This window comes from Filimonas zeae (assembly GCF_014641615.1).
GTDB lineage: Bacteria > Bacteroidota > Bacteroidia > Chitinophagales > Chitinophagaceae > Filimonas > Filimonas zeae.
In genome coordinates this window covers 1,268,775-1,431,751 of the sequence record NZ_BMIB01000003.1, presented here as the reverse complement: position 1 = coordinate 1,431,751, position 162,977 = coordinate 1,268,775, and the positions used below count along the sequence as shown (strand labels likewise).

General features: G+C 46.6%; 133 protein-coding genes. 77 read left to right on the top strand and 56 right to left on the bottom strand.

Going from position 1 to position 162,977, the window contains the following annotated elements; translation table 11 throughout:
* A partial coding sequence (locus IEY13_RS18780; RefSeq protein ID WP_188954964.1) for an Ig-like domain-containing protein occupies positions 1-2,754 on the top strand: 2,754 nt, incomplete at its 5' end.
* A gap of 100 nt (positions 2,755-2,854) precedes the next feature.
* On the opposite strand, the gene IEY13_RS18775 is transcribed toward IEY13_RS18780, so the two are convergent.
* Together IEY13_RS18775 and IEY13_RS18770 are read right to left on the bottom strand one after the other, a co-directional pair.
* Positions 2,855-4,441, bottom strand: a complete 1,587-nt coding sequence (locus IEY13_RS18775; protein ID WP_188954962.1) for a family 43 glycosylhydrolase — start codon at positions 4,439-4,441, stop codon at positions 2,855-2,857.
* 43 nt (positions 4,442-4,484) lie between these two features.
* Positions 4,485-5,300 (bottom strand): DUF72 domain-containing protein, encoded by an 816-nt coding sequence (locus IEY13_RS18770; RefSeq protein WP_188954960.1) that lies wholly within the window; start codon positions 5,298-5,300, stop codon positions 4,485-4,487.
* Between IEY13_RS18770 and IEY13_RS18765 the strand changes: the two genes are divergently transcribed.
* The 7 genes from IEY13_RS18765 (at position 5,271) to IEY13_RS18735 (ending at position 15,621) form a co-directional block, all read left to right on the top strand.
* Entirely contained in the window at positions 5,271-6,041 is a 771-nt protein-coding gene (locus IEY13_RS18765) for an RNA polymerase sigma factor (protein WP_188954958.1), read from the top strand. The genes IEY13_RS18770 and IEY13_RS18765 overlap by 30 nt on opposite strands.
* Before the next feature lie 105 nt (positions 6,042-6,146).
* On the top strand, positions 6,147-7,289 hold the full coding sequence (locus tag IEY13_RS18760; protein ID WP_188954956.1) for a FecR family protein: 1,143 nt from the start codon (positions 6,147-6,149) through the stop codon (positions 7,287-7,289).
* 214 nt (positions 7,290-7,503) lie between these two features.
* Positions 7,504-10,875 (top strand): SusC/RagA family TonB-linked outer membrane protein, encoded by a 3,372-nt coding sequence (locus IEY13_RS18755; protein WP_188954954.1) that lies wholly within the window; start codon positions 7,504-7,506, stop codon positions 10,873-10,875.
* A 21-nt stretch (positions 10,876-10,896) separates the two neighbouring features.
* A complete protein-coding gene (locus IEY13_RS18750) occupies positions 10,897-12,288 on the top strand; it encodes a RagB/SusD family nutrient uptake outer membrane protein (protein ID WP_188954952.1) in 1,392 nt (463 codons plus the stop codon).
* A 21-nt stretch (positions 12,289-12,309) separates the two neighbouring features.
* The gene (locus IEY13_RS18745) at positions 12,310-13,005 is read left to right on the top strand and encodes a DUF4843 domain-containing protein (protein WP_188954950.1); all 696 of its coding nucleotides are present in this window, start codon (positions 12,310-12,312) and stop codon (positions 13,003-13,005) included.
* 18 nt (positions 13,006-13,023) lie between these two features.
* Positions 13,024-14,496 (top strand): PKD-like family lipoprotein, encoded by a 1,473-nt coding sequence (locus IEY13_RS18740; RefSeq protein WP_188954948.1) that lies wholly within the window; start codon positions 13,024-13,026, stop codon positions 14,494-14,496.
* 6 nt (positions 14,497-14,502) lie between these two features.
* Entirely contained in the window at positions 14,503-15,621 is a 1,119-nt protein-coding gene (locus IEY13_RS18735; RefSeq protein WP_188954946.1) for a TlpA disulfide reductase family protein, read from the top strand.
* 216 nt (positions 15,622-15,837) lie between these two features.
* Here IEY13_RS18735 and IEY13_RS18730 read toward each other — a convergent pair whose 3' ends face one another.
* Positions 15,838-16,731 (bottom strand): bestrophin family protein, encoded by an 894-nt coding sequence (locus IEY13_RS18730; RefSeq protein ID WP_188954944.1) that lies wholly within the window; start codon positions 16,729-16,731, stop codon positions 15,838-15,840.
* Positions 16,732-16,809: 78 nt separating this feature from the next.
* Complete coding sequence (locus IEY13_RS18725) at positions 16,810-17,370, bottom strand: helix-turn-helix domain-containing protein (protein WP_188954942.1); 561 nt, start codon at positions 17,368-17,370, stop codon at positions 16,810-16,812.
* 152 nt (positions 17,371-17,522) lie between these two features.
* Between IEY13_RS18725 and IEY13_RS18720 the strand changes: the two genes are divergently transcribed.
* Genes IEY13_RS18720 through IEY13_RS18705 form a run of 4 tightly spaced genes read left to right on the top strand, consistent with a single transcriptional unit; the run spans position 17,523 to position 22,513 of the window.
* Positions 17,523-18,095: an RNA polymerase sigma factor gene (locus tag IEY13_RS18720; RefSeq protein ID WP_188954940.1), complete on the top strand. Its 573-nt coding sequence runs from the start codon at positions 17,523-17,525 to the stop codon at positions 18,093-18,095.
* Positions 18,096-18,143: 48 nt separating this feature from the next.
* A complete protein-coding gene (locus tag IEY13_RS18715; protein ID WP_188954938.1) occupies positions 18,144-19,112 on the top strand; it encodes a FecR family protein in 969 nt (322 codons plus the stop codon).
* 53 nt (positions 19,113-19,165) lie between these two features.
* A complete protein-coding gene (locus IEY13_RS18710) occupies positions 19,166-21,892 on the top strand; it encodes a TonB-dependent receptor (protein ID WP_188954936.1) in 2,727 nt (908 codons plus the stop codon).
* A 42-nt stretch (positions 21,893-21,934) separates the two neighbouring features.
* Positions 21,935-22,513 (top strand): hypothetical protein, encoded by a 579-nt coding sequence (locus IEY13_RS18705; protein WP_188954934.1) that lies wholly within the window; start codon positions 21,935-21,937, stop codon positions 22,511-22,513.
* A 236-nt stretch (positions 22,514-22,749) separates the two neighbouring features.
* Here the strand turns inward: IEY13_RS18705 and IEY13_RS18700 are convergent, their stop codons facing one another.
* The 7 genes from IEY13_RS18700 to IEY13_RS18670 all read right to left on the bottom strand — a co-directional run bounded on the left by IEY13_RS18700 (position 22,750) and on the right by IEY13_RS18670 (position 29,100).
* The gene (locus IEY13_RS18700; protein WP_188954932.1) at positions 22,750-23,328 is read right to left on the bottom strand and encodes a YciE/YciF ferroxidase family protein; all 579 of its coding nucleotides are present in this window, start codon (positions 23,326-23,328) and stop codon (positions 22,750-22,752) included.
* Positions 23,329-23,536: 208 nt separating this feature from the next.
* On the bottom strand, positions 23,537-24,430 hold the full coding sequence (locus IEY13_RS18695; protein WP_188954930.1) for a bestrophin family protein: 894 nt from the start codon (positions 24,428-24,430) through the stop codon (positions 23,537-23,539).
* Positions 24,431-24,445: 15 nt separating this feature from the next.
* Positions 24,446-25,675: a BamA/TamA family outer membrane protein gene (locus IEY13_RS18690; RefSeq protein WP_188954928.1), complete on the bottom strand. Its 1,230-nt coding sequence runs from the start codon at positions 25,673-25,675 to the stop codon at positions 24,446-24,448.
* Positions 25,665-26,018 (bottom strand): cupin domain-containing protein, encoded by a 354-nt coding sequence (locus IEY13_RS18685; RefSeq protein WP_188954927.1) that lies wholly within the window; start codon positions 26,016-26,018, stop codon positions 25,665-25,667. Before IEY13_RS18685 ends, IEY13_RS18690 begins: the two co-directional genes overlap by 11 nt.
* 29 nt (positions 26,019-26,047) lie before the next feature.
* The gene (locus tag IEY13_RS18680) at positions 26,048-26,608 is read right to left on the bottom strand and encodes a helix-turn-helix domain-containing protein (RefSeq protein WP_188954925.1); all 561 of its coding nucleotides are present in this window, start codon (positions 26,606-26,608) and stop codon (positions 26,048-26,050) included.
* Positions 26,609-26,840: 232 nt separating this feature from the next.
* Positions 26,841-27,971: an amine oxidase gene (locus tag IEY13_RS18675; RefSeq protein ID WP_188954923.1), complete on the bottom strand. Its 1,131-nt coding sequence runs from the start codon at positions 27,969-27,971 to the stop codon at positions 26,841-26,843.
* Positions 27,964-29,100 (bottom strand): glycosyltransferase family 1 protein, encoded by a 1,137-nt coding sequence (locus IEY13_RS18670; RefSeq protein WP_188954921.1) that lies wholly within the window; start codon positions 29,098-29,100, stop codon positions 27,964-27,966. The genes IEY13_RS18675 and IEY13_RS18670 overlap by 8 nt, the downstream gene beginning before the upstream one ends.
* Before the next feature lie 551 nt (positions 29,101-29,651).
* Here IEY13_RS18670 and IEY13_RS18665 point away from each other — a divergent pair.
* From IEY13_RS18665 to IEY13_RS18635, 7 genes are all read left to right on the top strand, one after another.
* On the top strand, positions 29,652-30,695 hold the full coding sequence (locus tag IEY13_RS18665; RefSeq protein WP_188954919.1) for a hypothetical protein: 1,044 nt from the start codon (positions 29,652-29,654) through the stop codon (positions 30,693-30,695).
* 908 nt (positions 30,696-31,603) lie between these two features.
* Positions 31,604-32,227, top strand: a complete 624-nt coding sequence (locus tag IEY13_RS18660) for a hypothetical protein (RefSeq protein WP_188954917.1) — start codon at positions 31,604-31,606, stop codon at positions 32,225-32,227.
* Between the two features lie 3 nt (positions 32,228-32,230).
* Positions 32,231-32,632 carry a DUF5675 family protein gene (locus IEY13_RS18655; protein WP_188954915.1) on the top strand — a complete coding sequence of 134 codons (402 nt, stop codon included), beginning with the start codon at positions 32,231-32,233 and terminating at the stop codon, positions 32,630-32,632.
* A gap of 6 nt (positions 32,633-32,638) precedes the next feature.
* Positions 32,639-32,884: a hypothetical protein gene (locus IEY13_RS18650; RefSeq protein ID WP_188954914.1), complete on the top strand. Its 246-nt coding sequence runs from the start codon at positions 32,639-32,641 to the stop codon at positions 32,882-32,884.
* Entirely contained in the window at positions 32,871-33,068 is a 198-nt protein-coding gene (locus IEY13_RS18645; protein ID WP_188955061.1) for a hypothetical protein, read from the top strand. Before IEY13_RS18650 ends, IEY13_RS18645 begins: the two co-directional genes overlap by 14 nt.
* 140 nt (positions 33,069-33,208) lie before the next feature.
* On the top strand, positions 33,209-33,667 hold the full coding sequence (locus tag IEY13_RS18640; protein ID WP_188954911.1) for a DUF6934 family protein: 459 nt from the start codon (positions 33,209-33,211) through the stop codon (positions 33,665-33,667).
* A gap of 10 nt (positions 33,668-33,677) precedes the next feature.
* On the top strand, positions 33,678-33,839 hold the full coding sequence (locus IEY13_RS18635; RefSeq protein WP_188955059.1) for a hypothetical protein: 162 nt from the start codon (positions 33,678-33,680) through the stop codon (positions 33,837-33,839).
* Positions 33,840-33,900: 61 nt separating this feature from the next.
* On the opposite strand, the gene IEY13_RS18630 is transcribed toward IEY13_RS18635, so the two are convergent.
* Complete coding sequence (locus IEY13_RS18630; RefSeq protein ID WP_229687913.1) at positions 33,901-34,320, bottom strand: putative quinol monooxygenase; 420 nt, start codon at positions 34,318-34,320, stop codon at positions 33,901-33,903.
* 106 nt (positions 34,321-34,426) lie between these two features.
* Between IEY13_RS18630 and IEY13_RS18625 the strand changes: the two genes are divergently transcribed.
* On the top strand, positions 34,427-35,554 hold the full coding sequence (locus IEY13_RS18625; protein WP_188954909.1) for an aldo/keto reductase: 1,128 nt from the start codon (positions 34,427-34,429) through the stop codon (positions 35,552-35,554).
* A gap of 76 nt (positions 35,555-35,630) precedes the next feature.
* Here IEY13_RS18625 and IEY13_RS18620 read toward each other — a convergent pair whose 3' ends face one another.
* Entirely contained in the window at positions 35,631-36,659 is a 1,029-nt protein-coding gene (locus IEY13_RS18620; protein ID WP_188954907.1) for a tetratricopeptide repeat protein, read from the bottom strand.
* A gap of 222 nt (positions 36,660-36,881) precedes the next feature.
* Here IEY13_RS18620 and IEY13_RS18615 point away from each other — a divergent pair, with 222 nt between their 5' ends.
* The 4 genes from IEY13_RS18615 (at position 36,882) to IEY13_RS18600 (ending at position 43,817) form a co-directional block, all read left to right on the top strand.
* Positions 36,882-37,469 (top strand): RNA polymerase sigma factor, encoded by a 588-nt coding sequence (locus IEY13_RS18615; RefSeq protein ID WP_188954905.1) that lies wholly within the window; start codon positions 36,882-36,884, stop codon positions 37,467-37,469.
* 74 nt (positions 37,470-37,543) lie between these two features.
* A complete protein-coding gene (locus IEY13_RS18610) occupies positions 37,544-38,596 on the top strand; it encodes a FecR family protein (protein ID WP_188954903.1) in 1,053 nt (350 codons plus the stop codon).
* A 56-nt stretch (positions 38,597-38,652) separates the two neighbouring features.
* Entirely contained in the window at positions 38,653-41,808 is a 3,156-nt protein-coding gene (locus IEY13_RS18605; protein WP_188954901.1) for a SusC/RagA family TonB-linked outer membrane protein, read from the top strand.
* Between the two features lie 17 nt (positions 41,809-41,825).
* Positions 41,826-43,817 carry a RagB/SusD family nutrient uptake outer membrane protein gene (locus IEY13_RS18600; RefSeq protein ID WP_229687912.1) on the top strand — a complete coding sequence of 664 codons (1,992 nt, stop codon included), beginning with the start codon at positions 41,826-41,828 and terminating at the stop codon, positions 43,815-43,817.
* A gap of 55 nt (positions 43,818-43,872) precedes the next feature.
* On the opposite strand, the gene IEY13_RS18595 is transcribed toward IEY13_RS18600, so the two are convergent.
* The gene (locus IEY13_RS18595) at positions 43,873-45,126 is read right to left on the bottom strand and encodes a sensor histidine kinase (RefSeq protein WP_188954899.1); all 1,254 of its coding nucleotides are present in this window, start codon (positions 45,124-45,126) and stop codon (positions 43,873-43,875) included.
* 293 nt (positions 45,127-45,419) lie between these two features.
* On the opposite strand from IEY13_RS18595, the gene IEY13_RS18590 reads away from it, so the two are divergent.
* The 7 genes from IEY13_RS18590 to IEY13_RS18560 all read left to right on the top strand — a co-directional run bounded on the left by IEY13_RS18590 (position 45,420) and on the right by IEY13_RS18560 (position 50,714).
* Positions 45,420-47,192: a glycoside hydrolase family 2 protein gene (locus tag IEY13_RS18590; protein WP_188954897.1), complete on the top strand. Its 1,773-nt coding sequence runs from the start codon at positions 45,420-45,422 to the stop codon at positions 47,190-47,192.
* 39 nt (positions 47,193-47,231) lie between these two features.
* The gene (locus IEY13_RS18585) at positions 47,232-47,390 is read left to right on the top strand and encodes a hypothetical protein (RefSeq protein ID WP_188954895.1); all 159 of its coding nucleotides are present in this window, start codon (positions 47,232-47,234) and stop codon (positions 47,388-47,390) included.
* Between the two features lie 232 nt (positions 47,391-47,622).
* Positions 47,623-48,006 (top strand): response regulator, encoded by a 384-nt coding sequence (locus tag IEY13_RS18580; RefSeq protein WP_188954893.1) that lies wholly within the window; start codon positions 47,623-47,625, stop codon positions 48,004-48,006.
* Positions 48,007-48,143: 137 nt separating this feature from the next.
* On the top strand, positions 48,144-48,542 hold the full coding sequence (locus IEY13_RS18575; protein ID WP_188954891.1) for an SPW repeat domain-containing protein: 399 nt from the start codon (positions 48,144-48,146) through the stop codon (positions 48,540-48,542).
* A gap of 71 nt (positions 48,543-48,613) precedes the next feature.
* Positions 48,614-48,847, top strand: coding sequence for a hypothetical protein (locus IEY13_RS18570; protein ID WP_188954889.1), 234 nt, complete (start codon positions 48,614-48,616; stop codon positions 48,845-48,847).
* Positions 48,848-49,051: 204 nt separating this feature from the next.
* A complete protein-coding gene (locus IEY13_RS18565; RefSeq protein WP_188954887.1) occupies positions 49,052-49,996 on the top strand; it encodes a manganese catalase family protein in 945 nt (314 codons plus the stop codon).
* A gap of 16 nt (positions 49,997-50,012) precedes the next feature.
* Positions 50,013-50,714: a DsbA family oxidoreductase gene (locus tag IEY13_RS18560; protein WP_188954885.1), complete on the top strand. Its 702-nt coding sequence runs from the start codon at positions 50,013-50,015 to the stop codon at positions 50,712-50,714.
* Here IEY13_RS18560 and IEY13_RS18555 read toward each other — a convergent pair.
* Positions 50,705-51,472, bottom strand: a complete 768-nt coding sequence (locus tag IEY13_RS18555) for an acyl-CoA desaturase (protein ID WP_188954883.1) — start codon at positions 51,470-51,472, stop codon at positions 50,705-50,707. The two genes, IEY13_RS18560 and IEY13_RS18555, sit on opposite strands and share 10 nt — an antisense overlap.
* Before the next feature lie 299 nt (positions 51,473-51,771).
* Here IEY13_RS18555 and IEY13_RS18550 point away from each other — a divergent pair, with 299 nt between their 5' ends.
* The 3 genes from IEY13_RS18550 to IEY13_RS18540 all read left to right on the top strand — a co-directional run bounded on the left by IEY13_RS18550 (position 51,772) and on the right by IEY13_RS18540 (position 54,887).
* The gene (locus IEY13_RS18550) at positions 51,772-52,092 is read left to right on the top strand and encodes a hypothetical protein (RefSeq protein WP_188954881.1); all 321 of its coding nucleotides are present in this window, start codon (positions 51,772-51,774) and stop codon (positions 52,090-52,092) included.
* Between the two features lie 620 nt (positions 52,093-52,712).
* The gene (locus IEY13_RS18545; RefSeq protein WP_188954879.1) at positions 52,713-53,525 is read left to right on the top strand and encodes a family 16 glycosylhydrolase; all 813 of its coding nucleotides are present in this window, start codon (positions 52,713-52,715) and stop codon (positions 53,523-53,525) included.
* Between the two features lie 624 nt (positions 53,526-54,149).
* Complete coding sequence (locus IEY13_RS18540) at positions 54,150-54,887, top strand: hypothetical protein (RefSeq protein ID WP_188954877.1); 738 nt, start codon at positions 54,150-54,152, stop codon at positions 54,885-54,887.
* 48 nt (positions 54,888-54,935) lie between these two features.
* On the opposite strand, the gene IEY13_RS18535 is transcribed toward IEY13_RS18540, so the two are convergent.
* Positions 54,936-55,985: an alpha/beta hydrolase gene (locus IEY13_RS18535; RefSeq protein ID WP_188954874.1), complete on the bottom strand. Its 1,050-nt coding sequence runs from the start codon at positions 55,983-55,985 to the stop codon at positions 54,936-54,938.
* Between the two features lie 127 nt (positions 55,986-56,112).
* Entirely contained in the window at positions 56,113-56,499 is a 387-nt protein-coding gene (locus tag IEY13_RS18530; protein ID WP_188954872.1) for a DoxX family protein, read from the bottom strand.
* A gap of 134 nt (positions 56,500-56,633) precedes the next feature.
* On the opposite strand from IEY13_RS18530, the gene IEY13_RS18525 reads away from it, so the two are divergent.
* The 3 genes from IEY13_RS18525 to IEY13_RS18515 all read left to right on the top strand — a co-directional run bounded on the left by IEY13_RS18525 (position 56,634) and on the right by IEY13_RS18515 (position 60,934).
* On the top strand, positions 56,634-57,740 hold the full coding sequence (locus IEY13_RS18525; RefSeq protein WP_188954870.1) for a DUF8428 domain-containing protein: 1,107 nt from the start codon (positions 56,634-56,636) through the stop codon (positions 57,738-57,740).
* Between the two features lie 192 nt (positions 57,741-57,932).
* Entirely contained in the window at positions 57,933-59,204 is a 1,272-nt protein-coding gene (locus IEY13_RS18520) for an aspartyl protease family protein (protein ID WP_188954868.1), read from the top strand.
* Between the two features lie 71 nt (positions 59,205-59,275).
* Positions 59,276-60,934 carry a S8 family serine peptidase gene (locus IEY13_RS18515; RefSeq protein WP_188954866.1) on the top strand — a complete coding sequence of 553 codons (1,659 nt, stop codon included), beginning with the start codon at positions 59,276-59,278 and terminating at the stop codon, positions 60,932-60,934.
* 60 nt (positions 60,935-60,994) lie between these two features.
* Here IEY13_RS18515 and IEY13_RS18510 read toward each other — a convergent pair whose 3' ends face one another.
* Both IEY13_RS18510 and IEY13_RS18505 read right to left on the bottom strand, forming a co-directional pair.
* Positions 60,995-63,253 carry a sensor histidine kinase gene (locus tag IEY13_RS18510; RefSeq protein WP_188954864.1) on the bottom strand — a complete coding sequence of 753 codons (2,259 nt, stop codon included), beginning with the start codon at positions 63,251-63,253 and terminating at the stop codon, positions 60,995-60,997.
* A gap of 123 nt (positions 63,254-63,376) precedes the next feature.
* Complete coding sequence (locus IEY13_RS18505; RefSeq protein WP_229687911.1) at positions 63,377-64,075, bottom strand: phosphatase PAP2 family protein; 699 nt, start codon at positions 64,073-64,075, stop codon at positions 63,377-63,379.
* Positions 64,076-64,356: 281 nt separating this feature from the next.
* On the opposite strand from IEY13_RS18505, the gene IEY13_RS18500 reads away from it, so the two are divergent.
* From IEY13_RS18500 to purL, 4 genes are all read left to right on the top strand, one after another.
* On the top strand, positions 64,357-65,763 hold the full coding sequence (locus tag IEY13_RS18500; protein ID WP_188954862.1) for an MBL fold metallo-hydrolase: 1,407 nt from the start codon (positions 64,357-64,359) through the stop codon (positions 65,761-65,763).
* 121 nt (positions 65,764-65,884) lie between these two features.
* Entirely contained in the window at positions 65,885-69,325 is a 3,441-nt protein-coding gene (locus IEY13_RS18495) for an ATP-binding protein (RefSeq protein WP_188954860.1), read from the top strand.
* A gap of 12 nt (positions 69,326-69,337) precedes the next feature.
* On the top strand, positions 69,338-69,754 hold the full coding sequence (locus IEY13_RS18490; protein ID WP_188954858.1) for a response regulator: 417 nt from the start codon (positions 69,338-69,340) through the stop codon (positions 69,752-69,754).
* Between the two features lie 81 nt (positions 69,755-69,835).
* On the top strand, positions 69,836-73,507 hold the full coding sequence (gene purL / locus IEY13_RS18485; protein WP_188954856.1) for a phosphoribosylformylglycinamidine synthase: 3,672 nt from the start codon (positions 69,836-69,838) through the stop codon (positions 73,505-73,507).
* A gap of 179 nt (positions 73,508-73,686) precedes the next feature.
* On the opposite strand, the gene IEY13_RS18480 is transcribed toward purL, so the two are convergent.
* A complete protein-coding gene (locus tag IEY13_RS18480; RefSeq protein WP_188954854.1) occupies positions 73,687-74,238 on the bottom strand; it encodes a hypothetical protein in 552 nt (183 codons plus the stop codon).
* Between the two features lie 272 nt (positions 74,239-74,510).
* Between IEY13_RS18480 and IEY13_RS18475 the strand changes: the two genes are divergently transcribed.
* Positions 74,511-75,731, top strand: coding sequence for an MFS transporter (locus IEY13_RS18475; protein ID WP_188954852.1), 1,221 nt, complete (start codon positions 74,511-74,513; stop codon positions 75,729-75,731).
* Between the two features lie 27 nt (positions 75,732-75,758).
* Here IEY13_RS18475 and IEY13_RS18470 read toward each other — a convergent pair whose 3' ends face one another.
* Complete coding sequence (locus IEY13_RS18470) at positions 75,759-76,226, bottom strand: nuclear transport factor 2 family protein (RefSeq protein WP_188954850.1); 468 nt, start codon at positions 76,224-76,226, stop codon at positions 75,759-75,761.
* A gap of 136 nt (positions 76,227-76,362) precedes the next feature.
* Here IEY13_RS18470 and IEY13_RS18465 point away from each other — a divergent pair, with 136 nt between their 5' ends.
* Both IEY13_RS18465 and IEY13_RS18460 read left to right on the top strand, forming a co-directional pair.
* Positions 76,363-78,102, top strand: coding sequence for a thiamine pyrophosphate-dependent enzyme (locus tag IEY13_RS18465; protein WP_188954848.1), 1,740 nt, complete (start codon positions 76,363-76,365; stop codon positions 78,100-78,102).
* Between the two features lie 45 nt (positions 78,103-78,147).
* Positions 78,148-78,819, top strand: coding sequence for a phosphatase PAP2 family protein (locus IEY13_RS18460; protein WP_188954846.1), 672 nt, complete (start codon positions 78,148-78,150; stop codon positions 78,817-78,819).
* Positions 78,820-78,822: 3 nt separating this feature from the next.
* Here IEY13_RS18460 and IEY13_RS18455 read toward each other — a convergent pair whose 3' ends face one another.
* Positions 78,823-79,143 carry a hypothetical protein gene (locus tag IEY13_RS18455; protein ID WP_188954844.1) on the bottom strand — a complete coding sequence of 107 codons (321 nt, stop codon included), beginning with the start codon at positions 79,141-79,143 and terminating at the stop codon, positions 78,823-78,825.
* Between the two features lie 107 nt (positions 79,144-79,250).
* On the opposite strand from IEY13_RS18455, the gene IEY13_RS18450 reads away from it, so the two are divergent.
* Positions 79,251-79,724 carry a Dps family protein gene (locus IEY13_RS18450; RefSeq protein WP_188954842.1) on the top strand — a complete coding sequence of 158 codons (474 nt, stop codon included), beginning with the start codon at positions 79,251-79,253 and terminating at the stop codon, positions 79,722-79,724.
* 18 nt (positions 79,725-79,742) lie between these two features.
* Here the strand turns inward: IEY13_RS18450 and IEY13_RS18445 are convergent, their stop codons facing one another.
* Positions 79,743-82,016, bottom strand: coding sequence for a GAF domain-containing protein (locus IEY13_RS18445; RefSeq protein ID WP_188954839.1), 2,274 nt, complete (start codon positions 82,014-82,016; stop codon positions 79,743-79,745).
* Between the two features lie 99 nt (positions 82,017-82,115).
* Between IEY13_RS18445 and IEY13_RS18440 the strand changes: the two genes are divergently transcribed.
* Entirely contained in the window at positions 82,116-82,523 is a 408-nt protein-coding gene (locus tag IEY13_RS18440) for a hypothetical protein (protein ID WP_188954837.1), read from the top strand.
* 60 nt (positions 82,524-82,583) lie between these two features.
* Here the strand turns inward: IEY13_RS18440 and IEY13_RS18435 are convergent, their stop codons facing one another.
* Positions 82,584-83,006 carry an OsmC family protein gene (locus IEY13_RS18435; RefSeq protein WP_188954835.1) on the bottom strand — a complete coding sequence of 141 codons (423 nt, stop codon included), beginning with the start codon at positions 83,004-83,006 and terminating at the stop codon, positions 82,584-82,586.
* 117 nt (positions 83,007-83,123) lie between these two features.
* Between IEY13_RS18435 and IEY13_RS18430 the strand changes: the two genes are divergently transcribed.
* Positions 83,124-84,479, top strand: a complete 1,356-nt coding sequence (locus IEY13_RS18430; RefSeq protein ID WP_188954833.1) for a hypothetical protein — start codon at positions 83,124-83,126, stop codon at positions 84,477-84,479.
* Positions 84,480-84,538: 59 nt separating this feature from the next.
* On the opposite strand, the gene IEY13_RS18425 is transcribed toward IEY13_RS18430, so the two are convergent.
* Positions 84,539-85,042 carry a DUF2004 domain-containing protein gene (locus IEY13_RS18425; protein WP_188954831.1) on the bottom strand — a complete coding sequence of 168 codons (504 nt, stop codon included), beginning with the start codon at positions 85,040-85,042 and terminating at the stop codon, positions 84,539-84,541.
* A 50-nt stretch (positions 85,043-85,092) separates the two neighbouring features.
* Positions 85,093-86,727: an NADP-dependent glyceraldehyde-3-phosphate dehydrogenase gene (locus IEY13_RS18420; RefSeq protein ID WP_188954829.1), complete on the bottom strand. Its 1,635-nt coding sequence runs from the start codon at positions 86,725-86,727 to the stop codon at positions 85,093-85,095.
* A gap of 231 nt (positions 86,728-86,958) precedes the next feature.
* On the opposite strand from IEY13_RS18420, the gene IEY13_RS18415 reads away from it, so the two are divergent.
* The gene (locus IEY13_RS18415; protein WP_188954827.1) at positions 86,959-88,389 is read left to right on the top strand and encodes a phytoene desaturase family protein; all 1,431 of its coding nucleotides are present in this window, start codon (positions 86,959-86,961) and stop codon (positions 88,387-88,389) included.
* Positions 88,390-88,419: 30 nt separating this feature from the next.
* On the opposite strand, the gene IEY13_RS18410 is transcribed toward IEY13_RS18415, so the two are convergent.
* The 12 genes from IEY13_RS18410 to IEY13_RS18355 form a co-directional block, all read right to left on the bottom strand.
* Entirely contained in the window at positions 88,420-89,214 is a 795-nt protein-coding gene (locus IEY13_RS18410; RefSeq protein WP_188954825.1) for a sulfite exporter TauE/SafE family protein, read from the bottom strand.
* 66 nt (positions 89,215-89,280) lie between these two features.
* Positions 89,281-89,889 (bottom strand): Crp/Fnr family transcriptional regulator, encoded by a 609-nt coding sequence (locus IEY13_RS18405; RefSeq protein ID WP_146831235.1) that lies wholly within the window; start codon positions 89,887-89,889, stop codon positions 89,281-89,283.
* Positions 89,890-89,914: 25 nt separating this feature from the next.
* Entirely contained in the window at positions 89,915-91,636 is a 1,722-nt protein-coding gene (locus IEY13_RS18400) for a HAMP domain-containing sensor histidine kinase (RefSeq protein WP_188954823.1), read from the bottom strand.
* Positions 91,636-92,757 carry a universal stress protein gene (locus IEY13_RS18395; protein WP_188954821.1) on the bottom strand — a complete coding sequence of 374 codons (1,122 nt, stop codon included), beginning with the start codon at positions 92,755-92,757 and terminating at the stop codon, positions 91,636-91,638. The genes IEY13_RS18400 and IEY13_RS18395 overlap by 1 nt, the downstream gene beginning before the upstream one ends.
* A gap of 45 nt (positions 92,758-92,802) precedes the next feature.
* The gene (locus IEY13_RS18390) at positions 92,803-93,405 is read right to left on the bottom strand and encodes an N-acetyltransferase (RefSeq protein WP_188954819.1); all 603 of its coding nucleotides are present in this window, start codon (positions 93,403-93,405) and stop codon (positions 92,803-92,805) included.
* A gap of 51 nt (positions 93,406-93,456) precedes the next feature.
* On the bottom strand, positions 93,457-94,803 hold the full coding sequence (locus tag IEY13_RS18385; protein ID WP_188954817.1) for an outer membrane beta-barrel protein: 1,347 nt from the start codon (positions 94,801-94,803) through the stop codon (positions 93,457-93,459).
* A gap of 10 nt (positions 94,804-94,813) precedes the next feature.
* Entirely contained in the window at positions 94,814-95,368 is a 555-nt protein-coding gene (locus IEY13_RS18380) for a K(+)-transporting ATPase subunit C (RefSeq protein WP_188954815.1), read from the bottom strand.
* A gap of 19 nt (positions 95,369-95,387) precedes the next feature.
* Positions 95,388-97,445, bottom strand: a complete 2,058-nt coding sequence (gene kdpB / locus IEY13_RS18375; RefSeq protein WP_188954813.1) for a potassium-transporting ATPase subunit KdpB — start codon at positions 97,443-97,445, stop codon at positions 95,388-95,390.
* 26 nt (positions 97,446-97,471) lie between these two features.
* On the bottom strand, positions 97,472-99,184 hold the full coding sequence (gene kdpA, locus IEY13_RS18370) for a potassium-transporting ATPase subunit KdpA (RefSeq protein ID WP_188954811.1): 1,713 nt from the start codon (positions 99,182-99,184) through the stop codon (positions 97,472-97,474).
* A 23-nt stretch (positions 99,185-99,207) separates the two neighbouring features.
* Positions 99,208-99,285, bottom strand: coding sequence for a K(+)-transporting ATPase subunit F (gene kdpF, locus IEY13_RS30460; protein WP_373286960.1), 78 nt, complete (start codon positions 99,283-99,285; stop codon positions 99,208-99,210).
* Between the two features lie 136 nt (positions 99,286-99,421).
* The gene (locus tag IEY13_RS18360; protein WP_188954809.1) at positions 99,422-99,781 is read right to left on the bottom strand and encodes a DUF7674 family protein; all 360 of its coding nucleotides are present in this window, start codon (positions 99,779-99,781) and stop codon (positions 99,422-99,424) included.
* Positions 99,782-99,969: 188 nt separating this feature from the next.
* The gene (locus tag IEY13_RS18355; RefSeq protein WP_188954807.1) at positions 99,970-101,304 is read right to left on the bottom strand and encodes a sigma-54-dependent transcriptional regulator; all 1,335 of its coding nucleotides are present in this window, start codon (positions 101,302-101,304) and stop codon (positions 99,970-99,972) included.
* Positions 101,305-101,416: 112 nt separating this feature from the next.
* On the opposite strand from IEY13_RS18355, the gene IEY13_RS18350 reads away from it, so the two are divergent.
* The 8 genes from IEY13_RS18350 (at position 101,417) to IEY13_RS18315 (ending at position 115,414) form a co-directional block, all read left to right on the top strand.
* Positions 101,417-101,920 carry a DUF4251 domain-containing protein gene (locus IEY13_RS18350; RefSeq protein ID WP_188954805.1) on the top strand — a complete coding sequence of 168 codons (504 nt, stop codon included), beginning with the start codon at positions 101,417-101,419 and terminating at the stop codon, positions 101,918-101,920.
* 200 nt (positions 101,921-102,120) lie between these two features.
* A complete protein-coding gene (locus tag IEY13_RS18345; protein ID WP_188954803.1) occupies positions 102,121-103,443 on the top strand; it encodes a TolC family protein in 1,323 nt (440 codons plus the stop codon).
* 44 nt (positions 103,444-103,487) lie between these two features.
* Positions 103,488-104,639 (top strand): efflux RND transporter periplasmic adaptor subunit, encoded by a 1,152-nt coding sequence (locus tag IEY13_RS18340; protein ID WP_188954801.1) that lies wholly within the window; start codon positions 103,488-103,490, stop codon positions 104,637-104,639.
* Positions 104,640-104,686: 47 nt separating this feature from the next.
* Positions 104,687-107,881 (top strand): efflux RND transporter permease subunit, encoded by a 3,195-nt coding sequence (locus tag IEY13_RS18335; protein WP_188954799.1) that lies wholly within the window; start codon positions 104,687-104,689, stop codon positions 107,879-107,881.
* Positions 107,882-107,983: 102 nt separating this feature from the next.
* Positions 107,984-108,547: a hypothetical protein gene (locus IEY13_RS18330; protein ID WP_188954797.1), complete on the top strand. Its 564-nt coding sequence runs from the start codon at positions 107,984-107,986 to the stop codon at positions 108,545-108,547.
* A 78-nt stretch (positions 108,548-108,625) separates the two neighbouring features.
* A complete protein-coding gene (locus tag IEY13_RS18325) occupies positions 108,626-112,309 on the top strand; it encodes a SusC/RagA family TonB-linked outer membrane protein (protein ID WP_188954795.1) in 3,684 nt (1,227 codons plus the stop codon).
* Positions 112,310-112,327: 18 nt separating this feature from the next.
* Positions 112,328-113,800 (top strand): SusD/RagB family nutrient-binding outer membrane lipoprotein, encoded by a 1,473-nt coding sequence (locus IEY13_RS18320; RefSeq protein ID WP_188954793.1) that lies wholly within the window; start codon positions 112,328-112,330, stop codon positions 113,798-113,800.
* A 24-nt stretch (positions 113,801-113,824) separates the two neighbouring features.
* Positions 113,825-115,414 (top strand): peptide chain release factor 3, encoded by a 1,590-nt coding sequence (locus tag IEY13_RS18315; protein ID WP_188954791.1) that lies wholly within the window; start codon positions 113,825-113,827, stop codon positions 115,412-115,414.
* Between the two features lie 334 nt (positions 115,415-115,748).
* Here the strand turns inward: IEY13_RS18315 and purB are convergent, their stop codons facing one another.
* A complete protein-coding gene (gene purB / locus IEY13_RS18310; protein ID WP_188954789.1) occupies positions 115,749-117,095 on the bottom strand; it encodes an adenylosuccinate lyase in 1,347 nt (448 codons plus the stop codon).
* 56 nt (positions 117,096-117,151) lie between these two features.
* Between purB and IEY13_RS18305 the strand changes: the two genes are divergently transcribed.
* Both IEY13_RS18305 and IEY13_RS18300 read left to right on the top strand, forming a co-directional pair.
* Positions 117,152-117,922, top strand: a complete 771-nt coding sequence (locus IEY13_RS18305) for a menaquinone biosynthetic enzyme MqnA/MqnD family protein (RefSeq protein ID WP_188954787.1) — start codon at positions 117,152-117,154, stop codon at positions 117,920-117,922.
* A gap of 72 nt (positions 117,923-117,994) precedes the next feature.
* Complete coding sequence (locus tag IEY13_RS18300; RefSeq protein WP_188954785.1) at positions 117,995-123,931, top strand: LamG-like jellyroll fold domain-containing protein; 5,937 nt, start codon at positions 117,995-117,997, stop codon at positions 123,929-123,931.
* A 1-nt stretch (position 123,932) separates the two neighbouring features.
* Here IEY13_RS18300 and IEY13_RS18295 read toward each other — a convergent pair whose 3' ends face one another.
* Positions 123,933-125,435, bottom strand: coding sequence for a lipopolysaccharide biosynthesis protein (locus IEY13_RS18295; RefSeq protein WP_188954783.1), 1,503 nt, complete (start codon positions 125,433-125,435; stop codon positions 123,933-123,935).
* 168 nt (positions 125,436-125,603) lie between these two features.
* Here IEY13_RS18295 and IEY13_RS18290 point away from each other — a divergent pair, with 168 nt between their 5' ends.
* Positions 125,604-126,308: a class I SAM-dependent methyltransferase gene (locus tag IEY13_RS18290; protein WP_188954780.1), complete on the top strand. Its 705-nt coding sequence runs from the start codon at positions 125,604-125,606 to the stop codon at positions 126,306-126,308.
* A 41-nt stretch (positions 126,309-126,349) separates the two neighbouring features.
* Complete coding sequence (locus IEY13_RS18285) at positions 126,350-127,204, top strand: FkbM family methyltransferase (protein WP_188954778.1); 855 nt, start codon at positions 126,350-126,352, stop codon at positions 127,202-127,204.
* A gap of 37 nt (positions 127,205-127,241) precedes the next feature.
* Here the strand turns inward: IEY13_RS18285 and IEY13_RS18280 are convergent, their stop codons facing one another.
* The 7 genes from IEY13_RS18280 to IEY13_RS18250 are packed head-to-tail and all read right to left on the bottom strand — an operon-like array spanning position 127,242 to position 135,261.
* Positions 127,242-128,219 (bottom strand): hypothetical protein, encoded by a 978-nt coding sequence (locus IEY13_RS18280; RefSeq protein ID WP_188954776.1) that lies wholly within the window; start codon positions 128,217-128,219, stop codon positions 127,242-127,244.
* Between the two features lie 5 nt (positions 128,220-128,224).
* Positions 128,225-129,187: a glycosyltransferase family 2 protein gene (locus tag IEY13_RS18275; RefSeq protein WP_188954774.1), complete on the bottom strand. Its 963-nt coding sequence runs from the start codon at positions 129,185-129,187 to the stop codon at positions 128,225-128,227.
* 30 nt (positions 129,188-129,217) lie between these two features.
* The gene (locus IEY13_RS18270) at positions 129,218-130,105 is read right to left on the bottom strand and encodes a hypothetical protein (protein WP_188954772.1); all 888 of its coding nucleotides are present in this window, start codon (positions 130,103-130,105) and stop codon (positions 129,218-129,220) included.
* 21 nt (positions 130,106-130,126) lie between these two features.
* Positions 130,127-130,726: a DUF4254 domain-containing protein gene (locus IEY13_RS18265; RefSeq protein WP_188954770.1), complete on the bottom strand. Its 600-nt coding sequence runs from the start codon at positions 130,724-130,726 to the stop codon at positions 130,127-130,129.
* A gap of 16 nt (positions 130,727-130,742) precedes the next feature.
* Positions 130,743-131,603 carry a glycosyltransferase family 2 protein gene (locus IEY13_RS18260; protein ID WP_188954768.1) on the bottom strand — a complete coding sequence of 287 codons (861 nt, stop codon included), beginning with the start codon at positions 131,601-131,603 and terminating at the stop codon, positions 130,743-130,745.
* A gap of 11 nt (positions 131,604-131,614) precedes the next feature.
* On the bottom strand, positions 131,615-132,628 hold the full coding sequence (locus tag IEY13_RS18255) for a glycosyltransferase family 2 protein (protein WP_188954766.1): 1,014 nt from the start codon (positions 132,626-132,628) through the stop codon (positions 131,615-131,617).
* An 8-nt stretch (positions 132,629-132,636) separates the two neighbouring features.
* A complete protein-coding gene (locus IEY13_RS18250) occupies positions 132,637-135,261 on the bottom strand; it encodes a YfhO family protein (RefSeq protein WP_188954764.1) in 2,625 nt (874 codons plus the stop codon).
* Positions 135,262-135,357: 96 nt separating this feature from the next.
* Between IEY13_RS18250 and IEY13_RS18245 the strand changes: the two genes are divergently transcribed.
* Positions 135,358-135,639, top strand: coding sequence for a hypothetical protein (locus IEY13_RS18245; protein WP_188954762.1), 282 nt, complete (start codon positions 135,358-135,360; stop codon positions 135,637-135,639).
* Positions 135,636-136,442: a queuosine precursor transporter gene (locus tag IEY13_RS18240; RefSeq protein ID WP_188954760.1), complete on the top strand. Its 807-nt coding sequence runs from the start codon at positions 135,636-135,638 to the stop codon at positions 136,440-136,442. Before IEY13_RS18245 ends, IEY13_RS18240 begins: the two co-directional genes overlap by 4 nt.
* 5 nt (positions 136,443-136,447) lie before the next feature.
* Here the strand turns inward: IEY13_RS18240 and IEY13_RS18235 are convergent, their stop codons facing one another.
* Genes IEY13_RS18235 through IEY13_RS18220 form a run of 4 tightly spaced genes read right to left on the bottom strand, consistent with a single transcriptional unit; the run spans position 136,448 to position 139,557 of the window.
* Positions 136,448-136,909, bottom strand: coding sequence for an NUDIX domain-containing protein (locus IEY13_RS18235; protein ID WP_188954758.1), 462 nt, complete (start codon positions 136,907-136,909; stop codon positions 136,448-136,450).
* A 3-nt stretch (positions 136,910-136,912) separates the two neighbouring features.
* Complete coding sequence (locus IEY13_RS18230) at positions 136,913-137,851, bottom strand: magnesium transporter CorA family protein (RefSeq protein ID WP_188954757.1); 939 nt, start codon at positions 137,849-137,851, stop codon at positions 136,913-136,915.
* Between the two features lie 29 nt (positions 137,852-137,880).
* Positions 137,881-138,663, bottom strand: a complete 783-nt coding sequence (dapF, locus tag IEY13_RS18225; protein WP_188954754.1) for a diaminopimelate epimerase — start codon at positions 138,661-138,663, stop codon at positions 137,881-137,883.
* A gap of 21 nt (positions 138,664-138,684) precedes the next feature.
* Entirely contained in the window at positions 138,685-139,557 is an 873-nt protein-coding gene (locus tag IEY13_RS18220) for a nucleoside phosphorylase (RefSeq protein ID WP_188954740.1), read from the bottom strand.
* A 98-nt stretch (positions 139,558-139,655) separates the two neighbouring features.
* Between IEY13_RS18220 and IEY13_RS18215 the strand changes: the two genes are divergently transcribed.
* The 4 genes from IEY13_RS18215 to IEY13_RS18200 all read left to right on the top strand — a co-directional run bounded on the left by IEY13_RS18215 (position 139,656) and on the right by IEY13_RS18200 (position 144,624).
* Positions 139,656-140,207 (top strand): hypothetical protein, encoded by a 552-nt coding sequence (locus IEY13_RS18215; RefSeq protein WP_188954738.1) that lies wholly within the window; start codon positions 139,656-139,658, stop codon positions 140,205-140,207.
* A 160-nt stretch (positions 140,208-140,367) separates the two neighbouring features.
* Positions 140,368-141,591, top strand: a complete 1,224-nt coding sequence (locus IEY13_RS18210) for a DUF4934 domain-containing protein (RefSeq protein ID WP_188954736.1) — start codon at positions 140,368-140,370, stop codon at positions 141,589-141,591.
* Between the two features lie 115 nt (positions 141,592-141,706).
* Positions 141,707-144,406, top strand: coding sequence for an outer membrane beta-barrel protein (locus IEY13_RS18205; protein WP_188954734.1), 2,700 nt, complete (start codon positions 141,707-141,709; stop codon positions 144,404-144,406).
* A gap of 41 nt (positions 144,407-144,447) precedes the next feature.
* Positions 144,448-144,624: a hypothetical protein gene (locus tag IEY13_RS18200; protein WP_188954732.1), complete on the top strand. Its 177-nt coding sequence runs from the start codon at positions 144,448-144,450 to the stop codon at positions 144,622-144,624.
* A 70-nt stretch (positions 144,625-144,694) separates the two neighbouring features.
* Here the strand turns inward: IEY13_RS18200 and IEY13_RS18195 are convergent, their stop codons facing one another.
* Together IEY13_RS18195 and IEY13_RS18190 are read right to left on the bottom strand one after the other, a co-directional pair.
* Positions 144,695-145,474 (bottom strand): alpha/beta hydrolase, encoded by a 780-nt coding sequence (locus tag IEY13_RS18195; RefSeq protein WP_229687910.1) that lies wholly within the window; start codon positions 145,472-145,474, stop codon positions 144,695-144,697.
* A 219-nt stretch (positions 145,475-145,693) separates the two neighbouring features.
* Positions 145,694-146,233 carry a prolyl-tRNA synthetase associated domain-containing protein gene (locus tag IEY13_RS18190; protein ID WP_188954731.1) on the bottom strand — a complete coding sequence of 180 codons (540 nt, stop codon included), beginning with the start codon at positions 146,231-146,233 and terminating at the stop codon, positions 145,694-145,696.
* A 135-nt stretch (positions 146,234-146,368) separates the two neighbouring features.
* Here IEY13_RS18190 and IEY13_RS18185 point away from each other — a divergent pair, with 135 nt between their 5' ends.
* The 5 genes from IEY13_RS18185 (at position 146,369) to IEY13_RS18165 (ending at position 152,015) form a co-directional block, all read left to right on the top strand.
* Positions 146,369-146,899: a hypothetical protein gene (locus IEY13_RS18185; protein WP_188954729.1), complete on the top strand. Its 531-nt coding sequence runs from the start codon at positions 146,369-146,371 to the stop codon at positions 146,897-146,899.
* Between the two features lie 263 nt (positions 146,900-147,162).
* Positions 147,163-147,693 (top strand): RNA polymerase sigma-70 factor, encoded by a 531-nt coding sequence (locus tag IEY13_RS18180; RefSeq protein WP_188954727.1) that lies wholly within the window; start codon positions 147,163-147,165, stop codon positions 147,691-147,693.
* Between the two features lie 63 nt (positions 147,694-147,756).
* The gene (locus IEY13_RS18175) at positions 147,757-148,743 is read left to right on the top strand and encodes a FecR family protein (RefSeq protein ID WP_188954725.1); all 987 of its coding nucleotides are present in this window, start codon (positions 147,757-147,759) and stop codon (positions 148,741-148,743) included.
* Between the two features lie 121 nt (positions 148,744-148,864).
* A complete protein-coding gene (locus IEY13_RS18170; protein WP_229687909.1) occupies positions 148,865-151,564 on the top strand; it encodes a TonB-dependent receptor in 2,700 nt (899 codons plus the stop codon).
* 49 nt (positions 151,565-151,613) lie between these two features.
* Positions 151,614-152,015: a DUF4870 domain-containing protein gene (locus IEY13_RS18165; protein WP_188954723.1), complete on the top strand. Its 402-nt coding sequence runs from the start codon at positions 151,614-151,616 to the stop codon at positions 152,013-152,015.
* A 46-nt stretch (positions 152,016-152,061) separates the two neighbouring features.
* Here the strand turns inward: IEY13_RS18165 and IEY13_RS18160 are convergent, their stop codons facing one another.
* Together IEY13_RS18160 and IEY13_RS18155 are read right to left on the bottom strand one after the other, a co-directional pair.
* Positions 152,062-153,423 carry an MFS transporter gene (locus IEY13_RS18160; protein ID WP_188954721.1) on the bottom strand — a complete coding sequence of 454 codons (1,362 nt, stop codon included), beginning with the start codon at positions 153,421-153,423 and terminating at the stop codon, positions 152,062-152,064.
* 5 nt (positions 153,424-153,428) lie between these two features.
* Positions 153,429-153,890, bottom strand: a complete 462-nt coding sequence (locus IEY13_RS18155) for a hypothetical protein (protein WP_188954719.1) — start codon at positions 153,888-153,890, stop codon at positions 153,429-153,431.
* 223 nt (positions 153,891-154,113) lie between these two features.
* Here IEY13_RS18155 and IEY13_RS18150 point away from each other — a divergent pair, with 223 nt between their 5' ends.
* The 4 genes from IEY13_RS18150 (at position 154,114) to IEY13_RS18135 (ending at position 157,827) form a co-directional block, all read left to right on the top strand.
* Complete coding sequence (locus IEY13_RS18150) at positions 154,114-155,010, top strand: AraC family transcriptional regulator (RefSeq protein ID WP_188954718.1); 897 nt, start codon at positions 154,114-154,116, stop codon at positions 155,008-155,010.
* 97 nt (positions 155,011-155,107) lie between these two features.
* Positions 155,108-156,070 (top strand): SDR family oxidoreductase, encoded by a 963-nt coding sequence (locus tag IEY13_RS18145; protein WP_188954715.1) that lies wholly within the window; start codon positions 155,108-155,110, stop codon positions 156,068-156,070.
* A gap of 30 nt (positions 156,071-156,100) precedes the next feature.
* The gene (locus IEY13_RS18140) at positions 156,101-156,910 is read left to right on the top strand and encodes a helix-turn-helix transcriptional regulator (RefSeq protein WP_188954713.1); all 810 of its coding nucleotides are present in this window, start codon (positions 156,101-156,103) and stop codon (positions 156,908-156,910) included.
* A 167-nt stretch (positions 156,911-157,077) separates the two neighbouring features.
* Positions 157,078-157,827: an SDR family oxidoreductase gene (locus IEY13_RS18135; protein WP_188954711.1), complete on the top strand. Its 750-nt coding sequence runs from the start codon at positions 157,078-157,080 to the stop codon at positions 157,825-157,827.
* Positions 157,828-157,878: 51 nt separating this feature from the next.
* Here IEY13_RS18135 and IEY13_RS18130 read toward each other — a convergent pair whose 3' ends face one another.
* Complete coding sequence (locus IEY13_RS18130) at positions 157,879-159,276, bottom strand: sigma-54-dependent transcriptional regulator (protein ID WP_188954709.1); 1,398 nt, start codon at positions 159,274-159,276, stop codon at positions 157,879-157,881.
* Positions 159,277-159,345: 69 nt separating this feature from the next.
* Between IEY13_RS18130 and IEY13_RS18125 the strand changes: the two genes are divergently transcribed.
* Positions 159,346-161,589, top strand: coding sequence for a sensor histidine kinase (locus IEY13_RS18125; RefSeq protein ID WP_188954707.1), 2,244 nt, complete (start codon positions 159,346-159,348; stop codon positions 161,587-161,589).
* A 132-nt stretch (positions 161,590-161,721) separates the two neighbouring features.
* The gene (locus IEY13_RS18120; RefSeq protein WP_188954705.1) at positions 161,722-162,777 is read left to right on the top strand and encodes an alpha/beta hydrolase; all 1,056 of its coding nucleotides are present in this window, start codon (positions 161,722-161,724) and stop codon (positions 162,775-162,777) included.
* Positions 162,778-162,977: the final 200 nt, after the last annotated feature.

Below are 162,977 nucleotides of genomic sequence, written 5' to 3'. Positions count from 1 at the left end.
GTAACTGGTTTTGGTAAATCTGGCCTTGTTGTAGAAAATGGTGCCATATCCAGTTTTACAAGTATTGATGCTACGACATATACCGCAACTATTACACCGGCTGTTGATGGCGAAGTGAAAGTGAGCGTGGCAGAAAATGCAGCATCAGATGCGGCAGGCAATGGAAATATTGCCTCAGATACATTGGTTCGTAAATATGATGCTACTAGGCCAATGGCATCTATTGCTACTACTGCTGCAAATCCGCTGAATAAGGTATTTGATGTTACCGTTACGTTCAGTGAAGCTGTAAATGGTTTTGGTAAATCTGGCCTTGTTGTAAAAAATGGTGCGATATCCAGCTTTACAAGTATTGATGCTACTACATATACCGCAACTATTACACCTGCTTTTGATGGCGAAGTGAAAGTGAGCGTGGCAGAAAATTCTGCATCGGATGCGGCAGGCAATGGTAATGTTGCTTCAGATACGTTGGTACGTAAATATGATGCTACCCGGCCAACGGTTACTATTGCTACTGCTGCTAAAAATCCCCTGAATAAAGCATTTGACATTACTGTTACGTTCAGTGAAGCTGTAACAGGTTTTGGTAAATCTGGCCTTGTTGTAGAAAATGGTGCGATATCCAGTTTCACAAGTATTGATGCTACGACATATACCGCAACTATTACACCGGCAGTTGATGGGGAAGTGAAAGTGAGCGTGGCAGAAAAATCAGCATTGGATGCGGCAGGCAATGGAAATATTGCCTCAGATACGTTGGTGCATAAATATGATGCTGCCAGGCCAACGGTTACTATTACTACTACTGCTGCAAATCCCCTGAACAAATCATTTGATATTGCCGTTACGTTCAGTGAAGCTGTAACTGGTTTTGGTAAATCTGATTTTGCTGTAGAAAACGGTGCAGTATCAGGCTTTACTGTTATTAATGCTACAACATACACTGCCACCATTACACCGGCTGTTGATGGCGAAGTGAAAGTGAGCGTGGCAGAAAATTCAGCATCGGATGCGGCCGGCAATCGAAATATTGCCTCAGATACGTTGGTGCGTAAATATGATGCTGCCCGGCCAAAGGTTACTATTACTACTACTGCTGCAAATCCCCTGAACAAACCATTTGATATTGCCGTTACGTTCAGTGAAGCTATAACTGGTTTTGGTAAATCTGGCCTTACCGTAGAAAATGGTGCGATATCCAGCTTTACAAGTATTGATGCTACGACATACGCCGCAACTATTACACCTGCTATAAACGGGGAAGTAAACATAAGTGTTGCTGAAAACGCAGCACGCGATGCGGCAGGTAACGGAAATATTGCCTCAGATACATTACTGAGGAACTATGATGCAACCCGACCAACGGTAACAGTTACTACTGCTGCTGCAAACCCGCTAAATGGTGTATTTGATGTTGTTGTTAGATTCAGCGAAGCTGTGATAGGTTTTAATAAAGCAGGTCTTGTTGTAGCGAATGGTGCTGTATCTGGCTTTATGCGTGTAGATGCCACAACATATACTGCTACTATAGTGCCGGCCATGGATGGTGAAGTGAAAGTAAGTGTGGCTGGGAATACAGCACAGGATGCTTCTGGAAATGGCAATATTGTATCTGATGCGCTGGTGAGAAATTATGTAGCAGGCAAACCAATAGTTACTCTCAGTAGCGCTTCGCCTGGTTTATTAAATAATGCTTTTGAGGTTACTGTTGTATTCAGCCGGCCGGTGAAAGGATTTGATAAAGCCGGTTTGAATGTGATAAATGCTACCGTTTCGGGCTTTGTAAGCACTAATCCTTCAACCTATACCGCTACAATTGCGCCGGTTGCAGATGGTGAGGTGAAGGTAAGTGTTGCGGAAAGTGTAGCACTGGATACAGCAGGCAACGGGAATCTGGCTTCTGATATATTGGTAAGAACTTATGATGGAACAAGACCGGGTGTTACTATTTCAACTGCTGTGAATAACCCGGTAAATAAGGCACCTTTGCATTTTGAAATCAATTTTACGGAGGAGGTATCCGGGCTTATTGCAAAGAATGTTACAGTAACAAACGGCATTGTTGCTAAACTGGAAGGTGCGGGTAAACATTACACGCTGGAAGTAACCCCAGTAGCAAGTGGCCCTGTAACAATAACTTTGCAGGAGAATGCCGTAACAGATGCGGCAGGCAACGGAAATACGCTAAGCAATATATCTTCTGTGGTGTTTGATAACGTAAATGCAACTGCAACTATTGTTGCTCCGGCTGGCGTAACAGCACCCTATACGGCCACAATCTATTTTAGTAAAAAAGTTTCAGGGTTCTCTGTAAATAAAATCAGCATTAGTAACGCAACACTCTCTTTGTTCACAAAAATAAACGACAGTGTTTATTCCGTACTGGTAACGCCGGTGCATGAGGGGCAAGTGGAAATTTCTGTAGCAGCAGGCGTGGTATTGGATGCTGCTGGTAATATAAACAACCCGTCAGCTATTGTTGCTACCATTGCGCGATTTGATGCGGTTATTGATCAGGTATATCCTGTTCCTGCCAATACAGTATTGAACATACGTTTTAGGGGTATTACCAAAGAAAAAATGCGCGTGCTGTTGATGGATATGAAAGGGAATATAGTACGGGATAAAGAGGTGCCGGTACAAACCAGGCTGCTGAGCTTAGAGGTAGCTGATTTGCCTTCAGGCATATACTATATGATGATACCGTTTATAGGCAATACTTCGAAAACAAAAATAATGATCGCGCGATAGTTGCCCCCTGTTTAATAAAGAAGCCGTCTGCCTGATTGTAACAAACATAGGAGACGGCTTCTTCTTTATTTTCAATTGTATCCGGATGGCCGGGCGCCGATTATTGTTTTACCAGCGACACGTCATCCACATAACAAAAAGCATTTTCGGTACCCGTAGCCAGAAAACCTACCTCTGCTTTTCCGCCTTTTATAGAAACGTTTTTCAGTTGAATGGTTTGCCAGAAAGTATTCTGTTGGGTAATCCGGTGCTGTTGTTTTGTACCATTACTTTCTGCATACATTTCCAGTTGTGTAAACCCTTCGCTGTTTTTAATTCGGGCGGTTAATGTATACAACCCGTCTGGCAGCGGCACATAGGGGGAAGAGCTTACTGTTTGAAACACCTTACGCTGAAAAGGTACATTATCGCTTATGTGCAGGCTTTTTTCTCCAATTACCTGTTTGCGCTCGTCTGCTGTGTTAAAATGGTTTAACCGGGGTGAACTGCTGTCACCCACTTTAACGGCGGTGCCTTTGATTACGATGGTGGCCCAGCCGGTAAGTTGTTCCTGTATGGGTTTAAAATTGCTGGGTATGGCGTTGCGGTCGGCTTCAAAGCTTCCGTTTTTGATATAGTTGTTATCAGCATTTACTGTCCATAATCCGGTGGTGGCATCCAGCTGCCAGGCGCTGAGCGAGTTAAAGTAAGGCGTGGCGCCGTTAAACGAAAGTGGAAACCATTGGTTGTAGCCCAGACCATTACCGGCAAAATTGCTCCACCTGTCGCCGCAGTACAGTACGGTTTCCTGCCGGGTGCCTTTAATGGTGTAAAAGAAACCGGTTTGGGTTACATGGCCAAAGTCGTCCTCGCAGCCTGGCATTACCTGCATGTTGTTGGTGGGGGTATAAGGTCCCTTAATATCATCCGCTACCAGATAATATACGTGTGAGGCATCCCATCCATAAATGTTAGAGGCGCACATGTAGTATTTGCCTTTGTACTTGAACATACAATTGCCTTCGCGGCTGGCGCCCTGAAATACCTGGTTGCAGTTGAGTATATTTACTTTACCCTCTTTTACGCCAATTTCAGAAATATAGATTTTGTTACGGCCTTTGCCATAGGAGTAGATGAGGTACGATTTGCCGTTGTCTTCATCGGTAAACACCGTTTGGTCGCCGGTGTTGCTGGTGCCGATAATGCTTTCCATACTAATTTCCTGGTGCCAGGTAAAGTTGCCGGTGGGGGAGCTGGCAGTAAGTATGCCTACTTTGCCCCCATGCTGCACAAACAAGGCATATTGATTTATAGAGGAGATATAAGCTACCCCCAGGCGGCCTACCCACGTAGGGCGGCTGTTGCGGTTCATTTCTTCTTTGGTTATCACATCTTTTTCAAAAGTCCAGTTAACCAGATCATCTGAGCCGTAGCAGGTAACAGATTCAAATGTATTGCGCGCATAGGTAACCGATGGATCATGACGGTACTGTTCCGCTTCTTTATAATGCACCCCATACCAGTAATACCGGGCCTTGCCGGTAGCCGGATTGGTAAAACGGAATATGCCGCCGCCCTGGCTATAGACGGGCTGCCCATCCTGTGTATTCCGGAAAACATCGTTCTGAATGGTGCCTCGCTGTGCATGGCTGTTATAAGCGGTAATGCATAAGCAAAGAAGTAGTACACCTGTAGTTAAAAAGCGCATATGGCTTGCCTTATTCAACCTTATCATAGATGGTAAAAATGCGCTATTGTTTTAATTGCCCCGTCCTGTGCTGTTCTGATGTTGTGGCAATGTTTTTCAATAGCATCGCATCTTCATAAGCGGTACCCAGGGTGTTGTTAAAGTAGGCGTATACCTGCTTTCCGGCCTGTAACCATTGCTGCATTTGCTGGTGAACAGCCTGCAGGTGGGCGGTGGTATAAGTGCCGCCATAATTATCATCTGTGCCATGAAAGCGTATAAAGGCTACGGAAGCATGCTCATTCAGCTGCATGGTGGCAGAACGGCTTTTATCGTGCAGTACGATAGAGCAATGTTGCTGGTTGAGCATCTGGTATGTCTGCGGGGTATACCAGCCGGTATGCCGGAACTCTACCACGGTATGCCACTCGTTATGTGGATTGTGCCTGCGTACTAACTGCAGCAACTGTTTTACCGGTGCAACATAATCGACTGTAACAGATGCCGGAAACTGTATCAATAAACAGCCCTTTTTATTGCCCAGTTGCCGGGCGGCCTGCATAAACTTTATCACATCCTGTTCCTGCCAGGCCAGTGCTCTGGCATGTGTAATGCCTTTCCACAATTTTACGGTAAATCGAAAATTGTCCGGTACTTCCGCAGCCCAGCGTGCAAAAGTTTCAGGCTGGGGTACCTTATAAAAACTGCTGTTTACCTCCAGGGTATTGAACAGTGAGGCATAGTAGGTTAACCGGCTTGCGGACCGGTATTCTTCCGGAAAGCTTTGTTTGTTACCCGGAAGCACAATATTGCTGGTGCCTATTCGTATGGTGTGCATGGTAATGGTGCTATGGCTGATGATGCTAGCTATAAGAATCATGCCGTAGCAGGCAGCGCTGCCAAACCGGAGCGTATTCCCGTGCATCTGATGAATTATCTGGCACCGGAAAAAAGGGGGGGAAGCTGGTTCTGCCTGATTTCCATTACTTTTACTTCCTTTAAGATTCAGATAAAGCGAGCAGGTAGATTGTCAGATTCTTTGATGCATAATGAGAAAGCATTGTTTCAGCGTATTGCGGAGGGAGATGAAGGGGCATTTGAAACGCTGTTCCGTTGTTATGTGCCGCAGGTGCGTGCAGCGGTAGCAGGAGTGCTTGGAACAGAAATCTATGTAAAAGACATACTACAGGAGGTGTTTCTGAACCTCTGGCTAAACCGTGATAAGCTGCCCGCTGTGGAAAACCCCCGTAACTGGATTTTTAAAATCACTTACAACCGTTGCTATACCTGGCTGCAGAAACTGCAGAAGGAAGAAGCCCGTAACCATACTGCCGCTATACAGCTGGCAGGTGGCGATAACGGGCCGGAACAACTGCTGCATTTCAGAGAAACCCGTTTGCTGGTACAGGAAGCCATTCTGCAGCTGACACCCCGTAGCAGGGAAATTTATGAACTGCACCGCAACCAGGGTTTAAAGGTGCCCGAAATTGCACAACAGCTGGGCGTAGCGCCACAAACTGTAAGCAATTCGCTGCACCAGAGCGTACTCCGTATCCGTCAATATCTGCTGGAAAAAGGGGTGGTAATACCGCTGGCGATACTTTTTTTACTTTTTTTCTAAAACAGACAGTATAAAATGTTTGCTGCTGAGTCGTACTCAGCAGAGCAGGTATTTTATTACGCCAAAACAAAAACTGTGTATACCCACCACCGCCTACAATATTTAATGGAACAGGCGCGCAGCCGGCAGGCTACGCAGGAAGAAATTACCGAAATGCTTACCCTGATTGCGCAGGATGAGGAGGGGAGGGTGATTGCCGCGCTGAACGCTTTTCACCACGTGCCTGATTCTGCAGCGGAAGCAGCGCTTACACCGGAGCTGTACGCGCTGGCAAAGGAAATACTGGCTGCCGATAAGCTGCCCGCCGTTGCTGCCCGCAGGCTGCCCCTGCGCCGCTGGTGGCAGGTAGCCGCTGCTGTGGTACTGCTGGCGGGTGCCAGCTGGTTATGGCTGCAATACCGCCCGCAGGGTAAACCGGGTAGCCCCACTGCGCAGCAGCCTGTGGCAGATACCGCCACGGCGCGGGGTACCGTGCTTACGTTATCTGATGGCCGTAAACTGGCATTAGATAGCCTGGGCAACGGAGAAATTACCGCTGAAAACGGTACCCGGCTGGTATTCCGCAATGGCAGCCTGCAATACAACGCCGCCGCAGCTACAGACAGTACACTCGCCTTACGCTATAATACCATTACCACGCCCAGAGGCAATCCTTTTCAGCTTACGCTGCCCGATGGTACGCGTGTTTGGCTGAATGCGGTATCCTCCCTCACTTACCCGCTGGCTTTTGCACACGGGCAGCGGCAGGTAGCCCTTACCGGTGAAGGTTATTTTGAAGTGGCTGCCAATACCCAGGCACCGTTTATAGTAACAAACAACCGGCTGCAAACCCAGGTACTGGGTACGGCTTTTAATATGAAGTGTTATGACGATGAGCCGCTGGCACAAACTACGCTGGTGAATGGGGCGGTGCGGGTAACAAAGGAAAACAGGAGTACGCTGCTGCAACCCGGCCAGCAGCTGAGTGCAGCGGAAGATACCTGGCGGGTAACACCGGCAGATATGGAGGCAGTACTGGCCTGGAAAAACGGGCAGCTGCAGTTGAACAACGCAGATATAGCCACGGTAATGCGGCAGGTAGCGCGTTGGTACGATGTAACGGTGGTATACCCCAATGGCGTGCCTGATATACCGCTGGATGGGTATGTGCAAAAGGAAGCAGGGCTGGAGCAGGCAGTGGAAATTTTAAAGGCCGGAGGGCTGCATTGTAAACTGGAAAACAAAACGCTTATCATATTCCATCATTAAAAATCCAATGCTTATGAGGTAATGCACACAGGGTAAAAGCATAAAAAACCAGGAGTGTTCCCGCACCCCTGGCTATAAATGGCTTTTACAACAAAAAAGAACTGACGTGTAATTGATCATTGTTTAAAACCAAGACTACAAAAGTATGTATTTAAGCGCACGTAGCAGAGTCTGCACGCTGCAAAGGCGGCTGCTATCCAAAACTGTACTCATTATGAAACTAACAACGGTAGTTGTACTACTGGCAAGCCTGCAGGTTGCGGCCCGTGGCTTTTCCCAGAAGGTAACATTGAACGTGGAAGAGGTACCGTTGCAAAAGGTATTTAATCAGGTAAAAAAGCAAACCGGTTACTTGTTCCTGTGCGATACGCGTTTACTGCAACGCGCGCAACCGGTAAGTATTCATGTATCGCAGGCCTCGTTACAGGAGGTAATGGATGCCTGCCTGCAAAACCAGCAGCTTACCTATAAAATTGTAGGTACCACCATTGTGTTAACGGAAAAAACAGTGGCCCGGGTTACTGCAGAGCAGGCTGCGCCGCCACCCGTACCTGTTAAAACAGAAGGGCTGGTAAAGGATGATAAAACCGGTAACCCGCTGGCCGGTGCCTCTGTAACGCTGAAGGGTACTAAAAAAGCCGTGTTTACCGATGCCAATGGTAAGTTTACCCTGGAAGCAGCTGCCGGTGCTTTACTGGTGGTTACCTATGTGGGGTACGAACCTAAAGAGATAACCGTAGCAGCCAATACCCGTGGTGTGGTGGAAGTAAGGCTGGCTACCACTACGCAATCGTTAAACGACGTGGTGCTGAACGGTATTTATGCCCGCCCGGCGCAGAACTTTACGGGTGCAGCCTCTTCCTTTACCACAGAGCAGATTAACCGCGTATCCAACACCGGGCTTATTGCAGCCATCAGTGTGCTGGACCCTTCTTTTCAGCTGCCGGAGAACATTTCTGTAGGTTCAAACCCCAATGCCCTGCCCGATGTGCAGATACGGGGCGGAAACAGTATAGCCAACCCTGGCCTGGGCACAAGCAGCAATGATGTGTTTGGTTACAGCACCAATAAGGTAAACACGCCTTTGTTTATTCTGGATGGGTTTGAAGTGCCTTTACAGCGCATCAGCGATCTGGATGTAAACCGCGTAGCCAAAGTAAGTATACTGAAAGATGCCAGCGCTACCGCTATTTATGGTTCGCGTGCCGCCAACGGTGTGGTGATTATTGAAACCATTGCCCCCAAAGATGGCCGCCTGCGCATGAGTTATAACGGCGCGGTAAATGTAGAAGCGCCCGACCTGCGCGATTACGATTTGCTGAATGCAGCGGAAAAGCTGGACCTGGAACTGAAGGGCGGCGTGTACAAAAGCAGTATTAACTCCAGCCAGGAAAACCTGAACGTATTATACAACGCCCGGCTGGCACAGGTAAAACGTGGCGTAAATACCTACTGGCTTTCGCAGCCATTGCGTACGGCCTGGGGCAGCAAACACAATATATTGCTGGAAGGGGGCGCGGGTGGTGTGTTATACGGCATAGGACTTACCTACGATAAAAGGGCAGGGGTAATGAAACAATCCGGCCGCGATAACATCATGGCCAACTCGTACCTCAGTTACCGCGTAAACAGGTTGTTGTTTAAGAACGATGTTACCTTAACTTTTAATACTGCCAATAACTCACCCTATGGCAACTTCAGCACCTATGCGGCTATGAACCCTTACTGGTCGCCTTACGATGCCAATGGCAAACTGGTGTATGAAGTAGAAAAGCTGTATCAGGAAAACGGACAGCTGGTATACGGTACCGCCAACAACAGTTACGGTATTTTTATAAACCCGCTGTTTAATGCAACCATTAATGTGGTAGACCGGCAGAAGTACCAGAATATAACCGATAACTTCAGCATACAATACCAGGCTACCAACTGGCTGCGCCTTAACGGCCGCTTTTCAATGCAGCTGCAGAAAAACCAGAGCGATGTTTTTTTGCCCGCTACCCATACATCGTTTGCAGCACTGGCTGCGGCAGATTACGACAGAAAGGGTTCTTATGCAAAAGCAGAAGGCCAGCGTAATTACTACGAAGGATATTTAACCGGCGATGTAAACAAGGTGTTTAATCAGCATCTGATATTTGCCACTGCCGGTTTTAATTTCAGCAATACCAGCGAGAATATCTACGCCATACAGGCCACCGGTTTTCCTAACCAGCGCCTCAGCGAAATCTATAACGCCGTGCGTTATGCGCGGGATAGCAAACCTTCGGGCTACGAATCTAAAAGCAGGCTGGCAGGTTATCTGGCCAACCTCAGCTACTCGTACGATAACCGGTATCTGCTCGATCTCAGTTACCGCCTGGATGGTTCTTCGCTGTTCGGTTCCAATAACCGCTTTGCCAACTTCTGGTCGGCAGGTGCGGGCTGGAACCTGCATAAGGAGCGTTTGCTGGCGCATGTACGCGGACTGGATCGTTTAAAGCTGCGGTATTCCTTCGGCTATACCGGCTCGCAGAATTTTCCTACCTACCTGGGTAATACTACTGCGCAATATTATACCGACAGAACCTATAACAACAGCATAGGCGTGTACCTGCGCGGCTGGGGCAACCCCGATCTGGCCTGGCAGCAAACGCGCAAGCAGAACATTGGTGCAGACGTTACGCTGTTTAACCGCTTAACGGTTACGGCTAACTACTTTGTAGAAAAAACGCAGGGTGCACTGGCTACTATTAATACGGCACCTTCTACCGGTTTCACCAGCTATAACGCCAACCTGGGCGATTTACAGAACAAAGGCTGGGAATTGTATACCAACCTTACGCTGTACGCGAAAAAGCGTGGTATGGTATCGGTATTTGCCAATATTTTTTCTTCCAAAGGAAAATATACCCGCATATCTAACTCGCTGGATGCATTGAACAGAACGGCAGATACCAGCAAAAGCACCAAACCGCTGGTGAGGTATGCGGAAGGGCAATCGCCCACCGCTATCTGGGCCGTACGCTCGCTGGGCATTGACCCTGGTAACGGCCGTGAAATATTCCTGAACCGCGAAGGCAAAACCACCAATGTATACAGCAACCTGGATCAGCAGATTACAGGTGACAGCCGTGCAGATGTGGAAGGCACTTTTGGTGGCAATGCGGAAATAAAGGGCATTGGCATGAACGTGTATTTCCGTTACCGCATAGGCGGGCAGGTGTATAACCAAACCCTGGCAGACCGGGTGGAGAATGCGAACATCTTATACAATGTAGACAGAAGGGTATACACACAACGCTGGCAAAAGCCCGGCGATCATACCTTTTTCAAAGGCATTGTAACGCCCGATGGCTACAGCATCAGCGAAGGGCCAACCTTACCTACCTCGCGGTTTGTGCAGAACTATAACTTTCTTACCTGCGAAAGCTTATCGGTATACTATCGTTTTTCAGATAAGCTGAACAAAAGGCTGCATGTAAGCAACACCCGTATTACGGCATACACCGGGCAACTGTTTCGCTTATCCAGTGTGAAACAGGAGCGGGGGCTGGACTATCCTTTCAGCCAAACGTTTACGCTGCTTTTACAAACCACTTTTTAATGTTTTTGAAATACCCCGATTATGAATTTATTACGCCGATATATATGGACGCCGCTGTGTGTGTTGCTGCTGGGGCTTACAGCCTGTAACAAATGGCTGGATGTAAAACCCCTTTCGCAGGTAGATGAGGCAGAACTGTTTTCGAGTGCGCAGGGTTTTGAAGATGTGATGGTGGGTGCATACACCCAGTGCGCTATGCGCAGCCTGTACGGTGCCACACTTTCCACTACCTTAATAGAAGTGCTGGCGCAGCGCTACACCAATATTAAAACCAATACCTTTCACCAGTATTACGAGGCTGCTTTATACAACTATGCCAATGGCACGGTAAAAGCACTTACCGATAGTTGCTGGTACGGCCTGTATGGTGCCGTGGCGCAATGTAATTTTCTGTTGAAGAATGTAGACGCGGCCAATGGCAAAGGTGTGTTTGCATCTGACCAGCAATACCGCCTGTACAAAGGGCAGGCGCTGGGCACCCGTGCGTTTCTGCATTTTGATCTGCTGCGTTTGTTTGCCCCTTCCTTTGCGGCAGATGCCGGTGCACGATCCATTCCTTACATGGTTAATTTTACCGTAGCGCCGCAGGCCAGCCTTAGCACTACGGCCGTGCTGGACAGCTGCATCAGCGATCTTACCAAAGCCGATACGCTTTTATGGGATGCCGGCAAGGGCAACGGTTTTCGCTTTAGCCGCTGGGCTGCCAAAGCCTTGCTGGCGCGTATATACCTGTACAAGGGCAATAAAGCGCAGGCCCTCAATTATGCCCGTCAGGTAATCAACAGCGGGCAGTACCGCTTTATAACTTCTGCCGAAGCCAGCGCTGCCAAACCGGATCGTGTGTTTACCCCCGAAAGCATTTTTGCACTGAGCGTATTTGGATTGCAAACCCTTTCTGATACCTATTTCAGCGAAAAGGCCAATGGCAGCACACTGCCCGAACGCAGTTATCTGCAGGTGAGCGATGCCACGTTAAAAGCCAATTACGATTACACGGTTTCCGGCTACGGATCTGACCCACGGTACAAGCTATGGTGGCAGCTGCAAACCGGCGCTACCACAGTATTCTTTTCCAAATACTGGACGGCCGATAACGCGCTGAATCGTGTGCCGCTGATAACCTTGCCGGAGTTATATTATATAGCCGCAGAAGCGGAAACGGATGTGGCAGCAGGTAAAGCGTATATAGACTCGGTGCATATTAAAGGCCGTTTTATTCCGGCCATTACGGCTACTACTACCGCAGAGTTGCAGGCACAGATTGCGAAGGAGTATGTGAAGGAGTTTTACGGGGCAGGTCAGTTGTTCTTTTATTACAAAAGAAGAAATGAAGCCGTACCCGGTGCTTCTGCCGCCGGCAACGCCTTGTTTCTGCTGCCGGTGCCTGTGGCTGAGCAGGAGTTCAGATTTTAATTACCCCTGAAATGAATTTACATGAAACCAGTATTCTATGCAATAATAGCAGCCGGCTTAGGTATGTTACTGCCCGGCTGTAAAAAGGATGATTTTTATATGTACAGCAGCCAGCCCGCCATTTACTTTTATTCGGGTGTGGGTGTAAACATGCCGGATTCTGCTGCGTACAATTTTATTCTGCTGCCCGTAACGCAAACTGCTGATACGGTATACCTGCCGGTAAGGGTGCAGGGCTTCAGCAACACAGCAGACCGTACTATTTCGTATACGGTTGCCGATAGTTCCACGGCGGTAGCAGGTACCCATTATACCATAGGTAAGGCTGTGCTGCATGCAGGCAGGTATGTAGATTCTATTCCGGTATACCTGAAGCGTACGGCAGATATGGCTAATAATACCCTGAAACTATATGTGCAGCTGAAACCTTCGGCTGATCTGGAGCAGGGTTATAGCAACCACCTGGTGTATAAGCTTACCGTTACTGACAGGGTGGTGCCACCCAGCTGGACGTATACCTTATCCAGCACCTTTGGTGCATACTCCCATGTTAAGTTCCGTTTTATAGTATCGGTATTGCAGGTAACCAGCTTTACAGGGTTGCTGCCTTCACAGGCAGCGGCTATGGCTACCAAATGCAAACTGGCACTGGTGGAATATGAAGCGGCCAATGGCCCGCTGATAGATGAAAACGGCGCGCGGGTGGTGTTTCCCTAATACTTAAATCTGATTTCCATGAAACCATTACTGATCATAACCACCCTGGCATTACTGATTGTTGCCGGGGGGTGCTATAAAGACAAGGGTAACTATGCTTATGTGGGTATTGATACCGTACGTATTGATTATGATGCAGCCGGAAAAGCCTTTACCGTGCTTCAGTTTGATACGCTGCGTGTAAAACCGGTAATTATACAATCTGCCGGCAGTACCGAAGCTGTGCTGAAATATGAATGGAGTGCCCGTTTAATAGATCCTTCCAGCGCTTCGCAGCAGTTTCCTGTTACCGTACTTTCCTATCGCCGCAACCTGGATACGGCTGTTAATCTGGCTCCGGCCAACTATGCGGTTACTTTTAAAGCTACAGATACTGTAACCGGCATCAGCAGTTATCTGTTTTACACCGTAGCTGTTACCTCCAGCTTTAGCGAGGGCTGGCTGCTGCTGGAGCAAATTGGGGGTGTGGGTGATGTGGCTATTATTACCTCTTCCGGTAAACTGCTGAATAAGGCTTACAGCCAGGTGAATGGTGTATCGCTGCCGGCTGATGTAAAAAAGGTAGATGTATCATCGCTGCTGAGCCCTAAAGAGGTATACCTGTTCAGCGAAAACGAAGGGATAGAAGTAAGCCCGGTGAGTTTTGCGCGCATTAAATCGTTTAACAACTGGTTCTTTTATCCGCCTGCTACACAAAAACCACAGGTAAACACTTACCTGGTGGAAGGTTATGCCAACTGTGGTGTGGCCATTAACAACGGCCTGGTACATATCCGCAGGTTTGGTGGGTTTCCGCCACCGGTGCTGTATGGCGCGGAAATATTGCTGGATGGTAAGTCCGGCTACCGCATGGCACCCGCTGTGCTGAAAGGCAACTTCAACGCCTCCTTATATCTGGCGGCGTTTTATGAAACCACCGGCAAGCGGTTTATAGGCCTGCGTGGTGCTACCTACGGGCTGGATGGTAATCTGGTACACTTTAGCGCGCCGGATGCTGCTGCCGCTTTTGACCCGGATAATGTAGGTATGGATCTGCTGTATATGGGTGCAAGCCGCGAGGCTAATATTTACAATGCGGTAATGAAGCAGGGTAGTGATGCGTATCTGCTGCAGCTGAACCTGAACGTGGCGCAGAGCGCCCGGTTAAAGCAAAAGATGAATGCACCCGGCGCGGCAGACCTTACGGCGGCAGTAAGCTCGTTGCAGCTGGATTATATTTACTATTCCTTTGGTAATAAGCTGTACATGTATGAAATTGGCCCCAATACCGCTTCGCTGATTTATGAGTTTGCGGCGGGTGAAAATGTAACCACCCTCACCATTGATCCGGAACGTTCTGCCACTGAGCTGCTGGCCACTACCTGGAATGGCAGTACCGGCAACGCTTATCAGTTTACGCTGGATATAACCGGTAAGCCGGAAAACAATACCTATATCAGAAAATATGAAGGCCTGGGTAAAGTAGTATCAACCAGGTACAAAGCAAAATAAACAGAAATGAAAAAGAGCGTATTTAAGCAGGGCTGTATGCTGGCGGTGGCACTGATAGGTTATACCGCAGTAACCGCACAACAGAAAAACTTAAAGGTTACGGGCAATATCACCGGCCTTACCGGAAAAGTATATCTGGCTAACTATACCGGCGAAAAACCGGTGCTGGATTCAGTAATAATTAACAACGGCATATTTGCTTTTGAAAAGCCGCTGCAGGATGCAGATTTTTTTGTACTGCAGTTTCCGGGCGATCGTGCCCGCCTGTCGTTATTTACAGAGCCGGGTGTTACCACAGCGGTTACCGGTAGCAGCGATAGCCTTAACCACCTGCGGGTAGCCGGCGGCCCTGCGCAGAAGCAGTATGAACAATGGAAAAACGTATGGGGTACCATTACGGCCACAGCTGGCACGCTGTACCGCAAATCGGATGCTGCGGAAAAAGAAAAAGACACCACCGTTAAAGCACAGATGAAAGCCGAAGTAAAAGAAGGTTTTGCTGCGCTGGACCAGACGCTTTACCTGGCGGTAGATTCCTTTGTAAAAGCGCACCCTGCCTCACCCGTATCGGCCTATATTATCTATGAGCGCTTTGTAGGGTATCCTTACCCGGAAAATGCGGCAAAGCAATATGCGCAACTGTCACCCGCTGCCAAAGCTTCGCTGTACGGAAGAAAAATTGAAGAATCGCGTAAGATTGACGCCAGAACCGCTATTGGAGTAAAGCCGCAGTTTACACAGCCGGATACCCTGGGCAAACTGGTGAAGGTATCTGACTTTAAGGGCAAGTATGTACTGATTGACTTCTGGGCCAGCTGGTGCGGACCCTGCCGCAAAGAAAACCCCAATGTGGTGGCTGCCTACAAAAAGTACCACGACAAAGGATTTGAAATACTGAGCGTATCGCTGGATGATAAAAAAGAAGCCTGGTTAAACGCCGTGCATAAAGATGGCTTAACCTGGACGCATGTATCAGACCTGAAAGGCTGGAAGAATGAAGCTGCCACAGCGTTTGGCGTTAAGTCGGTGCCTACCAGCCTGTTACTGGATAAAAATGGGGTAGTGGTGGCCCGTAACCTGCGTGGGGAAGAATTACATACCACGTTGGAAAAACTGTTGAAATAGACAGTGGTATTCCCCGTTTTTCTGATTTCAGCTCATTTTGGGTACCAAACCCTGTTTTTTTGTGTACGAAATCCGTTGTTGGAACAACTATTTTTTTAAATTTGATTACCAACACTGATATAGGTTTCTATATATATTCGTTTTTTCGGAAACGGGGAAAAATGATCCTGTTCATTCATGAACGGGATTTTTTATGTATAAAGCAGTATGTGCTGCTTACATAATGTAATGATTTTTAGGTGGGCTTACCTCTGGTATTGTGGCTTCACCCAGTAGTTGCCTTATATTCTTTTCTATTTGTTCAGCAATATGTGTAACCGGTACATCGCTTGGCCGGTTCCGGAAGGGGTCCTGCAAATGAAAGGCAATCTTTTCTATAAAAAAAAAGCCTGCGGAAATAAGAAGTAACAGCGGTACTACCAGCAGGTTGCTGATGTCTTTTAAAGAAATAGCCAGGGTGATAATAAAAAGATAAATAATAAAATGAAGCACCAGCCGGTAGGTTGAAGGAAAAATGGTACGGTTAATTCTTTCTACACCGCCCATAGAATCAGTGAGGCGTCCTATGGTTTCCTGTATATGAATATGTGCAAGTACGTCAATTGCATTGTTCCGGCGCAGGCGCTGCAGGTCACGCGCATTTAATTGCATAATAGCCAGTGGGTGATGGGCTTGCAGGATAACCCCTTTTTGTTCGGAGCCGGAAAGCAGATGGTCTGTGTTTTTTAGTGTTTGCAGCCCTCGTAACGATCTGCCCAGTGCATAACACCAGGCAATGTGGCGGTAGGCTATTTTTTTTACAGCAAGCTGTTGGTCAACCGGCATAAAAGACTGTAGCTGAATTATCAATGTTCTGGAGTCGTTTACAATAGAGCCCCATAATTTACGGCCTTCCCACCAACGATCATAACTCTGGTTCATTTTAAAAGAAAGCAATACAGATATAGAGGTGCCAAGGAAGGCAGGTATGCCCAAAGGCATAACAGGTAAATCGTCGGTAAACCAAACAGCCAGAAAGCGGGTGCCCATTCCGGCCAGCAGCGCAATTATCAACTCGTATTTAATAATGTCCAGTAAATATTTAGCAGGTATTCTATGTTCCAGTATCATAACAATATTATATTCATATCCACTTTTAATCTGATGCGCCGGTATAACAATGCCTGTGGTAAAGCGTTTTGATTATTGTTACAGGTGTTCAAGTGCATTCACGTGTTTGTTTTTCATTTGCTTAAAAAAAGAGGGTGTTAGGCCGGTTACTTTTTTAAACTGGTTAGATAACTGCGCAACGCTGCTGTAATGAAGCTTTTCTGCAATCTGTGTAAGATTTAACTCATTGTATACCAATAGTTCTTTTGCGCGTTCAATTTTATGCGCAATAATAAAATTGCCAATGGTTGTCCCCCTTACTTCCGAAAACAGATTAGATAGGTAATTGTAATCGTAATGGAGTTTTTCACTTAAAAAAACAGAGAAATTCTGAACCGGAGGCTCTTCACTGTAGTGGACCATTTCAATAATAATATTCTTTATTTTTTCAATAAGAATGCTTTTACGGTCTTCCAGTAATTCTAAACCTGATCTTAACAGCGTAGCTGCAAGCGTTTTCAGTTGCGGGGCAGATAACTCTTCTTCTATATCCACTTCTCCCAACTCCAGAACAGTAAAGTGTAGTTGCATGTTTTCCAACGCTGATTTTACAATCAGTTTGTACCTGAAACTCACCATGTTTTTAATCACTAATTTCATTTTTCACAGAGGGGAATTTATGTAATGTAACCTATTTCACTCAGTAGTATGTTAAAATAATACCATAAATACATAATCAGTAAAATTTATAACTTATCTGCACGGAGATGAACCATAACCTTCTCTTAACAAACCGGAGCTACCTTTATGCAATGTTGCATACCACTACTATTCCGCAGGAAGCCTTTGAAACGGCTGTAACCACCTGGTGGGATAAACTGCTGGGCATTGCGGTGGCGAAAACCAATAAGCAGGATGGATTTGATCTGGTGCAGGATGTGTTACTGGCTGCCTGGGAAAAATGGGAGGAATTGCCTAAAGATGAAACCCTGGAGTTTTATTTGCTACACGCTTTAAAACTGCGCATATTTAATTATTACCGCAGCACCACCCGCTACCAGCAACGTTTGCTGAAGCTGGAGTTGCTGCTGGATTCTTCTATAGAACAGGAAGATGCCATGGCAGGTGAAAACCTGCATGCCTTTCGCGAAGCACTTTTGCAGGAGGCGTTGGCTACGCTGCCTCCACACCAGCAGCAATTGTTTACCCTTCGCGTACATCATCAGTACTCTTATCAGCAAATTGCTTCCATGCTGAATATTGCCCCAGCCAGCGCACGTGTATTGTATGCCCGCGCACTGGAACAGATTAAAAGGCATATCAGAACTAACCCCGCCGCTTCTGAAAGCATTCTTTCTGCATTGGTGTTGTTTACAATTTGTTAACCTACGCCGTGGTTGACATTTTCAAATGGCCGGTTATTATATGGGTATATGGCACACGACAATCCATCCAGGGCACAGGCCTTATTACAGAAGTTTGAAAGCGGCACCTGCACGCCGGAAGAGCTGGCTATTCTGGAACAATGGTATACTACGCTGGAGGAAGATAACCCGGTGAAGCTGTCTGCACAGCAAACATTGCAATACAGGCAGGCATTTCTGCATATATTCCGTAACAGCCTGCAACAGCAGCAACCTGCACCGCCTCCTGTTATACACAAACGGGTACATATTATTCCATGGCTGGCCGCGGCCTGCCTGCTGTTGCTGGCGGGTATAGGTTATCAATGGCTGCTGCACCCACCGGTAATACCTGTGCCTGCCGGTAAATTGCATACGGTGGCTAATACTACAGCGCATGTTAAAAGAGTGGTACTGGCAGATAGCTCAGTGGTATGGCTAAATGCTCATGCTACTTTAAGCTGGATGGATAATGAAACGAATGCCCGCTGGGTTACCCTGAGCGGAGAAGGCTATTTTGAAGTACGCACCACCGCACAGCAGCCCTTTACAGTAAATACCCGCCATATGCAGATAACGGTGCTGGGTACTGCTTTTAACATAGAAGCTTATGAAGCGGAAAAAATGACCCGCGTAGCACTGCTGAATGGCAGTGTGCGTTTGCATAACCCGGCCGATGACAGCCGCACACTGCTGAAACCCGGACAACTGGCTACATTGGCTGCCGGTAAACCTTTGGCAGTAACGGCTGCGGATACCGATAGAATGGCCAGCTGGACAAACGGTGGTTTTGTGGTAAACAACATACCGGTTAAGGATGCCATTGCCCGCTTGTGCCAACGCAACGGCTGTACACTACAGTGGAAGAATACAAAAGACATTCACAAGATCATCTCCGCGTCTTTTATGCGCGAAAACTTTGAGCAGTCGCTCGCCAATCTCTGTTACCTCAGCCACAAACAATACAAGCGCCAGGGCAACCACGTCACTATCTACTAAACATAAAAAAGGGGTGCTGCAAACACCCCTTCCGGTAAAAACCTTTAAAACAAATGAAGATCAAAATTAGGCTTTTCAGGTCATACCCGTTCCCCTCCGGGTGTGTCCTTTTTCCTGTGCGGCAACTGTTGCTGGCGGGTTGCGTACTGCTTTCTGTAATAACAGGCTTTGGGCAGCAGGCAGGCATGGCCCGTAAAGTGAAGGTGGATGGCACCCCTGCCACACTTTCTAAAGTATTGGATGCATTGGATGAGCAGAGCGATTACTCCTTTAATTACATCCGGGAAGACTTTGACAAAATTGTGGTGAAGGGGGTGAACATTAACAACATTACCCTGCATGATGCTTTGCAACTGCTGAATAAAAAAGCAGGCATTGAATACACTGTAAGCGGCGGTACGGTATTGTTTCGCAAAGCAACACCGGTAATAGCTGCGCCTAAAAAAGACCCCGGTAAAATAACCGGTAAAATACTGGATGAAGAAAACGGCTTACCTGTAGTGGGTGCTACTATTACTATCAACGGCAATATTGTGCTATCAGATACAGAAGGTGAGTTTGTACTGGCTTTAACGCAGGGCAGTTACACTGCTACCGTAAGCTTTGTAGGTTATGGCAGCAAAGAAGTAAGCGGTATACAGGTAAAAGACAATGCCCTTACACCACTGGCCATTACCCTTAAAAGAGAAAAGGGGCAGCTGGCAGGCATTGTGGTAAAATCTTCTGCCCGCAAAGAAAGCATTGCGGCCCTGTTTGTGCGTCAGAAGAATGCCGCCGGTTTGTCTGATGGTATTTCTGCAGAACAGATCAGCGCCACGCCTGACAAACATATAGGAGAAACCTTAAAACGTATTACCGGTTTAAGTACCAACGATAACCGTAAGGTAGTGGTACGTGGTATTGCAGAAAGGTATAACGTGGCTATGCTCAATGGCAGTACGCTACCCAGTACCGATATACAGGAGCGTGATTTTGAATTCAACCTTATACCCTCCAACCTGGTAGAAAGTGTGGTGGTATCCAAGTCCTCCACGCCGGATATGCCGGGCTTTGCGGGCGGTCTGGTACAAATCAATACCAAATCAGTACCCACCACCAATTTCACTACTATCAGTGCGGGTTTGTCTTTTAATACCCGTACGGTTGGCAACGATTTTTTAGGCCAGCAGCGTGGTAAATATGATTACCTGGGCTTTGACGATGGAAAGCGGGATCATTTTCCGGATAACCTGTTGCCACTTACCGGAAACTACGACCCCCGCAGCAATCCCAGCCAGAATCAGTTCACAGCCGCACAGGTAGCAGAACAAAACAAACGTATTGGCGGTACGGAACGCTTAGGTACCCGCGCGTACAAGGCTATGCCTTCACAAAACTACCAGTTTAGCATAGGACGTTATTATTCGCTCAACAAAACGAAAGTGCGTACACTTGGGTTTGTGGGTTCTCTTTCTTACCGTAATACACAGAGCAATGATTATATAGCCAATATGCGCCGTGGCAACTGGAGCCGGCAACCTTCAAAAATAGACGATCCGGAAGATGTAAATACGGGCAATATTTATGGCTTTAATACTACCTGGGGCGTAATGCTGAATGGTGGTTTTAAAACTGCCAAACACCAGATCAGCACGTATAACCTGTATACCCGAATTTTCGACGACCGGTTTAACCGTATTAAGGGTTGGACACATGAAAACCCCAAAGGCCCGGATGTAACACCCATTATGGAAGAAGATGACCGACCTGAGTTCAGCGATCTGGTGCAGAATAAAATTGCCGGCGAACATCAGCTGGGGCGTTTTAAACTGGAATGGGATGCTGCGCGTACACACCTGCACACATTGGAGCAGGATGCTTTTTCTTCCCGTCTGGGCGTTCAGTCATACGCCAATCTGCTGCCCGTATTCCAATACGGTCCGCAACAGGCTTCCGAACCTGGTTTTGGAGATGTGCACAGAGATCAATACAGTTACAAAGAGCGCAACCTGGCTGCTGATATAAGCCTGGCTTACGATCTGAAGCTGGGTAAAACCAGTCATGTTTTTAAAACAGGGTTTAATATAGTATCCAAACATGCCTCGTATGATTGGGTAATTTTACCTATTGTTACTGTAGATGGCTTTAGTAAATTTTATAGTGAAATGCCTATTCAGGAATGGGGCAACCATATGACAATGGAAAATCCCATGAAGGATATTTTCTATAATCCCGGTACGGTTTCCATCAATTATTTTGAAGGAAAAAGCATTAACCGTAGTGCCTTTGTAATGTTCGATAGCAAAGTGTTGCCTAACCTTCGGTTAGTGGGCGGTGTGCGGGCAGAATATTTCAGAAGCGATACGCTGGGAAACAGCGCCAGTCTGCTACAGGACAGGAATTACAAATTATATATGGATGATTCGGTGCGTACCTGGTGGCTACCGTCCTTAAACATTACCTATACTCCTTTGTCTGATTTTAATATCCGCGCTTCTTATTCGGAATCAGTGGTAAGGCCTGGTTTAATGGAGAATGCGCGGTTTGCCCGTTGTAACCCTGGTTTTGGTACTATTTTAAGAAGCCGTGGTGTGGTGAGTACCCATATTAAAAACTACGATGCCAAACTGGAATGGTTTCCCTGCGCCGGTGAAATTATGTCGGTAGCTTATTTTTATAAGTACTTTGATAAGCCTGCTGAGTACTATGCTTATGACCCCGCCAACACAGCAAAGTATGATGTGCTTATTACCAATTCAGACTGGGCTAAAGTACGTGGATGGGAATTTGAGGTACGTTAAAACCTGGAGTTTCTTCATGAAGGCAGCGGCATTTTAAAAGAGATGTACCTGAGTGGTAACCTTACGCTGCAGCAATCTGAAGTACGCGCCCGGCAAAAGTATATCAAAACCTTTCCGGATGGCAGAGATTCGGTATACTTCGCCTATCTTAAGTATCCCCGCGCGCTGTATGGTCAGGTGCCTGTATTATACAACCTGGGTGCCATGTATACCGGCAAACGGTTGGGGGTAAGCATTAATTATAACCATTCGGGTTACAAAACATTTACCACGGGTGATGATCCTAACTTTGTGGAGTACGAACGGCCCCGTTCGCAGCTGGATGCACAGATTACTTACAAATTGCTGAATGGCAAACTGGAAGCGAAACTGAATATGAGTAATCTTACAGATGCACCCTTCCGCTTTTTTATCAACGATCAGTCTACCATGGATCAGAAAGTAATACCTCCTGGTGTGGAAGCGCCTGAGTTTAGCGACAGGTATCAGTATAAAGAAGGCTTCAGCGAAAAGTACGAAGCGGGGTATGCCGGAAAAGATGGTCGCCCGGTTGGAGACAGGAATAGCTTTACCCGCTATGTGGGCCGCACGTTTAGTTTTACGCTTTCTTATCATTTCTAATGTTTAAAACAAATTATTATGCGAATAATAGCAGGTAAGTGGTATGTATTGCCACTGTTAATAGCACTACTGTCATCCTGTACAAAGGGAGGAGATACCTTGTCAAAGCCTATAATGTCCGGAGCCTTTGAATGGCTCCGGACATTATAATTCATCCACGCTAATGGCTGGTTTGAACATCTTGCGGAACATGCCGGGTTTCCCAATAGCAGGAATAGGAATACCGGCTTTATAGGCTATTCTTCTTCATCTTCGTTGGTTTCGGAAGCGGCTTCGTAATTGATAGATTCTGCTATAACGCTCAGGTTTTCGTCTGTTTGTTTTTCCTCGGCCAGTGTTTGTGCCAGAAGGCTGGCTGCTTCACCCAGATTCAATACAGTTGCCAACTGCGCCAGTGCACCGTAAGTAGCTATTTCGTAGTGTTCTATTTTTTGCGAGGCCAGTATAATACCTGCATCGCGGGTAGAGGAACCTTTCTGTGTGTTTTCAATAATAGAGGCGCCTTCCAGTGCCAGGCCTTCCATCGCTTCACATTTCACGGCTCTTGGTTTTTCTTCCAGCAAACCAAATACCTGTTCCAGCCGCGTTACATGCGTTTTGGTTACTTCCAGGTGCTCACCAATGGCGGTAGCCAGTTGCTCGCTGGTAGCGGCTTTCTGCATTTTAGGCAATGTTTTTACCAGGTGTTTTTCGGCCCAGTAAATATCTTTAATCTCATCTTTAAATAGTTCCAGTAAAGCCGGTTCTATTTCTTTTGGCTGTGCCTGGTTATGGGCGGCAATCGGGCGTTTTTGGGTATTGGATGCTTTTGACATATTTTATTATTTAACAGTATGAGCGAATAACCGTGCCAGCAAACAGAATGATAGCCAGGGCAGTAACGTGCTGATTTAGTGGAGGTGTTGGGTGCATACAATATCAGTATGTTTTGCTTTGGGTACCAAAGGGGGCAGCGGCAGGCGGGGTTGTATTGTAATGAGGTAAATAGTGCCCCTTTCCGCTATTCCGTTCTAAGCAGAATGTTTACAATATATAATGACTTTTTTTAACAATCGCTTCCGGCTTTGCTGCTTCGCCCAGCAGTTGCCGTATGTTTTTTTCTATGGTTTCTGCAATATCGGTAACCGGTACATCGCTTGGCCGGTTGCGGAAGGGGGCCTGTAAATGAAACGCAATTTTTTCAATAAAAAAGAAGCCGGCAGAAATAAGGAGCAGCAGTGGTACTACCAATAGATTGCTGACGTTTTTCAGAGAAATAGCCAGTGTGATAATAAACAGGTAAATAATAAAATGCAATACCAGCCGGTAGGTAGAAGGAAAGATAGTACGGTTAATTCTTTCCACACCACCCATAGAATCTGTAAGGCGTGTTAATGTTTCCTGAATATGAATATGCCCGAATGCATCAATAGCTTTATGCGAGCGCAGGCTTTGCAGGGCACGGGCATTCAGCTGCATAATTGCCAGCGGATGATGGGAGTGTTGGGCAATGGCTTTTTGCTCGGTAGGAGTAAGCAGGTGGTTTGTGTTATCCAGTGCAGCCTGCCCGCGTAATGATTTGCCCAGTGCATAACACCAGGCTATCTGGCGGTAAGCCATTTTTTGGATAGCGGGGGCCTGATCGGTACTTACAAACGATTGCAGTTGTAGTATCAGACTTCTGGAGTCGTTTACAATTGCGCCCCATAGTTTCCGGGCTTCCCACCACCGGTCGTAACTCTGGTTCATTTTAAAAGAAAGCAGTACAGAAATGGAGGTGCCCAGAAAGGCAGGTATAGCCAGTGGCATCAGCGGTACGTCATCTGTAAAAATACCCGCCAGTAAACGGGTGCCCATTCCGGCCAGTAATGCTATAATCAACTCGTATTTAATAATATCCAGTAAGTATTTTGCAGGTATTCTGTGTTCCAGTATCATAATGTTGTATGGCAGTTAAAATGCCTCTCCCAGGTTTAGCATAATATTGCTGTACCCTTTACTAAATCCGTAATCAATTCCAATATTGGTATTGGAGCCTTTGTTAAACTTAACCCTAAGGCCTGCACCTGCCGCCGGGTGCCAGGCTGCCCCGAATTTTCCAGCACCGCTAACCGTATTGGCGTTGGCAAACACCACAAAGCCAAACAGGCCGTTGTTTGTAATATCCCGGCGGTATTCACTTTCAAGGTACAGCAACGATTTGCCGCGGTACCGGTTTTGATCTATACCACGGGCAGAGCGGTTATAAGGGTCCCACCCGGTACTGGGCAAATCCAGGTAAGGGGTGTTGCCAAAGGCTGTCCATAGGTAGCTCCAGAAGGCGATCATGTTTTGCTGGCGGGGCCTGGCTTTGTTTAACGATACATATTTTCGCAGATCCAGGTACACCGATTGCCAGTTGTTATTGCTGCCCAGAAAAGTGGGGTTAATGCGGTACACCAGGTTGGCATAAGCGCCGGGTAAGGGGTTAATGGCATTATTACGTGTGTCGTACAGCAGGTTACCGCTTATGCCGGACGAAAATGACCGCCTGTTTAACCCGTAATTATACTTTGTAAACGCTGTTAAGTCTATAACGGGGTTATCGCTTGCGATATTAAACCGGTAGTCCAGATGGTATCCCAAACCCGCAAACAGGTAGGGTTTAATACGCTTAAGTGCACTCTGGTAAAAGCGGATGTATTTATAGTTCACCAATACCCGGTTCTCATAATCCCCTTTTATATTGCCCAGGCCCCAGGTGTATTGCGGGTATACCATAAAACGGGTATCGCCCTGTATAGTCCAGGTATTATCCGGTAGCCATATACTGGTACGTAAGGGCAGGCCAAAACGTCCTTTAAAGTTCCAGTAAGGTGCAAATGAGGCAGTGGATATATAGGTAGTACGGCGGGGCCCCAGGTATATACCTGCCGTGGTGCTGGTAATTAAGGCACGGCCGGTACCACCGGGCAAGGTGCCGCCAAAAGGCAGTATAGAAAAATAAATTCTTTTGCCTTCCTGATTTCTGGGTTTTTGCGGGCTGATATGAAACAGCTTTTTGGCCACATCTATCAGATCGGTTTGCCGGGCGGTGTCTTTATTCTGCTTATTCTGTGGCATCATGTTAGACGTGCTTTGTGCAGCTAACGTGCAGGGGCACAGGCAACATGCCAGCAGCAGGTATTGGTAACTAGTATTCATAACCGCTTTTAATAATGGTAGAAATCATTTTAAACTGCTCTGCGGCATTGAAGCTGTGTGGCTGGTGCGCGGGAATTACAATGCCTTCACCCAGTCTGAGATTGTACCTTTTGTCATTAATTACTATCTGGGCCGTGCCGTCTATAATCTGAATAAAGGTGTCGAAAGGGATGGTTTTTACAGACATTTCCTCGCCCGTATCCACGGAGGTAGCTGTAACGTTACCGGTTGTTTTTTTAATAATGGTTTTTGTTACAACTGAATTGGGCACATATTCAATAATTTCCACAATAATGTGTGGAACCTCTTTTTCCAGTTCCTGATTGTCTGCTTGAGTACTCATAGTATTGGGGTGGTGTTTTATATAGTTAATTACAGGTCTTCCAGCGCAATAAGGCGTTTGTTTTTCATTTGTTTAAAAAAAGACGGTGTTAAGCCGGTTACTTTTTTAAACTGGTTAGACAAATGCGATACACTGCTGTAATGAAGTTTTTCTGCAATTTGTGTAAGGCTCAGTTCATTGTATACCAGCAATTCCTTTGCCCTTTCTATTTTATGGGCAATAATAAAGTTGCCAATGGTGGTGCCTTTTACTTCTGAAAACAGGGTGGAGAGGTAGTTGTAATCGTAGTGGAGTTTTTTACTCAGAAAAACGGAGAAATTTTGTACAGGAGGGTCCTCGCTGTAATGAATCATTTCAATAACAATATTCTTGATTTTTTCAATGAGAATGCTTTTCCGGTCTTCCAGTAGTTCAAGCCCCGATTTTAATAAGCGAGCTGCCAGCGCATCGCGTTGTTGTGCAGATAACTCGTCTTCTACTTCTACCTCTCCCAGTTCCAAAATAGTAAAATGAATGTTGAGATGTTCCAACTCAGATTTCACAATCAGCTTGCATCTGACACTCACCATGTTTTTGATCACTAGTTTCATTTTGCACAGAAGGGCTCTTTGTAAGATAAGTTATTTCATTCAGTATTGAAGTAAAATGGTGCCATAAAGCAGAAACAATGAATGTTACAACTTATTACAGGAAGGATGTAACGCCTGGGCTGTGGTAATGGTTAGTTTTGTATGTGCTCTTTCATAGATAGTACGTTGTTTTCACGCCTGAGGGGGTTTGAAAGCCTGATAAGGTCTTTGCTGGTCAAAGGCCTTATCTTTTTTATAACCAACGCTGTGCATTTGCCAATGCGGTTGCTGAGGGCGTATGCAATACGCGGTTTTGGGTTGCAGGGTCCGGAATATCCCAGAGTCCAGACCGGTGCCAGGGTGTTAAATGATCCCAGTCAGGACGGTCGATGGCAGGGTACCAGCAAATGCCCCAGAGTGGAATTTCATGTTGTAGTATTTTGTTACATTCTGTGGCAATAAAGGTTATCCATTGGGGGCGATCCTCTTCAGGATGACTGGTTTCGCTGAGTACCAAAGGGCGTTGATACCGGGCATAAGCCGCCGTCAGCAGGCTGCTTAGAGGCAACCATCTGTTGTCTGTATCCCGGTTTAACCAGGAGATGGGTTCAAACGAATCGCTGACCCACTGGTTGTTATAATAAAAATTCAATCCCAGCATGTCCAGATAGTCGCTCCGGCCACCCAGTTCCGGGCACATACGGCCGCATAATATATCTGTTACCTGAAACTGTGCTTCATGTTGTAACTGAGCCCTTTGCTGCTGTTCGTCTGTAGCATCGGGCGGCGGAACAATATTGATCAATGGTTCCGTGGTAAGTATACGGATATTGGGATCACATTGCCGGAGTGTTTCCACGCCCTGAATATAAGCCCTCATTAATTCGTATTTTACCTCCCATCCATTGTGCCTGCAATACGGGCTGGTGCCTGCTACGTCACCTCCCAGCCAGGAGATAAAGCCTACTTCATTTATGGGCGTTACAATAAGTGTTCCTGTAGGTTGTATCAATCTGTAAAACGCAACAAAAGCCTGGCAAAGGGCACAGAACCGTGCGGTAAAATGCGGGTGTAAGGGCGTAAGGTCGTCAGGATATCCAAAATGACACAAGTCCCATATCACCTGAATGTTATGGGCTGCGGCAGATTCCACCATATTCCTTACCGATGCAAAGTTATATTGATAGGGGTGTGTTTCTACCTGGCTCCACCGGATGCCCTCTCTTATTGTGCGTATCTCAAACTGCTTCAGGTTCTGATAATCCTCATCCAGTTTTTCCAGATGTCCGGTTATGTGTAAAAAGTCAACCCGGTTGCCAAACGCATTTAACTGATCTGTACATTCAAAGCCGGCCATCCAGAACGATTGAAAGGGATTATGCATATACGTCTTTAACGGGTTGCTGTATAAAAGGAATTTTTTTGTACATCGCTTTTTTAATGTGCAATTGCATGTCGCTTACGGTAATATCCCAGGAAGTATCTGCCAGAAAGGCGTCTGTCTTTAGCAGCCGGCTGTGTTGGTCTTTTGCTGAAAGGCGCGCGGCTGCCAGGATAACAAATTCTTCCGGTGTATGGGCTATGTCTACCAGGCCCAGCTTTTCATAGGGGTTAATTACATCCTGTATAGCGGTTGAAATAACCGGTTTGCCTGCTGCCAGGTACTCCGGCGTTTTGGTAGGGCTTATAAACCGGGTAGATTCGTTTAAGGCAAATACAATCATGGCTACATCCCATCCGCTTAAATAAGCGGGTAATTCACTGTAAGGCTTTGCACCCAGGTAATGTATATTTTTCTGCCTGGGTAAACTATCAGTGTCTATTTTTACTACAGGGCCTATTATCACCAGTTGCCATTCGGGCCTGGCAATTGCAATGGCATTCACCAGTTCTTTATCAAACCGCTCATCCAGTACCCCGTAAAATCCCAGCCGCGGGTGTGGAATGCTTGCCTGGTCTGCAGGCTCTGTGTCAGCGGTACGTGCCTTTTTAAAATGCAGTTTATCAATACTGCTGGGAAAGGGGTGAATGTTCAGGTGCCGGGCTTTTTTAGCTTCATACAAACTGTATCCGCCGGTAAATACAATATCTGCCCTGCGCATCAGCTGTTGTTCCAGTTGTTTCAGTGCGGGCGGGGCAAATTTAAACGCACTTAATTCATCCATACAATCATACACCACCAGAGCGGGCTGTAACAAAGTGGTCAGTGGCAATGCCATAGGTGTATAAAACCAGCACAGATAATCTACCACGGTGTGCTGTAGTAGCAGCTCCTGTAACAATGGTAATTGCCGGGCGTTTATTACGTTTTCCGGGTCGCTGCTATGCAGCAAATGCGGCGTAATTACATATACTTTTTCGCGCATCGTTATCCTGAGTGTATCGGCATATGCGTGATATACCGGTTCTTCGATGTAAAATACCCGCGTAGTATCGGCAAACCGAGACATCAGGTGTTGTGGGCGCTGGTAAACAAAATCCCATCTTAAATGGGAGAAGCAGAGAATGTCCATTGATAAAAAAAATTTGATAGGTGACGTATAATGAAAATGTCCACATTTCTGCGGACATTTTACTGGCAAAAGGTTAAGAGGCAGAGGTGGCGTGTGTAAGGCATAACAATAATTTATTTTTATTGTCAAATAATCATGCCACCATGTTGCAACAGCATTGCTTACGGTAAAACTGGCTTGTGGGTAGTAAATAGGGCAGTAAACGGCCGGGCTGCCTTCCTTTAACGGGTAATGCCCTATTTATTACCGGTTGCCCTATCATGCTTGTTTATGCTTTTTTTAACAAAACAATTTTCACTTCTTTATTCCCGTGTATTATTTTGGCTGTAGTATATCCAATGTCCTGAATTTTATTTCAATCCATTAAACAGGACACCCCTATGCAAAATGATCCTTGCTGCGTATTTATTAGCACAAAATCTGCTATTACGCAGCTGCACAATGTTGTTTTTACTAAGCTAAAACCAGCCTTTATCGGGCCTCATTTATCCTGCTGCCTAACGGGATATTTTCATTCGGCCACTGCCTATTGCTCTACTTTTTTACGGGAAATGGAACAGGAACAAACGGTAGAACGTTTTAAAGACACCGTAAACCAGGCGCGGAATGCGCTTTGTGTTATGTTAAACCAACTGTATGCCTACCGGCAGCAGCCAGATACAGCACAGGATTGTGTAGACTTTTATTGTACCTGTGGCGGGTTGGTACGTGAAGCTATGGATGAGGTAGAACTTTGCTGGACCAACCTTTGCACAGAGGAATGCCGTATTCCGGATGAGTATCTGCATCATGTACGGCCTATGTTAAAAGAGAAACTGAGTACGTTTAAAAGAAATCTGTACAAGTCGGATGTAAGCCAGGCGTTGGCCCTTATAATAGTGGAGCCGGTAAGCCGGTTTGTAGAACTGGCAGATACGCGTAGCATTACTATATATGATATGATTTATATGGAAAAGCTGCTGGCTGCGCTGGAAGAATGGGGTAATAGCGGCCCTTTGTCGGAAGATAGCCTCAATAACCTGATGCTGGAAGTGAATTTTAACGCGGAAGAGTTTATTGAGTATTATTACTCCAGCCAGCAACAGCAGCTAAAAAAGCAGCAAAGTGTTGCAGATAAACTGATGTTTCTGGAGCAATTGGCCGAAAAACTGTTTCGTCATATGTTGGCAGAAAAGCCCCCCAGATGGCGGGGGCGGCCTGCGGTAGCAGAAAGTATGATGAAATGGGTTGCGCCGGAGTGGCGGCGTAGAAATCAGCAGGCTATGTTACCGGAAAACAATGGCAGCCATGCGGCTGCTACAGCATCCAAACGTGCAAAAGCTAATTTCAGGCTGCAGTTTACAGATGAACCTTCGGTTATCAGCGCTGCTATACACATGATACACGATTCTGGTATAGCCAAAGGGCCTTTAAGGGGTTGGTTTGAGCATTTGGCGGAGCATGCTGAATTTCCCAACGGTAGTAATATGAATGCCGAATACCTGATGAAGGCAGGCAGAAAGTATCAGGATAAGGCGCATGAGCGGTTGTTAATGAAGTATCTGCCCAGTTGGTACACCCTTGCGGGAGGAAAACTGCCCGGTAAGCGCAGCTGAAATCCTTTTCCAGTAGGCATTTGCGCGTAAAAAAGGATATGGAAGGATATGAGGGGGCAGAAATAAGAATATATAAGTGTGTTGTAAACCAATGCAATGTGTCTGCTGCGGTTCTTTAGCACAGATAGCGCAAATAAATATGTAAAAAATCTTCCCACGCCCGTGCTGTATTACAGCCGTATCCGGGGCTTATCCACGTTGTTTACGTAATTATTTCTTCGTCATTTTACAGTGCAATCGGGCAACGGTGCAGAACGGCCGTTCGGCCGCGGTTTACTTACTCCTGTTTTACCGGGTACTGCGCAGAAAACGGGAATAGTAAACAACGGCTTGCCACCGCCCAACTGTCAGGCATGTTATCACTTACAAGGCATTTTTACAGCTGTGCATCAGGCGTGCGTGTTGCGTACATGGGGTTGGTATAGTCCACCCGGGCTGCGCGGCACAACAAGCGCAACCCTGTGTGTGTACGCTACAAGGGTTGGTACAGTCCACCCGGGCAGCGCGGCACAACAAGCGCAACCCTGCGTGTGTACGCTACAAGGGTTGGTACAGTCCACCCGGGCAGCGCGGCACAACAAGCGCAACCCTGCGTGTGTACGCTACAGGGGTTGGTATAGTCCACCCGGGCTGCGCGGCACAACAAGCGCAACCCTGCGTGTGTACGCTACAAGGGTTGGTACAGTCCACCCGGGCTGCGCGGCACAACAAGCGCAACCCTGTGTGCGTACGCTACAAGGGTTGGTACAGTCCACCCGGGCTGCGCGGTACAACAAGCGCAACCCATTGTGTGTGCGCTACAAAGGTTGGTTCAGTACACCCGGGCTGCGCGGCACAACTATACAAAGGCCTTGTAAGCAACTGCCGGAACCGGAATTTTTATTACAACACATTCTAAATGAAACAAAATGACCAGAAGATATAATCATTTTATTCCACGTGGCGATGCAGATCGTGGCAGATGGTGCTTTAATTTAAAAGAAAAGGTTGTTACGTATGCCACGGCACTGAGTCTGCCGGCAGAGTTGGTTACTTTGATAGAAACACTGTGCCAGGGTACCATCGACAAAACCAATAAGGTTACCGTAAAACAGCAGGAATACCAGGAGGCCGTTGCCGCCAAAAACATGCTAATAACCAATGAGCTGGCTGAGCTTTCCAAAATAGCCGGTATTATTAAGCGCAATCCCGCCTATACAGAGAGTATAGGAAGAGATCTGAACATTATTGGTTCCAGCAGTAGCATTGATACCAATTATGTTAAACCCACCATGCGTGCAGAAACCTTTCCGGGTTATGTATCCATTACTTTCAGCAAGCAACAGCAGTTGGGTATCTGTTTGTATTCGCGCCTCAAAGGAAGTCTTGGGTGGGAGCTGCTGGGCAGGCCACGCGTATCGCCTTTTAAAGACAGGCGCCCACTGGCAGACAATGCTATTGCTGAAACCCGGGAGTACATGGCGGTTTGTTGGGATGGCGAGGAAGAGTTTGGCCAGCAAAGTGATATAGTGTTCACCTTATTCGGAGGCTAAGCTATGATACTTACACTCACCAGAACCTACTATGCCAAAGGAACCAACGGCGTGTTGGAAGTAAACGGTAAAGTTTTCTGTTATACAATAGAACTGCCGTGGAATAACAATAAGCGCCAGGCTTCCTGTATACCGGAAGAAACCTATTTTCTGGCAAAGCGCTTCAGCGTAGACTTTAAGCACCACTTACTGGTGCAGGGGGTAAAAGATCGTACGTATATCCTTATTCATCCGGCCAATAATGCCCTGCGGGAACTACAGGGGTGCATTGCACCGGTAACCACCCTCACCGGTGAAGGATGTGGCGATGAATCACGGGCAGCGTTTCGCCCGTTGTTGAAGCTGGTTAGCGCGGCTATTGATAAAGGAGAAAAGGTTACACTTATTATTCAATCAAAAAAATGAGCATGTATGTCTCAGTCATTAACCATTAAGCAAAGGCTGGTGTTGCCTACGCCCCCTTTCTTCATAAAACTACAGCTGGCCGGTGCCATGCTGGCAGCAGCAGGCGGCGCGTTGATGGCTGCGCCCGTACCAGCCCTTGTGGCAAAAATTGCAGGTTACCTGGTGGTAGCCGGTGGGGTAGCTACTACTGTTGGCCAGACAGCAGTAAAAGACAACACCCTGCAGCAACTGGTTGCCAATGAACAGCAGTAACTATTGGGATGAACATTCCAAAGCAGGTATGGCAGGCGGTTTATTATGCACGCTTACTGTAACCATACCAGGTGCCGAAATTGTAAAAACCATTGTACTGGCAGCAGTGGGGGCGTTGGTAAGCTTTGGAGTGCCGTTGTTACTGAAAACAATAGTGCTGTACTTTAAAAAAGGAGGGAAGTAGAAGGAGTAAGCCGTCTCAGGAGTGAGGCGGCTTTTTGTTTATTGACTGGCAGTGTAGCTCTGAATAAAATGAACAGAGTATTTATCATGCTGGAAAATATCTTCGCCAGCTTTCCATGAAAAGCACAATCATTTAAACATATGAAATATGAAAAGTATGATGATGTAAAGGTTTCTTCCGATAGGTTGGAGTATGGTTTTATAAGTTATGGCCCCAAAGGGGCTATACAGAAGATTATCCATTTTGATTTTATTGAGGAGGTGGGGGTGTATAACCTGGCATTTGGGAATTTGAAGCCAGATGGTAGTATTGATGATTTATCTGTAAATGACAATCAGGATAGAAATAAAATTCTGGCAACGGTAGTATATTCGGTATCTCTTTTTTGTAAAGAATACCCTCATGCCTGGATTTATTTTTCTGGCAGTACTGCTCATAGAACAAGATTGTACAGGATGGCTATAGCTGTCAATCTGGATGAGTTATCTGCTGATTTCGAGATACTTGGGTTGGTAAAGGATATGGAGGGTTTTGTTCATATTCCTTTCCGGAAAGGGATTGATTATTTTGGTTTTTTAATCCGCAGAAAAAATGTTTAATTTTGTAATTATGAAGGAGAAAGATAAAGAACTGATTGAGTATGCAAAGACGCTGGGCATCAATTTAACCATTGACCCCTCTCTGGATAAGTATTCAGGCAAAACGATATTTCCGGAAAAGCTTGCAGAAGCTAAGAAGGTTTTATTGAACATGAAGCCGCTTCCTAAGTAGACCATTCTAAATAAGGAATATTAAAATCCACCTCAAAAGGGTGGTTTTTTATTAGTGGTACTCACTTCATCTTCCTGAATATCTGCAACATGCTTTGTTTATCCAGCGCCTCCATATCCACCAGCCTCAGTTGCTTCACCATCTTCTGCGTAGAAGTTTTATAAACCAGAAAGTGAGGGGTTTTTAAATGGGCCTGATAAGCCTGCTTACCGGCGTAAATTTCCACTATCCTTATTCTTGCAGAATCCTGCTGCTCAAACATGGGAAAGATAGCAATTACGCCGGGTTCTTTTGCTATAGAAGCGGAAGCTTCTTCTTTCAGAATCTCCTTGTACTGTTTCAGATGTTCCGGATACACTTCAATTTCTGCAATGCTTACCATCATATCTTCCCCGGCCTGCTTTTTCTGCGCGCCGGCGGTTAATACTATAAATGAAAGAAGAAGGGTGGTTACAATTGATATGGATGTATAGCTGGTCATTACAATATTTTAAAGAGGTAGTAAAGAAAGTGGTTTAAAGGTAGCATACATCAGCTTATAATGGTCCGGCATTTGCGGGCATTGAATACTTGTTAACCACAATTCTATGGAAAGAAGAAGATTTTTGGAAAAGGCCGCTATGGCTTCGGCAGGAATAATGTTCAGTTCAGCTATCTCGCCTGCCCTGGGTGCGGGCACAGGCAGGAGTGAAGAGCGGAAGCAGACCGCCCCTGTAGCCTCCGGTAAACGCTACCGCCCCCAAACGCTTTCCGGCTTTGGAGGTGTTGCACTGGGCAATGGTTTTCAGGCCAATCCGGATGTGGAATGCCTACAGGCAGTAGAGGCTGCATGGAATGCTGGTGTGCGGTATTACGATACCTCGCCCTGGTACGGCCTGGGTATTAGTGAGCGCAGGATGGGGCTGTTTTTAAAAGATAAACTGCGGGAAGAATTTACGCTTTCCACCAAAGTAGGGCGTATACTTACCCCACATGAAAACTTTACACTGGAGCGTGGGTTGTGGAAGGGTAAACTGAATTTTGGGTATAAATATGATTATACTGCTGCGGGCGTGCGCCGTAGTGTGGAAGAGAGTCTGCAACGGTTGGGGCTTTCTTCTATTGATATTGTGTTTATTCACGATCTGAGCCCTGACAACCAGGATATGAAGGAGAAGTGGCTGGATTACTTTGCTATAGCAGCAAAAGGTGCAATGCCCGAACTGACAAAGATGCGGGAAGAGGGATTGATTAAAGGCTGGGGCCTGGGGGTGAATACCATTGAGCCTATTTTGAAAACCATAGAAGTAGCTGATCCGGATATTTTTCTTTCTGCCTGCCAGTATTCCCTAACCAAGCATGAAGATGACCTGAATAAAGTATTCCCTAAAGTGGCTGAGCGCAACATAAGCATTGTAGTAGGCTCACCGCTGGATGCAGGCTTTTTATCGGGTAAAGACCGGTACCTCTACAGCGGTAAGTTTCCGCAAGGCGTTAAAGAAAAACTGGCGGCGTTACAGCGTGTTGCGTCTAATCACAATGTTGACCTGAGAACGGCGGCTTTACAGTTTTGTGCGGCACCGGAGGTGGTTTCTGCGGTAATACCCGGTGCGCATACTCCACAGCAGGCAGCTGAAAATGCGGCTTCCTTTACAGCAAAAATACCGGCTGCTTTTTGGGAGGAATTAAAGAAGGAAAAACTGATAGCAGTCAATGCGCCGGTACCCAAAGGTTAACCCGGCTATTGTATAGGTTGATTGGCAAGAGGCAGTAGGAAACCAAATACTGCCTCTTGTTGTATTGCTTAGCTGCTTATTTATTGGCGTCAATAGCCTTTTGAATATACTCAATGGCCAGATCTAAATTTTTAGTAACGCCAATACCTTCCTCGTAGCATTTGGAAACTTTTTGCATACCATAATAATAACCATGGTCGGCAGATTTTTTAAACCAGGCAAATGCTTCTTCATTACTTTTAGCCACGCCCGTACCGCGTTCATATAAAAGGCCGATGTTATACATGGATGCTCCATGGCCTTTGGTGGCGGCTTTAGTATACCACGCCAATGCTTCTGCTGTATTTTTTTCAAGGTTTATACCACCGTAGTTGTATAACCTTCCTATGGCATTTAATGCCTCTGTACTTCCTGCATTCACTGCCTTCGTATACCATTGTATAGCCTGGCCGTAATCTTCCGAAGACCCATAGCCATAACTATACATATTTCCCAGATATTCCAGTGCCGTTGCATTTTCCTTTGCTGCCGCTTTTTTAAACCAGCTCATTGCCTCGGGATAGTTTTTAACACCTTTCATACCAAAATAATTCAGGAATCCTAATCGTACCATGGCCATAGAATTGCCTTTTTCAACTGCTTTTAAATAGGAGGCTATTTTGGTAGTATAGTCGGTGTAGTTAGTATCATTGTACCCTGCCAGGTACTCGGGCATTGTTTTAAATGCTTCTGTTTCCTTTAGCCTGTTTATAATTTTCTGGATATTGTAAACGGTTTTAAACTTGTCTTCCACCACGTTATCCTCATTGGCATTGCTAAACTTCATGTACGCATCTACTTCCTTAGTCAGATGCGGCAGATGTTTATCCTTCGGGTTTTCATAATCACATAGTTTATCCAGCGATGTAATGGTAAGGTAGCTGATATTCGGTGCCCATTTACCCAGCAGTGTTTCAGCGGTAGCCAGTTTTTGAATCGCTTCTTCATAACGCTCCTCACTATAGGCTGCTTCAGCTTCCTGGTATTCTATTTTTGCCTTCAGCTGATCCTGTGAAAAGGTCTGGATACAGAGTATTGTAAAAACGGACAGTAGTACCTGCTTCATAATTCTTATGCTTAAAACTGCCAAATATGAAGCAGGCGCTCCGTTAATTCAATACCTGGTAATGGGTATTTTGCTTTTTTATGCTTTCGGAGATGGGGAAAGTGCTGTGCGCTGGCCGAAAATCCGCAAAAAAGCAGCACTATTCCATTGTATATGAGCAGAAGGGGCTAAATTCGGTGTTGATTATATTATCGCACGATTTAATGCCATGCCGGAACAGAAATGACGCACTATTCTGCTTTGGACGATATTAGGTTACTTCACCTGCTTCAGGAAAATGACGAAGCTGCATTTGCAGAGATGTACAACAGGCACTGGGAAGCGTTATACGCCACTGCTTATAACATTATACGCCAGGAAGCCGTTGCCAAAGATGCGGTGCAGGAGGTATTTATTACGTTATGGCAGCGTAGAAACGAAGCGGATATACAAGCATTACTCCCTTATTTAAAGCAGGCGGTTCGTTTTCAGATTTTAAAAGCCATACGTGCGCAAAAGGCGGATGAGCAGTTTTACACACGGTTAGCTGCTGTAACCGTGGATGTTATGTATAACAATCCCCTGCTTTTTAAAGAAAACGAAGCCCTGTTCAGAAAAATTATCCACTCACTGCCCGATGATTGCAGGCAGGTTTTTCTGTTAAGCCGCGAGCAGCAATTTACCTACAAACAAATAGCCGGCTGGTTAAATATATCGGAGAAAACCGTGGAGAAAAAAATGACTATCTGCTTAAAGCATGTAAAACATATGCTGGCGCAGAGCGATGCCCTTACCGTATCCGTACTCCTCATTGTCTGTTTTTGTGATTAATTTTTCCGGTTCAAAAAAAATATTCCATTTTCCGTAGGGTATACCTTATTGTTTTGGTACCTACATATACAGGCATGATCAAAAAGACCTTCATAACGCTGATAGATAAGTACCTGTCTGGTACCGCCACCACAAGTGAACGGAACCTGATAGAAGTGTGTATGGATAAGCTGGAAACAGATGCAGATAGCAGTGCTGTTACCGGCGGGCCGTTAAAAGAAGCGATGTGGCAGGCCATACTGGCTGGTACGATGCACGAACAGGAACCAGTGCCGGTGCGCAAAATAGCCTGGTATGCTAAAACGGGTGTGTATTGGGCTGCGGCATGTGTGGCCTGTGTGGTAGCAGCAACGGTGGTGTTGGTGAATAACAGGGAGCAGCCTGTACAGGAAGTAGCAAAAGAAACCAGTAAGCCTGGTGTTCCGTATATACGGCATATACAGAATATACATAATAAAGATACTCCTATACTGTTACCGGATGGCTCTGGTGTGGTATTGAGTGCACATAGTGCGCTTAGTTATACCGAACCTTTTACCGGTAAAAGGGCAGTTACATTAACCGGCAAGGCAGAGTTTAGTGTAAAAGCAGACAAAGCGCACCCTTTTAGTGTGTTGAGTAAAGCGGTTAATACCGTGGTATTGGGTACTAAGTTTATGGTTACGGCGTATGAGCAGTCTGCACAGATAAAAGTGCGCTTATTTGAAGGAAAGGTAGTGGTGCAGCCCGTTAGCAGGCATGACAAAAAGATGCCGGACGATTTCAGGTTGGAACCCGGACAGGAGTTTGTGTACAGCAACCGTGCTATGGCTTATGTAAGGCCCTTTGGTAAAAAGGCAGAAGCAGAGCATGATGCCGTGGAGCTGGCAGGGCAGGCCGTTACGCTGCCTGCGGGAACCAGCGGTGCCTGGAACCTGTTTAACAACCAGCCGCTTGGGCTGGTGTTTGATCAGCTGTCTGAATTATATAACGTAAAGATTGTTTATAATAAACAGGATGTAAGACGGAAATATTTTGTGGGCAGGTTTAACAAAGCCGATTCGCTGGATATTATTCTTAAGTACATCACAACTGCCAACAGGTTGACTGTTGTGAAGGAAGAAGAGGTGTATTACATCCGCCGTTAACGAATGCTTCAGACCCTATCCGGAGCTGCTATTATTCACTTTTAATTGTTTGCTTTATGAGAATGCAACGTTCCCGCTGCAGGTGCTTCCTGCTGCTGTTTACTCAACTGTTTTTCTTTGCCGCCGTGGCCCAGGAAAAGGGCAGTGCCGTTACCGGTGTGGTACACACGGCTAAAAACGAACCGGTAGTGGGTGTTACCGTTATAGCACGTAACACAAAAACCAATTACTCGGCAGGCACTTCCACAGACTCATTGGGTGTTTTTTCTTTTTCACGTTTGCCCTCGGGAGGGCCTTACAGCTTTACGTTTTCTGCCATGGGGTACGAGGGGCAAAGCCTGACGGGTTATACCATTAAAGCCGATGCTTCTTTATCGCTGGTGGTAGAAATGAAGGACAGCGTAGCTGCCATGCTGGATCAGGTAGTGGTAGTAGGCTATGGTACCAGAAAAAAGGGTACGGTAACCAGTGCCATTGCCAGCGTAAGCGCGGAAGAAATACGCTCACGCCCGGTAGCCAATGCGTTACAGGCTATACAGGGTAAGGCGGCTGGTGTGGACATTACTTCTAACGAACGGCCTGGTGAATCTGGTGGCATTACCATACGTGGTGTACGCTCCATCAGTGGTGGCAACGGTCCGCTGTTTGTGGTAGATGATGTGCCTTTGAACTTTGGTGGTATCAATGCCATTAACCCCAACGATATTGAAAGTATTGATGTACTGAAAGATGCATCTGCTACGGCTATTTACGGCTCACGTGGTGCCAACGGTGTGGTGCTGATTACTACCAAGCGTGGTAAGAGTGGTACTTTAACCGCCAGTTATGTGGGAACAGTAACGCTGGAAAAGCAGTACGACAGAATGGAAATGATGAATTCGGCTGAGTATATTGAGTTCAGGAGAAATGCTTACCGCAGAATCAGATACCTGAACCCTGCCACTACTGCGCCTAATTACCCGGACCAGCCTACACTGGCAGATGATCAGCGTATTTTTGGCCAGGACCCTATTGCTTTTGCCAATATTCAGAAGGGATGGGTAAACGGCGTATGGAATCCAGGATTGGTGCCTACTACTGACTGGACGGATTATGCTTTACAGGATGCGCTTACGCAGGACCACACCATCAGCCTCAGCGGCGGCTCGCAGAATGTAAGGGCTTATGGTTCATTCGGTTTTCTGAATAACCAGGGTACACAAAGAGGGCAGGATTACAGGCGTTACAGTGCCAAGTTTAGTGTAGACCTTGCTGCCGGCAAATGGTTCAGCATGGGCGGTAGTGTAAACACCTCCTATGGTTTTCAGAACTATGGTTTTGCCACTACCAATGCTACCGGACCGGGTAATTTTTACGCAGCGTTGCAGGGTATGCTGCCCTATGCGGTTCCTTACGACAGTTTAGGTAAGCGTATTTTGTTACCAGGGGGCGATATTAATATTGTAAACCCGGTAGATGAAAACCGGTACAACATTAACCTGCGCAAAACCTTACGGGTGCTGGGTTCTATTTATCTGGAAGCGAAACTGGCCAAAGGCCTGAAGTACCGTGTAAACTTTGGCCCGGATTTTCAGACTTATTACAACGGCCGCTGGATGGATGCGCTTTCTGTTAACCGTGGCGGCGGTAACCCCGGATCAACCAACCAGGCGCAGTTGAACCAGACAAGTAACATTTCCTGGACACTGGATAACCTGCTTTACTACGATAAAAGCTTCCGTGGTAAACATTCACACGATATTAATCTGACTTTGTTGCAGACTGCGTTGTATAACCGCTCAGAGAATTCTGCTATGATGGCAACCAAACTGCCATTGCCCAATCAGAAATGGTATGCGTTAAACACCGTTTCTGCGCTGGATGCGTTCAGCACCGGCCTGTCAGAAAATGCACTTACTTCTTATATGGCCCGGGTTAACTACACCCTGGATCAGAAATATATACTGAATGCCTTTATACGTTGGGATGGCGCCAGTCAGTTGGCAGCCGGTCATAAATGGGATATGTTTCCCTCTATATCGCTGGGCTGGAGATTGGACAGAGAGTCATTTCTGGAAAATGTAAAATGGATAGATCAGCTGAAATTACGCGGCGGCTATGCCACCGTGGGTAATGCTGCAGTGGGGCCTTATACCACACTGGGTGCCTTACAGGGGCTTTATTATACTTATGGCAATGCCGCACAGCTGGGTTATGTGCCTTCAGACCCTACAGCAGCTAACCCGGCTACTTACCCGGATCAGAACCTGGGTTGGGAAAAAACCACACAGATTAACCTGGGCGTAGATTTCAGCTTTTTCGGTGGCAGACTGAATGGTTCACTGGATGTTTACAACACCAAAACCACCGACCTGCTGTTGAACAGGGCATTGAACCCGGCTACAGGGTATTCAGCCATTCTTACCAACATTGGCGCTACCAAAGGCAAAGGGTTTGATCTGAACCTGACCAGCGTTAACCTGCGTAACCGCGACTTTACCTGGAGCAGTACGTTGAATATGTCTGCTTCGAGAGAGAAGATTGATGTGCTGGCGTATGGTAAGCAGGATGATCTTGCCAACTTATGGTTTATAGGCCAGCGCGTTTCTGTGTATTATGATTATGATAAAGCCGGCATCTGGCAAAATACAAAAGAAGACCTGGATGCGATAGCTAAATACAAAGCCAACGGACAAACCTTTAACCCCGGTGATGTTAAGGTAGTAGATCAGAACGGTGATTTTAAAATTGACGCTATTAATGACCGCGTATTACGTGGCCATTCACAGCCCAATCTGGTAACGGGCCTTACCAACGATGTAACCTATAAAAACTGGGGCTTCTCTATTTTCATGTATTCCAGAATGGGCTTTACTATTCCAACAGGTGCGGAAGTGTTACAGGGCCGGTTTTCACAACGCAGAGTAAATTACTGGACGCCCGATAACCCTACCAATGAATACAATGCGCCCAACTACAATAGCGCAGGTGGCGATCCGTACCGCAGTGCTATGAATTATCAGGATGGATCATTTATTAAAATCAGGAATATAACGCTGTCTTACAACCTTACAGCGGCACAAAGCAAGAAGTTGCATATGCAGCATTTGAAAGTATATGTGCAGGCGCTGAACCCCGGACTCATCTATTCTAAAGTAAGCTGGATAGATCCGGACCTGGGTGGTAACACCTTTAACAGAGGCCTGGTGCTGGGCGTAAATGCAAGTTTCTAATTTTAAAACAACTTACTATGCAACTTACCATATTGAAAAAGATAACAGCGGCATTAACGGTTTGTGGTGCTATGATGCTGATGCCCTCCTGTAAAAAAAGTTTTCTGGAAGAAAACCTGATTACTACCAAAAGTTTGCAGGATTATCAAACCCCGCTGGGCCTGGATGATTTGTCTATTGGTATGTATCAGAACCTCAAGTTTCATTTCAACTATGAGTGGGCGTACACTACTACCAACTATGGGGTAGACGAGTTTTGCGTGGGTGGTGACCGTACCATGCAATTCTGGAACTCGTACGATGCAAACCTGAACAGCCTTACCGGCGATGTGGGTACGCTGTTTGCCAGTATGTATGCCAACATTAACTCGGCCAATATTCTGATTGAAAATGTGCCGTTGTATTATGGTGATGGTGCCAACAGGAATACGCGCCTGGGTGAGGGATATTTTATGCGTGCATTTGATTACTTTAAGCTGGTAAAGCAGTTTGGTGGCGTACTGTTGAAATTAACGCAAACCAAAACCCTGGAAACAGAGTTTGGACGTAGCACTGCCAAAGAAACCTACGCACAGGTAATTAAAGATTTTACAGAAGCGTATAACCTGCTGCCACCCACGCCTGCCGAAACCGGTAGAATTACCAAATATGCAGCAGCGCATTTTCTGGCAAAGGCATATTTGTTCCGCGCAAGTGAATTGTATGATGAGTGGAACAGTGATACCAAAACATCTGATCTGGATAGCGCTATTAAATACTCTGAAATTGTAATTACCAGCGGCAAACATTCCCTGGCTTCCAATTTTGCAGAGTTGTGGAATTTTACCACGCCTGATGGCCCTAACGAAAAACTGCCTGAGATAATACTGGCTGCACAGTTTTCTAACAACGTTACCACGCAGGGCCGTTACGGCAATCAGGTACACCTGTATTACCCTTCGGTATATCAGAACCTGGCAGGTATGGTGCGTGATTTGTCTGGTGGCAGGGAGTTTCAGCGCCTGCGTTCTACCGATTATGCGCTGGATGTATTTGACCGTGTAAACGATTCCAGATTCTGGAAAAGTTTTAAAACCCGTTATGTATGTAATAACCCGGGTACCGCTCCCAAATGGGATACCAGCAATGCAGCTACGCCTGCAATGGTTGGGCAGCCGCGTTTTACACTGGGGCAGGAATCTATCCTGTACATTGTTAACAATGCCGGTGATACCCGGTATACAGGCATCAGCCCTAAAATACCTACCAGCATCCGTTTCCGGGCGCCACATATGTTTGTTCGTTATTTTGCCGGACAGGCCGAAAATATGATTGGCTCGCATGGCAACTATGAGGCAAGCCGTTTTGTAGCGCTTTCCAAATTCATGGATGGCTCACGCAACGGAGTACCTTCTCAGTTTGGACAACGGGATGGTATACTGGCCCGCCTGGCAGAAACTTATCTGATAGCAGCGGAAGCCTACGGACGTAAAGGCAACTACGACCAGGCCGTTACTTACATTAACATGGTGCGCGACCGTGCTGCCTACAAAGCAGGGGAGGATCGTGCTGCTTATACAGACGGTGGTGTGGCGTACAAAACCAATCCTGTAACAACCAGTAATGCTTCTTATTCAGACAGAAATACGTATTATGAATCTAATAACAATATGGCGGTAACTACCGCCAGCACCTTATCATCTATGCACCTGAACAGCTCTGCAGATATCTTCAACTCCACCGGTGATTTCTACGACAAGCTGGGCGCGGGTAGCAATGGCGATAAGTTTATAGCCTTTATATTGAACGAGCGTTCCCGCGAGCTGATGGGAGAGCTGATGCGTTGGGAAGACCTGGCAAGAACCAAAACACTGGTAAAACGTTGCAACACGTTTAACGATGAAGCAAGGCCAGTGGCACCCAAACATTATCTGAGACCTATACCACAAAGCTACCTGGATGCCAATAACAAAGACGGTCGCCCGCTTACCGCAGCGGAAAAGACTGCTTTGCAAAATCCGGGCTGGTAAACATTTTCATATAGCACAAAGCACACACGGGGCGGGTATTATTACCTGCCCCTTTTTATTGGGGCAGTGTTTTAGGAAATACCAGGCAAAACCGCGTGCCTTTACCGGTTTCAGAGTCTACTATAATAAAGCCGTTATGATGCTCTATAATTTTTCTGGCCTGCGATAAACCCATGCCTATGCCTGCATATTGTTCTTTGGTGTTGAGCCGTGCAAACAAATCAAAAATCTGGCTGCTATGGCCCCGGTCAAAGCCAATACCATTGTCTTCAATGCATACTTTATAATAGTTGTCTTTATCTGTAAGGTGTGTATAGGCTGCCAGTTCTTCTGCTGTTACATCACAGCCATACACATTAATTTCTACCGGCACCAGCGGGTTGGTAAAGGTTAAGGCATTATCCAGCACATGATAAAAAAGCTGGCTGATCTGCTGGGGAATGGCAGGCAGAATAGTTAGCGTGCTCCGGTGTACAAGGGCCTCTTTGGCCGCTATTTTAAACCGCAGCCGGTTTAAAACTGCTTTTAACACGGTATCCAGATCCACCAGTTGAAACTCGTCTGTTTTTTGTTCAAAATCTGAGAAATCTGTAAGGTCGTTAATCATGGTGCTGAATTCAGCAGCCAGAATATTAATCTTGCCTGCAATGGTAACTGCCTTATGGTTAGGCGGCAAATTCATATCCTGCTCCAGCATACCTGAAAACAACTGTAGTTTACGCAGCGGCTCCTGCAGGGTGTGGCGGCTGATGTGTGAGTACTGGCGTAGATTATTCTGTGATTGCTGGAGCTGAAACCGGGTAGATTCTAACAGTTGGTTTTGCTGTGCCCGTTGCTCCTGCGAATAGAGGTGGAAAGAAATAAGATCGGCATACAGGGCGAACATAGTAGCCGCATTCATGTCCGATAAGGGAATGGGCAGGGGATCAATAGCGCACAGTGTGCCGAAAAAAGTGCCGTCTTTCAAAATAATGGGCATAGATATATAGCTTTGAAAGCCATATATCCGGGGTGTATGGTGATTTTTAAACCGCTCGTCTTCACGCACATGATCAATTACTACCGGTTCGCCGGTAGATCGGATATCGTTACAGATGGTGGTTTCAATCTGTAGTTCTCCACCTGCTTTTAAACCAAACTCAATATCATCTTTTACCACACAGGCAATCCACTGTTTTTCTGTTACCCGTGCCACAGCGGCAAAGCGCATTCCGGTACTGCGGCAAACCAGATCCAGGATAGAGGGAATTATTTCCAGCGACTGAATTTTCTGAATGTCTTCCAGTAGCTTTTTATCAGGCATCTCCATATTCTCAAACATAATTACTGAACAACCATTCCGGCATAAAACCGAGGCTTATTTGCTAAAAATAGCTTTTTCCTGCAAACCTCCCTAATTTACGGGTGTGGATGCACTAATGTAAACCGGACTGTAATCATGCTGATTGGTTATTACCTGCCTGCCAGGCAGCGTGGTGCAAAATAAAAGAGGGTACCGGTTCATTTACACCTATCTTTAGAATACTGATAAAACGGCTGATCGCTTCACATGTCCGCAAAATCTTCACCCCGCGTAATCTTTCTATCAGCAAAAGATAATTTATGAGTACAGATGACAATCCGCTTCCACGATCGGTAATACGTCCTAATTCTTTTGTGTTGCTGAATGGGATATGGAATTTTGAACCGGATGCTGATAATATAGGGTTAACGGAACAATGGCAGCAGGCGCACGCCTATAAGCATATTGCCCACTGGCCGGGCAGTGTGGAAGCGCATATGGCTAAACTGCAGCCCGCACAGGCAAGCTGGAAAGACAGGGTGGTGGTGTGGTATGAACGGCTGTTTACTGTTCCGGAAAGTTTGGGAGCAAGCCTGAACCCCAATTCGCTGTTACAATTAACACTGGGTGCCTGTGGTTATGAAACGCGGGTATGGTTAAATGGCATTTTGCTGCAAACCATAGAGGGAGAGGAGGTACACCGGGGGGAATACACTTCCTTTTCGTATGAGCTGGATGCGGCGCTGCTGCAGCCGGAGAACCGGCTTACCATTCGTATAGAAAGTACAATGGATGCCGATACGCCCAGGGGTAAGCAGGAATCATCGGTATACAAACGCGGAGGTATCTGGTACCAGACCTATACCGGTGGTGTACGCAGCATCTGGCTGGAAACAGTAGAGCGTAACCGCCTGCGCTCGCGCATTGGCGTGGTAAGTGTAATAGAAGACAATCTGGTGCGGCTTAATTTTACCACCCGCATACATGATGCGGGTATGTACACCATAAAACTGCAGGTTTTTAACCGCGCAGAGCCAACGGCCCTGCCGGTTGCCACAGACGAATATGCTCTTTTTATAGAAGCCGGACAGAAAAAGCAGCGCCTGGTAATTGAAATACCGGATGCACAGCTATGGACACCGGAAAACCCGCATTTATACCGGCTGGTGGCGCAGTTACAGGATGCTACAGGGTATAGCGCGCAGATTAAATCGAGCTTTGGATTAAGAAAGATAGAGGCCAGAGGCAGGTATATATACCTGAACAACAAGCCGGTATATCTGGATGGCATTTTATACCAGCCCGGGTTAGCTGATTACGAGCTGATTCAGCTGCACATGCACGCGATGAAGAAGCTGGGTTGTAACCTGGTGCGTATTCATATAGCCGGTGTGGACCCGCGCATATACGACCTGGCGGATAAACTGGGCCTGTTGCTGTGGGTAGAAGTACCCAGCCCGCACCGTTCCTCTCCCAAAAGCCGTGAGAACCACCAGGCAGAGTTGCTGAGGATGCTGGCGTTGATGGGTACGCATCCTTCCATTGTAATATGGAGCCTGTATAATGAAGACTGGGGCGCACAGGATATAGCTACCAACCCGGAAACGAGAAAGTATATTACAGATATGTATCATTATCTGATGATAGCCCATCCGGAGTTTCTGGTGGTGGACAATGATGGCTGGCAGCACATTTCTTATGAAGGGCGTTTGAAGAGCGATTTGCTTACCGCCCATTTGTATACGGCTAACCTGCCCAAATGGAGCGAACTGCTGGATTTGTTTATAACCGGCAGACAGTCTGGCGTAGCTGCTTTTCCGCTGGTAGTAGGCGACCCTTTCTTTTTCAGAAAACAGGTGCCCCTGGTGGTAAGTGAATGGGGCGGCTTTGGTTTTGTGGAGTATGGCGGCCCTAATGATAACCAGGAGCGTAGCCGGCAGATACAACTGTTTAAAGCCGAGTTACGGAAACGGCCCATTGCCGGAGATGTATATACCCAGGCTACAGATATTGAAGAGGAGCGCAATGGATTAATTGATTTTGCCACGGGAGCATTGAAAGTACCTGCGGGCTTACTGGCATCTCCCCTTTAACGTGCAACGGATGTTTCTATTGAATACTGGGTAGATGGCGTGTTGAAAAGTACGCAGACAGGCGCCAACTTTGTAGGCAAGCGCTTCAATATTATTATTGATTATCAAATGGAAGGCTCTTCCGGTTCGCCTGGTCCTTCCAGTACTACCTACATGCGTGCACGCAACGTACTGGTAGAAAAGAGTGCTACTTTATAGCTTTATAACATGATCAACTAACAGATTGCTTTGGCTTCCCTTATTTCCCGTTCTGAATTCCGTACTGCTTCGGGTGATTATAATACTTGTAATTTGAAGTGTATCTTTGAGTAAAGTGGAGACATGATTAGCCTTTGAGGCTGGAAGGGATACAACGTTGCATTGCTTCTGATCTGTTGCCTGCTTTGCTAACAAGCTGTTTTTCAGTAGCGCTTGTATTAAAAAAGCACCTATGATAAATTACAGGCAAATTTTACTGGTAGATGATGATGTGGACGATATTGCCTTTTTAGAGCAGACCATCCGCAGAATTGATCCATCCATAGAATGTAAGCATGCAAAAAACGGGATGGAAGGGCTTCAAAGCCTGGCTATTGAAAAGCCCGACCTCATTATTTCTGATATTAATATGCCCGTAATGGACGGAATATTGTTTTTACAGCAGGTACGGGATGTATTGAAGTTGTCTGTTCCTTTTATTATGACTTCCACCTCTTCGTGGGAACAATATCTGGCGGTATCATTAGGTGCAAATTATTTTCTGCCTAAAAGCACCAGCCTGTCAGAACTGTATACGCAGTTACATAATGTGCTTCTGATGGATTTTTCCGGTTGAACAACGCAATCCATCCCATAAATAACCCATAATCATTTTTATTAAATAAGTGTTGGCCTTATTTGGGCAAAATAAGTGGCGTTACCGGCATAACCGTGCCCATTAATACAGGGTATAGTTTTTATGTTGTTAATGCTATGAACATTATATCAACCAAAGTACACGGATACCTCGATTACATTGTTGGCATTGCACTGATATTACCCTGGGTACTAAGCTATGAAGGAACGCCGGCATTGGTTTCTTCTTTAGTAGGCCTGATAATACTTGTGTATAGCTTTATGACCAATTACGAAGCGGGAGCCATTAAGGCAATATCTATGAATACCCACCTGGTTATGGATTGTATTACCGGGGCTTTGCTGATTGCCTCTCCCTGGCTGTTTAAATTTTCTAACACCATCAGCACTCCATTTGTAATGGTGGGCGTGCTGGAAATACTGGTTGTGCTGTTAACCAGGCCGAAGCCTTCCGGCAGACTGAATGAAGTGGCCGCGCAGAAAGAGCGGGAGCGGAAAGGGGCTGTTACAAGATAGTATTTCAATAATTAACACCCAGGTTTGTGAAAAGAGATGAACGCCAGCCTGGATAAACCAAAGGAGGATATATGTCTGAATTGAATCCGCAGGCGGAAGGTGAAACCACCAAAAAAATTGAGTCGCAAACTGCGAAGCTGCCATCTACTGTTTTTTTAACCGCTTCGCTGGCGGCAATGGCAGTATCGTTAGGGTTAAGATGCGCCGGTAAAAAGCACGCCAGCCTTTTTGTAGGGCAATGGGCTGCCCCCTTTTTACTGCTGGGCATTTACAATAAAATTGTAAAAACAGAAGGGCACGATTAAACTTGTTTGTACGCGTGTTTTAAGGAAGAAGGAGGTCGTGATTATCATCATGGCCTTCTTTGTTTTCAGGATGTTGTAAAACCCTGAATGGGTACTGTACGGGGCTTTTTTTGCAATAGTTGCAAAATTATCATATTACAATAAATACTTTAATTATCAGGGTATAGGGTATGCTTATTGGGGCTATAGGGTAAATTAATTATTATGTTCTATCATGTAAAAGAACTTCAGTTTAATGCCCGGGTATCGCGTCCCGATCCAGGTTTTGCTTCCTTATTGCTGGAGCAGTTTGGCGGCGCCAACGGAGAGCTGGCAGCGGCATTGCGTTATTTTGGACAGGCGTTTGGTGCGCGTACCCCTTTTCCGGATAAGTATGATTTGCTGATGGATATTGCTACAGAAGAGTTTAGCCACCTGGAAATTGTGGGTGCTACTATTCAGATGCTGTTGCAGGGCATAAACGGCGATCTGAAGAACGCCGCCAATGAATCTGAAATTATGCAGATGCTGGATGGTAAACAGCGGAAAGAAGAGTTTATTCATCAGGCTATTGTTGCGCCTCAGTTTCTTACTTCCAGCGGCGGTACACCTGCCTATACCAACAGCCAGGGTGTGCCATGGACGGCAGCCTATATTAATGGCGATTGTAACGGCGATTTATCGGTTGATCTGCGGTCTGATATTGCGGCAGAGTCCAGAGCAAAAGTTACGTACGAGTACCTGTTACAGTTTACCGATGATCCGTATGTAAAAGAAACGCTTCATTTTCTGATGGCCCGTGAAGTAGCCCACTATCAGATGTTTGAAGCTGCTCTGCAAACGATAACACCCGCTTTTCCACCAGCCGTGTTACAAAGCGATCCCCGATATACCAATCTGTACTTTAATATGAGCAACGGCTCTGAAGTGCGTGGCCCGTGGAATGAGGGCGAGAGTACACAGCTGGGAGAGGTATGGCAGTATGTGAATGATCCGGTGCAATATGTGCTGGACACCAATGGTATGCTGAATACAGAGCCGGATGGTACTGAACGCACTAATGACAGTGTGAATGTGTTAGATCAGCAGATGAGTGCAGAAAAGAGTGAGGAAATAAATGCGGCGGTGCCCGTGGGTGAGCAGGCGTGGAGCCAGAGTGCCATAGATTAAACCGTAAAATGACTTTGTGAACATAGAACAAACAGCAAAGGACATAAGCGCAAACAGTGTTTCTGCAGCAGCGGACAGGATAGAGATAGTATACTATACCGATCCGCTTTGCTGTTGGAGCTGGGCTTTTGAAAAGGCCTGGCAACAACTAAAACACAACTATACCATAACTGTACGGTATTGCATGGGAGGCTTACTACCCAACTGGAATAATTACAACGATCAGCTGAACTCTGTAACCAAACCCCTGCAGATAGGCCCGGTATGGATGCTGGCCGGGCAGCTATCCGGCACGCCCATACATCACAGAATCTGGTTTACCGATCCGCCTGCATCTTCTTACCCCGCCTGTGTGGCCGTTAAATGTGCTGCAAGGCAATCTGCGGAAGCAGAAGAACAGTACTTAACTTATTTAAGAAAGGCAGTTATGATAAACGGGCAGAATATTGCCCGTAAAGCGGTGTTACTGGAAACAGCAGCAACGTTAGCGAAGGCATTACCGGGTGTGTTGGATGTGGAAGTATTTACCAAAGATCTTACAAGCCCGGAAGTAATAAACAGTTTCAGGGCAGACCTGCAGGAAACCAGTTACCGGAACATTACCCGTTTTCCTACACTGATGATTCACCAGGCGGGAAAAAAAGGCGTACTGGTAGTAACCGGCAACCGGCCTTATGAAGCAATAGCGGGGTTAATAGACCGGTATATTCATTCGTGAACCCGGGGCATATGCATACGGCTTGCAGGCGCAGTAGCCGGTAACTTTATAATCTTACACCAGCTCAACAACCGGATAACCGGATACACCGGATCAATTTCATGCCAGCGCTTTCCAAAATTAACGGACGAGGGATTTTTGTGATGGTTGTTATGATACGATTCCCCTAACATCAGCATATCAATAGCCAGTAAATTCTGAGAGGTGTTTTTAAGCTTAAAATTCACATACCCGTACTTGTGTGCAAACCAGTTAATAACCGCCCCGTGAAAAGCGCCCATAGCCACCATAACCGGCAGCAATAACAAAAACCACAGGGTAGGCGAGAAAAGCAATACAACTACAGTATACAACGCGGCCCATATAATTCGCGAAAGGGAGGAGCTTGCAAGCTTGTCAAACACAGGCCAGCTGGGCAGGTTTTTGGTAAAGCGTTCTTCCACCTTCATTTTACCTTTGAATATGCTTACATAAAACTGACGTGTACGCCACATCATACCAAATAGGTTTTTGGAAAACTGGGGAGAATGCGGGTCCATATCGGTGTCTGTATAAGCATGGTGCATTCTGTGCATGATAGCATAGGCTGCGGGGCTCATATAGGAAGAGCCTTGTGCTATATAGGTGCAGATGAAAAAAAAACGCTCCCACGGGCGGGTCATTTTAAAGGCCCCGTGCGCGGCATACCGGTGCTGGAAAAAGGTTTGAAAGAACAGGGAGGAATACCACAGGGCAATAAAAAAAAGGATAACGGCCATAAAACAGGTTTTAAAAATAAGGAGAGAGAAAACGCCTGAAAAGATTTAAACCGGCCCGGAATGCGTGAGGTACGTAAGGGGAAAGAAAAGAAATTAAAATGCGGTTTCTGATATATGCAAGGTAGGGAATTACTTGTTAATTGAAAGGTAATACTTGCGGTTTGAAGGTTTTGCCACCTGCTATCTGCCGTGTACGGTTGAAACGGCATTTTTTACATTTCAACAATAAGCCTGGCAAGGTATGATTTCCGGGAACTAATTTTGCTGTAACAGTACCCAATACAAACCGATTGCAAGTTATGCATACTGAAGTGTTTAAGCTGATTCCGGATGTGGCGGAAAACGGAATGATTACCTCTGCATTTTCTTTTGAACCTTTTGTTCGTTACCTGGAAGGGAGGGTGGCAGAAATTCCTGTAATAAACCGTGCAGGAATGGAATCTGCAATAACTTCTTTCAGAAACAGTTATAGCATATGCTGTACCATCTACAAGTACCTGGTAAAAGCCACTGCCGGTTGCTTCATAAGTGGCGCTGGTGGCGCCGGAAATGTCAACCCACGGGCCGCTGGCGCTGGTGCCCTGCTACCATTTGTAGCTACTGCCTGTTGGGGCTGTTAACACGGTACTGCCTCCCTGACAAAAACTGGCATTGCCGGTAATTCCGGATTGGGCAAAAGGGCAGGTTGCAATCAATAGCAGGGTTATCAGGCAAATAAATTTGCTCATGTATTAAAAACGTTGTGATAGATGAACGGATAAATAGGGCAGACTATGCCTGAGTAACGGATAACAAATCTGTTATATGTTTTTCCGGAAAATAAAGTGCAACATGAATGGTTGCTGCATAAATGAATTTATCAGCGTAAAGCAGTTGGGTAAAAGTAGTTTGCATAAACAGCAATGGATATTTAATAACTATAATATTTGTGCTATTATGCTTTAATAAGCATAAACTGAGCGCTTTGTCTGGGGGGACTGCTAACAAACTGTTAGCGAAGTTTGAAATAAATTCCTGTTATAACAACTATTAGGGTTGATTTTTTTATTAAGTAATCCTGCTGTTTTTCGCTGTGTGGCCTTTGATGGTGCGGGGCTCCGGCTTTTCACCCCTCTATTTTCCGGGTTTGCCCCCTGCATGGTTAATTAAAATTTTGTTTCTTGTTAATACCTAAACACCTGAAAAACAAGAGGGAGGCCATTAGTTAACCAAACGAAAAAGTATGAAAAAAATTCATTGTATGATTCTACTCCTTTTGCTGGGGGCAACAGCCTGCAAAAAAGAGAATGCTGCAGAAACGGCAACAGATGAAACCACCACCACTAACAATCACAATTCACCCAATGCCGCGGCTTTGTTATCCTGGGTAAACGTGATTCCCACTTCATCTTTTAGTTCCTTCAGTACGTATTGGAACAACCTATATCCCTGGGGATCAGATCATAACGGATCTGCCAGAATGCGGGCGGCCAATATTTCGGTATCGTCCGGCGTGCTTACGTTTACCAGTACACCCACCAGTGGGGTAGGCAACAGCAACAAAGACCCTTATCTGCCTATCCGTTACTATTCCGGTACTATTTACGCCAAAGCTGTACCGGTAATAGATGATGCCTGGCCCAAATGGCATTTTAAGGGCGAGTTTCAATGCGAATCGCAAAGGGGTACCTGGCCGGCTTTCTGGGCTACGGGTGCCGATTCCTGGCCGCCGGAAAGTGATTTTATGGAGTTTAAAGGCAGTACTACCTGCTGGCTGAACACCTATAAAAACCCGGCTGGCGGCTGGAGTAGTGTGGGGACCGTTGTTTCTAATCCGGGCAACTGGCATACTTACTCCGTCTATTTTACCAAAATAAGCGCTACCGATGTTTCTATTGAGTACTGGGTGGATGGGGTATTGAAATCTACCCAAACAGGCGCCAACTTTGTGGGCAAGCGCTTTAATATTATTCTTGATTATCAGATGGAAGGCTCTTCCGGTTCACCCGGGCCAACCGGTACTACCTATATGCGTGCGCGTAATGTACTGGTAGAGAAGAGTGCTACTTTATAGTATTATAAACATGATCAACTAACAGATTGCTGAAGGCCTCCCTCTTATTCAATAATCTGCTCTCCCTATCACCGCGATATTTCGCGGTACTTTCCGGTAAACCCTCAAATAAATGCTTTGCCGGAAACACTGCGCAACAGTCTTCCCAACAAAGAAATTGCATCAAACCGGCTGGCCTTCATTAACTGATTACTATGCGGATATTGTAAAAAAGCTTCCGGAAAAACCTATACTGATTGGCCAGCTGCCTCTATCAACATTAAGATCAGGAATGATAAAGCTGGGACTGAAAGAAGGGATATAGCGAATAGGGAGAGCCATAAAAAAGAGAAGGGGGGAATAGACATTCCACCCCGTTTTGTTAAATCCAATATCCTATGAAAAACCTGTACGAAGATAATATTTATTGCATTACCTGTACGTTTACACTTCCTGATTAATGATAATTTAAGCCCGTATTTTAACCTTTCCGGCTTAAAATACTCATTTCCAGGTACTGAAATAATACCGGTTGACTTTGCAGGTGCCTGACCATCAGGTTAAAGGTTGCAACAATGACCAGGTGGGGCCTGCTTTGCCATTGCAACTTTTATATATCTTCGTTACTATACCTTAATCAATCATATGAAAGTAGTTGCATTGTTGTTCGCGCTGTCTTTGGCTGTTGCAGCCCACTCTCAGAATACCATTCATAATTACAGGTACGTGCTGGTGCCGGAGCGGTTTGAGTTTTCTAAATCAGACAATCAGTATGGGCTGAATACATTTTCAAAGGCATTGCTGGAAGGAGTGGGGTTTACGGCTTTTATGAGCGATGAAACTTTACCGGCAGAAGTGGCTGCCAATAAATGTGGGGTATTGAAAGCGGAAGTGGTGGAAAAGAAGCGTTTTTTATCAACCGGGTTAACGCTGATACTAAAAGATTGCCTGGGAAACGTTGTTTTTAAAGGAGAAGAAGGGAAAAGCCGGGAAAAAGAATGGGAGCTGGCGTATTCTGAGGCCCTGAGAAATGCTTTTGCCTCACTTACTGCTGCGCAGTATAAATATGACAGCACTACGGCTACACCCGTTGCGGCTGCACCCGTAGTAAGCTCCGTACCTGCTGCTATACCCGCCGCGGTACCCGCTACAGTGGCCGAAAGCGGGAATGTATTGTATGCGCAGGCCAACGCAAATGGCTACCAGCTGATAGATACCACGCCTAAAAAAGTAATGACCCTGCTGAAAACTTCGCAGCCGGATAGCTTTATTGCAGATGACGGCACATCGAAAGGCATTGTGTTCAGAAGAAACGGCGAATGGTTTTTTGAGTATTATAAGGAAGACAAGCTGGTTTCTCAGAAGCTGAGTATTAAGTTCTGATATATACCTGCTGCTTCCGGAACTATTGCCCGGAAGCAGCAGGTTGCCTTACTGGCAATTACTTTTCCGTGGATTATCTGTAGAGCCGCAGGGAAAAAGGTATTTGCTTTGCAGAAACAAAGGGGTTGGGTTATCTGTAACAGTAAGCGGGGTTAACGCCTGTCCGTTGTAGGAAGGTAGTGTAACCTGTGCTGCTGACCCGTTGCCCAGTGCTGTGTTTTTTGCAGCCGCATTGCCGTTAAAGCTGTAGTCTGCCAGGGCGTCCAACAGCCGGTATACCACATAATAATCATAGGCATCATAAGCATTACGCGTGTTAGGTAAATCGTGCCCGGCAGTATACGTGTAGCCAGGCAGTTCTGTCTTTTTTACCAGAATATAATCCTTCTCTGCTGCTGGTATATTAATGTTTTTAAAAATATCTATGGCCAGCCTGTGGTCGTTGGTTACATCATCGTTAAACACTTCCGTAATAAGTCTGGTATTGGCAGGAAAGCTCTGCAGCATGCTATCGGTAAGCTGATGGGCATACCACTGCGCCATTACAAATAAAAACCGGCCATTCGCGCCCCAACCCTCCTGCGTAAAAGCACGGTGGCCCAATGCAAAAGAAGCGCCGCCGCCAAAAGAGTGGCCCATAAAACCCACTTTGCGGGTATCAAGCATGTTGGGATAGTTAGCAACAGCCTTTTTAAAACTTTGCCACAGGGTATTGTACCGGTCATCTATAGAAACGCCTGTAGTAGGGTAGGGCGCAAATACCACTGCATAACCCTTTTTGGCAATAAACCCGTACAGTCCAATGTTGTAAGAGCTTTCTTCACCACCATATGGGTGCGAATAAAATATAACAGGCACAGGGCCGGTAGCTTCTTTGGGGTAAAACACTTCTACCAGCTTGCCGGTGTAAGTGGGGCTGGCAAAACTAACTTTGGCAACGGTGTAGTTGCCATCTTTTCCGTACCCGCCGGAAGGCCGGCTTACCGGCCCGGCCAGATCATCATCTGTAGTTCCGGAACTGTCGTCATTAGCGGTGGAAGATTTGGTGCACGCGCATGCGCACACAAACAAAAGCGAAAGCAGAAATACAGGTTTCATATCTATAGTAATGGGTTCGGGTGTAAAGTAAAGATACAGGAACAACCGGCACAAAGGTAAACCGGGCGAGGCTGGCAAATAGCAGGGTAAACTGTACGCCCCGGCCCGGTGAGTTTAATTGATGTAACTATTTGCGGGTGCTTTTTAAAGCCCATGCTATCAGCAGTGGCTGAAAAAACAACCGGGCAAAACGTTTTCGGTTGGTATTGAGCCCGAATGCATTACGATGGTGCGTGTACTGTGATATATTACCTGGAAAAACTGCGGTAAAAAACGCAGAAGCAATATTGCCGATTGTTTTTTTGTGTTTACCCTGTGCCAGCATTAGCGAGGCACCCAGCGTAATTTCCGCTACGCCAGACCATATTACGGTATCGTCTTTCTTTACCGGTACCCAGTCGGGCACCTGTGCCTGAAACTCTTTCCGCGCAAATGTAAGGTGGCTGATTCCTGCAAAAACCAGACTGGCGCCCAGCACAATCCGGGCGGCGTTACGGATGGTTTCTCTTTCCATAGGACTATTTTTACAGATAAGATGCAAATATTATTCCCGTGCCCCTGTATTTAAGGGGGATAAATAGGGCCGGTACAATAAAGCAGGGCCGTTATCTTTGATGACCACACTTTGTTAAGCTAGCAACAATAACTATGGTCAATCTGGATTTTAACTACGAAGAAGATGAACTGGAGCAACAGGAGCGACAGGAGGAGGAAGAAATTGAGGCGAAAAAGAAGAAAAAGCGCCCTGGAGGATTCTTTTTAATCGCTGCTATTGTGCTGCTGCTGGGCCTGTTAGGGCTGGGCGGTTGGGTTATTTATGATAAATCCAGAAAGCAATCTGAATGGATATCGCTGCAGATGTCGTTCGATTCTTCCCGTGCTTCGGCCAAAGAAGAATACAACACGGTATTGCAGAAAATGGACTCACTGAGTACCACCGGTCTCGATTTACAGAACGAACTGGAAAGCAAGAAGAAAGAAATTGAATCGCTGAACAGCGATATGGAGAAAATAGTGAAGGAAAAAGACCGCGATCTGAATGCTGCCAGACAGAAAATTCAGGAATTGCGTGCAAAAATTCAGGATCTGATGGAAGAAGTGGAATCACTGAAACGCCAGAACGAAGAACTGATTGCCCGCAAACAAGCCGGAGAAACCTTTCAGGTTATTAACGGGGATACTGTGGTGGTAAACACCCGTACGCTGCAATTTGCTGAAATGACTGGTAAGTCTGGTTACCCCACTACCACCAGCGAAGGTGCCCGCCCTTTACGTGTAACGGATATGCAGGTAGTACCGGTATCGCCCGATGGTGCTGAAAAAGCAGGTGGCCTGTCTAAATTTACCGCAGGTATTAAAGTTTCTTTTGTATTGGCGAAGGATGATGCTCAGTCTTCCGGTTCCCGTGAGTTGCAGCTTATTTTATCCGGCCCCAATGCAGGCAGCGCAGAAGCGAAAGCAGTGGCAAGTGCAAAAGAGCAGGGTAAAACTAAAGCGGACCCTAAAGCTACAGCTGCCACCGGAAAAATTGATCCTAACTCGGGGGTTACTGCAGGAAGTGGTATTCAGAAAGTATACACTGCTAAAGTAAATGCCAACTACGATAAGAAAAAAGGCACCAAAGTAGAATATACCTGGACGCCGCCCACCAAATTGAACGCAGGTGATTACAAAGTGGATGTACTGTGCCAGGGTAATAAAATAGGAGAAGGCAGAATGTTCCTGAAAAGAGGTACAAAAGCTTTTCCTTTTTAATGGATAACATGGATTTGTGTTAGTATTTTAAAAGAGAATGCCTGTACATAAGGCTGAAACGAATAAAAAAGGTCCGCAAGCGCGGGCCTTTTGCATTTTCAGTGCTGTTTTCCGGCGGATGAAGAACAAACTTTTCCGCTCCGCATGGGGTAATTTTCTGCGTTTATGTGTTATACAGGGTACAAACTGATTATGAAACTGAACTACACATGGGCCGCTGCACTGGGTATAGTACTATCCGGCACCGGTAAAATACAGGCACAACAGCAACATTTTACTGAAAAAACAGACAGTGTTTACCAGGCACTTGCGCAGCATAATACTGCCCTGATGCTGCCGCTGCTGGATGACAGCTGCCGTATTGGCAATTTGCCCAGAGGCATTAACGCGCGGTTAATACCCGCTATACTGGAAAAATTTCCTGCAGTAACAGGTTACCGTATACTAAAAGCAGAACCGGATAGCACCGGTACGCTGGTTTCGCTGGAATTACAATATCAGACAGGTAAGGCAGGTACCCCCAGCTATCATATTAACCGGCAGGGAAAAATTGACGAACTGAATATTATAAAGAATGCCACCATTGCCGGTGCGGCAAAGCCGGTTGCCTTGCGGCAGCTGGAAGCGCCGGATACGCTGTCGGTACCCTTTGATTTTCGCAACGGGTTAATTTACATAAAAGGTGCGGTGGACGGCCGGGAAGGCTGGTTTTTACTGGATACCGGATCGCCGGAAATGATATTGAACCGCCAGTATTTTACCGATTCGCTGCTGCCCATGCCTGCTGAAATGGGGTATACGGGTATTAATGGCCGCATGGAAGGCGTTAATATACGCCGCATGCGCAATTTACAGGTAGGGGCATTTACCCTGCGCAACTTTGCCGCTATGGTAATGCCAGAGCCGGAAGCAGATTACGAAGATGGGCTGCCTGTGCTGGGTTCTATTGGTTATAACACCATCCGCGATTTTGAAGTATGCTTTCGGATGCAGCAGCGGAACCTGTTGCTGATAAAAACAGATAGCCTGGGTAACTATACCGCTGCCAGCGTGCAGCAGCCACCGGTAAAGTACGCTGCGCCGTTTGAAATGCGCCGCCATATACCGGTAGTTATGATGAACATAGGGGAGCATGTGCTGAGAATGGGTATTGATTGTGGAGCAGCTAACAATGTACTGTTTACCAGTAAAAAAGCTTTGGCAGCACCCTGGATGGATCAGTGGGATGAAGTGAGTATGGTAGGCCAGGAGGGCACAAGCGTATGGGTGGATAGGGCGAACCTGAAACGGGCTGAAATTGGGCCGGTGGAGTTTGCCAATATGTTAACCCTGATAACGGATAACAACATGCAGTACGACGCAGCTACCGATAAAACGGCGCTGGACGGATTGTTGGGCACTGAATTTTTAAAGTGTTATAATACCAGTCTTAACTTTCGTAAAAAGCAGGTGTATTTCAGGTAACCGGTTTACCGGTGGTTTTTATCCCGTACCGTGACAAAAGTTGTACTGAGCCGTCTTAACATAGCTACATAATGTATACTACTATGTTTATACGGTTAAGCGCGGGGCTGATGAGCGGCCTGATAGCGTGTTGGGGTGGTGCGGTTGCTCAGCAAACTACGGTGCCGCAGAACTGGCATTTGCTGGATAAAGTGCATGATGGGGTGTGGGGCATTGGTATTAACAGCGCTTATACAACATTGCTGAAGGGTAAAACACCCCGCACAGTACTGGTAGCGGTAATTGATTCCGGTATAGATACCCTGCATGAAGATCTGCGGCCGGTATTATGGCATAACCCCGGCGAGCAGAATAATGGCCGGGATAATGATGGCAACGGATATAAAGGCGATGTGTTTGGCTGGAACTTTATAGGCGATACTGCTGATGTACACCATAACCTGATTCGTGATTCTGACGAGGGTACACGCTTTTATTATGCACACAAAAGCCGCTTTGCTAAGGTTACAGATGAACGGCAGCTGGCTGCAAAAGATAGAAAGCTGTATAGCGACTGGCTGAGAAGTGCCAGGGCATTGGCGCGGAATACAGAGGCGCAGCGGGCAGTAGATGAATTACAGTCTTACCTGCAAAACAGCTATCCACGTTGGGATACCCTGTTTCAGCACCTGCTGGCAATGGATACCTATACAGGTAAAGAGGTGGAGGCGTTTACAACGGATGACAGGATATTGAAAATGGAGCGTTTTTTCTATGCCCGTTTATTTGCCAAAGTAAAACCGGGCACCACCAATAAAACATTACCCCAGGCGTTGAAGCCGGTAATGGACAGCATGCAGCTGCTGGTAAAAATACCAGACACCCCACCGGCAGATTACCGGGCGGCAGTAGTTAAAGACGACTACTTTAATTTGAAAGACCGCTTTTATGGCAACAGTAATGTAATGGCAGAAAACATGCTGCACGGCACACATGCCTCGGGCATTATTGGCGCGGTGCGTAATAACGGCATAGGGGTAGATGGCATTGCTGATAACGTGCAGCTGATGATGGTGCGGGTTACGCCCGATGGCGATGAGCACGATAAAGATGTGGCGCTGGCCATACGGTATGCAGTAGACAATGGGGCGCAGATTATTAACATGAGTTTTGGCAAAGCCTGGTCTCCACAGCAGCAGTGGGTGGAAGAAGCCATTGAGTATGCCAGGCGTAAAGATGTACTGATAGTTAAGGCGGCAGGTAACAGCGGTATTAACCTGGATAGTTTACCTGATTACCCCACCAATCGTTACCGTAAAAGCCGGCGGTTAATACCCAATATGCTTACTGTAGGTGCCAGCGGCCCGCTGCGGGAAGAACTGGTTTCTCCTTTTTCTAATTACGGCCGCGAAACAGTAGATGTGTTTGCCCCCGGTATGCAGGTGTATTCTACCGTAGGGCTGCTGCGGGCCGGAACAATAGTGCATGAGTACCAGCCACGTAGCGGTACCAGTATGGCCGCACCGGTGGTAACCGGAATTGCGGCGGTACTAAAAGCCTATTACCCCCAATTGTCTGCCGTGCAGATAAAACAGCTGATTGAAGCCTCTGTAACCAAAGTGGAGGGCATGGTATACCAGCCACAAACCAACCGGCAGCTTATAACAATGGCAGCGTTATGCCGCACGGCAGGCATTGTAAACGCATACCGTGCGGTAGAGCTGGCTGAGGCATTTACACGGGGCCGCTAAAACCGTCACGTTTGCAGTGCAGCACGCTATGCCAGAACAGTTGTTGCGCTACTTTCTGTATCAGTTGCTAACCGGAAGTGTATGCGTAGTAGTAAAGCGCAGGCGGATAAACAAACCATTATCATTCAGTAATTCCAGTTCGCCACCCAGCTGGGCGCTCAACCCCTGCATCAGATTCATGCCCAGTGAATCGCTGGCGGCAGGGTCAAACCCTTCGGGTAAGCCAATACCATTATCCGCAATGGAAAGCAGGCAGTGTTCACCCGCTGTTTGCAGAGATATGGAAATGGTGCCGCGGCGGTTGCCGGGGAAGGCGTATTTAATGGCATTGCTTACTGCTTCGTTCAGTATCAGCCCCACGGGTACGGCCTGCACCACATCCAGCTCAACCGGTGCAATGTTCAGGGCAAATTCAATTTTCCGCTCAATGCTAAAGCAATGCTTCATGTAATCGGCCAGCTCGCGGAAATACCAGGGCATATTAATGGTGGTAAGGTTATCGGTCTGATACAGTTTCTGGTGTATCAGCGACATGGCGTGCATGCGGTGCTGACTGTTTTGTATAGCGGCAATGGCGGCTTCGTTATCCAGGTAAGCGCTCTGGCTGTTGAGCAGGCTTATAACAATCTGCAGGTTGTTTTTTACCCGGTGGTGAATCTCTTTCAGCAGCCACTCTTTTTCGCCCAGCAGCTTTTTCAGTTGTTCGTTCTGTTGGTGAATAGCGTGCTGCTGTTGTTTCAACTGGCCGTTTGCTTTTTGTTTAATGCGGTAAGCCTGGTACAAAGTGCCGCAAAACGCCAGCAGCAATATAACAGCGCCTATAATAATATGCCGTATGTTTCTTTCGCGTTGCAGGCTGGTTTGCTGCAGGGTATCCCGGTGTTGCAGCAGGGCTATGTCTTTGTCTTTCTTCTCTGTTTCAAACGCCAGCTGTAATTGCCCCATCTGCCGGGCCTTATCTATAGATAAGGCGGAATCTGATAAGGCTTTGTATTGCTGAAAATGTTCCAGTGCGGCAGCAATGTTACCGGCGGCTGAATCTGCTTTTGCCCACAACCGCTCTGCAATGGCGCTACGCTGTACAGATACCGGATATTCTTTTTTATGCTGGTCGAAGGCGGATAAAAAAGGGGCAGATGCGGCGTACTGTTTATTGGCCTGCAGGTAGGTAGCCAGCTGCAACCGTACAGATTGTTGTACCCTGGGGTGCAGGTTGCCATTATTATACAGGCTGTTGAGCTGTTCAAAATAAGGTTTGGCTTTTACCATGTTTTGCAGCGGTATCAGCGTTTTCAGGTACAGCATGGCAAAATAAGCCCTGTCGTTATCATCCGTAAGCGGCTGTATGCTTTCTGCCAGTTTAAGGGTATCTAATGCCTGCTGGTAGCGTTTGGTTTGTTTATAAATATCCGAAAGGTTAATCAGCAGGTTTTGAATGCCGGAACTGTCTTTCAGCTGACGCGCCAGTTTAAGGCCTTTGGTATAATATACTATGGCCAGGCTGTCAGCATACGTGTCTGCATAAAACACGCCCAGCCGGTTGTAAATGGCAATCATAAGGCTGCTGTTATCGCCCAGCTGTTCTGCTGTTTTAACGGCCATCAGGTTGTATTGCAGTGCTTTTACATACATATCCAGCTCGGAATATACTACGCCCATTAAAGCGTAAATGCCCTGTAACCGGTTGTAGTGCACACGCTGGTACAGCGCCAGCGATTGGGTAAGTACATCTATAGCAGTACTGTAATCTCTTTTTACATGATACAGATCGCCTATAAATTCTTTCAGCTGGGCCTGTTTCAGCGTCCGGTTCAGGCGGCCGTAAAGCGCTGCGCCCTGTTCGTAATACTTTATTTTTTCTGCAATTTCTTTATCGCTGTTGTCGTAAGCGGCCCCGTGCTCCAGAATAGCTTCGGCCTGGTCTTCCAGGGTGCCATACTGGCTCAGGTGCCTGAAAGCCTGTAGTGTGGTGCGCCGGGCTTCCTGCTGCTGCCCGGTTTCCCGCTGTGCCATAGCCTGTAGCAGCTGTGCCAGCCCTATGCCGCGCTGGTAGTTGTTTTTGCGGCTGGCATTGGCCAGATTGCCGGCGGTGCGCAAAGCGCTGTCTATATCAGCCGGTGCGCTGCCGTTTTTATCAATAAAAAAGCGTCCGGTGCGCATGAGATCCGACACCAGGCCGGTATCAAATTCGCCTTTCAGCAGCCGGGCTTCCAGCTGTGCAAGTGTGGCCGGGGTTTGGGCGTGCAGGGGAGTAAAAGCCGGATATAACAGAAGTAACAGAATGCACGGAAGGAAGAGGTAGTAACAGCTTTTTCTCATGAGAATACCGGATAAAAGCCGCAAGGTAACGTAAACAGGGTACAAACAGGCACTGAAAAGCGCTGAAACCGGTTTCGGATACCATAGATTCAGTAGTTATGACAAACGCCGCGCGTGGGTTTACTACAGGCCTGCGTTGCCCGCATAAGGAGATTGGGATGGTTTTTTAACGAGAAGCTTTACTACCCGTGGGTACAGAAAATAAGCTGCCTGGGTAGACAATATGCCCACACCCGCGCCTGCAATTACATCGCTTAACCAATGCCGGTTGTTATACATTCTCAGGTAACCGGTGGTGGCAGCTGCGGCATAACCGGCTATACCATACCAGGGCGATACATCTTTGTATTCCATACGCATAAACTCGGCGTTGGCAAAGGCGGTAGCCGTATGGCCGGAAGGGAAGGAGAGGTTGTTGGATTTATCGGGCCTTGGCTCCTGTACCGCTCTCTTTACCACATGGGTAACACCCCCCTGGATAAGATTGGATAAGCCAAACAGAAAAGTGCGGTCTATAATGCGGTGTTTGCCTTTTATACCCGTAAGGTTTAAGGCGTATACGGCTACGGCTGGTGACCATTGCAGGTAATCATCTATATGTATTTTTTTTTCGGGATGATCTACCGCTACACGTTCATGTACCTCTGTATTCCAGTTTTCCAGTACGGAGGTGTGCAGGGCAGCTACGCCGTAGGCAACCATGGCGGTGGGAATGATGAGGGGGCGCAGCGGCGAAGGAAAGCTGGTATCCTTTTGTTGCTGGGCGCACACAGAAGTACACAGTAGCAGGGATGCTACGATCAGTCGGATGGTTGTATACATATTGTAAACTTACCAATCTATTCTGTAGATAATCTTAATTTCCGATTAAACCATACAGGCAATCGGTTAAAAAAAGCGCGGTAAAATGCGGGTGTGTTTAATGGGTTGTTAATCAGTTTTTTATATGGATTGCTGCCTTTTATGGGCGGGTTTTATCTGTATTTTTCCGCTTGCTGTTACGGCAGCTTTTAAAGAATCTTCTTAAATGTAACAAATGTCACAATCAGGAAATAAATAATATGTCACATTTGCATTGTTAATCACAGTAGAAAAGAACGCTTATGAAAGTTGAACAGATTTATACGGGTTGCCTGGCACAGGGTGCATATTATATTCAGAGTGGCAATGAAGCCGCTATTATTGATCCTTTGCGTGAGACAAAACCTTATGTAGAGAAGGCGAAGGCGAACGGTGCTACTATTAAATATATATTCGAAACCCATTTTCACGCAGATTTCGTTTCTGGTCACGTTGATCTGGCAAAGGCTACCGGTGCATCTATTGTATACGGCCCTTCTGCAAAGCCTTCTTTCGAAGCGCATATTGGTAAAGACAACGAAGTGTTTAAAGTAGGTGATGTAACTATCACGCTTATTCATACACCAGGCCATACCCTGGAATCATCCTGCTATCTGTTATCTGATGCCAGCGGTAAAAACGTAGCGCTGTTTTCGGGCGATACCCTGTTTATAGGCGATGTTGGCCGTCCTGATCTGGCACAGCAGTTTGTAGGCAAGAGCAAAGAGGAACTGGCTGGTATGATGTTCCATTCATTGCGCGACCGTATTATGCACCTGGCTGATGATGTGGTGGTATACCCTGCACATGGCGCCGGTAGTGCCTGCGGTAAAAACATGAGTAAAGAAACTTCCGATACTTTAGGCCATCAGAAGCAAACCAACTACGCGTTGCGTGCTGATATGACAGAAGAGGAATTTGTAAAAGAAGTTACTACCGGTTTACTGCCCCCGCCTGCTTATTTTCCTACCAACGTAATGATGAACCAGCAGGGGTATGATAATATTGAAGAGGTGGTAAAACACGGTACCCGTGCGCTGGATGCAGTTGCATTTGAGGCGGTTGCCAATGAAACCGGTGCTTTACTGCTGGATACCCGCAAACCGCAGGTGTTTGCCAAAGGATTTATACCCAATTCTATTAATATTGGTATTGACGGCAACTTTGCCCCCTGGGTAGGTGCGCTGATTACCGACCACAAACACCCTATTCTGCTGATTACCGATGAAGGCCGTGCAGAAGAAGTGGTAACACGCCTGGCCCGTGTAGGGTACGACAATGCTATTGGCTACCTGGAAGGTGGTGTGGAAGCATGGGCTGCTGCGGGTAAAGAAACAGACAGCATTGTTAGTATCAGCGCAGATGAACTGCATGATGCTTATACTGCTTCGGACATTGATATTCTGGACGTGCGTAAGCCGGGTGAATTTAACTCGGGCCACATTGATACCGCTAAAACATTGCCACTGGATTTTCTGAATGATACCATGGACCAGGTAGATGCTTCTAAAACCTACTACGTGCATTGCGCAGGTGGTTACCGTTCTATGATATTTATTTCTATTCTGAAAGCCAGAGGTTATAATAATCTGATTGATGTAAACGGTGGTATGGGGGCTATTAAAACTACCGGTAAGTTTAACCTTACCGAGCCTGCACCGGTTGCTTAATTTGTTTTTCCCGAGTACAAAGAATACATACCCATGATGAGGGGCCTGGCAACAGGCTCCTCTTTTTTTGCAATAACGGCATGCGTATTGAGTATAAGTGTTTTGGGGTATTTTTAACAACATGTCTGACAAAACGCTTACTGAAACAATGCCGGTACCGGAATTTCTTGCAGGAGGAGGTGAATTAGGACAGAGGATAAGGGAAATTGACTGGTCAGCCACATCACTGGGGCCTGTGCACACCTGGCCACACAGCCTGCGTACCTGTATACGTATTATGCTTACTTCCCGCCAGCCTATCTGGATTGGCTGGGGTAAAGAGTTGATAAAATTCTACAACGATCCTTATAAAGCCATTGTGGGCGGCAAACATCCGCAGGCGCTGGGTAAACCCGCCTCTGTGGTGTGGAAAGATATCTGGAAAGATATTGACCCTATGCTGAAGCAGGTAATGGAGAAGGATGAGGGCATTTATACCGAATCGCAGTTGCTGATTATGGAGCGGAATGGTTATGCCGAAGAAACCTATTACACCTTCTCTTATACACCCATACCGGGCGATAACGGTGGCACGGAAGGTATGATCTGTTATAACACCGATGATACCGACAAGGTAATCAGCGGCAGGCAGCTGCGCACCCTTACCACCCTGGGCAAACGGCTGAACGATTGCCGCAGCAATAGTGATATAGCAGCTAAGACTATTGAAACCCTGGCCGAAAACACGCACGATTTTCCGTTTGCCCTGTTTTACGAGGCGGAAGGGGATGTTTTCCGGCTTTCTCATCATACACAACTGGGTGCAGCGCAACAGCAGGTGCCTGCCATTTTCAACCTGACAGATAAGGGACTTTTTGCTGAAAAGGTAAAAAAAGCGGCAGAAGAAAGGCAATGGCAGGTGCAGGAACAGCTGAAGACAGTTATAGGAGAAATGCCATCGGGCGCATGGGCCGTAGCACCCGACAAAATGATGGTACTGCCCTTGCAACAGGCCACCTCTAAGGGTTTATACGGCGCGCTGGTTATAGGTGTAAACCCGTACCGGCTGCTGGATGAAAAATATGCAGGCTTTTTTTCGCTGCTCAGCGACCAGATAGCTACCAGTTTTGCCAACGTACACTCCCTGGAAGAAGAACGGAAAAGGGCAGAAGCACTGGCGGAGATAGACCGGGCAAAAACCACTTTCTTTTCCAATATCAGCCACGAATTCCGTACCCCGCTTACCTTATTGCTGGGGCCGGTAGAAGAGGCGTTGCAGGATGACAGCCTTTCGGAAGAAAACCGCTTTCGTATGGAAGTGGCTTACCGGAATGCCCTGCGGATGCAGAAGCTGGTAAACACCCTGCTGGATTTTTCGCGTATTGAAGCAGGGCGGCTGGAAGGGCAGTTTGAGCAGGTGAATATTGTTTCGTTTACAGAAGACCTGGTAAGTACTTTCCGTTCTGCCATTGAAAAGGCGGGTATGGAACTGCGGATTACAGCCGGGGAAATTACCGCACCGGTGTATGCTGACAGGGATATGTGGGAGAAGATTATGCTGAACCTGGTATCCAATGCCTTTAAGTATACCCACCAGGGCGTAATAGATATTAGTATAGTACAGCTACATAATGCCGTTACCGTAGCGGTAAGCGATACGGGTATTGGTATTCCGGAAGAGCAGCAGGGCCGCATATTCGACCGCTTTCACCGGGTGGAAAACACAGGGGGCCGCAGCCAGGAAGGCTCTGGCATTGGCCTGGCTATGGTTAAAGAGCTGGTGAAACTGCACCACGGTGTTATTGCAGTAAGCAGTACGCCGGGGCAGGGCAGTACTTTTTCGGTTACCATACCTGTGGGTAGCGCACATTTACCGCAGGACAGAATTGTAACCCCCGAACAGGTAAATACCACACCGGGTGCTGCTGCCTTTGTAGAAGAGGCGCTGAAGTGGCTGCCGCATACGGGCAATGCAGCACCACAGGGAGCACAGGAAACAGCGGACGTACAACCGTTGGTGGTGAATGGCACCAAACCATTGGTGCTGCTGGCAGATGATAATGCCGATATGCGGGATTATGTGTTGCGCTTGTTATCGCCCCAGTTTGGGGTAGTGACGGCGGTAGACGGGCGCGAAGCGTATCGCCTGGCGCTGGCACAAAAGCCGGCACTGGTGCTTACCGATATTATGATGCCGGGGCTGGATGGTTTTGGATTACTGAAAGCTTTGCGGCAACATCCGGATACCAGCCAGATACCGGTAGTGTTTCTGAGCGCACGTGCGGGCGAAGAAGCCAAGGTGGAAGGGCTGGATGCCGGTGCAGATGATTACCTGGTAAAGCCTTTTTCGGCCCGCGAGCTGACAGGCCGCATCAGTAATCTGATACGGGCGCAGCAGGTAAGGCTGGAAACGGAAAAACGCTTCCGCGACCTGGTAATGCAGGCACCGGTAAGTATTACGGTGCTGCGGGGACGGGAATTTATTGTGGAAGTGGCCAACGATAAATATCTGGAACTGGTAGGCAAAAAGCGGGAGCTTTTTGTGGGCAGGCCCCTGTGGGAAGGTTTGCCGGAAGTACGTACGCAGGGTTTTGATGAGCTGATGGCCGGGGTATTGCAAACCGGTGAAGCTTTTGAAGGCAGGGAGTATGAAGTGTACCTGCAGCGCAACGGGCGCAGAGAGCTGGTATATGTAAACTTTATATACTCGCCCCTGAAAGATTTTAACAACCGGGTAACCGGCATTATAGTGGTAGCCACCGATGTAACCTTTCAGGTACTGGCCCGCAAACGCATAGAGGAGCAATCTGTACTGCTGGAGCAGGAGGTAAAGAACCGTACCCGCGAACTGAATCTGCTGAACGGATCGCTACGGCAATCCAACGCCGATCTGCAGCAGTTTGCGCATGTAACCAGCCACGACCTGAAGGAGCCTGTGCGTAAGATTAAAACTTTCAGCGGCCGTTTGCAGGATGAGTATGGTGAGCTGCTGCCACAACGGGCGCATGAGTTTCTGGAAAAAGTAATGAATGCTACCGACCGTATTTATGCCATGATTGAAGGAGTGCTGAAATACAGTACCATGAATGCGGATGCGCAGACAGTTTCGGTAGTAAACCTTACGGAAACCATTGCGCATATAGAGGCTGACCTGGAAGTATACATTCAGCAGAAAAATGCCCGGATACAAAGAATACCCCTGCCGGCACTGGAAGGGGCACCCATTTTAATATACCAGTTGTTTTATAACCTGATTAATAACTCGCTCAAGTTTTCGGCAGAAGGCAGGCAGCCGGTAATAACCATCAGCAGTGAGGTAATGCGGGAAGAGGAGCAGGACTGGGTGCGTATAGAGGTGGCTGATAACGGAATTGGGTTTGACCAGGTGCATGCGGATAAAATATTTAATACTTTTGCAAGGCTTAACGCAAAGGATGAGTATGAGGGAACAGGGCTGGGGCTTGCACTTTGCAAAAAAATAGCAGAGCGGCACCATGGCACGCTTACAGCACATGGTACTAAAGGCGAAGGCGCTACATTTACTGTTCACCTGCCGTTAAGGCAACCCCACTCAAATATCTGATAAAAACGGAATATGGAATTTTTGCTGATTGATGATGATGCAGATGACAGGCAGTTGTTTAAAGAGGCCCTGGAAGCGGCCGACGCCTCTGTTGAATGCCGGGAAGCAGCCGGCGGGGAAGAAGCCTTTCATCAACTGGAGAAAGGGCAGGAACCCGATCTGATATTTCTGGATATTAACCTGCCGGTGATGAACGGCTGGGAGTTTCTGAAAAAGCTGAAGCAGCGCGATCAGTTGCGGGAAATTCCCGTGGTTATTTATTCCACCTCCTCGCACCAGCGCGATAAAGAAATTGCAGACAAACTGGGGGCCACCTGTTTTATTACCAAGCCCGATCAGTACCGGCAGATACGGCAGTTGCTGGCCAATATTGTGCAGCATCTGAAGCACCATACCATTGCCTCTCTGAGCCAGGCAATCGGCTGCTGAGTTCACATTTCCTTAATAATCTTACAAAATACTGGTTTCTAACTTTCTCAAGTGCCGCTTTTTGGTACCTTTGCGGCCAATATGAGCAGGATCTACTTCTTCGAAATCCCGTCCCGGGTTTATGCAGTACAAGTAAACCAGAGTCTTACCCCGTCAGATACCGAAAAATTATGCTGGTTATTCGGGGGCGCACAAGTTAAATCAGAAACCACTTTACCAGGATTTTATGTAGGCCCCAGGGCTGCCATGGTTACTCCGTGGAGTACCAATGCCGTGGAAATTACACAGAACATGGCTATAGAGGGTATTGTGCGTATTGAAGAGTTTGAGCCGGTACAGGCAGATGCCACCGGTTACGACCATATGCTGTTTCAGAAATACGATGCACTGGGGCAGGAACTGTTTACCATTAACATACAGCCTGAGCCGGTACAGGAAATAAGCGATATTGCTGCTTACAACCAGCAGGAAGGTTTATCGCTGAGTGCAGAAGAAGTAGCCTATCTGAACGGTTTAAGTGAAAAGCTGGGCCGCAAACTGAGTGATTCCGAAGTATTCGGTTTTTCGCAGGTAAACTCCGAACACTGCCGCCACAAAATATTCAACGGAACATTTGTAATTGACGGGGAAGCCCAGCCGGCTTCGCTGTTTAAAATGATCCGTAAAACCTCAGAAGAAAATCCAAACAGCATTGTTTCTGCCTATAAAGACAATGTGGCTTTTGTAAAGGGCCCTACCGTGCAGCAGTTTGCACCTAAACGCCCGGATGTGCCTGAGTATTATGAAGTTAAAGAGTTTGATTCTGTAATATCCATCAAAGCAGAAACCCACAACTTTCCTACTACCGTAGAGCCTTTTAACGGCGCAGCCACCGGCTCGGGTGGTGAAATACGCGACAGGCTGGCAGGCGGGCAAGGCTCGTTGCCATTGGCAGGTACGGCGGTGTATATGACCGCTTTATCGCGCCTGGAAGAAAACCGCGACTGGGAAAAAGGCATGGACGAAAGAAAATGGCTGTACCAGACGCCGATGGATATACTGATTAAAGCTTCTAACGGTGCTACGGATTTTGGTAACAAATTCGGACAGCCCCTGATTACCGGTTCTGTACTCACTTTTGAGCATGAAGAAGCAGGCCGCAAACTGGGCTTTGATAAAGTAATTATGCTGGCAGGTGGCGTGGGTTATGGTAAAGCTGACCAGGCTAAAAAACATACTCCGGACACCGGCGACCAGATTGTAATACTGGGGGGCGATAACTATCGTATTGGTATGGGCGGTGCAGCCGTATCCAGCGCTGATACCGGTGCCTTTGGTTCGGGCATTGAGCTGAATGCGATTCAGCGCTCTAACCCCGAAATGCAGAAGAGAGCAGCCAATACCGTAAGAGGTATGGTAGAAAGCGATCATAACACTATTATATCTATACACGACCATGGCGCGGGCGGACACCTGAATTGTTTATCTGAACTGGTAGAAGAGAAGGGCGGCCGTATTGAGCTGGACAAACTGCCGGTAGGCGATCCTACCCTGAGTGCCAAAGAAATCATTGGCAACGAATCGCAGGAGCGTATGGGCCTGGTGATTGGTAAGGAAAATATTGACCTGCTGAAGAAGATTGCTGACCGCGAACGCAGCCCTATGTATACCGTAGGTGAGGTAACCGGCGATCATCATTTTTCTTTTGTAAGCGAAAGCAAAGGCATTAAGCCTATTAACCTGGGCATGGGTGATATGTTTGGCAGCTCGCCCAAACTTACTATTGAAGATAAAACGGTAACCCGCCAGTATGCGCCGGTTACGTATGATACGGCAAAGCTGCAAACCTACCTGGAGCAACTGTTACAGCTGGAAGCGGTGGCCTGTAAAGACTGGCTGACCAACAAGGTGGACCGTTGCGTGGGTGGCCGTGTAGCCAAACAACAATGCGCCGGTCCGTTACAACTGCCTTTAAACAACTGCGGTGTAATGGCGCTGGACTTCCAGGGTAAACATGGTATTGCCACTTCGGTAGGGCATTCGCCTTTAACCGCCTTGATTGATGCAGGTGCCGGCAGCCGCAATGCTATTGCCGAAGCACTTACCAATATTGTATGGGCGCCTTTACAGGATGGTTTGAAAAGCGTATCGCTTTCTGCCAACTGGATGTGGGCCTGTAAAAATGAGGGCGAAGACGCCCGTTTATACCAGGCAGTAAAAGCCTGTTCTGAATTTGCCATTGCACTGGGCATTAACATTCCTACCGGTAAAGACTCGCTGAGCATGAAGCAGAAGTACCCCGGCAGCGAAGTAATTGCACCAGGTACCGTTATTATTTCTGCCGGTGGCCATTGCGATGATATTACAGCGGTGGTAGAACCGATACTGCAAAAGAACGGTGGCAGCATTTACTATATTAACCTGAGCGCAGACGGCTACAAATTAGGTGGCAGTTCCTTTGCACAGATACTGAATAAGATTGGTGATGCCGCACCGGATGCCAGAGATGCCGGTGTGCTGAAAAACGCGTTTAACGCATTACAGCAGCTGATAAAAGCCGGACATATACAGGCCGGACACGATATTGGCAGCGGCGGTTTAATTACCACCCTGTTGGAAATGTGTTTTGCTGACAGAAATCTGGGCGCGAATGTTGACCTGAGCGCACTGGGTAAAGAAGATATTATTGAGGTGCTGTTTGCGGAGAATGCCGGTGTGGTATTTCAGGCAGATGCGGCCGCAGAAGCCGTGTTACAGCAGGCGGGCGTAGCCTTCCATAAAATTGGTACTGTTACCGGTACTGCTACCCTGGCAGTAACCAAAGATGGCGCTACGCATGAATTTGCTATTGACACGCTGCGTGATGTGTGGTTTAAAACCAGCTACCTGCTGGATCAGCAGCAGAGCGGTAAAGTGAAAGCGAAAGAGCGTTTTGACAACTATAAAAACCACGTACTTACCTACCAGTTTCCTGCACAGTTCACGGGTAAAAAGCCGGTAATTGATGCTTCCAAACCACGCCCCAAAGCAGCCGTATTACGCGAGAAGGGCAGTAACTCTGAAAGAGAGCTGGCCAACGCTATGTTCCTGGCAGGTTTTGATGTAAAGGATGTACACATGACTGATCTGATTTCTGGCCGTGAAACGCTGGAAGATATTCAGTTTCTGGGTGCGGTAGGTGGCTTCTCTAACTCAGATGTACTGGGTAGCGCCAAAGGCTGGGCCGGTGCCTTCCTGTACAACGAAAAGGCAAGAGTAGCGCTGGAAAACTTCTTCAAACGTAACGATACGCTTTCTGTTGGTATTTGTAACGGTTGTCAGCTGTTTGTAGAACTGGGGCTGATTAACCCGGAACATACGGAAAAGCCGCGTATGCTGCATAACGACAGCCATAAGCACGAAAGCATTTTTACTTCGCTTACTATACAGGAAAACAACTCTGTAATGCTGAAGTCGCTGGCGGGCAGCACGCTGGGTGTATGGGTATCGCACGGTGAAGGCAAATTCAGCATGCCTTACGAAGAGAGCCAGTATAACATTGTGGCTAAGTATGGTTACGAAACTTACCCTGCCAACCCCAACGGTAGCAGCTTTAACACCGGTATCCTGTGCGATAGCACCGGCCGCCACCTGGTAACCATGCCGCATATTGAGCGTTCTGTTTTCCAATGGCATTGGGCTAATTACCCTGCCGGCCGTAAGGATGAGGTTTCGCCATGGGTAGAAGCGTTTGTGAATGCCAGAGAATGGGTTGAACAAGTAAACGCAGAATAAAGCGTTGTTGAAATAGCATAAGCCGGATGTTGCTAAGCAGCATCCGGCTTTTTAATGTGTTCTAAATAGGTAATAACCTCATCAATATTATTGGCACGCATTCGCTTACGGTAATTTCACTTAAGATAATTACTCATAGGCAAATAGCAAGTGTGCCGTACCGGGCGTTAACTGCTCCTTTAAATAAGGATAGCAGAATCTACCTGAACCAGCACTTTGTAGAAAGAGGTATACAATTGCTGTAACTCTGCCGGATCGGTAATGCCGCGCTGAATAGTAAACTCCAGTATTACCTGATAGTTTTCATTCTCGGTAACGCTGAGCAGATAATCATCCAGATTCTGATACAGTACACGAATGCTTTCGTCTTCAAACAGGCGTTTTACCTCTTCTTCATCATTGGTTTTAACAATCACCTTTTTGTCGAAGTCGGGATAGCCGATGGTAACATCCTGTATGCCAAACAGCTTTCCTATTTCGTACAGGAAATCCTGCGGATGAATAGCAAAACGGAAAGGAGTATCGTGCAGCACGGCGGTAAGCGTGGTAATTTCATAACCACTCTCAAAGCCGCCCCCCAGGTCAATATCCATATCCAGCTGGATACTCTTGTCTTCCTGGTGGATGGTTACATGATAATCAGTCAGTAACTCTTCAGCTGTGAGATCGGCTTTGATTTTTGCACAAACCTCGTCAATGCTCTCTCCTGTAATTAGTTTTTCGGTTTTCATATAATATGATTTAGGCTACTAATAATGACTCAACAAGTAAGCCAGGTACTTGTTGCCGGTAAAAGCATAATTATGAGATAATATTTACCCGCTTTTTTAGAAAAAAAGGTGACCTTTTCAGCATTTCTGACATGTATAGTCTGGCTGCCTCATTACAAACACGTGCCTGTATAAAGAACATCAGATCCAGTGAAACGCTGCTTATACATGTTATGAAATGAAACTGAAGTGGATAGCTGCTGCTGTGGATTGAATCTGTTTACCTTTGCCAGGTGTTTAAACAGATTGCGGATACCTACAAACGTTCTTTTTCCGGCCTGGGCCGTGAAAGCTGGTTATTGAGTGCAGTAATACTGATTAACCGCTGTGGTAACATGGCGGTACCTTTTATGAGCCTGTATGTTACGCAATCGTTAAAGCGCCCCACTGCTGATGCGGGATGGATTATTACTTTGTTTGGAGTGGGTGCGGTAGCGGGTTCGGCCTGTGGCGGGGTGTTTACAGATAAAGCAGGGTTCAGGCGGGTGCAGCTTTTTTCTTTATTGCTCAGCGGCAGTTTTTTTCTGCTCTTTTCTATAGTAAAAGATTTTACGTTACTGTGTGTACTGGCAGTGGTCATCAGCTTTTTTTCAGATGCTTTTCGCCCGGCCAATTTTACGGCGGTAGCGGCGTATGCCCGGCCGGGTACGGAAACACGATCTTATTCTTTAAACAGATTGGCCAGTAATATTGGGTGGGCGTTGGGTGCCAGCCTGGGTGGTATTATATCTTCTTTTAATTACCAGTTACTGTTTGTGGTAGATGGGGCCAGTAGCATTATTGCTGGTGCCTGTATCTGGTGGCTGCTGCCTTCTGTAAAAGCGATGGCTGAAAAAGCGAAAAAAGCAGGGCAGGTTGTGAGCGAAGCAGTACTAAAGCCATGGCAGGATAAAGTGTTTGTGTACTTTTTACTGGTAACGGCTGTGTTTGCTACTACGTTTTCCTTGTTGTTTCGTGTAGGCCCGCTGTACTTTAAAACAGTATGGAACATGAACGAATCTGTTATAGGGGTGCTGATGGGCATGAATGGCGTACTGATAGCCTTATTTGAAATGGTGGTGGTAAGCCACCTGGAAGGGCGCAGGCAGTCGCGCTCTTATATTGTAGCCGGAACCGCCGTTGTGGGAATGGCGTATCTGATGCTGTTATTACCCGCAAGCGTTGCGGTGGTGGCACTGGCTTTATCGGTGCTGTTTTTTACTGCTGGCGAAATGCTGGCGCTACCCTTTATCAACTCATTTGTTATTACCCGCAGCAATGCAGTTAACCGCGGCCAGTATGCGGCAGGCTATACCTTGTGCTGGTCTTTTGCTACGGTTGCTGCACCGGCAGGTGGTTTCTGGCTGGCGCAGCATACCAGCTTTCATACGCTATGGCTTACCTTATGTATACTGCTGCTGTTGTGTGCATTTGTATACAGACAGTTGTTTAATAAGCATCTATCCGGGCAATAACCCTGATAAGAAAGCGCTGACAGCGCGTTAATGCAAACTCACTATCCGGCTCAGCTGCCAGCGTGTGCCGTTTTGTTTCCAGATAACAATAAACTTGCCGGGGTGCGAAGGTGCATCCGGCTCCTGGTTGTTATGAAAACGGTGTGTGGCCATTTCTACAGCACCAAAACCTTTTATGGGGTATACTTCAATACTGCCGGGTTGCAGTTGGCGGGTAACCTTGCCGCAGATGTATTTACGGGTAGACTCCAGTATCTCTTTCTTAGAAGTCATCAACCCGCCTTTATCATGATAAAACTCAATACTATCTGCGTACATGGCTTCCTGCGTGGCCATATCGCAGGTGTTATAGGCATGGAAGAAAATACTGTCCTGCTGTACAATAGTGCGGTATAAAGCCGTATCGTCTGGTATATAAGGCGCAGCAGGTGGTGTTTGTGCTTTGGCAGCACCGGCTGCAAACAGGGTAATGCAAATGGCCAGTAACGGTTTCATATTGCGGTTGGTATTGATTAGTGAAAACAATGTACATACCCAAGATAAGCACTTGCGTATACTTTACCCGCCGAACTTTATGAACGGTGATTTGTAGATAGGAGAGATCTTATGTAAAAACCGTAAATGAGTAACTATGGCAACATCAGTATCGGAACAGCTGGTAAACATGCTGAGCGCTTCCGGAGTAGAAAGGATTTATGCAGTAACGGGCGATAGCCTGAATCATGTAAACGATGCCATACGGCGGGATGGTTCCATACAATGGATTCATGTGCGCCATGAAGAAACGGCGGCGTATGCAGCAGGTGCAGAAGCACAGCTGACCGGTAAGCTGGCCTGTTGCGCAGGCAGCTGCGGGCCGGGCCATGTGCATCTGATAAACGGCTTGTACGATGCGCACCGCTCCGGCGCACCTGTGCTGGCTATTGCCAGTACCATTGCCACGCAGGAGTTTGGATCGGAATACTTTCAGGAAACACAAACAGGAAAATTGTTTGATGATTGCAGCCATTATAACCAGGTGGCCACCACGCCTGGCCAGGTGCCGCGCATGTTACAGATGGCTATGCAGCATGCCGTAAGCCGTAAAGGCGTATCTGTATTGGGCCTGCCGGGCGATGTAACGGAGATGAAAGCGGCAGATAACATTACCACCAACACCGTATTTACTACCCGGGCCGGTATTGTACCGGATGTAAAAGAATTGCAGCAGCTGGCTGCTTTATTAAATGCAGCTTCTAAAATAACCATCTTCTGCGGTATTGGGGTGGAAGATGCGCATGCAGAAGTGGTAGCATTGGCGGAGTTGCTGAAAGCGCCGGTAGGCTATTCGTTCCGGGGTAAAATGGCCATTCAGCATAACAACCCCAACGAAGTGGGTATGACGGGTTTGCTGGGCCTGCCTTCTGCCTACCATGCCATGCACCATGCAGAGCTGATATTGCTGCTGGGTACAGACTTTCCTTACACCCCCTTTATACCGGAAGACCTGAAGATTGTACAGATAGAAGCAAAGGCCGAGCGGCTGGGGCGCAGGGCACAACTGAATCTGGGATTACAGGGTACGGTAAAAGAAACCCTTTTAGCGCTAAAGCCTTATCTGGAAGCGAAAACTGATGACAGCTTTTTACAGCAGGAACTGAAGGTGTATGCAGATGTGAAGCAGAAGTTGCTGACTTATGTAGAAGATTGGGGCAGTGAGCATAAGATACATCCGGAATATGTGGCGCATACCATTGACCGGCTGGCTACCAGCAATGCCATATTTACAGTAGATACCGGTATGACCTGTGTATGGGCTGCCCGTTACCTGCACGCAACGGGTACCCGCCATCTGCTGGGTTCATTTAATCATGGTTCTATGGCCAATGCTTTACCACAGGCCATTGGTGCAGCATTGTGCCAGCCACAACGCCAGGTAATTGCCTTGTGTGGCGATGGGGGTTTAAGTATGAGTACCGGCGACCTGGCTACTATTGTACAATACAAACTGCCGGTGAAAGTGATGGTGTTTAACAACCACTCGCTGGGTATGGTAAAACTGGAAATGCAGGTGGCAGGTTTGCCTGACTGGCAAACAGATATGGTAAACCCTGACTTTGCTATACTGGCCGGTGCCTATGGCATTCCCGCACTTACGGTAAATAAACCGGAGGATGTGGAAGCAGCTATACAGAAGGCTTTGCAAACGGATGGGCCGTTTTTGCTGAATATTATTACCGACCCCGCTGCACTGGCCATGCCGCCTAAAATTGATGCAAAACAGATAAAAGGAATGACCTTATCTATGGCGCGGTTGATGCTGCACGGACAGTTTGATGAGGTATGGGATACCATTACCTCCAACATCAAACATGCAAAAGAGTTATTATAAAACAAAAGCAGGTGGTATATTTATACTGAAGAAAGTACATTGTATATGACGGACACCGGAACAAAACGCGGCTGGCTGAGGCTATTATCGCTGGATATACTGATTGCGATGGTTTTTTGCCTGGCATCGTTGACTGTATTCGTGTTTGTGGCGAATGAAATTGTGCTGGAAAACCGGGATCTGTTTGACTCCCGCGCATTCCGCTTTTTTGAACAGCATACTACAGAAGCCAATACCCGCCTGGCAAGGAACATTACGTTCTTTGGCGGTGGGTATTGGCTTTTTCCTTTTTATCTGGTGATTATTGCGGTGCTATGGCTAAAGAGAAAAAGAAACTATGCCATTATAACCGCCGCCATAGCGTTAGCCAGTTTTCTGTTAACGGCTGTACTGAAAAATGTGTTTCAGCGTGAGCGCCCTTCCTTAGAACATCTGGATGTAGTTGGTGGCTATAGCTTCCCCAGCGGTCACTCTCTGGCCATTTTTACGTTTGCGGGTCTGATGATGTATCTGTTATGGCATACGGCACTGCCTGCTTTTGTGCGCTTATCAGGTTGTATAGTATTGTTTTTGTTTGCCTGCCTGGTAGGTGTTACCCGCATTTACTTACATGTGCATTATGCCAGTGATGTATTGGGCGGCTTTTGTGTTACGGGCATATGGTTGGGGGCCTGTTATATCTATTTCCACTGGGGTAATAAAAAGTGGCTGGTGTAGTAGTTACCATTTTTCATCATCGGGTATGTTGTCCGGGTTTTGCCGGTACTGGCTGCGTAGCTGTATCTTCTGTAGCTGGCGTTCTATAATCATATCAGCAATCAGTAACGCTGCATTTTCCTGTGGGTGTTGTTGCAGCATCAGCTTTATTTTCTTTTCGGGAATATCAATGCGGTACAACAGAAAATACAAACCATGCTGGTCATTTACAATCAGTTCACTAAGCAGGGCCGACAGGCGTTTGCGTACGTTTTCTTCACGGGTAAAGTCTACCCCTGTAAGCCGCGCCAGTTCCTGTTGTAAAAGGTGGTTTGCTGTTTCCATAACCGTTGCTGAAAGATAGATGAAAAGTACAAGAGTTACTATCATTTGTCAATTGCCACGCCAGGCGTAATGCAATAGTTTTGTTGTTATAAGCCTTGATACAGAACATGGAACTCGCAACTAAACCAAAGCAACAAACACTGGATAAAGTAAGCTGCATGCTTACAGCCCTGCTGGCTGAAGAGTTTTCGCTGTATTCCAAAACACGTATTGCACACTGGAATGTGGAGGGGTTTGATTTCTATTATAAACACACTTTTTTTGAAGACCAGTATAAGCAACTGGACGAGCTGGTAGAACGCGTGGCCGAGCGGCTGCGCGCCATAGGTGATTACACGCCTGCTACTGCTATGGAAATACTACAGCAGTCGCAATGCAACCGTGCACAGGGTTGTGGTAACGATGGCAGAAGTCTGGTAAAGGAACTGCTGTACCATCAGGAAGAACTGATTGAGCATTTGAGGTATTACCTGAAAGCACTGGAAGATGAATTGTACCAATTGGGTGGAAGAGATTTTATAGCGGATTTATTAGATGCACATGAGAAAATGGCCTGGATGTTAAGGGCGCATTTAAAATAGGGGTATATACATGACTTTTTACGCCGGAAAATACACCTTAAACACACTTCCTTCCCCTTCGCAACTACTGGCCGTAATAAACCCTTCGTGGTTATCCATAATCTTTTTACAGATAGCCAACCCAATGCCTACGTTGGTATAGTCCTGTGTTCTGTTGAGTATCTGAAAAATGCGGAAGATGGTTTCGGTGAAACGGTTGTCGAAACCGGTGCCGTTGTCTGCAAAGGAGAACGTATGATAGGTAAGCGCGGTACTGCCGTTGGCTTTGTGCGGCGGTGCGGGGTTTTGACGGTAGTCTATTACCAGTTGTGGTGCTACCGCGGGTTTGCGGAATTTAAGTGCGTTGGATATAAGGTGTGTAAAAAGTTGTTCTGCCTGGCGGGGTATTACATACAGGGCTGGCAGGTTTTCCGGTAAAATAATAGTAGCGTTTGTTTCTGCTATCTGCCCGGTAAACTTATCTATGGTTTGCTGTAATAATTGCTGAACAGAAATGGTGTCGCGTACTTCGCCACTGCTGCGCATGTCTGCAAAGGATAACATACTATCCAGCAACAACTGAATGCGGTGGGCAGAGTTTTGAATGCGCAACAGAGAATCTTTATACACTTCCAGTGAGGTTTCTCCATAGAAGGTACGGGAGGCAAATACCTGTATTTTACGCAAAGGCTCTTTTAAGTCGTGCGCGCTTATCCAGTTAAAATTTTCCAGCTCTGCATTGGCGGCCTGTAATTGTATAGTCAACCGGCGGTAGCGTTCTTCTTCCTGCCTTATGCGCAGCAGATATACCTGCTTTTGCAGGTTGTAAGCCAGCTGGGCCGCTGCATCCCGCTCCGGCCTGGTCCATTCCATGCTCTGGTTTTTCACTTCTTCCTTCCACAACTCAAAAGATTTGCGGGGGGAGAGGCGGGCGCCGTTGGAATCCATTACAATGCCTTTGCTGGGGTTGCCTGCCCAGTTGATGGCCTTTACCATTTCGGGCCGGAACCAGATAACGTAACTATCTGCCTGGGCGGATAATTCGTGATAGATAATACCCGCAGCAGCATGACTCAGATGCTGTGCTGCCGGATAGGCTTCAATCAGTCTGTCGGTACTATACCGGCCCTGGGGGGCATGTATTTTTAGCCAGGTGGCCAGTTGTTGAATAGCCGCTTCGTCCGGCACCAGGCCGCCTGTATACAGGTGATTGCCGTGCTGAATAGCAATGCCACCGGCGTTAATGCAGGTGTATAAATCAGGATTGTGATGTTGGTGAAGTATAAAATTCTCATCGGCCGAGAGGGCTTCCAGCAGTTGCTGCATGCAGTCGTTGATTTCCTTAGACTGCTCGTATTGATCTGCCAGTTCGCGCACCTTTATCTGTGAGGTAAAAAAGTACCCCTGCAACAGGGCTGACAGTCGTGTAAAATGCGGAATGTTCAGCGGTGAGTAATGGTGACAGGCTATCATACCCCACAAGCGCCCATCCTGTATCAGCGAAATAGTAAGGGTGGCTTTTACACCCATATTTTTCAGGTACTCAATATGTATAGGCGATACGCTACGCAATACAGAATAACTGAGATCGAGCGAGGCATGTGTGGCGTCTGTGGCACGCGTTAAGATTGGTACGGGTGTATAATCTACATCCGCAATCATCCGTAGCATGTTTTTAAGATATAGTTCTCTGGCCTGCGCCGGAATATCGGTATGCGGATAGTTGTGCCCCAGCAGCGGCAACAGGTCGTCCCGCTTGCTTTCGGCAAATACTTCTCCGTTATAATCTTTATCAAACCGGTAAATCATTACCCGGTCGTACCCGGTAATGGTGCGGGTTTCAGCTGCAATGCTGTGCGATAACTGCCGCAGGTTTTCTGCGTTTTGCAGGTAGGTAACCAGCTTCTGCGTTTGGCGGTACAGATCGGGCAGGGCCAGGCTGCCATCCGGAAACGGCTCAAACTCCAGAACAATAACGTCACCGGATAGATGCGGCTGTGTATTGTATTGAATATGGTTGATGGTAAATACCAGCGGCTGACTTTGATCGTACCGGGGATTGTTTACAAAAGCCTGTAGTTGTGCGGCGGCGGCTGACGAAAAAACTTCCTCAAAACCTTTGCCCAGCATAGCTTCGGGCGTGTGGCCGGTAAAACGTTCAGTATTGGCGCTACAGTAAGTAATTTGAAGAGCGGTGCTATGTACACCTAATAAAAAACCGTGTTCCTGAATACAACCGGGTATGTGTATGGGCTCACTCTCACAATTCTGTAAATTGATATTATCCCGGTTTACAATATCTCTGATATTCATGCCCTCGCGTACCTGTTTTGGGGTGAAAATAGGCAATAATCCTTATATTGCCTGCTTATACATTCCCCGTCTGCAACTATGTACCTAAAAAAACGGCCAGTGAGAAAATTAAGCGCAATTGCCACAGGTATGTGCCTGTTTGCAGCCTGTTCTAAAGAAGAGGAGGGCATATCTGGCATAGACAAGTTTTACGAAACGGTAACCGGCAAATGGCAGGTGGTATATCAGGGGCAGTTTAACAGCACCGACAGCACCCGCGATACCATTGCGGGCACACCGGCAGATTTTATGGAATTCCGCAAAACCGATACGGTATACTCGCAAACTGTATTACCGGTACCTTCCCCTGCACTTTATAGCATACTGAATGTGCGCCGCTTTCTGGTAAATGGCGATACCATATACAACCGTTCTGAAACGGATGGAATATTACAGCTGTATACCCGTGCACCACTTACTGATACCAGTTATACAGAGTGGTGGGTGGAACTGAAAAAAGCGCCATAAACTAAAAAGGCTGCCCCGTAATGGAGGCAGCCTTTTTCCTGCATAGCAGGTACAGTTGAACTATTGGTAAATAACGTTCAGTGAAATGGGAGTTGCGGCCAGTGCTTTGGAAATAGGACAGTTTTCTTTGGCGCCGTTGGCAAATTCCAGAAACTGCTCTTCAGAAACACCGTCAATTTTAGCTGCTTTCAGGTCCAGTACAATGCTGGTGATTTTTAATGTGGCGGGATCCAGCTCAACAGTTGCTTTTGTATCCAGATCGTTAGCGGTAATGCCTTTATCTGACAGGAAAGCGCTTAATGCCATAGTAAAACAACCTGCGTGCGATGCGCCCAGTAATTCTTCGGGGTTAGTGCCTACACCTTCTGCAAAACGGGCGTTGAAAGAATACTGTGTATTGCTTAATACAGTGCTTTGGGTTGAGATTTCGCCTTTACCTTCTTTCAGGTTACCGTTCCAGTGGGCGCTTGCTGTTCTTTTCATAAAGTTTGATTTTTAGATTGGAATGTTTATTTGTGTTTGTTTGATACTGTAAAGTTGGGCCAGAAATTACAGAATAATTTTAACCTGGGTTAATAAATTGTTTTAAAATGTATTTTCATGTTTATGAGATTTATGTTTATACAAAAGTTATTTACCGCTGGTGCAGTTACCATGCTTGCCGCTACGCTACACACCGCTGCACAGGAAACGCCGAAGAAGCCGGAATTGCTAAAGGATGGAAAGATATGGCTGAATGAAGATGGCAGCAACTATTTTAAGTTTACGCTGGTTAGCCAGGTATGGATACGCAATACCGATATGAACCCCGGCAGTACCATTAACGGATATGAGAAAAAGAATTTTACCGATATAGGTATCCGCCGCGCCCGTATGCAGGCGTTTGGGCAGATAGCGGACAGGGTGTTTATTTATACCCAGTTTGGGATGAATAATTTCAATTATAGTTCTGACAGAAAAGCCGGCTTTTTTATTCATGATATTACCGGTGAGTACGAGGTGGCAAAGCAGAAACTATCGCTGGGTACGGGTTTGACGGCATGGAACGGACTGGTACGTTTTGCGGCCCCTTCTGTAGGTAGCATTATGGGGCTGGATGCGCCGTTGTTTGAGCAAACCACCAACGATGTAACAGACCAGTTTTTAAGAAAGCTGAGTGTATACGCCAAAGGTAAGCTGGGCAAACTGGACTACCGCGTGGTATTAAGCAGCCCCATGAACCCGCTTAAAGCCAATGGCTACTCGCCGGCTATCGGCCCTAATTCCAGCTTTTCGCCCATGCCGCCCAAAATGCAGACGCATGGCTACCTGCAATGGCAGTTTCTGGACCAGGAAGCCAATACCACCGCTTATGCCACCGGCACTTACCTGGGCACTAAGCGTGTGTTGAATATAGGGGCCGGGTTTCAGTACCAGCCTGATGCTATGTGGCATAGCCCCGCAGCAGGTGATACCGTAACTACTGCCATGAAACATTTTGCGGCAGATATTTATTATGATGCGCCGCTGAATAAACAAACCGGTACGGCGCTGAACGCTTATGCCGCACTGATTCATTTTAACCATGGCCCCGGTTACTTACGCAACCAGGCTACTATGAACCCGGCAACGGGTACAAATAATACCACGCTTATCAATGGTTCGGGCAATGGGTATCCTTCTTTTGGAACCGGTAATCTGTTGTACCTGCAGGTGGGGTATAAGTTTAAAAATAACCTGATAGGTACCAGCACACTAATGCCTTACGCAAGTTTACAACATGCGGCGTACGAGCGGTTGGATAAGGCTATGAACTACTGGGATGCGGGTGTTAACTGGCTGCTGAAAGGGCATACCTCTAAACTCACATTCAGTTATCAGAACAGACCTGTGTATAACCAGCAAGGGGCGGGAGATGCCACGCTTACCACACATAAAGGAAGTTATGTGTTACAATACCAGGTGTTTTTAAACTAAAAACAAAAAGCGTAAATAAAAAACCGGGCAACCCTGTAAATGATTGCCCGGTTTTATTATTAATAATTCTCTACAGAAACTTCTACTATTGCCTGCTGCGTATTCAGTGTAAAAGCCAGCAGATAATCGGTAAAATCTGTACCAATTGTATAATCAAAAAACGCAAACCTTTCCGCATCTTCCGGAAAAAAGGCTATTCTTTTTAAACGAAGGGCAGCAAGCAGCTGCTGATCGCGCGAGGTGTTTTCGGTGCTGGAAACTGATGCAAGTACTGCATTCAGTTTTTCTTCATTGGCAGAATCCAGTGCTTTAGACAGGAATTCTTTGGTAACCGTTCCACTGGCATAATCAAGCAGTACATGTGCTCTGAGCGATTGCGTTATTTCCGGCAGTTTTTCCAGAAAGTTTTTAACAAAGGTTACTTCCGCCTCACCGATACTGGTTTCGTCAAAGTTCATATCCATACTCACAGTAGCTCCATCCACTTCTACTTGTGCATCGTACCAGTTTTCCAGATCGTCCAGATTAATCTCGTTAAAAATAGGGAGTTTGAATGGTCGCATATCAGAGACTGTTTTTTTACTTTCCAGTAAAAATAATCTCTGAATTGATGTTAAAAAATAAAATCGGTACTCAAAAAGCCGGAATTATGGTTTTTAACAATCTCATTGATCAGTTTTTTATTCGCATCATTCATTTTGGTAGTTACCAGCGACCGTATAGAAAACGCCCGCAGGGCATCTGCAATAGACAGGGTACCCTCGGCACTATCCTTACGGCCGGTAAACGGAAACGCATCGGGGCCACGCTGGCTAAGGCTATTGATGTTTACCCGGCTTACCAGATTTACAAACGGATCTATAAGGGAGGCCACTTCTTCCGCATCATTGCTGAAAATGCTTACCTGCATGCCGTGGGAGGAATTGATCTGATAGTCGATCGGCTCCTGAATAGATTCAAATGGCACCACGGGCAGTACCGGGCCAAACTGCTCTTCGTGGTAAAGTTTCATTTTGGGGTTAACGGGATACACTACTGCCGGAAAAACGAACGATCCGGCGGTAGCGCCACCATTTTCGTTCACCACACGTGCGCCGTTGGCTTCTGCATCCCGTATGCATTCCTGTAAATAAGCAGGTTTATCCGGCTCGGTTACCGGGGTTATCTGCACACCGGCTTCCCAGGGCATACCGTATTTAAGGTTGTTTACGGCCTGGCTAAGCAGTTGTGTAAATGCTTCAGCCACGCTTTTGTGTACAAAAATGATTTTGATAGCGGTGCAACGCTGACCGTTAAAGGATAGAGACCCCAGCACACACTCGCTTACGGCCACCTTCAGGTCGGCATGTTGCGTTACAATAGCCGCGTTTTTGGCATCCAGGCTTAACACGGCACGCAGGCGGTTGATTTTGGGGTGGCGCTTTTTCAAATCATTGGCCACTTTGCTGGAGCCGATAAAAGCCAGCACATCTACCTTACCGCTTTGCATAACGGGTGGGGTAATAACCGCACCACGGCCGTAGATGGTATTTACCACACCTTTGGGGAAAGACTCCTGAAAGGCTTTCAGCAGATAAGAGTGTAGCAGTACGCCATGTTTGGGTGCTTTAAACAGAATGGTGTTGCCCATAATAAGGGCTGGTATAAGGGTGGTGAACGTTTCATTGAGGGGATAGTTAAACGGCCCCATAGAAAGCACCACCCCCAGGGGCGAGCGGCGTATCTGCGCCACCACGCCTTCTTTTATTTCAAAGCGGGAACTCTGGCGGTCGGTTTCCTTTAACGCATCAATAGTGGCGTTGATATATTCCACGGTACGGTCAAACTCTTTGGTAGAGTCTGCGTAAGATTTAGCAATTTCCCACATCAGCAGTTTTACCACCTGTTCGCGCTGCTGCACCATGCGGTACACAAAGTTTTCCATGCAGGCAATACGGTCCTTTACACTCATGGTAGGCCATTCACCCTGGCCGTTGTTATAAGCGGCTACGGCGGCATCCAGCGCTTCCATGGCTTCCTTTTCGGTACCCAGTGGGTAGCTGCCCAGCAGTTTCTTTTTCAGTTGGCCGTTCTGCTTAATATATAAAGGAGAATATACTTCTGTAACGGGGCCATCCCAGGTTTTAATTTCTCCGCCTACCAGGTATTCTCGCTGGTGCAACGGTTGTACCCTGAATTGTTCGGGAATATTGCTTTCTTCCACAAAATGCGATTCCAGCGTGCCGGTAAAATTTGCTGTTGTGCTCATAGTAATGTTTGATTTTGATAAGGTCTGATCCTGGATTTCTGCAACGGGGAATGTTAAGTTACTGCTTTGTTGGATGAAATGAAAGTGCTAAGGTATTGGCAAGGGGGCCGGGCGGCAATGGACAAACAGTTGCAATGATTGTATATTTTATAGAAACCAGCGTGAACCGGCGGTACAGCGTTTTTGTTGAGGAAGCGGCAGCTTGTTATATTTTTATGAACTGTATAGTATATGGAAAAACGCGATTACGATGCGGTGGTAGTAGGGGCGGGGCCAAACGGGCTGTCGGCAGCTATTGCCTTGCAGCAGGCAGGCTTATCGGTATTGTTGCTGGAAGGAAAAGCCACCATAGGCGGTGGTATGCGCTCTGAAGCGCTTACCCTGCCCGGATTTATACACGATGTTTGTTCTGCCGTGCATCCGCTGGCTGCCGTTTCGCCTTTCTTTTCCACGCTGCCGCTACACCAACACGGGCTGGAGTTTATATATCCTGAAGTAGCCGCCGCACATCCTTTTGATAACGGCAGTGCAGCAGCGTTGTACAGTTCTGTGGAAGTTACCGCCGCGCAAAGTACCCGGGATACAGCAGCCTATACAAAACTGATGCAGCCGCTGTTGCAAAACTGGCAGCAGTTGCTGCCGGAAATGCTGGGGCCGCTAAAGCTGCCACCTTCGCCGGCTATGATGCGTTTTGGTTTGAATGCCCTGAAAAACGCAACTTCTGTGGCTGGTAAGCATTTTAAAACACCAGTAATGCGGGGGCTGTTTGCAGGTATGGCGGCGCATAGTATGCAACCGTTATCGCACGCCGGTACGGCAGCTGTGGGGCTGGCGTTGCTACTTTCCGGCCATGCCGCAGGCTGGCCGGTACCCAAGGGCGGCGCGCAGCAGCTGGCCAATGCGCTGGCTACCTGTTTTACGGCCATGGGCGGTACTATTGAAACGGGGGTGATGGTGCAGTCGCTGCAACAGCTACCATCTGCCCACGCTGTATTGCTGGATGTTACCCCGGCGCAGCTGCTGCGTATTGCCGGGCACCAGCTGAGTGCTTTTTACCGCTGGCAGCTGCACCGTTATAAATATGGCATGGGCGTGTTTAAGATAGACTGGGCCATTGAAGGGGAGGTGCCGTTTACCAATGAAATATGCCGGCAGGCAGGAACCGTACACCTGGGTAATACCCTGGAGGAAATTGCCTTGTCGGAACATGCGGTATGGAAGGGGCGTACCAGCCGGGAACCTTTTGTATTGCTTTCGCAGCCCGGTGTTATGGATAGCAGCCGTGCACCCGAAGGCAAACAGGCCATATGGGGCTACTGCCATGTACCGGGCGGCTCCCGGGAAGATATGACTGCCGCCATTGAAGCACAGGTAGAGCGGTTTGCACCCGGCTTTCAGGAGCGTATTCTGCAACGGCATGTAATGGATACAGCGGCTATGGAAGCGTATAATCCTAATTATATAGGTGGGGATATTAATGGCGGGGTACAAAGCCTTGACCAGTTGTTTACCCGCCCGGTCCTGCGGTATTCTCCTTACCGTACTTCAAAAAAAGGGCTGTATCTCTGTTCGTCTTCTACACCGCCCGGTGGGGGCGTACATGGCATGTGCGGCTATTACGCTGCACAAAGGGCGTTAAAAGATCTATTTTCTAAAAGGTAATAAGTGTGCCCTAAGCAGCTTGTGTAATACCTACCAGATAAACCGTATAATAATAAAAAAGCCCATGCACAGCACAAACCAGCCAAAAGTCTGGCGCAGTGCATTGTCTTTAATAAAACGGTTAAAATAGGTGCCTGCCAGAATACCTATGATGGTAAAAGCAGAAAATAAGAACAGAAAACCGGTATTGAGGGGTACGTGCCGGGTAAGATCGCCCATAACACCCAGCAGAGAGCTGAGGGTCATAATCATCAGAGAGGTACCTACTGCTTTTTTTACCGGCAGCCGGGCAAACATTACCAGCGAGGGGATGATTAAAAAGCCACCACCTACACCTACAAACCCGGTAATAGCGCCTACCAGGATGCTCTGGCCAACCAGCAAAGGTTTGTTGGGGGTAAAGTTTTCATTATCGTTTTCATCTGTGTTTTTGCGGCGTATCATGGCTACGGCGGTGCCAATCATCAGCAGGGCAAAAACTACCATCAGCAATTCAGACTTTATCAGATCGTGTTTGCCAATAAAACAAAGATGTTTGGGTATGGAAGGCATTACCCATTTACGCATAATAAAAACGGTAATGAGAGAAGGTATGCCAAATAACAGGGCTATGTTAAATATGATATTGCCGTTACGGTAATAGCGGAAAGCGCCCACGGCGCTGGTAAGGCCTACTATGCAAAGGGAGTAAGTAGTGGCCAGTATAGGGTCTATACCGAAAAAAAATACCAGAATGGGTACTGTTAATATAGAACCGCCGCCTCCGATAAGCCCTAACGATAATCCTACGCCAATAGCCGAAACATATCCTAAAATGGGAAGCATGCTGGTTCTTTTCTTTCTGTTACGGCCAAAAATAGAGAAGCTGCCTCCAAAGAAGTGTGACTTTTGTTACATAGCGGGAGTTAGTATTACCCGGTTACGGCCCAGTAGTATTTTCCCCTTCTTTTCCAGCTGTTTCAGCAGGCGCGAAATTACCTCCCGGGTGGTACCCAGCTCTTCGGCAATCTGCTGGTGGGTAATGTTGAAATCATTACTTTGGTACACTTCCTGCTTTTTCTTCAGCAGGTTCATAATACGGTCGTCCAGCTGCTCAAAAGCAATGGCATTAATTACCGTTAACAGCTCTTCAAAACGGATATGGTATAACCGGAAAATGAAGTTGGCCCATTCCGGATAGGCGGTAATCCACTCCTTTGCTTTGTTAATGGGGATGAACAGAATTTCCGCATCTTCCTCCACCATCGCCCTTACCTTACAGGTATCTTCATGTAAGCCGGATAAAAAGGAGGTAATACAGCTTTGGCCGGGTTTGAGGTAGTACAGCAGAATTTCGCGGCCTTCTTCTTCCGTACGCATAATGCGCACACTGCCGCTTACGAGTATAAAAATTGAATGGATATAACTGTTTTCCCGCAGCACCAACGACCCTGCCGTCATCGTCTTCCTCGTGCCCACCTCTTCCATTTCCTGTAATAGCGCAGGAGAAAAATTGTTCATGGCAACAAATGTAAGGGATTAACCCTTATGCCTTTGACAGCAAAAAGTAAAAGTTACTGCCCGATCCTATTTCCGAATCTACCCCGATACTGCCGCCCTGAGCCTCAATAAATTCCTTGCAAATGGCCAGGCCCAGCCCGGTACCCGCCCGGCTGCTGCCCGGCACCTGAAAATAACGGTCGAATATGCGGTCTTTATAGCGCGCATCAATGCCTTTTCCCTGGTCTTTTACCGAAAAAACTACCTGCTGCCCATCGGGGTTTACCTCAATGGTAATCTGGCTTTTTTCCGGCGAGTAGCGGATGGCGTTGGTTAGAAAGTTGGTAAGCACCCAGGCGGTTTTTTCCTCATCGGCTTTTACAAGGGGTAGCAGTTTATCTTCTTTTACCTCCAGGGCAATCTGCTTCAGATCGGCCTGTACTTTTACGGCGTCTACTGCGTACCTGATAATTTTATGGGGGTTGCTTTGTTGTATAGACAGTTGAATGTTACCGGTTTCTACCTGCGACAGGTTCAGCAATTCGCCGGTAATGGATAGCAGGCGGTTGCTATCGTCCTTAATACCATCCAGCAGTTGCTGTTGCGATTCGTTAATGCCACCTTCTTTTTCTAATAGCTGTACTCCTAACTTAATAGATGAGATAGGCGTTTTCAGCTCGTGCGATACGGTGGCTATGAAATTGGTTTTGGCAAAATCCAGTTCTTTAAACGGCGTAATATTTTTGAGTACAATTACATGGCCCAGGTGTTTTTTACCGGTTTCGCCGGTGGGGGTAATGCTTATGGTAACAATATCCTCTTCAAAATAGCTTTCCTTGCCATCTGCAAAAATCTTAATGGGCCTTGCTTTGGCGGAGTTTTGTTTAGGCTCCATCAGTTCGCGTATCAGGGTGCGGATAAGATCGTTGGTTACGGCAATATCCTGCGCCTGCTGGCCTATCAGTTTTTCCCGCTGCATACCGCTGATGCGTATGGCCTCTTCATTGGCAAACAGTATTTTCTTGTTCTCATCCAGCCCTATTACCGGGTCGTGCATGTTGTTAATAAGGGTTTCAATGCGCTTTTTTTCTACCAGCAGTTCAGACAAATTGCTGTTGTTGTATTCCTGTAGTTTTTCGGCCATGGTGTTAAAGGAGCTGGCCAGTTCGCCAAACTCATCATGCTGCGAAAGATGCACCCGCTGGTTGTAGTTTTTATTGGCAATCTGCTGTATACTGGCGGTTAAGGCTTTTACCGGGTTGGCTATATTACCCGGCAGGTTTACCAGCAGTACAAAAGCAATGATAAAACAGAGTGTACCGGCAGTGGCAATCCACAAATTGCCATTACCCGCCGTTGCCTGTGCTATCTGGGTTTTGCGCTGTATGGCCTGCATGTTCAGCGTCATAATCAGCGAAATATCTCTGCGCATCAGTGCCGGAAGTGTGGCTGAAGCCGTATTGGTACGAAACTGCATATAATGCGCTTCCAGCTTTTGCGTGGCTTCTTTTTCTCCTGTTTCGGTTACATTCACTTTCTGCAGCTGCAGGTTCTGCTCAAACTCGCTCAGTGCCATGGGCGACTGCTGTATCTCATCCAGCGCCAGCATCATTTTACGGGTATACTCCAGTGTATTGTAGTTAGATACCAGAATGTTTTCGGTATCGTTTTTCAGCCGGTTAATATAGGCGCTGCTAACAATAGCCAATACCAGTATCAGCAGAAACAGCAATCCAACCCCCAGGGTTAATTTGGTTTTGATGCGCATCAGGAAAATATTACAAGATCAATATCGTTTGAAGATAGCTTTTTCAGTATTTGGTTGAACACACTGGTGCTAAGTATCACCTGAAACAGGTTCAGGTGAGGCTTGCCAATACAGATAGTAGTTATTTCGCGCTTTTCGGCAATCTCTATAATGCCCTTGCCAATTTTAGCATGTTTAATACGTATCACTTCTGCACCCAGCTCCGTTGCCAGTTTAAAATTATTAATTAAATGCCGTTGTGAGGCCAAACCTATTTTATCCATTTCCTCGCCTGGCGTTTGCACATACAGCAAAAACCATTTGCTGCGGTAGTAGGCGGCCAGCCGCGCGGTTTTGCGTATTACCTTTTTAGCCACCTCGTGGTTACTGCTTATGCAGGCCATAAAACGCTCGTTACGCAGGTGAATGCTGCGGGGCAGTTCGGTTTCAATTTTGCGTTCTACCTGGTTGGCTACTTCTTTCAGCGCCAGCTCGCGCAGCTGTAGTATCTTTTCGGGCTGGAAGAAGTTTTTCAGGGATACGGCTACTTTATCCGGTGTATAAATTTTGCCTTCTTTCAGGCGGGTAACCAGTTCGTCTGCGGTAAGGTCTATGTTTACCACTTCATCGGCCTGTTGTAATACACTATCCGGCACCCGTTCGCTGATGGCTATGCCGGTAATGTTTTTAATTTCTTCCTGCAGGCTTTCCAGGTGTTGTATGTTTACGGCGCTGATAACATTAATGCCTTCATTCAGTATCTGCAACACATCCTGCCATCTTTTTTCGTTGCGGCTGCCTTCTATATTGGTATGGGCCAGTTCATCTATAATCACCACCTCCGGGTGTAAACTAATTACGGCGTTTACATCCAGCTCGTCCAGCTCTTTGCCTTTATAAAACAGCTGGCGGCGGGGTATTACGGGCAGGCCTTCCAGCAGGGCATGGGTTTCGGCCCGGTTATGGGTTTCTATATAGCCAATTTTTACATCCACCCCGTTGCGCAGCAGCGCTCTGGCTTCCTGCAGCATGCGGTAGGTTTTACCTACCCCGGGGCTCATGCCTATGTATATTTTAAACTTACCGCGGCGCGATTGGCGGATGAGCTTTAAAAAGTGTTCGGCATTTTTGTCTTTATCCATATACAAGGTGGTTGGGAAAATGAATGGGTGGAGATAGAGGGCAGGCTACAGCAGCAGTTGCTTTTCGTGAATAGTGAAGTTAGTGCATATTTCAGGCTGCGGGGTAACATTGGCCGGGGTGTACAGCATGGCGGTACACAAACAGTTTTTAAAGCCTTTGCTTACCAGCGTCTGGTAATTGATGCAGCTCTGGCAGCCCTGCCAGAAGGCCGGATCGTGCGAAATTTCGTTAAAAGTAACCGGCTCAAAACCGAAGCGGAGGTTCATTTTCATAATAGGCAGGCCGGTGGTAATGCTGAACAGTTTTGCCTGTGGATACAATTGGCGGGAGAGGCGGAATATTTTGGTTTTAATAGTTCTGGCTACGCCCAGGCCACGGAAAGGAGGAGATACAATAAGGCCGGAGTTGGATACAAATTCGCCGTTTGACCATACTTCTATATAAGAAAAGCCTACCCATATATTATCGCGGGTAAGGGCTATTACTGCTTTCCCTTCCCGCATTTTGCGGATGATAGATTCGGGCGAGCGTTTGGATATACCGGTGCCGCGTGCTTTGGCAGAGCTTTCCATTTCATCAGTAATCTGCAATGCGTATATGGCATCTGCTTCGGTGGCTACGCGGACTATAATCGGGTCAGTTTTCATTTGTGTTGTTTGAAAGAAGGGTGGGGCCGCTGAAAGCCCCACCGGATTGGGTTATAAACGGAAGTTTACTGCCACTATAACTCTGTTTTCAGATTTGCGTAAATCAGCTTTCCACGTAGGATCTATAGGATCTGTGTTAAAACCGGTTTGCGACGTAGTGCCGCCAGGGCCTGCGAAATAAGGAATATTGGCATTCCGGTGCAGGTACTCAAAACGGAAGGTAACGTGGTCGTTAGGCATTACATCAAACGTGGTGCTCAGCTGCATCGCCCTCAGATCTTTACCATCTGCAATAGCGGTTTCGTAATCGTTGGGTATAGCGCCGGATACTGCAGGGCTGAAGGCCAGGTAACCGCCGGGGTTGGTAATAACATCGCCCCGTACTGTCCAGGCCAGTTTATTGTTGTTAAACCATAAACGGTGCGCCAGTGAGGTACCCGCCATATAGTTGTTTTTGGCCTTTACACCTTCGCCGGATTGAAAGCCATAGTGGGTGTTAAGGCTGAAAGCTGCCTGTGAAATGCCTTTGCCGTTTGCCTTGCTTTTATAGTAGCGGGCAACAATGCTGTTGTCGTGGTGAAAGCGGCGTACTTTAGATAATTCCGTGGTGCCGCTTTTGCTGTCGTTACCGTAATAGAAGTTGGCTACCAGTTGCAGGTTTTCGTTGGGGCGCCAGTAGTTGGAGTTACCAATGCCTACGTTCCTGCTCCAGCTGTTATAGCTTTGCCAGCCGTTTAACAGCCATAACTCTGTTTTATAGTTTTTGGTAGGGTACCATTGTGCGCGTGCGCCCTGGAAATAGAAGGGAGTAAAATCACACACCATACTTCTCTGGTAACTCCAGTTTTCCTGCAGTACATAGCTTTCCAGGCCAATGTAACTCATAAAAATGCCCATCTCCACATTCAGGCCGTAGTTCACATTAAAGTGGTAACCGGCTGCTGCCTCACGTATAAATTTCAGGTTGCCCGTGCCGGTGTTGCGGCCGCGTGCTACAGAACCATCCGCTTCCTGCACCACATGCGTCATGCTTCCGGTTTGCAGCCATAAACGGCCGATTACGTTTTTGTAATTGCTTTCAATACCAATGCTGGCCTGGTTAAGGGTAAACTCATTGCTGCGGCCGGTGGCGGCAGAAATGGTTTGTGTGTTGTCTTTAGGGCGGGCAAAGTTGTAGTTAAAATAGCCATCTACCAATGCCACACCGGTAAGAATGGTTTCACCGTTTTTGTCTGTAACAGTCAACGGGAAGTTCTTCTGACGGTTTTGTCCGTTAATCCAGGTAAGATCCATGCCATCAAAAGGAATTTTAGGTTTCACAGCGTCTTGTCCAAAAGTGTAAGTGCTTATGCAAACACTTAGCCCGAGTGCGAATGCACCCGCCATTTTCTTTTTCATTTACGGTTGTTTATTTGATTTGATCCAATGCAATGTTCAGTTTAAGTACGTTTATCTTCTGTGGGCCCAGTAAGGGTTTTTCAGTATGTTCTGTAATCAGCTGTTGCAGTATTTGCGCATCTATCTTACGCAGGTTACTGATGCGTTGTACCTGCACAGCAGCGCTGGCTGGTGAAATATCGGGGTCCAGCCCGCTGCCGGATGCGGTTACCATTTCTGCAGGAATCTGTTCCCGCGTTACGCCGGGGTTATGTACCAGAAACGTATCAATTCTTTCCTGTACGGTTTTCAGGTAATCGGCGTTGGAAGGGCCTTTGTTGCTGCCTGCACTGCCGGCGGCGTTATAACCCACGGCAGAAGGGCGGCCCTGAAAATAATCATCGCGGGTAAAGGATTGCCCCACATTGGCGTAACCCACTACCTTGCCGTTTACAGAAAGGGTTTCGCCTTTGCCCTGGCCCGGTGCAAAGCGGGCAATGCCGGATACTAACAGGGGATAAGCTACCGCACACAACACAATCATTACAAGGGTAAGCTTTACAGAAGGTATGATATATTTAAGCATATAATTATTATTTACAGTATTACATAAAAAAGGCCAGCAGCAGATCAATCAGCTTAATGCCTATAAAAGGCACTACTACACCACCCAGCCCATAGATAAAAAGGTTTCTCCGCAGCAGGGCGCTGGCACCAATGGGCTTGTAGGCTACACCTTTCAATGCCAGTGGAATTAATATGGGTATAATGATGGCGTTGAAAATAACGGCTGAAAGAATGGCGCTTTCCGGGCTTTTCAGGTGCATAATGTTCAGCCCCTGTAAGGCCGGTATAGAAGTGATGAACAGCGCGGGTACAATAGCGAAGTACTTGGCCACATCATTCGCAATGGAAAAGGTGGTAAGTGTACCGCGGGTCATCAGCAGCTGTTTGCCTATCTCTACAATTTCAATCAGCTTGGTAGGGTCGTTGTCCAGGTCTACCATGTTACCGGCTTCTTTGGCTGCCTGGGTACCGCTGTTCATGGCTACACCAACATCGGCCTGTGCCAGTGCGGGTGCATCGTTAGTGCCATCGCCCATCATAGCTACCAGCTTGCCACTTTCCTGCTCCTGTTTAATGTAGCGCATTTTATCCTCGGGTTTGGCTTCGGCAATAAAATCATCCACCCCTGCTTTTTCGGCAATGAATCTGGCGGTAAGCGGGTTATCGCCGGTTACCATTACGGTTTTTACACCCATCCGGCGCAGCCTTTCAAAGCGCTCACGAATGCCGGGTTTAATAATATCCTGCAGCTCTATTACCCCATATACCTGCTCGTTATGGCTTACCACCAGTGGGGTACCGCCATTGGAGGATATGGCTTTAATGCGTTCTTCGGTTTCCGAAGGGAAGAGGTTACCGGCTTTGGTTACCAGGTTTTTAATAGCATCAAAAGCACCTTTGCGTATGCGGTTGCCATCTATATCTATACCACTGCTACGGGTTTCTGCGGTAAAGGCAATAAAGCGGGCATGTTCTTTTTTTACATAGCGGTTGCTTACGCCTTGTGTATGGGCCAGTTCTATAATAGACTTCCCTTCCGGCGTTTCATCGGCCAGGGAGGCCATTACGCAGGAGGTGATAAATGCCTGTTCGTTTACACCGGTGGCTGGCCAGAAATGGGTGGCCTTGCGGTTACCTATGGTAATGGTACCGGTTTTATCCAGCAGCAGTGTATCCAGGTCGCCCGCTGTTTCTACGGCCTTACCACTTTTGGTAATTACGTTGGCGCGCAGGGCACGGTCCATACCGGCAATACCAATGGCGCTTAACAATCCGCCGATGGTGGTGGGTATCAGACATACAAACAAGGATACAAAGGCCGCGATGGTAATAGGGGTGTTAACAAAATCGCCAAAGGGTTTTAAAGTAACGCATACGATAATGAATACCAGGGTAAAGCTGGCCAGCAGAATGGTGAGTGCAATTTCATTGGGCGTTTTCTGGCGGCTGGCACCTTCTACCAGGGCAATCATTTTATCCAGAAAGCTTTCGCCGGGTTCGGTGGTAACGCGTACTTTAATAAAATCGCTCAGTACTTTGGTGCCGCCGGTTACGGATGATTTATCGCCACCTGCCTCCCGTATTACCGGTGCAGATTCGCCGGTAATAGCACTTTCGTCAATAGTAGCCAGCCCTTCTATAATCTCCCCATCCATAGGAATGATGTCACCAGCTTCACATACAAATATGTCGCCTTTGGCCAGTTGAGAGGAGGATACCACTTTAATTTCATCCGTACGTATTTCGCCAACGGCAAATACTTTTTTAGCGGGTGTATCTTCCCGTGTTTTACGCAGGCTTTGTGCCTGTGCCTTGCCTCTGGCTTCTGCAATGGCTTCGGCAAAGTTGGCAAACAGCAGGGTAATAAACAGTACCAGAAACACGGCCAGGTTGTAACCGGCACTGCCCTGTGTTGTATCGCCTGTTGCGTACGTATAAATGGTTACTGCCAGCATAATAGCAGTACCTATTTCTACCGTAAACATAACCGGGTTGCGGAACATGATACGGGGATTGAGTTTTACAAAGCTCTGTTGCAGGGCCTCTTCAACCAGGGCGCCATCAAACAGTTTATTGCGGGATGTATTGTCAGACATATATTTCGTTATATGATGTGGAAGAATTAATACAGGTTAAAAAACTCAGCAATAGGGCCTAGTGTAAGCGCCGGAAAGAAAGCCAGTGCTGCCAGTATCATAATAACGGCATAGGTCATAATGCCAAAGGTGGCGGTATCGGTTTGCAGGGTGCCTGCGCTCTGTGGTATATACTTTTTCTTTGCCAGTAAACCTGCAATGGCAACAGGGCCTATGATAGGGATAAACCTGCCCAGTATCATTACTATACCCGTAGTAATGTTCCAGAATAGGTTGTTATCGCCCAGCCCTTCAAAGCCCGAACCGTTGTTGGCAGAGGAAGAAGTGTATTCGTACAGCATTTCTGAAAAGCCGTGGCTGCCGGGGTTGTTCAACCATGCGCCGGGTTTTACGGCCCAGTTAATATCCGCATGGTGGGCGGCAAAATACGCGGACAGCGCGGTGCCGGCCAGTACCAGAAAGGGATGCAGCAGGGCTATAATAGCGGCTATTTTAATTTCACGCGCCTCTACCTTACGGCCCAGAAACTCCGGTGTACGGCCCACCATTAAACCAGATATGAACACGGCTATAATAAGGAAGATAAAGTAGTTGAGTAAGCCTACGCCTTTACCACCATAGAAACAGTTGGTCATCATACCCAGCATTTGCATAGCGCCGCTCATAGGCATAGAGCTATCGTGCATGGAGTTTACGGAACCGGTAGATATAACCGTGGTCATTACCTGCCAGTAAGCAGAGGCAGGTACCCCCAGCCTTACTTCTTTGCCTTCCATAGCAGTGGCATTGGCCAGGTGCATTTTTGCCAGTGCGGGGCTGCCCCCCATTTCAGAAAAGAAGTTGGGTATCATAAAAGTGAGCATACCCAGCGTCATTACCCCGAAGATGACATAACCCAGTCTGCGGCGCATGATAAAAAAGCCAAAGGCAAATACCAGCGCCATAGGCAGTATTACCTGCGCTACTATTTCTACCATGTTGGTTACATAGTTGGGGTTTTCCAGCGGGTGGGCGCTGTTGGCGCCAAACCAGCCACCACCATTAGTGCCCAGGTGTTTAATGGCTATCATACCGGCTGCGGGGCCGCGGGATACCTGTACACTATCGCCCTGCAGGGTAACAATGCTATCTTTACCATCAAAGCTGGCGGGGGTGCCGTTAAAAGCCAGTATTACGGCCATTATAATACTTAAGGGCAGCAGTATGCGGGTAATGGTTTGGGTAAAGAATACAAAAAAGTTGCCCAGTTTGGTAGTGGTTTTTTCCGCAAAAGCGCGGAACAATACAGCCACGGCTGCTACACCGGTAGCGGCAGATACAAACTGTAAAAACGTAACTACTATTAACTGCGTAAGATAGGTAAGGTCCGATTCGCCGCTGTAGTGCTGCAGGTTACAGTTTACCAGAAAGCTGATGGCGGTGTTGAAGGAAAGATCAGGCGTCATACCGGGGTTACCATCCGGATTCAGGGGTAGCTTGTCCTGAAAAATTAATACAAAAAACGCATACACTACCCATACCAGATTAATAGAAAGCAGGGCAGCCATATGCTGTTTCCAGGTCATTTCTCTGGTAGGGTCAATACCACAGATTTTATAGATGAAGCGCTCGAAGGGCGACATGAAATCGGTGATGGTTTTTTCGCCGCGGAATACGCGGGCTATATATTTTCCTAAAGGAAAGGCGATGAGCAGGGTAATGAAAAAGGTTACCAGCACGCCTGTTATTTCTGTGTTCATTTGCTATTGCGCAGTTTTGAGGGTTAAAACTTTTCCGGTTTCAGCAGTACGTAAATCAGGTAAATAAATACCAGCACCGATACTGCGAAGAGTATATTCATCATGATGGTTTGGTTGTGTTGTGAGGAATTACATGTTTTCAAAAAAGTCGATACACTTGTTGAAGAGGTAGAAACAAACAAGGCAGGTAACAAGGAGAATGCTGATTAACATACTATGGATATTTGAAGTGTTTAATTACATACCTGATTTTAATACCTGCTGCACGTACACAGAATACAGTGTTACCGGAATACGGGGCTGCAGCTGTTTCCATTCCATTTTGTGGCAGGTAATGCGGAATACAGAAAAGGAGTACACAAACACGTTTATTACGGCATTCTGCACGGCGGTGTTGCCTTTGGTGTACAGCTTGTCTGCCAGTTTCATACACTGCTGTATAGCCGGTAAATTGTGGGCGGCGCACATTTTTTGGGTGTAAGCTGCCAGTGTGTGCAGTACGCTGTTGATGTTGAAGGTGGCTGTTTGCTCCTTCATAGCGGTTTCCAGTTCCGGTATACTGTCGGCTATCAGAGCCGGTACTTCATATTGATTCATAACCTTTGCATTATATACCGGTAGAGAGGCCAAAAGCGTACCCCGCCTCAAAAGAGCATGGTGGTAAAACGCTGTAACGCTTTGCAGACAAGGGATAGAGGTAATATGGCTTTGCTGTGCCGGAAAATAAGGGCAATAAAAAACCTTCTCAAAATGAGAAGGTTTTATCAAAAAGAGATAGTGGAGGTTTACAAACCGTACTCGTCAATCTTCCGGTACAGTGTAGCCGTTCCTATGTTCAGCAGGCGGGCGGCCTCTGCTTTATTGTTGCGTGTGTGGTTTAATACCCGCTGTATATGCAGTTTTTCCATGCTGGCCAGGTCAAAGGCCGAAATGGGTTGCTGGCGTACGGGAGGGGCGGTAACATCTGCAGGCAGCTGATCGGTAGTCAGTTCCTGTCCGTTTAATAGTATCACGGCCCTTTCAATAATGTTTTTCAGTTCGCGTATGTTGCCCGGCCAGTGGTAAGCCTGTAACCGTTCCATAAACTCAGCGCTTATCTGCGGCGGCTTTTTATTGGTTTTGGCAGCAAACTGGTGTACAAAAAACTCTGTTAGCAGCGGAATATCTTTTACCCGCTCGCGTAAAGCGGGCAGGTGTACTTCAAATATATTCAGGCGGAAGTAGAGGTCGCTCCGGAAGCGGTGTTCTTCGCTTTCCTTTTTCAGGTCGCGGTTGGTGGCGGCTATGAGGCGGAAATTGCTTTTGGTGGTTTTGGTATCGCCCAGGCGTATAAACTCGCTGGTTTCCAATACCCGCAGCAGTTTGGCTTGTAACTCCAGCGGCATTTCTCCTATTTCATCCAGAAACAGGGTGCCACCGTTGGCTTCTTCAATCAGGCCCTTTTGATCTTTGGTAGCGCCCGTAAAAGCGCCTTGTTTGTGACCAAACAGTTCGCTTTCCAGTATTTCTTTGCTGAAGGTGCTGCAGTTAAGGGCTACAAAGCTTTTTCCTGCACGGGCGCTGGCCTGGTGTATGGCCTGTGCAAATACTTCCTTACCGGTACCGGTTTCACCGGTCAGCAGCACAGAAGTATCTACCGGAGCTACCCGCTCTGCCAGCGAAATGGCTTCCTGAATAGATTTGGATTTGCTGCTGATGGCTTTGAAAGAAAACTTTTCGCCCACCCGCTTTTCCAGTTCCTGCACCCGCTTTTGTAACTGTGCTTTTTCTATAGCCCGGTGCAGCAGGGGAACAATTTTGTCGTTATCATCGCCTTTGGTAATATAGTCAAACGCCCCGTTTTTAATGGCCTGTACGCCATCGGGTATGTTGCCGTAGGCAGTTAATAATATAATCTCTACCAGGGGCCAGCTGCTTTTTATCTGCTGTACCAGCTGCACACCGTTTACATCGGGCAGCTTTACATCGCAGAGCACCGCATCCACGTTTTCGTGCGCTAATTTTTTCAAACCGCTTTTGCCGTCTGCCGCTTCATATACCTCAAAACCTTCTGTGCGTAGTATTCTGGATAACAGTCCCCGGAGCTTTTCTTCGTCGTCAATAACCAATACAGTCTTCAATCTGTATGCTTTTTTAGTGTAAATGTAGTACAAATTACTCCTGGCCAGGCTGCTGCGTGGGTATTGCTATATTTTAAGCGTATATTTATAAAGCTCGTTAAAACTTACTCAAATGAAAACATCTCCGTACACCTGCCTGTTCGCTGTGCTGTTGTTATTAGTATGCCCTGTTGCCCGGGCTCAGGACAGTACTGCTGTAAACAAAAATGGAGAGCGTGGAATAACTGCTGCCATTACTGCCAAACGCTATCTGTTTAACGCCCAAACCGCCACGCCCATGAGCGGCCGGGTAATACAATTAACGTACGGCTACGATGTAAAAGTAAAACAGGACACGCTGAAAGTATACCTGCCGTATTTTGGCCGGGCCTTTGCCGCACCGCTTGATGCTTCCAAAGGGGGCATCAATTTTACCTCTACCCAATTTAAATATGTGGTGAAGGAACGCCGGAAGGGGGGATGGGATATACGGATTGAACCTTCCGATGCCGGAGACGTGCGCACCCTCAATTTTACCATATCGCAGGATGGATATACCACTTTACAGGTTACCAGTAACAACCGCCAACCCATCTCTTTTTACGGCGTTGTATCGGAATCTGGCAGCGGTAAATGATTCATTTGCAGCAGAAATTCGGCGAAATCGGGAAAAAACTAATCAAACGTTTAATTTATTTTGAACAATCCCGTTACCTTCGCATACGAAATTACCATCCTATCCAACTGCAGAGAATAACCCGGCTACCTTGAAAGTGAATGGACTGTGTGCAGGAGCAACGAATTAGTAAACAGGATTTATATTATAGACATAGAAGTATGAAACGACTCATTTTTACATTGAGCTGGTTGATAGCAGGCGGCATTTGCCTGCCTGTATCGGGCCAGCGTACGGCTGACTCTACCCTGCAGGAGGCTACATTGCAAAGCGTGATACAGTACGCTGTAACGCATCAGGCGGCGGTGCAACAGGCATTAATTGACGAGAATATCACCGGTGAAACCATTAAAACCAAACTGGCTGACTGGTATCCGCAGGTGAATTTCAATTACACTTTGCAGCACAATTTTCAGGTTCCGCAAAACTTTGTGAACGGACAGTTGATTCAGTTTGGTGTAAACAATACTTCTAACGGTCAGTTTACACTCAGCCAGGCATTGTTTAACAGAGATGTGTTGCTGGCTGCCAGAACCCGTGGAGATGTGCAGCTTCAGGCAAGGCAAAACACAGTAAATAACAAAATAAACGTTACCGTAAATGTAAGCAAGGCTTTTTACGACGTGTTGGCTACGCTGGAACAGATAAAAGTTACCCAGCAGGATATTGTGCGCCAGGAAAGCAGCCTTAAAAATGCGCAGGCGCAATACGAAGCAGGTACAACCGATAAAACCGATTACAAAAGAGCTACCATTAACCTTAACAATACCAGAGCTACGCTGGTTAGCAACGCAGCTTTGCTGAAGGCCAAGAAGGAGTACCTGAAGTATCTGATGGGCTACCCACCTACAGAAGAGTTGAATATTGTGTATGACAGCATTCGCATGTCATCCGAAGTTGGTATGGATACCTTACAAATGCCCAGCCTTGGCAGCCGTATTGAGTATCAGCAACTGATTACCCAGCGTAAGTTACAGGAAGCCAATGTGAAGTACGAAAGAATGAGCTTTTTGCCTACGGCTACTTTAAACGGCATGTATTCGCTGATTTATCAGAACAACGACTTTAATAAGCTGTACAATAATAACATTCCCAACTCTTATGGTAACGTTACCATTGGTATACCCATTTTTCAGGGAGGTAAACGCACAGCCAAAATCCGTTCCGCTGAGTTGCAGTTGAAAAGAACTGACTGGGATATTCTGAACCTGCAAACCATGGTAAGCAGTGAATATAACCAGGCACTGGCCAACTATAAAAGCAGCTTTGCCAATTTCCAGGCATTGAAAGAAAACCTGCAACTGGCGCAGGAAGTATATGATGTAATTGCGTTGCAATACGAGTCTGGTATAAAAGCTTATATAGAAGTAATTAATGCAGAAAGTGATTTAAGAACTGCACGCATTAACTATTACAATGCGCTTTACCAGGTACTGGCCAGCAAAGTAGATGTACAAAAAGCACTGGGACAAATTACTTATTAAGAGCACACGATTTAACTATACGACTAATGCAAAATCAATATACAATGTTGTTCAGAACGATCAGAAATTATGCAGGTGTGGCTTGTTTTTTAACACTGGCATCCTGCGGTAACAAGCAGCAGCAACAACAACAGCAGGGGCCGCCGCCAGCAGTTCCTGTTACTGTGGAAGAGGCTGCCACTACCAGCGCTGTATACTATGATGAATACCCTGGAACCGTTACCCCGTTAAACCAGACCGAACTGCGTGCGCAGGTTACCGGTTACATCACCGGTATTCATTTTAAAGATGGTGATAAAGTAAGCAAAGGACAGAAATTATATAGCATAGACCAGCAGGTGTACGATGCCAACTACCAGCAATCGCTGGCTAACGTTGCCGTACAGGAAGCCAACCTGGTAAAGGCGCAGAAAGATGCCGACCGTTACCATGAGCTGGATAAAAAAGACGCGATAGCCAAGCAGCAGGTTGATTATGCAGATGCTGCACTGGAAAGCGCCAAAAAACAACTGGCTGCCGCCAAAGCCACTGCCGAAAGCGTACGTGCCAACGTTCGTTTTTCTGGTATAGTAGCGCCTTTCAGTGGTACCATTGGTATTTCACAGGTAAGAATGGGTACTTCTGTAGTAGCCGGACAAACCGTACTGAATACCATTTCTACCGATGATCCGATGGCGGTTGACTTTACCGTAGATCAGAAAGACATTTATCGTTTTTCTCAGTTACAGGGAAAGGGCACCAAAGACTCTACTTTCCTGCTGGCTTTTGGTGATGACGTGTATCCTTACCCTGCATCTGTAAGCACTATTGACCGTGCGGTAGATGCGCAAACCGGTACCATTAAAACCCGTTTGGTGGTGGCTAACCCCAAACATGTATTAAAAGGTGGTATGAATACCATTGTTCGTGTAAAAGCTACTACCGGTGCTTCTTCTGTGGTTATACCTTACAAAGCAGTAACCGAGCAGCTGGGTGAGTTTTTTGTATATGTAGTGGGTGATAGCAGCAAAGTTACCCAGCGTAAAGTAACGTTAGGCAGACAGATAGGAACCAGCGTTGTTATTAAAGACGGTGTGAAAGAAGGGGAGAAAGTGGTTACCCAGGGTTCACAAAACCTGCGTGAAGGTTCAGCAATTACTACTGCGCCGCCACAACAGGCCGGTGCGCCAGGTGCTGCTGCTCCTGCAAAGAAATAACTGAGGGTTGAAGAGATGATTTAGGTTTCACGACAAAGCAAAGAACAATGATAGCAGATACTTTTATAAAACGACCGGTAACGGCTATAGTAATATCCATCGTGATTGTACTGGTGGGTCTGATAGCTATTACCACTTTACCGGTTGCGCAATATCCCGATATTACCCCGCCTACGGTATCTATTTCCGGTAACTATACCGGTGCGGATGCTGAAACGGTGGAACAGACTACTACTACTGCCATTGAAACGCAGGTGAACGGTACGCCGGGCATGACGTACATGAGCAGTAACAGTACCGGTAGCGGCCAGGCCAGCATTACCGTAAACTTTGAAATTGGCACTAACATCGACATTGCTACGCTGGACGTGCAAAACCGGGTGAGTGTGGCCGAGCCTACTTTACCCGATGCGGTAAAACGTTTGGGTTTAACTACCCGTAAGCGTAACCCATCTATTATGATGGCGCTGGCATTTTACTCGCCCAACGGTACGCACGATGCCACCTTTCTGGGTAACTATACCAACATTTACCTGAAGGATGCGTTACTGCGCGTAAAAGGCGTGGGTGATATTTTTACCCGTGCAGATGACTTTAGTATGCGCGTGTGGCTGAACCCGGCTAAACTGGCTGCGTTAAACATGACTGCGGCTGAAATTACCGCAGCGCTGAGCGAGCAGAACCTGCAGATTGCGGCCGGTACCGTAGGTGGTAACCCGCAGCCCACATCGCAGGCTTTTGAATACAACATTCTTACCAACAGCCGTTTAAAAACACAGGAAGACTTTGAAAACATTATTGTGCGTACCCGCCCTGCGGATGCAAGCCTTGTGCGTTTGAAAGATGTGGCCCGTGTTGAGCTGGGTAAGTTTGACTATGGTATCAACGCCTTTGTAAATGGTAAGCCCGCTGCCTTTCTGTTGATTTATCAGGCGCCAGGTGCCAACGCCCTGGATACGTATAAAGGGGTAGTGGCCAAGCTGGAAGAAATGAAAAAGCGTTTCCCTAAGGATATGGATTATGCCGTACCGCTGGAAACTGCTACCGTGGTATCTACTTCTATTGAAGAGGTAATACACACGTTTGTGGAAGCGTTGATTCTGGTAATTATTGTGGTGTTCCTGTTTCTGCAGAGCTGGAGAGCCACGTTGATTCCGGTATTGGCCATTCCTGTATCATTGATTGGTACTTTCATTGTGTTTATACCGTTTGGTTTTACCATTAACACACTTACCCTGTTTGCCTTTGTACTGGCTATTGGTATTGTGGTGGATGACGCCATTGTGGTGGTGGAAGCGGTACAACATTATATAGACCACGAAAAGCTATCGCCCAAAGAGGCTACGGAAAAAGCGATGAAGGACATTTCTGCTCCGGTAATTGCTATTGCGTTAATTCTGGCGGCGGTGTTTGTGCCGGTAAGCTTTGCACCGGGTATAGTAGGGCGGTTGTATCAGCAGTTTGCCATTACCATCGCCATCTCGGTAATCATCTCGGCGTTTGTGGCCCTGTCGCTTACTCCGGCATTGTGTAGCATGATGCTGAAGCCGAGTAAGGGTGAGAATGATAAAAAGAATATACTGGACCGTTTCTTCGCCCGTTTCAACAAATGGTTTGATAAGCTGAGCCACTCTTATACCAGAGGCGTTGCTTCGTGGATTAAAGGTGCTAAGCTGGTAATAGTAATGATGATTGTGCTGTTTGTGGGCCTGGCGTTACTGTTCAAATCCAAACCAACCGGCTTTATTCCTACAGAAGATGAGGGCCGTATGTTTGTTACCTACGAAATGCCGGAAGGTACTTCTACCTCACGCAGTGTGGCTATGCTTACCGATATTATGAACCGCGTAAAAGCGATTCCTGCGGTAAACGTAGTGGGTGGTCTGGCTGGCTTAAACGCCATCAGCTTCTCTAACAAAAGCAACGTGGGTACCATGTTCGTGAACCTGAAACCCTGGGATGAAAGAAAGAGCAAGGAAGAGCAGCTGCAAGGTGTGATAGGGGAGATTATGAAGAGAACCGGCGATATTAAAGAAGCCCGTATTCTTGCCATTGCTCCACCGGCAATTCCAGGTTTGGGGCAAACCTCTGGTTTTACCATTGAATTACAGCAAACCACCAGTACCGATAGTATTCAGGTGTTTGAAAACGTAGCCAAGAAGTTTCTGGGTGCATTGTATGCCCGTCCGGAAATAGGCCTGGCGTATACGTTCTTTACCACCAAAACGCCTACTTACCGTATTGATGTGGACAGAGATAAAGCCAAGCAGTTAGGTATTCAACTGAGCGATGTGTACAGCACTATGAGTACCATGATGGGTAGTAGCTATGTAAACGACTTTAACCTGTACGGACGTAACTTCCGTGTAATGGCTATGGCCGATAGTACTTACCGTTCTTCGCTCAATTCTCTGAATCAGATTTATGTGCGCAACAGCCAGGGCAATATGACGCCGCTGAGTGCACTGGTAAGTATAAAGCTGGCAGAAGCTCCGGCGCTTATTTCGCACTACAACGTTTACCGTGCGGTGGAAATCAACGGTTCGCCTAAACCGGGCTTCAGCTCTGGTCAGGCTATTGAAGCGCTGAAAGAGGTTGCTGCTCAAACATTACCAGCTGGTTACAGCTATGAATTCTCGGGTATGACACGTGAGGAGATTACTGCGGGTAACAGTACACTGATGCTGTTTGCAGTATCTATTGTGTTCGTATTCCTGTTTCTGGCTGCCCTGTACGAAAGCTGGTCGGTACCATTTGCGGTACTGTTTGCGGTGCCGGTGGGCTTGTTTGGTTCTATTCTTACGCTTACGCTTATTCCGCGCCTGAACAACAACATTTATGCGCAGATTGGTATGATTACCCTGATTGGTCTGGCGGCTAAAAACGCCATCCTGATTGTGGAATTTGCCAAAGAGCGTGTGGATAAGGGGGTAGATATTACGCACGCTACCTTACAGGCGGTACAGTTACGTCTTCGTCCGATTATTATGACCTCGCTGGCGTTTATCCTGGGTGTGTTACCGCTGGCGGTAGCTACGGGTGCGGCGTCGCAGGCGCGTAATACCATTGGCTGGACCGTGTTCGGCGGTATGCTTGCGGCCACTACGCTGGCAATATTTGTGGTGCCGGTATTGTTTGTGGTAATCATGAATATATCCTATAAGCGTAAGCTGAAAAAGCTGCAGGCGCAACGTGCCAACGACGAGGAGATTGATAGAAACATATTAGATAGCAGGAGTTAATCATAAGACAGGATCTATTGTCAGCAATGGCCTTAGAAAACAGAGCGGCGCCTTTACGGCGCCGCTTTTTATTTCCCCCATTATCCCCCTAACTTTGCTGCAATGCATGATATAGAACCTTTTTTTAACTGGAGACACCTGTACACCGCAGAAGAAGATCAGCGATCGCCCTTTTTTGGTCGTACCTACAGCGAGTTTGAATTTTCCCAAACCGTTTACAATTACTATATCCATCCGCAATGGGATGAGTTTGGAAGCCGTACCCTGTACCTCAAGATGTTATATGTAGACTATGATCTGCACTTTGCCGTTATTGAACTGATAGGCGAATGGAATGATGCCATAGAGAATGATATTATGACGTTGAAGCGGGATGTGATAGACAAATTGTTTGAACAGGGGATTTATAAGTACATTCTGATAGGGGAGAACGTAATGAACTTTCACAGTGGCGATAAAGATTATTACCAGGAATGGTTTGAAGAAGTTACCGATGAAAACGGCTGGATGGTAATGCTGGGGCTGAGCGAAGCGGCGCAGCACGATTTCCGCAAACGCAAGCTGAACCACTATATAGAGCTGATGGAAATACCCAACTGGCGTACCTATAAACCGGAACATTTGTTCAAACAAATTGATGATGCAATTAGCCGGAGGTTGGACTAGCTGATATGTATTAGTTTTTTTGGCAATGTTTTTGGGAGGGAGGGGCGATATTTTTTTGTTCCTCTTCTAACCTTATTTATGCCTGGAAAAACCTCTTACCTGATGATGGCAGTATTGTGCTGCCTCCTGTGCGCTACGGCTGCTTTGAGTCAATCGGCCTCTAAAAAGATCAATGGCAAATTACTGGGCCTTGATGGTTCTCCGCAAAAAGACTATGTACTGCAATCCAAAGCCTTGCAGGGTAAATCCACTACCGGCGATGATGGCCGGTTTGCACTGGAAGTGAGTAATGAAGATTCGGTGTTGATACTGTTTCAGGGTACCCAGCTGGGCGCCTTTAAAGCACCGGACCTTACCAGCTTTCAGGTGCAGTTTGCGGAAAAAAATACGTTTAAAATTACCCCATGGACGGCTCCGGCTACAGATACCACCGGCGGCGCAAAAGACTCTTCTGCACCGGTGCCTCCCCCGGTAAAGGATACCGCAGCACCTGTGCCTACTACGCCGGATACGGCTAAAAAGGCGGATGTGGTACCACTTTCGGCCAATGCGCAGGATACCGCTTCTAAAGATACGGTGTTTGTTTCCGGCCGTGTTACCGATGCGGCAGGTAAGGGCGTTCCTTTTGTAACCGTTACATATAAAGATGGCCAGGCTTACAGCGGCACCGAGGCCGGTAGCTTCCGTATTCCGTTTAAAACCGGTGCTACCGTAACTTTCTCTGCTGTAGGATATGGTAATAAAGATGTGGTAATGCTTTCGGCAGAGGCACCTATGGCGGTGCAGTTAAGTTCTAAGAGCGGTGCCGGGCAGTTACAGGAAGTACGGGTAACGGCAATGGGTATTTCTAAAAAAGGCAAAGCGGTGGGGTACGCCATTCAGGAAGTGAAAGGGGATGCCGTACAGGTAGCCAAAGAATCCAACTTTGTAAATGCTTTACAGGGCAAGCTGGCTGGTGTGCAGATTAATGGCAACACCGGTTCTATGGGCGGCTCTACCAAAGTAACTATACGCGGTAACAAATCCATTACCGGCGATAACAATGCCCTGTTTGTGGTAGATGGTATTTTTATGGGTAACAATAACCCCGCAGCCAACGTAAGTCAGGCAGGCGGTGGGGGCGGTTACGATTATGGTAGCCCCATACAGGATATTAACCCGGATGATATTGAACAGATTTCTGTGCTGAAAGGCGCAGCGGCCTCTGCCTTGTATGGCAGCCGCGGTGCCAACGGTGTGGTGCTGATTACCACCAAACGCGGTTCGGCCAGTAAAAAGCTGGGTATTACCTACAGCCTGAATGCGCAGATGGATAAAGCGTATATCCGCACCAGATATCAGAACCGTTATGGCGCCGGTGGTGCTTCGGACGCACCAGGCTTTGTAGCGTCGGGTTTTGATACGCTGTGGTACAACCAGCATCCTGAGCAGTTTCTGAGTGCTACGGCACCTACTTATAACGATCCTTCCAGAGGTGGATACGATCTGATGCCGCAGTTTTCGCTGGATGAAAGCTGGGGGCCTGAACTGCTGGGGCAGGTAATACGTCCGTATTATTCCTTCGATCAGAATAAGAACAATCCGTATTTCGGCAGAACCACTACCTGGTCGCCACAGCCGGATAACGTAAAGAACTTCTACCGCACCGGGCATACCATTACCAACAGCATCAGTGTAAGCGGCGGTAGTGATAAGGGTACTTTCCGTTTATCGTACAGCAACCTTACACAAAAATTCATACTGCCTAATTCTGACCTGAAAAGGAATAACATAGGCTTTAACGGTACGTATAAGCTGAATGATATTGTTACGGCAGTGGCCAGCGCCAACTATTCCGATAACCGGGCCATGGGCCGCTCCGGAACCGGTTTTGCGGGTACCAACCCCACACAGCTGTTTACCATGTTTGGCCAGCGCCAGCTGGAAAATGATATGCTGAAGTACTATCAGTTTCCCGATGGCTCGCAGGTGAGCTGGAACCGGAAGTCTTTCTCCGATCCTACACCTACCTCGGCAACCACACCTTACTGGACTTCTTATAAAGGCTATGAGAGCGACAGCAGAACACGCCTGTTTGGTCTGGCCGGTTTTGAAATTAAACCCACCAGCTGGATTAACCTTTCGGCCAAAGTGTTTATGGATGAGTTTAATACTTTAATAGAAGAACGTGTGCCAAAAGATTATCAGGCAGGAGGTTATACACGCACCAACCGCAGCTTCCGCGAAATGAACTATCTGTTTTTGGCCAACGTTAAAAGAGATATTTCTAAAAAGCTGGACATTAATGCTACCGTAGGTGGTAACATTATGACGCGTAAGGATAACATCAACACCGGCGTGGTTACCGGCTTAATTGTTCCCGAACTGTATACGTTTACCAATACCACCAGCCGCGTAGCCTTCTCCGAGTTCCGGTTTAACAAACGCATTAACTCGCTGTTTGGAGATGTTACATTGGGTTATAACAACTCTGTTTTTCTGAACATCACCGGCCGTAATGATTGGTCAAGCGCTTTGGCTAAGGGCAACAACTCTTACTTCTATCCATCGGCCTCATTGGCTGCCGTGTTCTCCGACTGGCTGAAATGGAACTGGCTTTCCTTTGGTAAAGTAAGAACCAGTGTGGCGCAGATAGGTAGCGATACCGATCCTTACCGCACCAACAATGCCTACGCACAACCGGGCCTGTTTGGTACCAACCCCATTATTGGTAAAGACCCCTACCTGGGCAACAGCGAGCTGCGGCCTGAAAAGAGCACAGAACTGGAAGCAGGGCTGGAGTTGAAGTTTCTGAACAACCGTGCGGGAATTGATGCGACAGTGTACACCCGTACTACCAAAGACCTGATTGTGCCTTTACAGGTATCTGCCGCCAGCGGATACAATAACTATTATGCAAACATTGGTAAAAGCAGAACACGCGGTGTGGAAATTGAACTGAATGGCCGCCCGGTAGAACTGAAAAACGGTTTTGCATGGGATATTGCCGTTAACTTCTCCCTCAACCGCAGTAAGCTGATTAAACTGGACGTGCCTAATAACCCGGACTTTACTACCTATAATATAGGTACGGAAAGAAGGCTGGCTTCCGTTTCGGTATCTGCCATAGAAGGTCAGTCGCTGTTTATGCTTACCGGTACCGATTTTACCTACGATGATAAAGGCAATAAAATGGTAGATTCTACCGGCCACTACATTGCTTCCGCACCCGGACAAATCATTGGAACTACTCAACCTGATTTTATAGGTGGCGTTAGCAACACATTCACTTTCAAGAACTTCAGTTTAAGTGCACTGGTTGATTTTCAGAAGGGTGGTAACTTCTTCTCTTACACCAATCTGTATGGTTTGTACTCAGGTGCACTGGCAGAAACCGTGGACAACAATATCCGCCAAACCGGTGTAATAGCGCCAGGTGTAGGCCCGGATGGTAACCCCAACACCGTAAGGATTAACGCTGCCAACCACTTTAAAACCAACTTCGGCCGCTCTATTAACAAAGCCAATATGTACGATGCGGGCTTTATTTACCTGCGCGAAGTAAGGTTGGGTTACAATCTGCCAGAGAAATGGACAAATAAAATAGGTGCAGCTAATGCGCGTATCTCTTTTTATGGCCGTAACCTGTGGCTGATACATGCCAATGCGCCTAACGTAGATCCTTCCAACATCACCAATTCTGATTTGAATATACAGGGGCTGGAAGGCGGTGCTTTACCATCGCTGCGTTCTTACGGTGTAAACCTGAATATTGGATTTTAACCTGAAAAACAATATGTTATGAAACTTACTTCTTTATTTATACATACCGCATTTTCCGCTGCATTGCTTACCGGAGCGGTTGCCTGTAACAAAGGGCTGGATATTAATACCGACCCTACCAAGCCGGGTACGGCTACTCTGGAATCGTTAATTACCGGTGCAGAAAAATCAGCACTGGATATTATGTACGGTGAGGCGGTGAACGGTAGAATAGGGATGCTGTACGCTCAATACTGGGCGCAGGGGCAAAAGGAAACAGATAGCCGTTACCAGCTGGACGAATCCTCTAACAATACCCTTTGGGGTGTTTACCGGAGTGCGCTGGGTAACCTGGCAGAAATAGTACGTATTAACGAAGCTAACCCCGAAGCAGGATCGCCCAACCAGGTGGCCATTGCCAATATATTGAGTGTATGGATATACCAGGTGCTGGCAGATAGTTATGGCAATGTGCCGTACAGCCAGGCATTAAGCGGCCTTGCTGATTTTACGCCGGAATATGATGATGCAGCGGGCATATACGACAGCCTGATACAAAGGCTGGACCGTCAGGTGCAGATACTGGACACCGCCAATGGTGGTTTCCGCAGTGGCGAGCTGATTTATAACAGCGATGTGGCGCAATGGAAAAAGCTGGCCAACTCCCTTAAGCTGCGTATGGGTATGCGTATGCTGGGTGGTACCGGAGCTAACACCGCCAAAGCACAGGGTATTATAGAATCTGCAGTGGCAGCAGGGGTATTAAGCAGCAGTGATGATGATGCCCTGTTTCCTTATCAGGCAGCTATTGGCGATCAGTTTCCGTTTAACGAGCAGGCGGGTGCCGGTATTTCTAACGCCTATGTGGTAAGTGAAACGCTGGTGAAGTATATGAAGAGTTTAGCTGACCCACGTTTACCCATTTATGCCCGCCCTATAGAAAATGGCAGCATAGTAGGTAAACCTTATGGCATCAACGCTTCTTCTAACGAATACAATATTTCTAATTTATCCTATCCGGGCAGGCGTGCTTACGATCCTACTTTTCCGGGTATTATTATGACGTATACCGAGGTGGAGTTTGACCTGGCAGAAGCAGCTGCACGTGGGTTTGCAGTTTCCGGTACCGCAGAGGAGCATTATGCCAACGGGGTGAAAAGCAGCTTTGCTTTCTGGGGCCTTAGTCAGGATAGTGCCAATGCATACCTTTTGCGGGTACCTTATTCCGCTGCAGACTGGCGCAACATCATAGGCAGCCAGAAATGGCTGGGCCTGTATATGCAGGGGCTGCAGGCCTGGTTTGAGCGTAACCGCCTGAATTTTGAACTAACGGGCGATGCCGCTTCGTTTGTAGCACCGGTAGCGGGTAGTCTTGACCCCAACGTATCGTTTTTGCCCACCCGTATTACCTATCCGGTATCGGAAGCCAATATTAACCGGGTAAATTATACCGATGCAGGCATTGATATTGGTGGGGACACCAAGGCAACTAAGTTGTGGTGGATGAAGTAATATTGTAACTTTGCGGCCTCAATTATGAAATACGAAAAGGAAATTAACCGTCGCAAAACGTTCGCTATTATTTCTCACCCGGATGCCGGTAAAACCACACTGACAGAAAAGTTTCTGTTGTTTGGTGGCGCCATTCAAACTGCGGGTGCGGTAAAAAGTAATAAGATTAAGAAGCATGCTACTTCCGATTTCATGGAAATTGAAAGGCAGAGAGGTATTTCGGTAGCAACTTCGGTGATGACCTTTGAATATAAGGATACTTTAATTAACCTGCTGGATACCCCGGGACACAAAGACTTTGCGGAAGATACCTACCGTACGCTTACCGCTGTGGACAGCGTTGTACTGGTGGTGGACAGCGTAAACGGGGTGGAAGACCAGACCCGCCGTTTGATGGAGGTGTGCCGTATGCGGGATACGCCGGTAATTGTGTTTATTAACAAAATGGACCGTGACGGTAAAAACCGCTTTGACCTGCTGGAAGAGATAGAGAATGAGTTGCACATTTCGCTCCACCCCATGACCTGGCCTATCAACAGCGGTAAAGATTTTAAAGGCGTTTATAACTTGTACAATAAAAGTCTGCAACTGTTTACCGCCAATACCAAGGCAGAAGACGATGAGGACAATGTGGTAATTGAAGACCTGAGCAACAGCATTCTGGATGAAAAAGTAGGCGATAAAGATGCTGCCCAATTGCGCGAAGATGTGGAGCTTATTGATGGTGTATACGGTAGCCTGAAGGTAGCCGATTACCTTTCGGGCAAAATTGCCCCGGTATTTTTTGGTAGCGCCATCAACAACTTTGGTGTAAAGGAAATGCTGGATACGTTTATTCAGATTGCTCCGGTACCCCGCAGCCGCGACACCACCAAACGTATGGTGGAAGTGGGCGAAGACAAATTCAGCGGGTTCATTTTTAAAATACACGCCAACTTAGATCCCAAACACCGCGACCGCATTGCGTTTTTACGCGTATGTACCGGCCGTTTTGAGCGTAACAAATATTACCACCACGTAAGGCTGGATAAGGATATGCGTTTTAGCAACCCTTATTCCTTCCTGGCCCGCAGTAAAGATGTTATTGACGACGCTTTTCCGGGAGATGTGATTGGTTTGTTTGACACGGGTAACTTTAAAATTGGTGATACGCTTACCGAAGGGGAAGACTTTTACTTTACCGGTATTCCTTCTTTCTCTCCAGAGATATTTAAGGAGCTGGTGAATAAAGACCCGATGAAAACCAAGCAGCTGGAAAAAGGTATCAGTCAGCTTACGGACGAAGGTGTTGCCCAGCTGTTCACCCAGTTTGGTGGTAATAAAAAGATTATTGGTTGTGTGGGTGAACTGCAGTTTGAAGTTATTCAGTACCGTTTGTTACAGGAATACGGCGCGGCGTGTGAATTCCGCCCCATGCCATTCTACAAAGCCTGCTGGTTAACCAGTACCGACCAGAAAAAGCTGGACGATTTTCTCCGGTTTAAGCAGGTAAACGCCGCAGATGACAAAGACGGCAATCCAGTATACCTGGCACAGAGCGAGTGGTTCCTGAACACAGAAATTCAGAACAACCCGGAGATTACTTTCCACTTTACCAGCGAAATACACAAGTAGCCGGTAACTGGTTCATATAATTGATACATAAAAAAGACTTCCTCCATTTCCGGGGAAGTCTTTTTTATGTCCGGTCAGTCAACCCGGGCATTGATTAGTCTTCCCGGGAAACCGGGGAAGTAATTTCTACGGCTGAGCATTCTTCCTCAATAATCGGGGAAGTGTATTGTGTGGCAGAACAATCTTCCTCCCGGATTGCGGAAGTGTTTTCAGTGAACGGTAAGCCCTGCCCGCAAACGGAACGGGTTGTTATGGGCGGAGAATTGTTAGCAGTGGTGTATAAAAGCAGATGGCTGACCTACCGGCCAGCCATCTTAGTTTCGTAAAAGATATATTAAAACGCTGCGCTTACACCTGTGTAGTTGTGCGGCGTAATAGCTTTCAGTTCTTTCTTCACTTCGGCGCTTACTTTGAGCGTACCGATAAAGGTGTGAATGTCTGCTTTAGTAATAGAAGCCTTACCTCTGGTCAGTTCTTTCAGTGCTTCGTAAGGTTTGGGGTAGTTTTCGCGGCGCAATACGGTTTGTATGGCTTCGGCTACTACTGCCCAGTTATTTTCTAAATCTTCTTTCAGTTTGGCTTCGTTCAGTACCAGTTTGCCTAAACCTTTGGTAATAGAGGTTAATGCAATAATGGTGTGCGCTACCGGCATGCCCAGGTTACGTAACACCGTAGAATCGGTAAGGTCACGCTGCAGGCGGCTGATAGGCAATTTACCGGATAAATGTTCCAGCAGAGAGTTGGCTATGCCCAGGTTACCTTCAGCATTTTCAAAGTCAATGGGGTTTACTTTATGCGGCATGGCTGAAGAACCTACTTCGCCCTTTTTTACCTTTTGCTTAAAGTAATCCATGCTAACATACGTCCAGATATCGCGGCAAAGGTCAATCAGGATGTTGTTGATCCGCTTGATGGCGTCCAGGTGGGCGGCCAGATTATCGTAATGTTCAATCTGGGTGGTAAACTGCATACGTTGCAGGCCCAGTATATTGTCAACAAATTCATTACCCAGGGCTACCCAGTCCTTTTTAGGAAAGGCAATATGGTGGGCGTTAAAGTTACCGGTAGCGCCGCCAAATTTGGCTGCGTAAGGTATGTAAGAGAATAGTTCTACCTGGTTGTTCAGGCGCTCTACAAATACCATCACCTCTTTACCCAGGCGGGTAGGAGAAGCAGGCTGACCGTGCGTGCGCGCCAGCATGGGAACGTTTTTCCATTCCACCGCCAGTTGCTGCAGGCTCTGGCGCAGGTTTACAATGGCAGGCAGGTATTCCTGCTCCATGCAATTTTTCCAGCTGAGGGGTATGGAGGTATTATTAATATCCTGTGAGGTAAGGCCGAAGTGAATCCACTCTGTAGCGTCGTTTACGCCGGCTGTTTCCAGTTGTTCTTTCAGAAAGTATTCCACGGCTTTAACATCGTGGTTGGTAACGGCTTCAATGTCTTTAATCCGTTGCGCGTTTTCCAGGCTGAAGTTGGCCGCCACATCGCGTAACTGCTGTTTTGCTTTGGCGTTCAGTTTAAAAAAGCGCTTATCCGCCAGAAAAAGAAAGTACTCTATTTCAGTAATTACCCGGTATTTGATTAACGCAAATTCAGAAAAATAGGCATCCAGAAAGGCTACCTGTCTGCGATAGCGCCCGTCAACAGGGGAAATGGCTGTAAGATTGTTCAACTCCATGTGATTAATTTGAGTTTTCTTTTCGGTCCGGTTAATTTTGCGCAAAAGTAACAGATTTGGAGAAGATTAAAGTAGGGAGTGTGAGCTATTTGAATGCAAGACCCCTTTTGTACGGATTACAGCGGTCAGAGGAGTTGATGCAGCAAATGGAGCTGATTGAGGAATATCCGGCCAAAATAGGAGGAATGCTGATAGAGGGCAGCATTGATGTGGGGCTGGTACCTGTGGCGGTGATACCCAAAATGAAAGACTGGCATATTATTTCTGATTATTGCATAGGCGCTACCGGCGATGTGGCTTCGGTTTGTTTGTTCAGCGAAGTGCCGGTGGAGCAGATTGAAACCGTATTACTCGATTACCAAAGCCGTACCTCGGTAAACCTGTGTAAGGTGTTACTGAAACACCACTGGAAAATACAGCCCCGCATAGTAGAAACCACCGGCGAAGATTACCGCAGCAAAATAACAGGCACAACTGCCGGCGTGGTAATAGGCGACAGGGCGCTGGAACAAAGACTGGTATCTCCTTATATATATGATCTGGCCACAGAATGGCGCAAAATGACGGGCCTGCCTTTTGTGTTTGCCGCCTGGATAGCCAACAAGCCGCTGCCGGAAAGTTTTGTGGCGCAGTTTAACAAGGCCAACGGTATTGGTTTTGCCCACCTGGAAGAGATTATTGCGGCCAATCCTTTTCCGGTGTATGATCTGCATAAATACTACACAGAAAACATCAGCTACGATTTAACGGAAGAAAAGCGGAAAGGGCTGAAATTGTATATTGAGTATCTGCGGCAGATGGAAGAGAGCAAAAAACTGGCGGTGTAAGCGCGGAATGGATTACAGCATGTTTTCTATTGTTTTTTTCCCTTATTTTGAGGAAAATCCCTGAACCTGTACATGCTGTTATCTTACCTGTGGCACCGTCTGAGGTGCGTTTCATTGCTGGTTTGTCTTTTTATTTTTTCGGCCGCCGCTGTTGCCCAAACTGTAGAACTGCAAAATGGTCTTATAGGATATTATCCGTTTAACGGCAATGCTAACGATGCCAGTGGTAATAATATTCACGGTACCGTAAGCGGGGCGCAATTAACTACCGACCGCTTTGGTAATGCCAATGGTGCCTACCGCTTTAATGGCTCTACCAGTTATATACAACTGCCGTTTTCACAGCTGTACAATTTTAAGCCAACAGATGCCTATTCGTTGTCTGTATGGATACAGCATGAAGCCGGTTCGGGGCCGCGGGCTATGATTGTAAAAAGCCCATACGCCGCTAATTTCCATAACTCACAATGGAATTACGGCATTTACCTGTCCGATTTTGATCAGGTGCATTCCGGATATCATGATAATCTGCCCGTCAAAAGCACTACTTCACTTACTGCAGGCGAAACCTGCTGGTACCTGGTAACCTCTACCTACGATAATGGCAGGTGGAAACTGTATATAAACGGAAAGCAGGAAAGTGAAGATCTGAGCCAGGCCCGCAAAATTCTGCAGGACGGTGTTTCTTCCATCGTTTTTGGCAGAAAGGGGGAAGCTAACGGGGATTATTATAAGGGTAAGCTGGATGAGGTAAGAATTTATAACCGGGCTTTGAATAAGGAAGAAGTGGCCGCCCTCTATACACAAGGTACGCCGTGTGTACAACCGATAGCCTGTAACAGCTGGCTTTATAATCCGGAAGGTTCCTCAGGTGTGCGGGTGGGTGATCTGGATGTAAGCGGAACGCAGCTTACGGTAGAGGCATTGATTAACCGCACAGAGCCTTATACCGGTACCCACCAGTATGCGGGTAATATTGTGGCAAAACATACCGGTGTTACAGATTGTAACTACCTGCTAAGGCCCAATCACGCTGAATTAACTACCAGCAACGGCTTTGTAGCAACACCTCCCGCCTGCGATATTCAACTGAATAAAACCTATCATGTGGCTATGGTGTATGATGGGCAAAAACTGAAGTTTTACCGGAATGGTTTTTTAATGAATGAGGTGCCTTGTACCGGTAATATTGTAACCAATGACTGGATTACTACCATAGGGGAAATACCCGCGTACCCCAAAGTACCACGGGAAGATTTTGTAGGGTATATTAATGAAGTACGTATATGGAATGTGGCCAGAACGCAGGATCAGATTAAGCAATACATGAACACCAGTCTGCCCAATGCTGCAACGCAAACTGGTTTACTGGGCTATTATACCTTTGATAACCTGCTGAACAAGCAGGGTAACACTGCCTGGAACGGAGCGTTGTTTGGAAGGGCATCTATAGCGCAAACAAATACGCGCTGTACCATTTCAAAAGATTCCTGCCCGGTGGCAAATCCGGTGGTAACAGCTGCTTTTACGGCACCGGACACGGTTTGTGTTAATACGCCTGTAGCGGTAAACAACCTGTCTGAAAACGCCAGCCGCTATTACTGGAATTTTAACACCGCCAACGTAAACAGGCAGCCGGAGGCGGTAAACATGGGGAACATAGGGGGAATGCTGAATGTACCGGTGTTTGGAGATATAGTGGAGGCCAATGGCAATTACCATGTATTTGTAGTAAATCATAACAATTTTCAACTGATAAGGCTTGATTTTGGAAACAGCCTTTTAAACACCCCAACGGCTGTACCGGTTAGTGTTCCTTCCAGCTACAAAAATGCGGAAGGTATTCAGGTGGTGTTTAATGAAAACAAATGGTATGCGTTTGTAGTAGGTGGCAACCCGGATATAAGCGGGGAGGCCTATCTGCTTAAAATTGAATTCGGTGCCAGTGTTACCAATACCAACCCAACAGTTACCAACCTGCGTAACGTAGGTGCTATGCTGTTTCCGCACGATTTGTATATGTTTAAAGATGGTGCTGCGTGGTATGGTTTAACGGTGAATAAGGATGGGAACTCTATTACGCGCATCAATTTTACCGAAAGTTTTGATAATACCCCCACTGGTGTAAACCTGGGTTCGGCAAATGGTGTGCTGTCAGACCCTGTGGGTATTTGCTGTATTAAAACCAATGGCAACTGGCACGCATTTGTAACGGAGGATAATAATGATGGCGGGTTAGTACGGCTTGATTTTGGTAACTCATTACTGAACACCCCTACCGGAGTAGAGCTGAAAACCAATATGCCATTAACGCACCTGCGGGATGTACACATTATGCCTTACTGCGATGGTATTACGGGATTTATTATTGATGGTGATAAAAATGCCTTGTACCAGCTGGATTTTGGTAATGATATTACAGGCACTCCGGTGGTTAAATCTTACGGCAATACGGGTAATCTTTCTTTTCCTCATTCGCTTTCCCGGTTTTTCCGGGTAGGAGGCGAGCTGTATTCGTTCATTACCAATGCCCGTAACCATACCATTTCGCGGGTAAGATTCTTCAGTTCCGATGCATTACCATCGCAGGTATCTACTTTGGATACCCCGCCTGCATATACCTATACAACCCCCGGTACTTATAACATTAACCTGGTAGTGGATGAGGGATTGTTTACGCAAACTGCCTTTTGTAAAAGTGTTGTGGTAAAAGATTGTACACCACCTGCAAGTGCTGCGTTTGCTGCGCCCGATACAGTTTGTGTGAATACACCTGTTAATGTAACCGATCTATCTGTAAATGCTACAAAATATTACTGGAATTTTAATTCGGCAGATGTTAACAGCCAGCCTGCTGCTGTTAACCTGGGTAATATAGGAAACCGCCTGGTTCAACCGGTATTTACAGATGTTGTTGAAGCCAATGGTAACTATTACGTTTTTGTGGTAAATCATATACCGGCAGGTATTACCAGACTTGATTTTGGTAACAGCCTTTTAAACACGCCCACTGCAGTTCCGCTGAACCTGAATGGCAATCTGCCAACTTCAGCAGAGGGAATACAGGTGGTGTACAATGAGAATAAATGGTACGCTTTTGTAGTAGGCGGCAACCTGGTGAATGCGCCGTCTTACCTGGTAAAGATGGAGTTTGGGGCTGATGTAACCAATACCGCCCCGGTGGTTACTAACCTGGGTAATGTAGGTGAAATGGGCTTTCCGCTGGACCTATATATGTTTAAGGATGGTGATAACTGGTATGGCCTTACGGTAAATATTACCAATAAAACACTGGTGCGTTTAAACTTCACCAGCAGCTTCAATAATATTCCCACAGGCGTTAACCTGGGAACCATCAGTGGTTTATTATCTGAACCTACCGGTATTTTTCCTATTAAAGTGAAGGATCAGTGGCATGTATTTGCAGCTAATAGTACAACTACGCAAAGTGTTGTAAGACTTGATTTTGGCTCTTCTCTGCTGAATGTACCTACAGGTACAGTGCTTACTTCTGATATTCCGCTCAGCAATATCCGGGATTTATATATTCTGGCCTCCTGCGATGGGTTTACCGGTTTTGCAATTGATGGAACCAGTAATCAGTTGTTGAAACTTGATTTTGGCAGCTCCATTACCAGTATGCCGGCAGTAACTTCCTATGGCAATACCGGAAACCTTAGTTTTCCGCATTCACTGTCGAAAATGTTCCGGGTAGGGGGCGATCTGTATTCGTTTATCCCCAACGTTACTAATAATACGATAACACGTGTACGTTTTTCCAGCTCAACCGTAGTAAGCGGTTCGGTATCTACGCTGGCAGCACCACCTGCAGTTACTTACACTACCCCTGGAAAGTATAATATAAACCTGGTGATTAATGAGGGGCTTTCTAACCAGACTGCGTTTTGTAAAAGTGTGATAGTAATAGGGCGTTATGCCCAGGTGCCTGTGGTTGATACAGTGGTTTGTACAGACAGTGTGGTACTAAAAACACGCTTTACCACCCCGGTTACCTGGAATAACGGTGCTCTGGCAGATAGTATGATTATAAAAGCGGATGGCACTTACTGGGTACATACAGATAATTATGGGTGCATGGCAAGAGATAGCTTTATTTACGCTTTCCGTGGATTGCAGGCTGTTTTGCTGGGTAATGATACCACGCTTTGCGCCGGGCAGCAGCTGCTGAAAAGCTTTACTCTATCAGGTGTTAGTTATGAGTGGCAGGATGGTAGTACCGCTAATACTTATACCATGGAACGGGAGGGCAGGTATAAACTAACGGTAAAAAATACCTGGTGTAGTGTGCAGGATTCTATGCAACTGACGGTAATTCCTGTGCCGGAGGTAAAGCTGATGAATGACACGGCTATTTGTGAAAAAGACGTATTTACCATGATACCCCTGCAACTGGTATATGCAGATAGTATACGCTGGACACCGGAGGAAGGGCTGAGTAACACGGTTACTGCAAACCCGCTTACGCTTCCGTTGGTAACCACTCAATATAAATTAACGGCTTATAACAAACAGTGCTCCTATGCCGATTCGGTGCTGGTTACTGTAAATGCCCTTCCTGCATTGCAGCTGAATAATGATACGGCTGTATGTGCGGGCAGGCCGGTACCACTGCAGGCATCTGGTGCTGATGTGTATGAATGGGAGCCGGCAGAAGGTATTACCAATACCACACTGGCTGGCCAGCAGGTAACCCCTGCGGCCGACGTTCGTTATTATATAAAAGGTACCAATACCCATGGCTGTTTTGTAAAAGATTCTGTGCTGGTGCAGGTAGTGCCAATGCCTCAGGTAAAACTGATGAATGATACTGCTTATTGCCGGAGGAGCAGCCTGATGGTGCGGGCAGAGAATATGCAGTATACCGACAGTGTACGTTGGGTGCCTGCAACAGGTTTGTCTGCCGCCAACGTAGCTACACCTTTTGCATCACCTGATGTTACTACCAGCTATACCGTTAGTGTATACAACCGTTTTTGTAAAGCAGAAGATGCAATAACGCTTACTATAAAAGAGATACCTGAGGTGCTGGTATCGGCTGATACGGCCATATGCCAGGGCGACAGCCTGCGCCTGGCTGTTACCGGCGGAGCTGTTGCTTACCAATGGCGTGGCGGAGCAGATATACGTGAAGCAACCAGCGCTACACCGTTGGTACAGCCGCTGACCGGTACGCGTTATTATGTTACTGCTACGGGAGTCAATGCCTGTACAGCAGATGATTCGGTATGGGTGGAAGTAAACCCGCCGGCTGTGCTGGCGCTTTTTCCGGAAAAAACAGCGGTTTGCAATGGCGATAGTCTTACGCTCCATGTTTCCGGTAATGCTGCCCATCGCTGGCTGGTACCGGGACAGGAGGCTAATACTGCTACTGCAATTACGTTTCTGCCTACACTTCCGGGTGGTTATGCAGTGGAGATGCACGATGCGGGCTGTAACAGAACGGATACCCTGTACAGTCTGGTAACGTTGAATGATAAGCCTTTGCTGGCCGTATCACGCTCTAACGATATTGATTGTATATACGGCGAATCGAAGCTTACGGTAACGGGTGGTTCCACCTATCAATGGTACCCTACGGCAACACTGTCTGCACCGTATAGCTATAATCCCGTGGCCAGAACCGATACCAGTACCTGGTACCATGTGTTTGCTACCGGCTTTAACGGGTGTATTTCGGAGGATAGTGTGCTGGTGCGTGTGCTGAAGAATAACTTCAACGCTTACCCGATAGCCACCGGTTTTACACCCAACGGGGATGGTAAAAACGACTGTTTCCGCATTAACAAATGGGGGTTGATTAAAAGCATGCAGATGGTTATTTACAACCGATGGGGTGAGCGGGTGTTTGTAACATCAAATCCCGACGACTGCTGGGATGGCCGCTATAAGGGAGAGGCGCAGCCACCCGGAACATTTGTATATACCATTAAAGCAACCACACTCTGCGGTACTGTTACGCGCAACGGTACGGTGGTATTGGTACGATAAATTACTTTACAAACAGCTGTTTTACCCGTAACAGCTGTTTGTAGATCATCTTATTCATTTCTTCTGATATATTCAGCGCGTAAGCCAGCGGTATAAAAGCAATACAGAACAGGGTAGTGTTAACGATAGCGTCCACTATCCACGAATTAAACGCAGGAATAAAGGCAAACATAGGAGCTACAATAGCACCCGTAAGCAGTACAATTGTCAGGTGTTTAAAGGTGTAAGGCTGTAAACCGAATTTATACCACAGAAACACATAACGGATAATATTGTATATTACCTGTGAACCCAGGTTGGCGTAAGCAGCGCCTATAAGCCCGAAATAACTAATCAGTATATAGTTTAAAGGCAATGCCAGTACGGTATATATAACATTAGAGGTAAGCTCTACCCGCCAGAAGCTGGACGTGCCTATAATAATGCCGTTGGCACCCGTACCCAGATCAATCAGTTTAGCCAGCCCCATCAGAAAAACCACCTGCTCAATACCATGATAATCTTTACCCAGGTAAGCGGCCATATTGCCTGCATTCAGAAACAGTAGGGCAAACATCAGCAAACCTACCGTAAGCATATTGCTTACACTGCGGTTGTAAATATGCTGAATGTTGTTCATATCCTTCTTCATCCAGCTTTCTGATATAATAGGAACGGAAATGGCATTAATGCTTCGCTGCGGAATTTCCATCAGTGTTACTATATAGGTGGCCAGGGTAAACACAGCCGCATCGGTAAGGCCACGGTCTGCCTTGGCGGAGATAATAAACGTATCGCTGGTTTTAGACAGCAGGTTTAAAAACTGCGCCCCAAACATATAAATGCCAAAGTTGGCCATGCGGAATTTGAGCCTTCTGGTAACAGGTGATATCTGCGGTGTAAGCTGAAAACCATCGTTTTTACGCAGTAGCCAGAACAGAATAACAGAGGGCAGCAGATAGGAGAGGGAAAACACCACCATAAACACAGGCAGGTTAATAAGCCCCATAGCTATCAGTACCAGCAAAAGAGAAAACAACACCCGCGGCAGCACTTCCTTCAGGGTATTAGAGAGTACGGTTTTCTGGTACGACCATGCAAAGCTTTCCAGCCACATATACATCAACAGAAAAAAACAGAACGGATATACCAGATAACTATATTCCACAAACAACGGCGATTTGCCACTGTACTTTTTTATTACCACATTGCGCAGCAGATAACCAATACCAAAACTCAGCAGCAAACCTGCAACACATACCATCAGCGTAATAAAAGGCAGATCATTTTTTTTTGCCGGCAGGTAGTTTTTATAAAAAGGAAAGAACTTGTAAATAATACTTACGCAGCCCAGTGTACAAAAGGTGGCCAGGGTTAAGCCTACATCAGTTACAATACGGGTTAACCCCAGTTCTTCAGCACTCAGAATTTTTGGGGCTATTACCATAATGTTAAAGGCTCCCAGAAAAAATCCTGCAGTAATAATGACACTGGATTTAATACTCTGCTTTTGAATAATGCCCATATTGTGTGGTAGCTGCTTTTTTTGAATTTTTGCAATAATAACATAAAAGCGCAAAACGCGGGGCAGGCACGGGTACGGCCCAAACGGTATATTTTGTTCTTCGTGTAATTTAACTTATCTCTGCATATCGGCGCAGGAAACGGGCGTACGACAATCTGATCTAAAGCTATGAGTACTACAATAAGCAAGGATTTTGCTCCGGGATTGATGCAGCATAACTATTTTACCAGAAAGGGGCTAAAAGAAGGTATTGAGTTTTTTGCAGGGAGGATGAAGGGCCGGATGCTGGACTTTGGATGCGGCGCCAAGCCCTACAGAAGCCTGTTTACGGTAGATGAGTACATTGGCATTGATTACGAAAATGAAGGCCATAGCCATAAAAACGAACAGATTGACGTGTTTTACGACGGAAAACACATTCCTTTTCCGGATGAACATTTTGACGCGGTATTGTGTACCGAGGTTATTGAGCACGTTTTTAACCTGGAAGAGGTGCTGAAGGAACTGAACCGCGTTACCCGTAGAGATGCAAAACTGCTTTTTACCTGTCCTTTTGTATGGAATGAGCATGAAGTGCCCTACGATTTTGCCCGCTATACCCGTTTTGCTATTGAAAGCCTGTTTGAAAGAAACGGTTTTGAAATAGTGGAGTTTAGAAAATCGGGCAATTTTATTACCACCATCGGCCAGATGGTGTGTTTGTATGCACAGGAAAGTATATACCCGGTAATGAAAAAAATAGCGCCGTTGCGTTGGTTATACAAAATACTGTTTATGCTGGGGCCCAATGTTTCTGCACTGGTGCTGAATAAATTGCTGCCTGCTAATCAATCACTTTATCTGAACAATATATTTGTAGCGCGTAAAAAGTAACGCATTAAGCCTTTACAACATTTAGCAAATCAGGATACGGTATGAGTAATAGTCTCTGGAGCAATATATGGCTGGGAGTTAAACATAATGTCAATCACGTTTTTCGTAACCGGAACCCATATAAAGAAGTTGGTTTCAGTGTGCTGCAACTCAAGTATATCAAGCACCTTCCCAAACATAAAGAGGCGCAGGTTTCCTTTTTGGGCAAGCCTTTCTTTGTAAAAAATCCGCGTGAATTTATAGATGTGGTGCGGGAGATATTTATAGATAAACAATACCTGCAACAGTTGCCGGAGAATGCCGTGGTACTGGATTGCGGCGCACATATAGGTTTGAGCGTATTGTACACCAAAACCATTTGTCCCACCGCACGTATTACCGCTTTTGAGCCGGATAAGTATAATTTTCAGCTGCTATCTAAAAACGTGGCGGCTCAGCAGCTGAGCCATGTGGTACTTGAAAACAAAGCTATCTGGAAAGAAGAAACCACGCTTCAGTTTGAAGGCGGGGTAGATATGGGCAGCCATTTAATGGAAGGCGGGGGAGAAGCGCAGTTTGCCAGCAGTGAAGCCTTTACGGTAAAAACAGCACGCCTGCGCGATGTAATGATAAGCCATGCTAAAATTGACTTTCTGAAAGTGGATATAGAGGGCGCTGAGTATGATGTGTTGAAAGACATAGAAGATCAGCTGTACCGGGTAGATAACTTTTTCCTGGAATACCACGGCAATTTTGCCGAAGGGCATAAGCTGAATGAAATGCTGGCCATAGTAACTAAAAACGGCTTTGGTTATTACATACAGGAAGCGGGAAGAGTATATGCCACCCCTTTTTACAGAAAGGGAGCTAAGCCTGTATATGATGTACAACTGAATATTTACTGTTTTCGCCCCTAAACAGGTAGCCGCATTTTAATTAGCCAGGCAACCGGCTTTACAATTTATTCAGCTTAACGCCCACTGGCTTCAGTACCTTGTTAATGGTAGCCATTATGCCGGTAGGCTTCTGTACTTTACGGGCATAATAACAGCTCATGCCTGCAAACCTTTCCGCATCGTTGCGTTTAACAGCATCTGCATATTCCAGAAACAGTGTTTGCAGCACCGGAAAAGCATCCAGCCGGTACCGGTTCTGGTGTTTGCTCATTACCTCTTTACTGTGCAACGGATAACCACTGAAATGGAAAAACAATAAAGGGTCTGTATTATTCACCATGAGTACGTTATTGTTTACCGTCACCTGCCGCTCGTGCAGGTTCCAGTAGGCCACATTGGCTCCTTTATTCCGGTATATACCTGCTGTGGGAAAATACACCGGAACGTAGTTTAACCAGTTCTGATCTGCACCCAGCCCCTGTGGCAGATTAAGATAACATAAATCTTTCAGTCTCGAGCTCCACCAGGCAAGAAAATCATGTGTAGCAGTTTTGTTGCTCATGGCAAAGAAACCGGCGTTGAATAAGCCGGAGCGAAGAAATTCCTTTTCTTCCGGAAAGTGTGTGTTATCCAACGGCGTGTTAAAGTGGGGCGTTACCAGTACATCTTCCTGCTCCAGTGCCTGCTCCAGCACGGTTAATGGGTGATAATATACTATATCTGTATCTGTATAAATAAGTGTTTTTGGCTGGTATTGTTGAAACAGATATTGCGCCATATAAGGTTTAAGCGCGCAGCTCAGCTCCAGTATGGTATACTGGCTGCTCATCTGTGGCAGTGTTTCAATCTGCATCTCTTCTATGGGTAACACAATATGCGGTGCAAAATAGCTGGTATCAAACCGGTTATCTATTTTGTCCACCAGGCCAATAAACACCTGATAATCCGGGTTATGCTTCACCAGAGCGTCGGCCATGGTTTTGGCATAGGCCAGGTGACTGGCAGAACATAAAGTATACGCTATTCTGGAGTTCATATCTGTTACTTTGTCTTCGTTTGTTGAATAATAGCACGCAGCTGTTTCCGTACCTTCCAGGGTATCAGTTCTTCCAGCCGGGTTTTCCAGGTGCTTTGGCCGAATACCTGGGCAAGGTACTGCCTGCAATAGAATAAATCGGCTTCTGTATCCCGTATTACAGTATCAGGATGTTTCAGTGGCAGTATGGGCTGTACCGGCATATTGGCCAGCGGGTTATTGCTGTCTGTTGAAGTGGTTGCCGCTGCATTAAAGCCAATATTGGTTACCAGGTTTACATTGGGTATAATAGTAAGGCCGTTGTGCTGCCAGATGCAATAGGGTAAACGGTAATCCCAGGTAATGGCAGGTCGCTCTTCCCGCAGGTATTGGAGCATTTTTAACCAGAATACCTGAGCCGGTTTTTCCGGAAACAGCTGGCTGATCAGTTGCTGCCCTGCTTTTACAGATAGGGTAGCAGCAATCTGCATGTCATACTCCTGCCAGGCTCTTTTCCAGGTGGCCCAGCCCCATATGTGGGGTATGGCGGAAAAGTAATAGGAGCCCTGGCCTCTTGCTGTTCCCTGCTGAAAGTTGTTGGCACCAATCATTTTAATCACCTTGTTATGGCGGTACTTTTCCAGCAACAGCCGGTTGTATTCCCAGAAATCAGGATGTGGTACGCAATCATCTTCCAGTATAATGCCTTCTTCTACATGCGTAAAAAACCAGTCAATAGCGCCGGTAACGCCTTTATTTACGCCCAGGTTTTGGGGTCTGAATAACGTTTGTACCTCGCAGGGCCAGTCTATCTGCTGTACCACTGCTCTTGTTTGTTTACATACCTCACTTTCGCCTGGTTTGTGGGCGCGGGGGCCATCGGCAGCAATAAACAGCTGCGCTGGTGCTGCCTTTCGGATAGCAGCAAAAACCTGTTGTGTTGTATCAGGCCGGTTGAAAATGATAAACAAAACAGGAGGTACTTGCATATGATAGAAATAATTTACCTGTAAAAGGATTTACTGCATAAGATCGGCCACTATTTTCTCAAACTGTGGCTGGTATAGCGTACCATAGCCGTTTGCGCCGTCGGCGATTACATGCGGACAAACCGGATATATCTCCAACAGTCTTTTTACTTTCAGCGCCTCGGCCAGTGAGTAAGCAAAGCTCTGGTTGCCTATAAACAGGCGGCTACCAGCTATAATACGCGCCATTTCCAGAAAGTTGGCAGATTCGGCACGTTCCAGCTGGGGTACTGCCTGCTTCATATCTTCATACTCCACGGGCAGACCTATAAATACTACACGGGGGTACCGTTTCAAAAAGCTGTAGTCAATACCGGGTGTACGGTAGCGCTGGCTGCGTAACACCACTATTGCGTTGTTGTAATCGTTATTGGGCGTTACCTGCAGCCAGGGGTTCCAGGTATCGCCGGTAATACCAAACGTCCAGAAATACCAGTGGGTAATGCTGCCCATTTTGGTATCCAGCGGGTAGCTGTGTATCAGATCCAGATCGTAATGAATAGTCTGGTTGGTAAACTCCTCTACTTTATTAAACTGTGGCTGGTGCTGTAATAAGGGAGTCATCAGTTGAACACTGCGGGCGGTGAGTTTGGCGGCACCATTCGGGTGCTTCATTTTACTGGAGTAAACGCCCACCTGGTTCAGGTGCATATACAGGTTTATCTTCCTGCCTTTTGCCAGCGCCTTCATGGCGGGTATGGCATAGATAATATCGCCTATGTGGCCACTGTGTTTAAAGTGTACCTCATCGCCTTCAATAACAGGATTGAGCATGCTTTTAGCGTCTATATCAGGCAAACGCTGAGCAAAGAAGTCTTCTCCTTTACTGATAATCCTGTTGCGCATTACGTCTTTAACAAGTGCTTTAAGCTTCTCCATCTGAAGGTGGTATTACGGGCCTTATTGCGAATTCTTTCTGTTATATAATTGCGGATTAAGGGTAGGATCGTTGTACATTTTCAGCTGGCGGTATACTTTAAACCGTAGCTGGCCCTTTTCCAGCTTACCCAGTACCTCTGCCAGGCAGTTGCTTAAATCGGCAATCTGCTCATTCAGTACGGCTACCTTCTGCCGGCATTTGTCTTTATGTTCCTCCGCAGCATCTGTACGTTCAGTTTCTTCTGCCATATGATAGCGCTTTAGCGTCATGATTGACAAACGATCTATCATCATACCGGGCGTTTCTGAATGCAGGGCTGCGCCTGGTGTAATCTGCTGTGCATGCAGCCAGGACAAAATCCATTCATCAATTTTCTCCATAGCATTGTTACGTGCCTGGTTGTACTGATCAATGTTTCTTTTGGCCAGTACAATTCTGTTTGCCTCAATATCTTTAATACGCGCAATATCCTCTTCATGCCACAGCTGAAAGTTCCACTGCGTGTTTTCCTGTATATGAGTAAAAGGGGCTTCGGTTTCGCTGATGGCTACAGGGCTGCTGTGCCATTGTATAACAGCCTGCTCCTGTAAATTCAGTATCCGGGTAATATCCATCATCATGGGTATGCGTTGCTGATTAGCGGTTTCTTAACCTGAACCAGGTAAGTGCGCCGTATTGTTTGGTATAATAAATAGCCGCCCAAAGGTACCATCTGAAATCGGGATAGAACTTTTTCATCAGGGTGGCGTGGTTTTCAATAGAAGTGGTGCGTACTTTAAGTAACTGCTCTTTGGTTTTAACACTGCCCTTGTGTACGTGCATTACTTTGGCTTCAGGCATAAAATGAATTTTATAACCCAGCTGGTGAAACTCCCAGCACCAGAGTGTGTCTTCACAATACATGAAAAAATCGTCGCTTAACTTGCCTTTGGGCAGTTTAGGCAATATACTGCGGTGAAACAGCATGTAAGCGCCCCATACCCAATCCACGTCCAGCGCCCGCTGGTGATCAAAATAGTGGTGCAGCATCAGTGCCTCGCGTTTTTCCTTCGGCAGCAGCTTGTACAGCGGAAACACTTCCAGTAATTCCCAGCCAATGGTTCTGAACCGGCGGCAGTTGTACTGCATCCGCCCATCGGGATACAACAGCTGACTGGTAACCATGCCGGTATCGGGGTGCGCCAGCAGATAGTCGTAGGTTATCTTTGGCGCATTGTTAATCAGTTCCGTATCGCTGTTCAGCAGTAACAGGTATTCGCCGCTGGCATGTTCTATACCCAGGTTATTACCGCCGGTAAAGCCCAGGTTTTGCGCGCTGGCCACCAGTTTAATTTCAGGAAACAGTTTGGTAAACTCAGCCGGGTCGCATTCTTTAGATGCGTTGTCTACCAGAACAATTTCATAGCTCATACCCGTCAGCTTTTCCTGTATGCTGCGCAGGCAGTTGCAGGTGAGCTGAAAAGTATTATAGTTAATAATGATAATAGATAACTGCATGTGCTGTTGAATTAGGAAACCTTGTAGAAATAAGGTTTTTTAGATAGTATTTTAGGGCAGTACCGTAACAGTACGCCAATGTTTTTTGTATATTCCACAAAGTTGCGCCAGCTGTATTTTGCTTTTTTGCCTTTTACCAGCTTTTCTATCAGCAACCCTATCAGAAACACAGGTATGTCAGCCACATAAAACCACGTAAGTATTAAAAACCAGGCAGTGCCAAATTCTTTATAAATACGCAGCTGGTTAGATATGATGATCTGCCTTCCGCGGCGGTTCCAGAGGTTTTTGCCGTTATTCCATTCATCGGCATTGTAAAAGCTGCTGCTGGTTCCACCGCCAATGTGTACTACCTGGGGTGCTTCAAACAAACACAGCCTGCCCTGCTTTTTCAGGCGGGCACACCACTCAATTTCTTCTGCGTACATAAAAAAGTCTTCATCCAGCAGGCCGCTTTTGGCCAGCACTTCTTTACGTACCATTACAAAAGCGCCTACAATCCAGTCCACATCGGTTACTTCGCTCACACTGGTAACGCTGGGCACACGGGCATTGAGTTTATATCCCCAGTAACGTACAAAATTGCCCAGGTAGGGCAGGGGCAGTACGGTATTTAAGCCACCTTTGGTTACATGGGCGCCGGATATCTGGTGGGTGCCGTCTGTATTCAGCAGCTGCACACCGCAGGCTACATATTCCCGGCGGGCCTCAAATAAATCCAGCGTTTTATCCAATGCGCCGTTTTTCACCAGTGTATCGGTATTCAGCAGCAAAATATTGCGGCCCTTACTAACGGTAATGCCTGCGTTGTTGGCGCGGGCAAAACCGGAGTTGTAACTCATGGGTATCCATATTACCTGCGGGTAAGCCGCCAGGGTTAATTCGCGGCTGTTATCCTGCGAATCATTGTCCACCACTATAATCTCAAAGGAGTGCCTGGTGGTTTCGGCATACACCGTTGCCAGGCAATCCAGTAATAATTGGGGCGATTTGTAATTGACCAGTATAATAGATAAATCCACCATTCAAAACCCTACTTTGTTGCTTGCTCAGTTTTGGTAATGGCAATGATTTCTTTACCCAGCCAGCCTAAAAACGCCAGCAGCATTAACCAGCCGGCAATAGTACTCAGCACATAGGTTTGCTTGTATACTTTAGGCTCAAACTTAAACTCAATGGTATGCTTACCGGCTGGCACCACCAGTGCACGCAGCACGTAGTTGGCTTTTAATACATCGGCTTGTTTGCCATCAATATAAGCGTACCAGTCTTTGTAATAAATTTCGCTGAACACCGCCAATTGTGGAGCGGCACTGTTGCATTCGTAACTGACAGCATCGTTGTCAAACTTCGTCTGGCGTATCACCGCAGCAGAATCGGCTGTAAACTTGCCATCTATCAGCGATTTGTATTTGTTGTCCAGTACTGCCGTGTCTTTAGGATCAAAGTTGTCCAGTGCGGTCATTTCCTCAGCGGGACCATTTACCCAATGTACACCTTTTACAAACCAGGCATTGCCCAGTGCGCCGGGGTTTTGGGTAGGTGTTGGGTTGTTATCGGCACCTGGCTGAATAATGTATTTGGTATTGAGCATGTTCAGTACCGGCAGATTCATTTTACCGGATAACTGGTAGGTAATCAGATCGTCATAAATACCCAGCTTGGCAGGGTGGTAACCACCGATTGACTTATGGAAGTAAGAGGTATTGGCATCCTGGAACGGATCACCCTTAACCATATTGTACACGCGGTAGTTGGGATCTTTATCCTGCAGAATAGCTTTATCTGCGGCCGACATCGGGAAGTTTTCTTCCTCATAATGTTCTTTTACGGTATAGCTTTTATCGTTCAGGTACTTGCTATCCATTACCAGCAGATCAATCATCAGCACAATACCTACACCCGCCAGTAATACGGTGGCGTTGATTTTTCTTTCAACAAAACCATAAATAAAGGCAAATGCCAGTAATACATATACCAGTGCTACCAGAATGTCTTTACCCAGCAGGCTGGCTCTGTCCTGACGCAGGGCGTGCAGCACACCTTTGGATATTTCCTGATCGCCTTTGGTATTGAACATAAAGTTTTCGTACAGCTGGTTATCGGTTTCCGGCTTAAACTTAGCGTTCAGATCGCGCATGGCGTTCTGCATATCTGCCGGATTGCCTTTGATGATGTTGTTAAAGGCAGCGGTACGTTGTGTATTTTCTTTGCTGAAATCGGAAGTAACGTAAAAAGCAACCACTACAGCAAACACTGCACCGGTTGCAATCAAACCTTTTTTCAGTTGCTTCCACAAAGCAGCGGTGTTCTGGGTAGTGATAATAGTTTCTAATGCCAGTGCAGCACTCAGCGCAAACAACAGCTGCGGTACTACCAGAATAATAGTAGGTACGCGGAACTTATTGTAAAAAGGCAGGTGTTTGAACAGGAAGTTATTGAAGCCTGCAAAGTTGGCGCCCCAGCTCATTATGATAGTAAGCAGCGAAGCGGCCACAATCCAGTAAGTATATTTTTTATCAACAATAAACAGGCTCAGTATAAATAGAAAACATACCACGGCACCCAGATATACGGGACCGTTGGTAAATGGCTGCGGACCCCAGTACAGACTCTGACTTACCTGAGTGGCAATATTGGCTGCCTGATCTTCTCCCACATTCAGCTTTTCCTGAAAATATCTGGCGGTTTTAGAGTTCTCATCCAGTTTGGGGAACAGGTACTGATCTCCATCACGCTGTGCGTAATGCAGCCCATAGCCCTGTACGCCCGGAAACATCAGACTAAAGGTTTCCATGCGGCCGTAGCTCCACTGAAAAGCATACTCTTCGGTAAGGCCTTCGGTTTTGGCGGCTTTACCGTTTTTAGCTGACATATCCAGTACACCACCGCGTTTGCTTTCTTTGGCAAAATCTGCCACAGTAAACAGGTTGGTGCTGTTGCCCAGTACACCAATAATACCGGCTACCAGCGCCAGTGCTACAGCAATTACCATCGGTTTAAACTCTTTCGCTTTAATCCACTGTACCATATAGCTCACGGTCATAATACCAATCACTATCACTATATAATAACTGATCTGCTGGTGGTTCTGCATCAGTTCCAGGCAGGTGAATACGGCGGTGAGTATAAAGCCGCTGATATATTTTTTATTATAAATCAGTATTACCGAACCCAGTAGGGCAGGCATATAAGCCATAGCCAGCATTTTGGTATCGTGCCCGGCACCTATAATAATAGGATTGTAGGTGCAATAGGCAAATGCAAGCGCGGCAATAATGCCAACAATGGGGCGCAGGCGAATGCACATGCACAGTATATAAAAGCAAATACAAGCCAGGAAAAAGAAGTTAAAAGGCTTGGGTAAGCCCAGCTGTAATACAACACCTATATAAGATACAGGGTTAAAAGGCAGGGGATATACAATCTGGAAAGCAGGCATACCGCTGAACATATTGGTAGCCCACAGCGGACTTTCGCCCGTAGCTTTTTTATGTTCGTTCAGCTGATGAGCCATCCCGTTTACCGAAGTAATATCTGACTGTACCAGTGTTACACCGCTTTCCAGTGCAGGTTTACAATATATAATGGTAATGAGCAGAAATATGCCAATGGCTAACAGGTGAGGGTAAATACTTTTCCAGGAAAAATGCTTCATATTGCTTTTTTATGAGATGGGCAAACCTACAGGAAAATAGTCGATTATCAAAAATGACCGTGTATCGAAATAATTGCTAATTTGGACGCCCTGGCTATGCGTATTTTAACTTTTTTATCCCGGGTAGCGCTGCTTTGCGGCGTATTCTTTCTTATTTGCCTGGTTTTGCGGATATACCCTTTTACTTCCGGTAAAAAAGACCTGGAAGGCTTTCTTATTATTATGGGGTGGATACTGGCGCCACTGGTAAACATGGCGGTGTGCGTATGGCTGTTTGCGCTGGCCCTGCGGAAAAAGCCCCTGCCGGTAACCAAACCGGTGGTGCTGCTGCACATTGTGTTATTTGTATTACAGTCACTATTTATATTCCTGAAATGATTCATCATATATTAAAGGACAAGCCTACCAAACTGTTTCTGGGTTTTACCGCATTTTTTGTGGCCAACGCCCTGATTGCCGAATGTATAGGAGGAAAGCTGTTTTCGCTGGAAAAGGTAATTGGCATTGCACCCGCCAACTTTACGCTGTTTGGGCAGGAGGGCTTATCGTTTACCTTAACCTGTGGCGTACTGTTGTGGCCGCTGGAGTTTATTATGACGGATATTGTAAACGAGTTTTATGGCCCCAAAGCGGTAAAACGCATCAGCTATACGGCCGTGGCGTTGATTGCCTACGCTTTTATTATGTTTTACCTGGCTATATGGATAGCGCCGGACAACTGGTGGCTGGGCTCTGGTGCAGATAAGGGCCTGCCCAACATGCAAACGGCGTTTGATGGCATATTCGGACAAAGCAACTGGATTATCATAGCCAGCCTGGTAGCTTTTCTGGTAAGTCAGATAGTAGATGTACTGGTTTTTCACCGCATTAAGCGCATGACCGGCGAAAAACATATCTGGCTGCGGGCTACCGGTTCCACCCTGGTATCGCAGCTGATAGATAGCTATATTGTATTGATTATTGCCTTTAAAATAGGTAGTAACTGGAGCTGGGGCAGGGTGCTTGCTATTGGTATGATGAACTACACCTATAAGTTTGCGGTAGCTATACTGCTTACACCACTAATATATATAGCAGAGAAGCAGATTGAGAAGTACCTGGGTAAAGACAAGGCAAAACAAATGAAACTTGCTGCCATGGGTAAGGAAGAGGAATTTACCAATATACCCACGGCAGGGTAATGATGTTAACGGGGTGGCAGTTGCCTCAGCATATCTGCCACTATCTTATCTATAGGCAGGGTAACCGTATCGCTGGTAATATCCTGCCAGTTTACCCAGCGGAATATTTCATACGCTTTGGTTTTATCTGCCACCTGCTCCGGTGTAAAGTTAAACGGAGTGGTATGTGTAGTCAGATGAATGGGATCGTTGCTTTTTACAAAGTAGTAAATGCAGATGATCTGGTCGGTATTATTAAACGCCGAAATCTGGTAAAAGTCGGTAGTGTAAATATGATCGCCTACGGTTACATTCAGCCCCGTTTCCTCCATAAACTCCCGCTTCAGGCAATCCCGCGTGCCTTCTCCAAACTCCAGCCCGCCGCCGGGAAACTTGGTAATATATGCGCCTCTGATAAACTCATCGGCCAGCAGAATACGGTGGTTGTCATCTGTAAGTATACCGTATACGCGTATATTAAACTTCATGCGTTAAAACCATTTTTTCTTCAGAAAATACCAGCTGATAACTACCGATAAGGCAATGGAAATAATTACCGGGGTGTAAAAGGCATGGGGTGAGTGCTGGTAGGGGATATCCACGTTCATACCATAAATACTGGTTACCAGTGCAGGTAACGACAATATAATGGTAATGCTGGTTAACCTTTTCATTACATTGTTCAGATTATTACTGATAATGCTTGCAAAGGCATCCAGGGTACTGCTGAGGATGTTGGTGTAGGTATTGGCCATTTCCAATGCCTGACTGGTATCTACAATCAGATCCTGTAAAAACTCCCGCTCTTCCTCGTTCAGGCCCAGAAAATTGGTTCTTTCCATTTTCATCATCAGCAGCTCGTTGCTGCGCAGGGCGGTAACAAAGTATACCAGGCTTTTCTGCACACGCATCAGGTACAGCAGCTCCTCGTTCCGGTTGCTGAGGTACAGCTTCTGCTCGTATTGGTTACGGCGCTGGTTAATCTCCTTCAGGTACTCCATAAAGTTCTGCACCACCTTTTCAAATATTTTCAGCACCATCATATTCCGCTTGTCGGGATGACGTTTCTGAAAAGTGTTCAGGAACTTTTTAATAGCACCGTTATCAAACGAATTAACGGTTACAATATGGTTATGGGTAAGAATAATACAGATGGGGATGGTGATATAGTAGGCATCACTATCGTTAAACGAGTTGTTTTCTGTAGGAGTCTTGATTACAATAAACCTTACATTATCCTCTATTTCATACCTGGCCTTTTCGTCAATATCCAGCGAATCGCGTAAAAACTCAATAGGTATGTTCAGCGAGTTGCCCAGGTTGATAAACTCTTCTTCTCTGAAAGGTGGTACCAGATTGGCCCAGATACCGTCTTCCGGCTTATCAATTTCAACAGTCTGGCTGTTTACGTTTTTAAAGTAATGAATCATGTAAGGTGTAAGGGGATAATGTAACCGGATTAAATATGAATAGTTCCTTTAAAAACAAACTCTGCCGGGCCACACAGCCATATATCTTCAAATTTCTCTTCTCCGGTTTTGGTAAACTCCACCGCCAGGTGGCCACCCAGGGTTTTTACCTCTACACGGTTAAAACCGTTATCGTTATGGGCAAATACCAGTGCAGAAGCCGTAACACCCGTGCCGCAGCTAAGGGTTTCATCTTCCACACCGCGCTCGTAAGTGCGTACAAATATGCCTTTAGGCAGTTCTTCCACAAAGTTTACGTTGATACCCTCTTTGGCAAAACGATCGCTGTAGCGGATGCTTTTACCTTCTTCGCGTACATCCATTTCTTCCAGATCGTTACCGCCAACAGGCTTTACGTAGTGGGGTGAGCCGGTGTTGAGTACATAGCTGGAAAAGCTATGCTGCATGCCGTTTACATCTTTCATTTTCAGATGTACCCACTGGTTATCTTTAATTACCGCATCGTGCGGGCCATCGGTGGCAATAAAATGATACGTGCTTTTGTTAATGCCCATATGGCTGGCAAACTTTACCAGGCAACGGCCACCATTACCGCACATGCTGCTTTCGCGGCCATCGGAGTTATAATACACCATTTCAAAATCGTACCCTTCTTTGGTGCTTAACAGCATCAGCCCGTCTGCACCAATACCAAAACGACGGTCGCACAGTTTGTGCACCTGCTCCGTAGTAAGTGTAATTTCGTTGTTGCGGTTATCTATAATTACAAAGTCGTTGCCCGTACCCTGGTACTTGTAAAATGTCAGTTCCATCCTGTAAAATTTCCTGTTCGGTTATGAATGCGCTATAATACCCAGTGTTTTGGTAATGATGCTTTCCACAGCGGCAGCTCCGTCTTTGGTAAACTGTTTGGTAACGCGGTTGGCTACAATTACGTTTAAGCTAAGGCATTGATGGCCCAGTAATTTACCTAAACCATAAATAGCGCTTGTTTCCATTTCAAAGTTACTGATTCGGTGGTTACCGTATTCAAACTCTGTTAAGCGGTTAATCAGCTCCGGATTGGCCAGCCCCAAACGCAGAATACGCCCCTGCGGACCATAAAACCCTGGGCAGGTAACCGTAATACCATTGTGGTAACCTGTTACAAACTGCTTTAACAGAGAAGTGGCCGCGCTGGCAATATAAGGCGATAAACGGCCTTCCAGCTGTGTATGCGCGTTAAATTCTCTTAATATCAGCTTTTCCTCATCATTGTTCTCGTGGCGGTAGTAATGCAGTAAGTTGTCAATACCTATGCCGTGGGTACCTGCCACAAAGCTGTCAACCGGAATAGACGCCTGCAGCGAACCGCTGGTGCCTATACGGAAAATCTGCAGAGAAGTGAGTTCCGGTTTAATAGTGCGGGTGCTGAAATCAATATTGGCCAGTGCATCCAGTTCGTTTACCACTATATCAATATTATCCGGGCCAATACCGGTAGATACTACTGAAATACGCTTATTACCTACATAGCCCGTATGGGTTATAAACTCGCGGTGCTGGCGTTTTACCTCTACCCGGTCAAAATGTTTACTCACCTGTGCCACCCGGTCAGGGTCGCCTACAGTAATCACTACAGGAGCCAGCTCCTCAGGGGTAACATCCAGATGGTAGATAGCGCCGCGGCTATTGATAATCAGTTCGCTTTCAGCAATAAAACTCATACGAATGGTTTTGAGGTGCAAAGGTAGGTACAAGTTTCGGGAGTTGCCGGGCGAATTCAGAAACCTTACTTTTGCCTGAAAATCAATGTAACCAGATTATGAAGAACCAGAGAATTATCCGTGCAGTAAGTCTTGTATTTGTTTCTTTCCTTTTTTCCTGTCAGTTATTCGGCGATAGTCCCGACAAAGTATTCCAGACCATCGGCCTTAACGCCAACAAAATTAATGGCAGTTTCAGCCGTGATTTTAAAGAATTGCGACAGCACAAAGCCGGCGGTTCCATGCAGGTGCCTGCGGCAGATAATAAAACGCTGCGCCCTGCTACCTGTGTAGAGTATGTAAACTATGTGTACGCGCAAAAGCTGGACCGTGACGTTGAAAGAATAGGGAAGCTTACCGTTACCGATGAAACAAAGCCTATTATTAATGCGGCGCTGGACTTGTTTCGCTATGCAGACGAAGTGTATAAGAACGATTACCCCGCTCTGGCCAGAATGATTGATGAAGGCAAAACAGATGTGGAAATTGATGCAGCCGTGGAAAAACTGGATAGCACCAAAGGGGCAGCATTGGACCAGAAGTACAAAACCACTATGGACTTACTGCTGCCGTATGCAGATAAGCACGGTGTCAAGTACAAAGTAATGTAATGAATAAGAATTTATTCAGGGCCGCGCTAACCGAAGTGCGGCCTTTTTTTGTTCATAGCTGGCGTTAATGTAATTCTGACATTTTATTTCATTGTCTGATATTTTCGTATATATTTGATATGATATATATTGATTGTAAGTCAGAAATGTAAATAGCCATATGAATCTGCGAAACCCCAACCCGTTACGCATTTCACTTCATTTAACCTCCTTCTTTGCTTTTTTATTGTTGCATTTGTATGTGAATACTACCAGAGCGCAGGTGCCTGTTGTTCAGCCACCCTCTGATGTTGCCTCCCCGGCAGAAATCAGAATTATTCCCGATGCCGCTGCTGTGAATACGCCCGCTTCTGAATTCCTGGATTCTGTTAGATATGTTCCGCTGGAAACAACGAAAGAAAGCGAAATAGGTGAGATTTCTCAATTGATTGTTTCTGATGATTTTTTTATCATTATGGACACAAAAGCTACCTTTTCTGTGTTGCTATTTAAAAAAGACGGCCGTTTTTACAAAAGAATTAAAGGCTATAACAATAAGCCTTTTGGTAGTCTTTATGAAATACATTTCAATCCGTTTCTTAAAAGGTTAATGGTAATGGGGCGTGTTGCAGGAGAGAATACGGGTGCTTTTGAATACAGTGATACAGGAGATGAGCTGAGTCATGCGCCCTTGCAGGTATTTGAAAGCATCCATCACTTTCTCAATGGAAACATTGCTTTATCCTATTCCGGTCGTTCCAGTAGCCTGGCCTTGCTTACTGCTAAAGGTAAAGTGATGGGGAACTGGTTGCCCCAAAATAGTACGAACCTGAAAGAGGGGGAGGTTTTATCTAACGCTACTGCGTTTTGTAAGGATAGTGATACTACTGTTTTCTATTCCAGACCCTACGATTATCATGTGTACAGATTTAGCCAGACGGGAAGTTTAACAACACCGTTCCGGTTTGTTTTTCCATTGGGTATCAGCCTGCCTGCTGATTTTCTGGATAACGATGCTTATAATAATAAAAGGAGTGATTTGCTGAACGGAAAAATATTCCAGACTGATTTCTTTTTTCAGAAGAATAATACTTTGGCCTTTAAGCTTGCTTACACCGATTACTCCTTGTTTGCTTATCATACCACTTCAGGAATGTTGTATGCAGTTGAGAAGGCGGAGCCGGATTCGGTGAGCTTTTTTTTGCCTGTAGCATCTCCGTGGGAATGTGCTTCTCATAACAATGCCGTGTATTCTTCCATCTCTTGTCTGGATATGTTTCAGGCAGCAGATAAAATAGCAGATAAAAATACCTGGCTTAAAAGCCTTAGCCCTAACCTGCGCACTTTTTTTGAAAGGGGAGGGAGATACGATAATCCTGTTGTCAGCGTCCTTTATCTTAAATAACATTATTGTAATGGTATGTAAACCAATACTATTACTGCTTTTGTGCTGTCTGCTATCTGCAACCGGGGGTTACACGCAATCTGTTACCGGCCGTAATGGTATCATAACGGGCTGTGTGAAAGATTCGGCCTCAGGAAGGGTACTGCCTATGGCAACTGTTTCCGTTTACAGGAGTGCAGATTCTATGTTTATCGTTGCCTTATTTTCCGGAAACAACGGCTCATTTTCGCTTCGTTCATTGCCGGTAGATAGTGTTATAACCTTATCAGTAAGTTATGTGGGTTACAGACGGTATGTAAAGAAAATAAGACTGCCGGCAGAACAGCCGCAACTAAAGCTGGGGGATGTATTGTTGTCTGATGATTCCCGCTTGCAGGATGTGGTAGTAACGGCAGAGATGCCTCCGTTGCGCATGAAAGGGGATACGCTGGAGATTAACCCGGCTGCATTTAACGCCGGCCCCAACGCGGTAATGGAAGATGTGCTTAAGAAAGTGCCGGGTGTAGTGATTTGGGGAGATAATAAGATAACAGTAAACGGAAAGGTAGTGATAAAACTACTGGTAGATGGTAAACCTTTTTTTGGGGGGAGTTTTACCGTGGCAACGCAAAATTTGCCGCCTGAAGTTGTTAAAAAGGTACAGGTGTACACCACTGACAAAAGGCGCCCGGATGATAAAACCATGAACCTGGTACTACATGATGATCAAAAAAACGGTCGCTTTGGAAATGTATCAGTAGCAGCTGGCTCCGGCCGGCATTATGAAGGGGATGTAACCTGGAATATGTACAAACCCAAAATGCAATTGTCTGCCGGTGCAGTAAGTAATAATACCAACAAGGTAGCGGGGAATTTAAGCAACCTATTGCAATACAACACTTATCGTGGCAATATCACTCATCCTGCTTATCAAAGTGATTTTCTGGTAGATGGTGCTAATAAATACCAGGCGGGGGGGATCTTTTTTAACAAAGAGGTTGCCGATAATCGCAGCCTGCAGATAGAATATTTTGGTAACAGCCATCAGAAGGCTGTAGAACGGAAAAGTACTGAAGTTACGTTCGTTGGTGATAGTTCTCTGTCTGCAAACGAGACTGGTAAATATAAAATGAACAGCTGGCAACACGAGATAAAAGGCGAATACACCTGGATAAGACATAAAGGAACAGATTTGAAATCGGATTTTGCGGTGTTGGTTGCAAGGGAAACATTTGTGGATAGTGTTACCGGGTATATGAGGGGGGCCGGCGGCATGCTGCTGAACAGGAGTAGCAGATATGCGGGCATCACCCGGCACCGCCGTAGTGCTGAGTTGAGAACTGTTTTTTATAACCGGCCGCCTGGGACCCGGAAAGCATCTTTTGAAATAGATCATACGATAAAAGCTGGCAATGGCGACAGGGACAGAACGCTGGTAAACAATTATGAAATATACAATACCGGCAGAGACAGCACCCAGATTCAATACAATCGCCTTTTTGAGGAAGATGACCAGGTGTTGTACAATAAGGCCAATATAGCATACGATATAAATTACCTGTTTAATAAACTACGCGGACGACTGAGTAATAATAAAAGGATCTATACTAATATACGCCTACTGAATGGGATTAGTCATCGTTATAGCACGGTAAGCGCTCAGGTAAATGATTATGATCCAGCCACAGCTTTATATAAAACAACCAATAACTATCTTACCAATACCAACAGGGAATCTTTGTTTGAAGAAAGGCCAGGGCTATCTTTTTCACTCGGTAAGGATGTGGTCTTCTCCGGTCGTTATTCTAAAAAGGCAAACCTTTCCGGCAAGCTTGAGTGGCAGTATCAGTCGCTTTCTAACAAAAGTGACAAAGTGTTCAGGAACCTTCATAACAGATATACTGCAGTTCTGCCTTCTGTGGTTTTTGCCTATGGGTATACGAGGCTTCAGGCATTTTCGAGAGATTGGTCATTCAGGTATACAACACATGCCCGTACTCCGGAGTTAAATGAACTGGCACCACTGACAGATAGTACCAATCTATTATTCCTCACAATAGGTAATCCCGGTTTGAAATTGCAGTATCAGCATCATTTTTCTTTTCACTATCAGTATACCAATTTAAAGAACAACCATATAATAGGGGCGGAGCTGAATAGTGCTGCTTTTACCAACAGGATTATGCAGAATACTTTTTACAATCCGGATGGAAGGCAGGTACTTTCTTTTATAAACACTGATAACTACCGGAATGCATTTGCTGTTATTAATTACAGACTGCCGGTAAAGTTGAACAAAATTGTGTTGAACCTGGAAGCCAGAGGTGAAATGTATATGGAAACAGGTGATCTTTTTGTGAACTATGAAAAGAGTACGTTCCAGAATCGCCGTGCTAATATTCAGGCCATAGCCAAAGTTGTGCTGGGTAATACGGAGTTATCTGTAAACCAGCGTGCATTATGGCTGCACAACAGGCTCCGGTTTTCTGAATTACAAACCAGTTCCGGGTTTAACTACTTTACCAGTGCTATGATACAAAAAAGGATTGACCGGCTTACGTTGGCATCCTATACGCAACTGGACCTGTATCGTGCTACGCAGGTACCTTTTATAAGTCGTTTTATATGGAATGCGGCTATTTCTTACCGTATGCTGAAGAATGAGCAGATAGAGCTGAAAGTATCCTGCAATGATATACTGAAGCAAAACCAGTCTGTAGCAAATACGGCTTACCAGAATAAAGTGAATCAGATAGAAGTAAACCGGTTAACGCGTTTTGTGTTGCTGGGGGTAACCTATTATCCCAGAAAGTTTGGACATATAAAGCAGAAGTAGCACTGCTTACTACTGGCAGCAGGAGTATAAGAGGGCAGACCATGCAAAATCAACTGATACAACATACGCACGATGGAACCAGTCTTAACTATCAGGCATTATTGATGACAGATAAATCCCGCGGACAAACGATTATACTCCTCACCAATAATAAACAAAATAAGCTGTATGATTTAGCTGCTGCCATTAAAGTGATACTGGAAAAAGCACCTGAATAACAGATGTATATTACAAACAAAGCGCCTCTCTGATAGAAGAAGCGCTTTTGTACTGTAGAGAATCAGATCATCAGTTAGCAGCCGCAGCCATAATTACTTTTGCTACTTCATCTGCATGAGAAATGAACACCACATGGCTGCCTTCGAGTTCTGTAATATGTGCGTTGGCACGGGTATACATAGTGCGTTCTGTACCGGGGTTCAGTGCCTTATCGCTTTTGGCTACAATACCATAACTGGGTTTTGTTTTCCAGGCTACGTTCTGTACCGGCTCTTCAAAGCATTTGCCTGCAATAGGTACCTGTGAGGCGCACATAAAATCGCTTTGCGCCTTGCTGAGGTCACCGGCAAAACCACCGTGAAACTTAGCCGGATCAAAGTATACAAATCCAAACTGATCGGGTGCTGTAAAACCTGCTTCCGGAGCGGCAGGGGCTGCACCTACCCATTTACCGGCAGATTCTCCTTTATCTGGCATGAACGCCGCCACATATACCAGCGAAGCCACTTTTCTGTTTACGCCTGCTTCGGTAATAACCGTACCGCCCCAGGAGTGGCCTGCCAGTACTACCGGGCCATCCTGTGCATTAATAACGCTATTGGTGGCGTCTACATCGGCTTTTAACGAGGTGAGCGGGTTTTGTACAATAGTTACATGATACCCCTTTCTGGTAAGAATGTCGTATACCCCTTTCCAGCCTGACCCATCTGCAAATGCGCCGTGTACCAGCACAATATTTTTCACTTTAGGAGTTTCTGCTTTAGCGCTGGCCATTATAAATAAGGTACTCAGCAACAGTAAAGCCATTAGCCAGGTGTTGCGGTTGCGGGTAGTAGTTTGTTGTTTCATTGTGTTGTGTTTTATGGAGTTTTTTAATTTGTTGCCGTTTTTAATGAGTCAAAACTAGCATGGCTGGTGGTGCAGCTAAGCGGCAAATAGGGTCAGGCGGACATATCCGGTTCTTAAACCGGAATTAGCGGGCTTTAGCAAGACATTGTGTGCGGGCAAAGCAGCAGGGAGGGACGCAAAAAGCCGGGGTGTGCCCGGCTGAAACTGCTATAAGCTTTATCAGATTTCTATGATGGTTGGCTTATGCCTGGCATAATTTAATACGTCTTCTATAACGTTTGCGGTTTTCAATTTCATATAACCGGTAGTGGTGCCATCACTGCAACCATACCATTCTTCAGACAACACAGCCTTGTCAAATACCACCCGCACTTCATTTTCAGTATCAGCCAATACGCCAAATACAGTAGCAGCCCCAATTTTTACACCCAGTTTCTGTAGTAATAGTTCTTCGGTGGCAAAAGATACACGTGCAATGCCCAAAGCACTGCTGAAGTCTTTTGTTTTAAACGGTTTATCAGCGATAGTAATAAACAGGTAAAAGTCCGTTTGCTGGCGGTTACACAAGAAAAGCGTTTTCACGGTTTTCATATCCAGCTTTTTATCAATCTGAATACAATCTTCCATGGTAATGGCTTCGCCGGTATCCACCCGCTCAAAGGGTATCTGTAGTGCTGCCAGTACCTCATACACTTTTTGCTGGAGCTGGCTATTATAGGTGATGGGGGCTGTAGTAAATATTTCGCTGACGTGAATCATAATCAGGAGCTTTCGGAGGGCAAATATCTGGATTGGCTGGCACTCAACTGCATAATTTATACATAAAATAGAGGGTTTCCGCCATTGCACACCGCAAAGCAACAGGGTACTTTTACAGCTCTATTACTGTAGATTATGGCTTATGCAAACCCACTCATCGAGCAATTGCTCGACCGGTATTCTGATGTGCTTGGAATTGACGAGTTGAAATACAGAAATCACGTATACCGGGTATTCCTCAACTGCCTGTTGCTGGATTGTGATCCGGAGCATGAAGAGAAATACGCAGTGGCAGCCGTATTTCATGATATTGGTATCTGGACGGATAATACCATTGATTATTTACCACCCTCCATAGATCAGGCGCGTTTATTCCTGCTGGAAAAAGGCATGGAAAGCTGGATAGAAGAAATAACCCTGATGATTGTATGGCACCATAAAGTAACCGCTTACATAGGGCCTTTTCTGGAAACTGTAGATAACTTCCGCAAAGCCGACTGGATAGATGTATCGCTGGGCCTGCTTCGCTTTGGACTGGACCGCGACCATATTGAAGACATTCGTGAAGGATTGCCTAACCGTGGATTTCACTGGTTTCTTACAAAGCGGGTATTGAAGAATTGGGTTCGGCATCCGTTGCGGCCATTACCTATGTTCAGGAGGTAGTTATTGTAAAAGTTGGTATTTTTATTCATCATGACCCAATACCTTTTTGAAACGGATGATTTTGCCTTATCTGAAGAAGGCATTCACTTACTCAGAAATAAATTCAAATTCAAAACAATTACCTACGAAGAAAAAATCCAGTTAGGGAAGCGACTATTTCCTGAATAATCGTATATAGCTAACCAGCCTGATTGTTCTTTTTGCCAAATTCGTAAACCCTTCCTCCGCAGCTCCGCTACTTTTGCCGGCATACAGGCTGCGCAGTGAGTACCAGAGAAAAGTTGACTACCGGCGATATTCGCATTAACGCTGCTTCTTTTGAAACGCTTTACAAACTGTACTGGAAAAAGATGTACATCATCGGTTACCGGTATACACAGGATGCAGAGTTGGCAAAAGAAGTGGTGCAGGACGTATTCAAAAGCCTGTGGGAGCGACGCGATACACTGATTATAGAAGGCGCTGCTGAAAATTACCTTATCCGCGCCACCAAGCTTAAAATACTGGAACGCCTCCGCAGCGAGAGCCGTATTCAGGAGCATCTTTCCGCCGCCGGTTATATGCAACCGCAGCAGGGCAATATTACAGAAGACGAAATACGGTTTAAAGAGCAATACCAGCAGTGGCAGGAAGGGATAGCGGCATTGCCGGAGAAATGCCGCATGGTATATCAGCTGAGTCAGCAGGCTGTATTAACACCCCAACAGATTGCCACCCGCCTCAACATATCCGCTAAAACAGTGGAAAACTATCTCTCCGAAGCCAACAGGTTGCTCCGGAAAAAAATATTCTGAAAATATTCCGCATTTCATCGGGAGAAAGATTGTCCTCAATCAACTAATCAATAAATGTCAGATATGGATATTACGCCCGAATTGCTGAACAGGTACCGCAAGGGCCTTTGCAGCCCCGCCCAAATGCGTGCGGTGGAAGCCTGGGCGGAACGGCATGAAATGGTGGACGATGCCGATTTTCCGCTGCCTGGCCGGGAAGCGGAGCTGGAACAGGAAATATGGACCTCTTTAGATAATTACAGGCAGAAGCCGCCGGTGCGTGCCATGCACAGCCGCCGCTGGTTTACCGGGGGGATAACCGCAGCGGCTACCCTTGTTGTCGCAGCCGGCGTGCTTCTGTTTCTATACCACGGTCGTTCGGGTAAAAACAACGCTTTGCTGGCTGAAAAGAACGCGGTTAAAGCGGTTTGGGATACCATTAAAACCTTAGCGGGAGAACGCCGTACCGTGCAACTGCCGGATGGCTCGCAGGTAATACTGAATAGTGGTTCTGAACTGGCATATTCCAGGCAGTTTTCTACTGCGGCCCGCAATGTTTTTCTTTCCGGAGAAGCCTTTTTTACGGTAGTGGCAGATGCCCGGCGGCCTTTTACTATTCACTCCCCGCTTACACAGGTGCAGGTGCTGGGTACATCTTTTAATATGCAGGCTTATGCAGAAGATACTGCTGCCTGGGTTACGGTGGAAGAAGGGAAAGTTGCGCTCACCAGTCTGCCTTATATGCAGGGTGCGCGCAGTATTACGCTTATCGCAGGTGAGCAGGGCGTAGCTGGCCAAAGCGGCAGCCTGCGTAGCCGTAATGTATATGCAGGCAATTATCATGCATGGACGCGCAATCAGCTACTGATACAGGATAAAACCCTGCCCGAAACTGCATTGCTGTTACAGAGGTGGTTTAATAAAAAAGTAGTGATTGATAGCAACGCATTGCAGCACGAACGGTTTACCGGAAGGTTTAATAATCCGCAACCAGAGCAGGTGTTAAAGGCTATTGCGTTTGTAGTGAAATGCCGCTACAGCATCAACGATCAGGAAATTCATTTATATTAATTCACATAAAAACAGTTACACCCTAAACCGTTATAAAACAAAAACCCGGTGCTACGTCTGGACAACTTACACCGGGATTGTATTTAACCAGGTTTCTGTCAGCTAAATACCCGATAAAAATATGCAAATAAGTGAACAGCTTAAAAACTGTATTAAGTTTCTGTGTGCCTTTTGTATGGCCTTTTTGTTAGTGTTGCCCTTTAAAAGCCTGCATGCGCAGCAGGGTGCGGGCTTGTTGCAAACTAAAATTACCCTTCGTTTAACACAGGTGCCGCTGGCAGATGCACTGGCTGCCATTGGCGATAAGGCGGGCTGCACATTTTCCTACAGTTCTAACCAGCTGGATGCGCAGAAAAAAGTAAACGCCGCCTTTCAGGATACGCCGCTGGAAACAGCGCTGAAGCAACTGCTGGGCAACCGCTTAAAGCGCCTGCGCGTAAGTGGCAGCCAGATATTTATTCAAACTGCCGCAGATAAAGGCAGTGTAAAGGGCAAGGTAGTTACTGCCGATGGGCGCCCTGCGGCTGATGTTATATTACAGCTGCAAAGCACCCATTATACCACTACTACACATGCAGATGGCAGCTTTCAGCTGGAAGCGGAAGAAGGGCCGTATCAGCTGGCTGCTTCTTTTGTAGGGTTGGAAACGCAAACACAGGCGGTGCAGATAACGGCAGGCAATGCTGTTGCAGTAAACTTTACCCTTACGGAAAGTAGTGAGCAGCTGGAAGGTATTATAGTTTCTACCGGTAAGCGTAACAAGTTTGCCAGCCGCAGCAGCGAAACGGCTGGAAAAATGCCTTTGAAGAATATGGAGAATGCGCAGGTGTATACTTCTGTTTCCAAAGAGCTGATTGCCGAGCAGGTGATTACCGATTTTGGCAATGTGCTTAAAAACACCCCCGGTGTTTATAAAATTCAGGGCAACCGCGGCATCAACTCCGATGGCGCATCATTTTATACTATCCGCGGCTTTCGTACCGAAGCTGCGCTTACAGATGGGCTGCCCATGCAAACCAATGGCGAAATAGATCCTGCCTATGTAGAAAGAGCAGAGGTGCTGAAAGGCCCTTCCGGAACCTTGTATGGTGGCGCTATTACCAACCTGGGTGGCTTAATCAATATTATTACCAAAAAACCGGTAGATACACTGGGGGGCGAATTCAGTTATACCACCGGTAGCTTCGATCTTAACCGCATTACCGCAGATGTTTATGGTGCGGTAAACCGCAGCAAAACCCTGCTGGCGCGTGTTAACGCTGCCTACCAGTATCAGGGTAGTTTTCAGGATGCCGGTTTCCGCCGCACTACCTTGCTGGCGCCTGCACTGGAATACCATGCTTCTGATAAACTGTCCATTTCGCTGAATGCTATGTTTTATAATGGCGAAGGCACCAGCCCCGTTTCTATTTTCCTGCACCGTACCCGGCAGTTTATTGCCCGCACACCGGAGGAACTGAATTTTGACTGGAAGCGCAGTTATACCGGTAATGATATTACTATGAAAACGCCTACCACCAACGTATACTCCAAAATTACTTATAAGCTTAGCGAGCAGTGGACTTCGCAAACCAACTTCTCCAGCAACACCCGTAAGTCGGAAGGTATTTATCAGTACGATTTTATCCGGGCCAATACCGATGAAAGAATTGAGCGCAACGTAAGCATGCACAATACCACCAACACCACACTGGATCTGCAACAGAACTTTACCGGCGATTTTCATATTGGCCGCTTCCGCAACCGTTTGCTGGTGGGGTTGGATTATGTGCGTCAGAAAGCCAATAACAATATCTCGGCCTATGTGGCATTTGATACCATCAGTGCGGTAGCGGCCGATCCCCGTTATGGTAATATTTCGCGCGGGGCGGTAGAAGCACGTATTGCAGCAGTTACCAGCGGGTTAACCCGTAACAACAGTGCAGTGAATATTTACAGCGCCTATGTATCGGATGTGTTTAATGTTACCGATCGTTTGAATGCTATGGCCAGTGTGCGGGCAGACCGTTACAACAGCGAAGGAACCTTTGACCGTGTGGCAGGTGCTATGGTGCGCGATTCTAAATTTGATCAGACTTCGGTAAGTACCAGATTGGGTGTAGTATACCAGGTGGTAAAAGATAAGGTGTCTGTATTTGGTAACTATATGAATGGCTTTTTATATCTGGCACCTGTTGTACAGCCACTGCCCGATATTTCCGGGGTGCTGAAACCGCAACAGGCCAACCAGTGGGAAGGTGGTGTTAAGCTGGATGTACTGAAGAACCGCCTGAGTGTAACCGCCAGCTATTATAACATTGAACTGGATAAAGCTACCCGTACAGAAGTGGTGGTGCGCGATAACAAAAACTACAATGTTACCATACAGGATGGTACCCAGAAAAGCCGTGGGTATGAGGTGGAAGTAATTGCCAACCCCGCTAACGGACTTAATATTATTGCCGGTTATGGCCATAACTACAGCAAGCTTACCAAAGCTATTGCAGCGCTGGAAGGCCGCAGGCCGGTATCTGCCGGTCCTGCCGATCTGGTAAATGCCTGGGTAAGCTATAGCCTGCAAAATGGTAAATGCAAAGGTTGGGGTGCTGGTTTGGGTGGTAACTACATCAGCGAACACCTTACCGCCAACAGCGCAGTAACGGGCGTATTTACCCTGCCTGCGTATACACTTATGAACGCTACGGTGTATTACGATGCAAGATGGTATCGCCTGGCGGTAAAGCTGGATAACATTTCCAATCGCCTGTATTTTGCAGGTCAGGGGGTGTTAACAGCGCAGCAGCCACGTAGCTTCTCCGCAAATCTTACAGTGAAGTTTTAGAATTTTCCTTATTTTAAGGTATTCTAAACCTAAAGCTACTGTTTGTATTATGACAACACGCGAACAAGATGTACGTACCTGGTCAATGTTATGCCATATCAGCGCATTGGCCGGGTTACTGTTTTCACTGGGCAGTCTGCTTGGCCCTTTACTGGCCTGGCAACTGAAAAAGAATGAATTGCCCGAGATTGAAGAACATGGCAAAGAATCGCTCAATTTTCAGATAACCGTAATTCTGGTATCGTGGATATTGAAATTCATTTTTGTACCTGTTATAGGTGCAGGCCTTTTATTTGGCGGCCCCTTTTCTGCTATCGGTAATGGTTTGGGCATCGGCTCTGTTTACCTGCTGGTAAACCTGCTGGGCTGGATACTGGCGGTGGTAGCAGGCATACAGGCCAATAACGGTGGCTTTTACAGGTATCCTTTATGTATAAGATTTATTAAATAATCATGCTATGTTAATTATCAGCTTCAGTGCTGGTAATTAACATATTTTACAAGGCGTGCTTCGGGCGGCGGTATAAAGGAATCAGCAGCAGTAATACCAGCACACACGAAAAGAGGGCATACCCCGCCAGATGATGAAACCCCGTATCAGTAGCGCCGCCCTTGTACTGCACTTTCAGCGCCACGCCGGATAAAATGGCACCCAGGTAACCCACCGTACGGTATAATCCAAATGAAATTCCCGTTTTACCCGCCGGTGTTTCCTGGTACAAAGCACCCTGGTTGGCAATAGCCAGCAGCCCCAGTGTTAAACCTGTAATAGTGGAGACCACCACAACAGCGGTAAGCGTACTCTGTGCTTGCAGCAGCAACAAACCGGCCGTACTCAGCGCCAGCATGCCACTGCCAATAGCCAGTAACTTATACACCTTTTTAGAACGGGCAAACAGCAAACTCATGCAAATAGCTGCAGCAGACTGCGGCAGCATCAGTAACCCCAGCCGGGCAGGTGTTATATGCCGCGTTTGTTCTACCCACTGCGGCATGGCATACAGTACAATATACATCACGAACGTAATGCCGGTTTGCCGTATAAAGGTAATGCTCATGGGCAGGTTGCTGCCAAACAGGCGTATATCAATAAAAGGAGTGGGGTGTTGCAATTCCCGCCGTATAAATGCTATACTTAATACCAGCAGAGCTATGCTTTTCAGCCACCAGTAATGGGTGCTCAGCAGTAGCGATAATAGTGCTGCCAGCGCACCGCTAAACAGGGCAATGCCTACAAAATCGGCTGCTGCTATAGAAGTGCTTTGGTGTGTTGACGTAGCGGTTTTGTTTTTGCCCTGCCATGCAGATAGCAGCAAAGCCCCGCCTGCCAGCGGAATGTTTACATAAAATATACCCTGCCAGCTAAAGTACTGGGTAAGCATGCCGCCAATAAACGGGCCCATTACCATAGACACCTGCCCCGCTACGGCTACAATACCCAGCGCTATGCCTGGTGTGTCCTGTTGTTGGGCCTCAAACCGTTCACGTATCAGTTTTAGCGAGGAGGGATAGGCGGCGGAAGTTCCCAACCCCAGCAGAACGCGGGATACAATAAGCCAGTTGAAATGCGTGGCGGTAATGCCAATGCCTGCAGAAATCAATACCAGTGCATAGCCCGCGGAGCTTACCCGCCGGGCACTGTATATATCTGCCAGCCTGCCCATTAATGGCTGCCCGATAGCGGAAGTAAAATACAGGGGAATAATAAGCAGGGCACCGGCAGAGATCTCTTTACCAAAAGCCTGGCAAATAGTAACAAGGGCGGTTGCCAGCATGGTAGAGTTAAGCGGGTTAAGCATATTGCCCAGCACCAGCGGAACCATAAAGCGTATAAACCCTTCCTGTTTGTGTGGCTTCATCCAGGTTAGTAAATGTCTGTTCTTACCACATACACATAGCCAACGCCTTCTGTACCGTCTTCCAGGGTATAGCGTGTAAGCTGTCTTATATAACCTTCTCCTACAAATTCATCCAGCCGCTGCCAGTGGTGACCCATATCTTCTGAAAACAGAATGTGTGCGGTTATGGCCTGTGCTTCTTCTTCACCGGCTGTGCGGTAGCCCGCATAACCCAGGTCGGCACCCCAGCCCTTGTTTTCAAGCCTGCCCTGTATAGTGCATTGTTGCCATTGGCCCCTGATGTTTTTGATAAAGTTGTAATGCATACCGCCAGGCGCTAAGCCGCCGTAAACAATAAACGCATGCCCCGGATGCTGCTTTTGTAATAACGAAGCTTCTGTAGCAGATACATCCGGATAACTCAAATGCCCGAAACGATCTGTAAAAATGTTCTTTTTGTTGTTCAGCGAGTGGATAACCTGTTCCATAATCATTTGCACAAGACCCTTACTGTTCACAATCTCGTGTCCGCCGCAAAATTCCGTAATCTCTGCACATTTACGAAATGAAATTAGGGTAATACGATATTTCGGAGCCGGTTATTGATATTTCGTGGGATACAGGATGTTATAACGGGTAAATGGCTGATACTCATACTGCTTTCAGGCAGGCACGTAATTGGTAAAAACTACTAACCAAATACGTAACGTTATGCAGTCACTAACCAAAACCCGTTTTCATACAGGCGCCTGTTCCGGTCAGCCTGTGTTTGAGTTGAAGTCGTTGAATTGTTTTCATCCGGATACTGTAATGGAAGGGCTTAACAGCGTATCGGATAATTATGAAATTATATGGATTGTTAATGGAAGCGGCACATTTTCTATCAATATCAATAGCTGGCCTATAGCAGATGGGACTGTGTTTTGCATCAGACCAGGTAGTCCGTTTCATTGCCAGGCAACTACCGGCCTGCAGGGGTACTACCTGTCTTTTAACGATGCATTTCTGGGTATTACAGCGCCGGGTAACGAGGCGGAGTTTACCAGCTCGCTTATCAGAATGTTCAGGTATATACGGGGGGCAAACGTGGCTGAGGATCTGGCAGCTGAATTGCAGGTAGTGGCAGATAGAATAGCAGAAGAGTACAGTAATGAATTACCCCTGAAGAATATGATGCTGCGTATGTATCTCAACGCCTTTCTTATTGGGTTATCGCGGCGTTTTGAGGCGGAGTTTGTTTGTACGTATAAGTCGAGGGATATAGCACTGGTAGAACGTTTTTTGGGCCTGCTCAAAAAGGAAGTAAATGTAAAGCTGATGGTGTGTGATTATGCCAGCCAGCTGGCGGTTACTTCCAATTACCTCAATTCCATTGTAAAAAAGCATACTGGTTACAGCTGCGGGTATCATATCAGGCAATGCATTATTCTGGAAGTAAAAAGAATGGTGAAGTACACGGATGTTTGTACAAAAGAAATAGCCTGGTACCTCGGTTTTACCGATATGGCCCATTTCAGCAAATTCTTTAAACAGAATGCCGGACTTAACTTTTCAGTATTCCGCAAACAGACCATGGTGGCGGAGTCGGTAATTACGATGGATTATTAGCGGTGCCTGCTGACGTTTTTGGCAAAGCAAAATTGACTTTTACAGCAAAGTGGCTCCACAGTCAGGCAACTAATTTTGATGCTGTAAATAACAGAATATGAAACAGGAAAAAGTATTGGTTACCGGCGGTACCGGGTTTGTGGCAATACATACCATTCAACAGCTTTTACAGCAGGGGTATACGGTTAACACTACTGTACGCACAATGCAGAAAAAAGACGTCGTGGTAAAAGCATTGCAGGAGGCAGGAATAGCGCATACCGGCAGGATTCATTTTTTTGAAGCAGATTTAAACAGCAACGCAGGCTGGGCAGCAGCGGTGGCTGGCTGCAGGTATGTACTGCATGTGGCATCTCCCTTTCCTGCCGCAGAACCCGAAAATCCGGATGAACTGATTATACCTGCCAGAGATGGCGCCTTGCGGGTGTTAAAAGCAGCTGTTGCGGCAGGCGTACAGCGTACGGTACTTACCTCTTCGTTTGCCGCAGTAGGGTACAGCAATAACACACCGGGATATGTGTTTACAGAGAGCGACTGGACACAGCCGGAAACGCCCAACAGAGCCTATATCCGATCTAAAGCTATTGCGGAGAAAGCGGCCTGGGATTTCATGGAAAAAGAGGGGGGTGATATGGAACTATCCGTAATTAACCCCGTTGGTATTTTCGGGCCGGCACTGGGTGGCATATCTTCCGCTTCATTAGATACGGTAATAACGGGTATAGTGGAAGGGCAGATTACAGAAACGCCTCCGTTTACCATGGGCGTAGTGGATGTAAGAGATGTGGCAGATATTCATATCAAAGCTATGTTGCACCCTGCCGCTGCGGGTGAACGTTTTCTTGCCACCTCAGAAGGTGCTATGAGTTTTGCAGACGTAGCAGCACTTATTAAAAAAGAACGTCCGCAGCTGGCTGGCCGTATGGCCGATCTGCAACCAGTAGATAACAGCCTTTACGTACACATTTCTGCCGCAAAAGCGGCTAAGATGCTGAACTGGCACGCCCGCCCGAAAGAAGAGGCCATTCTGGCGGGTGCAGATAGCTTTTACAAGCCGTAAATTGCATACTCAAACCATTAATCAAATCATTTGGAGTCTGGAAAACTGGGGTCGTGTCATTTAGGCCCGGAGATATCGGCGGAGCATGTGATAAAAGAACACTTCTTCCTGTACATCCATCGCGGTGCTATGGCGGTGTATGATGGGGGAGGAAAGCATACCGTGCAGCCCGGTAACTTTGTAATTGCCCGTAAACACCAGCTGGTAAGGTATATCAAGTACAGAGAAGATGATGCATTTGAAAAAGTGGTAATTGCTTTAGACGAGGCGTTTCTGAAACAATTTCAGAAACGCCACCCTGAATGGAATAAAGAACAAGAGGCTGCTGCCGGTAACGATGCGGCTTTTCTGTTTGTGCAGAAAAACAAATGGCTGGAAAGCTTTATTACTTCACTGGAACCCTACCTGGGTAGCAGTGAGCAGCTGGAGGAAGCTTTTGCGGATGTTAAAAGGGAGGAGTTACTGCTGATACTGTTAAAAACAGATGCATCGCTGGCGCAGGTATTATTCGACTATGGTATTCCCCAGAAAATAGACCTGCGTGAGTTTATGAATAAAAACTTCCGGTTTAATGTAAGTCTGGAGCGCTTTGCATTTCTTACCGGCCGCAGCCTGTCTTCTTTCAGAAGAGATTTTCAGAAAACCTTTGGTGAAAAACCTGCTATATGGCTTAAGCGCAAACGGCTTAACGAGGCTTATTTTTTAATTCACAATAACCATCTGCATGCCAGTGATGTGTATCAGGAGCTGGGGTTTGAAGATCTGTCGCACTTTTCCTATGTATTCAAACAACAGTTTGGCGTTACACCTACACAGGTCTATGCAAAGGCAGTTGGTTAAACCATTGCCTGCGTTTGCCCGGTTTACGTAAACAGTATTGATATATCGTGAGTGCCGCATAGCGGCATCGCCGCGTTGTGCTGAAAACCAGGCAGATAGAGATCGGGCACTCTAATGGCTTACCAGATCTGTTATCAAATCCTTTCAACTTTTGTAAAAAAGAAAACATGAAGTTTTTAATTATCGGTGGAACAGGCCTGATTGGTTCTAATGTAACAAACAAACTAAAGGCGGCAGGTCATGAGGTGGTGGTGGGTGCGCCCGCAACGGGGGTAGATGCGTCAAGCGGGGCAGGAGTGGCGGAAGCTATGAAGGGGGTAGAAGTGGTAATAGACCTTTCTAATTCCAGAGCATTTGACGATGAAACTGCCCTGGGCTTTTTTCGTGCCGCAGGCGGCCATCTGTTGCCTGCGGCTGTGGCTGCCGGGGTAAAGCATTATCTGTGTTTGTCTATTGTAGGGGCAGACAGAATGGGCGCAATGGGATATATGAGGGCCAAGCTTTTACAGGAACAGCTAATTAAAGAATCTGGTTTGCCTTACACCATCATCCGCAGTACACAGTTTCAGGAGTTTGTGCCTTTTATTGTACAGGCAGCAACGGCTGGCAGTGAAGTACATATTTCCACGCTGGATTTTCAGCCGATAGCTACGGAAGAAGTGGCTTCTTTTGTGGCTGCCTTTGCTACTGAAGTACCTGCCAACGGAATTACCGAAATTGCAGGCCCCGAGCGTAAAACCATCGATGCTTTTGTGCAGGAGTATCTTGCTTTAACCGCTTCTGCTGCTAAGGTGGTAACCAATAATCAATCTGCTTATATGGGTACGGTAGTACCGCAATCAGCACTGGTACCATTGGGGCAGGCACATCTGGGTAAAATAGCTTTCCGGCAAACGGCTAAGACGATAGCTGGTTAAGGTTATTCTATCACACTACCGACAGGAAGGCTGGTATAAAGCCTTCCTGTTTTACGTATCTTTTTCAGCAGAGGTTAACAGTCGGTCAATACCCAGTTTTTTCATTCTTGAGTTGAGTGTGTTGGCGTTGATGTTCAGAATATCCGCAGCGCCGTTCTTGCCTGCTATTTTTCCGTTGCAGCTTTGCAGTACTTCTATAATATGGTCGCGCTCGTTTTCTGTTATGGTTTTAAACCTTCCGTTTACGCGGGCGCTGTCTGTAACATGTAGCTTCTTAAATGCGGGCATCTCCAGCGTTTCAATTACCTGCCCCTTTGCCATTACTATGTTCCGCTGTATCGTATTTTCCAACTCCCGTATATTGCCCGGCCACAGATAGCTGGTGAGTTGCGCCATAGCTTTGGCAGATAACTCCAGCGGGGTTGGACTTTTCATGCTGCTGTACTTCTGCAGAAAATAGCTGGCCAGCAGGGGTATATCTTCCTGCCGCTCTCGCAAGGGGGGCATGGTAACAGGAAAAACATGCAGGCGGTAAAACAGGTCAATTCTGAAACGGCCGCTGGCTACTTCTTCTTCCAGGTCTTTATTGGTGGCTGCAATAATACGTATGTCAACCTTTCGTGTATGGCCGCCAATCGGCTCTACCTCTCTGTCCTGTAACACCCGTAAAAACTTTACCTGCAGCTCTGGCGGCAGTTCGCCTATTTCATCCAGAAACAGCGTACCTCCGTTGGCCTGTTCAAATTTGCCGCATTTGCTGGCGATAGCACTGGTAAACGCACCTTTTTCATGACCAAACAGCTCCGATTCAATCAGGTTGGCGGGTATGGCTCCGCAGTTTACGGCTATAAAAGGTTTGTGTTTGCGTGCAGACAGCTGGTGTATGGCTTCGGCCATTACGCCTTTGCCCGTGCCGCTTTCGCCCAGTATCAGTACAGAAGTGTCGCAACTGCTCACATTCATGGCTCTTTCCATAGCAGTAACAAAGGCATTGCTTTTACTGGTAAGGTGGGTAAGCTCTGGTGGCAGGTTATTCATTACTGCTTTTCTGCCGCGGCTTTCCTGCTTTTCCTCAGGCCTGTTCCGGTGCAGATATAATGCTACATCCAGCATATTCAATACATCTCTGGCCCTGAAGGGCTTGGCCATGAAGCCATAGGGCTTTGTAACCTTTGCCTGTTCAAGGCTTTTACGGCCGGAATTGGCTGAGAGGTAAATGAAAGGAATATCGCGCTCATGCAGTATATGGCCCAGATCTATGCCGGTTTCGGCACCGTGAAGGCAGATATCCAATAGTACTATATCTGGTTTTTCTTTTTCCAGAATAGTCAGTGCCTGAGGTACCGAACGGGCTATAGTGCAGGTAATATAGTCCGCTGCGGTTAGAATTACATTCAGGCTTTGTGCCTCAATAAAAATATCTTCGACAATGAGAATTTTTGCTTTCAAGATAAAGGATTTTACTGCCCGCAGACAGGCTGTATAAAAATACAATAACTGACCCATAAATCATATGCTATGAAGACCATAACTGTACTGGCAGCTATGTTGTACTGTTGTTTACTACCTGTGAAGGCAACAGCACAAGCTACACGCGATACAAAAGCAGACTCGCTCTTAAAGGTGCTTGCTGCAAGCAGAACAGATGCGGATCGCATACGCTTATACGGTGAGCTGGCGGAACATCATATTTTAAAGCCGGATGAAAACAAGGCAGATATAGATAAAGCAGAAGCTTATTTATATAAAGCCGATCGACTGCTTGCAGAAAGGCCGGTTCAGGAAGCTGGAGCTTATTTGTTACTGGTGAAAAGTTATCTGGCAAAAGAAAAACACCAGTTGGCTAATGGCAAGGCGCTGGTACTGAAAGCGCTGGAAATGCTGAAAGCGGGTTCGGATCAGTTGCTGCTGGGTAGAGCCTATCTGGGCGTAGCAGATTATTATGGTTTCAGTGAGGCGGAAGAAGCTAAGGAAAAGATACGCTGGACAGAGTTGGCCTGTCAGGCGCTTGCCAGGTGTGCCGATTCTATCCGATATGCAGGTGTGGTAGTGAATCTGGCAGAGCTTTACAACGTGGTGGGTAATAATAAACAGGCTTTGACACTGCTGGATCAGGTAATACCCCTTTATCACAGGCATCAATATAAACGCCTGTCAGGTGTTTATATGGTATATGGCAGTGTGTATGAAGAATTGAACGATGATAAGAAGGCGTTATCTTATTTTCTTTTGGCCCTGAAGGAGGCAAGGGCTGCGAATGATACCTCATTTGTATTGTGCCAGATGAACAACCGCATTGGAAGTCTGATGATAAATGCGAGAGAGTTTGAAAGCGGTATTCCTTATCTGCTGGAAGCCTTACGCATAGCCCTGAAGTTTAAGGATGCTAACGCTGTTCTTACAGTATTATATAATTGCGTAAACGCTTATGTATTTCTGAATAAGCCGGAGGATGCATTAAATCTCCTCCGGTCTTTGCCACAGCAGTATGTTACGGCGCCGCCTAAAGAATGTGTAGCTATTGTTCCATTTTGTTATATGTATGTATATGCAAGGATGAAAAATTATGCACTTGCTGAACAGTATGCAGGCAGGGTGGCTGTATTAATTGAAACTGCAGCTGTTTCTCTTCACGAAAAAGCAAATTGTTATAGCATACTCTTCAGGATATACCTGGCTCAGCAAAAGCTTGACCAGGCAAGTCTGTATATGAAAAAAATGGATTCCGCTGCTCACGTTACGGGCGACAGGGAGTACGCAAAAACTGTCACTCACATGCAATTCAGGCTGGATACGGCACAGAGTCGTTACCAGCAGGCGCTGGTCAACCTTATAAAATACCATAAAATCTCAGATTCGCTATACACGCTGGAAAACAAAAAACAGCTGTCAGAGTTACAGTTGACTTATGAAACTGAAAAATCTAAAAACGAAATCAAGCTACGCGATCAGGATATCCTTATGCTGAACCAGAAGAATCAGCTACAGAAAAGCACATTGGAAAAGGCTACCCTTATCAGAAATATCACTGCTACAGGGGTGGTAATATTAACAGCGCTGCTGGCGCTGGTATATCATCTGTTTCGTTTAAAACAAAACCGCAATAAAACTATTGAAACACAGAATACACAGCTACAGCGGTTGGTGTCAGAAAAAGAGTGGCTGGTAAAAGAAGTACACCACCGGGTAAAAAATCATTTTCATATGGTAAGCAGTCTGTTGGAATTACAAAGCAGTTACTCTGGCGATAACCAGAACCCGGTATCTATGGCCATCAGAGAAAGCCAGAGCCGTATACAATCTATGTCACTGGTACATCAGAAACTCTATCAGTCAGAAGAGTCTTCCGATATCTATATGCCCGAATATATTTACGAGCTGATGGATTATCTGCGGGACAGTTATGGTATACGTAATCAGGTGAGGTTTGCGCTGGATATTGAAAAAATCTCCCTCCATCACCGCTTTGCGGTTAATATTGGTCTTATTATAAACGAGGCAATTACCAACGCCATTAAGTATGCGTTTCCTGCATCCAATGAAGCGCTTATCCGTATTGCGCTTAAGGTGGAGGGCGGCTCAGACCTGGTGCTGGAAATTGCAGATAACGGAACGGGCATGTCACCAGTGCTGCCAGGCAGTTCCGGAGCTGGTATGGGGATGGATCTGCTGAAGGGACTTACAGAAGATATGGGTGGCCAATTACATATAACTGCAAACGATGGCATGCATATTCACATTTCGTTTCAGTTGCCACAGTAGTAAACTGTCTGGTATTTCGTTGCGGCTCCCGATATTTCGGAAGTAGCCTGGCAATTGTTATGCGTTGCGCCCTCGGTAGCAGTATGTTAGCAACCGGGCATGCTGCTGGCTATGTGTGAAGTAAACAGAGCTATGAAGAAATTTGTGTCAACGCTGTCTGTAACAGCCTTATTATTCATTGTTTTAAACTCAAACACCATGCAGCAAAGCAACCATTACACAGGTAAACCGGAAAACGATCCTAAGATATTCCGGGAGGTAAGAGCTTTTTTAAAGGCGTTAAATAACAGCGGCGGAAAGCCGTTGGAGCAGCTATCCCCGGCAGAGGCCCGGAAAGTGCTGGAAGGGGCACAGCAATCCGTGGCTGTAAATGTATCAGGTATTGAAGAGTCTGAGCGGCTGATTACACAGGATGGTCACACCGTAAAAATTCATGTGGTGAAACCGGAAAAGGTAAAAACCGGTGGAGGCGTGTTTGTGTTCATTCATGGTGGCGGATGGGTGCTGGGCGATTATCCCACCCACCGCAGGTTGGTGCGCGATCTGGTGGTGGCCAGCGGGGCAGTAGCTGTTTTCCCGGATTACACACCATCGCCCGAAGCGCAGTATCCGGTAGCCATTAACCAGATTTATGCTGTTGCCCAATGGGTACAAGCCCATGGCAGCGAAATAGGGGTAAACGGTAACAATATGGTTATCGCGGGTAACAGTGTGGGAGGGAATATGACGGCCGCTGTGGCGCTGATGGCTAGAGACAAAAAAGGCCCTGCCTTTAAACTACAGGTGATGTTATGGCCTGTTACCGATGCCGATTTTGATACAGAATCGTACAAACAGCTGGCGGAGGGAAGGTTTCTTACCCGTAATATGATGAGGTGGTTCTGGGATAATTACCTGCCGCAAAAAGAAAAGCGGAAGGAACGCTATGCATCTCCGTTGCAGGCTACTATTGAGCAACTCACAGGTTTGCCGCCGGCACTGGTACAAACTGCGGAAAACGATGTGCTGCGCGATGAAGGGGAGGCCTATGCCAGGAAGCTGAATGAGGCTGGTGTACCCGTAACGCTTACCAGATACGGTGGCCTTATTCACGATTACGGGCTACTCAACCCTATTGCAACGGTACCCGCCGTTAAAACAGCCCTGTTACAGGCTGGTGCCTGTATAAAAGAGGCACTGGATAAATAAGTGCCCGTATTTTGCATTGCATCCCTTACATTCTGTTTTGTTTACACAGTATGTAAGGGATGTTTGCTTTCGGCTGTACAGGCTCACTTCTCAAATTCAGATATAATTAAATATGATAACCTGCATACCCGGCACCTGGTTACCAGATATGCTGTGTGCGTTTAACACTTTACAGCCCCATGGCCCCCCTTACAGGCAGG

What these genes read in the sequence shown, in the direction of transcription:
- IEY13_RS18775 (WP_188954962.1), bottom strand. Translation starts at nt 4,441, where the DNA reads ATGCGCTTTTTAACTACAGGTGTACTACTTCTTTGCTTATGCATTACC.
- IEY13_RS18765 (WP_188954958.1), top strand. Translation starts at nt 5,271, where the DNA reads ATGGCTGATGATGCTAGCTATAAGAATCATGCCGTAGCAGGCAGCGCT.
- IEY13_RS18770 (WP_188954960.1), bottom strand. Translation starts at nt 5,300, where the DNA reads ATGATTCTTATAGCTAGCATCATCAGCCATAGCACCATTACCATGCAC.
- IEY13_RS18760 (WP_188954956.1), top strand. Translation starts at nt 6,147, where the DNA reads ATGGAACAGGCGCGCAGCCGGCAGGCTACGCAGGAAGAAATTACCGAA.
- IEY13_RS18755 (WP_188954954.1), top strand. Translation starts at nt 7,504, where the DNA reads ATGAAACTAACAACGGTAGTTGTACTACTGGCAAGCCTGCAGGTTGCG.
- IEY13_RS18750 (WP_188954952.1), top strand. Translation starts at nt 10,897, where the DNA reads ATGAATTTATTACGCCGATATATATGGACGCCGCTGTGTGTGTTGCTG.
- IEY13_RS18745 (WP_188954950.1), top strand. Translation starts at nt 12,310, where the DNA reads ATGAAACCAGTATTCTATGCAATAATAGCAGCCGGCTTAGGTATGTTA.
- IEY13_RS18740 (WP_188954948.1), top strand. Translation starts at nt 13,024, where the DNA reads ATGAAACCATTACTGATCATAACCACCCTGGCATTACTGATTGTTGCC.
- IEY13_RS18735 (WP_188954946.1), top strand. Translation starts at nt 14,503, where the DNA reads ATGAAAAAGAGCGTATTTAAGCAGGGCTGTATGCTGGCGGTGGCACTG.
- IEY13_RS18730 (WP_188954944.1), bottom strand. Translation starts at nt 16,731, where the DNA reads ATGATACTGGAACATAGAATACCTGCTAAATATTTACTGGACATTATT.
- IEY13_RS18725 (WP_188954942.1), bottom strand. Translation starts at nt 17,370, where the DNA reads ATGAAATTAGTGATTAAAAACATGGTGAGTTTCAGGTACAAACTGATT.
- IEY13_RS18720 (WP_188954940.1), top strand. Translation starts at nt 17,523, where the DNA reads ATGTTGCATACCACTACTATTCCGCAGGAAGCCTTTGAAACGGCTGTA.
- IEY13_RS18715 (WP_188954938.1), top strand. Translation starts at nt 18,144, where the DNA reads ATGGCACACGACAATCCATCCAGGGCACAGGCCTTATTACAGAAGTTT.
- IEY13_RS18710 (WP_188954936.1), top strand. Translation starts at nt 19,166, where the DNA reads ATGAAGATCAAAATTAGGCTTTTCAGGTCATACCCGTTCCCCTCCGGG.
- IEY13_RS18705 (WP_188954934.1), top strand. Translation starts at nt 21,935, where the DNA reads ATGTACCTGAGTGGTAACCTTACGCTGCAGCAATCTGAAGTACGCGCC.
- IEY13_RS18700 (WP_188954932.1), bottom strand. Translation starts at nt 23,328, where the DNA reads ATGTCAAAAGCATCCAATACCCAAAAACGCCCGATTGCCGCCCATAAC.
- IEY13_RS18695 (WP_188954930.1), bottom strand. Translation starts at nt 24,430, where the DNA reads ATGATACTGGAACACAGAATACCTGCAAAATACTTACTGGATATTATT.
- IEY13_RS18690 (WP_188954928.1), bottom strand. Translation starts at nt 25,675, where the DNA reads ATGAATACTAGTTACCAATACCTGCTGCTGGCATGTTGCCTGTGCCCC.
- IEY13_RS18685 (WP_188954927.1), bottom strand. Translation starts at nt 26,018, where the DNA reads ATGAGTACTCAAGCAGACAATCAGGAACTGGAAAAAGAGGTTCCACAC.
- IEY13_RS18680 (WP_188954925.1), bottom strand. Translation starts at nt 26,608, where the DNA reads ATGAAACTAGTGATCAAAAACATGGTGAGTGTCAGATGCAAGCTGATT.
- IEY13_RS18675 (WP_188954923.1), bottom strand. Translation starts at nt 27,971, where the DNA reads ATGCATAATCCCTTTCAATCGTTCTGGATGGCCGGCTTTGAATGTACA.
- IEY13_RS18670 (WP_188954921.1), bottom strand. Translation starts at nt 29,100, where the DNA reads ATGGACATTCTCTGCTTCTCCCATTTAAGATGGGATTTTGTTTACCAG.
- IEY13_RS18665 (WP_188954919.1), top strand. Translation starts at nt 29,652, where the DNA reads ATGGAACAGGAACAAACGGTAGAACGTTTTAAAGACACCGTAAACCAG.
- IEY13_RS18660 (WP_188954917.1), top strand. Translation starts at nt 31,604, where the DNA reads ATGACCAGAAGATATAATCATTTTATTCCACGTGGCGATGCAGATCGT.
- IEY13_RS18655 (WP_188954915.1), top strand. Translation starts at nt 32,231, where the DNA reads ATGATACTTACACTCACCAGAACCTACTATGCCAAAGGAACCAACGGC.
- IEY13_RS18650 (WP_188954914.1), top strand. Translation starts at nt 32,639, where the DNA reads ATGTCTCAGTCATTAACCATTAAGCAAAGGCTGGTGTTGCCTACGCCC.
- IEY13_RS18645 (WP_188955061.1), top strand. Translation starts at nt 32,871, where the DNA reads ATGAACAGCAGTAACTATTGGGATGAACATTCCAAAGCAGGTATGGCA.
- IEY13_RS18640 (WP_188954911.1), top strand. Translation starts at nt 33,209, where the DNA reads ATGAAATATGAAAAGTATGATGATGTAAAGGTTTCTTCCGATAGGTTG.
- IEY13_RS18635 (WP_188955059.1), top strand. Translation starts at nt 33,678, where the DNA reads ATGAAGGAGAAAGATAAAGAACTGATTGAGTATGCAAAGACGCTGGGC.
- IEY13_RS18630 (WP_229687913.1), bottom strand. Translation starts at nt 34,320, where the DNA reads ATGACCAGCTATACATCCATATCAATTGTAACCACCCTTCTTCTTTCA.
- IEY13_RS18625 (WP_188954909.1), top strand. Translation starts at nt 34,427, where the DNA reads ATGGAAAGAAGAAGATTTTTGGAAAAGGCCGCTATGGCTTCGGCAGGA.
- IEY13_RS18620 (WP_188954907.1), bottom strand. Translation starts at nt 36,659, where the DNA reads ATGAAGCAGGTACTACTGTCCGTTTTTACAATACTCTGTATCCAGACC.
- IEY13_RS18615 (WP_188954905.1), top strand. Translation starts at nt 36,882, where the DNA reads ATGACGCACTATTCTGCTTTGGACGATATTAGGTTACTTCACCTGCTT.
- IEY13_RS18610 (WP_188954903.1), top strand. Translation starts at nt 37,544, where the DNA reads ATGATCAAAAAGACCTTCATAACGCTGATAGATAAGTACCTGTCTGGT.
- IEY13_RS18605 (WP_188954901.1), top strand. Translation starts at nt 38,653, where the DNA reads ATGAGAATGCAACGTTCCCGCTGCAGGTGCTTCCTGCTGCTGTTTACT.
- IEY13_RS18600 (WP_229687912.1), top strand. Translation starts at nt 41,826, where the DNA reads ATGCAACTTACCATATTGAAAAAGATAACAGCGGCATTAACGGTTTGT.
- IEY13_RS18595 (WP_188954899.1), bottom strand. Translation starts at nt 45,126, where the DNA reads ATGGAGATGCCTGATAAAAAGCTACTGGAAGACATTCAGAAAATTCAG.
- IEY13_RS18590 (WP_188954897.1), top strand. Translation starts at nt 45,420, where the DNA reads ATGAGTACAGATGACAATCCGCTTCCACGATCGGTAATACGTCCTAAT.
- IEY13_RS18580 (WP_188954893.1), top strand. Translation starts at nt 47,623, where the DNA reads ATGATAAATTACAGGCAAATTTTACTGGTAGATGATGATGTGGACGAT.
- IEY13_RS18575 (WP_188954891.1), top strand. Translation starts at nt 48,144, where the DNA reads ATGAACATTATATCAACCAAAGTACACGGATACCTCGATTACATTGTT.
- IEY13_RS18570 (WP_188954889.1), top strand. Translation starts at nt 48,614, where the DNA reads ATGTCTGAATTGAATCCGCAGGCGGAAGGTGAAACCACCAAAAAAATT.
- IEY13_RS18565 (WP_188954887.1), top strand. Translation starts at nt 49,052, where the DNA reads ATGTTCTATCATGTAAAAGAACTTCAGTTTAATGCCCGGGTATCGCGT.
- IEY13_RS18555 (WP_188954883.1), bottom strand. Translation starts at nt 51,472, where the DNA reads ATGGCCGTTATCCTTTTTTTTATTGCCCTGTGGTATTCCTCCCTGTTC.
- IEY13_RS18550 (WP_188954881.1), top strand. Translation starts at nt 51,772, where the DNA reads ATGCATACTGAAGTGTTTAAGCTGATTCCGGATGTGGCGGAAAACGGA.
- IEY13_RS18545 (WP_188954879.1), top strand. Translation starts at nt 52,713, where the DNA reads ATGATTCTACTCCTTTTGCTGGGGGCAACAGCCTGCAAAAAAGAGAAT.
- IEY13_RS18540 (WP_188954877.1), top strand. Translation starts at nt 54,150, where the DNA reads ATGAAAGTAGTTGCATTGTTGTTCGCGCTGTCTTTGGCTGTTGCAGCC.
- IEY13_RS18535 (WP_188954874.1), bottom strand. Translation starts at nt 55,985, where the DNA reads ATGAAACCTGTATTTCTGCTTTCGCTTTTGTTTGTGTGCGCATGCGCG.
- IEY13_RS18530 (WP_188954872.1), bottom strand. Translation starts at nt 56,499, where the DNA reads ATGGAAAGAGAAACCATCCGTAACGCCGCCCGGATTGTGCTGGGCGCC.
- IEY13_RS18525 (WP_188954870.1), top strand. Translation starts at nt 56,634, where the DNA reads ATGGTCAATCTGGATTTTAACTACGAAGAAGATGAACTGGAGCAACAG.
- IEY13_RS18520 (WP_188954868.1), top strand. Translation starts at nt 57,933, where the DNA reads ATGAAACTGAACTACACATGGGCCGCTGCACTGGGTATAGTACTATCC.
- IEY13_RS18515 (WP_188954866.1), top strand. Translation starts at nt 59,276, where the DNA reads ATGTATACTACTATGTTTATACGGTTAAGCGCGGGGCTGATGAGCGGC.
- IEY13_RS18510 (WP_188954864.1), bottom strand. Translation starts at nt 63,253, where the DNA reads ATGAGAAAAAGCTGTTACTACCTCTTCCTTCCGTGCATTCTGTTACTT.
- IEY13_RS18505 (WP_229687911.1), bottom strand. Translation starts at nt 64,075, where the DNA reads ATGTATACAACCATCCGACTGATCGTAGCATCCCTGCTACTGTGTACT.
- IEY13_RS18500 (WP_188954862.1), top strand. Translation starts at nt 64,357, where the DNA reads ATGAAAGTTGAACAGATTTATACGGGTTGCCTGGCACAGGGTGCATAT.
- IEY13_RS18495 (WP_188954860.1), top strand. Translation starts at nt 65,885, where the DNA reads ATGTCTGACAAAACGCTTACTGAAACAATGCCGGTACCGGAATTTCTT.
- IEY13_RS18490 (WP_188954858.1), top strand. Translation starts at nt 69,338, where the DNA reads ATGGAATTTTTGCTGATTGATGATGATGCAGATGACAGGCAGTTGTTT.
- purL (WP_188954856.1), top strand. Translation starts at nt 69,836, where the DNA reads ATGAGCAGGATCTACTTCTTCGAAATCCCGTCCCGGGTTTATGCAGTA.
- IEY13_RS18480 (WP_188954854.1), bottom strand. Translation starts at nt 74,238, where the DNA reads ATGAAAACCGAAAAACTAATTACAGGAGAGAGCATTGACGAGGTTTGT.
- IEY13_RS18470 (WP_188954850.1), bottom strand. Translation starts at nt 76,226, where the DNA reads ATGAAACCGTTACTGGCCATTTGCATTACCCTGTTTGCAGCCGGTGCT.
- IEY13_RS18465 (WP_188954848.1), top strand. Translation starts at nt 76,363, where the DNA reads ATGGCAACATCAGTATCGGAACAGCTGGTAAACATGCTGAGCGCTTCC.
- IEY13_RS18460 (WP_188954846.1), top strand. Translation starts at nt 78,148, where the DNA reads ATGACGGACACCGGAACAAAACGCGGCTGGCTGAGGCTATTATCGCTG.
- IEY13_RS18455 (WP_188954844.1), bottom strand. Translation starts at nt 79,143, where the DNA reads ATGGAAACAGCAAACCACCTTTTACAACAGGAACTGGCGCGGCTTACA.
- IEY13_RS18450 (WP_188954842.1), top strand. Translation starts at nt 79,251, where the DNA reads ATGGAACTCGCAACTAAACCAAAGCAACAAACACTGGATAAAGTAAGC.
- IEY13_RS18445 (WP_188954839.1), bottom strand. Translation starts at nt 82,016, where the DNA reads ATGAATATCAGAGATATTGTAAACCGGGATAATATCAATTTACAGAAT.
- IEY13_RS18435 (WP_188954835.1), bottom strand. Translation starts at nt 83,006, where the DNA reads ATGAAAAGAACAGCAAGCGCCCACTGGAACGGTAACCTGAAAGAAGGT.
- IEY13_RS18430 (WP_188954833.1), top strand. Translation starts at nt 83,124, where the DNA reads ATGTTTATGAGATTTATGTTTATACAAAAGTTATTTACCGCTGGTGCA.
- IEY13_RS18425 (WP_188954831.1), bottom strand. Translation starts at nt 85,042, where the DNA reads ATGCGACCATTCAAACTCCCTATTTTTAACGAGATTAATCTGGACGAT.
- IEY13_RS18420 (WP_188954829.1), bottom strand. Translation starts at nt 86,727, where the DNA reads ATGAGCACAACAGCAAATTTTACCGGCACGCTGGAATCGCATTTTGTG.
- IEY13_RS18415 (WP_188954827.1), top strand. Translation starts at nt 86,959, where the DNA reads ATGGAAAAACGCGATTACGATGCGGTGGTAGTAGGGGCGGGGCCAAAC.
- IEY13_RS18410 (WP_188954825.1), bottom strand. Translation starts at nt 89,214, where the DNA reads ATGCTTCCCATTTTAGGATATGTTTCGGCTATTGGCGTAGGATTATCG.
- IEY13_RS18405 (WP_146831235.1), bottom strand. Translation starts at nt 89,889, where the DNA reads ATGAACAATTTTTCTCCTGCGCTATTACAGGAAATGGAAGAGGTGGGC.
- IEY13_RS18400 (WP_188954823.1), bottom strand. Translation starts at nt 91,636, where the DNA reads ATGCGCATCAAAACCAAATTAACCCTGGGGGTTGGATTGCTGTTTCTG.
- IEY13_RS18395 (WP_188954821.1), bottom strand. Translation starts at nt 92,757, where the DNA reads ATGGATAAAGACAAAAATGCCGAACACTTTTTAAAGCTCATCCGCCAA.
- IEY13_RS18390 (WP_188954819.1), bottom strand. Translation starts at nt 93,405, where the DNA reads ATGAAAACTGACCCGATTATAGTCCGCGTAGCCACCGAAGCAGATGCC.
- IEY13_RS18385 (WP_188954817.1), bottom strand. Translation starts at nt 94,803, where the DNA reads ATGAAAAAGAAAATGGCGGGTGCATTCGCACTCGGGCTAAGTGTTTGC.
- IEY13_RS18380 (WP_188954815.1), bottom strand. Translation starts at nt 95,368, where the DNA reads ATGCTTAAATATATCATACCTTCTGTAAAGCTTACCCTTGTAATGATT.
- kdpB (WP_188954813.1), bottom strand. Translation starts at nt 97,445, where the DNA reads ATGTCTGACAATACATCCCGCAATAAACTGTTTGATGGCGCCCTGGTT.
- kdpA (WP_188954811.1), bottom strand. Translation starts at nt 99,184, where the DNA reads ATGAACACAGAAATAACAGGCGTGCTGGTAACCTTTTTCATTACCCTG.
- kdpF (WP_373286960.1), bottom strand. Translation starts at nt 99,285, where the DNA reads ATGAATATACTCTTCGCAGTATCGGTGCTGGTATTTATTTACCTGATT.
- IEY13_RS18360 (WP_188954809.1), bottom strand. Translation starts at nt 99,781, where the DNA reads ATGAATCAATATGAAGTACCGGCTCTGATAGCCGACAGTATACCGGAA.
- IEY13_RS18350 (WP_188954805.1), top strand. Translation starts at nt 101,417, where the DNA reads ATGAAAACATCTCCGTACACCTGCCTGTTCGCTGTGCTGTTGTTATTA.
- IEY13_RS18345 (WP_188954803.1), top strand. Translation starts at nt 102,121, where the DNA reads ATGAAACGACTCATTTTTACATTGAGCTGGTTGATAGCAGGCGGCATT.
- IEY13_RS18340 (WP_188954801.1), top strand. Translation starts at nt 103,488, where the DNA reads ATGTTGTTCAGAACGATCAGAAATTATGCAGGTGTGGCTTGTTTTTTA.
- IEY13_RS18335 (WP_188954799.1), top strand. Translation starts at nt 104,687, where the DNA reads ATGATAGCAGATACTTTTATAAAACGACCGGTAACGGCTATAGTAATA.
- IEY13_RS18330 (WP_188954797.1), top strand. Translation starts at nt 107,984, where the DNA reads ATGCATGATATAGAACCTTTTTTTAACTGGAGACACCTGTACACCGCA.
- IEY13_RS18325 (WP_188954795.1), top strand. Translation starts at nt 108,626, where the DNA reads ATGCCTGGAAAAACCTCTTACCTGATGATGGCAGTATTGTGCTGCCTC.
- IEY13_RS18320 (WP_188954793.1), top strand. Translation starts at nt 112,328, where the DNA reads ATGAAACTTACTTCTTTATTTATACATACCGCATTTTCCGCTGCATTG.
- IEY13_RS18315 (WP_188954791.1), top strand. Translation starts at nt 113,825, where the DNA reads ATGAAATACGAAAAGGAAATTAACCGTCGCAAAACGTTCGCTATTATT.
- purB (WP_188954789.1), bottom strand. Translation starts at nt 117,095, where the DNA reads ATGGAGTTGAACAATCTTACAGCCATTTCCCCTGTTGACGGGCGCTAT.
- IEY13_RS18300 (WP_188954785.1), top strand. Translation starts at nt 117,995, where the DNA reads ATGCTGTTATCTTACCTGTGGCACCGTCTGAGGTGCGTTTCATTGCTG.
- IEY13_RS18295 (WP_188954783.1), bottom strand. Translation starts at nt 125,435, where the DNA reads ATGGGCATTATTCAAAAGCAGAGTATTAAATCCAGTGTCATTATTACT.
- IEY13_RS18290 (WP_188954780.1), top strand. Translation starts at nt 125,604, where the DNA reads ATGAGTACTACAATAAGCAAGGATTTTGCTCCGGGATTGATGCAGCAT.
- IEY13_RS18285 (WP_188954778.1), top strand. Translation starts at nt 126,350, where the DNA reads ATGAGTAATAGTCTCTGGAGCAATATATGGCTGGGAGTTAAACATAAT.
- IEY13_RS18280 (WP_188954776.1), bottom strand. Translation starts at nt 128,219, where the DNA reads ATGAACTCCAGAATAGCGTATACTTTATGTTCTGCCAGTCACCTGGCC.
- IEY13_RS18275 (WP_188954774.1), bottom strand. Translation starts at nt 129,187, where the DNA reads ATGCAAGTACCTCCTGTTTTGTTTATCATTTTCAACCGGCCTGATACA.
- IEY13_RS18270 (WP_188954772.1), bottom strand. Translation starts at nt 130,105, where the DNA reads ATGGAGAAGCTTAAAGCACTTGTTAAAGACGTAATGCGCAACAGGATT.
- IEY13_RS18265 (WP_188954770.1), bottom strand. Translation starts at nt 130,726, where the DNA reads ATGATGATGGATATTACCCGGATACTGAATTTACAGGAGCAGGCTGTT.
- IEY13_RS18260 (WP_188954768.1), bottom strand. Translation starts at nt 131,603, where the DNA reads ATGCAGTTATCTATTATCATTATTAACTATAATACTTTTCAGCTCACC.
- IEY13_RS18255 (WP_188954766.1), bottom strand. Translation starts at nt 132,628, where the DNA reads ATGGTGGATTTATCTATTATACTGGTCAATTACAAATCGCCCCAATTA.
- IEY13_RS18250 (WP_188954764.1), bottom strand. Translation starts at nt 135,261, where the DNA reads ATGAAGCATTTTTCCTGGAAAAGTATTTACCCTCACCTGTTAGCCATT.
- IEY13_RS18245 (WP_188954762.1), top strand. Translation starts at nt 135,358, where the DNA reads ATGCGTATTTTAACTTTTTTATCCCGGGTAGCGCTGCTTTGCGGCGTA.
- IEY13_RS18240 (WP_188954760.1), top strand. Translation starts at nt 135,636, where the DNA reads ATGATTCATCATATATTAAAGGACAAGCCTACCAAACTGTTTCTGGGT.
- IEY13_RS18235 (WP_188954758.1), bottom strand. Translation starts at nt 136,909, where the DNA reads ATGAAGTTTAATATACGCGTATACGGTATACTTACAGATGACAACCAC.
- IEY13_RS18230 (WP_188954757.1), bottom strand. Translation starts at nt 137,851, where the DNA reads ATGATTCATTACTTTAAAAACGTAAACAGCCAGACTGTTGAAATTGAT.
- dapF (WP_188954754.1), bottom strand. Translation starts at nt 138,663, where the DNA reads ATGGAACTGACATTTTACAAGTACCAGGGTACGGGCAACGACTTTGTA.
- IEY13_RS18220 (WP_188954740.1), bottom strand. Translation starts at nt 139,557, where the DNA reads ATGAGTTTTATTGCTGAAAGCGAACTGATTATCAATAGCCGCGGCGCT.
- IEY13_RS18215 (WP_188954738.1), top strand. Translation starts at nt 139,656, where the DNA reads ATGAAGAACCAGAGAATTATCCGTGCAGTAAGTCTTGTATTTGTTTCT.
- IEY13_RS18210 (WP_188954736.1), top strand. Translation starts at nt 140,368, where the DNA reads ATGAATCTGCGAAACCCCAACCCGTTACGCATTTCACTTCATTTAACC.
- IEY13_RS18200 (WP_188954732.1), top strand. Translation starts at nt 144,448, where the DNA reads ATGCAAAATCAACTGATACAACATACGCACGATGGAACCAGTCTTAAC.
- IEY13_RS18195 (WP_229687910.1), bottom strand. Translation starts at nt 145,474, where the DNA reads ATGAAACAACAAACTACTACCCGCAACCGCAACACCTGGCTAATGGCT.
- IEY13_RS18190 (WP_188954731.1), bottom strand. Translation starts at nt 146,233, where the DNA reads ATGATTCACGTCAGCGAAATATTTACTACAGCCCCCATCACCTATAAT.
- IEY13_RS18185 (WP_188954729.1), top strand. Translation starts at nt 146,369, where the DNA reads ATGGCTTATGCAAACCCACTCATCGAGCAATTGCTCGACCGGTATTCT.
- IEY13_RS18175 (WP_188954725.1), top strand. Translation starts at nt 147,757, where the DNA reads ATGGATATTACGCCCGAATTGCTGAACAGGTACCGCAAGGGCCTTTGC.
- IEY13_RS18170 (WP_229687909.1), top strand. Translation starts at nt 148,865, where the DNA reads ATGCAAATAAGTGAACAGCTTAAAAACTGTATTAAGTTTCTGTGTGCC.
- IEY13_RS18165 (WP_188954723.1), top strand. Translation starts at nt 151,614, where the DNA reads ATGACAACACGCGAACAAGATGTACGTACCTGGTCAATGTTATGCCAT.
- IEY13_RS18160 (WP_188954721.1), bottom strand. Translation starts at nt 153,423, where the DNA reads ATGAAGCCACACAAACAGGAAGGGTTTATACGCTTTATGGTTCCGCTG.
- IEY13_RS18155 (WP_188954719.1), bottom strand. Translation starts at nt 153,890, where the DNA reads ATGGAACAGGTTATCCACTCGCTGAACAACAAAAAGAACATTTTTACA.
- IEY13_RS18150 (WP_188954718.1), top strand. Translation starts at nt 154,114, where the DNA reads ATGCAGTCACTAACCAAAACCCGTTTTCATACAGGCGCCTGTTCCGGT.
- IEY13_RS18145 (WP_188954715.1), top strand. Translation starts at nt 155,108, where the DNA reads ATGAAACAGGAAAAAGTATTGGTTACCGGCGGTACCGGGTTTGTGGCA.
- IEY13_RS18135 (WP_188954711.1), top strand. Translation starts at nt 157,078, where the DNA reads ATGAAGTTTTTAATTATCGGTGGAACAGGCCTGATTGGTTCTAATGTA.
- IEY13_RS18125 (WP_188954707.1), top strand. Translation starts at nt 159,346, where the DNA reads ATGAAGACCATAACTGTACTGGCAGCTATGTTGTACTGTTGTTTACTA.
- IEY13_RS18120 (WP_188954705.1), top strand. Translation starts at nt 161,722, where the DNA reads ATGAAGAAATTTGTGTCAACGCTGTCTGTAACAGCCTTATTATTCATT.